This is a genomic window from Pseudomonas rustica, from assembly GCF_049959085.1.
Classification (GTDB): domain Bacteria; phylum Pseudomonadota; class Gammaproteobacteria; order Pseudomonadales; family Pseudomonadaceae; genus Aquipseudomonas; species Aquipseudomonas rustica.
The window spans coordinates 1,576,755-1,807,440 of record NZ_CP188200.1; the positions used below are offsets into that span (position 1 = coordinate 1,576,755).

Annotated in this window: 186 protein-coding genes, 4 tRNA genes and 3 pseudogenes (2 of these 193 only partly in view); 104 read left to right on the top strand and 89 right to left on the bottom strand. The window is 59.1% G+C overall.

Annotated features, from left to right (window positions below):
- Positions 1-552, bottom strand: the 5' portion of a protein-coding gene (locus ACP3TY_RS07475) for a SinI family restriction endonuclease (protein ID WP_426619618.1). It extends 189 nt beyond the left edge of the window; the window shows 552 of its 741 coding nt (coding positions 1-552); its start codon is at positions 550-552; the stop codon falls past the left edge of the window.
- 120 nt (positions 553-672) lie between these two features.
- Positions 673-1,146, bottom strand: coding sequence for a hypothetical protein (locus ACP3TY_RS07480; protein ID WP_400646517.1), 474 nt, complete (start codon positions 1,144-1,146; stop codon positions 673-675).
- A gap of 165 nt (positions 1,147-1,311) precedes the next feature.
- Here ACP3TY_RS07480 and ACP3TY_RS07485 point away from each other — a divergent pair, with 165 nt between their 5' ends.
- Together ACP3TY_RS07485 and ACP3TY_RS07490 are read left to right on the top strand one after the other, a co-directional pair.
- Complete coding sequence (locus tag ACP3TY_RS07485) at positions 1,312-1,977, top strand: ribonuclease T2 (protein WP_426619619.1); 666 nt, start codon at positions 1,312-1,314, stop codon at positions 1,975-1,977.
- A 326-nt stretch (positions 1,978-2,303) separates the two neighbouring features.
- The gene (locus ACP3TY_RS07490) at positions 2,304-3,872 is read left to right on the top strand and encodes a sensor domain-containing diguanylate cyclase (RefSeq protein WP_159815489.1); all 1,569 of its coding nucleotides are present in this window, start codon (positions 2,304-2,306) and stop codon (positions 3,870-3,872) included.
- A gap of 165 nt (positions 3,873-4,037) precedes the next feature.
- Here the strand turns inward: ACP3TY_RS07490 and ACP3TY_RS07495 are convergent, their stop codons facing one another.
- A complete protein-coding gene (locus ACP3TY_RS07495) occupies positions 4,038-4,337 on the bottom strand; it encodes a hypothetical protein (protein WP_426619620.1) in 300 nt (99 codons plus the stop codon).
- Positions 4,338-4,524: 187 nt separating this feature from the next.
- Between ACP3TY_RS07495 and ACP3TY_RS07500 the strand changes: the two genes are divergently transcribed.
- Positions 4,525-4,965 carry a carboxymuconolactone decarboxylase family protein gene (locus ACP3TY_RS07500; protein ID WP_053121963.1) on the top strand — a complete coding sequence of 147 codons (441 nt, stop codon included), beginning with the start codon at positions 4,525-4,527 and terminating at the stop codon, positions 4,963-4,965.
- A gap of 123 nt (positions 4,966-5,088) precedes the next feature.
- Here the strand turns inward: ACP3TY_RS07500 and ACP3TY_RS07505 are convergent, their stop codons facing one another.
- The 3 genes from ACP3TY_RS07505 to ACP3TY_RS07515 form a co-directional block, all read right to left on the bottom strand.
- Positions 5,089-6,684: a DHA2 family efflux MFS transporter permease subunit gene (locus tag ACP3TY_RS07505; RefSeq protein ID WP_426619621.1), complete on the bottom strand. Its 1,596-nt coding sequence runs from the start codon at positions 6,682-6,684 to the stop codon at positions 5,089-5,091.
- Positions 6,681-7,790 carry an HlyD family secretion protein gene (locus tag ACP3TY_RS07510; protein ID WP_426619622.1) on the bottom strand — a complete coding sequence of 370 codons (1,110 nt, stop codon included), beginning with the start codon at positions 7,788-7,790 and terminating at the stop codon, positions 6,681-6,683. Before ACP3TY_RS07510 ends, ACP3TY_RS07505 begins: the two co-directional genes overlap by 4 nt.
- 96 nt (positions 7,791-7,886) lie before the next feature.
- Positions 7,887-8,651 carry an AraC family transcriptional regulator gene (locus ACP3TY_RS07515; protein ID WP_426619623.1) on the bottom strand — a complete coding sequence of 255 codons (765 nt, stop codon included), beginning with the start codon at positions 8,649-8,651 and terminating at the stop codon, positions 7,887-7,889.
- Positions 8,652-8,749: 98 nt separating this feature from the next.
- Here ACP3TY_RS07515 and ACP3TY_RS07520 point away from each other — a divergent pair, with 98 nt between their 5' ends.
- The 4 genes from ACP3TY_RS07520 (at position 8,750) to ACP3TY_RS07535 (ending at position 14,150) form a co-directional block, all read left to right on the top strand.
- Positions 8,750-9,877, top strand: coding sequence for an MFS transporter (locus tag ACP3TY_RS07520; RefSeq protein WP_426619624.1), 1,128 nt, complete (start codon positions 8,750-8,752; stop codon positions 9,875-9,877).
- Positions 9,878-10,061: 184 nt separating this feature from the next.
- Positions 10,062-10,553, top strand: coding sequence for a sigma-70 family RNA polymerase sigma factor (locus ACP3TY_RS07525; protein WP_426619625.1), 492 nt, complete (start codon positions 10,062-10,064; stop codon positions 10,551-10,553).
- Positions 10,554-10,641: 88 nt separating this feature from the next.
- The gene (locus tag ACP3TY_RS07530) at positions 10,642-11,625 is read left to right on the top strand and encodes a FecR family protein (RefSeq protein ID WP_426619626.1); all 984 of its coding nucleotides are present in this window, start codon (positions 10,642-10,644) and stop codon (positions 11,623-11,625) included.
- Between the two features lie 98 nt (positions 11,626-11,723).
- Complete coding sequence (locus tag ACP3TY_RS07535) at positions 11,724-14,150, top strand: TonB-dependent siderophore receptor (RefSeq protein ID WP_426619627.1); 2,427 nt, start codon at positions 11,724-11,726, stop codon at positions 14,148-14,150.
- 156 nt (positions 14,151-14,306) lie between these two features.
- On the opposite strand, the gene ACP3TY_RS07540 is transcribed toward ACP3TY_RS07535, so the two are convergent.
- Entirely contained in the window at positions 14,307-15,458 is a 1,152-nt protein-coding gene (locus ACP3TY_RS07540) for an MFS transporter (protein ID WP_053121948.1), read from the bottom strand.
- 240 nt (positions 15,459-15,698) lie between these two features.
- On the opposite strand from ACP3TY_RS07540, the gene ACP3TY_RS07545 reads away from it, so the two are divergent.
- The gene (locus tag ACP3TY_RS07545; protein WP_426619628.1) at positions 15,699-16,679 is read left to right on the top strand and encodes a diaminopimelate epimerase; all 981 of its coding nucleotides are present in this window, start codon (positions 15,699-15,701) and stop codon (positions 16,677-16,679) included.
- Between the two features lie 375 nt (positions 16,680-17,054).
- On the opposite strand, the gene ACP3TY_RS07550 is transcribed toward ACP3TY_RS07545, so the two are convergent.
- The 5 genes from ACP3TY_RS07550 to ACP3TY_RS07570 all read right to left on the bottom strand — a co-directional run bounded on the left by ACP3TY_RS07550 (position 17,055) and on the right by ACP3TY_RS07570 (position 21,442).
- Complete coding sequence (locus tag ACP3TY_RS07550) at positions 17,055-17,411, bottom strand: hypothetical protein (protein WP_426619629.1); 357 nt, start codon at positions 17,409-17,411, stop codon at positions 17,055-17,057.
- Positions 17,408-17,701, bottom strand: coding sequence for a hypothetical protein (locus tag ACP3TY_RS07555; RefSeq protein ID WP_426619630.1), 294 nt, complete (start codon positions 17,699-17,701; stop codon positions 17,408-17,410). Before ACP3TY_RS07555 ends, ACP3TY_RS07550 begins: the two co-directional genes overlap by 4 nt.
- Before the next feature lie 115 nt (positions 17,702-17,816).
- Positions 17,817-19,052, bottom strand: a complete 1,236-nt coding sequence (codA, locus tag ACP3TY_RS07560) for a cytosine deaminase (RefSeq protein ID WP_053121942.1) — start codon at positions 19,050-19,052, stop codon at positions 17,817-17,819.
- A 15-nt stretch (positions 19,053-19,067) separates the two neighbouring features.
- Positions 19,068-20,339 (bottom strand): cytosine permease, encoded by a 1,272-nt coding sequence (gene codB, locus ACP3TY_RS07565; protein ID WP_159815696.1) that lies wholly within the window; start codon positions 20,337-20,339, stop codon positions 19,068-19,070.
- Between the two features lie 290 nt (positions 20,340-20,629).
- Positions 20,630-21,442: an alpha/beta fold hydrolase gene (locus ACP3TY_RS07570; protein ID WP_212551089.1), complete on the bottom strand. Its 813-nt coding sequence runs from the start codon at positions 21,440-21,442 to the stop codon at positions 20,630-20,632.
- Between the two features lie 281 nt (positions 21,443-21,723).
- Here ACP3TY_RS07570 and ACP3TY_RS07575 point away from each other — a divergent pair, with 281 nt between their 5' ends.
- Complete coding sequence (locus ACP3TY_RS07575) at positions 21,724-28,839, top strand: TcdA/TcdB pore-forming domain-containing protein (RefSeq protein ID WP_426619631.1); 7,116 nt, start codon at positions 21,724-21,726, stop codon at positions 28,837-28,839.
- Between the two features lie 60 nt (positions 28,840-28,899).
- On the opposite strand, the gene queD is transcribed toward ACP3TY_RS07575, so the two are convergent.
- Together queD and ACP3TY_RS07585 are read right to left on the bottom strand one after the other, a co-directional pair.
- Positions 28,900-29,256: a 6-carboxytetrahydropterin synthase QueD gene (gene queD, locus ACP3TY_RS07580; protein WP_007915588.1), complete on the bottom strand. Its 357-nt coding sequence runs from the start codon at positions 29,254-29,256 to the stop codon at positions 28,900-28,902.
- A gap of 85 nt (positions 29,257-29,341) precedes the next feature.
- Positions 29,342-30,421, bottom strand: a complete 1,080-nt coding sequence (locus tag ACP3TY_RS07585; RefSeq protein WP_426619632.1) for a patatin-like phospholipase family protein — start codon at positions 30,419-30,421, stop codon at positions 29,342-29,344.
- A 244-nt stretch (positions 30,422-30,665) separates the two neighbouring features.
- On the opposite strand from ACP3TY_RS07585, the gene ACP3TY_RS07590 reads away from it, so the two are divergent.
- The 4 genes from ACP3TY_RS07590 to ACP3TY_RS07605 are packed head-to-tail and all read left to right on the top strand — an operon-like array spanning position 30,666 to position 33,267.
- Complete coding sequence (locus tag ACP3TY_RS07590; protein ID WP_053121932.1) at positions 30,666-30,974, top strand: PepSY domain-containing protein; 309 nt, start codon at positions 30,666-30,668, stop codon at positions 30,972-30,974.
- Positions 30,974-31,285 (top strand): PepSY domain-containing protein, encoded by a 312-nt coding sequence (locus ACP3TY_RS07595; RefSeq protein WP_053121930.1) that lies wholly within the window; start codon positions 30,974-30,976, stop codon positions 31,283-31,285. The genes ACP3TY_RS07590 and ACP3TY_RS07595 overlap by 1 nt, the downstream gene beginning before the upstream one ends.
- Before the next feature lie 3 nt (positions 31,286-31,288).
- A complete protein-coding gene (locus tag ACP3TY_RS07600) occupies positions 31,289-31,957 on the top strand; it encodes a response regulator transcription factor (protein WP_053121928.1) in 669 nt (222 codons plus the stop codon).
- On the top strand, positions 31,954-33,267 hold the full coding sequence (locus ACP3TY_RS07605) for a sensor histidine kinase (protein WP_426619633.1): 1,314 nt from the start codon (positions 31,954-31,956) through the stop codon (positions 33,265-33,267). The genes ACP3TY_RS07600 and ACP3TY_RS07605 overlap by 4 nt, the downstream gene beginning before the upstream one ends.
- Before the next feature lie 114 nt (positions 33,268-33,381).
- On the opposite strand, the gene ACP3TY_RS07610 is transcribed toward ACP3TY_RS07605, so the two are convergent.
- Together ACP3TY_RS07610 and ACP3TY_RS07615 are read right to left on the bottom strand one after the other, a co-directional pair.
- Entirely contained in the window at positions 33,382-34,137 is a 756-nt protein-coding gene (locus ACP3TY_RS07610) for a methyl-accepting chemotaxis protein (protein WP_371926052.1), read from the bottom strand.
- A 102-nt stretch (positions 34,138-34,239) separates the two neighbouring features.
- Positions 34,240-35,778: pseudogene (locus tag ACP3TY_RS07615) on the bottom strand (HAMP domain-containing protein); the annotation flags it as partial.
- 178 nt (positions 35,779-35,956) lie between these two features.
- Between ACP3TY_RS07615 and ACP3TY_RS07620 the strand changes: the two are divergent.
- Together ACP3TY_RS07620 and ACP3TY_RS07625 are read left to right on the top strand one after the other, a co-directional pair.
- Positions 35,957-37,276 carry a Na+/H+ antiporter family protein gene (locus ACP3TY_RS07620; protein WP_212545675.1) on the top strand — a complete coding sequence of 440 codons (1,320 nt, stop codon included), beginning with the start codon at positions 35,957-35,959 and terminating at the stop codon, positions 37,274-37,276.
- Positions 37,277-37,439: 163 nt separating this feature from the next.
- On the top strand, positions 37,440-39,122 hold the full coding sequence (locus ACP3TY_RS07625) for a methyl-accepting chemotaxis protein (RefSeq protein WP_053121919.1): 1,683 nt from the start codon (positions 37,440-37,442) through the stop codon (positions 39,120-39,122).
- Positions 39,123-39,228: 106 nt separating this feature from the next.
- Here ACP3TY_RS07625 and ACP3TY_RS07630 read toward each other — a convergent pair whose 3' ends face one another.
- A complete protein-coding gene (locus tag ACP3TY_RS07630) occupies positions 39,229-40,164 on the bottom strand; it encodes a LysR family transcriptional regulator (RefSeq protein WP_426619634.1) in 936 nt (311 codons plus the stop codon).
- Between the two features lie 112 nt (positions 40,165-40,276).
- On the opposite strand from ACP3TY_RS07630, the gene ACP3TY_RS07635 reads away from it, so the two are divergent.
- The 3 genes from ACP3TY_RS07635 (at position 40,277) to ACP3TY_RS07645 (ending at position 42,407) form a co-directional block, all read left to right on the top strand.
- Positions 40,277-40,762, top strand: a complete 486-nt coding sequence (locus ACP3TY_RS07635; RefSeq protein ID WP_053121916.1) for a DMT family transporter — start codon at positions 40,277-40,279, stop codon at positions 40,760-40,762.
- Positions 40,762-41,220 (top strand): DMT family transporter, encoded by a 459-nt coding sequence (locus ACP3TY_RS07640; protein WP_426619635.1) that lies wholly within the window; start codon positions 40,762-40,764, stop codon positions 41,218-41,220. Before ACP3TY_RS07635 ends, ACP3TY_RS07640 begins: the two co-directional genes overlap by 1 nt.
- Before the next feature lie 1,019 nt (positions 41,221-42,239).
- Positions 42,240-42,407: a metallothionein gene (locus ACP3TY_RS07645; RefSeq protein WP_081730276.1), complete on the top strand. Its 168-nt coding sequence runs from the start codon at positions 42,240-42,242 to the stop codon at positions 42,405-42,407.
- A 23-nt stretch (positions 42,408-42,430) separates the two neighbouring features.
- On the opposite strand, the gene ACP3TY_RS07650 is transcribed toward ACP3TY_RS07645, so the two are convergent.
- The gene (locus tag ACP3TY_RS07650; protein WP_053121912.1) at positions 42,431-42,706 is read right to left on the bottom strand and encodes a hypothetical protein; all 276 of its coding nucleotides are present in this window, start codon (positions 42,704-42,706) and stop codon (positions 42,431-42,433) included.
- Between the two features lie 37 nt (positions 42,707-42,743).
- On the bottom strand, positions 42,744-42,971 hold the full coding sequence (locus ACP3TY_RS07655; RefSeq protein ID WP_053121910.1) for a DUF6555 family protein: 228 nt from the start codon (positions 42,969-42,971) through the stop codon (positions 42,744-42,746).
- A 136-nt stretch (positions 42,972-43,107) separates the two neighbouring features.
- Between ACP3TY_RS07655 and ACP3TY_RS07660 the strand changes: the two genes are divergently transcribed.
- From ACP3TY_RS07660 to ACP3TY_RS07670, 3 genes are all read left to right on the top strand, one after another.
- On the top strand, positions 43,108-43,890 hold the full coding sequence (locus ACP3TY_RS07660) for an AraC family transcriptional regulator (protein WP_400646477.1): 783 nt from the start codon (positions 43,108-43,110) through the stop codon (positions 43,888-43,890).
- Positions 43,891-44,110: 220 nt separating this feature from the next.
- Entirely contained in the window at positions 44,111-44,284 is a 174-nt protein-coding gene (locus tag ACP3TY_RS07665; protein WP_082341460.1) for a DUF1427 family protein, read from the top strand.
- Between the two features lie 30 nt (positions 44,285-44,314).
- Positions 44,315-45,271 (top strand): quinone oxidoreductase family protein, encoded by a 957-nt coding sequence (locus ACP3TY_RS07670; RefSeq protein ID WP_426619636.1) that lies wholly within the window; start codon positions 44,315-44,317, stop codon positions 45,269-45,271.
- 143 nt (positions 45,272-45,414) lie between these two features.
- Here ACP3TY_RS07670 and ACP3TY_RS07675 read toward each other — a convergent pair whose 3' ends face one another.
- The gene (locus tag ACP3TY_RS07675) at positions 45,415-45,774 is read right to left on the bottom strand and encodes a DUF6124 family protein (RefSeq protein ID WP_426619637.1); all 360 of its coding nucleotides are present in this window, start codon (positions 45,772-45,774) and stop codon (positions 45,415-45,417) included.
- Positions 45,775-46,224: 450 nt separating this feature from the next.
- Positions 46,225-47,193, bottom strand: coding sequence for a nucleoside-specific channel-forming protein Tsx (locus tag ACP3TY_RS07680; protein ID WP_426619638.1), 969 nt, complete (start codon positions 47,191-47,193; stop codon positions 46,225-46,227).
- A 548-nt stretch (positions 47,194-47,741) separates the two neighbouring features.
- Between ACP3TY_RS07680 and ACP3TY_RS07685 the strand changes: the two genes are divergently transcribed.
- The 5 genes and pseudogenes from ACP3TY_RS07685 (at position 47,742) to mnmH (ending at position 63,810) form a co-directional block, all read left to right on the top strand.
- Positions 47,742-59,672, top strand: coding sequence for an autotransporter-associated beta strand repeat-containing protein (locus tag ACP3TY_RS07685; protein WP_426619639.1), 11,931 nt, complete (start codon positions 47,742-47,744; stop codon positions 59,670-59,672).
- A 213-nt stretch (positions 59,673-59,885) separates the two neighbouring features.
- On the top strand, positions 59,886-61,157 hold the full coding sequence (locus ACP3TY_RS07690; protein ID WP_426619640.1) for a reprolysin-like metallopeptidase: 1,272 nt from the start codon (positions 59,886-59,888) through the stop codon (positions 61,155-61,157).
- A gap of 62 nt (positions 61,158-61,219) precedes the next feature.
- A pseudogene (locus ACP3TY_RS07695) lies at positions 61,220-61,465 on the top strand (autotransporter domain-containing protein); the annotation flags it as partial.
- Between the two features lie 207 nt (positions 61,466-61,672).
- On the top strand, positions 61,673-62,707 hold the full coding sequence (gene selD / locus ACP3TY_RS07700; protein ID WP_426619641.1) for a selenide, water dikinase SelD: 1,035 nt from the start codon (positions 61,673-61,675) through the stop codon (positions 62,705-62,707).
- Positions 62,707-63,810, top strand: a complete 1,104-nt coding sequence (mnmH, locus tag ACP3TY_RS07705; RefSeq protein ID WP_426619642.1) for a tRNA 2-selenouridine(34) synthase MnmH — start codon at positions 62,707-62,709, stop codon at positions 63,808-63,810. The genes selD and mnmH overlap by 1 nt, the downstream gene beginning before the upstream one ends.
- Before the next feature lie 110 nt (positions 63,811-63,920).
- On the opposite strand, the gene ACP3TY_RS07710 is transcribed toward mnmH, so the two are convergent.
- Positions 63,921-64,595, bottom strand: coding sequence for a hypothetical protein (locus tag ACP3TY_RS07710; protein ID WP_053121884.1), 675 nt, complete (start codon positions 64,593-64,595; stop codon positions 63,921-63,923).
- Between the two features lie 342 nt (positions 64,596-64,937).
- Between ACP3TY_RS07710 and ACP3TY_RS07715 the strand changes: the two genes are divergently transcribed.
- Both ACP3TY_RS07715 and hemB read left to right on the top strand, forming a co-directional pair.
- Positions 64,938-65,636, top strand: coding sequence for a glutathione binding-like protein (locus ACP3TY_RS07715; RefSeq protein WP_212545685.1), 699 nt, complete (start codon positions 64,938-64,940; stop codon positions 65,634-65,636).
- A 225-nt stretch (positions 65,637-65,861) separates the two neighbouring features.
- On the top strand, positions 65,862-66,836 hold the full coding sequence (hemB, locus tag ACP3TY_RS07720; RefSeq protein WP_053121880.1) for a porphobilinogen synthase: 975 nt from the start codon (positions 65,862-65,864) through the stop codon (positions 66,834-66,836).
- A 126-nt stretch (positions 66,837-66,962) separates the two neighbouring features.
- Here the strand turns inward: hemB and ACP3TY_RS07725 are convergent, their stop codons facing one another.
- Both ACP3TY_RS07725 and ACP3TY_RS07730 read right to left on the bottom strand, forming a co-directional pair.
- Entirely contained in the window at positions 66,963-68,498 is a 1,536-nt protein-coding gene (locus ACP3TY_RS07725; RefSeq protein WP_212545686.1) for an FAD-dependent monooxygenase, read from the bottom strand.
- Positions 68,499-68,772: 274 nt separating this feature from the next.
- The gene (locus ACP3TY_RS07730) at positions 68,773-70,977 is read right to left on the bottom strand and encodes a TonB-dependent receptor (RefSeq protein WP_426619643.1); all 2,205 of its coding nucleotides are present in this window, start codon (positions 70,975-70,977) and stop codon (positions 68,773-68,775) included.
- 271 nt (positions 70,978-71,248) lie between these two features.
- Between ACP3TY_RS07730 and ACP3TY_RS07735 the strand changes: the two genes are divergently transcribed.
- Positions 71,249-72,340 carry a DUF1615 domain-containing protein gene (locus ACP3TY_RS07735; protein ID WP_401239751.1) on the top strand — a complete coding sequence of 364 codons (1,092 nt, stop codon included), beginning with the start codon at positions 71,249-71,251 and terminating at the stop codon, positions 72,338-72,340.
- A 70-nt stretch (positions 72,341-72,410) separates the two neighbouring features.
- Here ACP3TY_RS07735 and ACP3TY_RS07740 read toward each other — a convergent pair whose 3' ends face one another.
- From ACP3TY_RS07740 to ACP3TY_RS07755, 4 genes are all read right to left on the bottom strand, one after another.
- Positions 72,411-72,890 carry a hypothetical protein gene (locus ACP3TY_RS07740; RefSeq protein WP_426619644.1) on the bottom strand — a complete coding sequence of 160 codons (480 nt, stop codon included), beginning with the start codon at positions 72,888-72,890 and terminating at the stop codon, positions 72,411-72,413.
- 304 nt (positions 72,891-73,194) lie between these two features.
- On the bottom strand, positions 73,195-73,887 hold the full coding sequence (locus ACP3TY_RS07745) for an anti-sigma factor (protein WP_426619645.1): 693 nt from the start codon (positions 73,885-73,887) through the stop codon (positions 73,195-73,197).
- The gene (locus tag ACP3TY_RS07750) at positions 73,884-74,420 is read right to left on the bottom strand and encodes a sigma-70 family RNA polymerase sigma factor (protein ID WP_426619646.1); all 537 of its coding nucleotides are present in this window, start codon (positions 74,418-74,420) and stop codon (positions 73,884-73,886) included. The genes ACP3TY_RS07745 and ACP3TY_RS07750 overlap by 4 nt, the downstream gene beginning before the upstream one ends.
- Positions 74,421-74,565: 145 nt before the next feature.
- Positions 74,566-75,087 carry a DUF3455 domain-containing protein gene (locus ACP3TY_RS07755; RefSeq protein WP_053121866.1) on the bottom strand — a complete coding sequence of 174 codons (522 nt, stop codon included), beginning with the start codon at positions 75,085-75,087 and terminating at the stop codon, positions 74,566-74,568.
- A 201-nt stretch (positions 75,088-75,288) separates the two neighbouring features.
- Here ACP3TY_RS07755 and ACP3TY_RS07760 point away from each other — a divergent pair, with 201 nt between their 5' ends.
- A complete protein-coding gene (locus tag ACP3TY_RS07760; protein ID WP_426619647.1) occupies positions 75,289-75,912 on the top strand; it encodes a glutathione S-transferase N-terminal domain-containing protein in 624 nt (207 codons plus the stop codon).
- Positions 75,913-76,042: 130 nt separating this feature from the next.
- Here ACP3TY_RS07760 and ACP3TY_RS07765 read toward each other — a convergent pair whose 3' ends face one another.
- A complete protein-coding gene (locus tag ACP3TY_RS07765) occupies positions 76,043-76,483 on the bottom strand; it encodes a CBS domain-containing protein (protein WP_426619648.1) in 441 nt (146 codons plus the stop codon).
- Between the two features lie 330 nt (positions 76,484-76,813).
- Here ACP3TY_RS07765 and ACP3TY_RS07770 point away from each other — a divergent pair, with 330 nt between their 5' ends.
- Complete coding sequence (locus ACP3TY_RS07770; protein WP_426619649.1) at positions 76,814-79,174, top strand: DNA polymerase II; 2,361 nt, start codon at positions 76,814-76,816, stop codon at positions 79,172-79,174.
- Here ACP3TY_RS07770 and ACP3TY_RS07775 read toward each other — a convergent pair.
- The 3 genes from ACP3TY_RS07775 to ACP3TY_RS07785 all read right to left on the bottom strand — a co-directional run bounded on the left by ACP3TY_RS07775 (position 79,139) and on the right by ACP3TY_RS07785 (position 81,847).
- Positions 79,139-79,609 carry a DUF1810 domain-containing protein gene (locus ACP3TY_RS07775; RefSeq protein ID WP_053121859.1) on the bottom strand — a complete coding sequence of 157 codons (471 nt, stop codon included), beginning with the start codon at positions 79,607-79,609 and terminating at the stop codon, positions 79,139-79,141. The genes ACP3TY_RS07770 and ACP3TY_RS07775 overlap by 36 nt on opposite strands.
- 25 nt (positions 79,610-79,634) lie before the next feature.
- Positions 79,635-80,456 (bottom strand): aldo/keto reductase, encoded by an 822-nt coding sequence (locus tag ACP3TY_RS07780; RefSeq protein ID WP_426619650.1) that lies wholly within the window; start codon positions 80,454-80,456, stop codon positions 79,635-79,637.
- A gap of 242 nt (positions 80,457-80,698) precedes the next feature.
- Complete coding sequence (locus ACP3TY_RS07785) at positions 80,699-81,847, bottom strand: aldose epimerase family protein (RefSeq protein ID WP_053121854.1); 1,149 nt, start codon at positions 81,845-81,847, stop codon at positions 80,699-80,701.
- 337 nt (positions 81,848-82,184) lie between these two features.
- On the opposite strand from ACP3TY_RS07785, the gene ACP3TY_RS07790 reads away from it, so the two are divergent.
- The 3 genes from ACP3TY_RS07790 to ACP3TY_RS07800 all read left to right on the top strand — a co-directional run bounded on the left by ACP3TY_RS07790 (position 82,185) and on the right by ACP3TY_RS07800 (position 85,315).
- Positions 82,185-82,934 (top strand): hypothetical protein, encoded by a 750-nt coding sequence (locus ACP3TY_RS07790; RefSeq protein WP_426619651.1) that lies wholly within the window; start codon positions 82,185-82,187, stop codon positions 82,932-82,934.
- Between the two features lie 169 nt (positions 82,935-83,103).
- Positions 83,104-84,318, top strand: a complete 1,215-nt coding sequence (locus tag ACP3TY_RS07795; protein WP_053121850.1) for an MFS transporter — start codon at positions 83,104-83,106, stop codon at positions 84,316-84,318.
- A 211-nt stretch (positions 84,319-84,529) separates the two neighbouring features.
- A complete protein-coding gene (locus ACP3TY_RS07800; protein ID WP_053121848.1) occupies positions 84,530-85,315 on the top strand; it encodes a sulfite exporter TauE/SafE family protein in 786 nt (261 codons plus the stop codon).
- Positions 85,316-85,475: 160 nt separating this feature from the next.
- Here ACP3TY_RS07800 and ACP3TY_RS07805 read toward each other — a convergent pair whose 3' ends face one another.
- Entirely contained in the window at positions 85,476-85,946 is a 471-nt protein-coding gene (locus tag ACP3TY_RS07805) for a GNAT family N-acetyltransferase (protein ID WP_426619652.1), read from the bottom strand.
- A 208-nt stretch (positions 85,947-86,154) separates the two neighbouring features.
- Here ACP3TY_RS07805 and ACP3TY_RS07810 point away from each other — a divergent pair, with 208 nt between their 5' ends.
- On the top strand, positions 86,155-86,721 hold the full coding sequence (locus tag ACP3TY_RS07810) for a DUF4174 domain-containing protein (RefSeq protein ID WP_426619653.1): 567 nt from the start codon (positions 86,155-86,157) through the stop codon (positions 86,719-86,721).
- Positions 86,722-86,836: 115 nt separating this feature from the next.
- Here ACP3TY_RS07810 and ACP3TY_RS07815 read toward each other — a convergent pair whose 3' ends face one another.
- The 3 genes from ACP3TY_RS07815 to ampC all read right to left on the bottom strand — a co-directional run bounded on the left by ACP3TY_RS07815 (position 86,837) and on the right by ampC (position 92,558).
- Entirely contained in the window at positions 86,837-90,415 is a 3,579-nt protein-coding gene (locus ACP3TY_RS07815; protein WP_426619654.1) for an ATP-binding protein, read from the bottom strand.
- A 3-nt stretch (positions 90,416-90,418) separates the two neighbouring features.
- Complete coding sequence (locus tag ACP3TY_RS07820) at positions 90,419-91,042, bottom strand: response regulator (protein WP_426619655.1); 624 nt, start codon at positions 91,040-91,042, stop codon at positions 90,419-90,421.
- A gap of 361 nt (positions 91,043-91,403) precedes the next feature.
- Entirely contained in the window at positions 91,404-92,558 is a 1,155-nt protein-coding gene (gene ampC, locus ACP3TY_RS07825) for a class C beta-lactamase (protein WP_426620443.1), read from the bottom strand.
- A gap of 172 nt (positions 92,559-92,730) precedes the next feature.
- Here ampC and ACP3TY_RS07830 point away from each other — a divergent pair, with 172 nt between their 5' ends.
- The gene (locus ACP3TY_RS07830; protein WP_426619656.1) at positions 92,731-93,603 is read left to right on the top strand and encodes a LysR family transcriptional regulator; all 873 of its coding nucleotides are present in this window, start codon (positions 92,731-92,733) and stop codon (positions 93,601-93,603) included.
- Between the two features lie 190 nt (positions 93,604-93,793).
- On the top strand, positions 93,794-94,024 hold the full coding sequence (locus ACP3TY_RS07835; RefSeq protein ID WP_426619657.1) for a hypothetical protein: 231 nt from the start codon (positions 93,794-93,796) through the stop codon (positions 94,022-94,024).
- A 367-nt stretch (positions 94,025-94,391) separates the two neighbouring features.
- Here ACP3TY_RS07835 and yegQ read toward each other — a convergent pair whose 3' ends face one another.
- Positions 94,392-95,729, bottom strand: coding sequence for a tRNA 5-hydroxyuridine modification protein YegQ (gene yegQ / locus ACP3TY_RS07840; protein ID WP_426619658.1), 1,338 nt, complete (start codon positions 95,727-95,729; stop codon positions 94,392-94,394).
- Between the two features lie 193 nt (positions 95,730-95,922).
- Here yegQ and ACP3TY_RS07845 point away from each other — a divergent pair, with 193 nt between their 5' ends.
- Positions 95,923-96,984, top strand: a complete 1,062-nt coding sequence (locus tag ACP3TY_RS07845; RefSeq protein ID WP_159815807.1) for an AI-2E family transporter — start codon at positions 95,923-95,925, stop codon at positions 96,982-96,984.
- Here ACP3TY_RS07845 and ACP3TY_RS07850 read toward each other — a convergent pair.
- From ACP3TY_RS07850 to ACP3TY_RS07860, 3 genes are all read right to left on the bottom strand, one after another.
- A complete protein-coding gene (locus ACP3TY_RS07850; protein WP_159815806.1) occupies positions 96,981-97,163 on the bottom strand; it encodes a hypothetical protein in 183 nt (60 codons plus the stop codon). The two genes, ACP3TY_RS07845 and ACP3TY_RS07850, sit on opposite strands and share 4 nt — an antisense overlap.
- A gap of 103 nt (positions 97,164-97,266) precedes the next feature.
- Positions 97,267-97,461 carry a hypothetical protein gene (locus ACP3TY_RS07855; RefSeq protein ID WP_053121828.1) on the bottom strand — a complete coding sequence of 65 codons (195 nt, stop codon included), beginning with the start codon at positions 97,459-97,461 and terminating at the stop codon, positions 97,267-97,269.
- 224 nt (positions 97,462-97,685) lie between these two features.
- Positions 97,686-98,039, bottom strand: a complete 354-nt coding sequence (locus tag ACP3TY_RS07860; RefSeq protein ID WP_426619659.1) for a hypothetical protein — start codon at positions 98,037-98,039, stop codon at positions 97,686-97,688.
- A gap of 257 nt (positions 98,040-98,296) precedes the next feature.
- On the opposite strand from ACP3TY_RS07860, the gene ACP3TY_RS07865 reads away from it, so the two are divergent.
- A complete protein-coding gene (locus tag ACP3TY_RS07865; RefSeq protein WP_426619660.1) occupies positions 98,297-99,115 on the top strand; it encodes a shikimate 5-dehydrogenase in 819 nt (272 codons plus the stop codon).
- A gap of 182 nt (positions 99,116-99,297) precedes the next feature.
- Positions 99,298-99,816: a cupin domain-containing protein gene (locus ACP3TY_RS07870; protein WP_426619661.1), complete on the top strand. Its 519-nt coding sequence runs from the start codon at positions 99,298-99,300 to the stop codon at positions 99,814-99,816.
- 133 nt (positions 99,817-99,949) lie between these two features.
- Here the strand turns inward: ACP3TY_RS07870 and ACP3TY_RS07875 are convergent, their stop codons facing one another.
- Positions 99,950-100,597 (bottom strand): YceH family protein, encoded by a 648-nt coding sequence (locus ACP3TY_RS07875; RefSeq protein ID WP_159815548.1) that lies wholly within the window; start codon positions 100,595-100,597, stop codon positions 99,950-99,952.
- 126 nt (positions 100,598-100,723) lie between these two features.
- On the opposite strand from ACP3TY_RS07875, the gene ACP3TY_RS07880 reads away from it, so the two are divergent.
- Positions 100,724-101,233 carry a DUF1993 domain-containing protein gene (locus tag ACP3TY_RS07880; RefSeq protein WP_053121818.1) on the top strand — a complete coding sequence of 170 codons (510 nt, stop codon included), beginning with the start codon at positions 100,724-100,726 and terminating at the stop codon, positions 101,231-101,233.
- A gap of 334 nt (positions 101,234-101,567) precedes the next feature.
- Here ACP3TY_RS07880 and sstT read toward each other — a convergent pair whose 3' ends face one another.
- Complete coding sequence (gene sstT / locus ACP3TY_RS07885) at positions 101,568-102,800, bottom strand: serine/threonine transporter SstT (protein WP_426619662.1); 1,233 nt, start codon at positions 102,798-102,800, stop codon at positions 101,568-101,570.
- 337 nt (positions 102,801-103,137) lie between these two features.
- On the opposite strand from sstT, the gene ACP3TY_RS07890 reads away from it, so the two are divergent.
- Complete coding sequence (locus ACP3TY_RS07890; protein WP_159815550.1) at positions 103,138-104,301, top strand: MFS transporter; 1,164 nt, start codon at positions 103,138-103,140, stop codon at positions 104,299-104,301.
- Here ACP3TY_RS07890 and nhaR read toward each other — a convergent pair.
- On the bottom strand, positions 104,296-105,195 hold the full coding sequence (gene nhaR, locus ACP3TY_RS07895; RefSeq protein ID WP_212545707.1) for a transcriptional activator NhaR: 900 nt from the start codon (positions 105,193-105,195) through the stop codon (positions 104,296-104,298). The two genes, ACP3TY_RS07890 and nhaR, sit on opposite strands and share 6 nt — an antisense overlap.
- 234 nt (positions 105,196-105,429) lie before the next feature.
- Between nhaR and ACP3TY_RS07900 the strand changes: the two genes are divergently transcribed.
- Together ACP3TY_RS07900 and ACP3TY_RS07905 are read left to right on the top strand one after the other, a co-directional pair.
- Positions 105,430-105,672, top strand: a complete 243-nt coding sequence (locus tag ACP3TY_RS07900) for a hypothetical protein (RefSeq protein ID WP_053121810.1) — start codon at positions 105,430-105,432, stop codon at positions 105,670-105,672.
- 30 nt (positions 105,673-105,702) lie between these two features.
- Complete coding sequence (locus ACP3TY_RS07905; RefSeq protein WP_053121808.1) at positions 105,703-106,452, top strand: TerC family protein; 750 nt, start codon at positions 105,703-105,705, stop codon at positions 106,450-106,452.
- Positions 106,453-106,622: 170 nt separating this feature from the next.
- On the opposite strand, the gene ACP3TY_RS07910 is transcribed toward ACP3TY_RS07905, so the two are convergent.
- Positions 106,623-106,790: a hypothetical protein gene (locus ACP3TY_RS07910; RefSeq protein WP_426619663.1), complete on the bottom strand. Its 168-nt coding sequence runs from the start codon at positions 106,788-106,790 to the stop codon at positions 106,623-106,625.
- A gap of 234 nt (positions 106,791-107,024) precedes the next feature.
- Between ACP3TY_RS07910 and ACP3TY_RS07915 the strand changes: the two genes are divergently transcribed.
- The 3 genes from ACP3TY_RS07915 to ACP3TY_RS07925 all read left to right on the top strand — a co-directional run bounded on the left by ACP3TY_RS07915 (position 107,025) and on the right by ACP3TY_RS07925 (position 108,211).
- Complete coding sequence (locus tag ACP3TY_RS07915; protein WP_426619664.1) at positions 107,025-107,696, top strand: peptidase C39 family protein; 672 nt, start codon at positions 107,025-107,027, stop codon at positions 107,694-107,696.
- Between the two features lie 89 nt (positions 107,697-107,785).
- Positions 107,786-107,992, top strand: coding sequence for a DUF6021 family protein (locus tag ACP3TY_RS07920; protein WP_426619665.1), 207 nt, complete (start codon positions 107,786-107,788; stop codon positions 107,990-107,992).
- 12 nt (positions 107,993-108,004) lie between these two features.
- A complete protein-coding gene (locus ACP3TY_RS07925; protein WP_426619666.1) occupies positions 108,005-108,211 on the top strand; it encodes a hypothetical protein in 207 nt (68 codons plus the stop codon).
- A 208-nt stretch (positions 108,212-108,419) separates the two neighbouring features.
- Here the strand turns inward: ACP3TY_RS07925 and pbpG are convergent, their stop codons facing one another.
- Both pbpG and folD read right to left on the bottom strand, forming a co-directional pair.
- A complete protein-coding gene (gene pbpG / locus ACP3TY_RS07930; protein WP_426619667.1) occupies positions 108,420-109,358 on the bottom strand; it encodes a D-alanyl-D-alanine endopeptidase in 939 nt (312 codons plus the stop codon).
- Between the two features lie 230 nt (positions 109,359-109,588).
- Positions 109,589-110,443 carry a bifunctional methylenetetrahydrofolate dehydrogenase/methenyltetrahydrofolate cyclohydrolase FolD gene (folD, locus tag ACP3TY_RS07935; RefSeq protein WP_053121798.1) on the bottom strand — a complete coding sequence of 285 codons (855 nt, stop codon included), beginning with the start codon at positions 110,441-110,443 and terminating at the stop codon, positions 109,589-109,591.
- 276 nt (positions 110,444-110,719) lie between these two features.
- Here folD and ACP3TY_RS07940 point away from each other — a divergent pair.
- The 10 genes from ACP3TY_RS07940 (at position 110,720) to ACP3TY_RS07985 (ending at position 120,100) form a co-directional block, all read left to right on the top strand.
- Positions 110,720-110,796, top strand: a tRNA-Arg gene (locus tag ACP3TY_RS07940).
- A 32-nt stretch (positions 110,797-110,828) separates the two neighbouring features.
- Positions 110,829-110,904: transfer RNA gene (locus ACP3TY_RS07945), tRNA-His, on the top strand.
- A 57-nt stretch (positions 110,905-110,961) separates the two neighbouring features.
- A tRNA-Leu gene (locus ACP3TY_RS07950) sits at positions 110,962-111,046 on the top strand.
- 75 nt (positions 111,047-111,121) lie between these two features.
- Positions 111,122-111,197 (top strand) — tRNA-His (locus ACP3TY_RS07955).
- Positions 111,198-111,597: 400 nt separating this feature from the next.
- Complete coding sequence (gene tig / locus ACP3TY_RS07960) at positions 111,598-112,908, top strand: trigger factor (RefSeq protein WP_426619668.1); 1,311 nt, start codon at positions 111,598-111,600, stop codon at positions 112,906-112,908.
- A gap of 92 nt (positions 112,909-113,000) precedes the next feature.
- On the top strand, positions 113,001-113,636 hold the full coding sequence (gene clpP / locus ACP3TY_RS07965) for an ATP-dependent Clp endopeptidase proteolytic subunit ClpP (protein WP_007951559.1): 636 nt from the start codon (positions 113,001-113,003) through the stop codon (positions 113,634-113,636).
- A 112-nt stretch (positions 113,637-113,748) separates the two neighbouring features.
- Complete coding sequence (gene clpX / locus ACP3TY_RS07970) at positions 113,749-115,032, top strand: ATP-dependent Clp protease ATP-binding subunit ClpX (RefSeq protein WP_053121794.1); 1,284 nt, start codon at positions 113,749-113,751, stop codon at positions 115,030-115,032.
- Positions 115,033-115,195: 163 nt separating this feature from the next.
- Entirely contained in the window at positions 115,196-117,592 is a 2,397-nt protein-coding gene (gene lon / locus ACP3TY_RS07975; RefSeq protein WP_053121792.1) for an endopeptidase La, read from the top strand.
- 148 nt (positions 117,593-117,740) lie between these two features.
- Positions 117,741-118,013 (top strand): HU family DNA-binding protein, encoded by a 273-nt coding sequence (locus ACP3TY_RS07980; protein WP_008077714.1) that lies wholly within the window; start codon positions 117,741-117,743, stop codon positions 118,011-118,013.
- A gap of 230 nt (positions 118,014-118,243) precedes the next feature.
- Positions 118,244-120,100 carry a SurA N-terminal domain-containing protein gene (locus ACP3TY_RS07985; RefSeq protein ID WP_282357040.1) on the top strand — a complete coding sequence of 619 codons (1,857 nt, stop codon included), beginning with the start codon at positions 118,244-118,246 and terminating at the stop codon, positions 120,098-120,100.
- Between the two features lie 542 nt (positions 120,101-120,642).
- Here the strand turns inward: ACP3TY_RS07985 and ACP3TY_RS07990 are convergent.
- Positions 120,643-121,848 carry an MFS transporter gene (locus tag ACP3TY_RS07990; protein ID WP_426619669.1) on the bottom strand — a complete coding sequence of 402 codons (1,206 nt, stop codon included), beginning with the start codon at positions 121,846-121,848 and terminating at the stop codon, positions 120,643-120,645.
- A gap of 118 nt (positions 121,849-121,966) precedes the next feature.
- On the opposite strand from ACP3TY_RS07990, the gene ACP3TY_RS07995 reads away from it, so the two are divergent.
- Positions 121,967-122,875 carry a LysR family transcriptional regulator gene (locus ACP3TY_RS07995; RefSeq protein ID WP_426619670.1) on the top strand — a complete coding sequence of 303 codons (909 nt, stop codon included), beginning with the start codon at positions 121,967-121,969 and terminating at the stop codon, positions 122,873-122,875.
- Between the two features lie 84 nt (positions 122,876-122,959).
- Complete coding sequence (locus ACP3TY_RS08000) at positions 122,960-123,835, top strand: DUF2242 domain-containing protein (protein WP_212545715.1); 876 nt, start codon at positions 122,960-122,962, stop codon at positions 123,833-123,835.
- A gap of 384 nt (positions 123,836-124,219) precedes the next feature.
- Here ACP3TY_RS08000 and ACP3TY_RS08005 read toward each other — a convergent pair whose 3' ends face one another.
- The 3 genes from ACP3TY_RS08005 to ACP3TY_RS08015 form a co-directional block, all read right to left on the bottom strand.
- Entirely contained in the window at positions 124,220-125,260 is a 1,041-nt protein-coding gene (locus tag ACP3TY_RS08005) for an AraC family transcriptional regulator (RefSeq protein ID WP_053121778.1), read from the bottom strand.
- Between the two features lie 3 nt (positions 125,261-125,263).
- Positions 125,264-126,394 (bottom strand): carbon-nitrogen hydrolase family protein, encoded by a 1,131-nt coding sequence (locus tag ACP3TY_RS08010; RefSeq protein ID WP_159815340.1) that lies wholly within the window; start codon positions 126,392-126,394, stop codon positions 125,264-125,266.
- 100 nt (positions 126,395-126,494) lie between these two features.
- The gene (locus tag ACP3TY_RS08015; protein WP_053121776.1) at positions 126,495-127,415 is read right to left on the bottom strand and encodes a LysR family transcriptional regulator; all 921 of its coding nucleotides are present in this window, start codon (positions 127,413-127,415) and stop codon (positions 126,495-126,497) included.
- A 151-nt stretch (positions 127,416-127,566) separates the two neighbouring features.
- On the opposite strand from ACP3TY_RS08015, the gene speB reads away from it, so the two are divergent.
- From speB to ACP3TY_RS08045, 6 genes are all read left to right on the top strand, one after another.
- Positions 127,567-128,565, top strand: coding sequence for an agmatinase (gene speB / locus ACP3TY_RS08020; protein WP_053121774.1), 999 nt, complete (start codon positions 127,567-127,569; stop codon positions 128,563-128,565).
- A gap of 23 nt (positions 128,566-128,588) precedes the next feature.
- On the top strand, positions 128,589-130,097 hold the full coding sequence (locus tag ACP3TY_RS08025; protein WP_426619671.1) for an aldehyde dehydrogenase family protein: 1,509 nt from the start codon (positions 128,589-128,591) through the stop codon (positions 130,095-130,097).
- Between the two features lie 108 nt (positions 130,098-130,205).
- Positions 130,206-131,774 (top strand): purine-cytosine permease family protein, encoded by a 1,569-nt coding sequence (locus ACP3TY_RS08030; RefSeq protein ID WP_053121770.1) that lies wholly within the window; start codon positions 130,206-130,208, stop codon positions 131,772-131,774.
- A 2-nt stretch (positions 131,775-131,776) separates the two neighbouring features.
- Entirely contained in the window at positions 131,777-133,465 is a 1,689-nt protein-coding gene (gene betA, locus ACP3TY_RS08035; protein ID WP_159815335.1) for a choline dehydrogenase, read from the top strand.
- Positions 133,466-133,632: 167 nt separating this feature from the next.
- Positions 133,633-135,672, top strand: coding sequence for an NADPH-dependent 2,4-dienoyl-CoA reductase (locus tag ACP3TY_RS08040; protein WP_212551239.1), 2,040 nt, complete (start codon positions 133,633-133,635; stop codon positions 135,670-135,672).
- Between the two features lie 125 nt (positions 135,673-135,797).
- Positions 135,798-136,697: a 1-aminocyclopropane-1-carboxylate deaminase/D-cysteine desulfhydrase gene (locus tag ACP3TY_RS08045; protein ID WP_426619672.1), complete on the top strand. Its 900-nt coding sequence runs from the start codon at positions 135,798-135,800 to the stop codon at positions 136,695-136,697.
- Positions 136,698-136,943: 246 nt separating this feature from the next.
- Here ACP3TY_RS08045 and ACP3TY_RS08050 read toward each other — a convergent pair whose 3' ends face one another.
- Positions 136,944-137,492 (bottom strand): cytochrome b, encoded by a 549-nt coding sequence (locus ACP3TY_RS08050; protein WP_426619673.1) that lies wholly within the window; start codon positions 137,490-137,492, stop codon positions 136,944-136,946.
- A 291-nt stretch (positions 137,493-137,783) separates the two neighbouring features.
- Entirely contained in the window at positions 137,784-138,134 is a 351-nt protein-coding gene (locus ACP3TY_RS08055; protein WP_426619674.1) for a hypothetical protein, read from the bottom strand.
- On the opposite strand from ACP3TY_RS08055, the gene ACP3TY_RS08060 reads away from it, so the two are divergent.
- Entirely contained in the window at positions 138,127-138,453 is a 327-nt protein-coding gene (locus tag ACP3TY_RS08060; protein ID WP_426619675.1) for a hypothetical protein, read from the top strand. The genes ACP3TY_RS08055 and ACP3TY_RS08060 overlap by 8 nt on opposite strands.
- Before the next feature lie 120 nt (positions 138,454-138,573).
- Here ACP3TY_RS08060 and phnX read toward each other — a convergent pair whose 3' ends face one another.
- Both phnX and ACP3TY_RS08070 read right to left on the bottom strand, forming a co-directional pair.
- Positions 138,574-139,401 (bottom strand): phosphonoacetaldehyde hydrolase, encoded by an 828-nt coding sequence (gene phnX / locus ACP3TY_RS08065; RefSeq protein ID WP_159815329.1) that lies wholly within the window; start codon positions 139,399-139,401, stop codon positions 138,574-138,576.
- Between the two features lie 141 nt (positions 139,402-139,542).
- Positions 139,543-140,652 (bottom strand): 2-aminoethylphosphonate--pyruvate transaminase, encoded by a 1,110-nt coding sequence (locus ACP3TY_RS08070; RefSeq protein WP_400647114.1) that lies wholly within the window; start codon positions 140,650-140,652, stop codon positions 139,543-139,545.
- A 112-nt stretch (positions 140,653-140,764) separates the two neighbouring features.
- Here ACP3TY_RS08070 and ACP3TY_RS08075 point away from each other — a divergent pair, with 112 nt between their 5' ends.
- A complete protein-coding gene (locus ACP3TY_RS08075) occupies positions 140,765-141,625 on the top strand; it encodes a LysR substrate-binding domain-containing protein (RefSeq protein WP_426619676.1) in 861 nt (286 codons plus the stop codon).
- A 1-nt stretch (position 141,626) separates the two neighbouring features.
- Here ACP3TY_RS08075 and ACP3TY_RS08080 read toward each other — a convergent pair whose 3' ends face one another.
- Both ACP3TY_RS08080 and ACP3TY_RS08085 read right to left on the bottom strand, forming a co-directional pair.
- Positions 141,627-142,355: a CatB-related O-acetyltransferase gene (locus ACP3TY_RS08080; protein WP_426619677.1), complete on the bottom strand. Its 729-nt coding sequence runs from the start codon at positions 142,353-142,355 to the stop codon at positions 141,627-141,629.
- A 122-nt stretch (positions 142,356-142,477) separates the two neighbouring features.
- Positions 142,478-143,350, bottom strand: a complete 873-nt coding sequence (locus tag ACP3TY_RS08085) for a LysR family transcriptional regulator (RefSeq protein WP_053121752.1) — start codon at positions 143,348-143,350, stop codon at positions 142,478-142,480.
- A gap of 285 nt (positions 143,351-143,635) precedes the next feature.
- Between ACP3TY_RS08085 and ACP3TY_RS08090 the strand changes: the two genes are divergently transcribed.
- Together ACP3TY_RS08090 and ACP3TY_RS08095 are read left to right on the top strand one after the other, a co-directional pair.
- Complete coding sequence (locus tag ACP3TY_RS08090) at positions 143,636-144,961, top strand: MFS transporter (RefSeq protein ID WP_053121750.1); 1,326 nt, start codon at positions 143,636-143,638, stop codon at positions 144,959-144,961.
- 73 nt (positions 144,962-145,034) lie between these two features.
- A complete protein-coding gene (locus ACP3TY_RS08095) occupies positions 145,035-146,426 on the top strand; it encodes an FAD-dependent oxidoreductase (RefSeq protein ID WP_426619678.1) in 1,392 nt (463 codons plus the stop codon).
- Positions 146,427-146,544: 118 nt separating this feature from the next.
- Here ACP3TY_RS08095 and ACP3TY_RS08100 read toward each other — a convergent pair whose 3' ends face one another.
- Positions 146,545-147,930 (bottom strand): type VI secretion system Vgr family protein, encoded by a 1,386-nt coding sequence (locus ACP3TY_RS08100; RefSeq protein ID WP_426619679.1) that lies wholly within the window; start codon positions 147,928-147,930, stop codon positions 146,545-146,547.
- A 221-nt stretch (positions 147,931-148,151) separates the two neighbouring features.
- Here ACP3TY_RS08100 and ACP3TY_RS08105 point away from each other — a divergent pair, with 221 nt between their 5' ends.
- Positions 148,152-148,856 (top strand): YebC/PmpR family DNA-binding transcriptional regulator, encoded by a 705-nt coding sequence (locus ACP3TY_RS08105; RefSeq protein WP_053121745.1) that lies wholly within the window; start codon positions 148,152-148,154, stop codon positions 148,854-148,856.
- Positions 148,857-148,942: 86 nt separating this feature from the next.
- Here the strand turns inward: ACP3TY_RS08105 and ACP3TY_RS08110 are convergent, their stop codons facing one another.
- Positions 148,943-150,256, bottom strand: a complete 1,314-nt coding sequence (locus ACP3TY_RS08110) for a leucine-rich repeat-containing protein kinase family protein (protein WP_426619680.1) — start codon at positions 150,254-150,256, stop codon at positions 148,943-148,945.
- Between the two features lie 180 nt (positions 150,257-150,436).
- Entirely contained in the window at positions 150,437-151,567 is a 1,131-nt protein-coding gene (gene zapE, locus ACP3TY_RS08115; protein WP_426619681.1) for a cell division protein ZapE, read from the bottom strand.
- A 269-nt stretch (positions 151,568-151,836) separates the two neighbouring features.
- Between zapE and ACP3TY_RS08120 the strand changes: the two genes are divergently transcribed.
- From ACP3TY_RS08120 to ACP3TY_RS08150, 7 genes are all read left to right on the top strand, one after another.
- Positions 151,837-152,340 (top strand): Csu type fimbrial protein, encoded by a 504-nt coding sequence (locus ACP3TY_RS08120; protein ID WP_371926030.1) that lies wholly within the window; start codon positions 151,837-151,839, stop codon positions 152,338-152,340.
- A gap of 78 nt (positions 152,341-152,418) precedes the next feature.
- A complete protein-coding gene (locus ACP3TY_RS08125; RefSeq protein ID WP_053121737.1) occupies positions 152,419-152,952 on the top strand; it encodes a Csu type fimbrial protein in 534 nt (177 codons plus the stop codon).
- Positions 152,953-152,972: 20 nt separating this feature from the next.
- Complete coding sequence (locus ACP3TY_RS08130) at positions 152,973-153,509, top strand: Csu type fimbrial protein (RefSeq protein ID WP_426619682.1); 537 nt, start codon at positions 152,973-152,975, stop codon at positions 153,507-153,509.
- 4 nt (positions 153,510-153,513) lie between these two features.
- On the top strand, positions 153,514-154,014 hold the full coding sequence (locus ACP3TY_RS08135) for a Csu type fimbrial protein (protein WP_426619683.1): 501 nt from the start codon (positions 153,514-153,516) through the stop codon (positions 154,012-154,014).
- A gap of 34 nt (positions 154,015-154,048) precedes the next feature.
- Positions 154,049-154,825 (top strand): fimbrial biogenesis chaperone, encoded by a 777-nt coding sequence (locus ACP3TY_RS08140; RefSeq protein WP_212545731.1) that lies wholly within the window; start codon positions 154,049-154,051, stop codon positions 154,823-154,825.
- A gap of 127 nt (positions 154,826-154,952) precedes the next feature.
- On the top strand, positions 154,953-157,310 hold the full coding sequence (locus tag ACP3TY_RS08145; RefSeq protein WP_426619684.1) for a fimbria/pilus outer membrane usher protein: 2,358 nt from the start codon (positions 154,953-154,955) through the stop codon (positions 157,308-157,310).
- Positions 157,307-158,278: a Csu type fimbrial protein gene (locus ACP3TY_RS08150; protein WP_426619685.1), complete on the top strand. Its 972-nt coding sequence runs from the start codon at positions 157,307-157,309 to the stop codon at positions 158,276-158,278. Before ACP3TY_RS08145 ends, ACP3TY_RS08150 begins: the two co-directional genes overlap by 4 nt.
- A 112-nt stretch (positions 158,279-158,390) precedes the next feature.
- On the opposite strand, the gene ACP3TY_RS08155 is transcribed toward ACP3TY_RS08150, so the two are convergent.
- Positions 158,391-159,128, bottom strand: coding sequence for an anti-sigma factor family protein (locus ACP3TY_RS08155; protein WP_053121725.1), 738 nt, complete (start codon positions 159,126-159,128; stop codon positions 158,391-158,393).
- A complete protein-coding gene (locus ACP3TY_RS08160; protein WP_053121724.1) occupies positions 159,125-159,631 on the bottom strand; it encodes a sigma-70 family RNA polymerase sigma factor in 507 nt (168 codons plus the stop codon). The genes ACP3TY_RS08155 and ACP3TY_RS08160 overlap by 4 nt, the downstream gene beginning before the upstream one ends.
- A 157-nt stretch (positions 159,632-159,788) precedes the next feature.
- Between ACP3TY_RS08160 and ACP3TY_RS08165 the strand changes: the two genes are divergently transcribed.
- Entirely contained in the window at positions 159,789-160,895 is a 1,107-nt protein-coding gene (locus ACP3TY_RS08165; protein ID WP_426619686.1) for a catalase family peroxidase, read from the top strand.
- On the top strand, positions 160,892-161,437 hold the full coding sequence (locus ACP3TY_RS08170; protein WP_426619687.1) for a cytochrome b: 546 nt from the start codon (positions 160,892-160,894) through the stop codon (positions 161,435-161,437). Before ACP3TY_RS08165 ends, ACP3TY_RS08170 begins: the two co-directional genes overlap by 4 nt.
- Positions 161,438-161,529: 92 nt before the next feature.
- Here ACP3TY_RS08170 and ACP3TY_RS08175 read toward each other — a convergent pair whose 3' ends face one another.
- Positions 161,530-162,681 (bottom strand): M14 family metallopeptidase, encoded by a 1,152-nt coding sequence (locus ACP3TY_RS08175; protein ID WP_212544726.1) that lies wholly within the window; start codon positions 162,679-162,681, stop codon positions 161,530-161,532.
- Positions 162,682-162,704: 23 nt separating this feature from the next.
- On the opposite strand from ACP3TY_RS08175, the gene ACP3TY_RS08180 reads away from it, so the two are divergent.
- On the top strand, positions 162,705-163,016 hold the full coding sequence (locus tag ACP3TY_RS08180; protein WP_053121716.1) for a hypothetical protein: 312 nt from the start codon (positions 162,705-162,707) through the stop codon (positions 163,014-163,016).
- 144 nt (positions 163,017-163,160) lie between these two features.
- Here ACP3TY_RS08180 and ACP3TY_RS08185 read toward each other — a convergent pair whose 3' ends face one another.
- Positions 163,161-163,499, bottom strand: a complete 339-nt coding sequence (locus ACP3TY_RS08185; protein WP_053121713.1) for a DUF6124 family protein — start codon at positions 163,497-163,499, stop codon at positions 163,161-163,163.
- A gap of 131 nt (positions 163,500-163,630) precedes the next feature.
- On the opposite strand from ACP3TY_RS08185, the gene ACP3TY_RS08190 reads away from it, so the two are divergent.
- The gene (locus tag ACP3TY_RS08190; protein WP_426619688.1) at positions 163,631-164,290 is read left to right on the top strand and encodes a LexA family protein; all 660 of its coding nucleotides are present in this window, start codon (positions 163,631-163,633) and stop codon (positions 164,288-164,290) included.
- A gap of 40 nt (positions 164,291-164,330) precedes the next feature.
- Here ACP3TY_RS08190 and ACP3TY_RS08195 read toward each other — a convergent pair whose 3' ends face one another.
- From ACP3TY_RS08195 to ACP3TY_RS08210, 4 genes are all read right to left on the bottom strand, one after another.
- Positions 164,331-166,280 carry an acetyl/propionyl/methylcrotonyl-CoA carboxylase subunit alpha gene (locus tag ACP3TY_RS08195; protein WP_426619689.1) on the bottom strand — a complete coding sequence of 650 codons (1,950 nt, stop codon included), beginning with the start codon at positions 166,278-166,280 and terminating at the stop codon, positions 164,331-164,333.
- A complete protein-coding gene (locus tag ACP3TY_RS08200) occupies positions 166,280-167,095 on the bottom strand; it encodes a gamma-carboxygeranoyl-CoA hydratase (protein ID WP_053121779.1) in 816 nt (271 codons plus the stop codon). Before ACP3TY_RS08200 ends, ACP3TY_RS08195 begins: the two co-directional genes overlap by 1 nt.
- Positions 167,096-167,213: 118 nt before the next feature.
- Entirely contained in the window at positions 167,214-168,818 is a 1,605-nt protein-coding gene (locus tag ACP3TY_RS08205; RefSeq protein WP_400647060.1) for a carboxyl transferase domain-containing protein, read from the bottom strand.
- 97 nt (positions 168,819-168,915) lie between these two features.
- Positions 168,916-170,079, bottom strand: coding sequence for an isovaleryl-CoA dehydrogenase (locus ACP3TY_RS08210; RefSeq protein ID WP_426619690.1), 1,164 nt, complete (start codon positions 170,077-170,079; stop codon positions 168,916-168,918).
- A gap of 371 nt (positions 170,080-170,450) precedes the next feature.
- On the opposite strand from ACP3TY_RS08210, the gene ACP3TY_RS08215 reads away from it, so the two are divergent.
- Positions 170,451-172,145 carry an AMP-binding protein gene (locus tag ACP3TY_RS08215; RefSeq protein ID WP_426619691.1) on the top strand — a complete coding sequence of 565 codons (1,695 nt, stop codon included), beginning with the start codon at positions 170,451-170,453 and terminating at the stop codon, positions 172,143-172,145.
- Positions 172,146-172,773: 628 nt separating this feature from the next.
- On the opposite strand, the gene ACP3TY_RS08220 is transcribed toward ACP3TY_RS08215, so the two are convergent.
- From ACP3TY_RS08220 to ACP3TY_RS08230, 3 genes are all read right to left on the bottom strand, one after another.
- On the bottom strand, positions 172,774-173,673 hold the full coding sequence (locus ACP3TY_RS08220; RefSeq protein ID WP_426619692.1) for a hydroxymethylglutaryl-CoA lyase: 900 nt from the start codon (positions 173,671-173,673) through the stop codon (positions 172,774-172,776).
- Positions 173,674-173,821: 148 nt separating this feature from the next.
- Positions 173,822-174,223 (bottom strand): MerR family transcriptional regulator, encoded by a 402-nt coding sequence (locus ACP3TY_RS08225; RefSeq protein WP_093434160.1) that lies wholly within the window; start codon positions 174,221-174,223, stop codon positions 173,822-173,824.
- Positions 174,224-174,374: 151 nt separating this feature from the next.
- A complete protein-coding gene (locus ACP3TY_RS08230; protein WP_007917233.1) occupies positions 174,375-175,310 on the bottom strand; it encodes a LysR family transcriptional regulator in 936 nt (311 codons plus the stop codon).
- Positions 175,311-175,495: 185 nt separating this feature from the next.
- Here ACP3TY_RS08230 and ACP3TY_RS08235 point away from each other — a divergent pair, with 185 nt between their 5' ends.
- Entirely contained in the window at positions 175,496-176,725 is a 1,230-nt protein-coding gene (locus ACP3TY_RS08235; RefSeq protein WP_122590342.1) for an acyl-CoA dehydrogenase, read from the top strand.
- A 222-nt stretch (positions 176,726-176,947) separates the two neighbouring features.
- Here ACP3TY_RS08235 and ACP3TY_RS08240 read toward each other — a convergent pair whose 3' ends face one another.
- Both ACP3TY_RS08240 and xthA read right to left on the bottom strand, forming a co-directional pair.
- Positions 176,948-178,282, bottom strand: a complete 1,335-nt coding sequence (locus ACP3TY_RS08240) for a substrate-binding domain-containing protein (RefSeq protein WP_426619693.1) — start codon at positions 178,280-178,282, stop codon at positions 176,948-176,950.
- A 154-nt stretch (positions 178,283-178,436) separates the two neighbouring features.
- Positions 178,437-179,249, bottom strand: a complete 813-nt coding sequence (gene xthA, locus ACP3TY_RS08245) for an exodeoxyribonuclease III (RefSeq protein WP_053121696.1) — start codon at positions 179,247-179,249, stop codon at positions 178,437-178,439.
- Positions 179,250-179,549: 300 nt separating this feature from the next.
- Here xthA and ACP3TY_RS08250 point away from each other — a divergent pair, with 300 nt between their 5' ends.
- The 7 genes from ACP3TY_RS08250 to ACP3TY_RS08280 all read left to right on the top strand — a co-directional run bounded on the left by ACP3TY_RS08250 (position 179,550) and on the right by ACP3TY_RS08280 (position 190,728).
- Positions 179,550-180,200 carry a GNAT family N-acetyltransferase gene (locus ACP3TY_RS08250; RefSeq protein ID WP_053121694.1) on the top strand — a complete coding sequence of 217 codons (651 nt, stop codon included), beginning with the start codon at positions 179,550-179,552 and terminating at the stop codon, positions 180,198-180,200.
- Positions 180,201-180,266: 66 nt separating this feature from the next.
- On the top strand, positions 180,267-181,994 hold the full coding sequence (locus ACP3TY_RS08255) for an autotransporter assembly complex protein TamA (RefSeq protein ID WP_159813937.1): 1,728 nt from the start codon (positions 180,267-180,269) through the stop codon (positions 181,992-181,994).
- Positions 181,991-185,665: a translocation/assembly module TamB domain-containing protein gene (locus tag ACP3TY_RS08260; protein ID WP_426619694.1), complete on the top strand. Its 3,675-nt coding sequence runs from the start codon at positions 181,991-181,993 to the stop codon at positions 185,663-185,665. The genes ACP3TY_RS08255 and ACP3TY_RS08260 overlap by 4 nt, the downstream gene beginning before the upstream one ends.
- Before the next feature lie 235 nt (positions 185,666-185,900).
- Positions 185,901-186,383 carry a MarR family winged helix-turn-helix transcriptional regulator gene (locus ACP3TY_RS08265; RefSeq protein WP_212551215.1) on the top strand — a complete coding sequence of 161 codons (483 nt, stop codon included), beginning with the start codon at positions 185,901-185,903 and terminating at the stop codon, positions 186,381-186,383.
- Entirely contained in the window at positions 186,373-187,842 is a 1,470-nt protein-coding gene (locus ACP3TY_RS08270; RefSeq protein ID WP_426619695.1) for an efflux transporter outer membrane subunit, read from the top strand. The genes ACP3TY_RS08265 and ACP3TY_RS08270 overlap by 11 nt, the downstream gene beginning before the upstream one ends.
- Positions 187,843-187,857: 15 nt before the next feature.
- Entirely contained in the window at positions 187,858-189,060 is a 1,203-nt protein-coding gene (locus ACP3TY_RS08275; RefSeq protein ID WP_212544715.1) for an efflux RND transporter periplasmic adaptor subunit, read from the top strand.
- Between the two features lie 138 nt (positions 189,061-189,198).
- Complete coding sequence (locus ACP3TY_RS08280) at positions 189,199-190,728, top strand: DHA2 family efflux MFS transporter permease subunit (protein ID WP_053121684.1); 1,530 nt, start codon at positions 189,199-189,201, stop codon at positions 190,726-190,728.
- 180 nt (positions 190,729-190,908) lie between these two features.
- Here ACP3TY_RS08280 and lpxH read toward each other — a convergent pair whose 3' ends face one another.
- The gene (lpxH, locus tag ACP3TY_RS08285) at positions 190,909-191,655 is read right to left on the bottom strand and encodes a UDP-2,3-diacylglucosamine diphosphatase (protein ID WP_426619696.1); all 747 of its coding nucleotides are present in this window, start codon (positions 191,653-191,655) and stop codon (positions 190,909-190,911) included.
- Positions 191,652-192,158, bottom strand: coding sequence for a peptidylprolyl isomerase (locus tag ACP3TY_RS08290; RefSeq protein ID WP_053121679.1), 507 nt, complete (start codon positions 192,156-192,158; stop codon positions 191,652-191,654). The genes lpxH and ACP3TY_RS08290 overlap by 4 nt, the downstream gene beginning before the upstream one ends.
- A gap of 249 nt (positions 192,159-192,407) precedes the next feature.
- Between ACP3TY_RS08290 and ACP3TY_RS08295 the strand changes: the two genes are divergently transcribed.
- Positions 192,408-194,105 carry a glutamine--tRNA ligase/YqeY domain fusion protein gene (locus ACP3TY_RS08295; protein WP_008082132.1) on the top strand — a complete coding sequence of 566 codons (1,698 nt, stop codon included), beginning with the start codon at positions 192,408-192,410 and terminating at the stop codon, positions 194,103-194,105.
- Between the two features lie 22 nt (positions 194,106-194,127).
- On the top strand, positions 194,128-195,510 hold the full coding sequence (gene cysS / locus ACP3TY_RS08300; protein WP_426619697.1) for a cysteine--tRNA ligase: 1,383 nt from the start codon (positions 194,128-194,130) through the stop codon (positions 195,508-195,510).
- A 139-nt stretch (positions 195,511-195,649) separates the two neighbouring features.
- On the opposite strand, the gene ACP3TY_RS08305 is transcribed toward cysS, so the two are convergent.
- The 6 genes from ACP3TY_RS08305 to ACP3TY_RS08330 all read right to left on the bottom strand — a co-directional run bounded on the left by ACP3TY_RS08305 (position 195,650) and on the right by ACP3TY_RS08330 (position 202,861).
- Positions 195,650-196,504, bottom strand: coding sequence for a class I SAM-dependent methyltransferase (locus tag ACP3TY_RS08305; protein ID WP_426619698.1), 855 nt, complete (start codon positions 196,502-196,504; stop codon positions 195,650-195,652).
- 30 nt (positions 196,505-196,534) lie between these two features.
- A complete protein-coding gene (locus ACP3TY_RS08310) occupies positions 196,535-198,559 on the bottom strand; it encodes a DUF6077 domain-containing protein (RefSeq protein WP_426619699.1) in 2,025 nt (674 codons plus the stop codon).
- 119 nt (positions 198,560-198,678) lie between these two features.
- A complete protein-coding gene (locus ACP3TY_RS08315) occupies positions 198,679-199,020 on the bottom strand; it encodes an EamA family transporter (RefSeq protein ID WP_426619700.1) in 342 nt (113 codons plus the stop codon).
- Positions 199,017-199,727, bottom strand: a complete 711-nt coding sequence (locus tag ACP3TY_RS08320; RefSeq protein ID WP_426619701.1) for a class I SAM-dependent methyltransferase — start codon at positions 199,725-199,727, stop codon at positions 199,017-199,019. Before ACP3TY_RS08320 ends, ACP3TY_RS08315 begins: the two co-directional genes overlap by 4 nt.
- A complete protein-coding gene (locus ACP3TY_RS08325; protein ID WP_426619702.1) occupies positions 199,717-200,721 on the bottom strand; it encodes a glycosyltransferase family 2 protein in 1,005 nt (334 codons plus the stop codon). Before ACP3TY_RS08325 ends, ACP3TY_RS08320 begins: the two co-directional genes overlap by 11 nt.
- A 301-nt stretch (positions 200,722-201,022) precedes the next feature.
- Entirely contained in the window at positions 201,023-202,861 is a 1,839-nt protein-coding gene (locus ACP3TY_RS08330) for a sigma-54-dependent Fis family transcriptional regulator (RefSeq protein ID WP_426619703.1), read from the bottom strand.
- Between the two features lie 341 nt (positions 202,862-203,202).
- Between ACP3TY_RS08330 and ACP3TY_RS08335 the strand changes: the two genes are divergently transcribed.
- Genes ACP3TY_RS08335 through ACP3TY_RS08360 form a run of 6 tightly spaced genes read left to right on the top strand, consistent with a single transcriptional unit; the run spans position 203,203 to position 209,156 of the window.
- Complete coding sequence (locus tag ACP3TY_RS08335) at positions 203,203-204,297, top strand: ABC transporter ATP-binding protein (protein ID WP_129392178.1); 1,095 nt, start codon at positions 203,203-203,205, stop codon at positions 204,295-204,297.
- Entirely contained in the window at positions 204,297-205,409 is a 1,113-nt protein-coding gene (locus tag ACP3TY_RS08340) for an ABC transporter ATP-binding protein (protein WP_282357960.1), read from the top strand. Before ACP3TY_RS08335 ends, ACP3TY_RS08340 begins: the two co-directional genes overlap by 1 nt.
- Entirely contained in the window at positions 205,406-206,272 is an 867-nt protein-coding gene (locus ACP3TY_RS08345) for a carbohydrate ABC transporter permease (protein ID WP_007912484.1), read from the top strand. Before ACP3TY_RS08340 ends, ACP3TY_RS08345 begins: the two co-directional genes overlap by 4 nt.
- A 9-nt stretch (positions 206,273-206,281) precedes the next feature.
- Entirely contained in the window at positions 206,282-207,082 is an 801-nt protein-coding gene (locus ACP3TY_RS08350; RefSeq protein WP_008083745.1) for a carbohydrate ABC transporter permease, read from the top strand.
- A 10-nt stretch (positions 207,083-207,092) separates the two neighbouring features.
- Positions 207,093-207,365 carry a DUF2160 domain-containing protein gene (locus ACP3TY_RS08355; RefSeq protein WP_053121664.1) on the top strand — a complete coding sequence of 91 codons (273 nt, stop codon included), beginning with the start codon at positions 207,093-207,095 and terminating at the stop codon, positions 207,363-207,365.
- A gap of 48 nt (positions 207,366-207,413) precedes the next feature.
- Complete coding sequence (locus ACP3TY_RS08360; RefSeq protein WP_053121662.1) at positions 207,414-209,156, top strand: ABC transporter substrate-binding protein; 1,743 nt, start codon at positions 207,414-207,416, stop codon at positions 209,154-209,156.
- 1,033 nt (positions 209,157-210,189) lie between these two features.
- On the opposite strand, the gene ACP3TY_RS08365 is transcribed toward ACP3TY_RS08360, so the two are convergent.
- From ACP3TY_RS08365 to ACP3TY_RS08380, 4 genes are all read right to left on the bottom strand, one after another.
- On the bottom strand, positions 210,190-210,567 hold the full coding sequence (locus ACP3TY_RS08365) for a type II toxin-antitoxin system VapC family toxin (RefSeq protein ID WP_426619704.1): 378 nt from the start codon (positions 210,565-210,567) through the stop codon (positions 210,190-210,192).
- A complete protein-coding gene (locus ACP3TY_RS08370) occupies positions 210,564-210,902 on the bottom strand; it encodes a type II toxin-antitoxin system Phd/YefM family antitoxin (RefSeq protein ID WP_256671872.1) in 339 nt (112 codons plus the stop codon). The genes ACP3TY_RS08365 and ACP3TY_RS08370 overlap by 4 nt, the downstream gene beginning before the upstream one ends.
- Positions 210,903-211,160: 258 nt before the next feature.
- Complete coding sequence (locus ACP3TY_RS08375) at positions 211,161-212,567, bottom strand: heavy metal sensor histidine kinase (protein WP_212544709.1); 1,407 nt, start codon at positions 212,565-212,567, stop codon at positions 211,161-211,163.
- Positions 212,564-213,238, bottom strand: a complete 675-nt coding sequence (locus ACP3TY_RS08380) for a heavy metal response regulator transcription factor (RefSeq protein WP_053121655.1) — start codon at positions 213,236-213,238, stop codon at positions 212,564-212,566. The genes ACP3TY_RS08375 and ACP3TY_RS08380 overlap by 4 nt, the downstream gene beginning before the upstream one ends.
- Positions 213,239-213,773: 535 nt before the next feature.
- On the opposite strand from ACP3TY_RS08380, the gene ACP3TY_RS08385 reads away from it, so the two are divergent.
- The 5 genes from ACP3TY_RS08385 (at position 213,774) to ACP3TY_RS08405 (ending at position 220,244) form a co-directional block, all read left to right on the top strand.
- On the top strand, positions 213,774-215,021 hold the full coding sequence (locus ACP3TY_RS08385) for a TolC family protein (protein ID WP_426619705.1): 1,248 nt from the start codon (positions 213,774-213,776) through the stop codon (positions 215,019-215,021).
- A 49-nt stretch (positions 215,022-215,070) separates the two neighbouring features.
- A complete protein-coding gene (locus tag ACP3TY_RS08390) occupies positions 215,071-216,258 on the top strand; it encodes an efflux RND transporter periplasmic adaptor subunit (protein ID WP_426619706.1) in 1,188 nt (395 codons plus the stop codon).
- 14 nt (positions 216,259-216,272) lie between these two features.
- Positions 216,273-219,422 carry a CusA/CzcA family heavy metal efflux RND transporter gene (locus ACP3TY_RS08395; protein ID WP_426619707.1) on the top strand — a complete coding sequence of 1,050 codons (3,150 nt, stop codon included), beginning with the start codon at positions 216,273-216,275 and terminating at the stop codon, positions 219,420-219,422.
- 222 nt (positions 219,423-219,644) lie between these two features.
- Positions 219,645-219,845, top strand: a complete 201-nt coding sequence (locus ACP3TY_RS08400; RefSeq protein ID WP_212551202.1) for a co-regulatory protein PtrA N-terminal domain-containing protein — start codon at positions 219,645-219,647, stop codon at positions 219,843-219,845.
- A gap of 66 nt (positions 219,846-219,911) precedes the next feature.
- Positions 219,912-220,244 carry a DUF2790 domain-containing protein gene (locus tag ACP3TY_RS08405; RefSeq protein ID WP_212551201.1) on the top strand — a complete coding sequence of 111 codons (333 nt, stop codon included), beginning with the start codon at positions 219,912-219,914 and terminating at the stop codon, positions 220,242-220,244.
- A gap of 169 nt (positions 220,245-220,413) precedes the next feature.
- Here the strand turns inward: ACP3TY_RS08405 and ACP3TY_RS08410 are convergent, their stop codons facing one another.
- A complete protein-coding gene (locus ACP3TY_RS08410) occupies positions 220,414-220,818 on the bottom strand; it encodes a hypothetical protein (RefSeq protein WP_400647002.1) in 405 nt (134 codons plus the stop codon).
- 167 nt (positions 220,819-220,985) lie between these two features.
- Between ACP3TY_RS08410 and ACP3TY_RS08415 the strand changes: the two are divergent.
- Positions 220,986-221,165: pseudogene (locus tag ACP3TY_RS08415) on the top strand (DUF6124 family protein); the annotation flags it as partial.
- A gap of 74 nt (positions 221,166-221,239) precedes the next feature.
- On the opposite strand, the gene ACP3TY_RS08420 reads toward ACP3TY_RS08415, so the two are convergent.
- The 4 genes from ACP3TY_RS08420 to ACP3TY_RS08435 all read right to left on the bottom strand — a co-directional run.
- Positions 221,240-223,924: an RHS repeat domain-containing protein gene (locus ACP3TY_RS08420; RefSeq protein ID WP_426619708.1), complete on the bottom strand. Its 2,685-nt coding sequence runs from the start codon at positions 223,922-223,924 to the stop codon at positions 221,240-221,242.
- The gene (locus ACP3TY_RS08425) at positions 223,921-228,528 is read right to left on the bottom strand and encodes a SpvB/TcaC N-terminal domain-containing protein (RefSeq protein WP_426619709.1); all 4,608 of its coding nucleotides are present in this window, start codon (positions 228,526-228,528) and stop codon (positions 223,921-223,923) included. The genes ACP3TY_RS08420 and ACP3TY_RS08425 overlap by 4 nt, the downstream gene beginning before the upstream one ends.
- A gap of 415 nt (positions 228,529-228,943) precedes the next feature.
- Positions 228,944-230,269: an OprD family porin gene (locus tag ACP3TY_RS08430; protein WP_426619710.1), complete on the bottom strand. Its 1,326-nt coding sequence runs from the start codon at positions 230,267-230,269 to the stop codon at positions 228,944-228,946.
- 172 nt (positions 230,270-230,441) lie between these two features.
- A protein-coding gene (locus ACP3TY_RS08435; RefSeq protein ID WP_027614657.1) for a helix-turn-helix domain-containing protein crosses the window boundary here: on the bottom strand, positions 230,442-230,686 show its 3' portion. Its footprint extends 70 nt past the window's final position; 245 of the gene's 315 nt are visible here — the last part of the coding sequence; its start codon lies beyond the right edge, outside the window — the gene reads right to left on this strand; it ends in the stop codon at positions 230,442-230,444.

Sequence of the window (230,686 nt, forward strand, 5' to 3'; positions counted from 1 at the left end):
CCAGTGATGTATATCTTTATCTTTACGGACTTTATTCGAAGATGAGTTTTCGGAGTTGTCGCGATTCTTAACCTGTAAAGCAAACCATTTTGGGCTGATGTCAGAAGGAGGGCGAATGAAGTCAATTGACGTGAGTGTCTCACCGGAGCACCAGATCCAGCCTCTTGGTTCAAGAACAGATGCGAGGTATCGCTCTAGCAAATCTCCAATGATGTTCTCTGCCGCCATAGAGAGTCGGTGCTCGTGCTGGATGCGCGGTAATTGCTCTTCTTCGCAATTGTAGTATTGATGAAGAATCACCGAAACCATATTGTCTGGTACGGTCTGTGGGGTATTAGGCTGCTTATCGATTCTGCCAGCAGCAAATTTCTTTGCTGACCAGTCGATATAAATTGAACTTTCAATCGGAAACGACAAATTTTTACGTTGTGCACCTGCAGATGGCTTAAAAATCAAATACTCAAAGAGACGAGTAAACTGCCCAGTCAATTGTGGGTTGATGTTGTCCATAGTGTGGCGAGCATTGAGTAGTGCATCCGTTGCGTAAAGCATTCATGCGATCCATTAGAAATTGATCGCGAAAAGATATCATGGTGCCACTAATGTAGTCAGTGGGTACGCATCGCCACTGCCTGAAAAAGCACTCGAAGCGATGCGCGCACTCTCCGCAATTCAGATCTTCAACCCCGCCTGCACAACCCCCAGCAACCCCGACTCAGTCAACGCCACTGCATCCTGCTGCGGCCCGGATCGATCGATGGTCTGTAACCACCAATGTGTCATCTGGTGTTCATCCACGGTTCTCAGCAAGGCAAGCTCATCGCCTGAGGTGTGGATCTCGACGCGACCCGCACCGTCCTCAGTAAACCGCGCAATCGGATCAAACGTAAGGCTGTGCTCATTACCTTCGATCACCAACTGATCCACCGCGTAATCATGACTTTCGCCGTCCGGCGACGTTTCACACACGTGGGTCGGGTTGCGCCGGATCTTCAATCCGACTTCCGCCACGGGCTGCAACCACGCCTCGATGCGGTGGTACAGGCTGTCCACTTGTTTGGCCCAGCAATCGATCTCCAGCGTCGCGTCCGCTTGGGTGTGCCGGGTTTGCTTGAGCTTCGCGGCGAGTTCGTCTGCTTTACTCATTTCGGTTCCCTTGGTTTGATGTCTGCCTGTTAATCGTAGACCTTGCAGCGGCGTACGGCCTTGCCTTGCGTCATGCGCCGGCGCTGTCAGCGTGCCTCATTCATTACAAATCACGTCAGGTCAGCATCGAAAACCACGGGCGCAGGCGTCTCAGGGAGCGGGTATATGAAAAAGCTGTTTACAATTTTCGCGCTGATCGTGCTGACGGCCGGTAGCATCGGGCTGATCTCGTCACGTCAGTCGCCGAGCCATAAGGAGCGGCCGGAAGCAGTGGCGGGGGCGTTCGATTATTACTTGCTGACGCTGTCTTGGTCGCCGACGTTTTGCCTGACGCACAAGGATGACGCGCAGTGTTCGGGCAAGGGTTACGGCTTTGTTTTGCATGGATTGTGGCCACAGTATGCGCAGGGCGGCTGGCCGCAATCGTGTCCGCCGCTGAGCAAGCTTTCGGCTGAACAACGTAGCAAAGCCCTGACGTTGTTCCCGACGCAGAAGTTGCTTTATCACGAATGGCGCAAGCACGGCACGTGCAGCGGGCTCGGTGCGACGGGCTATCTCGATGCGGCGGACAAAGCGCTGGCGGCGGTGAACATTCCTGAGCAGCTTCAGCCGTTTGGTGATTCCTATTACTTCAAGGCGCAGGAGATCGCTGATCTGTTCCGTAAAAGCAATCCGAAGATTCCGGCTGATGGCATTGCGGTGATTTGCAGCGGGCCGGAGTTGTCGGAGGTGCGTGTTTGTCTGGATAAGGATTTGCGCTTTGCGGCGTGTGGCAAGGGGGTGAGGACGCAGTGTCGGAAGGGGGATATTCGGGTGCCGCCGAAGCGTTGAGGCCATCCGAAACTGTTTAACCTGTGGTGAGGGAGCTTGCTCCCGCTTGAGTGCGTAGCGCTCATGAGATTTTTGGGGCCGCTTCGCAGCCCAGCGGGGATGAATCCCCTCGCCACAGGGGGGTGTGTGATGTTTGGCACTTCAGAATGGATTAACCGTAAAGAAGCAATCGAAAATAAATCTGCCAACAGCGATCATCCTAATTCGCGGCGCGCCGATACAACGGGGCGGGATCGTGGCGTTTGCCCCGAGCACCCCGGTGGACTACGCTCAGACCGTAAGGGTTTCGGGCCTACGCCCTTGTCGTACCTGCCCAGGACACGCTTTTGCCTATTCCCATTCACGATCCGCAACAGGCTCCCGGCGCGCTGAAGCGCCTGCCACTGCGTAAAGCGGCTGTGCTGTTTATCGTTGCGGTGTGCCTGTGTCTGTTCGGCTTGCTCTACCTGCAACTGGAGCAGTCGCGGCGTCAGGATCTGGCCGTGGCGAAAGTGGCATCGAGCAACCTGACCCGGGCGATGGCGCAACAGGCCGAGGACACGTTTCACTCCGCCGATCTGGTGATGACCAGTCTGGTCGACTGGATTGAGGACGACGGTTACGGCGCGACGCAGAAGCCGCGTTTGCAGAAAACCTTCGCCCGGCGCGTGCAGCAGATGGAGCAGTTGCACGGTATCTTTTTCTTCGACAAACAGGGCCAGTGGATCATCACTTCGTTCGCCGATTTGCCCCGTGGCAACGGCGTGGCCGATCGCGATTACTTCAAGTTTCATCAGCAGAATGAATCGACGCTGGCGCACATCGGTCCGGCGATTCGCAGCCGTGAGAACGGCGAATGGATCATCCCGATCTCGAAACGCGTCAATGACCACGCCGGCAATTTTCAGGGTGTGCTGATGGCCGGGATCAAGATGGCGTACTTCGATCAGTTCTTCAAAAGCTTCAGCCTCGACGACAACGGCATCATGTTTCTGGGCCTGACGGACGGCACGCTGTTGGCGCGGCGACCGTTTGAAGAAAACCTCATTGGTACGTCGCTGGCGCAAGGGCGGATTTATCAGAAGTTGCTGCCGGAAGCCCAGTCCGGCACGGCGATGATCAGGTCGGTGGTCGATGACGTCGTGCGTTTGTATGGCTATCGGCAACTGGGGTCGTATCCATTGGTGGTCGCCGCAGCGTCGTCGCGCGACACGATTCTCAAGGGTTGGTATGAGCGCGCGTTTCAGTCCAGCGTGATCATTGCGCTGGTGATTTTGGGCGTCGGCTTGTTCGGCTGGGTGTTCATCCATCAAGTGCGCAATGGCGAGCGCATCGAGAAGAATCTGCGCAGAGCCCAACTCGCGCTGGAGCAGATTGCGACCCACGACAGCCTGACCGGACTGGCCAATCGGCGCTTGTTCGAACGTTCGCTGGAGATTGAGTTTGCCCGTGGCGCGCGGCAGGTGAGTCCGGTGAGCCTGATCATGCTCGATATCGATTTCTTCAAGCGTTACAACGATGCTTACGGCCATGTCGCCGGTGATCATTGCCTGATGCAAGTGGCGCAAGTGGTCAAGACTTGTTGTCAGCGCAAGGCGGATCTGGCGGTGCGTTACGGCGGTGAAGAGTTTGCGGTGTTGCTGCCGGACACGGACATCAACGGCGCGTTGGCGATTGCCGGGCAGATTCGCCGCAGCGTTATCGACAAACACATCATCCACAGCGGCTCGCCCACCGGGTATCTGACGGTGAGCCTGGGTTGCTATGCGTTTATTCCTAGCGGCAATGACAGTCTGGAAACGTTCATCCACCGCGCTGATGCGGCGTTGTATCAAGCGAAAAATGCCGGGCGCAATCGCGCGGCGGTGTTATCGCTGGACGGCGGAATCACCGAACTCATGCGCTCTGATCGCTAATCCAGAATCCAATACAAAACCTGTGGGAGCGAGCCTGCTCGCGAAAGCGGTGTGTCAGGTAAAAATTGTTTATCTGACACGACGCCTTCGCGAGCAGGCTCGCTCCCACAGGGGTGTTGCGTTGACTGGGTGATGGGTTGATCACCACGGATGGCTCTTGTTCGTTCAGCCGCCCGTGCCACCGCCCGCACCGCCAGTCCCGCCGCCGGCCGAACCGGTGCCGCCGCCCGCGCCTGAACCCGAACCGCTGGAACCGCCATTGGTGCCGGTGCCCGAACCTGCGCCGTCGGATCCGTTGCCGCCAGAAGGCGCGCCCGGTGTGTTATCCGGTGGCATGGTCGAGCCGCTGGTGGCGCCGGATTTGGTGCCAGTGGCGTCAGCGCCATCGTTGGCCGCGAAGCTGGCGGACGAGGCCGTGGCGAGCAGGCCGGCGAGCATTAATGAAGTGAAAGTGCGCGTCTTCATGGTACGTCTCCAAAAAGGGGATTTACCTGATATTGGTCTGACGCGTTTGAGCGTTGGTGCCGGTCGGCTGACCAGCGGTCGATCGCGTGGCCAAGTGGCCTACTGTTCTTCTGGAATATTGGCTATTTGCCGAACCACGCGCCGGGACTAACGTAGTCACACATTCACTCGCCCCCGGATACTCACCATGAAAGCTCGTACCGATTTCTACACCGCTTCCCCGGACGCCCTGAAAGCGATGATCGCCCTGGAAACCGCCGTTTCCAAACTGCCACTGGAAAAGACCCTGGTTGAACTGGTCAAGCTGCGCGCTTCGCAAATCAACGGCTGCGCCTTCTGCATCGACATGCACACCGCCGATGCCATCAAGGGCGGCGAAACCCCGCGTCGTCTGTTCGCCGTGACTGCTTGGCGTGAAGCGCCGTTCTTCAGCGACCGCGAACGCGCCGCGCTGCTGTGGACTGAATCGCTGACCCAACTGAGCCTGACCCACGCACCGGATGAAGATTACGAAGTCGTCGCGGCGCAGTTCACCCCGAAAGAACTGGTCGACCTGACCGTGGCAATCAGCACCATCAACAGCTGGAATCGCCTGGCCGTCGGCTTCCGCAAAACCCCCCAAGCCTAAGCTGCCCACAATCCCCTGTAGGAGCTGCCGAAGGCTGCGATCTTTTGCTCTTGTCTTTTAAAAACAAAATCAAAAGATCGCAGCCTTCGGCAGCTCCTACACGGGAGTGTGGTGATATCGGGGTCAATGCCCATCCGCACTCGGCGCGGCCGGTGGTTGCACCTTGCGCATCAAGGGCACCATCGCCGTGGCGATGACGAAGCAGACCATGATCATCAGGAAGGTGTCGCCGTAGGTTTGCGTTTGCGCCTCGCGGTACGTCAGCAACCACAACTGGCGCAGGCTGGCGGTGACGCCGACGTCACCGCTCTGGCCCAGCGTGGCGAAGTTGCCGCCGACCTGCGCCAGCCACTGATTCATCGCCTCATTGCTGCTGTTCAGATGCTCGGCTAACCGCGTGAAATGCAGGTTGGTACGGTCATTGAGAATGGTCGCGCACGCCGCAATCCCAATCGCCCCACCTAGATTGCGCATCAAGTTGAACAGGCCCGAGGCATGCTTCAAGCGTGCTGGCGCCAACCCTCCCAACGTCAATGTCACCGCCGGCGGCACCGCCAGTTGCTGAGCAATTCCGCGCAGTGCTTGCGGCAGCATCAATTGCCCCGCGCCCCAGTCGTGGGTGATCGGGCTGAATTCCCACATCGACACCGCGAACAGGCCCAACCCGACCATCATGATCCAGCGCAGATCGACGCGATTGGCGAGAAAGGCGTACAGCGGAATCGCCATGATCTGGAACACGCCGGTGGAGAAAACCGCCAGACCAATGTCCAGCGCGCTGTAGCCGCGCACCCGGCCGAGAAACAACGGCGTCAAGTAAATCGTCGCGAACAGGCCGATGCCGGTGACAAAGGAAAAGAAGCAGCCGAGGGCGAAATTGCGATCCTTCAAGGCGCGTAGGTCAACGATCGGATTGGCCACGTGCAACGTGCGGCCAATGAAGGCCAGTCCGGCGAGCCCGCTGATCCACGCCGTGGTCAGAATCGTCTGGTCGCTGAACCAGTTCCAGCGCGGGCCTTCTTCGAGGGTGTATTCGAGGCAGCCGAGAAACAGCGCGAGAAAGACCATGCTCAGATAGTCCGCGCCCTTGAGCAGCGACAATTCCGGCTGATCGATTTTCACCAGCATCGGCACCGCCACGGCGACGAAAATCCCTGGCACCAGATTGATGTAGAACAGCCAGTGCCACGACGAAATATCGGTGATCCAGCCGCCGATCACCGGGCCCATGGTTGGCGCCAATGATGCGACCGCGCCAATAGTTGCCGCTGCGATTACTCGCTGTTTGCCGGTGAAGAAAAAGAACGCGGTGGTGAACACCAGCGGAATCATCGAGCCGCCGAGAAAACCTTGCAGGGCGCGAAAAGCGATCATGCTCTGGATGTTCCAGGCGATGCCGCAGAGCAGACTGGCGAGGGTGAAACCGACTGCCGACGCGCAGAACAACCACCGCGTCGAGAACACCCGCGATAGCCAGCCCGACAAGGGAATCACGATGATTTCGGCGATCAAATAACTGGTCTGCACCCACGCGGTTTCATCGGTGCCGGCGGACAATCCACCGCCAATATCGCGCAACGACGCGGAGACGATCTGGATGTCGAGCAACGCGATAAACATGCCGATGCACATCGTCGCGAAGGCGAATACCTTGGTCGCGGTGGCCATGTCCGCCGCGTTGAACGGTTGCGCAGGGGCGGCGAGGGCGGCGGCGCTCATGGCGCGACGGCCACCGCGCTGGTTTCAGGCTGGGCGCGGGTGTCGACTTCTGCTGTCACTGACAGCCCCGGGCGCAGGTGGCCGAGCACGCCGTCCGCCGGGTCGAGGAGGATGCGCACCGGCACCCGCTGAACGATTTTGGTGAAGTTGCCGGTGGCGTTTTCCGGCGGCAACACGCTGAATTGTGAACCGGTGGCGGGAGCGAGGCTGTCGAGACGACCGTGGAATTCCTGTCCGGACAGCACATCGGCGCGGATGCTTACGCGTTGGCCGGGTTTCATCCGTGCCAATTGGTCTTCCTTGAAATTGGCATCGACCCACAAGCCGCTGGCCGGCACCACCGACAGTTGTTGCGAACCGGCCTGCGCATAAGCGCCAACTCGTGCACGACGGTTGCCGATCACGCCATCCACCGGCGCACGCAGTTCGGTATAGCCGAGGTTCAACTGCGCCAGATCACGCTCGGCGCGGGCTTGCTGGAGGGCGGCGCGGGCCTGTTGTTTTTGCGTGTCGATCACGGCGAGTTGGCGTTGCGCAGCGAGCAATTCGGCTTGGGCACGGGCGCTCAAGGCTTGCGCGGTTTTGAAGGTGGCGTCGGCGCGTTGCGCACTTTCGACCGACACGGCATTGGTCGTCACCAGGCGTTTGTAGCGGGCGTTGTCGTCACGCGAGCGCGCGGTTTCCGCACCCGCCGCATCGATGCCGGCGCGGGCCTGGCCGATCACCGCTTGTTGCAGTTGTTCAGTGGCGTCGAGGTTGGCCAGCAGCGCTTCTTCAGCGGCGACCGCGCCTTCGGTTTTCGCCAGATTGGCGCGGTAGTCGCGCGCGTCGAGACGGATCAGCACATCGCCGGCCTTGACGTGCTGGTTGTCGCTGACCAGCACTTCGTCGATGTAACCGGCGACTTTCGGCCCGATCACCGTGACGTCGCCACCGATGTAGGCATCGTCGGTTTCTTCAAGAAATCGCCCGGCGCCCCACCAATGCACGGCGTACACGCCGGCGAAAATCAGCGCGAGTAAACCGACGCCCGCAAGCAGCACGCGTTTAAGCAGGGGAGGCTTGGCCTTCATCGCAACAGGTTCGAGGGTGGGCATGCTGGTCATGGCGGAATACCTGCGCAAATGGTTCGTTATTACGGCCGTAATATGACGCAGGTAATATTTGCTGGCAATTTATTTCTAATGCCGATCGTCAGTTGTTTATTTGAGCCAGTGTCCGGGCGTGCTGCCGGTCATTGATTTGAAGAAAGCGATAAACGCGCTGTCGCTGGCGAAACCCAGTTCGAACCCGCAATAGCTGAGGCTGCGCCCGGTGGCGAGCAATTCCATGGCGCGCATCAACCGCCATTGCTGACGCCATTGTTGATAGCTCATGCCGGTTTCGCGCTGGAAGATCCGCCCGATCGTGCGGCTGCTGGCGCCGATCTGTTGTTCCAGCGTTTGCATCTCCGGGGGTAATCGTTCCGGCGTAGTCAGCAGCGGCGCCAGACGCTTGTCCCGAGGCAGCGGCAATAGCATCGGTTGCTGCGCCGCTTCAGCGATTTCGCTCAGGCACAGACCGAGTAAATGGGCGAATTTGCCCTGTTGCCAATCGGTGTCGAAATCCGCAGTCGCGATCGGTTCCAGCACGGCGCGCAGCAGTGGGCTGACTTCGATCACGCAGACATGCTGCGGCAGCTCGGCGCACAGTTCGGCAGTCAGGTAGATCGAGCGGTAATCGACGCTCTGCTGCATCACCGCGCGATGACTGACCCCCGGCGGAATCCACGCCGCCCGCGACGGTGGCAACAGGCACAATTGCTGGGCGAGGGTGATGCGCGTGCAACCCTGACGGGTGAATAGCAGTTGCCCGCGTTGATGTTGATGCAGGCCGGAATCGTGATCACCCAGGGTCGCGGCGATGCCGATCACCGGCGCGCGGTAACTGTCAGCGTCAAACGTTGCGTGGGCATCGAGCCAGGCCATGGGTTGTCCGATTTCAGCGATAAGTTGGCAGGATTCGGATAATACGCCAGTCGCCGCTTCTTAAACTCCTCTGCGGTTTACTTGAGGAGTCATGAAGGATGAACAACAGAAATCTGTTGCTGCTGGCGATCGCGCTGCTGATGTTTCCGCAGATCGCGCAAACCCTGTACAGCCCGGCGCTGGGCGATATCGGACGGGTGTTTGACGTCGGCCCCGAAGCGGCGGCGCAAACTTTATCGGTGTATTTCCTCGCGTTTGCCGTGGGCGTGGTGGTGTGGGGCCGGTTGTGCGATCGCATCGGCCGGCGTCCGACGATGCTTGCAGGGCTGGCGATTTATGCATTGGCGACGGTGATCGGTTTGCGGGTTGGCAGTTTTACCGGGTTGTTAGCGGTTCAGGCGGTGGCGGCGTTTGGTGCGGCGGTCGGCTCGGTGGTGACGCAAACCGTATTGCGCGACCGCTTCAAGGGCGCAGAGCTCGCGCAGGTTTTTTCAATAATGGGCATCGCGCTGGCGGCCAGTCCGGCGATCGGTTTGTTCAGCGGTGCCAGTCTGGTGCAGGCCTTTGGTTATCGCGGTGTCCTCGGCGCTTTGCTAGTGCTTGCCGTGCTGCTCTTGCTGTGGAGTATGTACACCCTGCCGGAAACCCGGCCGGAGCAACTGCCGCCGGTGAGTCTGTTTGAAACCCTTGGGCGCATGTTGCGTGACCTGGGTATCTGGCGTTCGGCGTTGTGGATTGCCTCGTTCAATGTGGCGCTGTTCAGTTATTACAGCCTCGCGCCGTTCCAGTTTCAGCGGCTGGGCTTGAGTGACACGTTGTTCGGCTACAGCGGCGTGATCCTCGCGCTGGGCTCGGGGTTCGGCGCGTGGTTCAACAAGCGTTTGTTAAAGGCCGGGGTCGCGGCGATGCAGTTGATTCGCCTCGCGGCTGTCAGCGGTTTGCTCGGTGGTCTGGGCGTTTGGTGGTTGCAGGACAGTGCGGCGTTTGTGCTGCCGATGTTGTTGATCGTGCTGGCGTTCGGTATGGCGATCCCGAATATTCTGGGGATGGCGCTGGTCGATTATTCGGATCGATTGGGTACCGCCGGGGCGTTGTTGGGGCTGTTCTATTACCTGTTGATTGGCGCGGGGTTGATGCTTGCTGGTTGGTCGCAGGCGCTTGGCGAAACCTTGATTGCGTGCAGCGCCCTGGCGTTGCTCCTGACGATAAAGTCAGCCGCTAAATGATCACTCTGTAGGAGCTGCCGAAGGCTGCGATCTTTTGATTTTGTCTTTTAAAGCAAGATCAAAAGATCGCAGCCTTCGGCAGCTCCTACAGGGGGAATGTACGCAGGCAACGGAATGAATTGCCGGGGTTAATAGGAAGCATTACTATTCACGCCCCTTTCCTCAGCACGCCGCCCATACCCCCATGCGTCCCCGCAGACCCGGCTTTTTCGAGCATTACGAAGAGTTGATCGGCACCTGGACTCGTCGTCTGCGCAATCGCGCGCAGGCCGAGGATCTGGCGCACGACACCTTTGTGCGGGTGCTTGAGTCGGATTCGGCGGCGGTGCAGCAGCCTCGGGCGTATTTGCATCAGACCGCGCGCAACATCGCGGTCGATGGCTATCGGCGGGAGGATCGGCGGGGCGCCATGGAGTCGCAGGCGATCGATCACGGTGAGTCGTCGTCCGGCGACCCGGAGCATTACATGCATGCGATCCAGTTGGCCGATTCCATCGAACGGGCGCTCGCCGAGTTGCCGGTCAATTGCCGGAAGATTTTCGTCTGGCAGAAGATCGAAGGCCTGACCCAGGCCGAAATCGCCGAACGCCTGAGCCTGTCCAAGAACATGGTCGAAAAGTATATGATCCGCACCCTGCGGCATTTGCGTGATCGCCTGGACGGGTTGCAGTCGTGATGGTGTGTGTCGTTGAAAAGATCGCAGCCTTCGGCAGCTCCTACAGCGGGCTGTGTGTCTTTGTATTCCCGGCCGGACAGGACATTCCATGATGGATACTCGTGATTGCGCGTGCGGGCAAACAACGGTGCGCGATGATGCGGCGCGCTGGTTTGTGCGTTTGCAGGCGCCGCTGGTCAGTGCCGAAGAGCAGCAGCGCTTCGACGCCTGGCTGAATGAGCATCCGCAGCACCGTGACGAATTCCAGTTGCTTCAGGGGCTGTGGACGGCCGCTGATTTGTTGCCGGCGCCACGCCTCAAAGCCTTGGTTGAAACTCCACCGACGCGCCGCGAACGACGTCCGTTGTTGCGTTATGCCGTGGCCGCGAGTGTGGTGGCAGTGGCACTCGGGCTCGGTCTGTTCAGCGGTTTGAATCATCCGGGCGGTTACCGCGCCGAATTCAGCACCGTGTTGGGCGAGCGCAAACACGTAGCGCTGCCGGACGGTTCGGTGATCGATCTGAACAGCCGTAGCCGCTTGCAGGTGCGCTTCGAAAAAGATCGGCGGTTGATCGAATTGAGCGAAGGCGAGGCGATGTTCAGCGTTGAACACGACACCTCGCGACCGTTCGTGGTCGAGGCCGGCAGCGGCAAAGTCACGGTCACTGGCACCCGTTTCGATGTGCGCCGCGACGTCACGCAAACCCGCGTGGCGGTGGAGCAGGGCACGGTGAAAGTGCAGGGGCACAATGCGCCGGACAACGACTTCATCAGCCTGACCGCAGGCCTCGGCACTTACGTTGATGCGCAGGGCAAAGTCGCCGCAGCCTATGCGGTCAACCCCGCAGAACTCACCGCATGGCGCAGCGGCAAACTGGTGTTCAACAACGCCAGCCTCAGCGAAGTGGCCGCGGAAGTGTCGCGTTATCGCGAGAAGCCGCTGACCGTCAGCAACCCTGCGGTGGCCAGTCTGCGCCTGACCAGTGTGTTCAAATCCGACAACACCGAAGCCTTGCTCAAAGCCTTGCCGAGCATCCTGCCAGTGGCCGTTCGCACCCATGCGGATGGCAGTCAGGAAATAATTTCAAAATAAAATTCAGGTTTTTTTCGAGTTCATCGTCTTCCTGTTCAACTGCAACTGGTTTGCATTAACAGCCGCACACTCTTGCGATCCACAGGACTACGTTCGACGTGAAAACCACCACTGCCCACAATAAAAAATCCCCTTGGTTGCCGCTGGCCCTCGCGCTCGCGGTCAACGCTGCGATGCCGCTGGCGTTTGCTGGCGAAGCGATTCATATCCGCGCCCAGCCATTGGGTCAGGCGCTGAGCGAACTGGGCCAGCAAACCTCGCTGCAAGTGTTTTTCAGCCCTGATCTGGTCGCCGGCAAACAAGCCCCGGCCGTCGATGGCGACATCTCCCCGGAGCAGGCGCTGCGTCAGTTGCTGCAAGGCAGCGGTCTGGATTATCAGATCAACGAAGGCTCGGTAACGCTGTCGCCCGCTGCGACTTCCGCTGCGACCAACGGCCCGCTCGAACTGGGCGTGACCGACATCAAAGTAGTCGGCGACTGGCTCGGTGATGCCGACGCCGCCGTGGTGCAAAACCACCCCGGCGCACGCACGGTGATTCGCCGCGAAGCCATGGTCGAGCAAGGTGCGATGAACGTCAGCGACGTGCTCAAACGTGTGCCGGGCGTGCAGGTGCAGGATTCCAACGGCACCGGCGGCAGCGATATTTCGTTGAACGTCGGCGTGCGTGGTCTGACGTCGCGCCTGTCGCCGCGCTCCACGGTGTTGATCGACGGCGTACCGGCGGCTTTCGCGCCGTACGGTCAACCACAACTGTCGATGGCACCGATTTCCTCGGGCAACCTCGACAGCATCGACGTCGTCCGTGGTGCCGGTTCCGTGCGTTATGGGCCGCAAAACGTCGGCGGCGTGATCAACTTCGTTACCCGCGCGATCCCGGAAAAAGCCACCGGTGAAATCGGCACCACCCTGGAAACCACCCAGTACGGCGGCTGGAAACACATCGACACCGCGTTCCTCGGCGGCACCGCCGACAACGGCATGGGCGTGGCGTTGTTGTATTCCGGCGTCAATGGCAATGGTTACCGCGAGCGCAACAACGGCAACGACATCGACGACGTGCTGCTCAAGACTCACTGGGCGCCGACCGATCAGGACGACTTCAGCCTCAACTTTCACTACTACGACGCCAGCGCCGACATGCCCGGCGGCCTGACGCAGAAACAATACGACGACAAACCGTACGACTCGGTGCGCGATTACGACCAATTCAGCGGCCGTCGCAAAGACGTGTCGTTCAAGTGGATTCGCCAGATCGACGAACGCACCCAAGCCGAAGTGCTCACCTATTACACCGACAGTTTTCGCGGCAGCACCATCGCCGCCCGCGATCAGAAAACCCTCAGCTCGTACCCGCGTTCCTACTACACGCTGGGCATCGAACCACGGGTATCGCGGGTCTTCGATGTCGGCCCGACCAGCCAGGAAGTCAGCGTCGGTTATCGCTATTTGAAAGAGGCGATGCACGAGCAATCGAGTCGTCTGGCGCTGGTCAACAATCAGCCTGTCGTAACGCCGACGTCTGACGGTCATGTGTTCCAGGATCGCACCGGCGGCACCGAGGCCAACTCGGTCTACGTCGATAACAAAATCGACGTCGGCAACTGGACGATCACGCCGGGTATTCGCTTCGAACACATCAGCACTGACTGGCATGATCGTGCCGTGCTCGACACCGCTGGCAAACGCGTGCCAGAGAAAAACCGCAGCATCGAAAGCAACGAACCGCTGCCGGCACTGAGCGTGATGTATCACCTGTCGGACGCGTGGAAACTGTTCGCCAATTACGAAACGTCGTTCGGCAGCCTGCAGTATTTTCAGCTGGGGCAGGGCGGTTCGGGTGATCAGACCGCCAACGGTCTGGAGCCGGAAAAGGCCAAGACCTACGAAATCGGCACGCGCTACAACGACGATGTGTGGGGCGGTGAAGTGACGCTGTTCTACATCGACTTCGATGACGAACTGCAATACATCAGCAACGACGTCGGCTGGACGAATCTCGGTGCGACCAAGCACCAGGGACTTGAAGCGTCGGTGCATTACGACATGGCGGCGCTGGATCCGCGTCTTGATGGCCTGACCGCCAACGCCGGTTTCACCTACACCCGCGCGACCTATGAAGGTGAGATTCCGGGCTTCAAGGGCCGTGATCTGCCGTTCTATTCGCGTCAGGTGGCGACGGTGGGTTTGCGTTACGACATCAACCGCTGGACGTACAACATCGACGGCTTTGCCCAGTCGAAACAGCGTTCGCCGGGTACCGGTGTCAACGCCGATGGCAGCTTCAACGGCAACTACATCACCGAGGGCACGGCGGACGGGCAGTACGGCGACATTCCGGGTTACGTGACCTGGAACGTGCGTGGCGGCTATGACTTCGGGCCGCAGGTGTCGAATTTGAAGTTGGGCGCGGGAGTGAAGAATATCTTCGACAAGCAGTACTTCACCCGCTCCAGCGATAACAATTCGGGGATGTATGTGGGCGCGCCAAGGACGTTCTTTGTGCAGGCCAGCGTTGGTTTATAAAGCATAAGATAACTGATCGTTCCCACGCTCCGCGTGGGAATGCAGCCCGGGACGCTCTGCGTCCAAAAGCGGACGCGGAGCGTCCATTGAGGCATTCCCACGCAGAGCGTGGGAACGATCTCATGTAGGAGCTGCCGCAGGCTGCGATCTTTTGCTTCAGACTTTCAAGACTTTCCCGCCAATGGCCACAGCCACCAACAGCACCGCCATCAGCCCAAAGGCAAAGCTCAAACTGCTGGCGTGCGCGACAAAGCCAATCACCGCCGGCCCCGCCAAAATCCCCGCATAGCCCAACGTGGTAATCGCCGGCACCGCGATGCTTTCCGGCATCACCGTCTGTTTGCCCACCGCCGTGTACAGCACCGGCACGATGTTCGAGCAACCGGCGCCGACCAGCGCATACCCGACCAATGCCGCTTCCCAGCTCGGTGCGAACGTCGCCAGAAACAAACCGCCCGCCGCCAGCAGCCCGCCAAACAGAATGATCCGCGTGGCGCCGACGATCCGCACAATCCGGTCACCCATCAAGCGTCCCGCCGTCATGGTCAACGCGAATGCCGCGTAACCCAATCCGGCATAGGCCGTGTCGATCCCGCGTTCCTGCGCCAGGAACACCGCGCTCCAGTCCAGCGCCGCGCCTTCGGTGAGGAAGACGATGAAGCACATCCCGCCGATAAACAGCACGATGCCGTGGGGAATGGCGAATGCCGGGCCCGAGCTTTCACTGCCGTAAGGCAGCATGTGCGGCACGCATTTGCACAGCGCCGCGATCAGCACCACGACCACCACCAGCATCGCGGCGAGCGGCGTTAGGCCGAGGCCGAGCAGGGCGCTGACGCCCGCCGCACCGACGATCCCGCCGAGGCTGAACAAGCCGTGAAAGCCCGACATCATGTTCTTGCCGCTGGCACGTTCGACGATCACCGCTTGCAGATTGACCGTCGAATCCACCGTGCCGAGTCCGGCGCCGAACATGAACAACGTGGCGACCAGCGCAGGGATCGATGAGACCGTCGCCAGTAACGGCAACGCCGCGCAAATCAACAACGTGCCGCCCGTGGCCACGCGCCGGCAGCCGAAGCGCGTAGCGAGAATCCCCGCCAGCGGCATTGCCAGAATCGAGCCGACGCCCAGACACAACAACAGCAAACCCAACGTGCCCTCATCCAGTCCGGCGCGCGCCTTGGCGTACGGCACCAACGGCGCCCACGCCGCGATGCCGAGCCCGGCGATGAAAAAGGCGATGCGCGTGGACATCTGTTGCAGGCGTCCGGGGACGAAGGTGGCTTGGGCGTTGAGGCTGGTCATATCGATCCTTGGCAAAAAACTTCGCGTCCCCGAAGGGCAGTGATACGGCGTCGAGGTTCGATCGCCCGTCATTCGAGGAAGTACAGACGACATCCTACCTTCTCCTGTAGGAGCTGCGGCACGCTGCGATCTTTTGATCTGTGTTTTTCAAAATCAGAATCAAAAGATCGCAGCGTGCCGCAGCTCCTACAGGGGAATGCGGTTTACAGTGGGTTTTTTCGGTTGCAGGGATTACGAGTGATGACGCAGTTTTATGATGCGCGGGGCAATATCTACGGTGTGGTTTCGCCGCAAGCCTTGCGCGAGGCGGGCATTGATCTGCCTGCCAGCGCTGCCGAATGCGCATCCTTGCGCCAGTCCTGGACTGAGGCCGCTATCAAACGCTGCTGCGACTGGCCCGATGGCCAGCGCCCAGCCAACAGCAAATCCCACCGCAGCGACGGCCTGCTGATCGGCCCGTTCCAGACCTCGCCGCCGTTCGATGTGCTGATCGTCAACACCGACGGCACCCTCGCCGAGCGCAGTGGCAACGGTCTGACGATTTTCTCCCAGGCACTGACCGAGCAAGGATTGCTGCCGGAGGAGGGCGCGTTGTTGCGCGTTCATCACGACAAAGGTGACGCGGTGGAAACGTCGGTGAAACCTGCCGAAGTCGAAGGGGTGCGAGGCTTCTGGCTCGATCTCGGTCAAGCGGATTTCGGGCCGTGCGCGGTGGGTGCGCAGGACGTTGAAAGTGTTGATTTCAATAGCCGGGAGGTCAGCAGAGTTCAGCCATTGGCGGCACTTGATCCGACCTGGGAGCACAGCCAATTTGTGCGCATCGGCAATCCACATTGCGTGACGCTGATTGGCGACGAGTCGGCGTTGCCGAGTAACGAACAGATGCGTGAGTCGCCACTGAATGAAGGCCTGACACAGATCGCTTATGCCATGCCGACCGGCGCTGGCGACCCGTGTCCGGCAGGCGTCAATCTGCAATGGGCGGCACGTGATTCCGAGCAACGCATCGTCGCGCGCGTCTTCGAACGTGGCGAAGGGCCGACGGCGTCATCAGGCACCAGCGCCAGTGCGGTGGCGTGTGCGGCATGGCGGGTGGGTTGGGTTGAAGCAGGAGAAGTGCAGGTGGTCATGCCCGGCGGCACGGCACCCATTTTGCTGGAAGCAATCGACGGCGAGCGGGTGCGCGTCAGGTTGTTTGGTACGGCGCGGTTGATCGGCTGAACTAGAAACCGCCATCGCTGGCAAGCCAGGCTCCCACAGGGTTTTGTGCTGAACACAAACACCATGTCCACCGACATAACCCCTGTAGGAGTGAGCCTGCTCGCGATAGCGGACTACCCTTCAAATCATATGTTGCCTGACACGCCGCAATCGCGAGCAGGCTCACTCCTACAGTGGCTCAGATGTGAACACAAATACCAGTCCAAATACATAACCCTGTGGGAGCGAGCCTGCTCGCGAAAGCGGTATATCAGTCACGTTGATGTTGAATGTGCGGGCCTCTTCGCGAGCAAGCTCGCTCCCACATTGGATTCAGGTGCATACAAATAATGTGTTCACCCCAAAACCCTGTGGGAGTTTGGTTTGGTCACCCTGTCAGTGCGCCTTGAACAACGTCACCGACACCACCTGCTCACCCTGCACCTCCAACCGCAGCAATGCGCGGGGCGACGGCTCATCCTCGAAACATTCAACAATCACCGCGTGCGCCGAACTGGCCTGCAATGCCAGCTGCCGCGCATGTTTCAACAGGCGTTTCACCGCTGCACTGACCGGCATCGGCGCGTGCCCGCCGCGCACTTGCTCACAGAATTCCAACGCGATTTCACGGGGTGTCGGTGCCGGCGGTGATGCCAACCCAGACTCGTCGAACAGCCGATTGAGTTGTTCCGCCGCGCTCACCGCCCGCGGAAACCCCGCGAATGCCGAGGCCTGCAACAGCACCTCAGTCATTTCACCGGGGCCAAACCCGAGGCCAGCCCTGTCTTCAGATGCACACTCAATGGCGGGCCGACCATGCCCGACGCCACAATGGCTGCAAACGACACCGCTTCCCGCAAGCGCGGATCGAGGCCAGGGCGGGCGTGCAAATGCCCATAGACCACGCCAACCGCCAATTCACCCAGCGCGGGCACGGTGTGAAACAGCGCATCGAGCCGAGCGCCGCCGTCGGGTACAAGTTCGGTAAAGGTCTGTCGGCCTTCGTGGTACAGCGAGGCCATGGGTGAGGGGGTGTGGTTCATTGGGAAATCCTCAAGAAAATGAGGATGGCGGCTAATCAACTACGCACGAACTTCAGCATGAAGGAGCATCCATCGCAGGGGTTGCCGGCGTCATGGCTACGCCGGTTTCTTCACCTTAGACGAACTCCACCACCGGCATCTGCCGTTTCATCAGCACTTTGCCGGCGCGAATCGAATACAGCGGCAAACCCTGACTGCGGATCACCTCATAATCACTGTCCGCCGACAGAATCAGCAGGTTCGCCGGGCGCCCCTGTTCCAGCCCATAACGCTCGCCCAGATGCATCGCTTTGGCGCTGTTGTCGGTGACCAGATCCAGCGCACTTTGCAGGTTGCGATAACCGAGCATGTGGCAAATGTGCAGACCCGCCTCAAGCACCCGCAGGATGTTGCCGTTGCCCAGCGGATACCACGGATCGACGATGGAATCCTGACCGAAACACACGTTCATCCCGGCTTCGAGCAACTCGTTCACCCGGGTCACGCCACGGCGTTTCGGGAAGTTGTCGAAGCGCCCTTGCAGGTGGATGCTTTCGGTTGGGCAGGAGACAAAACTGATCCCGGAATGCCCGAGCAGACGGAACAGTTTCGCGCAGTAAGCGTTGTCATAAGAACCCATAGCCGTGGTGTGGCTGGCGGTGACGAGAGCGCCCATGTCGCGGCTGCGTGCTTCTTCGGCGAGTACTTCGAGGAAGCGTGAGTGAGGGTCGTCGGTTTCGTCGCAGTGCACGTCGACCAGGCAACCGGTGCGCTCGGCCAGGTCCATCAGAAACTTCACCGAACTGACGCCCTGATCGCGGGTGTATTCAAAGTGTGGAATGCCGCCAACCACGTCAGCACCCATGCGAATCGACTCTTCCATCAACTCGCGGCCATTGCGGAACGACTCGATGCCTTCCTGTGGGAACGCGACGATTTGCAGGTCGATCAGGTGACGGCTTTCTTCGCGCACTTCGAGCATGGCTTTCAGGGCGGTGAGTTGTGGATCGGTGACGTCGACGTGGGTGCGCACGTGCTGAATACCGTGCGCGGCGAGGGTCTGGATGGTTTTCTTGGCGCGGGTCTTGGTGTCTTCTTCGGTGATGGTGACCTTGCGCTCGCCCCAGCATTCGATGCCTTCAAACAGCGTGCCGCTCATGTTCCAGCGCGGTTCGCCGGCGGTGAGGGTGGCGTCGAGGTGAATGTGTGGCTCGACGAAGGGCGGCACCACCAGATTGCCGCCGGCGTCGAGGTCGTCGGGGCCCAGCGTCGGCGCTTCGGTCTGCCGGGCGATGCTGCGGATCAGGCCGTCTTCAAGGTGCAATTCGTGCAAACCTTCCTGGTTGCGCAAACGGGCGTTGATGATGTGCATCAGGCGAATCCTTTTTTATAAGTCTTGTAGTGGCGCGGCCGCGCTGCGAGCGCCGAGCGCGCCGGTGACGATGACATACGTTAACGCGGCAGCGGCGATGCCTACCAGCGGCGCGACCCATGGCGAGCTGAACGCGGCGACGGTGCCGACCGCGTAAGCCCCGAGGCCCGGCCAGTTGAACGCCGGCAACCGTGCGTCGGCCAGGCGTGGATAGTGCCCGCGCCAGCGGTAGAAAAAGTCGGCCATGATCACCCCGCCAATCGGCGGAATCACCGTGCCGAGCAGAATCAGGTAGGGCACGAGCATGTCGTACATGCCGAGCAAGGCGAGCAAGGTGCCAATCACTGCACCGGCCAGCGTCACGGTCTTGCGCCGTCCGGTGCGCAGCAGGTTGCAACCGGCGACGGCGAAGTTGTAGATGGTGTTGTCCTGCGTGCTCCAGATGTTCAGCAACAGCATGGCCATCGCGGCCATGGCGAAGCCTTGCAACAGCAGCACTTCAACCACGTCCGGCTGCTGATAAACGATGGCGCCGTACGCGCCGATCAGCACCATCAAACCGTTGCCGATGAAGAAACCGATCAGGCTGGCCAGCACCGCGACACGCGCCGAGCGCGAGAAACGCGTCCAGTTGGTCGCTTGCGTCGCGCCGCTGACGAAGGTGCCGAACACCAAAGTGATCGCCGTCGACCAGTCCAGCGAACCACTTGGCACGACGCTGAGCAAACCCTCGAAGCCGCCGACTTTCACTGTCGCGACCCACATCGACAACATCAGCAGCAACATCATCGCCGGCACTGCGATGTACGACAGAATCTCCAGTCCGCGATAACCGACGTAAGCCGTGGCACAGAACACCAGACCGAACAGCACCATCAGCCCGAGCACCGTGCCCTCATCGAGTTCGAAGTATTTGCCGAGCACCACCGCAGCCGTGGCAGTGCCCCAGGCGTACCAGCCGATTTGAGTGAAACCGAGGATCAGGTCGCTGAGTTTGCTGCCGACTTCGCCGAAGCAGAAGCGCCCCATCAACACCGAATTAAGGCCGCTCTTGAAGGCGATGTAACCGAGGCCTGCCGCGTACAAACCGAGCAGCAAGTTGCCGACGATGATCACCGCCATCATCTCGCCAAAGCTGAACGCCACGCCGAGCTTGCCGCCGGCAAACATGGTCGCGGTGAAAAACGTGAAGCCCAGTAACACCATCGCCGTAGAGGCCAGGCCTTTGCGCGCGTGCATCGGGACTTCGCTGAGGGGGTAATCGTTGCCGGGATCGTTCTGCGTCATGGGGCGGTCCTTGCTGAGAAAGAGAAGACGCGGAGAAAGGTTGCAGTGGTCGTGCCATGTTCCGGTTGGCGCGGGTTATGTATAGACGAGTCGCGTGGATTAGCGCGAAATCGGTGCACCTGACTTCACCGAAGCCCAATGTAGGAGCTGCCGCAGGCTGCGATCTTTTGATTTTGCTCGTTCCCACGCTCTGCGTGGGAATGCAGCCCGGGAAGCTCCGCGTCCCACCCAAAGCCGAACGCGGAGCGTCCGTTGAGGCATTCCCACGCAGAGCGTGGGAACGATCAAGGTCAGAGGAAGCGTAATAGGGCGGCGACGATGGCTTCGGGGGCGTCTTCCTGGACGAGGTGGCCGGCGTTGGGAATCGGGTGGAATTGTGATCCCGGGATCATTTGATGTAACGCTCGGCCACGCTCGATGGGAATCCACTGATCGTCTTCGCCCCAGAGAATCTGTACCGGGCAGCGGATGCTCGGATACAACGGTTCTGCCTCACGGGTATAGCGCTCATCCATCTGCGCAATCTGCCGATAGAACGCCGCTTGCCCGGGATCGCCGAGCCACGGCTCTACGTAAGGCGCGAGTTCGTCGTCGGGAATCGCCCGGTGAATCGCCCCGCGAATGTAGGTCGGCACGACGGCGCGCTGGATGTAATCGGGCAGACCGCTGAACGCTGCCTCATGCTGGCGCACGTGTTGTACGAACGGCGAGCCCCATGGCGTCAGCGCCACCGGATCGATCAGCGTCAGGCTGCGGTAATCCTTGCCATTGAGCAGGTGAGTGCGCAGCGCCGTGGCACCGCCAAAGTCATGGGCGACCACGTCGGGATTTTGGATATCCCAGTGATCGAGCAACTGCGCCAACAACTGGTTTTGCACACCGAGGGAGACATCGGCGTCAGGTTTCGCGGAGTGTCCATAACCGAGCAAATCGAAGTAATACACGCGGTGCGTGGCAAAGAAGTGCGGCGCAATCCGATGCCACACGTAAGAAGAGAAAGGTGTGCCATGCACGAACACCAGCGGCGGGCCATCGCCACGTACGGCATGGCGCACTGAGTGACCGTTGAAGTCAAAGACCTGATCCAGCAGCCAGTCTGTCATGGGGCTGTCCTCTTCGCGTGTACAAGCCAATAGCATAATCAATAATCCACCAATAGGTTGTGTCGTTTCTATTAAGTATCTTTCTCAAAGTTTCGATTGTTTGTTACATGTTTCCGTAATGGCTTGTAGTGCGTTGTTTTTGGTTTTTTTGTGGGCATGGCGTAGTTTTGTTCTCGTATTTAATTCCAGATCGAATTTTCAACTTCAGTGTTTGTGAAGTTGGGTGAACGGCTGCGTGTCGCTTTTATTTTCGAAGTTATCGCTAAAAAGGATGTTTAAGAATGGCTTCAGAAAGTTTTGTAATCAGTGAATATCAGGAATGGCAAAAGATCGCTGCCCCTTTGGAGGTTGAGAGCATCTTGAACGCCTTCAAAGGCGCCGAACACTACGAAGCCGCGCTCAGGTATCAGGCGGCGGCGCTGTTGCAAGAGACATCGGAGGGCATGCTCCAGACCATCAGCCTGTTCCGGGAAACGTTGCTGGCGTTGCAGAGTCAGGAGCAAGTTGCGGGCCTTTCTGATCTTGTGCGTACAGTGGAAAGTTATCGTCAACGTCTGCAAAACACCGTCTTGCTGACTGCCCATGAGGTACCGAAACACCTGCATTTTGTCTGGGTGGGCGGCGCAATGTTTGGCGTCAATCAGCGCGACTACTTCAACATCTGGAAAGCCCGGGCCCCGGCAGACTTTACTTTCAGTCTCTGGTACGACCCCGAGGCGTTGATGGCGTTTGATGTCAATCGCACCCTGGTGCAGGCCGCCAAGGCAGACGCCATGCTTTCAGGGGGCGATCAGCCGATTTCCAGTTTTGCCTTGAGTCAGTTGTACGAAGCGCGGTTGGCGGTCTTGCGGCGACAGGCCTTCGATTTCATCCAGCAGGCACAAGTACGCGGGCTGAGCCCCGATGAAGCGCGTATCGAATTTCTGGTCGAAGCATTTGCTCAGGACAAGTCGCAACTGCAGGCGGCGCGAGAGCGCTACTTGCAAAGTCACTTGGACATGGCCGACGAACGTGTGCAGATACGCAATGCCCGGCAGGCGTTCAGGGAACACTTTCTGTGGTCTGCCTATGACCGTGAAATATCCTTGCGTGGCAACTTTGCGGCGGCTTCCGATGTGGTGCGGCTGCAAGCTGTGCATGGGGAGGGGGGTGTTTACAGTGACCTTGATTACTTGCCGCCGCTCGTTGATGAGATCGGTGGTATCAATATCGCGAAGATGGACTCGTCGGCGCGAGCCGGTGTCTTGCAGTTACTGCTCAATCACAACCCGCAATTAATGCCTGGGCGCGATGGCAGTCGATATCAGGACGTGTTGGTTCATATACCTCAAGCACAGTTTGCTGAACTTGAGGCGTTGGCGAAAAGTTTGCCAACACTTGATCAGATTTTTGCACCGGTGAATTCGCAGTCCACCGCCACTGATATGTTTGGCATGGGATCACCGACCGATCCCGGTTCGCCCAATCCAAAGTTGATGAATGCTTACATCGTTGCGCATTCGCAAGCTGGCATGACGCTTTTTACGATGAAACTAATTCGGTATTACTACGACGTCATCGAAGCGGTTGAGCGCGAACTGGATAAAAAGGGCCTTGCCTGGGAGGAAGCGCAGGTACTGAGCGAGACGCAAACCAGGTTGGGTGAAATTGATTCGCCATTCGCCGGAAATGAAACGCTGCTACGTCTCTGGAAAGCGTATGAGTTTCGCATTATCAGCGCGATTGTCACGTATCACCGGGACGGTGTCGTACCGGGAGCCGGTGCAACGATCGATCTCACGGGCCCCGGTGCGTTACTGGCGGGGACGGAGCTCTTTGCCGAGCATCGATACACGTCGCGCGGGGCATTGCAGGTCAAAGCGTTACAGCACGTAAAATACGGCTACAACACGGCCACTGAAGAGGAGTTGATCAGCGGCTGGAAGGAGCGCGACGACAACGAATCTTCCTGGGTGGCGAACGAACAACAAGCCTGGCGCGACGGCAAATTCAAGGCACGTTACACCGCCAATCTGCAGGAGCTGCTCAAACCGGCGAATACGCTGACCTTCAAGCGTGGCTGGCCAGTGGTTGAGGGCAAACCGGTACTGATCACCGCTATCGTGCAACGGCTGATCGATGAGCTGGGCGAACCCTTTATTCGGGCCATGACCGACAAGCTCAGTGGCGACGTGGTGTTTGCGGACAACGCCAGCCTGAGTTTCGATGAGCGTCGTCAAATACGAAGCCAACGGATCGACGACATCCCGGCGTCCGTCGGCGCACAGCACCCGGAAAATCTCAATGAACTGTTGGTGCATCTCGGGCGTGGTTCGCTACCCCTTGAGCAACTGAGCCCGGTGCATCGCGTGGTACTTGGCGGGCTGTTTGCTGCTGAAAGTCTTGATAGCGCAGGGTTTGAACCCGCGTGGCAAGCAGCGCAAGCACTCGCCAGACACAGCGCTGATAGCGGGTTATTCGCGCGCTTTGCTGCCATCGAGAAAACCTTGTCTGAGCGTCAGGCCCCGGCCTTCGTAGCGGCGCTGGCGCGTAACGTCAAACGGGGCGAGCAGTCGGCCCGTGAACTCAAGGTATTGGCGCTGTCGCGGTCGCTGACGCTAAGTCATTGGGGCCAATCCATTGCGCAAATCAATGCCACCGCGCAGTGGGAATATCGCACCCGGATCCTCAAGCAGGCAGCGCCCGTGCGCGAGCAGTTTTTCAAGGCGGGCGCGGTCTCTGCGCGGCAAATGCCCCAGGCCTTTCTGGTGCACGCGGCGGGTGATCCCGGCCGCCGTTGTTATCCGCTGGCGTTGCTGATGGCGGCGGCATTCAGCCGTGGTGAGAGCGCCGAACGCGCGCTGATCGGCAGGGTCGCCAACGCCAGTCTGGCGCCAGCGGACGCTGACTCCCGGGCGTTACTGTTGTCGCTCGATGAGCTGCGTGAGGTGCGCATGAACCTCGTCGGCACGTCATTGGGAAGTCACGATTTGCAGGAAGTGATGGCGGCGCTGGAGGCGAAAGCGGCGTCCAGTGTGCTGCTGCTCGACACCGGTAATCATGTGTTGCTGGCGGCCCGAGTGGTGAACGCTGACAGCACGGCCTATCGCTTCTTTGAGCCGAATTTCGCGGTGTATGGTTTCGAGCATGGATCGGCGATGCAACAAGGCATCAAAGAACACCTGCTTCGCGATGGTGGTGAGTTGGCAAGGTTGTATGGTTTGGCGGATGCCGGCGATCTGCGCTTCAACGTGGTTGAGCTGAACACTGCCGCCATTGCCGAGACCGTGTTGCCCTCGAGTCTGCAGGTTGGCAGCTTGCTGGAGAACACTGCGCTCCCGGGGGTTGAGTCGATCAGTGTGTGGCAGAAGCAATCAGCGCTGAGGGCACGCTCGCTGTCGGAAAATGCCCGACTGGGCGAAAGCCTCGCGCAAGTGGATGCACGCTATCTGACGCAAGAGTTCGATCTGGCGACGCGCCAATTGCGCAACGAACATGGGCTGCGCAGCGAGTACATGCCGCTACTGGAAAGCGTCAAAAGCACCGCCGACGGGCGCTTTTCGCTCACCATGATCGACGCGCGACATCCGGCCGACAGCGTCCACATCAACACCGCCGATGCGCGCTTCTTGAAAGTACAAAAAGGCGTTCAGCAGTTGGTCGATGCGGTCTCCGGCAATACCGGCGGCCCTGGTGCGGAGGAGGGTGGCAGTCGGCTGAGTTTCGCTTTTGCCATCCAGACCCTGGTGACAGAAATGCGCGACCGCGAACGTCAGCTCGATGCCGGTTCGCTGCCAACGCTGTCCATCGCCCTGCAGGTTCAGGTCTATGTGAGCTATGCGCAACTGGCCTACGGCGTGGTGACAGACACGGTGCAGATGATCAATCTGGTGCGTCAGGTGGCACTCAGCGAACAGGCGTTTATCAAGCAGCAAACCTCGGTGTCGGGTCGGCTGTTGGGGCGTGTTTCGGCGGGTATCGGTATCGGTTTTTCACTGATCAATATCGGCTTCGACATCCATGGCCTGACGGTGGCAAGCAATGATGAAGAACGTTCGCGGCTGACCACGCAACTGGCGTTCAATCTGGCAGCGCTGGGCCTTGATGTGACCGCTTTGGCCGTGGGCGGAACCGTGGGTGCGGCAGCTTCGTTTTTGGCGGTGCCGCTGTTGGGGCTGGGCATCGGTTTCACGGCCATCGCCAGTAACCTTGGACAAATCAGTGACAAGGCACGAAACGTCGGCAGACATCTGTTGATGATTCACGATGCCTACGGGCTTGAAGGGGTCGAGCGTAAGGACGGTGTGCTGAAGTTTGCCGTGGAAGCGGTGATCACCGAACTAGATCTGCAGGCACGTCAGGTCAAGTTCGATAGCCAGCGGTTTTTCCCGTTGGAGCCGCACACCTTGGGTTTGCCTGGCTACAACTCGTTCCCTGAGCATCTGCATCGGGCCATCAATATTCGCGAGGCGATGTCTCGCGCAGGCACTCTCAAATTCGGCAAGACGGATGATCGGGGTATAGAAATCGTCGTTTTGCCCTGTACGCCCCAGTGTTACTACGGGTATGAGTACAATTTGGTTTTGTTTTCGGGATTTAAGCCGGACGATGATCTTTACCCGCGCGTAAAGGCTTTGCATGAGGCTTACGATGGCGACCTCGAAGGCTATTTCGAAAGCTCTTCAATGACCCTGTATCCGAACATTCTGGACAGTTGGAAAAAACGCCTGGAATTTGCCAGTGACAATGACGAGCAGCGCTTCCAGTTTTTCTCCACCGCCCCGTTTCCACACATTCTTTACAAGCTCCTGCCCGTCAACAAACCGACGACCATCACAGTGACGCTGGATGATCAGGCGCGTTACCTGGTCGTCCCTGAATTGCCGAAGGAATGGCACAACCTGCTGAGTTACGAGATCACTGGTCAATCCGGGCTTTATCAACTGACACTGACGCCCGGTGTCATCACGGTTCGATTGAGCAAACCCGGCGGCTTGCATGAAGTCAATTGGTTGATCAGAGCCCCCTGGGCGAGCGAGAAACAGGTCGGTTTTGGCGGTGGGGATCTGATCGTCGGCGGCGTACGGGTCGCCGGCTTCAATGGTTTTCTGCTGCTCAGGGATGGCGAGCTGTTTCAGTTTGATCGCGAGAAAGACACGTGGATGTTGGTGTCGATCACGCTGAGCAAAAGTACCCCCGAGTTGCCAGATGCCAAGCCTGCTGACATGCCCACGGTGTTGGTGCGCCTGCGCACGCTGGCCAAAGCCAATCGACTGGCTGGCCGCTATGTGCCCCTGTATCACTTCGTCGTGCCGTTTAATCACGACGCCGATGTGCAATACACCACCGCTTACTACGACGTGGCACTGGATCGAGTGCTGTATGTGCGCGACATGCCGGCCGCATTACGCGAAGGCATGGCATTGGGCGGCGTTTCCGGTCAACAGGCGTGGTTCTACCACCCGGATTACGCGACGGTATGGCACGTCGATGCCGCCATGGGCCGCGTCAATCATGCTTATCGCCTGCTGAGTCCGCGCGAGGGCTCGAAGATCATTGGCTGCGAGCAAACCGCTGACGGCAAGCTGCGTGTTCTTCAGGAAATGATCCACGATGAAGACGCGCGCTGCACGCTGGAGTACCTGATCGCCGACAACACCGTCACCTTCGTCCACATCAACGCTGACTACGCATTCAGGAGCGATACTGCGTGGTTAGGCGGGACGTGGGCGGAGCGGCTCAGTCGGTTTGTGCAGCCCGACGATCAACTGGCGGCGCTTGCCGAGATCGACGTGCCGTTAAGTCTTTGGACATCCGCTCCGTTTGTGGGAGTGCGTGGCTATCTATTGGGCAATCCTGTGGCGTCGGGCTGGATACGTTTGAGTGACGATAAGTTTTACGCAAATGACGGTTCGGATGACGAGGAGCCGGTGCAAAAAATCATGCTGATGTGGGATCAGTCGGACAATGAGTCAATGCTCTTTTACGACGTGGCGAAAAGCGCGCTGATACGTGGTTTTTCCAATCCCGCAGGCCCGGATAGCGCGCTTGATCAAACCTTGATAAGCGATGTGGCTGAAGTGACGCAATCGCAAGGTCGCTACATCTTGACCAGGGGCGATGGGCAGATGTTCGAGATCGATAAGGACGCTGCGCCGACGTTCATCGGTGTCGGCAAGCGTTGGCTCGACCATCACCCCGACTGGATTTCCGCGCTGCCTGCGCTGGTCATCGAGCACGGCAAACGACCTTTCCCGGTGATTGGCCTGTCGCAGTTCAGCGAACATACCTTGCTGGCCGCGTGGTGTGTCGACGGCAAGCTGTGTGTGAGTCAGGTCAATCCTGGCAAAGAGCTGGCGTTGCTCAGTCTGACCCCGGATGGCCAGGCCGTATGGTTTTTCGATACCGAGGCCGGTCAGCTCTATCGTCAGGAATTCAGCAGCGCCGAAACGCTTCGCGAGGCATTTGCCGGGGGTTCGCGGCTGCTGCATCCGGAGCGGTTACCGGCGGCGCAAAAAGTCTGGGCCGAGTGGTGTTTTGCCGACGTCGTCAGCGAAGGACAGCGGTTGCGCGGTCGCACTCGCGAAGGCGTCAATCTTGAACTGGTGGATGAGCAGCCAGCGCGGATAGTCAGCGTGGAAAATGCATGGGCTCGTGCCGATCAGAGCGGCTTGTCACTTCAGGCGCGTCTGCACAATCTGCTGGCGGGACACGCCCACGCACCGGTGCTCGCGGTTGAGCACAGTGGCGATCAGTATGCTTACTACCTGGTGGAGCAAGAGCAACTGTTTGTCCTCAAGGGGCGTCCCGACGGTCAGTGGGCGCAGTTCCTGGGGGTGAAAAACGTGTGGCAGACGCTGTTGTTCGATGCACTGGACAAAGTGTTTTATCGCCGCGATTCGGATAACCGTTTCAACCTTGCGGCCAGTCACGCGGCGCGGGACGGTGAGGTGCTCACGCTGGAAAGCACAATCGATGTCGACGACTTGCAACCGTTGTTGCTTGATGGGGTCGAGACGTTGGTTCTGGCATTCGGTTTGAATGCGCAAACGTTCCGGGTATCAGATGAGGACTGGCGACGGCTGGACTGTATTGTTGTCGATCGCCGGCATGTCTCCGAAGACGCTGCGCCGGGCGAGCATACGCTGCTACTGGAACGGGTCGGCAGTGCGCACTGGCTGGTGTCGGAGGCGCGGGGCAGCCTGTTGCTGGTCGATCCGGACACTGCGCAAACGTTGATTATCCGCGACGTCGAGCCACAGGATGGACAATTGCGGGTGCCGATCTACCTGAGCGTCGCCATTGAGGGGCGCGATCACCGGCTGAATGTCGAGCAACTGCTGAGCACTTTGCAGCAAGTGCAGACTGCGGGGGAGGTGATCGAGTTGAAGACGCTGATCGACTCACTCAGCGACTAAGTTCGCTGAGCGAATAAAAAAAGGGTCGTGAGCAGTAATGCTCACGACCCTTTTTTGCGTTTATTCGCCGCGATAGATGCAGCCGCTGGTGCACGTCTCGTGAATACGGATCGCGCTCAGTTCTGGCAGCAACGGCTTCATTTCATTCCAGATGAATTTTGCCAGCACTTCGCTGGTCGGGTTTTCCAGGCCAGGAATGTCGTTCAGGTAGTTGTGATCCAGACGCTCGTACAACGGCTTGAAGATCGCTTTGATTTCCGAGAAATCACGGATCCAGCCAGTGTGCGGATCGAGGTCGCCGCTCAGGTGAAGCGCCACTTTGAACGAGTGACCGTGCAGACGTCCGCACTTGTGGCCGTCCGGGACGTGCGGCAGGCGGTGGGCGGATTCGAAAGTAAATTCCTTGAAGATTTCCACGGTATTTTCGGCTCTGTTCAGATGGTGTTCGCCGCAGCGATTCGGGCAGGCGGCGAGTTTACCAGCTTGTGTTTGGCCGTGCTGACTAAAGGGTCAGCAAGCGCTCGGCGAGGCGACCGTTGGCAGTCAGTTCGAGGAACTCGTCGCCCAGACGGCGGCTCTCGTCCATCGCCGCGTGCCAGTATTTCTGCCGGCTCGTTGCATCGCCCATGAAGCGTTTGAAGTCGTTACGATCGGGCAGTTTGCCGTAGGGCAGACGCGCCAGGTATTCCTTCGACGGCGCGAGCAACAGCACGTCCTGCAAGCGCTGCACCGAGGCTTTGCGCCACGGCAGGGTCTTGTCGAACCAGCCCGGAATCACCCGGTCGGTGAAGTGCGGATAGAGCACGATGCCGTCACCGCTGTAGGGCAGGTCGAGGTGATAGTCGAGCAGACCGCCGTCGCGGAAGGTGCCAGCCCCAGCGCCCGGCAGGTCGCGCACGCCTTCCATGACCATCGGGATCGAACCCGAGGCCAGCAGCGCCTGACGCAAGTTGCCGGCATTCAGTGCGACGAAGCGCGACGGGAAATCGTCGAGCGCATTCACCGGCGGGGCGAGGCGCGGATCGTGGATGATCAGCCGTTCGAAGTGCCGCGACAGTCGCGCACGACCGCGCAGGTTGTCGGCGATCACCGAACCCAGCGCCAGACCGAGGCGACCGCGATGGTCATCAGCCAGACGCCCCTGACTTTTCACCACCATGATGTTCAAGCGGTAATGCGCGTTGTCGAGGATGCTCGCGTCGCGGCCATCAAGCAGGTCATTGAGCATGCGCTGCGAGCTCTGACTGATCTCGGCCATGGTCACGCCTTTGTTGAAATTCTGCTCGGCGTAGAGCTCGCCGAGGCGGCGGATGCCTGCGGCGGCATCCGGCAGGCAAGCGCTGGCGAAGCGCCAGGAACCGACCGAGGCACCAATCAGCGAACGCTCACGCGGCGCACTCGGCAGCCATTCACCGAACAGCGCCAGATCCAGCCCCTGAATCCCCAACGCCTTCGGCCCACCGGCCGCACCGGGCAGGGTGCCGACGTCAGCGGCGTTCAGACCCTGCGCGCGAATCCGCGCCATGGCCCGTGGGCCGGCCTTGAGGGTGAGGGCGGGGAACTTGATGTGGATGGCGGTCATACCGGTCTCGATCGTTAGCAAGCGAACAATTATAAGCACATGTTACAGAATCCTGTAGGAGCTGCCGAAGGCTGCGATCTTTTGATCCTGGCTTTTTAAAAACAAGATCAAGAGATCGCAGCCTTCGGCAGCTCCTACAGGAGATATTTCAGGGAGGGAGAATGATGGCAATTCAGTTTCAGTTAAGTTCATCTGGTTAAGGTGCCGACCGTGAGCAATACATAAAAAATACGGAGACACCCTTTTGAAAACCCTGACTGCCCTGTCCATTTGCGCGATCATCGGCTTCACTGCCAGCATCGCCCACGCCCGCGATCTGGGCCCGGATGAAGCCCTGCGCCTGCGCGACGCTGGTACTATCGTTTCCTTCGAGAAGCTCAACGCAACCGCGCTGGCCAAACATCCGGGCTCGACGATCACCGAAACCGAGCTGGAAGAAGAGTACGGCAAGTACATCTACCAGGTCGAAATGCGTGATCCGCAGGGTCTCAATTGGGATCTGGAATTAGACGCGGTGACCGGGCAGGTTCTCAAGGATCATCAGGATACGTAATGAAGCTTAATGTTCGCGCCACCAGCCGCACGGCGCTGGCGCTGGTAGTTTTTTGCTCGGCGGCGATGGCCCGCGACCTCGATCAGGACGAAGCGCTGAACCTGCGTCGCCAGGGCGTCATCCTGCCGCTGGAGCAAGTGCTGCAGCAGGCGATGGATCGTTATCCGGGCGCCAAACTGCTGGAAGTCGAGCTGGAAGAGAAACACGACGTCTACATTTATGAAGTCGAGTTGCTTACCGTCGAGGGTGTCGCCCGTGAGCTGCACCTCAAGGCCGAAACCGGTGAATTAGTGAAAGACAAGGAAGATTGATCGATGCGTTTGCTTTTGGTGGAAGACCACGTACCGCTGGCCGACGAATTGCTCGCCGGTCTGCAACGCCAAGGCTACGCAGTCGATTGGCTGGCGGACGGCCGTGATGCGCTGTATCAGGGCAGCAGCGAGCCGTACGACCTGATCATCCTCGACCTCGGTCTGCCCGGTGTGCCGGGGCTTGAGGTGCTGGCGCAGTGGCGCGCGGGCGGTCTGGCGATTCCGGTGCTGATCCTCACCGCGCGTGATTCCTGGGCCGAGCGTATCGAAGGCCTGAAAGCCGGCGCCGACGATTACCTGACCAAACCGTTTCACCCCGAAGAGCTGTTTCTGCGCATACAGTCGCTGCTGCGCCGCTCCAAGGGCCAGTCCAATCAGGCGACGTTGCAAGCCGCCGGCCTGCATCTGGACGAGGGCCGTCAGTGCGTGGTGCGCGATGGCACCGACATTCAACTGACCGCCGCCGAATTCCGCCTGCTGCGTTATTTCATGCTGCACCCCGAACAAATCCTTTCCAAAAGCCACCTCGCCGAACACCTCTACGACGGTGAAACCGAGCGCGATTCCAACGTCCTCGAAGTCCACGTCAATCACCTGCGCCGCAAGCTCGGCAAAAGCGTGATCGAAACCCGTCGCGGCCAGGGTTACCTGTTCGGCGGGCAGGCTTCATGAGGTCAATCCAGCGCCGCTTGAGCCTGGGTTTGATCAGCGTGATGGTGATCGTCGGTCTGGTGCTGGCGCAAACCAGTTTGTGGTTGTTCGAAGTGGGTTTGCAGCGCTACCTCGAAGCCGGCCTGCGCGACGACAGCGAAACCCTGTTGGTGGCGCTGGTGCGCGGCCCCATGGGGTTGCAGCTGGATGAGCGGCACTTGTCGCCGGCGTATCAGCGACCGTTTTCCGGGCATTACTTCCGCATCGATTTTGCCGACAGCCACTGGCGTTCGCGCTCGCTGTGGGATCAGGATCTGCCGCTGCTGGATCAGCCCGGTCTGCACAGCAACTTGCAACTGGGCCCGGACGGTCAGCGCTTGCTGGTGCTGCGTTCGGACTATCGGCGTCTGGGCCAGTCGATTTCGATCAGCGTTGCGCAGGACTACACGCCGGTCAGCGACAGCTTTCAGCGCATGCGCCAGATCGGTCTAGGTCTGGGGTTGGCGGCGTTGCTGCTGATTCTGTTTTTGCAACGGCTGACCGTGCGCCGCGCGCTGAAGCCGCTGGAAAAGGCTCGCGAGCAGATCGCGCAATTGCAGCAGGGCCAGCGTTCGCAACTGGACGATCAGGTGCCCGTGGAGCTGGAGCCGCTGGTGGCGCAGATCAACCATTTGCTTGCGCACACCGAGGACAGTCTCAAGCGTTCGCGTAATGCGCTGGGCAATCTCGGGCATGCGTTGAAAACGCCGTTGGCGGTGCTGTTGAGCCTGGCGTCGAGCGAGAAACTCGATGCCCATCCCGACCTGCGCAAGATTCTTCTCGAACAACTGGAACAGGTGCAGCAACGGCTCAATCGCGAGCTGAACCGCGCACGATTATCTGGCGATGCGTTACCGGGTGCGTTGTTTGATTGCGATGCCGAACTGCCGGGGTTGCTGGCGACGCTGAACATGATTCATGGCGAGCATCTGGCGTTGAGTTATGTCGCGCCGACGGGATTGCAGTTGCCGTGGGATCGTGAGGATTTGCTGGAGCTGCTGGGCAATCTGCTCGACAACGCCTGCAAGTGGGCGGATGCCGAGGTGCGTTTGAGCGTGGTCGAAACGCCTGAGGGATTTGCCCTGAGCGTGGAAGATGACGGGCCGGGGATCCCAGAAGAACAGCGCGCGCAGGTGTTTAGTCGGGGGACGCGGCTGGATGAGCAGACGCATGGGCATGGGTTGGGACTGGGGATTGTGCGCGATATTGTTGATACGTGGGGTGGGACGCTGATGTTGATGGAAAGCGAGTGGGGCGGGCTGAAAGTCCACATCAACCTGCCCAAACGCTGATTCCGATCCGAGCCTAAAACCGGTAGGAGCTGCCGCAGGCTGCGATCTTTTGATCTTTAAACAGCCAGATCAAAAGATCGCAGCCTGCGGCAGCTCCTACCGATTGTGGTGGTCTCAGACGCGAAACTGATCCATCAAACTCTGCTGCTGATTCGCCAGGCTGTTCAGCGACTGACTCACCCGCGCCGACTCATTCGCCTGGCCGGACAACGATTCCGTCACATCGCGAATCGTCGCCACGTTGTTGTTGATCTCCTCGGCCACCGCGCTCTGCTCTTCCGCCGCGCTGGCGATTTGCAGGTTCATGTCGCTGATCACCGTCACCGCGTCGCCGATCTGGCGCAGCGCAGTCACCGCTTGGCCAACCTGTTCGACACTGCCCTGTGCCTGACGATGGCTGTTGCCCATCGAACCGACCACTTCCTGCGTCCCGGTCTGCAGTTGTTCAATCACCTGACGGGTTTCTTCCACCGATTCCTGTGTGCGGCGCGCGAGGTTACGCACTTCATCGGCGACCACGGCAAAACCACGTCCGGCTTCACCGGCACGCGCCGCTTCAATCGCGGCGTTGAGGGCCAGCAGGTTGGTCTGCTCGGCAATGGCGCGGATGGTTTCCAGCACGGCGCCGATCTTCTCGCTGTTCGCGGCCAGGCCTTCGACCTGCACCATCGCCGCGCTCATGTCGGCGGCGAGGGTGTCGATGCTCGCGGTGGTGCGGTCGATCACGGTCAGGCCTTGACGGGTGGCGCGGTCAGCGTCCTTGGCGGCTTCGGCGGCTTGCGCGGCACTGCGCGCGACGTCTTGTGCGGTGGCGCTCATTTCGTGGGACGCGGTGGCAACCTGATCGACCTGACGGTATTGCTGCTCCATGCCGGCGCTGGTCTGCGTGGCGATGGCCGAAGACTGATCGGCCGTGTCGCGAGCGTCCTGCACCGAGCGTTTGACGTCGGCAATGATCGGCTGCAATTTATCGAGGAAGCGGTTGAACCAACCGGCCAATTGACCGAGTTCGTCCTTCTTGTCGTAGGCCAGACGGCGGGTCAGATCGCCTTCACCGCTGGCGATGTCTTCGAGCATGTGCGCCACGCCGAGGATCGGCTTGGTCACGCTGCGCGCCATCAGCCACACCAACAGCAGGCCGATCAGCGCGGCGAGCACGCCGAGGCTCAGCTCAATCAACGTGCCTGAGGTGTTGCTCGCGTCCAGTTGTTGCTTGAGCGCTTCGGCGCGGCTGACGAGGACTTTTTCCGGCACATCGAGCAGCACGCCCCACGACGGGCCACCGGGAATCGGTTGGAATGGCGACAGCACTTTCAACTGGCCGTTGCTGTGCAGGCTGGTGACGTTGCTGTTCGAGGCCAAAAGCCGCAGCAGCTCAGCGCCGCTGGTTTTGTCGACCGCATCCAGACGCTGGCTGAGTTTGCCGGCGTCCGGGCTGTAACCGGCGAGCAGGCCGGCGGGGCTGATGATGCTCACGGCGGTCTGGCCGTCATAGAGCTTCTTGCTCGCGCTCTGGCTGGTGGCTTGCAGGCTGTTGAGGTTGATGTCGACCGACAGCGAGGCGATGACTTTGCCGTCGACTGTCAGCGGGAACACGATGCTGGTCATCAGTACGTTGTGGCCGTCGATCACGTAGAAGTACGGTTCGATCACGCAAGGTCTCAGCGTGGTGCGCGGGCAGGTGAACCAGGCATTCGCCGCTTGACCGGACGGGCCAGTGCTGGTGTCGGCCATGTCGCTTTCCGGCAGCGCCATCGAGGTGACTTTGCCCGGTGTCGGTTGCGACCAGTACAGGGCGAAACGGCCCTTGTCGTTGCTGCCCAGTTCGGCCTGGTTGGCGAACAGTTCGTCCTTGCCGTCCAGTGCATTGGCTTCGAACACCAGCGACAGACCGAGCAGATCCGGGTTGGCTTGCAGCGCGGATTTGACCTGACGGGTCATGTCTTCGCGCAGGTCGAAAGCGTCGAGGAAGCGTTTTTCGGCTTGCTCGCGGAGGAACAGCACCTGACGCGAAAAACCGTGGCCGTATTGATAGGCGTCCATGAATTGCTGGCGAATGCCCGCCGATTGCACTTCGCCCTGGGATTCGATGCGCGCCTGCGCCGACTCGGTGAGCATCTCCATGCTCGAAGCTTTCACCAGTGCGGAACTGTGCTCCATGCGATACAGCGAAAGACCCACCAACAGGGTCACGATACCGGCCAGGCAAAGGCCGGCGAGCAGGGTGATTTTCCATTGGATGGAAAGTTGTCTGAGCGACATGGAGACGTCCTTATTCGATAAATATCTGCGACTTTGCACTGTAACGGCCGCAAATCGGCTTTCTTTATCCCTGAAACACAATTGCCCCATGTTCCTTCTGTAGGAGCTGCCGAAGGCTGCGATCTTTTGATTGATCGTTCCAACGCTCCGCGTGGGAATGCAGCCCGGGACGCTCCGCGTCCCAAAGCGGACGCAGAGCGTCCATTGAGGCGTTCCCACGCAGAGCGTGGGGACGATCAAAAACAACATCAAAAGATCGCAGCCTTCGGCAGCTCCTACAGGGCATGGCTTTGACAAGGGGAGTTCGCTGCGGCACAGTGCGCGCCCTTCTAATAAGACCCTCTTTGCAAATCCGCCGGTTTAGCGTTGGCGGACTCATTCTGTCTGGCGGTCGGTTGTCCACCGCAGTGTTTTTTGAGGTAGTGAAATGAATGCAGTCATAGCGGCGGTCGGCGTCATGCTGATCCTCAGCCTGTCGCGCGTGCACGTGGTGATCGCTTTGATCGTCGGCGCGCTGGTCGGCGGCCTGACCGGTGGTTTGGGTATCGACGCCACGCTCAAGGCGTTCAACAGCGGCCTGGGCGGCGGCGCGACCGTGGCGTTGTCCTACGCGTTGCTCGGTGCTTTCGCCGTGGCGATTGCCAAATCGGGCCTGGCCCACGCATTGGCCGACAAGGCGCTGGCGATGGTCGATCGTCAACATTCGAGCGGTGGCGGCAGTGTCAAATGGCTGCTGATCGGTCTGTTGTGGGTGGTCGCGATTGCTTCGCAGAACATCCTGCCGATCCACATCGCCTTCATTCCACTGCTGGTGCCGCCACTTCTATATGTACTGACCAAGCTGCAACTCGACCGCCGCTTGATCGCCTGCGTCATGACCTTCGGTCTGATCACGCCGTACATGGTGTTCCCGGTCGGCTTCGGCAACATCTTCCTCAACCAGATCCTGCTGGCCAACGTCAGCAAGGCCGGCGTCGACATCAGCCAGATCAATGTCATGCACGCCATGGCCATTCCGGCGCTGGGCATGGTCTTCGGTCTGTTGGTGGCGGTGTTCTTCAGCTACCGCAAAAAGCGCGTTTACGATCTGGAAAAGATCGAGCAGGTCGAGCAGGTCAGCGTTGCCTACAACCCGAAAACCATTGGCATTGCCGGTCTGGCGATTGCTGCGGCGTTCATCATTCAGTTGCTGCTCGACTCGATGATTATCGGCGCGCTCGCCGGTTTTCTGATCTTCTCGGCGTCGGGCATTGTGAAGTGGCGTGAAACCGACGACCTGTTCACCGAAGGCATGAAGATGATGGCGATGATCGGCTTCATCATGATCTCTGCCTCGGGTTTTGCCGAAGTACTGAAAGCCACCGGCGAAGTGCGCACGCTGGTCGAAAGCGCAGCGGCGTGGATCAATCACAGTCGGGCGATTGGCGCGTTGTTGATGTTGCTGGTGGGCCTGATGGTAACCATCGGGATCGGTTCGTCGTTCTCGACGGTGCCGATTCTGGCGGCGATTTTCGTGCCGTTGTGCGTGCAGCTCGGCTTCAGCCCGATGGCGATCGTGTGCATCGTCGGCACCGCCGGGGCATTGGGCGATACCGGCTCGCCAGCGTCGGACTCGACACTGGGGCCGACCTCCGGTTTGAACGTTGATGGCCAGCATCACCATATCTGGGACACCGTAGTGCCGACGTTCCTGCACTACAACCTGCCGCTGCTGGCGTTCGGCTGGGTGGCCGCGATGGTGTTGTGATTTAGCCTCTGAAGATCAAAAGATCGCAGCCTTCGGCAGCTCCTACAGAGATCAATGTAGGAGCTGCCGAAGGCTGCGATCTTTTTTTGCGGGTTCAACTTTTGGTGGTGCGTGCCGTTAAAGCCTTTAACCACGCCAATAAAACCAAAAGAGTGAGCCCCCAATGCGCCTGAGCCTCAAGGCTAAAGTCCTGTCCCTCGCCGTCCTCCCGGTGCTGCTCTTTGCGCTGGTCATCAGCCTGACCACGCTGTTCATCCTCCAGCAACAGGCGCACAACGAGGTCGAGCAGACCCGCGAGCGCCTGCTCGGCGACGCGAAAGCCACCCTGCAAAGTTACGTCGCCGTGGCCATGACCACGATCAAACCGCTGTACGACGCTGCCGCCCCCGGCGATGACGCGGCGCGCGCGCAGGCGATCAAATTGCTCTCGGGCATTCGCTACGGCAAGGACGGCTACTTCTTCGGCTACGACTCCGAGACCGTGCGCCTGTTCAAGGCTAACGATCCGGAAGGCGTGGGCAAAAGCTTCAAGGACAACCGCGACCCGAACGGCGTTTACGTCAACCAGGGCCTGGTGAAAGTGGCGAAGGACGGCACGCACTATCTGCAATACAGTTCGCCGCTGCCGGGCAATGCGCAGGTGCTTGTGCCGAAACTCGGCTACACCGAATACCTGGCGAAGTGGGACATGGCGGTCGGTACTTCGGTCAACCTCGACGGCATCGAAGCGCAAGTGGCGCTGGTGCAAACGCAAGTGCAGGAACGCATGCAAGGCGTGGTGCTGAGCATCGTTGGCGTCGCGGTGGTGGTGCTGTTGGTGATCGCGGCGGCGGGCATGCTGCTGGCCAATACCATTTTGCGTCCGCTGACGCTGATGAAGGCGAATCTCGATGACATCGCGGCGGGCGAGGGCGATCTGACCCGTCGTCTGAACATCACCAGTCAGGACGAACTCGGCGAACTGGCCGGCTCGTTTAACCGCTTCGTCGACAAGATTCACGGACTGGTGCGGCAGATCACCGAGATGACCACGCAACTCACCGGGCTGGTGACGCAAGTCTCGGATCAGGCGCAGCGCTCGGATCAGGCGATGGAGCGCCAGCGTCACGAGACCGATCAGGTGGCGACGGCGATCAACGAAATGTCTGCCGCCGCGCAGGAAGTGGCGAAGAGCGCGCAGAACGCCGCTGTCGCTGCGCAACAGACTGACGAAGAAGGCCAGAGCGCCAAACGCGTGGTGGCGGGCAGCATCAAACAGATTCATGCGTTGGTCGATGACATCCGCAGCAGTGGCGTGTCGCTGGACAGCTTGCAGCAGGACGTGAGCTCGATTGTCGGCGTGCTCGGGGTGATTCGTTCGATTGCCGAGCAGACCAATCTGCTCGCACTGAACGCAGCGATCGAAGCGGCGCGGGCCGGTGAGGCCGGGCGCGGGTTTGCGGTGGTGGCGGATGAAGTGCGCGCGCTGGCCAGTCGCACGCAGATCAGCACCCAGGAAATTCAGGGGATGATCGATCGCTTGCAGGCCGGGACGCAGTCGGCGGTGGAAGCGATGCGCCGATCCAGTGAAGCGGGCGACGGCACGTCGGCGCAGGCCAATCAGGCCGGGGCTTCGCTGGACACGATGGCGTCGTTGATTGCGACGATCAACTCGATGAACGCGCAGATTGCCAGCGCGGCGGAAGAGCAGACGGCGGTGGCGGAAGAGATCAATCGCAGCGTGCACCAGATTGCGGTGGCGGTGGACAGCGTGGCGGATGAGACGCAGTTGGGGGCGCAGACTTCGCGTAGTTTGGCGGATCTTGGTCAGCGGCTTGGCAAGCTCGTTGGCCAGTTTCGTATCTGACGTTTTACGCAGCCCACTGTAGGAGCTGCCGAAGGCTGCGATCTTTTGATTGTGTTTTTAAAAGACAAGAGCAAAAGATCGCAGCCTTTGGCAGCTCCTACAGGGGTTACGGTCTGTCCCAATAGGGCACTTCGCCGAAGCACTCGATGAAGAAGTCGATAACGGTGCGCACCTTCACCGACAAGCGCCGACTCCCCGGCCACAGCACCGCAATCTGCTGCGGCTCCAGACTGTTCGACACCTGATACTCGCCCAACACCGGCACCAACGTGCCTTCGCGCACCGCCTCGCCAATCAGCCACGACGGAAACATCACCAGCCCCAAGCCCTGTTCAGCGGCTTGGGTGAGGGTGTCGGCGTGGTTGCCGGTGATCGGGCCTTTGACCGAGTACGGCGTCCAGTCCTGCCCGTCGCGGCGGAAAAACCAGCGCTGCAATCCGGCCGCGCCTTTGTACGCCAGGCACTGGTGTTGCGCGAGATCGTCAGGGTGTCGCGGGATACCATGTTTTTGCAGATACGCCGGGCTGGCCGCGACCTGAAAGCGGTGCGGCGCCAGAATCCGCGCTTGCATGCTGGAGTCATGCAGCGGGCCGATGCGGAACAGCAGATCCGCGCCTTCTTGCAGCGGGTCGACGTAATGGTCGGTCTGCTGAATATCCAGTTGCAGCTTCGGATAGCGCGCGCACAACTTGCCCAGCCACGGCGTCAGATGGCGCTGGCCGAACACCACCGGGGCGTTGATGCGCACCAGGCCGGTGGGTTCGCTTTGCTGTTCCTGCAACGCTTGTTCGGCTTCTTCCAATTGCACCAACACCAGCCGCGCGTGATGGCCGAGCATGCGCCCAGCCTCGGTCGGCGTGACGGCGCGGGTGTGGCGGTAGAGCAATTGCTGATTCAGCGCTTGCTCCATCAACTGGATCTGCCGCGAAATCGAGGAGGGCGCCACGCCTTCGCGACGGGCGACTTCGGAAAAACTGCCGTGATCGAGCACGGTCACAAACAGTCGCAGCGCTTTGAATCCGAGTTCGTTGAGGCCGTGCATGGTCTGTCCTGCTGTGCGTGTTGCGCAAAAGTGTTGTCCGGATGCTCCCATTTATCGCACAGCGACGCCAGCCGATAATCCGCGCCATTGTTGACTGGGCTGGATTGTATTTATGCAAACGTTGGATGAAGTGAGTGTTGCGCCGCCGGTGGCCAAACCGGGGTTGCGCTTGTTGTTGCTGCCGCTGGTGATTCTGGCGGGGATGGGTTTGTCGGTGGAGGCGGGTTTGCTCGGGCCGTTGGGTGCGCAGGTCGGGCATTTGTGGGCGACGTTGAGCATCTTCGGGGTGGGCTCGGCGATTCTGTTTTTGCTGCTGTTGTTTGCGGGGCCACAGAAAGGGCCGGCGCTGAACACGCTGCCGCGCTGGCAGTTGATCGGTGGTTTGCTCGGGCCGATTTATGTGGTGGTGCTGACCCTGGCCACGCCGCACATTGGTATCGCCATGACGATGATCGCGATTCTTTCCGGGCAGGTCGGTAAGAGTGTGTTGATCGATCATTTCGGCTGGTTCGGGGCGACGCGCAAGAAGGTCAATGGTGAGCGTTGGTTGGCGTTGCTGTTGATTGTCGCGGCACTTGTTTTGATTGCGCGGGGTTGATGATGAATCTGATTATTTTGTTGGCTGTGGTGGTAGCGGCGGGGGCGGTATTAAGTGTTCAGGCGGCGATCAATGGGCGCTTGGGGGAAACCGTTGGTGTCTTGCGCAGTAGTTTGTTGACGTTTGCTGTGGGTGCGTTGGTGACCGGGTTGTTGATTTTGTTTTTTGAACCGGCGCATGCGGTGGGGTTGATGGATGTGCCGAAGTGGCAGTTGAGTGGGGCGCTGTTTGGGGTGGTTTATATGATTGTCATGGTGGGCGCGGTGCCTCGTGTGGGGACGGCGGTGGCGACGGTGGCGGTGATTGTCGGGCAGTTGGGGATGGGGATGTTGATTGATAATTTTGGCTGGTTCGGGAATCCGGCGATTGAGTTGTCGGGGAGTCGGGTGTTGGCGATGGTGCTTTTGGCGGGGGCTTTGGTGTTTATGTATCGGAGTAGTGTGCGTAGCTCTGATTGATTTTGTTTTGGGGGTGTGGGCATATCCGTTGCTGCGGTGATGGCTGGTTATGGTTCCGCCCTTACGGCGGGTCACTTTTGGCAAACGCCCCAAAAGTAACCAAAAGGTCTGTGCCCTGACGTTCGGCCCTCGCTGTGGCTCGGGTTCCTTCGCTCCGGGATCGATCCGGGGGGCAGCGCCTACGGTTTGCTTCGCTGCACCTCCTCTCGCTGTGTTTGGCTACGCCAAACGGTCGCTGCGCTCCCACCCCCGGATCGATCCCTCCACTCAGCCTGCCGACGGGCTCTAAGATCAAAAGCAGGCGAGCTGACACTCGGCCTATTGAGTGGTGAGGAGCGGGGCGCGCACGGCTTTTTGATTTGCGTTGGATTCGCCCCTCACCCCAGCCCTCTCCCGAGGGAGAGGGGGCCGATTGGTGGGCTTTTCAGAATGTGTGTTCGACTCGGTATCCCAAGTCGGCGAATTTCGCCCAAACACCCTGATCAGTCCCCTCTCCCTCCGGGAGAGGGCTAGGGTGAGGGGCTTTTGATCTGGCTCTTGATCTGGCTCTTGATCTGGCTCTTGATCTGGCTCTTGATCTGGCTCTTGATCTGGCTCTTGATTTTGGCCCCCATCGGCAGGCCGAGCGTAGGTGTTCATCCGGGGTAGGCGCGCAGCGCCGTGCGGCGTAGCCGCATACATCGAGAGGAGGTGCAGCGAAGCAAACCGTAGGCGATGCCCCCGGATGGACACCGTAGCGAGGGAACACTGAGCCTCAGCGAAGTGCCGTACGCCGGGGGCCAAGCCTTTTGCTTACTTTTCGGCGTCTGGAAAAGTGAGTCGCTGTAAGAGCGAAACCGCCAGAAGCCCCACCCGCAGCAACGGATATGCCCCCAAAACCCCAAAGCCCCAAAATCCCAAAACCCCCAAAAACCCAAACAAGCAAAATCAAAAGATCGCAGCCTTCGGCAGCTCCTACACTGGTAATCACGGCTTACCTAAAAGCCACAGACAACCACCACCCCAAGGAGTCTGCCCCCATGCCCGATAGAAAATGCGATTGCCCAAACTGCAAATGCACCATCAAAGAAGGCGATCATGCCTACGCCGTACACGGCAAACACTACTGCTGCGAAGCCTGCGCCCACCACCACAAAGGTGGCGAAGAATGCTCAAGCAAAGGCTGCCACTGCGCACATCCCAAATAAACACAGGCAAAAAAAAGTGGAGCCTAATCAGGCTCCACTTCCAGTTTCAGACTTTCATCATCCAGCCGCTCCGTATGCCGAACCGTGCCTTGCAATCGCCGCCCCTCAACCCGAACCACCACGGTTTTCGCCTGGTCGAGGTCTTCCGGTAACGGCGCTGGCACTCTCAGGGCGAAGCAATACGGATCATCGTCGACCGCTTCCAGACCCACGCGGCAATCCACGCTTTTGGTGATACGCCCAAACAATGTGTCGAGGCCGTAATCCAGATGCGCCGGGCTGCTGCTGAAATCGATCATGGTTGCATTCCCCCGAATGTTCGCGTGCAGGCTGAGCTTAGCTGGTCGGTCGCCAGACGACGTTTTCCACGCCGAATTTTTCCGCCATCGGTTTGCTGGTCTTCTGTACTTTTTCACGGCCAAAGCGCGGAATGCGACCCACGCCGGCATCGCAACTCGCCCAATGCCACGCCTCGGTATTGTCCATTTTGTCCGAGCGGATAATGAACGACTTGGCTGTGCCGTGAAGGGTGTACTCGATGACGTAGAGTTTTGCGTTGTTCATAAAGCCCGTATTCCTCCCTGTGGTAATAGAGGGATCGCTGAGCACCGGGAAAATTCATTCGGATTGTCCGACGGTATCTATCGTTGGCGAGGTTTCGGGCGACTGGTTACCATGGCGCCTCCACCAACCCCAATGAATGCTCGCCATGGCCCTCGCCACGCCCCCCGATTTCACTGACATCGATGTGCCCGTGCAACCGCTGGCGCGCACGTATCCGCGCGGGTTGTTTATCGAGCCGCATCAGCATGACTGGGGCCAGTTGCTGTACGCGATGAGCGGGGTGATGTGGGTCGAGACGCCGCATGAAGCGCTGGTGGTGCCGCCGCAGCGCGCGGTGTGGTTGCCGCCGGGGGTGCCGCACGGGATTCGCGTGGTGTCGGATTTGCAGATGCGCAATATCTACCTGCGCCCGGCGCTGGCGGCGACGCTGGATCAGACGGTGCAGGTGATCGAGGTCGGTGGTTTGCTGCGCGAGTTGATCGTCGGGCTGGTGGAGCAGGGCGACAGCGGTGAGCCGGCGTATTACGAGGCGCTGGTTGGTTTGGCGTTGCTGGAGTTGCAGCGCGCAAGGCGTTCGCAGCTGAAAATCCCGATGCCGGATGACTCCGATCGGCGCCTGATGAATCTTTGCCAGGCAGTGATGGCCGCGCCGTCGCTGGAGATCCCGTTCGAACAGCACGCGGAAAACGCCGGGGCCAGCGTGCGCACGTTGGCGCGGTTGTTCAAGGACAGTCTGGGCATGGGCTTCGCCGAGTGGCGGCGGCAGGTGCAACTGGCGACGGCGGTGGCGGAGTTGATTCAGGGTGTGGCGGTGAGTGTGATTGCCCGCGAACTCGGCTATTCACCGAGCAGCTTCAGCGACATGTTCCGCCGCGAACTGGGCGTCGCCCCGTCTCAGTTCAACACCCAATGCGGATGAGCAGCCTTGCCTAAAACCTGTAGGAGTGAGCCTGCTCGCGATAGCGGTGTGTCAGTTTACGTACGAGTGACTGACACACCGCTATCGCGAGCAGGCTCACTCCTACAAGGGATCGTGTTGGTTCGGCAGGTTTGTCCGAAATTCAGAAGTCCTTGGCCGACGCCATCCATCCCGCCTCCCTACACTCTGCCCATTCCTTTCAAACGGCAGAGTTCTCCCCATGAACTACCTGATTTCGCTGGCCATCGGTCTCGGTGTTGGCCTGTTGTACGGCGCGCTCGACTTCCGTTCTCCCGCGCCGCCGGCCATCGCGCTGGTCGGTCTGCTCGGCATGCTTGCGGGTGAGCAGCTGTGGCCGATGGGCCGGCAATGGGTCGCCGCTTGGTTGTCCTGAATCTTCTTTTCTCCTTCGGTGAATCACTCCATGAAAGCACTGCAATTCGATAAAACCGGCGACCTGTCCTCCCTGCGCTTCGTCGAGGTGCCGACCCCGGTTGCTGGCGCCGATGAAGTCCTGGTGCAGATCAAAGCGGCCGGGCTCAATCCCAGCGACGTGAAAAATGTGCTCGGACGTTTCCCCTACACCACGTTGCCACGGATTCCCGGGCGCGATTTCGCCGGTGTCGTGGTCGAAGGCCCGCAAGCGTTGATCGGTCAGGAAGTCTGGGGCACGGGCCGTGAGCTGGGCTTTTTCGCCGACGGTTCCCACGCGCAATTCGTCAAACTGCCGGCCAACGGTGTCGCCCTCAAGCCGTCGCGCCTGAGCTTCACCCAGGCTGCCAGCCTCGGCGTGCCGTACACCACGGCGTGGGATGCGTTGGAGCGCAGCCTCGTCAAAGCCGACACGCGTTTGCTGGTGATTGGCGGCGGTGCGGTCGCCACAGCGGCACTGGCCCTGGCCAAAGTGCGCGGTGCAAAAATCCTGGCAGCGGCGCGGCGTCCGGAGCAGGTGGCGGAGTTGCAAGCGCAGGGCTACCAGACGATTCAACTGGATAAACCCGAAGACCTCGGTGCGCAGGTCAACGCGGTGTATCAGGGCGGCGCTGAAGTGATCTTCGACACCACCGGTTTCTGGCTGCCCGCTTCGGTGGCGGCGCTGGCAATCTTCGGCCGAATCGCAATCATCGCCGCACCGGTGGACGGCCAAGTGCAGTTGCCGGCACTGGCGTTGTATCGCAAGGGCGGTTCGGTGGTCGGCGTCAACACATTGCTCTACGGCGTCGAAGCCTGCGCAGCGATGTTGAACCAGTTCGGCCAACTGTTCGATGAAGGCTCGCTGCCGTTGCCGCAAGGCCTGGTCGAATCACCACTGGCCGAAGGCCTGGCGCGCTACACCGAAGTCAACGAGGGCGGCGGCGACAAAATCATCCTGATTCCCTGATCCACCCAAATTCCCCTGACAACGCAAAACCTGTAGGAGCCGAGCTTGCTCGCGAAAGCGTTGGATCAGCCAACATCTCAGTCGACTGACCTACCGCCTTCGCGAGCAAGCTCAGCTCCTACAAGGGACTGTGTCGTCTGGGGTTACGCTGGCATTTCCAGATTATCCAGCGCCCGATTCACCGCCAGTTCCCCGAGCATCACCACCTGCTGAATCCCCAGCAACGTGTGGCGATACGGCGTGTCGAGCGCCGCGGCAAAATCACTGAGCATCACACTCGCCGAAGCCATCGACTCACACGCGTGGGCCAGCAGATCTTCGGTTTTGATATTGGGCGCGATGACGAACATCAGGCTCGGCAAACGCGGATCATCGTGAGTCGCACCGGGGCAAAGGTAGTGATCGAGCGCGCGTTCGGCGGCGTCGTGGAGTTTGCGTGAATGGGGGGATTCGTAGGGGGAGGTAGCGTCGATGTCGGGTGGGTTGGGTGTTGGTTTGAACATGGTGAAGCTCCTTGATGCATGGAGCCGCCACCGTTCGCGGTCAATCGAAACAGGGTGGCAGCTGTACGCGGGTTGACCGACCGGACATCAAGGAATCCGGCACACCCGAAGGTGTCCCACGCACAGCTACCGCGACATGAAGTTTCAGAAAATCTGAAATCTGTCCTGGACGCTGGCGCGCCTTGATTTTGGGCGGACGGTCAAATCCGATCGCTGATTCGTCAACGACCCCCAAACGATAAGGCCCGTCCCCAAGGCGCACAAGCCGGCGGATTCTGGCGTAGCTGTAGGCAATGGCGCAAGGTTGTGTAGCCTTGGAGAGTTTCTGCAGGTGTCTGTTAAACATCAGTGTTTAACATCAAAAGATCGCAGCCTTCGGCAGCTCCTACAGGGGGAACGCGAATTCTGTGTAGGAGCTGCCGAAGGCTGCGATCTTTTGATCGGTGTCCCTTAAAACTGGTAGCCCACGCCCGCGTAATACCCCCAGCCATTCGAGCGCGCACGGAAGTTGCCGTCGCCAAAATTCAGCTCGCTGCCGTCTTCCCAATTGCCGCCATTGTGGAAATACCGGCCCACCAGCGTGAAGCGCAAATGCGTGAACGAGTACAGCAACACGTTGGTCGCTACCGTCGCATTGGCTGTTCGCGCCGGGTTGTCTTTGTGGATGTCGGAGCCGAAGTCGAAGTTGGTGAAGCCGATGTAGGTCAGTGAGGCGCCGTTGCTGAATTTGTCGATGGGCACGATGTATTTGAGTTGCGCGCGGTAGCCGTCCCAAGAATATTCGTTGCTCGCGCCGTAGTTTTCCCACTGATAACGGCCGTAGAGGTTGGCTGACAGGTTGACCCGCGAGTGCGTGTCGATGTCGGTGCCGAAACCGCTGTAGAGGGTGTTGGCGCGGTTTTCCTTGCGGCTGCCGTGGTCGTAGATCCAGTCGAACGCGACGTACCATTCCTTGAACGGGCCGATGGCCAGGCTGCGGCCGGCGAGGTAGTCGATGGAGATGCGCGGTTCGTGTTCCATGAACACCGGCGAGCCGTGATCCCACACGCCTTTGTCGTGGCTGTTGCCGATGTTGAAGATCTTCGGGATGTCGACGTAGCCGTACAACTCGAACGGGCCTTTGCGGCCGAAGTACTCGTATTCCAGATAAATGTCGTCAGCCGGTTGCGGGCCGAAGCTGATGTCTTTGCTGCCAATCAGCATCAGATCCTGGTTGTACCAGTCCGACAGGTACGCGCCTTTTTTCGGCGGGCTCGCTTCCGGGCTGAGTGCTTCGCCTTGGGCGGATTCTTCTGGCAGAACGGGCTGAGCAGGTTGCGCGAAAGCGCTGTGGCTGAGAAGTCCGGTAACGCCAGTCAGTAGCAAGGAAACAGTCAGCGTGCGCGCAAACGGAGCGCGAGGGGGGAGTGCGGCGTGCATTCAAAGTCCTTTTTTGCAGATCAAGGCCCGGCGTTCTGCGGGTCTGTAGGGTTTTGTTACGAAAATGCCGTGATTGACGCTGCGCAAACGTTTGCATAAGGCGTACCAATTCTTTTAATGGGCTGAAATATTGGAGGTTTTGCGGGTTTTTTTGACGGAGTGGTCAACTGAGGGGCGCGCCACAAATTCATGCTTGGGAAGAACCCTGTGGTGAGGGGATTTATCCCCGACGGGGCGCGCAGCGGCCCCAAAAAGCCAAGGCCTGCTGCGCAGTCCATCGGGGATAAATCCCCTCACCACAAAGGCCATCCCACAGGTTTCAGATCAGCCTCAAGAGCCGTGAGTACGGGTCAAAAGGCTTATTCCAGACTGCTCTAGCACCAAAGTATTAATGCCATTTAACCAAGGCCCCATTGCAGGGCATCAACTAGCGTGTGTCAGGAATAGAACGGTTTTGTAATGACCGTCGCAGTCTTGATTCGCGTGTCGAATAAGCCGCTGCTTGTCCACGCCGTCAAGGAAGAATCTGGCCATACAAGGAGTAGCCCGTGGAAGCAAGGTTTGGTGTCGCCCTCGTCTCGCGTTTTTCCCCTCTTTCCCTTGCTGTGCATTTGAGCGTCGCCGGACTGTTGTTCGGCGGGGTGAGCGCGCCTGCGCTGGCCACGTGCTCCACGGCCGGTTCAATCGTGACGTGTACGGGTGTGCCGCCATTGCCACTGGTTCCCAACGACTTCGCCAGTGCCACTAACAATCTGACGGTCAACGTCAACAGCGGCGCGCAGATGAATGCGACCCTTGGCGGCCATGTGATGGATTTGACCGGGGTCAACATCACCCTGAACAACTTCGGCACGATCGACCCGGCAGTCCTCGGTCTGGTCTCGGTTTTGAGTGGCGGGGCATTCATCGGCAGTGGCGCTACCAGCACGGTCAGCGTGCTCAACAACGCTGGCGCGATCATGCGGGGCACCGGGATGTTACTGGGGCTCAACCTGACCAGCATCGACGGCCTGGCCCTTTCGGTTAACAACGCGGCAAACGGCACCACCAGCATCACCAACAACGGCACCATCACCTCGACCGGACTCTCGATCGGCGGCATCACGTTGGCGGATACCCCGGTGATCGGCGTCTATGGTGGTTCGCAAGTCAACATGACCAACAGCAACACCGGCGTCATCAACGGCCGGATCGCGTTCGAAACGTCGGCGGCGGGCAACACCTTCTCTAACTCCGGTGCGATTACCGGTGGTGTGTCGATGGGCGCGGCGAGCACCAACACCTTCACCGCGGTGACCGGCTCCAGCGTCAACGTTGGTGACGGTATACAGATCAGCGTCGGCCTCGGCGGTTTGATCGGCATCAACCTGACCTTCGCGCCAACCGGCACGGTCGATGGCGGTGCGGGCGGCACCAACAGCCTGATCCTGCAAAACCCGGCCGGCGTCGGCGGCGGTATCACCGGGACTGGCACGGCATCGAGCGCCACCTACGTCAACTTCAACAATCTGACGATCAACAGCGGCACCTGGACGTTGCAGGGGCCATTGGTCAGCGGCGCGACCACGCTCAATGGCGGTATCGCGAACTTCAATAACAACGCCACGTTCGGCAGCGGTGTGCTCACCTCCAATGGCGGGATTCTGCAGGCCAGCAATGCCGGGTTGAATATCAGCAATCTGATTTCCCTCGGTGCTGGCGGCGTCACGGTACAAGGCGGCAATGCCACCACCCTGAGCGGGGTGATTTCCGGCAGCGGCGGTTTCACCAAGGCCGGTACCGGCCAACTTAACCTCGGCGCCGCCAACACCTATCTGGGCAACACCACGCTCAATGGCGGCACGGTGCAGTTGGGCAACAATCAGGCGTTCAGCACCGGCACCCTCAACGTCACCGGCGCGACGACCCTGAGCGCACCGGGCACCATCAATCTGGCAAACGCCATCAGCCTCGGCGGCACATTGACCGCCGGTGGCACCGGTGCGCTGACCCTCAGCGGTTTGATCAGCGGCAGCAGCGGCTTGACCAAAACCGGCACCGGCAGCCTGACCCTCAGCGGCGCCAACAGCGGTTTCACCGGCACCACCACCCTCAGCGCCGGCAGCCTGCTGGTGACCAACAACGACTCGCTGGGCAGCGGCGCGCTGAACACCGCCGCCGGCACCAGCCTCGACAGCACCGCCAACGTCACGCTGGCCAATAACATCGGCATGACCGGCGCGCTTAACGTGCTCGGCAGCAATGCCCTGACCCTCGGCGGCGTGTTGAGCGGAACCGGCGGCATCACCAAATCCGGGACTGCCAGCCTGACCCTGACTGGCAACAACACCAACAGCGGCAACACGCTGCTCAATGCCGGCACCTTGTTCGTTGGCAGCAACACCGCGCTGGGCACCGGCGCCCTGAACGCGGCAGCGGGCACTGTGCTGGATGCGACCGCCGCGGTGACACTGGCCAATGCCGTCGCCCTGGCAGGCGGCGTGACCATCGGCGGCACCCAGGCATTAGGCTTGAGCGGCGTCGTCAGCGGCGCCGGCAACCTGATTAAGAGCGGCACGGCGAACCTAAGCCTAAGCGGCAACAACACCTTCTCCGGCGGCACTGCGCTCAACGCCGGCACATTGATTGTCGGCTCCAACACCGCGCTGGGCACGGGCGCGTTGACCACCGCAGCGGGCACCACTCTCGATGCCAGCACGGCGGTCGCACTGACCAACGCAGTTTCGCTGGGCGGCAATCTGAACGTCGGCGGCAGCGCCAACCTGACCCTCGGCGGCATCGTCAGCGGCAGTGGCGGGCTGACCAAAAACGGCGCGGCCAATCTCATTCTCAATGGTGCCAACACCTTCCTCGGTGCCATTGCGCTGAACGCCGGCACGATTACCGCAGGCGCCAACGCGGCGCTGGGCAGCGGCAATATCACCGTGGGCGGCGTAGCCACACTCGACAGCAATGCAGCGGTAACGCTGAACAATGCGATCACTCTCAACAACAGCCTGGGGATCGGTGGCAGCAACGCGTTGACCCTCGGCGGCGTGATCAGCGGCGCCAGCCAACTGGTGAAAAACGGCGCCGCGAATCTCACGCTTAACGGCAGCAACACCTACAGCGGCGGCACCACGCTGAATGCCGGCAGCCTGACCGTTGGCAACGGCGCAGCACTGGGCACCGGCGCCTTGTCGGTAGAAGGCGCGGGCACCCTCAACAGCAGCGCTGCCGCCACCCTGAACAACAACGTGATTCTCAACGCCAACCTCACCGCGGGCGGCGCCAACGCGCTGACCCTCGGCGGGGTGATCAGTGGCGGCAACGGCCTGATCAAAACCGGCGCTTCGAGCCTGACCCTCAACGGCAACAACACCTACACCGGCACCACGGCGCTGAATGCCGGTTCACTGATCGTCGGCTCCAGCACCGCACTCGGCACCGGCACACTGAACGCCTCGAACGGCACCACACTCGATGCCAGCACCGCCGCGACCCTGGCCAACAACGTCAACCTCGCCGGCACCCTGACCCTGGGCGGCAGCAATGCGCTGACCCTCGGCGGCGTGGTCGCCGGTATCGGTGGATTGACCAAGAACGGCGCTGCCGACCTGATCCTCAACGGCAACAACACTTATTTTGGCAACACCGTGTTGAACACCGGCAAACTGACCGTCGGCAGTAACACCGCGCTGGGCTCCGGCACATTAAACGCGGCGGCCAACACTTCGCTGGACGCCAACACGGCCGTCAGCCTCAACAACGCAGTGGCGCTCGCCGGTGCCTTGAACATCGGCGGCACGGCGGACATGACGCTCACTGGTCTGGTCAGCGGCGCCGGCAGTCTGGTGAAAGACGGTGCGGCCAATCTGATTCTCAACGCCGCCAACAACTACCTCGGCGGCACCACGCTGAATGCCGGCACCTTGACCGTCGGCAACAGCTCGGCGCTCGGCTCCGGGGCATTGACTGTCGCTGGCGCGGCAACGCTGGACAGCAACTCGCCGCTGGTCAGCCTCAACAACGCGGTTGCTTTGAATGCTGCGCTGACCGTGGGTGGCACGCAGAACCTCACCCTCGGCGGCGTCACCAGTGGCACAGGTTCACTAATCAAAAACGGCGCCGCTAACCTGACCCTCAACGGCAACAACACTTTCAGCGGCGGCACCACACTGAATAGCGGCACGCTGACCCTGGGCAATGCCAACGGTCTGGGCAGTGGCGCGTTGATTGTCGGTGGCGCGGCGACGTTGGATAACAGCGCCTCGTTCGGCATCGGTAACGCGATCACGTTGAACGCCGGGCTGACGGTTGCTGGCAACAACGATTTGAGTTTGAACGGCATCATCGACGGCGCTGGCAGCCTGACCAAAAACGGTCTGTCGGATCTGACCCTCGCTGGAAGCAACACCTTTACTGGTGCGCTGAATATCGTCTCCGGCAGCGTCACCACGCTCAATACCAATGCGCTGGGCAGCACTTCCGGGGTCAACATCAGCGCCGGCGCCGGGCTGAATCTGGGCAGTGATGCCAGCCTCGGCGCGCTGACCGGTAGCGGCAGTGTGCAACTGACCGGCAGTAACACCCTGACCGTTGGCGCCGGCAACGTCACCAGCACGTTCGACGGCGATCTCAGCGGTAGCGGCGGCCTGGTCAAAGTCGGCACCGGCACCTTGAACCTCACCGGGATCAACGGCATTACCGGCAACACCGCGATCGATGGCGGCATCGTTGATCTCAGCGGTTCGCTGGGCAGTGCACAGGTCAACGTCAACACCGGTGGCACGCTCACCGGCACTGGTTCAGCGCTTGGTAGCGTCAACGTCAACAGCGGCGGTCATCTGGCGTTGTCGTCGGGCAACCAGCTGTCCGCCGGTGCGCTGACCCTCGGTGCGGGCAGCAATGTCGATGTGGCGCTAGGCACACCGTCGACCACGTCGCTGATGAACGTCGGCGGCAACCTCACCCTCGACGGCAATCTCAACGTCACTGACGCGGGTGGTTTCGGCGTCGGTGTGTATCGCCTGTTCAATTACACCGGCGCCCTGACCAATCTCGGTCTGGATGTCGCCGGTGTGCCTGTGGGTTATGGCCTCGGCGATTTGGTGGTGCAGACTGGCGTGGCCAATCAGATCAACATTCAAGTGTCGGCGCCGAACTCCAATATCCGCTATTGGGACGGCAGCCAGACCATTGCCAACGGTGTGGTCGACGGTGGCAGCGGCACGTGGAATGCGGTCGGCACCAACTGGACCGACGCCAATGGCCTGGTCAACCAGCCGTGGGCCGGCGACTTCGCGGTGTTCCAGGGCACGGCCGGCACCGTGACGGTCAACGGCACGCAAGCGTTCACCGGCATGCAATTCCTCACCGATGGCTACAACGTGGTCAACGGTGCGGCGGGGCAACTGACCGCAGTCAACGGCAGCGGTGGCACCACTTCGTTGCGCGTCGATCCGGGCGTGACCGCGACCATCAATGCCAATATCGACGGCAGCGGCATCCTCAATAAACTCGACAGCGGCACGCTGGTTCTGGGCGGTGCCAACACTTATACCGGCGGCACGCAACTCGATGGCGGCAAAATTATCGTCGGCAGCAACACCGCGCTGGGCACCGGCACATTGACGGCGAATGCCGGCACGCAACTGGACAGCAACGCGGCGGTGACGCTGGCCAACGCTGCGACACTGAATGGCAACCTCACCGTGGTCGGCAGCAATGCGCTGACCCTCAATGGCGTGATTGGCGGCACTGGCGGCCTGATCAAAACCGGCGCGGCGAACCTGACCCTTGGCGGCAATAACGCCTTCCTTGGGCCGGTAGCGCTTAACGCTGGCGGGCTGGTTCTGGCGTCGAACTCGGCGCTCGGTTCGGGCACTTTGAATGCGGCGGGCGGTACTACGCTGGATGCGAGCACGGCAGTGTCGCTGAACAACGCGGTCAACCTGGCCGGCAATCTCGGCATCGTCGGCACGGCGGATCTGACGCTGGCCGGCACGGTCAACGGCGCGGGCAGCCTGAGTAAAAATGGCGCGTCGAACCTGACCCTCAGCGGCAACAACAACTTCCTCGGCGGCACCACTCTCAATGCCGGCACCCTGACCGCCGGCAGCAACTCGGCGCTGGGTCTGGGCAACCTCACCGTCGCCGGTGCCTCGGCGCTGGACAGCAACAGCGCGCTGAGCCTGGGCAATAACGTCGTGCTCAACGCCAACCTGAGCAACACCGGCAGCAACAACCTGACGCTGGCGGGTGTAGTCAGCGGCGCGGGCGGACTGATCAAGGACGGCGCGTCTAATTTGACCCTCAATGGCATCAACACTTTCACCGGCGGCACCACGCTGAACGCCGGTACGCTGACCCTTGGTACCGGCGGATCTCTGGGCAGCGGCGTGCTGACCGTGGCCGGTGCTTCGACCCTCGACAACTCGGCGCCACTGGTGCTGGCCAACAACCTCAACGTCAACGCGAATCTGGCGCTGGCCGGTAACAACAACCTGACCCTCGGCGGCGTGATTGCCGGCGCCGGCACGCTGACCAAAAACGGTCTGGCCGACGTGACTTTGAGCGGCAACAACACCTTCAGCGGCACCTTCGATGTGGCGTCCGGCAGCATGACCACGCTGAGTGGTGCGGCGCTGGGCAACAACGCCACGGTCAATCTCGCGGGTGGCGCGGCGCTGAATCTCGGTGCTTCGGGTAGCCTCGCCAGCCTCACCGGCAGCGGTACTGCGCTGATCGGCACCGGCAATACGCTGAGCCTCGGCGGCAATAACGTCAGCAGCACCTTCGCCGGCATTCTCAGCGGTGACGGCGGGCTGAGCAAACTCGGCACCGGCACGTTGACCCTCAGCGGCATCAGCGATCTGACCGGCGACACCAACGTCAACGCCGGTACCTTGCAGGTCGACGGTTCGCTGGCCAGCGGCAATGTGCTGGTCAACAACGGCGGCACCCTCGGCGGCAGCGGCACCTTGACCGGAGCCTTGACGGTGGCCGATGGCGGTCATCTGGCGGGCGTCACCGGCAGTACGCTGAACGTAAATTCGCTGGTGCTCAACGGCAACTCCAACTTCGACGTCGGCCTCGGCACACCGGTCTCCGGTGGCGGCAATGCGCTGGTCAATGTCGGCGGCAACCTGACCCTCGACGGCACCCTCAACGTCAGCGACATCGGTGGTTTCGGCAGCGGCGTGTATCGCCTGATCGACTACACCGGCGGCCTGACCGATAACGGCATGCTGATCGGCACCGTGCCGGGCAGCGTCACCCCCGGCGATTTGACCCTGCAAACCGCGCTGGCCAACCAGATCAATCTGCTGGTGACCGCGCCGGGCGTCACCGTGCAGTTCTGGGACGGCAATCAATTGGTTGCCAACGGTTCGGTCGAAGGAGGCAACGGTACTTGGGGCACAGGCACCACCAACTGGACGGACGTCAACGGCACGACCAATCAGGCCTGGACCAACAACTTCGCAGTGTTCCAGGGCGCGGCGGGCACGGTCACGGTCAACGGCGCGCAAACCGTCACCGGGCTGCAATTTGTCACCGACGGCTACAGCCTGCAAAACGGCACGGCTGGTTCGCTGAATCTGGTCAACGGCTCCTTGGGCAACGCCACTGTGCGTGTTGACCCGAACGCCACCGCGACCATCGGCGTAGCGCTCAACGGCGCCGGCACGCTGGGTAAATACGACACCGGTACGCTGGTGCTCAACGCGGCCAACGGTTACACCGGCGGCACGGCGCTTAACGGCGGCAAGATTGTCGTGGGCAACGATGCGGCGCTCGGCACAGGCGTCTTGACCGCCGCCGACGGCACTGTGCTGGACAGCAACGCGGACATCAGCCTCGCCAACGATGTGCTGCTCAACGGTGGTTTTAACATCGCTGGCAGCAACGCCTTGACCCTCGGCGGCATCATTGCCGGCGCTGGCACGTTGACCAAGAACGGTCTGGCCGACCTGACCCTGAGCGGTTCGAACACCTTCAGCGGCACCTTCGATGTGGCTTCCGGCAGCCTGACCACGCTGAGTGCAGGCGCGCTGGGCAACGATGCCACAGTGAATCTCGCGGGTGGCGCGGCGTTGAATCTTGGCGCCTCGGGCAGCCTTGCCAGCCTCACCGGCAGCGGCACTGCGTTGATCGGTACTGGCAATACGCTGAGCCTCGGCGGCAACAACGTCAGCAGCACCTTCGCCGGCATTCTCAGCGGTGACGGCGGGCTGAGCAAACTCGGCACCGGCACGCTGACTCTCAGCGGCATCAATGACCTGACCGGCGATACCAACGTCAACGCCGGTACCTTGCAGGTCAACGGTTCGCTGGCCAGCGGCAATGTGCTGGTCAACAACGGCGGCACCCTCGGCGGCAGCGGCACGTTGACCGGAGCCGTGACGGTGGCCGATGGCGGTCATCTGGGGGGCGTCACCGGCAGTACGCTGAACGTGGGTTCGCTGGTGCTCAACGGCAACTCCAACTTCGACGTTGGCCTCGGCACACCGGTCTCCGGCGGCGGCAATGCGCTGGTCAATGTCGGCGGTAACCTGACTCTCGACGGCAATCTTAATGTCAGCGACATCGGCGGTTTTGGCAGTGGCGTGTATCGCCTTATCAACTACACCGGCGGCCTGACCGACAACGGCATGCTGATCGGCACCGTGCCGGGCAGCGTCACCCCCGGCGATTTGACCCTGCAAACCGCGCTGGCCAACCAGATCAATCTGCTGGTGACCGCGCCGGGCGTCACCGTGCAGTTCTGGGACGGTAATCAATTGATTGCCAACGGTTCGGTCGAAGGAGGCAGCGGTACTTGGGGCACTGGCACCACCAACTGGACGGACGTCAACGGCACGACCAATCAGGCCTGGACCAACAACTTCGCAGTGTTCCAGGGCGCGGCGGGCACAGTTACGGTCAACGGCGCGCAAACCGTCACCGGGCTGCAATTTGTCACCGACGGCTACAGCCTGCAAAACGGCACGGCTGGTTCGCTGAATCTGGTCAACGGCTCCTTGGGCAACGCCACTGTGCGTGTTGACCCGAACGCCACCGCGACCATCGGCGTAGCGCTCAACGGCGCCGGCACGCTGGGTAAATACGACACCGGTACGCTGGTGCTCAACGCGGCCAACGGTTACACCGGCGGCACGGCGCTTAACGGCGGCAAGATTGTCGTGGGCAACGACGCAGCGCTCGGCACGGGCGTATTGACCGCCGCCGACGGCACCGCGCTGGACAGCAACGCGGACATCAGCCTCGCCAACGATGTGCTGCTCAACGGTGGCTTGAATATCGCCGGCAGCAACGCCTTGACCCTCGACGGTGATGTCAGCGGCAGCGGCAGTCTGATCAAGTCTGGCACTTCGAGCCTGACCCTCAACGGCAACAACACTTACAGCGGTGGCACGCAACTCGCCGACGGTTCGCTGGTGCTGGGCAATAACAGCGCCATCAGCAGCGGTGCCTTGAGTGTGACCGGCAACGGCACTCTCGACAGCACCTCGGCGCTGCAACTGGCCAATGCGATCAACCTCGGTGCGCAACTGACCCTGGCCGGTAACCAGGACACCACGCTGCTCGGCGCGATCACCGGCACCGGCAGTCTGCTGAAAAACGGCGCGGCTGATCTGACGCTCAGCGGCGCCAACACTTACAGCGGTGGCACCACGTTGAATGGCGGCAACACCTTCGGCGACACCAGCAGCCTGCAAGGTGCGATCGTCAACAACGCGACGCTGACCTTCGAACAAAACGCCGATGGCAGCTACACCGGCAACCTCACCGGCACCGGCACGCTGAACAAAACCGGCACCGGCCAATTGCTGCTCACCGGCAACAACGGCTTCACCGGCAACACCTCGGTGCAGGCGGGCAACCTGAGCGTCAACGGCGTGCTCAACAGCGCCAACGTCGCGGTGGCCAGCGGTGCCAGTGTTGGCGGCAGCGGCACGCTCGCTGGCAACGTGCAACTGGCCGACGGCGCGACATTGCTTGGTGGCGGCGCAGCGGCGCCATTGTCGGTTGGTGCGCTGAGCTTGTCCTCGGGCACTAACCTGGACTTCAGCCTGGGTTCGGCGGCGAGTTCCACCACCGTGGTCAATGTCGCCGGCAATCTGACCCTCGACGGTACGCTGAACATCAGCAACGCCGGCGGCTTCGGCACTGGCGTCTATCAACTGTTCAGCTACGGCGGCAGCCTGACCGACAACGGTCTGGTCTATGGCAGCCTGCCGGTGCCGGTCGACAACCTGACGCTGCAAACCGCGATTCCCAACCAGATCAACCTGCTGGTGCAAAACGCCCCGGGTGAAGTGCAGTTCTGGAACGGCGGCAAAACCAATCCGGACGGCACCATCGGTGGCGGTAGCGGCGTGTGGGGCCCGGACACCAACTGGACTGACCCGACCGGTACTCAGGCGCAAGGTTCGACCGGTCAATTCGCGGTGTTTGGCGGCACGGGTGGCACGGTCACCGTGGTCGGCAATCAGCAATTCACCGGCATTCAGTTCCTTGCCAACGGCTACAACCTGACACCGGGTGCGGGCGGCACGCTGACCCCGGTCAACGGTGCTGACGGCAGCCTCGCACCGGTGCGGGTCAATGCCGGGGCGAGCACCGAAATCGCCGTGCCGCTGGTGGGCACCGGGGGTATCGAGAAACTGGATTCCGGCACGTTGATTCTCAGTGGCGCGAATACTTACAGCGGTGGCACCACCATCAGCGGCGGTACGCTGATCGGTAATACCACCAGCCTGCAAGGCAACATCCTCGACAACGCTGCGTTGGTGTTCCAACAGAATGTTGACGGTCGTTTCAATGGGACACTCAGTGGCAGCGGATCGATTGCCAAGCGTGGTGACGGCACGCTGTTGTTGACCGGTAATCAACCGTTCAGCGGCACGGTGGCGGTGGATCAAGGTGTGCTGCAAGTGGGCAGCCGCGATGCGACGGCTTCGCTCGGTGGCCAGGTGACCGTGGCCAACGGTGCAGGTCTGAGCGGCAACGGCAGCGTCGGCTCGGTTGTCAACCACGGTGTAGTGGCGTCGGGCGGCGAGGCGGGCAATCTGAGTGTTGCCGGCAACCTGACCAACGCCGCAGACGGTGTGCTGGCCCTGACGGTCAACTCGCCAACCGCCACGCCGTTGGCTGTCGGCGGCACGGCGGCACTGGACGGTGGTCTGCAAGTGACAGCACTGGCGCCGTTCACGGGCGCCACCACTTACACGCTGATCACGGCGGGCGGCGGTGTCACTGGCACCTTCAGCGCAGCGGATCTGCCGCAATACGCCTTCCTCAGCACCGCGCTGGTGTATGACGCCAATGCGGTGAACCTGGCGGTCAGCCGCAACGGCAACTCGTTTGCCGATGTCGCCGCCACCGGCAACCAAAGTCGTACTGCTACCGCGCTGGACAACAATGGCCCGGCAGGTGCGGAGTTGCAGAACCAGATCATCAACCTCAGCGTGGCCGGTGCGCGCAATGCCTTCGACAGTCTGTCCGGGGAGATTCATGCCAGCACCGCCAGCGCGATGCTTGAGGATTCGCGTTACGTGCGCGAGGCGGTCAACGATCGCATGCGCCAACCGTCGTGCAGCGCTGCGGATGATCCACGCCGCGCGCTGGCGCCAAGTGACAACCAACTGAGCAGCAACGGTTGCCACGGCGAAATGGTCGGCTGGGCGCGCGCACTCGGCGCCTGGGGTGAATCGGATGGCGACAGCAACAGCGCCAGCCTCGATCGCAACCTCAGCGGCTTCATGCTCGGCACCGACAAGCAACTCGACGATTCGTGGCGCGTGGGCATGGCGGCCGGTTACACCCGCAGCGACCTCGATGCGCATGATCGTCGCTCGGATGCCACCGTCGAAAGCTACCACCTGGCGGCGTACCTCAACTCGCAGTTCGATGCACTGGCGGTGCGCCTCGGCGCGGCGTACAGCTGGCACGACATCGAGACCAAACGCGACGTCAGCGTCGGCAGCTACAACGATCGTCTGGAAGCCAACTACGACGCACGCACTGCGCAGGTGTTCGGTGAAGTCGGTTACACCGTCGAAGCGGCCGGCATCGCGCTGGAGCCGTTCGCCGGTCTGGCGTACGTCAACTACGACAGCGACAAGGCCAAGGAAAAAGGCGGGGTAGGGCGTCTGAAGGCGGAAGCCGATCAGGACATCACCTTCTCCACCCTCGGCCTGCGCGCCGGCAAAGTCATCACCCTGGCCAACGGCGGGCAATTCACCCCGCGCGCGGCCATCGGCTGGCGCCATGCCTTCGGCGACACCAAACCCGACGCTGACCTGACCTTCATCGACGGCGGCGCCTCGTTCAGCACCCAAGGCGTGCCGATCGCCAAGGACAGCGCGATCGTCGAAGCGGGCGTCGACTTCCAGATCAGCCCGACCGGCAAACTGGGCATTGGTTATTCGGGGCAACTGTCGAATGACAACAATGACCATGCGATGACGGTGAGCTTTAGTCTGGGTTTCTGATTAGGGTTGAAGCTCCTGTTTAACCGCCCGAAAGGGCGGTTTTTTTTTGCTTTGCGCGATGGGCTGACCAAGTTGTTTTGGTGATGATGTCGTTGGATATGAAGAACTACTGCATATATAAACACCCTGTAAGATCTGACAGTTGTGGTAGATGTCGGAATGGTTTTAGATAACTCCAGTTGTCCCGGTGGTTAATATAAATGGAGTTTTATTATGATCCGAAATCAAAATGGCGCAAACACGAATATTTCCATTTCAGTACCAGTCATGGGGCTGGTGATGGCAACTGTTTTTTATTCGGCCTCCAGTAGTGCGGATGTAGATAATCAGTTATTCAAGCTTGAGCCCGCTATGGAGCGAACGACGATGCAAGCCCGCGCTACGGGCAAGCTGGCGGAGTTACTTGCTGCCTCTACGAGCGCTGAAGTGCGACTGGTAAAGGTCAATCCCTCATTGGTCGCCTCAGGAACTCAAGAGGTTAGTATTCCACTCACAGACGATAAGAGTGTTTCTTATCATCTGAATAAATTTGAAAAGTCGGACAAGGGGCTGGATGTCTGGATAGGTGAGGTTCCGTCTGATCGAAAAAAACGGTTTCCATCTGACGAAGAGGTTGATCTTGATTCTTTAAATTCAGCAACGATCGTGCGTGATGGTGACGAACTCTACGGGACGCTGCGGGTGGCGGGCCAGATTTATACTCTTGAAAAAGTGGAAAATGGACAGCATGTGTTGGTGAAGGTGGACGAGTCGAAATTTGCACCTGAAGGCGAACCCATTGCCTTGAAAGGAGTCGTTGAGCCAGCACAGCCTTTGGGTGCTTCACCAGATACCACGGGCCCCATACGTGTTTTGATTGTGACCACTGTCCAATCCAGAGGTCTTAGCGAGGCGCAAATTGCCAACGCTTTTTCTTCGGCGAATCAAGCTAATGCGGCAACCGGTATTTACGGTACATTTGAGTATGCGGGGCGATATAACTCTAATTATAATGAATCGGGTGCTTCGACTATTGATCTTCCTAATATTCAGAATGTAAACCATGCAACATTGGGCGGGCCAGTAGCGCAATCACGCAATGCACATCGAGCGGATTTGGTGGTGTTGATTACGGAGATTGCAAATGATGTTTGCGGTCTCGGCTACATGTCAGCTAGCTTTGCATCCGCGTTCTCGTTAACGCAGAGAAAGTGTATATCCAATTACACGTTTCATCATGAGTTGGGACATAACATGGGGGCTGCTCATAATTGGGAACCGGGTACTCCTGTGACGAATCCATCGTATGCGAACGGGTATCGTATTCCCGGAAAGTTCAGAACCGTTATGTCTTATGCGTGCCCTACTCAGGCGTGTTCAAGTATTAATCAATGGTCAAATCCGCGTGTTACCTACCAGGGCGTTCCACTGGGGACAGAGCAATATCATGATGTGGCTCGTCGACTTTTTGAGCGTTGGGCAACGGTGCGGGATTTTTATCCTTGACTTGGGAAGATATTGTGTCGTCATAAGTTTGCAGTCTTGCGAACTGAGGAGCGCAGCCTTCCCGCGCGGCCATCGGCTGGCGCCATGCCTTCGGCGACACCAAACCCGACGCTGACCTGACCTTCATCGACGGCGGCGCCTCGTTCAGCACCCAAGGCGTGCCGATCGCCAAGGACAGCGCGATCGTCGAAGCGGGCGTCGACTTCCAGATCAGCCCGACCGGCAAACTGGGCATTGGTTATTCGGGGCAACTGTCGAATGACAACAATGACCATGCGATGACGGTGAGCTTTAGTCTGGGTTTCTGATTATGGTTGAAGCACCTGTTTAACCGCCCGCAAGGGCGGTTTTTTTTCAAGATCAAAAAGATCGCAGCCTTCGGCAGCTCCTACAGTTGGGATTTGCGTTTCCCTGTAAGAGCTGCCGAAGGCTGCGATCTTTTGATTTCTTGGCTGCCCCGTTCGGCTGTCCGCGCTCTGCTAGAATCCGCCCCATTCACTGCCAGAGACATTCCCATGAGCGAGCCGATTCGTCTGACCCAATACAGCCACGGTGCCGGTTGCGGCTGCAAGATTTCCCCGCAGGTGCTGGAGGTGATTCTCGCCGGCAGCGGTGCGCAGAACCTTGATCCGAAACTGTGGGTCGGCAATGCCTCGCGTGATGACGCGGCGGTGTACGAGATCGATGCCGAGCGCGGTGTGGTCTCGACCACCGACTTTTTCATGCCGATCGTCGACGACCCGTTCGACTTCGGCCGCATTGCCGCGACCAACGCGATCAGCGACATCTACGCGATGGGCGGCGATCCGTTGATGGCGATTGCGATCCTCGGCTGGCCGGTCAATGTGCTGGCGCCGGAAGTCGCGCGCGAAGTGATTCGTGGCGGACGCGCGGTGTGCGACGCGGCGGGGATTCCGTTGGCGGGCGGGCATTCGATCGATGCACCAGAGCCGATTTTCGGCCTCGCCGTCACCGGTCTCGTGGAAAAACGCCACATGAAGCGCAACGACACCGCTACCGCCGGTTGCCTGTTGTACCTGACCAAACCGCTGGGGATCGGCATCCTCACCACCGCCGAGAAGAAGGGCAAATTGCGCGCCGCTGACGTCGGCGTGGCCCGTGACTGGATGTGCACGTTGAACAAACCCGGCAGCCGCTTCGGCAAACTCGCCGGCGTCACGGCGATGACCGACGTCACCGGTTTCGGCCTGCTCGGCCACCTGGTTGAAATGGCTGACGGCAGCCAGCTCACGGCGCGCATCGCCTACGACAAGGTGCCGCGTCTGGACAGCGTCGAGTACTACCTCGATCAGGGCTGCGTGCCCGGTGGCACGTTGCGCAATTTCGACAGCTATTCGAGCAAGGTCGGCCGCGTGCAGGAGCTGCACAAACGCGTGCTGTGCGACCCGCAAACCAGCGGCGGTCTGTTGATTGCCGTGACGCCTGAGGGCAATGACGAATTCCTCGCCGTCGCCGCCGAACTGGGTCTGAACCTGGCGCCGATCGGCGAACTGGTTGAGCGACAGACGAACGCAGTCGAGGTGATTTGATGCTCCGCGACTGCACCGACTACCACGATATTTTCCTCAACGACCGGCCGCTGATGGATGCCCGCGCGCCGGTCGAGTTTCACAAAGGCGCGTTTCCCGGCGTGATCAACCTGCCGCTGATGAACGACCTCGAACGGCAGAAGATCGGCACCTGCTACAAGCAACACGGCCAGCAGGCGGCCATCGAGTTGGGCCATCAATTGGTGTCCGGTGCGGTGAAGGCCGAGCGCATCCAGGCCTGGGCCGATTTCGCCCGGGCCCATCCTGAAGGGTTTATCTATTGTTTTCGCGGTGGCCTGCGTTCGCAGATCACTCAGCAGTGGCTGCGTGATGAGGCGGGCATCGACTATCCGCGCGTCGGCGGTGGTTACAAGGCGATGCGCAACTTCCTCATCGACACCACTGAGCAAGCTATCGCGCAATGTGATTTCGTTTTGCTGGGCGGCATGACCGGCACCGGTAAAACCGAAGTGCTGTTGCAGTTGCGCAATGGTCTCGATCTGGAGGGCCACGCCAATCATCGCGGTTCGAGTTTCGGCAAACGCGCCACCGGGCAACCGTCGAACATCGATTTTGAAAACCGTCTGGCCATCGACATCCTCAAAAAGCGTGCTGCCGGCATCAAGCAGTTCGTGCTCGAGGATGAGAGCCGGGTGGTCGGCAGTTGTGCTTTGCCGCTGCCGTTGTATCAGGGCATGCAGCAGTACCCGATGGTCTGGCTGGAAGACAGTTTCGAAGATCGCGTCGAGCGGATCCTGCGTGATTACGTGGTGGATCTGTCGGCGGAATTTGTGGCGCTGCACGGGGAGGAGGGTTTTACCTTGTTCTCGGAGCGGCTGCTGGAAAGCCTGAACAATGTGCAGAAGCGTCTCGGTGGCGAGCGGCATCGGCGCTTGCTGGTGTTGATGGAGGAGGCGCTGATCGAGCAGGGGCGGAGCGGGTCGGTGGATCTGCATCGCGCCTGGATCGAGGGGATGCTGCGCGAGTATTACGACCCGATGTATGTGTTTCAGCGCGAGAAGAAGGGCGGGCGGATCGAGTTTGCCGGTGAGAGCGGGGCGGTGATTGAGTATTTGCGGGGGCGGGTGAGTCAGAAAGGATGAGGTTGGAGCAGCTGGCCCCTTCGCGAGCAAGCTCTGCTCCTACAAGGTTTACGCAAATTCTGTAGGAGCAAAGCTTGCTCGCGAAGAGGCCAGATCAGGCACCACAAAACTCAGGTCGGACAAGTTTCCTTGCCATGATCCAGCCCCTGCTTGTAGCTGTGGCTCTGCAAACTGGCCTTGCCGTTGTGCCAGGTCAACGTCAGTACATACAACGAATCGAAATCGTCGCCCGACCAGTCATCGGTAATGCTCTGCTTACCGCCCACCGCATTGCCCGCGACTTTATTGATCAGTTCCGGCAAGTAACCGTGTGACCAAGCCGTGTAGATCGTCGAGTTGTGATACTTGTCGGCCGTCAGTTCGCGGGCCAGATCGCTGGTGTCATTGGCGGAGAACTCGATGTTCACCGGCAGACCGAGCTTGATCGCCGCCGGGCTGATGGTCATCAGCGGGCGAATGTAGCTGTAAGAGTTGTCCAGCTCGCCTTCCTCGACATTGCGCGTCGGATTGGCGGCAAATACGTAATCGGCCTTGCCGAATTTTTCCGGGAGCAGGGTCGACAGATCAATCGCGCGGTTCAGGCCCTGGCAATTAAGCTGGCCGAGACCACCCTCGGGTTTTTCCGCGTGGCGCAGGAACACCAGGGTCTGCGTACCGTCCGCCGGTTGCGCGCGACTTTCACTGGATTCAAGCGACAGGAACAGCGCACTGACCGCCATCAACGACGGCAGGATCATGTACGCGCGATGTTTGAAATGTTTGGCGAAACGCATAAGGTTCGTCATCAAATAAAAGGTTCTTCAGCATGTCCGGTTAAGGCTGACAAACCTTTACACCGCGGGCTTCCAGCGCCGGGTGTGTTCCCTGTCGTAGTGCGCTTCCATTGCGAAAGGCTTAGCTCAGAGTCCTCTGAACCCGATTTGGTTCGATTTTCTCGAGTGCGCAGCACTCTAACGGCAACCACGAATGGCTAGGTGGAAGGTTAACGACAGAATGTTACGGTTGATGTAGGAGCTGCCGCAGGCTGCGATCTTTTGACCTTGCTTGAAGGCTCAAGATCAAAAGATCGCAGCCTGCGGCAGCTCCTACATTATGATCAGGCTTTCATTTGTGACTGGATGCTTCCCATGACCGATCTGTCCGCGTTCCCGATCACCCAGAAATGGCCGGCGCAGTACCCTGACTGGATTCAGCTCTATTCCCTGCCGACTCCCAACGGCGTCAAGGTCTCGATCATGCTCGAAGAGATCGGCCTGCCTTACGAGCCGCACCGCGTGGGCTTCGACACGCAGGATCAGATGTCCCCCGAGTTCCTGTCGCTGAGCCCGAACAACAAGATCCCGGCGATCCTCGACCCTCACGGCCCGCAAGGCGAGCCACTGCCATTGTTCGAATCCGGCGCGATCCTGATCTACCTTGCTGACAAGAGTGGCCAGCTGTTGGCCCAGGAAGGCGCGCTGCGCTACGAGACCATCCAGTGGCTGATGTTCCAGATGGGCGGTATCGGGCCGATGTTCGGTCAGTTGGGTTTCTTCAACAAATTCGCCGGCAAGGATTACGAGGACAAGCGTCCGCGCGATCGTTACGTCGAGGAAAGCAAGCGTCTGCTTAACGTGCTCAACGGCCGGCTCGAAGGCCGCGACTGGATCATGGGCGAGCGCTACACCATCGCCGACATCGCCACGTTCCCGTGGGTGCGTAACTTGATCGGGTTTTATGAAGCCGGAGATCTGGTGGGCATTCAGAACTTCCCGAATGTCACGCGCGTGCTGGAGAAATTCCTCGCCCGCCCGGCCGTCGTCCGCGGCCTGACCATCCCCTCCTGACACCCCTATCCCCTGTAGGAGCTGCCGAAGGCTGCGATCTTTTGATCTTGTTAACAATCAACATCAAAAGATCGCAGCCTTCGGCAGCTCCTACAGGATCAGGGATTATTGCGTACCCGGTAACGCTCTCTTGATTGATCCAGGTTTGTACCTCACCCCCCGCAAGGCATAAGCTTCGCCCCCTACGACTTTCGTCTCATCTGCCGTTTTTTCAGGAAAGGCCCCATGTCCAGTCAGTTCCCCGAAGCACGTCCCCGCCGTCTGCGCCGCAATGCGAGCCTGCGCAGTCTGTTCCAGGAAACCGAATTCAGCCTGAACGACCTGGTGTTGCCGATCTTCGTCGAAGAAGAAATCGACGACTTCGTGCCGATCAAAAGTATGCCCGGCGTGATGCGTATTCCCGAGCGCAAACTGGCCAGCGAGATCGAGCGCTATGCGCGCGCCGGCATCAAATCGGTGATGACCTTTGGTGTGTCGCATCATCTGGACGGCAACGGCAGCGACACCTGGCGCGAAGACGGTCTGGTTTCGCGCATGTCGCGCATCGCCAAAGACGCTGTGCCGGACATGATCGTGATGTCCGACACTTGCTTCTGCGAATACACCGATCACGGCCACTGCGGCGTGATGCACAACCATGAAGTCGACAACGACCAGACCCTGATCAACCTCGGCAAGCAAGCCGTGGCCGCGGCCAGCGCTGGCGCTGATGTGATCGCGCCATCGGCAGCGATGGACGGTCAGGTGCGGGCGATTCGTCAGGCGCTGGACGCGGCCGGCTTCACCCAAATTCCGATCATGGCCTATTCGACCAAATTCGCTTCGGCGCTGTACGGCCCGTTCCGCGAGGCCGGTGGCAGCGCGCTGAAGGGCGATCGCAAAAGCTATCAGATGAACCCGATGAACCGCCGCGAAGCACTGCGTGAGTCGCTGCTTGATGAGCAGGAAGGCGCCGACGCACTGATGGTCAAACCGGCCGGTGCGTACCTGGACATCATCCGCGACATCCGCGAAGCCTCGAACTTGCCGTTGTCGGCGTATCAGGTCAGCGGCGAGTACGCGATGATCAAGTTCGGCGCGCAGGCGGGTGCGATTGATGAGGATCGTGTGGTGCGCGAAAGCCTGGGCGCGATCAAGCGTGCCGGTGCGGATCTGATCTTCACCTACTTCGCGATGGACCTGGCCCTGGCCGGGATCTAAGCAACAGCGCAAATCAAAACTGTAGGAGTGAGCCTGCTCGCGAAGGCGTTGTATCAGTCAACATTGATGTTGACTGATACAACGCCTTCGCGAGCAGGCTCACTCCTACAGGGGATTTGTGCTGGGTCAGGGGCAGTTGAAGTAGGGCCGGATGCCGTGATCGCGGAAGTAGCGTTCAATCACCTTCGGATCCGCGCTGTTATCGGCAATCGCCACATAGGTATCCGGGCGCAGCAGGTAAAAGCCGTTGCGCCCCAATCCCGCTGTTTCAAACGCCGGGCGCCAGTCGAACACATGCAGCGGCAGATGATGTTCATTGCACCAGGCGATCATCTCGTCGCTGGTGTCGCCGTACACATGCACCTGCCAGCACGGCTGGCGCAACGGTTCGTAATTATCCCCCTCACCATCATGCGCCCACGGCAAGCGGTCACCGCCGTGCACATGGCCGGCCACGCCTTGGCTCAGCGGCATGCCGCGATAGTTGAGAGTGACTTGTGAAACCGTGCGAAAGAGGAATTCACGACTGGCCTCGAATGAGGCCATTTTCGGAATCACGAACGGTGCCAGCCGCGTGCGCAGCAGGTCGGCGAGACGTCCCTCGGCGGTGACGAAACTGAAAACTTTATCGGTCGTCGACACCAGTTTGCGGGCGAAGGCGATGCGTTCGGTTTCGTAAGTGTCGAGCAACTCCTGCGTGGCCGCGCCGCTGAGCACCGCCGCCAGTTTCCACGCCAGATTGATCGCATCGCCGATGCCGGTGTTCATGCCTTGCCCGCCAGCGGGGCTGTGCACGTGCGCGGCATCGCCGAGCAGAAACGCCCGGCCACCGCGAAAGTGCTCGGCGACGCGGTGATGCACGCGATAGGTGGAGAACCAATGGACATCTTCAACATGGACGTTCAGATGTTCGATGGCGCGGCTGCTGACGTCGGAAAACTCCAGCGTCTCCGCGCGCTGCGCCCGCTCATCACGTACGGTGCCGATCAACCGCGCGCGGCCTTCGCCGGCCAGTGGGAAGACCGCGAGAAAATCTGCCTCGTCGAGATCGATGTGCAACTCGCCATTCATCGCCGGGCCGCTGGCCTGCACATCCGCGACGTAGAAAATCTGCTGATAAGTACCGCCGGGGAAACCGGCGTCGAGGGCTTTGCGCACCACCGAACGGGCGCCGTCGCAGCCGGCCAGATAACAGGCCTGACAGATCTCCTGCTCGCCATCGGGCAGGCGTAAATGCGCAGTGAGACCATCGCCATTCTCGGTGAAACTCTCCAGCGTGGTGTTGCGCTCGACGGTGACGCCGTAGTCTTCGAGGCGTTCGATCAGCAGTTTTTCGTGTTGATCCTGCGGGAAGATTTCGACAAATGCGTAGGGCGTCAGGCCCTCGCCGATACGGTTCAGCGGCAGCTTCGCGACCGGTTTGCCACTGACCCAGAAATTCGCCGCCGCGACCCGATGGCCGTTGCGCACGATGGTGTCGGCCAGATCCAGTTGCCGGTACAGCTCAAGTGTTCGCGCCTGCACCGCCAGTGCCCGTGAAGTGGTACCGGGGGCGGAGGTCTTGTCGATGATGCGCACGCGTACGCCGAGTTTGCTCAGCCACAGGGCCAGCACCAGACCGGTGGGGCCAGCGCCGGTGATCAATACGTCGCTGCGGTGCATGAGAGAGTCCTCTGCATGGGGTGCAGCAAGTATGGATCAGAAGGAGAGGGTGGCCAGTGGATTGGTCAGATGGTCGGTGTTCGGCTTGGGGGCTGATGCGTGGCGTAGATCCGGGCCCCTCACCCCAGCCCTCTCCCGAGGGAGAGGGAGCCGATTTGTGGGCTTTTCAAACTGTGCGTCCAACTCGGTGGCACACGTCGGCGTACCTCGAAAAAACACCTCCGTCAGTCCCCTCTCCCTCCGGGAGAGGGCTAGGGTGAGGGGCTTTTCAGGCTTAGAAATCAATCGTCCCCGACAACTTCGCCACCCGCGGCTCACCCTGCGTCAGGTAACCGCCCTGAGCCGATTCCCAGTACTTCTTGTTCGCCAGGTTCTCTACGCCCAAACGCAACGTCACGTCCTTCTCCGACACCTTGAACGCATACCGCGCGCCCGCATCGAAACGGTTCCACGTCGGCAGGCTCAGGTTGTTCGCCGCATCCGCATACTGCCCACCGGTACGCAGCATCCGCGCATTCAGCGCAACACCTTGCAGACCCGGCACATCCCAATCCGCGCCAGCGTTGAACTGGAACGTCGGCACGCCAATCGCCCGGTTGCCGTCGTTGGCGCCGTTCTGGGTGTTTTTCAGTTCGGTGTCCATCAAGGTCAGGCCGCTGATCAAACGCAGACCGCTGATCGGCTCGCCGAAGACGTTCATTTCCACGCCTTTGTTGACCTGCTCGCCCTCACGCACGTAGGTGCAAGTGGTCGCACTGTCGATCTCGCAGTAACCGTCGCTCGGTTGCTCGATACGGTAAACACCCAGGCTCGCGCCATACGTGCCCATGTCGACTTTCACCCCAGCCTCGGTCTGCTTGGAGCGAGCCGGTGCGTAAACCTCGTTGCCGTTGGTCACGCGGAAGCCGCCGCTGCTGGTTGGCGAGGTCGGGCCCTGCGCCAGACCTTCGATGTGGTTGGCGTAGAACGACACGTGATCCCACGGTTTAAACACGATGCCGTAAACCGGCGTGGTGATCGATTCGTCGTAGCTCGAAGAGCGCGGGCCGCTGCCGTAGCTGGCGTAACTGTAACCCTGTACGACCAGTTGCTGACGACGCAGGCCAGCGGTGATCAGCAGGCGATCATCGAAGAAGCCGAGGGTGTCGGACAGCGCGATACTGCGGTTGAAGGTCTTGCCGACGATGCCCGGATCGCTGTTGTCGCCACCAGAGAAGTTACCGACCGGCGATGGTGTTTGCACCGGGTGATAGATGTTGTTGGCGTATTTGGTCAGGTCGAAGTCATAAGCGCTGCGCTGTTCTGCCCAAATGCCGGTCAGGCCGAAGTTGAGCTTGTGGCTGACCGCGCCAGTGTCGAATTTGCCGTTGAGGCCGGCCATGACGCTGGTGTTGTCTTCGTCGTGGGGGATGAACGAACCGGTGGTGAACGAAGCACCGTTGTTGCCAACCAGCGTGGTCGAGTTGTAGCGCCCGACTTCGCGGGTGTGCTTGGCGCCGCCGGCAGCGTAGGCAGTCCAGTTATCGTTCAGATCGTATTCGGCGCGGAGCATGCCGAAAGTGTCTTCGATGTCGGTGTAGCCCCACTTCGGCGCGTAGTTGGTGTCAGCCGATGGCGCGTCCGGAATGTGCGTGGCGGTGCCGAGGTTGACCGAGTTGCGGCCACCATTGACGCGTTCTTTCTGATAGGCGAAGTCGCCGGACAGGCGCAGGGCATCGCCGCGATAATCGAGGCCGATGGCGAACAGTTTCGAGCGCTGGTTTTCGTGATCAATGCCGGTATCGCCTTCGCGCTGCGACAAGTTGATCCGCGCGCCGAAGCGGTTGTCTTCACCGAAACGCTGGCCGATGTCGAAGTGCTGACCGACGCGACCTTCGCTGTTGATGTCGGTGGTGAAGCGACGCAGCGGCTCGTCGCCGGCGCGTTTTGGTTGCAGGTTAACGCCGCCGCCGATGCCGGAACCGGTCGGGGTCACGCCGTTGATAAAGGCGTTCGGGCCTTTGAACACTTCCACGCGCTCAAGGGCGTCAGTGGAAATGATCTGCCGGGGCAGCACGCCGTAGAGGCCGTTATAGGAAATGTCGTCGCCATTGAGCGGCAGGCCACGAATCATGAACACCTGCGACTGGTTGGAAAAACCCGACGCCTGACGCACCGACGAATCGTTGAGCAGCACGTCGGCGACGTCTTCGGCTTGCTGATCCTGAATCAGTTGCTCGGTGTAGGACGCAGCGCTGAACGGCACGTCCATCATGTCCTGATTGCCCAACACGCCGAGCTGACCGCCACGCGCGACCTGACCACCGCTGTAAACCGGGGGCAGGGCGTTGGGTGTCGGGGCTTGGGCGTTGATGTTGACGTTGTCGAGCACCAGCTCTTTGCTATCACCTTCGGCGGCGTGAGCGGTAACGGTCAGGGAGCACAGCAGGGCGAGCAACGTCGGGCGGAACGGGACGGCGAGTCGGGCTGGAGCGGGCATTGTTGTACCTGGAGGCGCACGGCCGGTGAGAAAAGTTAGGGCGGCGCGGGAACTCCTTGCGCAAATGCGACTCCAGGTGCAAATGATAGGTTTTCTCAGTCACGTTTTGCAATCAGTTTGTCAGTACTCCCCATAACACCCGTAGGAGCTGCCGAAGGCTGCGATCTTTTGATCTGGTTTTTTAAAATCAAAATCAAAAGATCGCAGCCTGCGGCAGCTCCTACACGGATTGTGTATGGTGATCGCGGCTCAACGGACTGGAAGGAGCGCCATGCACACCCCTCGATTACTGATCACCCTCGCCGCCATGCTCGTGCTGGCCGGTTGCGCCAGTCAGCGCAGCGACGAACCTGCACCGCGTGCGCCGAATGAAGTGAAGGCCGAAATCGTTCGGCTGATGCCCGCTAAAATCGCCGATCGCCAAGGCTGGGCCACCGATATCTATGCCGCTTTCGCCGCGCAAAACATCAGCCCGACCACACAAAATATCTGCTCTGTGCTGGCCGTGGCCGAGCAGGAATCCACTTTTCAGGCTGACCCCACCGTACCCGGTCTGGGCAAAATCGCCCGCGACGAAATCGATCGTCGCGCCGGCAAAGTGCACATCCCCAGCCTGCTGGTCAGCGGCGCGTTGCAGGTGAATTCAACCAATGGCAAGACCTACAGCGAACGCCTCAACGCCGCGCGCAGCGAGAAGGAGTTGAGCGCAATCTTCGACGACTTCATCGGCAGGGTGCCCATGGGCCGCACGTTGTTTGGCGGCTTTAACCCGGTGCACACCGGCGGGCCGATGCAGGTCAGCATCGAATTTGCCGAGCAACACGCCAAGGATTATCCGTACCCGGTAGACGGCACGATTCGCCGCGAGGTGTTCAGCCGTCGCGGCGGCATGTATTTCGGCATCGCGCATTTGCTCGGTTACCCGGTGAGTTACCGCGAGCCGCTGTATCGCTTCGCCGATTTCAATGCCGGTTGGTACGCGAGTCGCAACGCCGCGTTTCAAAATGCGGTGAGCCGCGCTTCGGGCATTCCGCTGGCGCTGGACGGCGACCTGATTCGTTACGACTCGATCATGCCCGGCAGCACCGAACTGGCGGTGCGCACCCTCGGCAAATCGCTGGGTATGCGTAACCCAACCATTCGCGATCAACTGGAGAAGGGCAAAACACTGGAGTTCGAAGAGACCAAACTCTATCAACGAGTCTTTGAACTGGCAGAAAAAGCCGAGGGTAAAACTCTGCCGCGTGCGGTGTTGCCGGGGATCGTCCTGCAGAGCCCGAAAATCACCCGCAAACTCACCACCGCGTGGTTCGCCAAACGCGTGGACGAGCGTTACAAGCGCTGCATGGCCAAGGCCAACTAAATCAAGCGGACATAAAAAACCCGGCTGCGGGAGCCGGGTTTCTCTGGGTTATTGCGATGACGCGAGTCATTCAGACAGCGCGGCGTTCAAGCAGACGATCAGAGCCACCTTCAGCGACAGTGTTGCCTTGCAGACGATCCGAACCATCAGCGGCGACGGTGTTGCCTTGCAGTCGATCCGAGCCATCAGCGGCTACGGTGTTGCCTTGCAGACGATCCGAGCCATCAGCAGCGACGGTGTTGCCTTGCAGACGATCCGAACCATCGGCGGCGACGGTATTGCCTTGCAGACGATCCGAGCCATCAGCGGCGACGGTGTTGCCTTGCAGACGATCCGAGCCATCAGCAGCGACGGTGTTGCCTTGCAGACGATCCGAGCCATCAGCAGCGACGGTGTTGCCTTGCAGACGATCGGAACCATCTGCCGCAACAGCGTTCTGGTACAGACGATCCGAGCCGTCGGCGGCGATCATCGTGTGGGTTGGGGTAGCGGCGAAAGCGTTAACGGCGAAGACCGAGAAAGCGATGCTGAGAAGAGTCTGGCGTTTCATGATGGTGTGCTCCGGGGTGTTGTTGGTTGGTATGGAGCTGATGTTACGCCGCGGATTTTTTATGAGAACTTCATTGACGTGATGGTGAACATCGACAGCAATGATGGTTGAAACGCACCCGTGTAGGAGCTGCCGAAGGCTGCGATCTTTTGATCTTGATTTGAAAGGGCAAAATCAAAAGATCGACAGCAATGATGGTTGACACGCACCCGTGTAGGAGCTGCCGAAGGCTGCGATCTTTTGATCTTGATTTGAAAGGGCAAGAGCAAAAGATCGCAGCCTTCGGCAGCTCCTACCGGGGACTTCAGAGGACTTTTACTGCGCGGCCAATCGCCTGAATCGGCCCGGTCGGTTTGCCGATCGGCGAACCATTGGCGCCTTCCAGCGTCAACTCGAACAACTGATTCGCTTGCAGCGGCGGAAGTTTATCCAGCGGTACCCGCAACGCCTCGCCCGGTTTGACCAAGCCCAGCGACACCGGGCCTTGCCAGCCATCGGCCTTGGTCCAGAACTCCAGCGCCTTGTCCGCCGGCACTTCGACCACGCCCAGCGGAATCAACTGAATCTCCCGCGAGTCGCTCGCCTGAATCACCCAGCCCGGCGCTTTGTCCTGCGGCGCCACCAGCACCACCAGATAACTCGGCTTCGGCGTGGTCTGGGTCAGCAACATCGCGCCCAACACCAACGTCGCGGCCAGACCGGCAGCGGTCAACCCACGCCACAACGGCAACAGATTCCACCAGGACGTCGCCGGCGCTGTCTGCGTCAGCCGATCTACACTGCGTTCGATCCGCCGCCACAACTGCGCCGAGGGTTGCTGCGGCTCGGCAAGATCCGTCAGCTCCAGCAAACGCCGCTCCCAGGCGTCCACGGCGGCGCGCAAATCGGCGTCATGCTGCAGGCGTTGTTGCACCTCGATGCGCTGCTCGGCCGACAGGGTGCCGAGCACATATTCGCCGGCCAGTTCATCACGATCCTGCGCCGATTCAATGGTCATCCCATGCACTCCCGCAGCGCAGTGAGGCTGCGCTTGATCCAGGCTTTGACGGTGCCCAGCGGCGTGTCGAGGCGCGCGGCAATTTGCGCGTGGCTGTAGCCGTCGACGTAGGCGTGAAGGATGCAGTGGCGGCGCTGCGGCTCCAGTTGTTCGAGGCAACGGTGAATGCGCGCCGAATGCGCGTGGGCGTCGAACGCATCATCGTCGTGCGCAGGCATTTCATGCGCTTCGTTGAACGGCGTTTCCCGCGCCTGATTGCGCAACTGATTCAGCGCCAGATGGCGGGTCACGCTGAACATCCAGCCGCGCGCCGAACCGCGCGCCGGATCAAAACCCGCCGCACCGTTCCAGATTTTGATAAAGGCCTCATGGACGATGTCCTCCGCCAGCGCCGTGTCTCGCACCAGCCGCTTGGCCACGCCGAGCAGACGCGGGCCTTCCTGCACATACAAATCGCGCAGAGCCGCACGCTCGCCCCGGGCACAGGCGGCGAGGCGGGCTTGGTAATCGAACTCGGATTCGGCTAAAGGCATGTCGTGCAATCTAGCTCACATTCCCCAAAACAACACAGAACCTTGTAGGAGCCGAGCTTGCTTGCGAAGGCGGTATGTCAGTTGACCCGTGCGTCACAGACCTACTGCTTTCGCGAGCAAGCTCGGCTCCTACAAAAGCATGTGATCAGTTGGCGGCCCAGAAAATGTAATCGGCCTGATACTTCACCACTTCCTGCTTGCCCTTGTTCGCCGCCGTGCATTCACTGCCCGGCGCCACGCCGCCCTTGAGCGCAACGCGCTGGATATAACTCACACCACTCATCGCGCCTTTGCCTTCAGCAGGGTTGGCCTTGACCAGTTGATAAGGCAGGTTCCCCGGTGTCGACGGTGCTACGGCCAGTTGCGTGCCGGTGACTTTCGAACCGTCCTTGGCCTGCCACGTAGCCGGCGGGCCGAAATAAGTGCCGACCTGCTTGCCGCTGCGATCATTGAGCACCGCTTTCGGGCCAACGAACGTCCACTCGGTCTGCCCGGCGGCGTTGGGTTTGTCACGGCATTCATAAGTAATCTCGCCAACCCCGGTGGTTTCCATGGCGATCTTGTGGCCGTCCGGCACTTTGATCGCATCGGGATAACTGCTTTGGGCGAAGGTCGTCGAGGTGACGGCGAGCAAACCGGTGAAGCCAATCAGTTGGGTGATGTTCATCAGGTGTTCTCCGAAAAGGGTAAACCGCTGGCAGCCGAGGAGGGCTGTTACAGGGAATACCCGTGGCGGAGCGGTTTGGATGCAGTGCCTGAAAAATAAATTTCAAACACCCTGAAGCCCCACTGGGCAGGGAGGTAGACCCAAAGGCTGCAAATGCACTACAACTGAAGTGGGCGGATAACCAATCGAAAGGGGGGAGCTATGTATCAACTCTACGGACATCGAAATTCCGGCGCAGCCGCCATCGAAGCGGCGCTGGAGCTGTGCCAGATCGCCTATCGCTTCATCGATATCGAAGCCAGCAGCGAGGCCGCCGAGGCGCTGGCCAAGCTCAATCCGCTGAAACAGATCCCGACCCTGCAATTGCCCGACGGCAGTGCGCTGACCGAAAGCGCGGCGATTCTGATTCACCTTGGCTTAACCTTTCCCAAGTCCGGTTTGCTGCCAGTCGAGGCCGCCGAGCGTGACCAAGCGACTCGCGGCATGGTTTATATCGTCAGCAATTGTTACGCAGCAATTGGCGTGATCGACTACCCCGAACGCTGGCTATTGATGCCCGACGAAGCGTCGCGACAGAACCTGATGGCCGGTGCCCGTGAGCGATTGCACTGGAGTTGGGAAGTGTTTGCCGACCAGTTCTCCGCCGAACTGTACCTGGACGACGAAACGCCGGGCGCGCTGGATGTGTTGGCAGCGGTGGTGACGCGCTGGGCGGGGAGCCGCGAGCATTTGCGCCAGACGCGGCCGGGGTTTTACGCGTGGCTGCAACGCATTGACCGGCATCCGGTACTGGCCCCGGTGTTTGCCCGGCATTGGCCGTCCTGAGCCCGACGCAAAACCAAATGTAGGAGTGAGCCTGCTCGCGAAAGCGGTCTGTCAGTCAAAAAACAGGTGGCTGACAGACCGCTTTCGCGAGCAGGCTCACTCCTACAGGGGGCGGCGGAGCCTTCGGGGACTACTCCCCGCGAATGTACTGCTCCAGCTGTTTGATCAGCTCAGCCTGCTCGGCAATGGCTTCCTTGACCAGGTCACCAATCGACAGCAGCCCGATCAACTTGCCATCCTGCACCACCGGCAAATGGCGCAGACGCTTGTCGGACATGATGCCCAGGCACGTGTCGACGGTCTGGTGCGTATCGACGGTGATTACCGGCGAGACCATGATGTCGCGCACCGGCGTACCCACCGACGAACGGCCATGCAGCACTAGCTTACGGGCGTAATCGCGCTCACTGATGATGCCCAGCACTTCATCGTTCTCCACCACCAGCAAGGCGCCGACGTTTTTCTCGGCCATCTTCATCAGCGCTTCGAGCACCATGTGATCAGGTTTGATCCGGTGCACTTCCTGATTTTTCTGATCTTTGAGCTTGAGCAGTTGGGCGACGGTCTTCATGGCGGTTACTCAGGTGTTGTCGTTGTTATCCAAGCATCGTAGACCCTGAGGCGCAGGGCAAGGTGACAAAGCGGCAGATAGCACGCAAAAAACGTCATTTCCGGGGTTTTTAAGGTTTACCTCTAACTTTGTGGCGAGGGAGCTTGCTCCCGCTCGGCTGCGAAGCAGTCGCAAAACCAGCCCGCGCGGTGTGTCAGATGAATCGGGAATGCATGGTTTGGGCCTGCTGCGCAGTCCAGCGGGAGCAAGCTCCCTCACCACAGGGAATGGGGTTATCTCGGGAAGGGCAGCGTAGAATGCCCCTCTGTTTCAATACCCGAGGTTGCAGTGGTGGATTTACCGCAGGGCTTCGTCCTGACCCGGCATTGGCGTGATACGCCGGCCGGCACCGAAGTCGAGTTCTGGTTGGCGACCGACGCCGGGCCGCGTCGTGTGCGCTTGCCGCATCAACCGTCGGTGGCGTTTATCCCCGCTGAACAGCGCGAGGCGGCCGAACGCCTGCTGCACGACGAAAAGAACGTCGAACTGCGCCCATTGGCCCTGCAGGACTTCGAACATCGTCCGGTGCTCGGCTTGTATTGCCAGCAACACGGCCAGTTGATGCGCCTCGAAACCGCGCTCACCCGCGCCGGCGTCGACGTTTACGAAGCCGACGTGCGCCCACCGGAACGCTACCTGATGGAGCGCTTCATCACCGCGCCGGTATTCTTCAGCGGCACAGCGGACGCCGACGGCACCTTGCTCAACGCCCACTTCAAACCCGCACCGGATTACCGACCGAAACTGCGCCTGGTCTCCCTCGACATCGAAACCACCGAAAATGGCGAGTTGTATTCCATCGCCCTGGAAGGCTGTGGCGAGCGTCAGGTGTACATGCTCGGCGCACCGAATGGTAACGCCAGCATCGTCGACTTTGATCTCGAATACTGCGACTCGCGCACCGTCATCCTGAAGAAACTCAATGACTGGTTCGCGCGGCACGACCCCGACGCGATCATCGGCTGGAACGTTGTGCAGTTCGACCTGCGCATCCTCCACGAACACGCGCGACGCCTCGGAGTACCACTGAAAATCGGCCGTGGCGGCGAAGAAATGCAGTGGCGTGAGCACGGCAGCCGCAATCACTATTTCGCTTCGGCAGCGGGGCGGTTGATCATCGACGGTATCGAATCCCTGCGTTCGGCGACCTGGAGTTTCCCCTCGTTCAGTCTGGAAAACGTTGCGCAAACCCTGCTCGGCGAGGGCAAGGCCATCGACAACCCGTACCAGCGCATGGACGAAATCAACCGCATGTTCGCCGAAGACAAACCGGCGCTGGCCAAGTACAACCTCAAGGACTGCGAACTGGTCACGCGGATCTTTGCCAAAACCGAGTTGCTGACTTTTCTGCTGGAGCGCGCCAGCGTCACCGGATTGCCGGCGGATCGCAGCGGCGGCTCGGTCGCCGCGTTCACGCATTTGTATATGCCGCTGATGCACCGACAGGGTTTCGTCGCGCCGAATCTGGGTACCAACCCGCCGCAGGCCAGCCCCGGCGGCTTCGTCATGGACTCACAACCAGGTCTTTACGAGTCGGTACTGGTGCTCGACTACAAAAGCCTGTACCCGTCGATCATCCGCACTTTTCTGATCGATCCGGTGGGCCTTATCGAAGGCTTGCAACACCCGGACGACGCTGACTCTGTACCGGGTTTCCGTGGCGCGCGCTTCTCACGCACCCGTCATTGCCTGCCGTCGATCGTCTCGCGGGTGGCCGAGGGTCGCGAGACCGCCAAACGCGAGCACAACGCCCCGCTGTCGCAAGCGCTGAAAATCATCATGAACGCCTTTTACGGCGTGCTCGGATCCAGCGGTTGTCGTTTTTTCGATACGCGGCTGGCCTCATCGATCACCCTGCGCGGCCACGAAATCATGCTGCGCACGCGCAAGTTGATCGAAGAGCAGGGCCACGCGGTGATCTATGGCGACACCGATTCCACCTTCGTCTGGCTGCGCCGTCAGCATGCTCAGGAAGAAGCGGCAAAGATCGGCCAGGCGCTGGTCAAGCACGTCAACGACTGGTGGCGCGAGCATGTGCGCGATGAGTACGGGCTGGAAAGCGCCCTCGAATTGCAGTTCGAAATTCACTACAAACGCTTCCTGATGCCGACCATCCGTGGCGCGGAGGAGGGCAGCAAGAAGCGTTACGCCGGCCTCGTCACCCGCGCCGACGGCAGCGATGAAATGGTCTACAAAGGCCTGGAAACCGTGCGCACCGACTGGTCGCTGCTGGCCCGGCAATTTCAGCAGGAACTGTACGAGCGGATTTTCCAGCGCAAGCCGTATCAGGATTACGTGCGCGACTACGTGCGCAAAACCCTCGCCGGTGAATTCGATGATCGGCTGATTTACCGCAAACGCCTGCGCCGCACCCTCGACGACTACGAACGCAACGTGCCGCCTCACGTGCGCGCGGCGCGGCTGGCTGACGATTACAACACGCAGCACGGTCGGCCACGGCAATACCAGAACGGCGGCTGGATCAGTTACGTCATCACCTTGGCCGGCCCCGAGCCGCTGGAAGTGCGCCGCGCGGCCATCGATTATGACCACTACATCACCCGGCAGCTGCAACCGGTGGCCGACGCGATTCTGCCGTTTGTCGACGACGATTTCTCAACCCTGATCGGTGGGCAACTGGGCCTGTTTTGAGTCGAGCAGTTGCAGCGTCCATTCATCGAGAATGCCGTGGAAGTAGCGCTCCAGCGCCTGCGCGAACAGGCTGTCGTCGGCGCTGAACTGCGCGAACAGTGTCATCGATGAATGAAATTTCAGGTCATCGGGATGACCGAAGATCTCCGCGATTGAACGCTGGCGCACGTTCAGCACCAACTGCGTGCAGGTGCGCAAGCGGGCGCCGAGCAGTTCATGGTCGAGGTAGGCCTGCGCTTCTTCGGCCGAACCGATGGCGTAGCGTCGGGACATTTCACTGCCGCCCAGACCGGCGAACTGCGGGAAGACGAACCACATCCAGTGACTGCGTTTGCGGCCGTCTTCGAGTTCGCGCTGCACCCGCTCGAACACCGAGTCTTGGGCCAGCACAAAACGTTGCAGGTTGAACGGGTCGTTCTGATCCGTGCTTCTCATCGCGAAGCCCTCGCCAGTCGGCGGCTCAGACCATGGCCAGCCGCTGCTTGCGTTGTGGCGCTTGAAACACCTGATCCAGCGCCGCCAGATCCCCGGCCTCCAGTTGCAGCTGCGCCGCTTGTGCATTGAGTTGCACGTGTTCGGCTCGCACAGCCTTGGGAATCGCAATCACACCATCCTGACGCAGAATCCACGCCAGCGAAACCTGCGCGGGGGTAACGCCGTGACGAGCGGCAATCTGTTTCAGCACCGGCTCAGCCAGCATCGCGCCGCCCTGGCCGATCGGGCAGTAAGCCATCAGCGGCATCCGCTGGTGCTGGCACCACGGCAGCAGATCGAATTCGATGCCGCGCTCTTCGAGGTTGTAGAGCACTTGATTGGTGGCGCAGGCCGAACTGGAGAGTTCTTCGAGGTCATCGACGTCGAAATTGGAGACGCCCCAACGGCCGATCTTGCCTTCTTCGCGCAGACGTTCGAAGGCTTCGACGGTTTCTTCCAGCGGATACTGGCCGCGCCAATGCAGCAGATAGAGGTCGATGTAATCAGTGTCGAGGCGGCGCAGACTGCGCTCGCAGGCTTGCGGGATGCCTTTGCGGCTGGCGTTATGCGGGTAGACCTTGCTCACCAGAAACACTTGATCGCGCAGACCGGCAATCGCTTCGCCGACCACCGATTCGGCACCGCCCTCGGCGTACATTTCGGCGCTGTCGATCAGGGTCATGCCCAGCTCGATCCCCGTGCGCAACGCCGCCACTTCACGCTTGTGCGCCGAACGGTCTTCGCCCATGCGCCAGGTGCCCTGACCAATGACTGGAACCTGCACACCGGCCAATTCGAGGGTACGCATTCAAACCTCCTATCTGAAAGAGTCGATACCTTTAAGTGGGCAGCAGGATAGCCCAGGGGTTCCGAAAGCTTGCAGATGAGGCGCTTTTATCGATCGTTCCCACGCTCTGCGTGGGAATGCATCAATGGACGCTCTGCGTCCGCTGTTGGGACGCGGAGCGTCCCGGGCTGCGTTCCCACGCGGAGCGCGGGAACGATCAAATGTAGGAGCTGCGGCACGCGGCGATCTTTTGATCTTCGCTTTTACTTGGCGGAGAACTTCAACACCACGCTGTGGTTGTAAGTCTGCCCCGGATCCAGTCGCGTACTCGGGAAGTTCGGCTGATTAGGCGAGTCTGGATAGTGCTGCGTTTCCAACGTAAACGCGCCCCAGTGCGGATACACCTTGCCGCCCTTACCCTTGACCGTGCCATCCAGGAAGTTACTGGTATAAAACTGCACACCCGGCTCGGTAGTGAACAACTGCAAATGCCGCCCCGACTGCGGATCGCTTACTTCAGTGGCGACTTTGCTCACATCGCCCTTGGTATCCAGCGCCCAGTTGAAATCAAATCCACCCTGTTTCGGCTCAGCAAATTTCAGCTGCTCATGATCAGCCTTGATGTGCGTGCCGATGGCCGTCGGTTTAGTGAAATCCATCGGCGTGCCCGCAACGGGCGCGAGTTCACCGGTCGGGATCAGTTTGGCCGTCACCGGCGTGTAATGGCTGGCGTACAGGGTCGCGACCTGCTTGAGAATGTCGCCATTACCGGCGCCGGCGAGGTTGAAGTAACTGTGGTTGGTCAGGTTGAGCACCGTCGGTTTGTCGGTGTTGGCCTTGTAGTCGATGCGCAGTTCGTTGTTGTCGGTGAGGCGATAGGTGACCTCGGTGGTGAGGTTGCCGGGAAAGCCCATTTCGCCGTCCGCCGACAGATACGTCAGGGTTACGCCGACCGAATCCTTGTCCTTGGTTTCCTGTGCTTTCCAGACTTTCTTGTCGAAACCCAAGGTGCCGCCGTGCAGCGCGTTGCTCTTGTCGTTCTGCGGCACTTGATAGCGTTTGCCATCGAGTTCGAACGCGCCTTCGGCGAGGCGATTGCCGAAACGGCCGATGGTCGCGCCAAAGTACGCGGTGCCTTTCTGATAACCCTGCACATCGTCGAAGCCGAGCACGACGTCATCGAACTTGCCGTGTTTGTCCGCCACCAAGAGCGATTGCAGGGTCGCGCCGTAGGTGATGACGGTGGCTTGCATGCCGTGGCTGTTGCGCAGGATGTATTGCTCGACGGGCGTGCCGTCATTGGTTTTGCCGAAGGCTTTGTGCTCGGCGCTGAGGCCGGCGGCATTGGCGGAAAGGGTGGCGATCATCAGGGACAGTCCGAGGCCGGAGAGCAGGTGTCGGGATTGAAGCATGGTTGACCTTCCTTTTTGTTGTTGTTTTCAAAGCAGCGCGGATTCCCCTGTAGGAGCTGCCGAAGGCTGCGATCTTTTGATCTTTATAAAAGCAAAAGATCGCAGCCTTCGGCAGCTCCTACAGGGTGGTTAATAGTCATGCTATCTGTGAGTAGGAAGAATATTTATAGCGGATGAATCGTTTATTGCCAAAATAAAGTCTGACTAATTGATGTGGGGATCAGCGCCAAAGGTCGGATCAACGCTCGCACACTGCACTTTTTCGAATTTCCCGGCTCTATCCATGGCCAGGATGCGGTGACCCCCGCCGCACAGGAATGTGCCTGTTCGAGACTACATGCCGACAGTTTTTCAGCTGATTGCCGACCTTTTTCGCCGACCGTGCCTGCCGCTCGCCTGTCTGTCATTGCTGTTGTTCAGCGGTTGCAGCCATCAGGAGGGCAACGGCTTTTTCGCGCAGATGCGTGACGGCCAGCCGCAGGAATTCATGCAGACCAGCGTCGACCGTATGGCCACGCTGGCAATGCGCGACAACCTCAACAGCCTCTACCGCCTGATGGGCAAGCTGTACCTGCGCAATCCAGAAGAGCTGAAAAAATCGGGGTTCCTCAGTATCAGCGTGGCGGTGAAACAGGTGCGTCTGGCCGTTGAACAGCAGCAGCCATTACCGGTGCTCGGCGGAAGAAAGGATCTCGCGGCGCTGAGCTACGCGATGAGCCCGGAGTTTCGCGGTGACCGCGTCGGCGCGTTCATCTATGCGATCGGCAGCATGCTGGTGACCGCCCATGGCAATCGCACCGAGTTCTACATGACCGATGCGATCAACCCGACCTTCGTCCACAACGCCGCGCGCAACATCGAAAAAGCCACGTGGATTCTGTCGCAACGGCAGAACAAGGACGGCCAGCCATTGCTGTTCTCCAATGAGATTTCCGAAGAGGGCAGCAACCTCAGCTTTGCCACCGAGTTCGGCAAAATCGTCGCGCGGCTGGATCTGATCACGCAGATGCTTGATGAGCGCTACCGGCGGATTGGTTTGAATTACGCGCAGAGCCTTCTGTTCCTGAATTTCCTCCCCGTTCAATAAGCGCTCTCACCCCTGTAGGAGCTGCCGAAGGCTGCGATCTTTTGATCTGTTTTTGAAGGTCAACGTCAAAAGATCGCAGCCTTCGGCAGCTCCTACAGGGTAGAGTGGCGGTCGGATTGTTTGTATACAATCCATCGTCAACTTTGACTCAAAGGGAGCTGCACCCGTCATGACCGACCCCGCAAGCGCCGATTTCACTCGCGTTGACCGCGCCGTCCGCTCGGACAAATTGCCTTATGCCGCGTTGCTGGCGTTCGCCATGACCGGTTTCATCGCCATCCTCACCGAAACCCTGCCAGCCGGCCTGCTGCCGCAAATCGGCGCCGGGCTCAATGTCAGCGAGGTGCTCGCCGGGCAACTGGTGACGCTGTACGCGCTGGGCTCGATTGTCGCGGCGATTCCGCTGACCGTCGCCACGCGCGGCTGGCCTCGGCGGCGGGTGCTGTTGATGACCGTCGGCGGTTTTCTGGTGTTTAACACCGTCACCACGTTTTCCAGCCATTACGGCCTGACCCTCGCGTCGCGGTTTCTCGCCGGCATGGCGGCGGGGCTGTCGTGGGGGATCATGGCCGGCTATGCGCGCGGAATTGTGCCGGTGCATCAACAGGGCCGAGCGCTGGCGATTGCTATGCTTGGCACGCCGGTGGCGCTGTCATTAGGCACGCCGGCGGGAACATGGCTGGGTAATCTGATTGGCTGGCGTGCTTCGTTCGGCATCATGTCGGCGTTGGCACTGGTGTTGGCGGCGTGGATCGTCATTGCGGTGCCGGATCGTCCGGGGCAAACCAGCGAAGAACGCCTGCCGCTGCTCGAATCGTTGCGTCTGCCGGGTGTGCGACCGGTGCTGTTCGTGGTGCTGACGTGGATGCTCGGCCACAACATTCTCTACACCTACATAGCGCCGTTTCTGATGCAGGCCGGATTGGCCGAACGGGTTGATCTGGTGTTGCTGGTGTTTGGCCTGTGCTCGCTGGTGGGCATCTGGATCATCGGCATGCTGGTCGATCGCTGGCTGCGTTGGCTGACGTTGATCAGCCTTGCGGTGTTTGCCGTGACCGCGCTGGTGTTGGCGCTGCTGGCGCCGTCACCGTGGCTGATTTACACGTGCATGGCGGTGTGGGGCTTGTCCTTTGGCGGCTCGGCGACGTTGCTGCTGACCGCCGCGGCGGACTCGGCGGGCGATCACGTCGACGTGGTGCAGGCGATGCTCACCACGTCGTGGAACGTAGCGATTGCCGGCGGCGGCTTGTTTGGTGGCTTGTTGCTGGATCGAGCGGGGGCGATGTCGTTTCCGTGGGCGCTGCTGATTCTCTCGCTGATCGCGCTCGCTACCGTTTGGATCAACAGCAACCACAGCTTCAAACCGGGCCGCCGCCAGCACTGACAACGCAGTCTCTCTGTAGGAGCTGCCGCAGGCTGCGATCTTTTGATGTGCGGTATTGAAAAACAAGATCAAAAGATCGCAGCCTGCGGCAGCTCCTACAGGGGGAATGGTGCGTTGGGGCATAACGATAGACCGCATTGATATATGTGGTTATAAGAAAAATCGCTATGCTGCGGGCCAGATTTTTCCTGTCGTTTTTGTGGACGGTTTAATGGAATTGGCAAATTTCGGCCTGGTGATCGCCGGGCTGGTGGTGGGGTTTATCGTCGGCATGACCGGTGTCGGCGGCGGTTCGTTGATGACGCCGATCCTGCTGTGGTTCGGCATCAACCCGGCAACGGCGGTGGGCACTGACCTGTTGTACGCCGCCATTACCAAATCCAGCGGCGTGCTGGTGCACAAAAAGAACAAGAACATCGATTGGGCCATCACCGGCTGGCTGACCCTCGGCAGCGTGCCGGCGGTGGCGATGACTTTGTGGTTCCTCAGCACCCTGCACACCGCGCCGGATGCGATGAACGCCATCATCAAGCAAGCCCTGGGCTTTGTGTTGTTCGCCACCGCGCTGGCGATCTTCTTCAAAAAACGCCTGCTCGCATTCGCCCACAAACGCGCCGGCGGCAACTACAACCCGAGCGGTTCGCGCCTGAACGTGTTGACGGTGATCACGGGTTTGATCCTCGGCACCATGGTCGCGCTGACCTCGATCGGCGCGGGTGCGCTCGGCACCGTGGCGCTGTTCATTCTTTACCCGCTGCTGCCAACCCGTCGTCTGGTCGGCACCGAAATCGCTCACGCCGTACCGCTGACATTGGTGGCAGGCCTCGGTCACGCGAGCATGGGCAATATGGATTGGGGTGTGTTGGGCTTTCTGCTGATCGGCTCGTTGCCGGGCATCTGGCTCGGCAGCCACCTGACCGGACGCATTTCCGACGAAGTCCTGCGCCCGTGCCTGGCGACGATGCTGGTGTTGATCGGCTACAAGCTGGCGTTCTGATCAACCCGGTTTTTGCATTGGAACAACCTTGTGGGACTTACTCACCACAAGTTCTGCGCTGCTGAATATCCCGTGTAGGAGCTGCCGAAGGCTGCGATCTTTTGATCTTGATCCTAAAAAAGATCAAAAGATCGCAGCCTTCGGCAGCTCCTACAGGTTTTTATGACGGGTTTTGAATGGTGTATTTCATCACCGTCACCGGCAATTCCTCGTACACCATTTCCTCAATCACCTCCCATCCCAACCGTGCATACAGCGATTGCGCCGCATCGGTGTACAAGTACAACTCCCGCACCCCCAGCGCCGCCGCTTCTGCAACCACACGGTTAACCAGTTGCGAAGCGATCCCGCGCCCGCGTTCTTCAGCTTTCACATAAACCCCGGCCAACCAGGGCGTCAGGTTCGGGCGCAGCTTCAGATCGTTTTCGATCAGCAGCGCGCCGCCGAGCAAGCGCGAACCTTCAAGCGCCACCACAACGCTGGGAACCGCGCCTTTGCCGCAGGATTCACGCATATGCTCGATACGATCCTGGACATTCTGGCCCGGGCGAAACTCGCCCCACTCCTGGAAGTTGAGCGTGGCCAGTTCTTCAATCAATTCGGGGTGATCGCACAGGTAATCAATGTGCATGCGGGTGAACTCCATTTCGGTGGTTGATCCACCACCCTAATGCGGTCATAAAAGGTAATCAAATCTGCCTTGCGATCGTGTCTGTGATGTTGCGCAATGTCGGCCCTGACCTAAGCTTCTGACAAGGCGACACCTATTTGCCAGATAGCCCCGGAACAATCGCCACGATGCGCAATCATTAGAGCGTGGATATTAAAAGGAGATGCGCATGCTCATCAGGTCACTGACCCTGACACTCTTGCTGGCGATTGCCGGCCCTCTGTTCGCCGCTGACAACGATTCGCCGATTGCCGGCGACATGGGCCGCGCCCGACCGCTGATCGTGATCGCACAAAGCACCGTTGACCCCGTGTGGGTCGGCCTGAAAAAGTCGCTCGACGATCCCGCCAACAAAAAAGGCGTCGCCGATCGCAACATCAAGGTTTACACCATCCTCAACATGTCCGGCCAACTCGACGGCAAAGACCTCGGCCAGCAGGACACCATGGCGCTGCTGCGCTCGCTGAAGCTGGGTGCCGGCGCGTATCCGAAAGTGTTCCTGGTGGGCAAGGACGGCGAGACCAAACTGTCGGCGTCGGGGGATGAAGCGAAAGCGGTGGATTTGAAGAAAATCTTCGACACCATTGATGCCTTGCCAGCGACCGAGAAAGACATCACGCCACCGTCCGTTGCAACCACACCGGCAGCCGCAGAACCGGCCGCAAAAGGCGCAAAAGGCACCAAACCAACCAAACCTGCAAAACCCACCAAGCCACCGGAAATGCCGGATGACTAACTGAAGTCAACGCAAATCCCCCTGTAGGAGTGAGCCTGCTCGCGATAGCGGCATGTCAGTTGATACATGTGTTGACTGATACACCGCTATCGCGAGCAGGCTCACTCCTACAGTTTTAAGCTGCATGTTCTTGCAATGCCGTTTGCAATCGCTTCATCTCTTGCACAAACCCCTCGTACAATCGATGCGCCTCCTGCTGAGTCGTGCTCGACTTGCACGCCACCTCCAGTTGCTCACACGCCGCAATCAACGGCGTCGCATGAATAATCCGCGCGCTCCCGAGAATCTTGTGGCAACGCCGCGCCATGCCTTCAAAATCCCCCGCCGCAAACAGTGCTTCCATCGCCTCGAAATCCTGCTGATTGGTGCGTAACACCGTCTCCAGCAATTGCCGGGTCAGCCCCGGATCGCCAGCGGTAATGTCGCTGACCTTGGACGGATCAAAACACGCCGCACTGGCCTGACGTTCACGTTCGGATTCACGCAGATAACGCTCCAGCGCACTGCGTGTCAGCGGTTTGAACAGGCAGGCGTTCATGCCCGCTTCGAGACAGCGGCGGGTTTCCTCAGGCTGCGCATTGGCGGTCAGCCCCAGTACATGGGTCGGCGTGCGCCCCTCGGCGGCTTCGATGGCGCGCAACTGGCGGGTCATTTTGTCGCCATTGAGCAGCGGCATATTGCAGTCGGTGATCAGATAATCGAAAGATTCTTCGCTCCACAGGCGCAACCCTTCGAGACCGTTTTCGGCGCAGGCCACGCGCATCCCCAGCGATTCCAGTTGCCGCTGCAACACCACCCGATTGAATTCGTGATCCTCGACAATCAGCACATGCCGCGACGGCAGCGGTGGCAGATCTTCAGCCGCCATCGTCGGCAGGGTTTGTGTCTCGGTGTGCAAGCGGGTGCTCAGGTTGAGGGTAAAGCACGAGCCGAGCCCCGGCTCGCTTTCGCAGGACAGTTGCCCACCCATCAACTCGGTCAATTGCTGACAGATCGACAACCCCAGCCCCGTGCCAATCTGTGTTTCGCTCTGGCCGACAGCGAATTGGGTGTACGGCTGAAACAGGCGCTGGCGCTGTTGCTCGTCCATGCCGATGCCACTGTCGCGCACCGCCAGGCGCAATTGCACCAGATCGCCGTGAGTCAGCAGGCTCAGCTCAACGCTGACCGTGCCTTGGGCGGTGAACTTGATCGCGTTGCTCAGCAGGTTGGAAAGAATCTGCCGAAAGCGCAGCGAATCCAGTTCCACCGCTTGATCGGCATCGTCGGTGATCAAGGTCAGTTCGATGTTTTTCTGCTGCGCGAGGCTGGCGAACGCCTTCACCACGGTGCGCGCCAGACGCTCGGGATAGCAGCGGCTGCTGCGCAATTCGAACTGGCCGGCTTCAAGTTTGGTCAGGTCGAGAATCTCGCCGATCAATTCCATCATGCCGCCGGCGGACTTCTGCGCGATGTCGATCAACTCGCCATCGCCGGTGCGCTCAGGATGACGATTGCGCAACAGTTCGAGCACGCCGATCAGCGCGCTCATCGGCGTGCGGATCTCGTGGCTCATCACCGCCAGAAAATGGCTCTTGCCCCGATTCGCCGCTTCGGCTTGATGTTTGGCGGCGAGCAAGGCGTGTTGCAGATGCTGTTGTTCGGTCAGGTCGATCCAGCCGCCGATCACACCGGTCATTTTGCCGTCGGAGTCGCGGTAGGGCAGGGCCCAGTGGTAGATGTGGAAGGTGTGGCCCTTGACCGAAAGCGGGAAATTGTCGAACGACGGCTCGCCGCTTTCCAGGGTGGCGCGGTGGATGCGTTTGTAGTTGTGGGCGTTATCCAGCGGCAGCACGTTGGCCTCGATCAGGCCTTTGTGCAGCACCTGCTCAAGCTCCACGCCCATCACCTGCAAATAAGCGCGGTTGCAAGTGAGCAGCAGGCCTTTGCGGTCGCGCACGTAAATCGGGTGCGGCGTGCCATCGACCAGCGCCTTCATAAACAGCAACTGATCGCTCAAGGCTTTTTGCGCTTTGAGACGCTCGGCGATTTGCCGGCGCAGGCCGAGGTTCCACGCGATAAAACCGAGCAAAACGGCCACCAAAACCATCGCCGCACGCAGAATCCAGCGCTTGTAAGTGCTCCAGCCGTCCTCGCCGTTCTGCGGGTTTTGCCAGCGATTGGCCAGGTCACTGAACTCGCCGGGGGCGATGTCGAGCATGGCTTTGTCGAGGATCGAAATCAGCGTGGCGTTGTGTTTGCCGGTGGCGAAGGTGATCAGCGCCGGTTGGGTGCCGAGCACCGAGTCGATTTGCAGGCGTCCACGAAAGTAGCGATCAATCAGATAGGCCGCGCCCATCTGCGGCTGAATCACGCCCTCGACCTGTCCTTCGGCGAGCAGTTCGTAAGTCTCGATCGACGTATCGACTTCAACCGCGCGCAACTCCGGCCATTCCCGCGCCAGCCAATGCGCGGCTTCGGAGCCCTTGATGATCGCCACGGGCCGGCCTTTCAGCCCGCTCATGCCCTCGCGGTTGGGCTTGACCCGTGTAACCAGTACAAACGGATTGACCACGTAGGCGCGGGAGAACTTCAGATCCTTGTGCCGGCGCTCGCTGTAAGTCAGCGCCGCGATCAGGCTGGGTGGATCGCGTTGCGCACGACGGGTCATGGCGTCCATCGAAGTGATTTTCTTTGGCTGAAACGCGAGGCCCGTGCGGTCGTTGATCAGCTCGAGCAAATCGGCGGACATGCCGCGCATTTCGCCTTCGGTATCGAAGAAGCTGAACGGCGAATACATGTCGTTGGCCAGCACCTCGACAATTGGATGGTCCTTGATCCACTGCTGTTCGACCGGCGTCAGTTGCAGACGGCCGTAACCGAGTTTCGGGTTGGAACCGATGCCCCAGCGCCGGGCGATTTGCGCACGTTCCGCCGGGGAGATTTTTGCCAGAACGTTGTTGAACAGGTTGAGCAACTGCGCGTCTTCGCGCTGCATGGCGAAACTGAAACCCAAGCCTTCGGAATCGCGCTGAATGGTCTGTTTGAGGCTCTGCTGGTAACTGCGTTCGAGCAGGTATTGCGCGGATATCGCGTCGGTCAGCAGCACCTTGTTTTCGCCATAAGCCACCAGGCCGAGGCCGTAGGGTGTCGACTCGACCGCCTCACGGGGATGATCGGGAAACAGCGCGGCGACGCGACCCGGAATCATCCAGTCTGAGTCGAAGAGAACGGTGGTGTCCTTGGGCAGCTGATTGTTCGCCCAGTGGGTGCCGAAACGGCTGACCAGCACCGCTTGATCGTACGCATACGCCGCACTCATGCGCAGTTCGCTGTACTGGTTTTCCAGATGATTGATGCGTGGCACCACATCGACGTCGCCACGTTGCAGGGCGGCAAGCGCTTCGGCCTGATTGGCAAACCGTTCGATCTGCACCCGCAGGCCCAGAGTGCGAGCGATGATGTCGAGGTAATCGGCGGACAGGCCTTGGTATTCACCACCGTCGGCGGTGATGTCGAGCGGCGGCCGATCCGGCAAATAGACCCCGGCGCGCAACACGGCTTTTTGCGTCAAAAAATGCCGTTGCGTGCTGCTCAGGGGCAGGGTTTGTTGATTGCTGGTCGCGCGGCTGAGCAGGCTCAGCGTGTCGGCCTGGGCATTGAGTGCCAGCCAGCCGAGGCAGAAAACAGCGAGCAGTTGTCTGAACCGGTTCATCGCTCAGACCAGATGATTGCGTTTGGCGAACTCGACCAGATCAAGCAGCGTGTGGGTGTCGAGTTTTTGCATCAGGCGGGTCTTGTAGGTGCTGATGGTTTTGTTGCTCAGCAGCATGTCGTTGGCGATCTGCATGTTGGTCTTGCCCTGCGCCAGACCGTGCAAGACTTTGAGCTCGCGGCGGGTGATGGTGTCGATGCGCTTGGCGTCGTCCTGGGTGTATTCACTGTGATTAACCGAGTCGAGCGTCCCCGGCGGAAACCAGCGTTCGCCATTGGCCACGGCTTTCAGTGCGGTGAGAATCTCCCTCGGATCATCGCCCTTCGACAGATAACCCGCCGCCCCGGCGCGCAGGCATTGCGTGGCGTAGGCCAGACTTTTCAAACCGGTGTGTACCAGCACGTGCGCCGTACTGCCGCCGATGCGCAAACGGTCGATCACCGCCATGCCGTCGAGTTGCGGAATGTCCAGATCCAGCACAATCGCATCGGGCTGCAGCTCGAATGCCTTGCTCAAGGCATCGACGCCGTTGTCGCATTCAGCCACCACGACATGGCCCTCGCGCGCGAGAATCATCGCGATTGCCATGCGCACCACAGCGTGATCATCGACCAGCAGCACTTTCATCGATCAGTCCTCAAGCCCGGTTTCAGCATAGCCCGCACGCCGGGAAGAGCACGGCGCGGGCGCGACCGCGAAAAAAGAGCGCGATGCTACTTGGTTTGAGGGGGGATGCAAGGAAAGAGGACTGCACGAATGACAATGGCTACCCCAGCCTTTGTGGTGAGGGGATTCATCCCCGATGGAGTGCGAAGCACTCCCAAAACCGGACGCCCCGATGAGTCAGAAAAAACAGGGTTCTCTTTTGGGGCCGCTGCGCAGCCCATCGGGGATAAATCCCCTCACCACAGGGATTAGTTTCACAGGGGATCAGTGTCACTAGGGATTAGTGTCACTAAAGGGACTACCACAGGTTTGATGTCTGCCTTTATTGAGTAATTGCACTCAGGATCGTATGCGCAATCTTCACCCGTTCCGCATTCGGGTAGTTTTTGTTCGCGAGGATCACAATGCCGACATCCTTCGATGGCACGAACGCCACGTACGCGCCGAAGCCTCCGGTTGCGCCGGTTTTGTTGTACAGCACGTTCTGCGGCTCGGGTTGCGCCGGGGTCAGCCAGTGCACTTTGCGCGCCTGCAACGCCATCGGGTTCGAATTGCCGTTTTGCAGTTTTTCCAGACTGATCGGATAGGCGTAACGCTCCCAACCCAGACCTTGGGTCATGTCACCGACGGTGTAGTAACCGGTGTGCGTGGCGGCGACGGCTTGTTGCAGCGGCTGTTTCAGGCTGGCCGGTTTCAGGTTCGCTTCGACGTACCGCAGCAGGTCGGCGGCGCTGGTTTTGATGCCGTAGGCTTCAGCGTCCAAGGCGCCGGGGCCAACACGCACCGGTTGGTCTGCGCTGTTGTAGCCTTGGGCGTAGAGGTTGGCTTCGGACTCGGGCACGCTGAGGAATGTGTGCTGTAAACCGAGTTTTGGCAGCAGGGTTTGGGTCATCGCCTGATCAAACGGCTGACCGAGGCTCTTCGCCGTCAGATAACCAAATAGCCCCAGACTTGGATTGGAATACAGGCGATGGCTGCCCGGTGGATACAGCGGTTTCCATTGCTGGTAATAGCCGAGCATCTTGTCCGCCGAATCGGCTTCAGCGGGGAACTGCAACGGCAGACCACCCGCGCTGTAAGTACCCAGTTGCAGCACGCTGATGTTGTCGAAAGCGCTGCCGTGCAGCTCAGGCCACAGCGAGCTGGCCTTGCTCGACAGATCCAGTTTGCCCGTCGCCTGCGCATAACCGGCCAGCGTCGCAGTGAAGGTTTTGCTCACCGAACCGATTTCAAACAGGGTGTTTTCGCTGACCTTCAGCCCGCTGTCCTTGTTGGCGACGCCGTAGTTAAAGTAATGCGCTTGGCCATTAACAGTCAGGGCGATGGCCAGGCCTGGAATGTTCTGCTGCTGCATCACCGGCGTAACGGCAGCGCTGACCAAGGCTTGCAGTTGTGCATCGGTTGGCGCAGCAGCCGAACAGGCAGCCGCGCCGAAGCAAAGTCCAAAAGCGCTGTAGGAAAAGAGTTTGCTCGGCATGATTGAACGCATAAGTGAACCACTCTCCATGAGTGTTGATTATTCTATCCCGCTACACTGCGGACGATTTCCCGTTCGGGCGGCTGATCAGCGCGGCCAATTTAGGCAGTCCGGCGCCAATCGACAAACGATGAAATCTCGCATGAGCCATTAGAAAAATTTGGGACTGGGCATGATTCGACCGCAATTGCCGCTGAACGCACTGCGCGCATTCGAAGCTTCAGCGCGCCATCTGAGCTTCACTCGCGCGGCGGTGGAGTTGTGCGTGACCCAGGCTGCCGTCAGCCATCAGGTCAAAAGCCTTGAGGCGCAACTCAACGTAACCCTGTTCAAACGCCTGCCCCGTGGGCTGATGCTGACCGGCGAGGGCGAAACGCTGTTGCCGGTCTTGAGCACATCGTTTGATCACATAGCACAAATTCTCGAACGCCTCGCCGACGGACATTATCGCGAAATGTTGACCGTGGGCGCGGTCGGCACGTTCGCCGTGGGCTGGTTGTTGCCGAGGCTGGCGGACTTCCGGGCGAAACATCCGCTTATAGATTTACGGCTGTCGACTAACAACAACCGTGTCGATGTCGCGGCGGAAGGGCTGGATTACGCGATCCGGTTTGGCGCGGGAGCGTGGCATGGCATCGAGGCGACACGCTTGCTCGACGCGCCGCTGTCGGTGTTGTGCGTGCCGGAAATCGCCCGGCAATTGCACGCGCCTGCGGATTTGTTGCAGCAGACATTGTTGCGTTCCTATCGCACCGATGAATGGCCGGAATGGTTTCACGCGGCGGGCATGGCCACCCACGCAGCACCGCCGCAGAGCATCGTGTTCGACTCGTCGCTGGCGATGATGGAAGCGGCGTTGCAGGGGAGTGGAGTGGCATTGGCGCCACCGCTGATGTTCGCCCGGCAACTGGCGGCGGAGGCGATTTGTCAGCCGTTCGCGATTGAAATCACCACCGGCAGTTATTGGCTGACACGATTGCAATCACGCCCGGAAACGGCGGCGATGGAAGCCTTCAAATCATGGCTGCAGAACGCTTCCTTGTAGGAGCAAAGCTTGCTCGCGAAGACGGCAGCGGATTCAACCATGATGTCGTCTGCCAGGACGCTTTCGCGAGCAAGCTTTGCTCCTACAGGTCATGGTTTGCGCCGTTGGTCTGTTCGATAGCACCCGTCGTGCGCCACCGTTTCCAACGTGTACGACCCGGGCTTTCCGGGCCTCCTTGGTGAGGTGTGTCATGGCTAACGATCTGCTGTTTCAGGGTGGTGTACTTCCAACCGATCCAACCCAACCAGTGCCCGGTACCGATGAGCCGACACTGGGAGATCATGATTCACCGATGGGCATGCCACCAGGGCGCGATCCGCTGAGCGATGGCGACCGGCCTGACGACTGGAAGGATCCGGCTGCCGACGACGATGTGCCGCAAGCGGATGAGCCAACGCCGTTGTCGGATGATCGACGTTAACTGATGGGGTGTTTGTCCCGGCCCCATCGCCAGCAAGCTTTGCTCCCACAATGAACAGTGGCGTCACCACTGACTTGTAGGAGCCGAGCTTGCTCGGGAAGGCGGCATCAGCCCCAACATCCATCAACGATCAAACCCAGCAGTCCGCACCATCACTCCTGCCGCTCACCTAACCCCACCCACGCCAGATACGTGAGCAGTACACCCGGCGCGAGAGGCGTTTGTGGCGATGTTGCGGGAGGAATTCACTTAGGCTTTTGATCTCCGTAGGAGCTGCCGAAGGCTGCGATCTTTTGACGTTGCCCGTAAAAAAGATCAAAAGATCGCAGCCTTCGGCAGCTCCTACAAGGGGGCGTTTACAGGGCTTTCAGGCCACCGCCAAATCCCGCATCAACAGCCCAAAGCGCAAATCCACCGCATCCGGAATCGGCAAATACACCGTGTGCCCATCCCCCGGCGCCACCTCGATCGCGCCGCCCTGAGCATTGTGCAACTCATGCAGATCAAAGTGAAAGTTGCCCTTGGGCGTCATCAATTCCAGATGATCACCGACCGCAAAACGGTTCTTCACCTTGACCTCAGCCAGCCGATCACGCCGCTCCCCGGTCAATTCGCCGACAAACTGCTGGCGCTCCGACACCGAGCTGCCGTGCAGATAATTCTGATACTCGTCATGCACATGCCGGCGCAGAAAACCCTCGGTGTACCCGCGTTGGGCCAGTGACTCCAGATCCGTCATCAAGCTGCGATCAAACTCGCGCCCGGCCACCGCATCATCAATTGCCCGTCGGTACACCTGCGTGGTGCGCGCGCAATAGAAGTGCGACTTCGTCCGACCTTCGATCTTCAGCGAATGCACGCCCATGCGCGTCAGCCGTTCGATATGCTGCACCGCGCGCAGATCCTTGGCGTTCATGATGTACGTGCCGTGCTCATCCTCGAACGCCGGCATCAACTCATCCGGGCGATTGGCCTCCTGCAACAGAAATACCTGATCGGTAGGCGCGCCAATACCAAGGGTGGGCTCGGGCTCAAAGGTCTGCACGATCTCGCCGAGCTGATTTTCCGTGGCTTGCTGCGCCGAGTATTTCCAGCGGCAGGCGTTGGTGCAGGAACCCTGATTGGCGTCGCGCTTATTCATATAGCCCGATAACAGACAGCGTCCGGAATAAGCCATGCACAACGCACCGTGGACAAACACTTCCAGCTCCATGCCCGGCACCTGCTCGCGAATCTCGCCGATCTCTTCCAGCGACAATTCCCGCGACAGAATGATCCGGCTTAGCCCCTGTTGCTGCCAGAACTCCACACTCGCCCAGTTCACCGTGTTGGCCTGCACCGACAGGTGAATCGGCATCTGCGGGAAGTGCCGACGCACCAGCATGATCAGCCCCGGGTCGGACATGATCAGCGCATCCGGCGCCATCTCGATCACCGGCGCCAGATCCTTGAGGAAGGTTTTCAGTTTGGCGTTGTGCGGCGCGATGTTGACCACCACATAGAAGCGCTTGCCCTGCGCCTGCGCCTCTTGAATGCCCAGCGCCAGATTGGCGTGATCGAATTCGTTGTTGCGCACGCGCAGGCTGTAACGCGGCTGGCCGGCATACACCGCATCGGCGCCGTAGGCGAAGGCGTAACGCATGTTTTTCAGGGTGCCGGCGGGAGCCAGCAACTCGGGCGCGGCGAGGGGCAGGGTAGGCGTCATGGTGGAGTCGGTCGCAAAAGCCCGGCAGGTTAGTGCAGATGTCGGTGCGGGTTATTGATCTGCGTCTACGTTTGCGCGGCCGGCACTCAGGCGCAATCCGCAACTATGCTCAATAAATAAAGATGGCACTCGCGCGCGCGCCGGCTGACTAAGCATCGGGGCGTGCATGGCGCCTGACTGACATGGACCGGACATGAACGCAAAAAGTCTTCAATTCAAATCGCTGACAGTGCTGCTGCTGTTGGTCACCGTGGCCTTTATCTGGATTCTGTTGCCGTTCTACGGCGCGGTGTTCTGGGCGGTGATTCTCGGGATTTTGTTTGCGCCGATGCAGCGCCGCATACAGGCAAAATTCGGCTGGCAGCGCAACTTCACGTCGCTGTGTACGCTGAGTATCTGTCTGGTGATCGCAATTTTGCCGGTGATCATTCTCAGCGTGTTGCTGGTACAGGAAGGCGCGACGGTCTACAAAAACATCGAAAGTGGCGAGTTGGACATCGCCGCGTATCTGGCGCAGTTCAAACACAGTTTGCCGCCGTACTTTCAACATTTGCTTGATCGCTTCGGCATGGGCGAGCTCAACGGTTTGCGCGAGAAAATCGTCAAAGCGGCGATGCAGGGCAGCCAGGTGCTGGCCAGTCAGGCCTTCAGTTTTGGCCAGGGCACGTTCGAGTTCGTGGTGAGTTTTTTCATCATGCTGTACTTGCTGTTCTTTTTCCTGCGTGACGGTGCCGAACTGGTGCGCAAAGTGCGCATCGCCGTGCCGCTGGAGGAAAACCACAAACGTCGCTTGCAGCTGAAATTCAACCGCGTGGTGCGGGCGACGGTGAAGGGCAACCTGGTGGTGGCGATCACGCAGGGCGCGTTGGGCGGGGCGATTTTCTGGTTTCTCGATATCCCCAGCGCGTTGCTATGGGCGGTGTTGATGGCGTTTCTGTCGCTGTTGCCGGCGGTGGGCGCGGGGATTGTCTGGGCGCCAGTGGCGGTGTACTTCCTGCTCAGCGGGATGATCTGGCAAGGCGTGGTGCTGGGGTTGTTCGGGGTGTTTGTGATCGGTCTGGTGGATAACGTGTTACGACCGATTCTGGTCGGTAAGGACACACGCATGCCCGATTACATGATTCTGATCTCGACCCTGGGCGGTCTGGCCGTGTTTGGCCTCAATGGTTTCGTGATCGGTCCGTTGATCGCTGCGCTGTTTATGTCGAGCTGGGCGCTGTTCATTGAGACCAAGCCGAAAGTTCAGCTGCCTTAAGCGTGGAACGGCGCGCTGGCGATTTTCTCTGCCTGCGCCTGGGCGGCTGGCAATGAAGCGAGCGGGCCGCTGATCGGTTCGCCGTTGCGCATCAGGTACCAGCAGGCAAGCAAACCCGACGCTCTGAGCGAGGCGGGAACGGCGCTGCCGATAACGGACATGATTTGAACCTGAGCCATTAGAAGTACCTCCATCAATCTGTGGAGCTACCTTAGGGACTCGACGGTTTAACGGACAATCAACGTTTTCGATAGTGGTCATTGACGCCAATGAGGTTTGGCGTCAGTCCACCACTTGATCGAGCATGTGCATGACTTCGCGCTCGTTGAGCAGGCCCTTGTGCACCAGATTCTCTGCCAGTAACGAGAGAAACTTGGCGCAGCGGTGACCTTCCAGGTGCTTGAGTTCGGTGAGGGTGTTGTACACCTTGCCCGAGGTGCATAAACCGACAATGCGGTGGGGGTTCTGTGTTGGCATGGCTCGTCCTTGTTTTTATCAACCTGTTGTTTACGGACGGATTCAGCTTGCGGTTCCGTCATGACAAAAAGATGACCGTTGTGTGTTCAGCTTCAACGATTCCTGATTGATCATGACGACTTTAGCCTTTGAAACTGTCCTCACAGCGACCTTGACGAGATTTTTTCAGACCATTGCCGACAAACGGTCAAAAAAAAGCCCCGCTTGAATAGCGGGGCTCTGGTTTACCAGCGACCGTAATGCGGAGGATACGGACGACCGTAATAGCCGCGTGGTGGCCCGTAATACACCGGGGCCGGCACGTAAACCGGTTGTTGCACATAAACCGGCGCCGGTTGGTAGTAAACCGGTGGTGGCGGTTGTTGCACATACACCGGAGGCGGTGCGGCATACACCGGCGCTTGCTGCACGTACACCGGGCGGTTCTGGTTGATAAGCGCCGAGCCAATGATGGCCGAGCCAACGATTGCGCCAAACACCACAGGGCCTTGCCAGTAATTGCCACCGTGGGCTTGCGCTTGCCCCGTAACAGCAAAAGCACCGATCAACAGGGCCACTATGGGGAGTTTACGAATCATGATAATTCCTCGGTTCTTCAACCCGTCGTCCAGGCCTGCAATAGGCTCATGAACGTCACGGGGATACTTCTAAGACAGCGAAATTCTGAAATTCAGCACAGCCGCCAGGTAAATTTTGTGTAAGGTCTGTACCGGTTTCTTTACCGGGCATTCGACCCTTGTGGCGAAGCCTGTGCAGACACGTCGATATGATCGAACAGACCCGATGGAATGGCTAATCCCGTCCATCCGAAAGTGCGTTTAGAAGGAGAAGTTTCATGCAGATGAGCCCGAACAAAGACACCCAACTGTGCATGTCCCTGTCCGGGCGCCCCGGCAACTTCGGTCTGCGGTTTCACAACCACTTGTATGAGCAGTTAGGCCTGAATTTCTATTACAAGGCGTTCAGCAGCCAGGATCTGACCGGCGCTGTCGGCGGCATTCGTGCCTTGGGCATCCGTGGTTGCGGCGTGTCAATGCCGTTCAAGGAAGCCTGCATTGCGCTGGTCGATGAGCTGGATGCGTCGGCGGCGGCGATCCAGTCGATCAACACCATCGTCAACACCGCCGGGCATCTCAAGGCTTACAACACCGATTACATCGCCGTGGCGCAATTGCTGGAAACCCACGCCGTGCCGAAAGAATCGACATTCGCCCTGCGCGGCAGCGGCGGCATGGCCAAAGCGGTGGCGAGTGCCTTGCGCGATGGCGGATACAAAAACGGTCTGATCGTGGCCCGCAATGAACGCGCCGGACGTGCGCTGGCGGACTCGCTCGGTTATCGCTGGCAGGCAGAATTGGGCGATGAACGGCCACAGATGCTGATCAATGTGACGCCGGTGGGCATGGACGGCGGACCGGAGGCGGGGCAACTGGCGTTTGATGCTGAGGTGATCAAAGCCGCAGAGACGGTGTTTGATGTGGTGGCGATTCCGTCGGAGACGCCGTTGATCGTGCGTGGTCGCGCGGAGGGTAAGCGGGTGATAACCGGGTTGGAAGTGATCGCGATTCAGGCCCTGGAGCAGTTTGTGCTGTACACCGGGGTGCGGCCGAATGAGGAGCAGTTTGCGGCGGCGGTGGCGTTTGCGCGTAGCTGACCGGGTTTGATAGTGGCTGGGCGGGCCTCTTCGCGAGCAGGCTCGCTCCCACAGTTGATTTGTTGCCATTCACAGATTGTTTATTCGCCGATGTCCCCTGTGGGAGCGAGCCTGCTCGCGAAAGATTCGACGCGATCCTCTCTCCCTGGCAAACACACATAGAAACCATGACCGAGGCCCCCATGCATCCGCCCATCCTCAACCTGCATCAGGTCGAACTCGAACCCTTGCCCGAAGCCCTCGCCCCTGAAGGCGAAACCGCGGGCCGCTATCAGCAACGCATGGCGCGGGTCGGTCAGCAGCTTGGCTCACAGAAACTCGGCTATCGCCTCTACGCCTTGCCACCCGGCATGCGCGGCAGTCCGTTTCACAGCCATCGGGTCAATGAGGAAATGTTCTACGTGGTGGCCGGGGAGGGCGAGGTGCGTCTTGGTGCCAAGCGCTTTCCGATTCGCGAGGGTGATGTGATTGCCTGTCCACCGGGTGGACCGGAGAAGGCGCATCAGATCATCAATACCAGTCAGGCTGAATTGCGTTATCTGGCGGTGAGCACCCAGCAGCAGCCGGAGATCTGTGAGTATCCGGATTCGAATAAATACGCGGTGATGGATAACTTCACGGTCGATGCCGAGGGCAATGCCTCAGGTTTCGTCGCCGTGGCGCGGCAGGCGGATGGCGTGGATTACTGGGACGGCGAATAGCCCACAGATCCTGAATTGACGCACAACCCTGTAGGAGTGAGCCTGCTCGCGATAGCGGTGTGTCATTCAAAGATAATGTGACTGACACACCACTATCGCGAGCAGGCTCACTCCTACAAGGGGTTTATGTTGGTTATTCGAGTCGGGCCAGGCGCTCTTCCAGCGCGGCAATGCGTGCTTCCAGCTCTTCGATACGCTCAAGCGAAACACCGCCACTCGCACCGCGCTCCTGCGGATTACTCCGCGCCGCCAGAATCGCCTCGATATCCGCCGGATCGCCCAGCGCATGGGTATAGCGATCCTCGCGCTGCCCGGCCTGACGTGGAATCAACACCGCCAACCCGCGCGCGATCAGGCGCTCAAGCTGATGCACCACCTGCTCGGCATCTTCGAAATCGTGCATGCGGCCGCTGCGGGTCAGCAGTTCGTTGACGGTTTGCGGGCCGCGCAGAAACATCAAACCACTGAGAATCACCTGCGCTGGCACCAGTTCCAGCGCCTTGTCGACCTTGTGCTCCCAGCGGTCGGCGCGGCTGCCCATGACCAGTTTGGCGAAACCGCGCCCTTCGAGTGCGCGCAGGCTTTGGCCGACCTGGCCCTGGGTCAGGTTCATCACCGGTTCGCGGCTGGTTTTCTGGTTACACGCCGTGACCAGCGCGTTGAGGGTCAGCGGATAGGTTTCCGGGCTGGTCGCCTGTTTCTCGATCAACGAGCCGAGGATGCGGATTTCCGTGGCGTTGAGCCGTGGCTCGTCGAAGGTGGATTCTGGTTCTGTGGTCATCGCGCGTTCCCTCTGCAGTCGAAGCCGCCTAGCCTAATCCTTGCCAAACAAAAGGCAAGCCGTGTGGTCATCAAAGCATGGCTATAATCGCCTCCTTGTTCCACCCAGCCACCACACGAGACTGCCATGACCATTTCCCTGTACGCCGCATCTGTCCCGGTTTTTCAACAAATGCTCAACGCCCTGAGCGATGTGCTGAAAAAGGCTGAAGCCCACGCCACCGAGAAAAACATCGACCCGAACGCGTTCCTGCAAGCGCGTCTGTTCCCGGACATGTTCCCGCTGACCCGTCAGGTACAGATCGCCGTCGATTTCGCCAAAGGCGTTTCCGCGCGTCTGGCTGAAGTCGAACTGCCGAAATATGACGACACTGAAACTTCCTTCGCCGAGCTGCAAGCGCTGATCGCCAAGGTCTTGGCCTTCATCGGCGAGATCAAGCCAGAACAGATCGATGGCAAGGAAGGCATTGAAATTGTGACCCGTCCGGGCACGCCGAAAGAGAAGCGCTTCAGCGGTCAGTCGTACTTGCTGACTTACGGCCTGCCGCAGTTCTTCTTCCACGTCACCACCACTTATGCGCTGCTGCGTCATAACGGTGTGGAAGTGGGCAAGCGCGATTACATGGGCGCGTTCTAAGCGGCCAGAAGCCCCTCACCCTAACCCGCTCCTGGAGGGAGAGGGGACTGACGGAGTTGTGTGTTCGAGCTGCACCGACCTGAAATATCAAGTCGAACACTCGTTTTGAACAGCACACAGATCAGCTCCCTTTCCCCTCGCCCCCTTGGGGGTGAGGGTTGGGGTGAGGGGGAAAAGATCTCCGCCACAAAAAAGCCCGCCAAGGTTCACACCATGGCGGGCTTTTGTTTTTTCTGTGGGAGCGAGCTTGCTCGCGAAGAGGGCGGGTCAGTCGACATCATCTTCGCCTGACAGTCCGCATTCGCGAGCAAGCTCGCTCCCACAGGGTAAGGGGTCATGCGGTGCGTTGGGCTTTCTCTTCTTCACCCAGGCAAGCCGCAGCGGTAAACAGCACGTCCGTCGACGAATTCAACGCCGTCTCCGCCGCATCCTGCAGCACACCAATAATGAAACCCACCGCCACCACCTGCATGGCAATCTCGCTCGGAATCCCAAACAGGCTGCACGCCAGCGGAAGCAACAGCAACGAACCACCCGCGACACCCGAAGCGCCGCACGCACAAATCGCCGCGACCACGCTCAGCAGAATCGCTGTCGGAATGTCCACGGCAATGCCCAGTGTGTGCACCGCCGCCAGCGTCAGCACGGTAATGGTGATCGCCGCGCCGGCCATGTTGATGGTCGCGCCGAGCGGGATCGACACCGAATACGTGTCTTCATGCAGGCCCAGACGCTTGCTCAATTCCAGGTTGACCGGAATGTTCGCCGCCGAGCTGCGGGTGAAGAACGCGGTAATACCGCTTTCGCGCAGGCACATCAGGGTCAGCGGATACGGGTTGCGACGCAGTTTCCAGAACACGATCAGCGGGTTCATCACCAGCGCCACAAACAGCATGCACCCGAGCAGCACGGCCAGCAGGTGCGCATAACCGATCAGCGCGCCGAAACCCGAGGTCGCTAGCGTCGACGCCACCAGACCGAAAATACCCAGCGGTGCGAAGCGAATCACCACGCGCACGATCAAGGTCACGCCGTTGGACAGGTCACCGAGCACTTCGCGAGTGGTGTCGCCGGCATGCCGAATCGCCACGCCCATGCCGATCGCCCAGGCCAGAATGCCGATGAAGTTGGCTTCGATCAGCGCCTTCACCGGGTTTTCCACCACGCTCAGCAGCAGGCTCTGCAACACTTCACCAATACCGCCCGGCGCCGTCACCGCAACGTTTTCGGTGGACAGCACCAGATGCGATGGAAACGCCATGCTCGCGACCACGGCCACTACGGCGGCGGCGAAGGTACCCAGCAAGTACAGGAACAGAATCGGGCGAATATGGGTTTCCTGACCGTGCTTGTGGTTGGCGATTGAGGCCATGACCAGCACGAACACCAGAATCGGTGCGACGGCTTTCAACGCCGAGACAAACACTTTGCCGATGAACGCTGTGTCTTTCGCGACTTCCGGGGCGAACAGCGCCAAAGCGATACCGGCGATCAGGCCGATGAGGATCTGCGCGACGAGGCTCAGGTTCTTCAGGCGTTGCAATAGAGAAGGGGAGGAAGCAGTCATAACGGCATCTCTGATTTTTTATAGGCGCAAGGTTGAGTGAACGCGTTGGCAAATTCGAGGGCAGACCAGCGTCACGAACCGAAAGGGTGAGGCGATATCAACGCCGTTAAACGGGCGGTTGATCAGGGGTGTACGTTTTTCAGGGCGCGGACTTTATCACAGCGTAGGCGTTATCCTTCAGGCGTGTGACGATCTGCCACCCGATTGGCGGGCAAAGTCGGCAGGTTTGTGCAAGTCACTGCGGACACACTCTGTTAAGATTGCGCATCCTAATTTTAAAGTTCTGCCAGCGGGCCCTCGGGTCAACGCTGGTGTCGTCGTTTTGCTGGAGTTACCCATGCTGTTACCCATCCTTCTGTTGTCCGCCGCCGGTTTTACGGTGCTGACCACGGAATTCGTCATCGTCGGTTTGCTGCCGGCGATCGCTCGCGACCTTGAGGTCAGCATTCCGCAGGCCGGGCTGCTGGTGACGTTGTTCGCCTTCACGGTGGCGCTGTTCGGGCCATTCCTCACCGCGTATTTCGCCCGATTTGAACGGCGCAAGTTGTTCATCAGCATCCTGATCATGTTCGGCATCGCCAACACCGTGGCAGCATTGGCGCCGAATATCTGGGTGATGGCGTTTGCCCGATTGATCCCGGCCCTTGGTTTGCCGGTGTTCTGGGCTTTGGCCAGTGAAACAGCGGTGGACATCGTCGGCCCGGATTTCGCCGGTCGCGCGATTGCCAAGATCGGTTTCGGCATCGTCTGCGCCACGGTATTCGGCATTCCGGTCGGCACGCTGATTTCCGATGCGTTCGGCTGGCGCAGTGCCTTCGGCATTCTGGCGGTGATCGCGTTTGCCAAGGCTTTGCTGCTGTTTGTGTACCTGCCGAAAACCAGCCTGCACCAGCATCAGGTCAGCTTCGCGTCGCAATTCAAGATCCTGCGCAGCCCGCTGATGATCGGCCATATCGTCCTGTCGATTCTGGTGTTCAGCGGCATGTTTACCGCCTACACCTATCTGGCCGACATCCTTGAGCGCCTCGCCGGTTTCAACGGCACCGTGGTCGGCTGGTGCCTGATGGGCTTCGGCGCGGTCGGGCTGATCGGCAACTCGCTGGGCGGTCGCGCGGTCGATAAACATCCGCTGGGCGCGTCGGTGTTGTTCTGCGCATTCATGATTGCCGGCATGGTCTCGCTGGTGCCGAACATTCATTCGCCAGTGGGCCTGGCGGTGGCGATGGGTATTTGGGGTATTACCCAGGCAGCGTTGTTTCTGGTCAGCCATGTGCGCCTAATGAAAGCCGCACCAGAAGCACCGGCCTTTGCTGCCTCGTTGAACATTGCCGGGGCTAATCTGGGGATTGGCCTGGGCGCCATGGTCGGTGGCCGGGTTATCGACGGTGCAGGTCTGGGCTTTCTTGGCTTTGCGGCTGCCGGTTTCATCCTGCTCTCGGTGTTTCTGGCCATGGTGCTGATGACGCTGAAGCCGCGTGAAGTCTGCGCCGAAGCGTCATAACGCGGTAAACAGCTCGCGTCGGGCACCTTCGGTAATCGCAACGATGCCGGGGTGCTTGACCTTGCGCTCCACCGAAATGGCGTAGAACGACTCGGTCACCGCGTCGGTCTGGCCAATCAACTCGACGCCGTATTGGCGCTTCACTTCATCGGCAATCACGCTCGGGCCAATAAAAATCCCGCTGCCGGATTGGCCGAAGGCCTGCATCAAGGCACTGTCATCAAACTCCCCAACGATTTGCGGCTGAATCTGCTGCTCGGCAAACCAGCGCTGCAAACGGCTGCGCACCACGGTTTCGGCGCCGGGAATCAATAGCGGCGCACCGTGCAGGCTGCGTGGGAAATCCTGACCGTACTTCGCCGCCAGTTCGGCGGTGGCGAAGAAACTGATCCCGCATTCCCCCAGCTTCTGGCTGTAGCCCTTGATGTCGAGGTGCGAGGGCATCGGGCTGTCGGAAATCACTAGATCCAGACGCTGGATCGCCAGATCGGCGAGCAAACGTTCGAGTTTGTCCTCACGGCAGGTGATGCGCAGCGGTTCGCTGAGCTCCATGGTCGGCGCGATCAGGCGATAAACGATGGATTTCGGCACCACGTCCGCCACGCCAACACGGAACAGGATTTGCTGTTCGTTGGGTTGCGCGCGCAGCATCAGCTCCAGTTCGCCGCCGAGTTGAAACATCTGCTCGGCGTAGGGTAGGGCCTGACGCCCGGCTTCAGTCAACTCCAGTTGACGACCCACGCGCCGAAACAACTCTATGCCGTAAGTTTGTTCGAGCAGGGAAATCTGCCCGCTGATGGTCTGTGGCGTCAGGTTCAGCTGCTCGCACGCACGCACGATGCTGCCGGTCTTGGCCACGACCCAGAAGTAATGCAGTTGTCGGTAATTGAGCATCCGCCGCGCCCCCGTGTAGGAGCTGCCGAAGGCTGCGATCTTCTGATCTTGCTCTTAAAAAAACATCAAAAGATCGCAGCCTGCGGCAGCTCCTACATTGAATAGTGTATGAGTTCGTAAAAACCGAAGTATAGCCGCTAAAAATACGAATTTTCCTGAAGTGTTCACCTCCCTAGAATGCCCAGCCATCGACGGCCGGTCTGTGAGCCTGTCTGTTCATTCGAAGGAAGCCTCATGAAATTCAAAAGCACTGCACTGTTGATTGCGTCTTTACTGGTTCTGGCCGGTTGCGATCAAGCCGAAAAAAGCGCTCAGCAACTGATGGGCAAAGCCGCCGAAAGCGCCAAACAGGCGATCGACGACACCCATAAAGCTGCCGAGCAAGCGCTCAGCGATGCCACCGGCGGGCTGATCGAGAAAAAACCAACCCCGGAAAAAGACTCGGACGAATCCGAATCTTCCTCCAAGACCATCTAATTTAGTCACACGAAGAGTCAGGACTGACCCATGGAATATTTGTTAGAACTCGCCGCCAGCCCGACCGCCTGGGTTGCTTTGGCCACACTGGTGGTGATGGAAATCGTGCTCGGCATCGATAACCTGATCTTTATTTCGATCCTGACCAACAAGCTGCCTAAGCAGTACCAGCAGAAGGCCCGCCGCATCGGTATCGGCATGGCGTTGATCCTGCGTCTGGCGCTGTTGAGCACCATCGCGTTTATCGTGCAGTTGACGGAACCGGTGATCGACATCCTCGGCCAGGCCTTCTCCTGGAAGGACATGATCCTGATCGCCGGTGGTCTGTTCCTGGTCTGGAAAGCCACGACCGAGATCCATCACAGCATGGATCCGGCACCGGAAGATCCAAAGTCGGCCACGTCGACCGTGACTCTGGGCTTTGCTGCTGCGATTGGTCAGATCCTGTTGCTCGACATGGTGTTCTCGATCGACAGCATCATTACTGCGGTCGGCATGACCGAACATTTGCCGATCATGATTATCGCGGTGGTGGTGTCGGTGCTGGTGATGTTGCTGGCGGCTGATCCGCTGGCCAAGTTCATCAACGACAACCCGACTGTGGTGATGTTGGCCCTGGGCTTCCTGATCATGATCGGTATGACCCTGATCGCCGAAGGCTTCGGCGCCCACGTACCGAAAGGTTATGTGTACGCGGCCATGGCGTTCTCGGCGGGTATTGAGGTGCTGAACATGTTGTCGCGTCGTGCCAAGCAGAAGAAACTTGCTGCGCAGGCTTAACCGCTGACCATGCAAAAGGCCGCCTGAACTGCATAAGTTCAGGCGGCCTTTTTGCTTCCTGTAGGAGCTGCCGAAGGCTGCGATCTCTTGATCTTCAACGTCAAAAGATCGCAGCCTTCGGCAGCTCCTACAAAGTCCAATTGCGTTTTCTTTCCGAAAAATGCCTTGAGTCAGTGCGCGGTCGCGTGACGGGTGGGTTGTTTCTCGACTTTCTCAACCTTCGCAGGCTCAACCGGATGATGGTGCCGCCGCGAAACCCGCAACACCCCCCACAGCATGGCCGCCGCCACGGCCAGCCAACCGGCAATCAACATCACAATGGTCATGGTCAGGCTCATCAGTGCCTCCTCTTTGCCCTGCGTCGGGCTCACACTTTTTCAATTCGCTCTGTTTCACTGACAGTCTAGTTGCCCGGGTGTTACACGCTATTGACCAAAGGTCGGTGATGACCAATCAGTTTGCTCTATGCAATCGCTACCCCTGCGGTTTAAGGCTATACCGCAGCGGTTTGGCGCCCTATGATCGGTGACCTTGCCGGAACACGATGACCGGCGTCTGAACAGAGAGCGACGATGGTGCAGGTATTTTCTCGAGTGTGTGCGGCGCTGTTGGTGGCTGGCTGCGTGGCTGCATTGACGGGGTGTGCGGGCAGTGTGGCGCCGGAGGTCAAGCGCTTGCCAGAGCGTGTCGAACTCAGTGGCAGGTTCTATCGGGGGCAGGCCTTCCAGAGCGGGCCGCAGGTATTGGCCAGTCTGCTGTCGCAGCAGGGCGTGGTGATCACCCCGGGTTTGCTGGAAAAACCGCTGCATGTGCCGGGCGCTGAAGACAAGTTGCAGCAGAACATTCAGAACCTTGCCCGTGAATACGGCATGGTCGTCTATCCGCTGGACAGCAATCTGCCCGCGCTGCTGACTCAGGTGGCGGCCGGTTACCCGGTGATGGTGCGTTTCAGCGAAGGCTCGGCGTTCTGGGCTGAGCCGCGTTACGCGATCCTTTCCGGCTACGACCGCAATAAACAGAAAGTCCTGCTGCGCGCCGGCATGAACCGTCGCGAGTTGATGGACTTTAGCTCCTTCGAATCAGCTTTCGAAAAATCCGGCGGCTGGGCAATTCTGATTCAAAAACCGACGCAGATCCCCGCTGCGGTGGATCGTGCGCGTTGGCTCAAAGCGGCCGATGAACTGGCGCAGGCCGGTCAGGAAAACGAAGCGGCGCAGGCGAAAAAGGCTTTGGCGGCGCACTAGTTCTCCGTTCGTCATCTGCCGGGCACGTCTGTGTCCGGCAAGCCTCTTACCTCTATAACCCGATTTCGCGGGTGAATCAGGAGGCAAGCATGGCAGAGTCCACATCCCCAAAAGGCCCGCATTCATCCGAGCACTCCTCGGGTGATGACCTGGGTTTCGATCCCGATTCGCCGGATCTTGACGACCCGCAAGTCGATCCCGTTGGCCCGGCCAAAGCGCCGAAAGACGTGAACCCCGGCGACGACGACAAAAAACCGGCCAAACCCTACGACCCGTTAGCCAATCTGAAACCTTGATACGAGGTGCGTATGAGTACCGATTCAAGCTTCGATGATCAAAAACCTGACAGCGTACCGACGACGCCTGAGCCTGAAGTTGATCCAGTGCTGGATCCGGACAGCCCGCTGCGCGATCCGCTGGCCCGGCCGAATGTGCTGACGCCGGATCTGGAGCGGGATCCGAGCAAGGGGGATGGCATACCTGATGATAATCAGATGCCGTTGCCGAATGATTGAGGTCTCTCAGATTTAGTGAGATCTAAATGTGGCGAGGGGATTTATCTGTGGCGAGAGGTTTATCTGTGGCGAGGGGATTTATCCCCGATGGGTCGCGAAGCGGCCCCCGCTTTTGATTTAAAAGAAGGGCCTGCTGCGCAGTCCATCGGGGATAAATCCCCTCGCCACAGATAAATCCCCTCACCACACGTAGCGTAAATCCAGTGTCCTACTTCGAAGCCTCAACCACGCCACTCTGGCGATTCTTCAGGTTCTTATCAGCCTTGTACTGCTGCGCCACCGCCGGAACGTTAGCGCTGCGCCCAGTCTCCACCCAGCTACGAATCCGGCTGGCATCGGCAAAATGCGTGTACTTGCCGAACGCATCCAAAATCACCAGTGCCACCGGGCGATTGCCCATGCGCGTCACCAATACCAGGCAGTGACCAGCAGGATTGGTAAAGCCGGTTTTAGTGATCTTGATGTCCCAGTCAGCCTTGTTCACCAAATGATCGGTGTTACGGAAACCCAACGTGTAATTAGGTTTACGGAACGACACGGTCTTTTCCTTGGTGGTCGTCAGTTCAGTGAGGATCGGGTGCTTGCTCGCTGCGACCAACAACTTACTCAAATCGCGCGCCGTGGAAACGTTACGCTCGGACAAACCGGTCGGCTCGACGTAGTGAGTGTTGGTCATGCCCAGCGCCTTGGCCTTGGCGTTCATCGCCGCGATAAAGGCTGCATAACCGCCCGGATAATGATGCGCGAGGCTGGCGGCGGCACGGTTTTCCGAAGACATCAAAGCGATCAGCAGCATCTCGCGGCGCGGCAGTTCACTTTTCAGTTTGACTCGGGAGAACACGCCTTTCATCTCTGGCGTGTTTTTGATGTCGACATCGATCCATTCGTCCATGTTCTGTTTGGCTTCAACCACCACCAGGCCAGTCATCAGCTTGCTGACGGAAGCGATCGGCACGATCACGTCAGGGTTGCTGGAATAAATGACTTTGTTGGTCTGCATATCCATGAGCAGGGCGCTGCCGGAAGCGATCTTCAGGGTCGAAGCGTCACGCGGGGCAGCGGTGGTTTCCGCAGCGTTGATCGTTGGCGTGATGAATGTGCCTGTAAAAGCAAAAAACAGGCTCAGAGTCGAAAGACGAATTTTCACGCGGGCGAACTCATAAAGGTTGGATATTCCGTTAGTTTGTAACGGGTTATTTCTTCAAAGCGTCGCATTCTAGGAGTATGGCTGAAGATCTGTCGATGGTTGTTTGAACGACCTGAAAATCTCGTGAAAAGGCCTGTAAAAAGAGGGGTTTCCGGCGAACGGTTATAGTTTTTTCTCGAATACGAAAAACCCCGCACGGGGCGGGGTTTTGATGCTGCGAAAAAACCGACTTAAGCGTGCAGGGTTTCTGCTGCGTAGAGGGTGTTTTCCAGCAGGCAGGCACGGGTCATCGGGCCAACACCGCCCGGGACTGGCGTGATCCAGCCAGCGCGGGGCAGGGCGGTTTCGTAAACAACATCGCCGACCAGTTTGCCGTCGTCCTGACGGTTAATGCCGACGTCAACGACGATCGCGCCTTCCTTGATCCATTCGCCCTTGACCAGGCCCGGCTTGCCGGCGGCCACGACCACCAGATCAGCACGGCCGACGTGGCCGGCCAGATCCTTGGTGAAGCGGTGGGTCACGGTCACGGTGCAACCGGCCAGCAACAGTTCCATCGCCATCGGGCGACCGACGATGTTGGAAGCGCCAACGACCACGGCGTCCAGACCATAAAGATCAACACCGGTGCTTTCCAGCAGGGTCATGATGCCTTTTGGCGTGCACGGACGCAGCAGCGGGATGCGCTGGGCCAGACGGCCGACGTTATAAGGATGGAAACCGTCGACGTCTTTGTCCGGGCGGATGCGCTCCAGCAATTTAGAGGCGTCCAGATGCTCAGGCAGCGGCAGTTGCAGGAGGATGCCGTCGATCGCAGGGTCGTCGTTGAGGCGATCGATCAGATCGGTCAACGCTTGTTGCGTGGTTTCGGAGGGCAGGTCGTAGGCTTGAGAGAGGAAGCCGACCTCTTCACAGTCTTTACGCTTGTGCGAGACATAAACCTGAGAGGCAGGATCGCTGCCGACCAGGATCACCGCGAGGCCGGGAGTGCGCAGGCCTTGCTGGCGACGCTCGGCAACTCGTTTGGCGATCTGCTGGCGCAGGCTGGCGGCGATCGATTTGCCGTCGATTAGTTGTGCAGTCATTGCGCGTGATTAACCATCGAGAGGGGAAAAAAAGAGAACGCATTCTCGCATGTCGGGCGGTGAGGGCAAAGGCGCTTGGTCAGCAAATTCCCCTAACTCCTTTAATTAAATGAATTTTTTTCAAAAAGGATTTGACGACCTTCGGAGCGCTCTATACTATTCGTCGCACTTGTCGGGCACAGCCTAGCACTGGTTAAGAAGGTCGAGCAGGATTACGGTTTTGCGAAGACTGGAAAGCACTTAGTTTGTAGTTCTTTTAGAGTACAGATTAATAAGGCGCCCGTAGCTCAGCTGGATAGAGCATCCGCCTTCTAAGCGGATGGTCGCAGGTTCGAGTCCTGCCGGGTGCGCCATTAGGCAGCTTTGGCACAAGTAACGCGATATGGTGGGCGTAGCTCAGTTGGTAGAGCACGGGATTGTGACTCCCGTTGTCGTGGGTTCGATCCCCATCGTCCACCCCATATTTCGAAAGGCGCCAGATGTAACAGTCTGGCGCCTTTGCTTTAAAAGCTTCATCCGCGGATGTGGTGGAATTGGTAGACACACTGGATTTAGGTTCCAGCGCCGCGAGGCGTAAGAGTTCGAGTCTCTTCATCCGCACCAAACAAGCTTCATTCATGCCGTTGGCTTGATGAGGTTTAACAAAGAAGTTAAACGGCTTTTTTGTTACGCAATATGGTGGGCGTAGCTCAGTTGGTAGAGCACGGGATTGTGACTCCCGTTGTCGTGGGTTCGATCCCCATCGTCCACCCCATATTTCGAAAGGCGCCAGATTTAACAGTCTGGCGCCTTTTTTGTTTTAGCAGTTTGAGAAATCGGCGACCGCGGTTTTCGGGTCGCAGGGCAGGGCGTTTCGTCGTATTGATGTTTCTGGATGATGCCGCGCTGCCCGCCGGTCTTGCTTGCAGGGTCGGCCGTCAGGGAATGATCGGCATCCCTTCTATATATAGAAGAGGTTGCCGCAGAGCCTTGGCGTGATTGGTTGTATTCGCCTGTGGTGCGCGATGCATTCGTGTATTCGCACCGATAAATTGCCTGCTGTTTTTTTACCCGTTTTCAGTAGGGTGACTTCTTGAGTTTGACCCACTAGAATGCATGCCCTTGATTCTGGGGTCGGAAACGGCCGGCTAACGTCTGTGCAACGAGGAATATCCATGCAAGTTTCTGTTGAAAATACTACTGCTCTTGAACGCCGCATGAGCGTCACCGTGCCGGCTGAGCGCATTGAGAGCCAGGTCAACAAGCGTCTGCAGCAGACTGCCCAAAAGGCCAAGATTGCTGGCTTCCGTCCAGGCAAAGTGCCAATGAGCGAAATCAAGCGCCGTTTTGGTGCTGATGCTCGTCAGGAAGCTGTCGGCGACGTGATCCAGTCCTCCTTCTACGAAGCTGTGGTTGAGCAGAAGCTGAACCCGGCCGGTTCGCCGTCGATCGAGCCTAAGTCGCTCGAAGCTGGCAAGGACCTGGAATACGTTGCAGTGTTCGAAGTGTTCCCGGAGTTCACCGTTGCCGGCTTCGACGGCATCACCGTTGAGCGCCTGAGCGCTGACGTGGCTGACGCTGATCTGGACAAAATGCTCGACATCCTGCGCAAGCAGAACACCCGTTTTCAAGTGGCCGATCGCGCTGCCCAGAACGAAGACCAGCTGAACATCGATTTCGTTGGCAAGGTTGACGGCGAAGTATTCGCTGGCGGCTCCGCCAAAGGCACCCAACTGGTGCTGGGTTCCGGCCGCATGATCCCGGGCTTCGAAGAAGGTCTGGTAGGTGCTAAGGCTGGCGAAGAACGCGTTCTGAACCTGACCTTCCCAGAGGACTATCAGAACCTGGACCTGGCTGGCAAAACCGCCGAGTTCACCGTGACCGTCAACACTGTGTCCGAGCCTAAGCTGCCTGAGCTGAACGAAGAGTTCTTTGCTCAATTCGGCATCAAGGAAAGCGGCATCGACGGTTTCCGCACCGAAGTTCGCAAGAACATGGAGCGTGAACTGCGTCAGGCGATCAAATCCAAGGTCAAGAATCAGGTAATGGACGGTCTGCTGGCCACCAACCCGATCGAAGTGCCTAAGGCTCTGCTGGCCAACGAAGTTGACCGTCTGCGCGTGCAGGCTGTTCAGCAGTTCGGCGGCAACATCAAGCCTGATCAACTGCCGGCCGAGCTGTTCGAAGAGCAAGCCAAGCGCCGCGTTGTGCTGGGTCTGATCGTTGCTGAAGTGGTCAAGCAATTCGACCTGAAGCCTGACGAAGCTCGCGTTCGCGAAATGATTCAGGAAATGGCTTCCGCTTACCAGGAGCCTGAGCAGGTTGTGTCGTGGTACTACAAGAACGAGCAGCAACTGAACGAAGTGCGTTCGGTTGTGCTGGAAGAACAAGTTGTGGATACTGTTCTGCAGAAAGCTAGTGTGACCGACAAGTCGGTCTCTTACGAAGAAGCAGTCAAGCCGGTAGAAGCTCCACAAGCCGACTGATTGTTTTTGCGTTAAGAAATACACACATAAGCCAGCTTTCGAGCTGGCTTATGCGTATTCAAGACATAACTATTTGGGAGTGACTGCAGAGCATGTTCCGTAATTCGTATATTCAGCAGAACTCTGATATCCAGGCCGCAGGCGGCCTGGTCCCGATGGTTGTCGAGCAGTCCGCTCGTGGCGAACGCGCCTACGACATCTATTCGCGCCTTCTCAAGGAGCGAGTGATCTTTCTGGTTGGGCCGGTAGAGGACTACATGGCCAACCTGATCTGTGCGCAACTGCTGTTCCTTGAAGCGGAAAACCCGGACAAGGACATCCATCTCTATATCAACTCCCCGGGCGGTTCGGTAACGGCTGGCATGTCGATCTACGACACCATGCAGTTCATCAAACCCAATGTGTCGACCACCTGCATCGGTCAGGCCTGCAGCATGGGCGCGTTCTTGTTGACCGCCGGTGCACCTGGCAAGCGTTTCTGCCTGCCGAACTCGCGTGTGATGATTCACCAGCCACTGGGCGGTTTCCAGGGCCAGGCATCGGATATCGAAATCCATGCTAAGGAAATCCTCTTCATCCGCGAGCGCCTGAACACGCTGATGGCCAAGCACAGTGGGCGTACCCTTGAAGAAATCGAGCGTGATACCAACCGCGATAACTTCATGAGTGCAGAAGCTGCGAAGGAATACGGCTTGATCGATGAAGTGATCAACCAGCGCCCAGCTTAAAATAAGCAACTCAAAATAGGCTTGGTCGGCGAGTCTGTTCGCCAGCGGGCTTGAAAAAGCCCGCAATAGCCTTCATCTTGTGTTGCAAGCCTATCGGATTTGGATCGAACGAATGACTGACACCCGCAACGGCGAGGACAACGGCAAGCTGCTCTATTGCTCCTTCTGTGGCAAAAGCCAGCATGAAGTGCGCAAATTGATTGCCGGCCCCTCGGTCTTTATCTGCGACGAGTGCGTCGACCTGTGCAATGACATCATCCGCGAGGAGGTGCAGGAAGCACAGGCCGAGAGCAGCGCGCATAAATTGCCTTCGCCTAAAGAAATCAGCGGCATCCTTGATCAATACGTCATTGGTCAGGAGCGTGCGAAAAAGGTTCTGGCCGTAGCGGTGTACAACCACTACAAGCGCCTTAACCAGCGTGACAAAAAGGCTGACGACGTCGAACTCGGCAAGAGCAACATCCTGCTGATCGGCCCGACAGGCTCCGGTAAAACCCTGCTGGCCGAAACACTGGCCCGCTTGCTGAACGTTCCGTTCACCATCGCCGACGCAACCACCCTCACCGAGGCGGGTTATGTAGGTGAAGACGTCGAGAACATCATTCAGAAGCTGCTGCAGAAGTGCGATTACGACGTAGAGAAAGCCCAGATGGGTATTGTCTACATCGATGAAATCGACAAGATTTCGCGCAAGTCCGACAACCCGTCGATCACCCGGGACGTTTCCGGTGAAGGCGTGCAGCAGGCCTTGCTCAAGTTGATCGAAGGCACGGTCGCTTCCGTACCGCCGCAAGGTGGCCGCAAGCATCCGCAGCAGGAATTCCTGCAGGTCGACACCCGTAACATCCTGTTCATCTGTGGTGGTGCGTTCTCGGGTCTGGAAAAGGTTATTCAAAACCGTTCCACCAAAGGCGGCATCGGTTTCAACGCAGAAGTGCGCAGCAAGGAAGAAGGCAAGAAAGTCGGTGAATCCCTGCGTGAAGTCGAGCCTGACGATCTGGTCAAGTTCGGTCTGATCCCGGAATTCGTCGGTCGTCTGCCGGTACTTGCGACGCTGGACGAGCTCGACGAGGCTGCGCTGATGCAGATCCTCACCGAGCCGAAAAATGCTCTGACCAAACAGTATGCCAAGCTGTTCGAGATGGAAGGCGTCGATCTGGAATTCCGTGCTGACGCGCTGAAATCCGTCGCCAAACGTGCCTTGGAACGCAAGACCGGTGCTCGTGGCCTGCGCTCGATTCTCGAAGGTGTATTGCTCGACACGATGTATGAAATCCCCTCGCAGTCTGAGGTGAGCAAAGTCGTGATCGATGAAAGCGTGATCGAAGGCAAGTCCAAGCCACTGTATATCTACGAAAACAGTGAGCCGGCAGCCAAGGCAGCACCGGACGCGTAAGCGTCCACCCTGCCGCAACAAAGAAGGGGCCTTCGGGCCTCTTTTTTTTTATGGCATTTTTTACATCCGCTTTGCGCTTGTTTTTTTTCAAGGCAGCCCCCATCTTGGTTTCAAGCTCAATTCCATCTGATTACGGCCATATGGCCGCCGTAGAGGCGAAATCATGAAGACAACCATCGAATTGCCTCTCCTGCCATTGCGTGATGTCGTGGTTTATCCGCACATGGTTATCCCACTGTTCGTGGGGCGCGAGAAATCCATCGAAGCCCTCGAGGCCGCGATGACGGGCGACAAGCAGATCCTGCTGCTGGCCCAGAGAAACCCGGCTGACGACGATCCCGGTGAAGACGCTCTCTATCGCGTAGGTACCATCGCTACCGTTCTGCAACTGCTCAAGCTGCCTGACGGCACTGTCAAAGTGCTGGTCGAAGGTGAACAGCGCGGTACTGTTGAGCGTTTCAGCGAAGTTGACGGCCACTGCCGCGCTGAAGTCTCGCTGATTGAAGAAGTCGACGCTGCCGAGCGCGAATCCGAAGTGTTCGTGCGCACGCTGCTGTCGCAGTTCGAACAATATGTGCAGTTGGGCAAAAAAGTCCCGGCTGAAGTCCTGTCGTCGCTCAACAGCATCGATGAGCCGGGTCGTCTGGTCGACACCATGGCCGCGCACATGGCGCTGAAAATCGAGCAGAAGCAGGAAATCCTCGAAATCATCGATTTGTCGGCCCGGGTCGAGCACGTTCTGGCGCTGCTGGATGCCGAGATCGATCTGCTGCAAGTCGAAAAACGCATTCGTGGCCGCGTCAAAAAGCAAATGGAGCGCAGTCAGCGCGAGTACTACCTGAATGAGCAGATGAAGGCCATTCAGAAAGAACTCGGCGACAGCGACGAAGGCCACAACGAAATCGAAGACCTGAAAAAGCGAATCGACGCTGCCGGTCTGCCGAAAGACGCGTTGGCCAAAGCCACGGCCGAGCTGAACAAGCTCAAGCAAATGTCGCCGATGTCCGCTGAGGCCACCGTGGTGCGCTCGTACATCGACTGGCTGGTGCAGGTGCCGTGGAAGGCACAGAGCAAGGTACGCCTTGATCTGGCGCGCGCTGAAGACATTCTCGACGCCGACCACTACGGCCTCGAAGAGGTCAAGGAACGCATCCTTGAATACCTCGCCGTGCAAAAACGTGTGAAAAAAATTCGTGGCCCGGTGTTGTGCCTGGTCGGTCCTCCGGGCGTGGGTAAAACCTCGCTGGCCGAGTCGATCGCTCACGCCACCAACCGTAAATTCGTGCGCATGGCCCTCGGTGGTGTGCGGGATGAAGCGGAAATTCGTGGTCACCGCCGGACTTACATCGGTTCGATGCCGGGAAGATTGATTCAAAAGATGACAAAAGTGGGCGTTCGCAACCCGCTGTTCCTGCTCGATGAAATCGACAAAATGGGCAGCGACATGCGTGGCGATCCGGCGTCGGCGTTGCTGGAAGTGCTCGATCCAGAGCAAAACCACAACTTCAACGATCACTATCTGGAAGTCGATTACGACCTCTCGGATGTGATGTTCCTGTGCACCTCGAACTCGATGAACATCCCGCCGGCGCTGCTTGACCGCATGGAAGTCATCCGTCTGCCGGGCTACACCGAAGACGAGAAGATCAACATTGCCGTCAAATATCTCTCGCCAAAACAGATCACCGCTAACGGTCTGAAGAAGGGCGAGATTGAATTTGATGAAGAAGCGATCCGCGACATCATCCGTTACTACACCCGCGAAGCCGGTGTGCGTGGCCTCGAACGTCAGATCGCCAAGGTCTGCCGCAAGGCTGTGAAAGAGCACGCGCTGGAAAAACGCTTCTCGGTAAAAGTGACAGCTGACTTGCTGGAACACTTCCTCGGCGTACGTAAATTCCGTTACGGTCTGGCTGAGCAACAGGATCAGATCGGTCAAGTGACCGGCCTTGCCTGGACTCAGGTTGGCGGCGAGTTGCTGACCATCGAAGCCGCTGTCGTGCCGGGTAAAGGTCAACTGATCAAGACCGGTTCGCTGGGTGATGTGATGGTCGAATCGATCACCGCAGCCCTGACCGTCGTGCGCAGCCGTGCCAAGAGCCTGGGCATTCCTGTGGACTTCCACGAGAAGCGCGACACGCACATTCACATGCCGGAAGGCGCGACCCCGAAAGACGGTCCTAGCGCCGGTGTAGGCATGTGCACGGCCCTGGTGTCGGCATTGACCGGCATTCCGGTGCGCGCTGATGTCGCCATGACCGGTGAAATCACCTTGCGCGGTCAAGTGCTGGCAATTGGTGGTCTGAAGGAAAAACTACTCGCGGCACACCGCGGTGGAATCAAGGTTGTGATTATTCCTGAAGAAAACGTACGTGATCTCAAGGAGATTCCGGACAACATCAAGCAGGATCTGCAGATTAAACCGGTTAAATGGATTGACGAGGTCCTGCAAATTGCGCTGCAATACGCGCCGGAGCCCTTGCCGGATGTGGCTCCGGAGATAGTTGCCAAGGATGAAAAACGTGAGTCTGATGCTAAGGAAAGAATTAGCACGCATTAGTATGCTTTTGCCTGGGTGGCTTCCTTGACAGCTTTTTAGAGCCCTTGTTATAAAGCGGCTCTTAAGTGTCTGTAGGCCATTCAGCACTCGTTTTTGCTTTCACCAAAAAACTTAGAATCATCTCAAAATAGATATAAGGGGACTTAGAGTGAACAAGTCGGAACTGATTGATGCTATCGCTGCATCCGCTGATATCCCGAAAGCTGCTGCTGGCCGTGCGCTGGACGCTGTAATCGAATCCGTCACTGGCGCTCTCAAGGCTGGCGACTCCGTTGTTCTGGTTGGTTTCGGTACGTTCTCCGTGACTGATCGTCCAGCTCGCGTTGGTCGTAACCCACAGACCGGCAAGACGCTGCAAATCGCTGCTGCTAAAAAACCAGGCTTCAAAGCCGGTAAAGCACTGAAAGAAGCGGTTAACTAAGTTCGTTACAAGTTTTTACCCATCCGGGTCGGGGTCATCCCTGACTTGGCAGCGGAGCGGTAGAGCAGGTCGCTGAAACAGGCGCCTGTAACGCCGGGATCGAGGGTTCGAGCCCTGTCCGCTCCGCCAGTTACGAGAAGGCGCATCCTCGGATGCGCCTTTCTTCTATCCGGATTCTACCCACGCTCCACGGTTGCCTAATTTGAAGTTCAACCGTTTCTGGGGGACGCATGCTGCAGAATATCAGGGACAATTCACAAGGCTGGATTGCCAAGACCATTATCGGGGCCATCATTTTGCTGATGGCTTTGACCGGTTTCGACGCCATTTTCCAGGCCACGACTCACAAGAACGAGGCGGCCCAGGTCAATGGTGAAGAGATCAGCCAGAACGAGCTAAGCCAGGCGGTTGATATGCAACGCCGTCAGCTGATGCAACAGCTGGGCAAAGATTTCGACGCTTCGCTGCTCGATGAAAAAATGCTTCGCGAATCGGCCCTCAAGGGTTTGATTGATCGCAAGCTGCTGCTGCAAGGCGCAGAACAATCGAAGTTCGCTTTCTCCGAAGGCGCTCTGGATCAGGTGATCCTGCAAACCCCTGAATTCCAGGTGGACGGCAAGTTCAGCTCCGATCGTTTCGACCAAGTGATCCGTCAACTGGGCTATAGCCGTATGCAATTCCGCCAGATGCTGGCTCAGGAAATGCTGATCGGCCAACTGCGTGCCGGCATCGGCGGCAGCGGTTTCGTCACCGACGCTGAAGTGTTGGCCTTTGCCCGTCTGGAAAAACAGACCCGCGATTTCGCGACCCTGAGCGTCAAAGCCGACCCAGCCTCGGTCAAGCTGACCGACGATGAGGTCAAGGCTTACTACGACGAACACGCCAAAGAGTTCATGACTCCGGATCAGGTGATTGTCGATTACGTTGAGCTGAAGAAGGCTTCGTTCTTCGACCAGGTCACCGTGAAAGATGAAGACCTGCAGGCGGCGTATCAGAAAGATATCGCCAACCTGTCGGAACAGCGTCGTGCAGCGCACATCCTGATCGAAGTGAACGACAAGACTACTGAAGCTCAGGCTAAAGCGAAGATCGAAGACGTCCAGGCGCGTTTGGCCAAGGGCGAGAAATTCGAAGCGCTGGCCAAGGAGTTCTCGCAGGATCCGGGTTCGGCCAACAATGGCGGTGACCTCGGTTTCGCAGGTCCTGGCGTCTACGACCCAGCCTTCGAAAAAGCCCTGTACTCGCTGAACAAGGATCAAGTCTCCGAGCCGGTTCGCACCGATTTCGGCTACCACCTGATCAAGCTGCTGGGTGTTGAAGCGCCAGAAGTGCCAACCCTGGCCAGCCTGAAAGACAAGCTGACCCGCGATCTGAAAGCCGCGCAGGTTGAGCAGCGTTTCGTCGAGGCGACCAAGCAACTGGAAGACTCCGCGTTCGAAGCTTCCGACCTGGCCCAGCCAGCGGCGGATCTGAAACTGACGGTGCACACCTCCAAGCCGTTTGGCCGTGAAGGTGGCGAAGGTCTGGCGGCCAACCGTGCCGTCGTCACCGCCGCGTTCAGCACTGAAGTGATTGATGAAGGCGCCAACAGCACCGCCATCGAGCTGGATCCGGACACCGTGGTTGTGTTACGTGCCAAGGAACACTTGAAGCCTGCGCAATTGCCTCTGGAAAGCGTGAACGTGGCGATCCGCGCTCAACTGACCAAAGAGCATGCCAGCGCGGCTGCCAAGACTCAGGCCGAGAAGCTGATTGCTGATCTGCGTGAAGGCAAAGCGGTTGATGCGCAGAACTGGAAAGTCACCCAAGCGGCCACTCGTGCGCAGGAAGGTGTTGATCCGGCGGTTCTGCAGGCGTTGTTCCGTATGCCGAAGCCGGCTGCCAAGGACAAGCCTACGTTTAGCAGTGTGACGCTGCCGGACGGTAGTTTGATGATTGTGCGTCTGAATGGCGTGAATGAAGCGGCTGCACCGACGGATGAAGAGAAGGCGCAGTACCGTCGCTTCCTGGCGTCGCGTGAAGGTCAGCAGGACTTTGCGGCGTATCGTAAGCAGTTGGAAGCTCAGGCTGAGATCAAGCGGTTTTGATCGTTGACTGAGTTTTGGAGAAAGCCCTGACGTGAGTTGGGGCTTTTTTTTTGGTTGGGGGGGGTGGGTGTATATCCGTTTTATGTGGGGCGGCCGCTTATGGTTTCGCCCTTACGGCGAGTCCCTTTGGCAAACGCCGGAGTGCCGGCCCAGCCCAAAGGAACCAAAGGTCTGCGCCCTGACGTCCGGCCCTCGCTAAGGCTCGGGTTCCTTCGCTCCGGGTTCATCCGGGGGCATCGCCTACGGTTTGCTTCGCTGCACCTCCTCTCGATGCTTTCCCCGTATGAATCCCTCCACTCAGCCTCCCGACGGGCTCTAAGATCAAGATCAAAAGCAGGCGAGCTGACACTCGGCCTAATGGTTGGCTTGGGTTCGCCGCGATTTCATGTAGGAGCTGCCGAAGGCTGCGATCTTTTGATCTTGCTTGTGTAGGAGCAGAGCTTGCTCGCGAAGGCGGCCTTGTACTCAATCCCTGTGGGGAGCTGGCCTGCTAGCGAAGGCAACCTGTCAGCCAGCCAAAGTCTAAATGCCTGTGTTCACCCTTATCTGGTTCGCGGAAACCCATGGGTTCTCGCTGTCACCGTCGCACACAGACTCATCAGCAACAACGCGACCACAATCCATGGAAACACCCCAACCCCTAAATTATCCAGCAACAAACCCCCAGCCAATCCACCGCCCGCAATTCCGACATTCCACAACGTCACCAACATCGATTGCGCAGTATCCGCAGCATCCTTCGCCGTTTTCGCCGAGGCTGTTTGCAGCAGCGAAGGCATCGCACCAAATGCGAGGCCCCAAACTGCCGTAGCGATATAGATCACGCCGGCGGACTCGCGCCACAAACCCAACGCAATCGCCGACAGCATGAACAGTGCTGCGCTGATCAGTACCAATTCGCGTAGCCAGCGATCAATCAGGCTACCGACGATCCACAAGCTCAGCACCGACGGCAGGCCGAACACCAGCAGCACGCGGTCAACTGAGGTATCGAGTCCGGACGGTTGTAAGAACGGGGCGATGTAGGTGTAGAGCAGGTTGTGTGCGACGACGTAGGTCAAGGTCACGAACAGCACCGGTCGTACGCCCGGGAGGGTAAATACCTTACGCAGTGGCAGACGTTTTCCTTCGGGTTCTCCCGCGAAGTCGGGGACTTGCCAGCGTACCCAGATCACTAGCAGCACGGTCAGGGCGGTCATGATGGCGAAGCTCAGGCGCCAGCCGATCAAGGTGCCGAGCAGGGTGCCGGCCGGGATGCCCAGGGACAGCGCGATGGGAGCGCCGAGCATAGCGACGGTGATGGCGCGGCCTTGCAGATGGGGGGCGACCATGCGGCTGGCGTAGCCGGCGAGTAGTGCCCAGAGCAGGCCGGCGAATATGCCGGCAATCAGGCGTGCGATCAGGGTTAGCCAGTACAGCTCCGAAAGGGCGGTAATGCTGTTGGCGATGGCGAAGCCGCCGATGGCGGACAGTAGAAGAGGGCGTCGGCGCCAGCTACGGGTGGCGAGGGTTAGTGGAATGGCGGCGAGTATTGAGCCGATGGCGTACATCGTCACCAGTTGTCCGATCAGTGCCTGGGAGACGTTCAAGCCGCTGCTCATTTGCGGCAGCAGGCCGGCGGGCAGGGCTTCGGTCATGACGGTGATGAACCCGGCGGTGGCTAGGGCCAGCAGGGCGCCGAGGGGTAAGCGTTCGCGTTGCTGGAGCGAAGCCTCAAGTGTGCGGCAGGTGAGTTGTGCGTCGTTCATGAGCATTCATCCGTGGGCAAAGGTCAACGAGTGCACAGGGTAGGGCGCTGCGACTTGGCGAAAAACAGGTTAAGGTTCCGAATATATCGGACACGGATGTCTTGAATCGGGAGGGTGTATGGATCGCCTTGGCAATATTGCGGTGTTTATTCAGGTCGCGGAGACGCGCAGTTTTACTGAGGCGGGGCGGTTGACCGGGGTGTCTTCGTCGGCGGTTGGTAAAAGCATTGCACGTCTGGAGGCGCGGCTGGGGGTGCGCTTGTTTCATCGCACCACGCGCAGTATCACGCTGACCAGCGAGGGAGCATTGTTCCTACAGCGTTGCCGTAAAATTCTGGCGGATGTTGAGGCTGCAGAGTTCGAACTGTGTGATGCCGCTGCGCAACCGCAGGGAAAATTGCGTATCAGCGTGCCGCAGGTGTTGGGTCTGGTGATGCCGGTGATGACTGAGTTCATGACCCTGTACCCGCAGATTGAACTGGATCTGGATTTGACCGATCGCATGGTCGACGTGGTTGAAGAGGGTTTCGATGCCGTGATCCGTACCGGCAAACCGCGTGACTCGCGGTTGATGGCGCGGCCGTTGGGCGAATTTCGGATGGTACTAGTTGCCAGTCCCGCTTATCTGCAGCAGCGGGGTACGCCGCAACGTCCTGCCGATCTGGCCGATCACGCCTGTTTGCGTCACATCTTTCACGCCACTGGCAAACTCGAGCCGTGGCCGCTACGGCGTGAGGAGGGTGCGGATGAGCCGAAATTGCCGACCCGGCTGGTGAGTACGTCCATTGAGGCGGTGAGCCACGCGGCGCTGGCGGGGATGGGCATTGCCTGCCTGCCGGATTTCATGACCCGCGACGCGGAATCAGAAGGATTGCTGCATCGGGTGCTGGATACGCATCTGCAACATGTCGGGCAGTTCTGGGTGTTGTGGCCGTCGAGTCGCCACGCCACCGCGAAGTTGCGGGTTTTCATCGATCATTTGGCGTTGCGACTTTTTCCGGTAAATGAAGGTCGGATAGAGTTGTAACTGTTTCAAGACACTAATCCATACGGCGCGGGTCAGCGATCTGTTGCACAATACGCCCCGGACTGTTTTCCCCCAGGATGTTTAATGTTGATTTCCACTCCCTTGCGTGTTGTCGGTTTGGCGTTGTTGGTGGCTGCTGTCGCCGGCTGTTCGAAAGACAAGCCGATGTATGAGCATGAGAATTTCGACGATTCCGGCATGTTTTCGCGTAATTACCCGGTCGCCGACACCGCCAGTTGCGAAGCCGCACGGCGTGCGTTGCTCAGCCAGGGTTACATCATCACCAGCAGCGACCCGAAACTGGTCAGTGGCCACAAGAGCTTCCAGCAGACCGGCGATACGCACTTGGAGATCAGCTTCAACGTGGTCTGCGCCGAAGACAGCAGCGGCAAGCATCACGCGACAATGTTCGCCAACGCCCTGCAGGATCGCTATGCGCTGAAGAAGACCAACAACTCGGCCAGCCTCGGTGTTGGCGTGTTGGGCTCGGTGTCGATGCCGATCGGCTCGTCGGACGACTCGATGGTGAAAGTCGCCAGCGAGACAGTGATTTCGCAGAAGTTCTACGAGCGTTTCTTCACCTTGGTCGAGCAGTTCCTGCCGGCGGATGCGAAGAAAGCGGCGCACATCGAAGAGAAGCCGAAGGCTGATCTCGGCGTACCTGAGCCGAAACCTGTAGCTGCGCCATTGGCACCGGTGCCGGCGGCAGAAACCGCTCCAGCCCCGACTCCTGCTCCGGTTGCGACGCCTGCACCTGCTGCAGAACCGGCCCCGGCACCAGCCGAAGTTGCCCCGGTCAGCTCTGAACCTGTTGCCCCACCTGCGGAGTCCGCGCCAATCACCCCGGCTCCAGTCGCAGAACCCGCGCCAACACCGGAAGTGATCACGCCACCGGCCAATCCAACAGACATCCCGCCGCCGTCCGAGCCAATCCCGGCGATGCCAGCCTCCGGCCAGTAATCCAGCCCGAACTTCTGTAGGAGCAAGGCTTGCCCGCGAATGCAATCTGTCAGCCAGCTTTTATGTTGAATGACACTCCGCTTTCGCGAGCAGGCTCGCTCCCACAGTGGTTTTTGGGTGGCATAAGATTTCGTTACATTCCGCTGACAATAATCCCGCGATAAATTCCTGACCTGCTGCTACGTTTTATCCATGAAGGGCGCGTTTCATTTTTCCTTCACACGGGCACTTTATGCTCGGGGCACGGGTCGATTGATCAGGCCATTTTTCAGAGAGCAGTAGGGGGATTACGCGATGGATGACTATCAAGAAGAGCTGCTCGAATTTCACGCCTACGAACTGGATCAGCCTGAACCTGCTGAAGACGCTACCGAGCTGTAAGCGTCACGCGGTTTTACGGTGACTGCGGCGGAATTCGCCCGGTGTCTGGCCGCTCCAGCGTTTGAATGCACGCTGAAAAGCCTCGGCTGAGGCAAACCCCAGCAGGTAGGCGATCTCACCGAACGCCAGTTCCGTGTCGCGGATGTACGTCATTGCCAGATCACGGCGAGTGTCGTTGAGGATCGCGCGAAACTGCGTGCCTTCCTCGGTCAGTTTGCGCCGCAATGTCCAGGTCGGCAGTTTCAGGCGCGCCGCCACTTCTTCCAGGTCGGGTTCCCGGCCACCATTCAACAATGGCCCCAACAACTGCGTGATGCGTTCACGCAGGCTGCGGGTGCGGGTCAGTTGTTCCAGTTCTCGCTCACACAATTGCAGCAAGTGCCGCCAAGTGCTCGGGCAGTGTTCGGGGTTACGTTGGGCGAGGCTGGTCAAGCTGAGGCGCAATTGATTACGCTCGGCACCGAACTGAATCGGGCATTCACCCAGCACGCTGTAAGCGTCGCGGTAATCCGGCGCGTCGAACTCGATCTCGATGCGCTCGGCGCGCAGCGGTTCACGGCTGACACTGGCGAGCTGATGCAGCCATCCAGCGATAATCGAATCCACCACAAAACGGTTGTAGGCGTTGTACGGACTGATTGAATAGAAACGCAGCCACGCGCCATTCGCGTCTTCGTGAAAACTCGATTGGCCACGATAGTTGGAGCCGTACAGCGGTTCGAAACGAATCAGGCAACGCGCCGCTTCACGCACGGTCGGCGCTTGTGCGGCGGTGACGCCAGCCAATCCGGCCTGACTCAAGCGACTGAGCTGGCCCATACGCAAACCCAACGCCGCATCACCGGTCAGTTGAATCGCCGCATGGCCCAAACGCATGTAGCGCGGAATCGATAACCGCGCGCCAGCCTCGGCCAATCGCGCAGCATCCAGACCGTACTGCTCGAGCAAGGGCAGCGGATCGGCGTCATGACTGCGCACGGCATCGGCGAGGCTGTGCACGAAACCCACCGATAAATCGCCCAGACGCATCGGCTGCGGTTTCATGGCTTACAACCAGACGTTCAGCAAACGCGCGCCACGGGCCTCGCCATCGGCGAACTGTTGGCCGTTGCTGCTGAGGAAGCTCTGCCCCGAACTCAACTTGTCCCAGAACTGCCCGCGCAGGAACACGCTCATGCCGGCCAGCGCGTTGTTGGCGGGCGGTTGCGCGGTGAGGGTCAGGCGATGCCAGGCCTGGCCTTCGCTGACTTCGCCGGGTTTGAGGCTAACTGAGCTGGGTGTACTCGAACCCTTGTAGCCGCCCCACGGTTGATCCCACACGTTGTGCCCGACGACAAACGCCGGCACCGCCACCAGTTGCGCGCCTTGCGCGTCGAGCTTGCGGTAGTTGTCCGGATACCAGCTGTCGCTGCCAATCAGGATGCCGAGGCGCCCGGCCGGGGTGTCGACGACGTTGATGGCGTGTTGATCTTCGCCTTCAAGCACATCACGTTGATCGAAGATCGGGTGCATCTGCCGTTGTGGCTGGCCGAGCGGCACGCCGTCACGACCAAACACCACGCTGCTGTTGAACAGGGCGCCGCTGCCGGGTTTGAGTTGACCGTCACGAATACTCGGCTCGGGCAGCACGATGGAGCCGGCCACCAGCGTCACATGAAATTCCTTGGCCAGACCGCCGAACAGCGCCTGGTAATCCTTGGCCATCGACTTGGACTTCATGCGCAGATGCGCGTCGTTCAGTCGGTTGCTGCCCTTGGCCGTCAGCCACGCACGGGCAAACAACAACGGATTGCTCGCCGCCAGCCAGTTCATCGCTTCGGTGAGCGTGGGCGCCTGATACAGCTCGTCTTTTTCGCCGCTGATCATCAGCCAGGTGCCGACGTGCTCGGGCAATACGACGATTGTCTTGTCATTCAACAAGCCCTGATCCTGCGCTTGCTGCAGATACGCCGCGAGCTTGCGGTGCAGGCGCTCGGGGCTTTGATAGTCGGTGGGGTAGAGTTCGGGCTGGATGCCCAAGAGATTGCCACGGTCGGCGGGTGTGCCTTGATCGACCGCGAGTTTGATTCGCAGATCCGACAGGTAATGTCCCGCCGGGCGGTCTGCCGCCCACATGGCGTAGGAAGCAAGGACGGCCACGAGGGCCATGGAAAATGTCAGGTACAGAAGTTTGCGCATGAATTCCAACAGAACCGGGTGCATGGTGTGACGCGGGTCGATGATACCTCAATAGTGCCGGGCGAGGGCGCAGGCACGGGGCCATGCCTGCGCCTGACACTCATTGCAGAGCGCCGACGGCGTGGTGCGAACAGGCTGCCAGATCCTCGAGAAACGCTTCGAGAATGGGCGGCGGCGCGATGCCGCGCCGGGTGATCACGTCGAACGGCGAGACCAGTTGCAGGCTGTCCGGGGCCAATTGGTGCATCTCGCCGGTCTTGACCCATTGTCGGGCGAAATGGGCCGGCAGGAAGCCCAGGTAGGCACCGGAGATCAGCAGGATCGCCAGCGCCTCGATGTTATCCACCGTGGCCGCCGCTTTGCTCACGCCGAGATGCTCAAGATCGTATTGCTGCATGTAACCGCGCACGACAATGCGACTCTCGGTAATCGCCTCGAGCAGTTCAGCCCCTTCGGCCTGGCTGCCATACAGCGGATGCCGGCGCCCGCAATACAAGCCCAGCGCTTCCTGATACAGCGGCGTGTGCAGCAGGCCCGGCACGTGGATCGGGAAATGGCCGATGGCCAAATGCAGTCTGCCGTCGAGCACGCGTTCTTCGAGTTCGGCGGGGGTGCCGACGTACACATTGAGATGCACGTCATGGCCGCGAGAAACGAAACGCTGAGTCGTACGTGGCAGCGGCGAGTCGGGGTCGGTGATGGTGGTGTCGATGATGCCGAGGTTGAGCTTGCCGCTGATGTGCTGCTTGAGCACATCGGCGTCCATGCAGAAATTCTCCACTGCCGACAACAGGCGCTGGGTCGCTTCATGAATAGCCACGCCTTGCTCGGTCAGGCGAAAACCGCCGCGCCCGCGCTGACAGAGCTTTACGCCGAGGCGGGTTTCCAGGTGCGACATCTGTTCGCTGATGGTCGACTGGCCGGCATTCAATGCTGCCTGCGCTGCGGAAAAGCCGCCGCAACGAACAATCGTGGCAAACACCCTGAGCAACTTCAAATCGACATCGTGCAGCTGAATCACCTGGAACCTCCCGCGTGTGGATGCATCGGTAATGCCGATATGAGTATCTGATGTTTGGCATTTTTTCCACGAAAACCTGCGCCCATAGTCACTGCAACGACGGTCGCCTTGCAGTCCGCCGAGCCGATAACAACAAGTGGAGAGGCTTGAAATGTCCAATAACGGTTATGAATCCGGGCGCCTGAACCTGCCTTTCGTGGGGCATTGCACCTTCGGCAAATCACCGGTGTGCACCGACTGGGATGCGCTCGATGCCGATGTCGCGGTGCTCGGCGTGCCCAACGATATGGGCACCCAATGGCGCTCCGGCGCACGTTTCGGGCCGCGCGGTATTCGCGAGGCGTCGACGCTGTTCTCCTTCGGTCACGCCGGTGCCTACGATCACGAAGATGACGTGATGTACCTGACCGCCGCCGACGTGCGCATGGTCGACGTCGGTGATGCCGACATCGTCCACACCGATATGGTCACCAGCAATCTCAACACCGAATACGCGGTGCGCAAGATCCTCGATGCCGGTGTCATGCCGGTGGTGCTTGGCGGCGATCACTCGGTGCACGCGCCGGTGATCAAGGCATTCGAGGGACGCGGGCCGATTCACATCATTCACTTCGATGCGCACCTGGACTTCGTCGATGAGCGCCACGGCGTTCGTTATGGCCACGGCAACCCGCTGCGCCGCGCCTCGGAAATGAACCACATTGTCGGTATGACCCAAATGGGCATCCGCAACGTTTCCTCGTCCAATCGTGATGACTACGAAGCAGCCCATGCGGCGGGTTCGAAGATCCTCTCGGTGCGCGATGTACGCCGCCTCGGGGTGGAAGGCGTGTTGGCGCTGATCCCGCAGAACATCAACTACTACATCACCATCGACATCGACGGTTTCGACCCGTCCATCGCGCCCGGCACCGGCACGCCGAGCCACGGCGGATTCCTCTATTACGAAGTGCTGGAAATCATTCAGGCGCTGGCCAAACGCAGTCAGGGCAACATCGTCGGCATGGATCTGGTGGAAGTGGCGCCGGTGTATGACCCGACCGGCATGACCTCGATTCTGGCCGCGCAACTGTTGCTGAACAGCATCGGTTTCATCTTCCACGAACGGGCCAAAGTGCGCGCCGCCGACAGCGTTGCCACCCCCGCCTGAGCCGTCCGGCAGAGAGAATAAACATGGACACGATCGTCAAGCAGTACCTGCAGAAATTCGGAGTATCCGAAGCAACGCAAACCTTCCTCGGCAAGGCGCAGAAGTTGTTTATCGGTGGCGCGTTTGTCGATGCCAGCGACGGGCAAACCGCTGATGTCATCGAACCATCGACCGCCGGCCTGATCACGCGGATTCCGATGGGCACCGTCGAAGATCTCGATCGCGCGGTGCAAGCGGCGCGCGCACAGTTCGACGGCGGTGCGTGGCGCCAGGCAAAACCGGCAGAACGCGAACGCTTGATTCAGCGTCTGGCAGATCTTATTGAACAGAACGCCGTCGAGCTGGCAGAAATCGAATCGATCGACATGGGCAAGTCCGTGGCCTTCGCCAAGGACGTCGATATTCAGGGCACCGTCGACACCCTGCGCTACTTCGCCGGGTGGGCGACCAAACTTCACGGGCGTACGGTCGAGCCTTCACTGCCCGGCAACTATCTGGCGTACACGCGCAAAGAAGCGGTGGGCGTGGTCGGCGCAATCGTGCCGTGGAATTTCCCGCTGCAAACCATGGCCTGGAAACTCGGCGCGGCGCTGGCCACAGGTTGCACGGTGGTGGTCAAACCGGCCGAACTGACGTCGCTGTCGGCGTTGCGTTTTGCCGAACTGGTGAAGGAAGCCGGGATCCCCGACGGCGTCATTAACATCGTCTGCGGGCGCGGCACTGTGGTTGGCGCGGCGATGGCCACGCACCCGGGCATCGACAAATTGACCTTCACCGGCTCGACGCCGGTCGGCCGTACGGTCGGGCGTGCAGCCGTCGACGAAATGAAGCGACTGACGCTGGAACTCGGCGGAAAATCGCCAGTAATCGTCTTCGCCGATGCGGACATTCCGGCGGCAGCACAAGCGGTCGCCAATGGCGTGTTTTTCAACTCGGGACAGGTCTGCGATGCCGGCACCCGCGCTTATGTGCATCGCAGCGTCTACGAACAATTCCTCGGTGAACTGATTGCCTACACGCGCACATTGAAGATCGCCCCGGGGCTGGATCCCGACTGTTTTATCGGCCCGTTGGTCTCGGCCGTGCAACAGCAGCGCGTGCGCGATTACATCGAGACCGGCAAGCAGGAGGGCGCCGAACTGGTCTATGGCGGCCAACCGATTGAAGGCCCTGGCTTCTTTGTAGAACCGACGATTTTTGCCCATTGCCGCAACGACATGCGCATTGTTCAGGAAGAGATTTTCGGCCCGGTGCTGGTGACCGCGCCGTTCGACGATGACGAAGAAGCGCTGGCGCTGGCCAATGATTCGGCGTTCGGTCTCGCAGCGGCGCTGTATTCCAATGATCTGGGCAAGGTGCACAGCCTGATTCCGCGTTTGCGGGCCGGTTCGGTTTACGTCAACGCCCACGGCACTCTCGACCCGTCGATGCCGTTCGGTGGCTACAAACAGTCCGGTTTCGGCAAGGATCTCGGCGCCGAGCAACTCGACCATCTGCTCGAAACCAAAGCGGTCTGGATCACGCTGCCCTGACCCGGCAGGCCTCAAGGAGAACGCACTGAACAACCCCTCTCCACGGGGGAGGGCAACCCGAAAGGATGCCGTTACTTCGTCATGATCTTCCAACAATAAGAGCCCATCATGAACATAGAAGCCAAAGCCGCTCCTGGTGTGTCACTCCTCGGCGACAAACCTGTCGTCGAGGGTCATTCGATCGATTTCATTCCGGAAAACGAACGCACCGACAAGTTATCGAGTCAGGGGCCGTTCTGGTTTCTGGGTAATTTCACTTTCTTCACCATGACCATCGGTTTCGTTGGCCCGAGTGTCGGGCTGACCGCGCTCTGGACGACGCTCGCCGGCACGCTGGGCATCATGTTCGGCACACTGTTCATGGCGTTTCATGGCTCGCAAGGCCCGCACCTTGGGTTGCCGCAAATGATCCAGTCGCGGGCGCAGTTCGGTTATCGCGGGGTGATTCTGGTGCTGCTTGCGACACTGTTTGTGTTCGCCGGTTTCAACATCGTCAATCTGGTGTTGATGATGCAGGGCATGCACACGCTGTTCGGTTTCGAGCCATGGTTGGTTGCCGTGGCAGTGACGATCCCGGCGGCGATTCTGGCGATCCTCGGCCATGACTGGATGCACCGCAGTTTCAAATGGGCGTTGTGCCTGTCGATTCCGTTGTACGGTCTGGTGACGTTGGCCGTGCTGATGGGCTGGGTGCCGGATGCGCCGCTGCCCGTGCTCGCCGCCGGGGACATCGCGCCACCGCCACTGGGGTTTAACTGGACCGGTTTCATCGCGCAGTTTGCCGCCGCCGCCAGCTACAACATCGCTTACGCGCCTTACGTCTCGGACTATTCGCGGTATCTGCCGAAGAACACCTCCAGCGGCAAGCTGATTGCCGTGGTGTTTGTTGGCGCCTCGTTGTCCGGCGCGTGGATGATTTCCGTGGGCGGCTGGCTCGCCGATCACCTGCATTCCACCGACGTGCTGGTGGCGCTCGGACAGGTCGGCAATGTGATGTCGCCACTGGTTGGCACGGCCGTGGTGGTGATCACGATTCTGGCGATCCTGCCGGTGATTGCGATGAACATCTACAGCGCCAAACTGACCACGCTGACGTGCGTCGACTCGATCAAAAAAATCCAACCCACACGCAAGGCACGGGTGCTGGCGATCACCTTCGTGATCCTCCTGCAATTGGGCGTGGCGCTGAGTATTCAAAGCACGGGCAAAGGTTTGTCGGTGCTGGGGATTTACCTGGTGGTGATGCTGTACTTCCTGGTGCCCTGGACGTCGGTCAACCTCACCGATTACTTCTTCGTGCGCAAGGGCCGCTACGCCATCCCGCACTTCTTCATGCCCAAGGGCAACATCTACGGCAGCTGGGGCCTGCGCGGCATCGCCGCGTACGCCATCGGGTTTGTCGCGATGATCCCGTTTTTCTACATCTACGACGGCGTTGAGCAGCGCGAGGTGTATGTCGGCCCGCTCGCCAGAGCGCTGGGCAGCATCGACATCGCCTGGCTGGTCGGGCTGATCGTTTCGGGGCTGGCGTATTACTGGTTCAGCCGTTCGATCGATCTGGCGAGTGAAGAAACCGTGATCCGCCAGATCGAAAAAACCTCTCCGCAATACACCACCGGCGACTCGCTGACGCGACGCGTGTCGCCTGCAATCAAGCCATCGACGGCCGGGAGATAAGCATGGCTACGCAAAAATACGACTACATCATCATCGGTGCCGGCTCCGCCGGTTGTGTGTTGGCCAACCGCTTGAGCGAAGACCCGGACACCTCGGTGCTGGTGCTGGAATTCGGTGGCAGCGATCGCAGTGTGGTGATCCAGATGCCGAGCGCCTTTTCGATTCCGATGAACACCAAAAAATACAACTGGCGCTATGAAACCGAACCGGAGCCATTCCTCAACGGACGGCGCATCCATTGCCCGCGTGGAAAGGTGCTGGGTGGTTCTTCATCGATCAACGGGCTGGTCTACATTCGCGGTCACGCCTGCGATTTTGACGAGTGGGAATCCCTCGGTGCGCAAGGCTGGGGCTACCGCAATTGCCTGCCGTATTTCAAACGTGCCGAGCACTATGAAGCAGGCGGCGACAACTATCGCGGGCAAACCGGGCCGCTGCACACCACCAACGGCAACCACATGAAAAATCCGCTGTACGGCGCGTGGGTGCAGGCCGGCGCCGAGGCGGGTTACATCAAGACCGACGACTGTAACGGCTACATGCAGGAAGGTTTCGGCGCGATGCACATGACCGTGAAAAACGGTGTGCGCTGTTCAACGGCCAACGCCTATTTGCGCCCGGCGATGGCGCGCCCGAACCTCACCGTGATCACCCACGCGATGACCCGGCAGATCCTCCTCGACGGCAAACGTGCGGTCGGCGTCAGCTATGACCACAACGGCCAGACGCATGAGGTCTATTGCCGGCGCGAAGTAGTGGTTTCGTCCGGGCCAATCGGCTCGCCGCACCTGCTGCAACGCTCCGGCATCGGCCCGGCCGACGTGCTGCGCAAGGCCGGCATCGAGGTGCGCCACGATCTGCCCGGTGTCGGTGAAAACCTGCAGGATCACGCCGAGGTGTACATCCAGTTCAGTTGCAAGGAACCGGTGACCCTCAACAGCAAAATGGATCCGCTGAGCAAATTGCTCATCGGTTTGCGCTGGCTGCTGTTCAAGGATGGCCTCGGCGCGACCAACCATTTCGAGGCTGGCGGGTTTATCCGTTCGGACAAGGGTTTGCGTTGGCCGGACATTCAGTTTCACTTCCTGCCGGCGGCCATGCGTTACGACGGCAACAAGCCGATCAAGGGCCATGGCTTCATGGTGCTCACCGGGCCGAATAAGCCCAAAAGTCGCGGCTATGTGCGCGCACGCTCGGCGGATCCGTACGAGCATCCGCAGATCCAGTTCAATTACCTGCAACGCGAAGAAGACCGCGAAGGTTTTCGCCGCTGTATCCGCCTGACCCGGGAGATCATCGGCCAGAAAGCCATGGATCGTTTCCGCGACAGCGAGATCGCTCCCGGCGTTTTGGTTAACAGCGACGAAGACCTCGATGCCTTCGTCCGCGAAAACCTCGAAAGCACCTATCACCCGTGCGGCTCCTGTCGAATGGGCGAGGACGCGCTGGCGGTGGTGGACTCCGAACTGCGCGTGCACGGCCTCGATGGATTGCGCGTGATCGATTCGTCGGTGTTCCCGAGCGAGCCGAACGGTAACCTTAATGCCCCGACCATCATGCTCGCCGAACGGGCCAGTGATCTGCTGCGCGGGCGGGCGATGTTGCCGCCGTCAGAGGCGCCGGTGGGGCTGGTGCAGGATTGGGAGAACAGCCAGCGCACATCGTTGCCAGGGCGCAATGTCCGGGTTTAGCTGTTCGAGTGATCCAGCGCCGACGTAGGTGGTGTGCATTTAGATCATTAAGTTGTCAGTTACGGTCATTGAGTGATCACGGTGCGGCTCTTAGTCTGTCGAACATGACTGACGGGGGACGCAGAGCTCCCGCAACTTTTCCGTGATTGCTCGTTGTGGAGTTACCGATGACCGCCGCTCATTACCCGCACCTGTTGGCCCCGCTGGATCTGGGATTCACCACGCTGCGCAATCGTACCCTGATGGGTTCGATGCACACCGGCCTGGAAGAAAAACCGGGCGGTTTCGAGCGTATGGCGGCGTACTTCGCTGAGCGTGCGCGCGGCGGTGTTGGCCTGATGGTGACTGGCGGGATCGGCCCGAATGACGAGGGCGGCGTTTATTCTGGTGCGGCCAAGCTGACCACCGAAGAAGAAGCGCTCAAGCACCGTATCGTCACCCGCGCGGTGCATGACGCGGGCGGCAAGATCTGCATGCAGATTCTCCACGCCGGTCGTTATGCCTACAGCCCGAAACAAGTGGCACCGAGCGCGATTCAAGCGCCGATCAATCCGTTCAAGCCAAAAGAGCTGGACGAAGAGGGCATCGAAAAGCAGATCAGCGATTTCGTCACTTGCTCGGTGCTGGCGCAAACCGCCGAGTACGACGGCGTCGAAATCATGGGCTCGGAAGGCTATTTCATTAACCAGTTCCTCGCCGCGCACACCAACCACCGTACCGACCGTTGGGGAGGCAGCTACGAAAACCGTATGCGCTTGCCGGTGGAAATCGTCCGCCGTGTGCGCGAAGCGGTGGGCCCGAACTTCATCATCATTTTCCGTCTGTCGATGCTCGACCTGGTCGAGGGCGGCAGCACCTGGGATGAGATCGTCACCCTGGCCAAGGCCATTGAGCAGGCCGGCGCGACCATCATCAACACCGGCATCGGCTGGCACGAAGCGCGGATCCCGACCATCGCCACCAAAGTGCCGCGTGCCGCGTTCAGCAAGGTCACGGCCAAGCTGCGTGGTTCGGTGAGCATTCCGTTGATCACCACCAACCGCATCAACACCCCGGAAATCGCCGAGCAGATTCTCGCTGAAGGCGATGCCGACATGGTCTCGATGGCGCGGCCGTTCCTCGCCGATCCGGACTTCGTCAACAAGGCTGCCGAAGGCCGCGCCGACGAAATCAACACCTGCATCGGTTGCAACCAGGCGTGCCTCGATCACACCTTCGGCGGCAAGCTGACCAGTTGCCTGGTCAACCCGCGTGCCTGCCACGAGACTGAGCTCAACTATCTGCCGGTGCAGCAGATCAAGAAGATTGCCGTGGTCGGTGCTGGCCCTGCCGGTTTGTCTGCCGCGACCGTGGCGGCCGAGCGTGGCCATCAGGTGACCTTGTTCGATTCGGCCAGCGAAATCGGCGGTCAGTTCAACATCGCCAAGCGTGTGCCGGGCAAAGAAGAGTTCTTCGAAACCCTGCGTTACTTCAAGCGCAAGCTGCAAACCACCAATGTTGAGGTGTGCCTGAACACTCGCGTTGATGTGGCGAAACTGGTTGAAGGCGGCTACGACGAAATCATCCTCGCCACCGGTATCGCGCCGCGTCTGCCGGCGATTCCCGGCGTTGAGAACGCCAAGGTGTTGAACTACATCGACGTGATCCTTGAGCGCAAACCGGTTGGCAAGCGTGTCGCGGTGATCGGCGCTGGCGGCATCGGTTTTGACGTCTCGGAATTCCTCGTTCACGAAGGCGTTGCGACCAGTCAGGATCGCGCCGCGTTCTGGAAAGAGTGGGGCATCGACACGAAACTGGAAGCACGCGGTGGCGTCGCCGGGATCAAAGCGGCGCCGCATGCACCAGCGCGTGAAGTGTTCCTGTTGCAGCGCAAGAAAACCAAGGTCGGCGACGGTCTGGGTAAAACCACTGGCTGGATTCACCGTACCGGTTTGAAGAACAAGCAGGTGCAGATGCTCAACAGCGTGGAATACCTGGGCATTGATGATGACGGTCTGCACATTCGCATCGGCGAAACCGGCGAGCCGCAACTGCTGGCGGTGGACAACATCGTGATTTGCGCGGGGCAGGATCCATTGCGTGAGCTGCACGATGGCCTGGTCGCGGCGGGGCAGAATGTGCACCTGATCGGCGGCGCGGATGTCGCGGCAGAGCTGGATGCCAAACGCGCGATCAACCAAGGCTCGCGCCTCGCCGCTGAACTGTAAACACCCACTGTAGGAGCTGCCGCAGGCTGCGATCTTTTGATTTTGTTTTTTAAAGACAAGATCAAAAGATCGCAGCCTGCGGCAGCTCCTACTAGTATGTGTTTTTTTCAGATTACGCAGTGTCCATGTTTTCCCACGCCCCCCTCGAACCCCTTCATCTGGACTGGCTGACCGCCGCCGGCATCGAAGTGGCGATCCTGCGTCTCGACCAGATCGACCCGCTGATCAGTGGCAACAAGTGGTTCAAACTCAGCGAACACCTCAAAGCCGCCGACCGTGCGGGCGCCGAAGGCATCATCAGCCTTGGCGGTGCGCATTCCAATCATCTGCATGCATTGGCAGCGGCCGGAAGACGCTTGGGGTTCAAAACCGTGGGGCTGTTGCGCGGGCATGCCCAGGAAACGCCGACGGTGAAGGATCTGCAGGCGTTCGGCATGCACCTGCATTGGTTGGGGTTTGCCGGTTACCGGGCACGGCATGAGTCGGGGTTTTGGTTGCCATGGCGGGCGCAGTATCCAGAGTTGCACGCGGTGCCGGAGGGTGGCGGGGGATTATCGGGTGCGCTCGGTTGCGTGACGCTTAAGGAGCAGGTCGACGCGCAATTGCCTTCATTGGGCTGGAGTGATTACCACGGCTGGTGGCTGGCGTGCGGCACCGGGACGACGTTGGCGGGATTGGTGCTTGCCGAGGCGGGGGCGCATACGGTTTATGGTGCGTTGGCGGTGCCGGAAGATCACGGTGTGGCGCCGCAGGTTGAGTCGATTCTGCGAGAAGCGGGGCGGGTGGATGCGGGGTATGAATTGATTGATGCCAGCCGAGGTGGTTTTGCCAAGGTTGATCCGGGGTTGTTGGCGTTTATTGAACAGACCGAGCAGGCTAGCGGTGTGCCCTTGGAACCGCTGTATACCGGCAAAGCGCTGCTGGCCCTTAAGGAACAAATTGGGTCAGGTAAATTTTCCAGCGGCACACGACTGATCTTCATCCACACTGGCGGCCTACAAGGCAGACGCGGTTTCCAGCCCTGACAGGTGAGGTTTTTGTGGCGAGGGGATTTATCCCCGTTGGGCTGCGAAGCAGCCCCCAATTCAGCCACCACAGTTCAGCCTGACTCACCGCATGCTAAGGTTTTGGGGCCGCTTCGCAGCCCAACGGGGATAAATCCCCTCGCCACAATGGTTTTAATTCCCCCAGCTAGATTCCATTGCTTGCCACAATGGTTTGCATTGACCCAGATAGATCCCATTGCCAGCCACAATGAGACCTCAGTGGGTTTACCCGCGCTTCGGCATCATCCGCAGCAACGTGTTATCCCTCACCACATAATGGTGATAGATCCCCGCCAGCGCGTGCAGCCCGATCAGCCAGTAACCGATCGTGGCGATCAGCACGTGCCAGCCCTCCACCTGTTTGGCGAAGGCTTTGTCCTCACCCACCAGCAGCGGCAGATCGAAACCGTAAAACATCACCTGATGCCCCTCGGCACTGGTGATCAGCCAGCCCAGAATCGGCATGCTGATCATGAACAGGTACAACGCCCAGTGCATCAGCCGCGCCAGTACGGTTTGCCATTGTGGCGAGGCGGGGAAGATTTTCGGTGCCGGGCCGAGGCTGCGCGCGAGCAGGCGAAACCACACCAGCACGAATACGGTCAGGCCGAGCATGTAATGCACTTCGCGGATCAGCGTGCGGCCGCCGCTGCCTTTGGGGAAGAAGCCGCGCAATTCCATGCTGGCGTACACCAGCACCAGCAGCACCAACATCAGCCAATGCAGCATGACCGACACGGTGCTGTAACGCGATTCGGAACTTGTCCACGGCATACAGTGTTCCTCTCGGTTCAGGGTTTCATCGCACCGTTTCTCTGACGGCATGCCTTAACTGTAAACCCACTTGGGCATTTCTGCTGAACGAAACAAAAGTTTTAATGTGCTGTTTTTACAAAGTTACTAGTGTTTGCGGTTTGTGGACTTTAGTGCTGCGGGTGTAACCGGTTGTTGTTTATATCTTGAATCTGCACAGAGTTTGATTGGCGTTGTTTGATCCGCTAATGTTGCGGTCAGTTGTTGCTTTCAAATCGCTTGATTTAATAAGTGATGCTGTTGATAACTTGCTTAAAAGGACTTAAATATGACTTTTTGTATTCTTCTGAATCGCAAACATAGTAAAAACATTGTAAAAAAAGCGATGGCAAAGCCACCGATATCTCGACCGAAGCCCGTGGGCAGCAAACCGCCAGTAACCCGACCCACCACACCTCCGGTCAAGCCACCCGTGGTTCCGGTCAAGCCGCCAGTCAAACCTGCACCGGTCAAACCGCCTGTGAAGCCGCCGGTCAAACCACCCGTGAAGCCACCTGTCACTCCGGGGACGCCTGGCACCAAACCACCGGTCAAACCAGCGCCACCGGGCACCAAACCACCCGTGAATGCCCGTCCGCCAATGCCGTGGCCTACCTTGAACATCAACATTGATCCGGTGGCACTGATTAACCTGATCAGCGCCCTCGGCAGTATTCGCCAGCCGGATGGATCGACCACACTGAGCGATGGCAGCATCGTCGATGCCGGAAAAAACAAAGTTACCCGCCCCGACGGGATCATTCAGCATGCTGACGGCCGGGTCGAGCATCCTGATGGCCGCATCGTGTGGCCGGATGACACCGTGGAATATCCAGATGGTCGTATCGTCTGGGCTGACGGCACCGAGCAACTAGTGGACGGTTCGATTCGTTATCCCGATAGATTGAAATATGATGCAGATGGCAATCCCGTTGTTGATTGAATGTTACTGTTTTGATTTAAAAGACTGTTCAGGTTTAACAGCTTGAAACCGATCAGGTGTTTAATGTGATCAATAAAAAACCGCCAACTTTTTATCAGTTGGCGGTTTTTTCAATCTACCTTAATCGTTTTGCGGCATCTCACCCTTGGCCAGACGCTTGTTGATGTCGGCAATCACTTCCGGCAAATCAGTGATGGTGTCGATCATGTAGTGCGGACGCGAGCTTTCGAACAGCGCGTGGATGCGCTTGCGTTCGCTGGCCAGTTCATCGCTGCCCAAGGCGCGGAAACCTTCGTAATCCAGGCCCAGCGCGTTGCCCGAGCAGATCAGCGCAACCGTCCACATCCCGGCGCGACGGCCTTCCAGGATGCCCGGCACGGTGTCGTCGATCTTCACACAGGCGCCGACGTCGTCGATGCCCAAGGCAATCACGTTGGCCAGTGCCTGAGCCGGCCATGGGCGACCGTTCGGCACTTCGTCAGTCGCCACGACATGGTCAGCGACATAACCGTTGGTGGCGGCCAGTTCGACGACTTTGTCCATGACCTGCTTCGGATAGCCGGAGCAGGAGCCGATCTTGATCCCTTGCTGACGCAGATTGGCGATGGTTTCCAGCGCGCCGGGAATCAGCGCCGAGTGCTCGGCAATCTTCTCGATCTGCAGCGGCATGAAGCGGTTGTAAATCGCGGTGACGTCGTCATCGGTCGGCGTGCGGCCGAAAACCTTGCGATAACGCTCGGCGACCTGCGGCTGATCACAGAGGGTGCGGATGTGATCCCACTTGCCCATGCCCATCGGGCCACGGGCTTCTTCGATGGAGACCTGCACATCGAATTCGGCGAAGGCTTCGACGAAAATCTGCGTCGGCGCGAACGAGCCGAAATCGACCACGGTACCGGCCCAGTCGAGGATCGCGGCTTGCAGCTTGCTTGGATTGACGTAGTTCATGTCTATCAAATTCCTGATTTGAATGCAGTTCAAATGTGGGAGCGAGCCTGCTCGCGAAGGCGTCGTGTCAGTCGACATCGGTGTTGAATGTTCGACCGCTTTCGCGAGCAGGCTCGCTCCCACAGGGGATGGGTGGTGGGGTCAGATTTCGAGGACTTCCATTTCGCGCAGCACTTCACCAACAGCCGCCACCGCCTGGCGCATTTCGTCCGGGCTGACATGACCGATGCAGCCGACACGGAAGGTCTCAACCTGAGTGAGCTTGCCCGGATAAAGGATGTAACCCTTGGCTTTGACCCGTTCGTAGAAATCCTTGAACTGATAACGCGGATCGCTCGGCGCATGGAACGTGGCAATAATCGGCGCCTGAATCGCTGCCGGCAGAAAGCTGCGCAAACCGAGTTTGCCCATCTCTTCCATCAAGGCCTGGCAGTTGGCGGCGTAACGCGCATGCCGTGCCGGCAACCCACCTTCTTCGTTGTATTGCAGCAAGGCTTCATGCAGCGCCGCGACCACGTGGGTCGGCGGGGTGAAGCGCCATTGACCGGTTTTCTGCATATAAGCGTGTTGATCAAACAGATCCATCGCCAGCGAGTGCGAATTGCCAGCCGCAGCGGCCAGCGCCTCTTTGCGGGCGAAGACGAAACCCATCCCCGGCACACCTTCCAGACACTTGCCGGACGCGGCGATCAGTGCGTCGAACGGCACTTTTTGCGCGTCTACCGGCAGGGCGCCAAAGGAGCTCATGGCGTCGATGATCAGGCGTTTGCCGTGCTGTTCGACGACGTGGGCGATCTCTGGCAGCGGATTGAGAATCCCGGTGCTGGTTTCACAATGAATCAGCGCGACGTGAGTGATATCACTGTCGGCGCGCAGCAAGCGGTCGACGTCAGCGGCGGTGGTCGGTTCGTCTTCAGCGGTTTCGAAGGTGCTGAACGAGCGGCCGAGCACTTCGCAGATTTTCGCCAGTCGTTTGCCGTAAGCGCCGTTGATCAGCACCAGCACTTTGCCGTCGCGCGGCACCAGGGTGCCGATGGCCGCTTCGACGGCGAAGGTGCCGCTGCCCTGTAACGGCACGCAATGGTGAGTGGCGGCGCCGTTGAGGATCGCCAGCAATTGTTCGCAGAGGCTGGCAGTCAGTTGGTTGAAGCGGTCATCCCATGACCCCCAGTCGACCATCATCGCCTGGCGGGTGCGGGCCGAAGTGGTCAACGGGCCGGGAGTGAGCAGGATGGGTTCGGCAATACTCATTCGTGTGTCCTCGGATAGCGCTGTGGGATGAAGCTACGGGGCATACGTTGCAATTCGGCGTTGCATCAATCAAATTGTTTGTTGTTATGCCAGCCATCAGTGAGAGTTATCCATGAACCTGTTCCAACTGCGCGCCTTCGATGCTGTGGCCCGCGAAGGCAGCTTCACCCGTGCCGCTGCGCGGTTGTTCATCAGTCAGCCGGCGGTCACCGGGCACATCAAGGCGCTGGAGGAGCACTACCAGATCACCCTGTTGCGGCGCACCGCGCGACGGGTGGAACTGACCGAGGAGGGCACCAAACTGGCGGCGATCACCCGCGCGATGTTTGGCCTCGCGGAAGAGGCGCAGACCATGCTCGAAGCCAATCGGCAATTGCTCACCGGGCGCCTCGAAGTCGCGGCGGACGGCCCGCACATGGTCATGCCGATGTTGGCGAGCCTGCGCGCGCGTTATCCGGGGATCACGGTGAATCTGCGTTTGGGCAATGCTCAGGAAACCCTCGCGGCGCTGTTATCCGAGCACGCGGATGTCGCCGTGCTGACCGAAGTCGAGCCGCGCAAAGGCCTGCACCTGCAAGCGCTGAGCGAGTCGCGGATTTGCGCACTGGTGCCCGCCGCGCATTCGTGGGCAACGCGCCAAGGCGAGGTAAAACTCAAGGAGCTGGATCAAGTGATCATGGTGCTGCGTGAACCGAGTTCGATCACCCGGCGAACGTTTGACGAGGCCTGTGCGCAGGCCGCAATCCATCCGCGTGTGCTGCTGGAGCTGGACAGCCGCGAGGCGGTAACGGAAGCGGTGGCCGCCGAGTTGGGCGTCGGCGTGGTGTCATCGGTGGAAGTCAGCCATGACCCGCGCGTGGTGGCGATTCCGATTGTCGGCGACGGCTTGGTCAACCGGCACATGATCGGTTGCATGGAGCGCCGTCGGGAATTGCGCTTGATTCAGGCGTTTTTCGGGTTGGCACCGGCCTGAATCAGGCAATCGCCAACTGCGCTTGCGCCGGCAGGATCGCTGTAGTTTTGCGCGTGACCTCGATTCTCGGGTAATCCGCCTGCTTCAACTGCATGCCTTCGAGCAGATCCAGCGCGGCAGCCGGATCGTTCAGCGGCAGCGTCTGCAACAGCTTCACATCGAGATTCCACCACTGACTCTTGAGCAACCGTTCGATGGTCTGCGGGTCATGCCGGTACTTGATGATCTTCGCCGGGGTGCCGGCAACGATCGCGTAGGGCGGCACATCCTGAGTCACCAGCGCACGCGTCGCGATAATCGCGCCAGTGCCGATCTGCACCCCTTCAAGAATCATCGCGCTGTGCCCGATCCAGACGTCGTGGCCGATGGTGACGTCGGCCACCACCGGGTCGAACGTCAGGGCGGTGTCGGTGTACTGGAAGGGATGGGAACTGAGCCAGTCTGTCGGGTGAGAACTCTTTTGCTGACCGATAAAGCAGCGGGTGCTGATCGAACAAAAGCGGCCAATCGAGGACACGGCGGACAGCACGCAATCGCTGCGAATGTAGGTGTGTGCACCGATGGTCAGGTGTTTCGACTCGATCACCACATAACCGATGGACACGTGCTCCTCGAGCGTCAGCCTGGTTCGCTTGTGCAACGAGGAAATGCCGCCGGCGACTTTACAATCGTGCTGGCGAATCCATTTCTTCCAGAAATGATCTCGAACGGAATTGATTAGTTTTTTCACGATGCGTTCTTCGATTCCGTGATCGCAACTCTGCGAAAGGGGTCGGGAAATAATTTGTCACAGGAGCTCAGGCGCCAGTGTAGCCGACGATCTCGATCCGACTGAATACGAAAATTCCGACGTTACGCCAGACTCTCGCGCACCATTTCCAGAAACGTCGCCACCACGCGCCGCGAACTCTGTTCGCGCAGGCACACCAACGTTTCCGTCAGGCGCCGCGTGCAGTCGATAATCGGCAACGCGCACACCCGCGAATCCGCCCCAAATTCCGCCGCCGACACCACGCCGACACCAATCCCCACCACCACGGCCTCACGCGCCGCTTCCCGGCCTTCCACCTGAATCGCCGGACGAATGCGAAACCCGGCCCGGGCCATTTCTTCTTCCAGGGTTTGCCGGGTTACCGAACCGTGTTCACGCAACACCAACGGCGTGTCATCGAGATCCGCCAGGCAGATCGACTCGCGCTCGGCCCACGGGTGATTACGCGACACAAACGCGACCATCGGATCGTTACGCAACGGAACACAGAGCAAGCGTTCATCGCTGACATCACGCCCGAGCAGGGCCAGATCGGCCTGATAGTTGAACAGGCGAAACAGCGATTCGTCGGTGTTGCCGGTCTCGATCTTCACGCTGATCCCCGGATAGCGCTCGCAGAACCGCGCGATCTGCGGCAGCACGTGCACCGGCGCATCCACCGCCAGAATCAGGCTGCCGGTCTGCAAGGCCTGGGATTCCTGGAGTAATTCCTGCGCTTCGGCTTCGATCACGAACAGCCGCTGGGTGATCGCCAGCAAGCGTTCGCCCAGATCGGTCAGGCGCACGGAACGTTTATTGCGGTGAAAAAGCAAAACGCCAAAGCGTTCTTCCAGTTTGCGCACCTGGTCGGAAATCGCCGGTTGCGTGAGGTAGAGCCGCTCGGCGGCTTTGGTGAAGCTTCCATGCACCGCGACGGCGTGGAAGGCTTTGAGTTGGGCGTGGGAGACTGCCATGGCGACTCCTGGTGCGAGATCAGTTCAGTAACAAGCTGAGCTTATGAGTGAAATACGATAAATCGATTTTATTTATTAAACAGTAATTGCTTTGATCGGCTCACGCCATCGCTGACTGCTCGGTCGAGCAGCGGCGTTGGCCATGAGCCTGTGCGTGCAACCGCAGGCCTCATCTGACCGGTACCGCCATAGGGAAGGGTGGTATCGCAGTGCTCAACAATAAAAACACAGGCGTTTTGCTTAACGATTCTGCCGGCACACTCACACCCTGAGGTCAGAACCACAATGAACAAGCACATCGGCACCATCGCACGTTGGCGCGTGCAGATTTTCGCGATTACCTGGCTTGCGTACGCCGCTTTCTACTTCACCCGCAAAGCCTTTTCGGTGGCCAAACTGGGCATCGCCGAAGACCCGACCTTCATGCTCGACAAAATGGCCATGGCCAACCTCGACGCCATCTATCTGGCGGCGTATGCCGTGGGCCAATTCACCTGGGGCATGCTCGCCGACCGCTTTGGCCCACGGGTCGTGGTGCTCGGCGGCTTGCTGATTTCCGCCGCAGCCGCGTTGGTGATGGGCAGTTACGCCACACTTCCGATTTTCGCCACTTGCATGCTGATACAAGGCCTGGCGCAGTCCACCGGATGGTCGGGGTTGTGTAAAAACCTTGGCAGTTTCTTTCCTGCGAAGGAACGCGGGCGGGTGCTTGGCTTGTGGAGTTCCTGCTACGCGTTTGGCGGTCTGGTCGCGTCGCCGTTCGCCGGTTGGTGGGCGTATACGTTGATCGGCAGTTGGCACGCGGCGTTTATTTCCAGCGCGGTGGTGGTGGCAGTGGTCGCGGTACTGTTCTTTATCTTCCAGCGCAATAAACCGGAAGACGTCGGCCTGCCGGAAGTCGATCCGGAGCCGGTATTGACCGCTGAGGAAACCGCAGCCAACAGCAAGCTAAGCGTGTGGGAGCCGCTCAAGGAAATCCTGCGCAACCGCACGGTGTTGGTGCTCGGTCTGGCGTATTTCATGTTGAAACCGGCGCGTTACGCGATTCTGTTGTGGGGCCCGGTGATCGTGTTTGAACAGATGCCGAGTGTCGGCAAGGTCGGCGCGGCGATTATTCCGACCTCGTTCGAACTGGCCGGATTGCTCGGGCCGATCCTCATCGGTCTGGCCTCGGACAAACTCTTCGGTGCGCGGCGCATGCCGGCCTGCGTCATCAGTTTGCTCGCGCTGACCGTGACGCTGGCGCTGTTTATGGCCGCGCTGCAAACCGGCAGTGTGTTGCTGGTCGTCGCGCTGCTGTTTGTCATGGGCCTGACCCTGTATGGCCCGGACTCGATGATCAGCGGTGCAGCCGCCATCGATTTCGGTAAAGCCAAGGCGGGCGCCACGGCGGCCGGTTTCGTTAACGGTTGCGGCTCGGTCGGTGCGGTGCTCGGCGGTCTGCTGCCGGGTTATTTCGACTCGGTGACGGTGTTCATCGTCTTCGCCGGTTGCGCATTGTTTTCGGCACTGGTGCTGATCCCGCACTGGAACAGCCGCCCGGTCGGCGTCATGGAACCACGCGCCTCGATCCCCAATTGCCCGCTGACCATCAAACCTCTGCGTACCTGAAAACCCGCTGCCGTGTGGCCTGCTGCGACGTTCGCGGCAGGCTGCGCCGTGGCCCACTGACTGGAGAAATCCCATGAGACCGTTTTGGCTGGAGCAGGCCTTGCAGGCTGATACGTCCGAGACTTGCCCGCCGCTGCAAGGCGAAGTGCGCACCGACGTGTGCATCGTTGGCGGCGGTTACACCGGGTTGTGGACGGCGATCATGCTCAAGCAACAGAACCCTGAACTCGACGTGCGGCTGATCGAAGCTGACATCTGCGGCGCTGGCGCCAGTGGGCGTAACGGCGGTTGTGCGCTGTCATGGTCGGCGAAATATTTCACCCTGGAACGCCTGTTTGGCGTCGAGGAGGCGGTGCGTCTGGTCAAGGAATCCGAGCGCAGCATTCATGCGATCGGCGAGTTTTGCGAGCAGTACGGCGTCGATGCCGATTACCGCCTCGACGGCACGCTGTACACCGCGACCAACCGTGCGCAAGTCGGCTCGACCGATGCGGTGATCGCGGCGCTGGAGCGTAACGGCATCAACTCGTTCACCCAGCGGCCGGTCGCGGATGTGCAGCGCATGGCCGGTTCCAGCAAACATCTGGAAGGCTGGTTTTCGCCAGCGGCGGCCAGTGTGCAACCGGGCAAACTGGTGCGCGGATTGCGGCGTGTGGCGTTGCAACTGGGCGTGACGATCCATGAAAACACAGCAATGACCGGTCTGGAGGAAGGGCGCCCGGCGCGCATTCAAACACCCAACGGCAACATCATCGCCGACCGCGTGGTGCTGGCGATGAACGCATGGATGGCCCGGGCCTTTCCGCAGTTCGAACGCAGCGTGGCGATTGTTTCCAGCGACATGCTGATCACCGAACCGCGCCCGGATCTGTTGCAGGAGATCGGTTTGACCAGCGGTGTGACCGTGCTCGATTCGCGGATTTTCGTGCACTACTACCACAACACCCCGGACGGCCGGATCATGCTTGGCAAGGGCGGCAACACCTTTGCCTTTGGCGGGCGGATGCTGCCGGTGTTCGATCAGCCGTCGCCGTATGCCGGGTTGCTCAAGCGCAGCCTCGATGACTTCTTCCCGGCGTTCAGCGATGTGAAAGTCGATGCGACGTGGAACGGGCCGTCGGATCGCTCGGTGACCGGTTTGCCGTTTTTTGGGCAAATGAGCAGCAGCGGCAATGTGTTTTATGGATTTGGCTATTCCGGCAGCGGGGTTGGGCCTTGTCACATGGGCGGGCAGATTCTGGCGTCGCTGGTGCAGGGGATGGATAACGCCTGGACGCGTTCGCCGATTGTGAACGGGCCGCTGGGGTATTTCCCGCCGGAGCCGATTCGTTACCTCGGTTCGCTGATGGTACGCAACGCCATCCGCCGCAAGGAACGCGCCGAAGATCACGGCCACCGGCCACGGCATCTGGACGTGCGCCTGGCGAAATTCGCCGCTGCCGCCGGCAAAGCCGACAAAGCCTGAAGGGTTGAAAACAACCCCTGTAGGAGCTGCCGAAGGCTGCGATCTTTTGCTGTTGATTGTAAAAAACAAGATCAAAAGATCGCAGCCTTCGGCAGCTCCTACCGGTCTGGATTTGTGGTCAGGAGCGGTTGATCAGCCAGTCGAGTAAGAGGCTGCTGTCGCGTGCTGGCGGTGCTTCAACCGGCGCGGATTCGCGCTGCGCTCCCAAACACAAAATCGGTCGATCCGGATCGCTGTCGAGAAAACTCACCCACACCTCACTGCCCGCACGGGGCAACTCGTGCGCGGCAATGCGGCCATTGGCGTTGGTCAACGCAATCGGCAGCCAAATCCCCTCAGAATCATGCGATGTTGGCCTCGGCCACAAACTCACCTTGATGCGCCCCTTGTCATCCAGTTTCGATGGCTGCCCCTTTGTGCCGAGCACTCGCGCCAAGTGAATCCCCGGAATGCTCGGCCGTGATTGTTTCAGCGCCGGGCGAAAATCCGTCGACCATGGCAAAGCCGTGAAATCACAGTGATAGCGATACACACTCGGCGCCGGATCAAGGATGCAAAGTTGCTGACCCTGATGGCGCACGGACGTGATCAACCATTGTTCATTGAAGGCATTGATCGGATGTTCGGTCACTTGCAGCAGGTCGGCGCTGTGCAATCCGGGGCTGTCGCAGCGACCGTGAATCGAGCGGTACTGGCAGCGCTGGCGCTCCAGATGACGGCGGCTGCGTTGTTCGGCATCACGTTGTTCAAGGGACAACATCTGCGGTGCGAGGACAGGCACGGTTTGATTGGCCGAGTCCTCGCCCGACGCCTGTTGGCCACGATTGCGCACCCGGTGCAGCGCTCGAATTGGCGCGGCGTCATGTTGCTGAAACAGCGCGCAGACCCGTGGCGATGGCGTGTCATCGTCGAGACTGAAGGGCAGCAGCGTCGGTTCCTGCGGCAGGCTTAGGCTGTCATCGGCAAACACCACCACATGCCCGTCAGGCCGATGCTCGAAATGATAATGGATGCCTTCGTCTTCACACAGACGTTGCAGCAGCGCCAGGTCGCTTTCCTCGTATTGAATGCAAAAGTCCCGCACAGGGTAGTGGCCGACGGTCATTTCGATGCGAAAGCTGTTCTTTGGCAGCCCATGCTCGGTGAGCAATTGTGCAAGGATCGCCGGCACACTCAACTGCACAAACACCCGGCGTTTAAGCGATTGCGCCAGACGTTGCAGATAAGGCACCAGCACCAATCGATAACCGATCCGGTGCGTGCCGCGATGTTCGCAACGGACACTGTGGATCAGGCCATGCACACCGTGCTGCTCGCTCAGGCGTAAATACGCCGGTTGCTCCAGCAAGCTGTCGGGCAGGACGGCGGGCGCCAGGCCAATGACATCGACCTCGAAGCGAAAGGGCTGATTGAGCGCTTCATCACCGCTGAAACGCACCACCGGCAGGCACAATCCGCCATCGATCAGGGTCAGGGTGAAGGGACTTTCCATGTCATTGAGCATTCGTACAGGTTCTGTCGGTCAATACGGACGGCAGAGGGTACGAAACCGCAGCGCGGAATAGTCACCGCAAGGCAGCTTTTCAGAATCGCCCTACACGTTGTGGTGAAGATGTCGATTCGCCAATCAATATTTTTGGTCGATTGCCGACTTTAGGCCGTATAAACTTGGCGCCACGCGTCGGCCAATAGATGTCTCGGCGCCACAGATCAAGAGAGTGAGTAATGGGCGCACAGTGGAAGGTTAAACACAAAGAAGCGGCAGCCAACGCCAGGGGCAAAATCTTCGGCAAACTGGTGAAAGAAATCACCATTGCTGCGCGTAACGGTGCCGATACCACTACCAACGCACACTTGCGTCTGGTGGTTGAACAGGCCAAGAAAGCCTCGATGCCGAAAGAAACCCTCGATCGCGCGATCAAGAAAGGCGCCGGTCTGCTCGGTGAAGCGGTGCAATACCACCGCGTGACCTACGAAGGTTTCGCCCCGCACCAGGTGCCGCTGATCGTCGAGTGCGTGACCGACAACGTTAACCGCACCGTCGCCGAAATCCGCGTCGCGTTCCGCAAGGGCCAACTGGGCGCTTCCGGTTCGGTCGCGTGGGATTTCAATCACGTTGGCATGATCGAAGCGTCGCCGGACACCCCGGACGCCGATCCGGAAATGGCCGCGATCGAAGCCGGTGCTCAGGATTTCGAGCCGGGCGAAGACGGCGCGACACTGTTTCTGACCGACCCGACTGACCTTGATGCCGTGCAGAAAGCCCTGCCGGAGCAAGGCTTCACCGTGTTGTCGGCCAAGCTTGGCTACCAGCCGAAAAACCCGGTGACCGGGTTGAGCGATGAGCAGATGGCTGAAGTTGAGGCGTTCCTTGAAGGCCTCGACAACCATGATGACGTGCAGGATATGTTTGTGGGTCTGGCTGGCTAAAGATCAAAAGATCGCAGCCTGCGGCAGCTCCTACAGGGGATCGCGTTCACTGTAGGAGCTGCCGCAGGCTGCGATCTTTTTAGCTGTCAGAGGTTTTCCAACACCTCAATCACTTCACCGAACCCCGGCCGCGCCAGCACATCCGCCTGACAACAACGCCGCTCCAGCTCCTCCAGCTGCACACGCAGCTCTACACTCAACCCCGAGTCAACGCGCGCCAGCAACTCCCCCAACAAAACCCCGAACGCCCGCACTTCAATGCGTTGCAGCGCCCGTGTCTGCGCGTTATCCGTCGTGGCGTGGAACGACGCCCCGCCAAAATCCCCCAATAAACAATCGCCTCGGTCGTTCAACATAATGTTGTGCCCGTAGAGGTCGCCGTGGGTGATGCCTTGCTCATGCAGATGCTCCGCCGCCGAGGCAACGCCCTTGGCAATGCGCAGCGCAACCTCAGCCGTGAAGCGCAGGTCATCGGCGTAAACATCCCGCGAACACGTCGCCAGACTTGGCAACCCGGCGAGGTTGCGAAAGCTCGGATCGATCAACTGCATGACCAAGCCTTGCTGACCGTCGGGGTGGCCGTCGATTCGCCCTTCAACGCGGATCAAATTCGGGTGCAAGCCGGCGGTGATGCACGCGTTCATCTCGTGCAGCGGTGAGCCATCGCTGGTCATCTCACCTTTGTACAACTTCACCGCGACCGGCTCCTCGCTGTGATCGGCACGTTGCCAGATCGCCCGATGAATCACCCCGGAGGCGCCTTCGCCCAGCTTCTGCTCCAGACGCAACGCTGACCAGTCGATCAGTGGCGTGGCTTCGAGGGCGGCAGCATCGGCTTCGGTTTCCAGCGGATTACCGGCGTAGGCCAGCCACGTCAGGCTCGGCAAACTCAACAGCCATTGCGGCAGCTCGGTGAACTGGTTGACGGAGATGCGCAGCAGCTCGAGTCGATGGCATTGGCTCAGCGACGGCGGCAGCGCTTGCAGACGATTGCCAGACAGCATGAGTTTCTGCAGATAGGGGCGTTCGCCCAGTTCGCTCGGCAGGGTTTCGATGCAGTTGTCGGTCAGTATCAGCCAGCGCAACAGCGGCGGCAGCGCGGCGCCGGGAACGTTGACGATGCGGTTGGCCTTGAAACCGATCATCGTCAACGCCGCGCATTGGCCGAGGCAAGCGGGCAGTTCGGTGAACGGGTTGTCCGAGCAGAACAGCACGCGCAAGCGGGTCAGACGGTGCAGATCATCCGGCAGACTGCTCAGATTATTGCCGCTGAGGTTGAGGATTTCGAGGGTGTCGGCCAGCTCGAAAATCTCGCGCGGAAACTCGGTCAGCCCGCACGACAGATCCAGCCGCGTGATGCCCGACAACTCGCCGGCGCGCAATTGAGCAAGGGTATGCATGTAGGTGTTCACTTTAGAAAGAGGACCAAGACACGAGGCGCTCGGGAATGGACGACATGATAACGGCAGAAGCTAATGCAGGTGTAGGAGCTGCCGCAGGCTGCGATCTTTTGATTTGGCAAACCGAGGGTCAAAAGATCGCAGCCTCGTTTCACTCGACAGCTCCTACAGAGGCTGGCGTCAGGCTAGTTGAGGGATAACCTGAAGCTGCCCCAACCGGCTACGCGTACGCCCTAGATCAATCGCATCGCCGCCCAGGCTTTCGCACAGCGACAAGCGGCCAATCAACGTCAGGTGTTTATCCTGGTCGTAAAGCACGTCGATCAAATTAATGAAGCGCTGTTGCGCCGCAATCGAGCAGTCGCCCAGCAGTGGCAAATCATCAATCACCCAGTGGTCGAAACGCCGACACAACTCCAGATAATCCATCACCGCCGTCGGCTGCTCGCACAGGTCATCGAAGGTAAAAGCCACGCTTCTGTCGTCACACCGTCGCGCCCGAAAATGCCGGGTACCGACGGCCAGCGACAATGGCGGGGCATCCTGTGCCGGCAGGTTCAGGGCCATGCGCTGATCGGCCGTACCCGGCCAGACATAATGCCCATGGGTAAATACTTGATGTTCATGATTACGCGCCAGACTGCGGTAATCATGCGGGCCGCCGACTTCCATGACCTGCATGCGCGTATTGATCAACTCGATCACCGGTTTGAACCGCGCGTGATAGAGCGGGTTGGGCAGCAAGCCTTCAGGCGGATAGTTAGAGGTCACCAGCAGCAGAATCCCGCGCTGGAACAGCGCTTTGAACAGCCGGGTGATGAGCATCGCGTCGCCGATGTCATGCACGTGAAATTCGTCGAAACACAACACCCGACAATCTTGCAGCAACTCATCGAGGGTGGTGGCGAGGGCGTCTTCCTGCTCGCGGTGGCTGAACATGCCTTGATGCAATTGCGCGAAAAACTGATGGAAGTGCAGCCGCCGCTTTTGCGTGATCGGCAGCGCCTGAAAGAAACCGTCGAGCAGCCAGCTCTTGCCGCGCCCGACCGCGCCGTACAGGTAAAGGCTCGGCGGAGTTTGTGCGGTGGCGCCGAACAGCAGACTGGCCTGTTGCGCCATGCAATCGATGACGCGCTGCTGACTGTGGCTGAGGGTGTAACCCTGCTGATGCGCCTTGTTGCGGAAATAATCGCGGATCGACTGTGCGCTCGCCTCGTGCCCGGCGCTGGCGCCAATGCCCTTGCCGAACAAGCGGCGCAGCACCGGCCAGCGTTGGCTCAGGTGTGATCGTTTCGGCGGTCGGGCGGGCACTCTGCGGTCACTCCGTATCGGTCATGCCGCCTCCCCGGAGTGCGGCGCGACATTGTAACCAGGCGACGTCAACGGCTTCTACCTCGGGCGGTCGAGGCCGTTCGGTGACAGAACATTTTCTGCGTGTTGCCAACCTTTCGAAACATAACCGGGCCGATCCATGGATCCAATTGACTGGCGCAATCGCCGTGCGTTGCTAACCTGAAACACAGTCACGACAGCGCAAGCCAGTGCTGACAAGGAATGGCGCAGTGAAACAACGAGTGGTCATGGGCCTGCTGGGTGTGCTTGCTGCACCTGCATACGCGGCGGATCTACAGGTCGAAGTGCGAGTCGACGTGCAGCGCGGCTGCCAGTTGATCGGCCAGCAACGCGAGGCCGGGATTGAGCAGCTCGGCGTGCTCGACTTTGGTAGCACCGCGCGCCTTGACGACCCTGACGGGCCATTGAGTGCGGCGCTGACCAATCAACGCTTGCCACGGCTGGAATGCAACCCGGACACGCCTTATCAGATGCGCGTTGACGGCGGTTTGCACGGCGGTGTCGGTGAGGTGCGATACATGGCCGGGACGGAGGGCAGCAAGCCGATTCCTTACCGCTTGTATCAGGATGCGGCGCGGCGAGTGCCGCTGGTGGTGGACGTACCGGTCAGCGGGCGGGTGCCGGACACGGGCACGGTGGAGTTGCCGTTGTATGCGCGGATCGAGCGGCTGGCGGAAGTGCCGAAGGTCAGCCGCTATTCGGATTTAGTGAAAGTAACGGTCACCTGGTGATCGCAACGGACAGCAACAACGCAGTGCTCAATGATGAGCGCAATGGATGAAGTCGCTGAAGGAGTCGGGACGGGCGCAATGGCAGGCAAATACTGGATGGTCATGGCAGCAGGTACGCTGGCGCTGCTCGCGGACGATGCGCAAGCAGCGGTCAGCGGGCAGATCCACGCGCGGCTGATCCTGATCGCCGGCTGCGAAGTCACCAACACCTCCAATCCTGCCAGTCCGGTCAGCGATCTCGGCACGCTGGATTTCGGTCAGCAGGGGCCGACCTGGAACGCGCCGATCAAAGCAGCCCTCGACGGCGACACCAGCGGCAAACTCAATGTCGCCTGCAACCCTTCGGTCACCGGTTTCACCGTCACCATCGACGGCGGCACCCATGGCGACGGCAACACCCGGCGCCTGAGCAACGGTCGCCAGACCCTCCCTTATCAGCTGTTTCTCGACCCCTCGGGCGCGCAGAGCTACAGCATCGGCCAACAACACAATTTCGCTGTCACCAGCGCTGCGCAAATACCCATTCCGGTATTTGGCTCGGTGGTGGCGAATACCCGCGCGGTTCCGGCAGGGGTCTACACCGACACCCTGACGGTGACGCTCGACTGGTAACCCCGTAGAGGACGGACACCATGCGTACGTTTGCATCAAGGATAGGTTTGTCGCTGCTCGGTCTGGCGCTGGTTTCCAGCGCCAACGCCGCCACCACGGTCACTGGCCAGATCACCTCCAGCCTGATCCTGATCAGCAGCTGTCAGGTCAACGGCGCCGGTGGCTCCACCGGTCTCAACTTCGGTGCCTTGAACTTCGGCACCGCCAACAGCCTGTTCACCACGGCCACCGGGCAAGTGCTGGGCGGTGGCGGCGGGGCGCTGTCGATTCTGTGCTCCAGCGGCACCACGCCGACGGTAAAAGTGCGCGCCGGTGCCCATGACGGCATGTCGCCGGGTGGCACCCGTGCGTTGTACGACGGCGTGGCGAATTACGTGCCCTACGACTTTTACACCGATGCCGGGCACTCGCAGCTGTTGGCGATCGACGGGACGATCAATCTCGCCGCGAGTACCGGTGTCGCGCAGACCGTGAATATCTACGGTCAGGCCGTGGGCAAGGCCGGTCTGCCGGCGGGTACCTACACCGACACCGTCGCTGTCGAACTGACGTTCTGATGCCATGTTCCGCCATGGCGGCATCGCGTTGCTTCTGCTCTGTGCGGGCAGTGCGCCGCTGACACTGGATGCCGCGACCAGCCAGAGCTTTCAGGTTAGCGCCACGGTCACGGCGGGGTGCCTGGTGGTGGGCGGGGTATCGAACTATGGCGGGCTGAATTTCGGTTCACGGTCGGCGCTGGCAACCGGCACGGTGCAGGTCGCACTGACTGGCGGCGTGCAGTTGCAATGCACGCCGGGGGTAACGTTGAACATGAGCGTCGATGGCGGTCAGTACAACAGCAGTGGCCGGCATATGCAGGTCAACAGCGGCAGCGCGCGAGTGGCGTACACGCTGTTCCGTGATGCGGCGTACAGCCAGAGTCTGGGCATCGGCCAGAGTGTGGCTGTGGCGTACAGCGATGCAAACAACATCCGCCTGCCGATTTACGGTCAGGTGCAATTGCCGGGCAATCAGCCTGGGGGGACGTACAGCGATGTGTTGCAGGTGCAACTGTCGTGGTGAGGCGAGGTTTGATTTGCCGACAAGGAGCAGGTTTATGGGGGCAGTTACGTTCATGCGGCGCGCGGTGTTGGCGCTGTTCACGCTCGGGGCAGGTTATGCGCACGCCGCCAGTTCGGTGTTGATCTGGCCGATCGATCCGGTGCTGGAGGCTGATCAACAGGCCAGCGCGTTGTGGCTGGAAAATCGCGGCACTGAAACCGCCAACCTGCAGATCCGCGTGTTCGGCTGGAGCCAGAACGGTTACGAGGAGCAATACCAGAACCAGCGCGATGTGATCGGCAGCCCGCCGGTGGCGAAGATCGAGCCGGGTCAGAAACAACTGGTGCGTCTGACCCGCACCAAGGACGTGCCGCCCGGGCAGGAACTGGCCTACCGAATCATCATCGACGAAATCCCGTCCGCACAACCGCCCAGTGCTGAAGGTGGCAAAACAGCGGCGGCGATTCGTTTTCAGATGCGCTATTCGGTACCGCTGTTCGCTTACGGCGCCGGTCTGTGGAGCAAAGAAGACAGCACCCGCCAGCGCGATCCCAAGGGCATTGGTTTGCCACAATTGACCTGGCGCACGGTGGCCGTGGACGGCCGGCCGTATGTCGAAGTGCGCAATCAAGGTGCGGTGCATGCGCGGTTGACGGATGTCGCGATCAAACAGGGTGGGCAGAACAAACCGCTGGCGGAAGGCTTGCTCGGCTACGTGCTACCGGGCGCGGTGATGCGCTGGCCGGCACCGGGAGGTCTGGCGGGGGATTCGGCGTTGCAGGTGCGGGTGAATGGCGGGGCGCAGGTGCAGAGCATTACCCCGGCGAAGTGAATGGGCTGATTCGGTGTCATGGCAAAGGGATTCACCAGTGCCACAGGGTTCACTGACCACAGTGAAAGTGGTCATGGCCACCCGCAGTATCAGGAGGATTCAGTCCATTGACGGACGTAAAGCGCGTATGAGCCGAGGATGGGCTCGCCGTATTCAGCGTCCGTTGTGGCATCTCACCGGCGCGTGCTGCCTGGTGTTCGTTCAACCGTCCGGGGCCGGCGAACTGCCGCCACCGCCCAGCGGCATGGAGGCCGTCAGCGATGCACAGTTGTTTCTCGAACTGGTGGTCAACCAGATGAATACCGGGCAAGTGGTGGCGGTGCAGCAGCGCGGCGGGCGCCTGTTTTTACCCGCCACGGCACTGCGTGAAACCGGTATGAAACTGCCTGAAAACATCAGCACTGAAGTCGACCTCGACAGCCTGCCCGGTCTGCACAGCGAATACGACAGCGTCGGTCAACGCTTGCTGCTCAACGTGCCGCCGGAGTGGCTGCCAGAACAGTTCATCGGTAATCGCCAAGCCTATCCGCGCACTCCGGCGCTGAGCAGTTTCGGCGCGTTGTTCAACTACGACCTCTATCTCAACGACACCGATGATGCCGGCACCTATTTAGCGGCGTGGAACGAAGTACGCCTCTTCGACAGTTGGGGCACGTTGTCCAACACCGGGCAATATCGACGCACATTGTCCGGCGATTCAGTCAGCACACTGGACAACGGTTACCTGCGCTACGACACCACCTGGCGTTACTCCGACGACGAGCGAATGCTCACTTACGAAGCCGGCGACGTGATCAGCGGCGCCTTGCCTTGGAGCAGTTCGGTGCGTCTCGGTGGCGTGCAGTTCTCGCGGGACTTCGCCGTGCGCCCGGATCTGGTCACCTATCCGTTGCCGCAATTTGCCGGCGAAGCGGCCGTGCCGTCCTCGGTCGATCTGTTTATCAACGGCTACAAATCCAGCAGTGCCGAACTGCAACCGGGGCCGTACACGCTGACCAACATTCCATTTATCAACGGCGCGGGAGAAGCCGTGGTGGTGACCACGGATGCGTTGGGTCGACAGGTGTCGACCACGGTGCCGTTCTATGTCACCAGCAGCTTGTTGCAGAAAGGCTTGAGCGATTTTTCCGTGGCCGCCGGTTCCCTGCGTCGCGATTACGCTTTGAAGGATTTCAACTACGGCCCGGGCGTAACCTCCGGCAGCCTGCGCTACGGCGTCAGCGACAGTTTTACCCTCGAAAGTCACGCTGAAGCCTCCGATTCGCTGACCCTCGGTGGCCTCGGCGGCAATCTGCGGCTGGGTAATTTCGGTGTGCTCAACAGCGCCATGAGCCAGAGCCGTTTCGACGGCGAGGGCGGTCAGCAATTAAGCCTCGGCTATCAGTACAGCAATCAGCGTTTCAGCTTTTCCTATCAGCGCCTGCAACGCCACGATCAATACGCCGATCTGACCGTGGTCGACACGCCCTACATCAGTCTCAGTCGGCGCAGTGAACAGGCGACCCTCAGCGTTAACCTCGACCGCTGGGGCAGCCTCGGCGCTGGCTATTTCGATGTGCGCGCAGCGGACGATTCACGCACGCAATTGCTCAATCTGAGTTGGAGCAAACCGCTGTGGCGCAACAGCAGTTTCTACCTGTCAGCCAACCGCGAGATCGGCGATAGCAACTGGGCGCTGCAGGCGCAAGTGGTGATTCCGTTCGATCTGCGTGGCAGCTTGGCGATCAGCACCGAGCGCAGCAAAACCGGACAGAGCCAGCAGCGGGTCAACTACAGCCGCGCGGTGCCGACCGAGGGTGGCGTAGGGTTCAATCTGGGTTACGCCAAGGGCGATGGCCCGGACTATCGACAGGCCGACGTGACCTGGCGTCTACAATCGGTGCAGTTGCAGGCCGGCGTTTACGGTTCGTCCGACGCCGAAACCCGTTGGGCCGATGCCAGTGGTTCGTTGGTGTGGATGGACAAGCAGGTGTTCGCCGCCAACCGCATCGACGATGCTTTTGTTGTGGTCAGCACTGAAGGTTTTTCCAATATTCCGGTGCGCTACGAGAATCAGCAGGTCGGCGAGACGGACAAGAACGGCCATTTGCTGGTGCCGTGGAGCAGCGCCTATTACCGCGGCAAATACGAGATCGATCCGCTCAACCTGCCGCCAAATGTACGCAGCCCCAACGTCGAACAGCGCATTGCCGTGCGGCGTGGCAGTGGTTATCTGCTGGAGTTTCCGCTGACGCGGGTGATTGCCGCGAGCATCGTGCTGGTCGACGCGCAGAAACGCGAACTGCCGTTGGGCGCGGGTGTGCTGCACGAGCAGAGTGGTGCGCGGACGGTGGTGGGCTGGGATGGCCTGGTCTATCTGGAAAATCTCGAAGCGCAGAATTCCCTGGAAGTGACGTTGGCCGATGGCAGCACCTGTCGAGTGCAATTCCCGGTCGATATGCAGCAGAACCAGGTGCCGCTGATCGGCCCGCTGGTGTGCCAATGACGGTTGCACGGATGTTTTTGTGGCTCGCGCTGATGCTGCCGGGGGCGGCGCAGGCGTTGTGCTCGGTGGTGGGGACGACCCCAGCGTCGTTCGGTTCGATCAGTTCGATCGCCGTGCGCACCACCTCTCAACCCAGTTCGACATTGAATGGCGGGTTGAGCTGCACCGGATCGCTGCTGTCCTTGCTGACCAGCAACGACCATTTCTGGGGTACCGTGTCTTCGACCCAAAGCGGTTTGGTCGGGCCGACCGGCGATGTCATCAGTTACACGATTTACGCCAACAACAGCACCAGCTACCCGCTGACCCGTGGCACCGCTTATGACTTCGCCCGCAACGGCATCATTGATGCCTTGGGCCTGCTCAACGGCACGACGCCGAAAACCGTGCCGCTGTATTTGGGCACAACCATTGGCAGCAACGTCGCCGCCGGGGTCTACACCGAGACGCTGAGCATTTTCTGGAACTGGAATTACTGTTCGGGGATTGGCATTGGGGCGATCTGCCTCGGCCGCGATATCAATAATGCTACGACCACGTTGACGGTGAATCTGACGGTGTCGAATGACTGCACGATCACCGCGCCGAACATCGCCTTCGGTAGCGCGCCAGTGATCAGTGCATTCACGCCGGTGACCGGGCTGACCATTAATCTGGCGTGCACCAAGGGCAGCGCTTACACCGTGGGCTTGAGCGACGGGCAGAATGCAGTAAGCGTGGGCGGGCGGCGGCGGATGATTTCCGGCAGCAATTATCTGGCCTACGACATCTTCAAAAGCGCCGGGACAACGCGCTGGGGCAGTGTCGGCACGGCACGTCGGTCGAGCACCGATGCCGAGGTCAACCCCGGCAACGGACTGGGCACAGGCAGCCAAATCTTCAACTACAACGCAAAAATCTACACCGACCAGACCACGCCGCCGGCGGGCACCTACCTGGATAACGTAGTACTCGACGTCGGGTTCTGAAGCAGCGTACCTCTGTAGGAGCTGTCGAGTGAAACGAGGCTGCGATCTTTTGCCCCTGACTTTTTGAAAGCAATATCAAAAGATCGCAGCGTGCCGCAGCTCCTACATGACATCAGAATGGCAGTGATGGCTTGAGTTCGATCGGGCTCACCACCGCATAGTTGTACCCGCCACCCGACCAGTACTCAGCCTGCAAATCCCCGTCACTGCGGCTACCGCGCGGCAAAAAGGTGTTCTTCGGCCCCGGCGGGCGCACGTAGAAACTCACCTTATGCCCGCTGCCATCCTCATACAGCACCATCGCCGCCGGGCCTTCATCGGTGCTCAGCAGGCGCCCGCTGACCGGTTCAAACCCGGCTGCTTTCAGATCTGGCAAACGGCTGGCCTGATTGAAATATCGATCAAGCCAACGCTGCATGTCGCCGTCACTGTCGACCTTGTAATCCGCCGGCAACATGCCTTGCTGGGCAATCAATCGATAGGCCTGAAGGGCGTCGGTCATCGGCAACATGGAAGAACGCACAAGGGTCATTTCCCGTGCCTGCCAACCACTGAAACCACCGATGCTGACCGCGATCAGCAACATCGCCGCACTGGCCAGATGGCGCCGTGACTGGCGTTGGCGGCGCTGACGAATCAGCGCCGGGTCAAGCTCCGGATTGGCTGGTTGCTGCAACGCGCCGCTGAGGGCCGCGCGCAGTTGCTGGGCGTCCTGTTGCCAGGCGCGCACTTGCGCGGCTTCATCCGGGTGAGCGGCCAGCCAGGTCTCCAGCACACGCCGGTCGGCGTCGCTGAGCTGGTGGTCGATGTAGGCGTGCAAATCACGCTCGCTGGGAGGCAGGCTGATCATTTGAGTATCCGCAAAGAAGGGCTGCTGATTTCGCCGTCGCTGAGTTGGCGCAAGGCCTGCCGGGCGCGGGACAGGCGCGACATCACGGTGCCGATCGGGGCGCCAAGAATCTCGGCGACCTCTTTATAAGTCAGGCCCTCGACCGAGACCATCAACAGCAGGGCGCGCTGTTCGGTGGGCAGTCGGTCGAAGGCTTGCAGGGTCGATTGGGCGATTACCGTGCGTTCGACCGAGGGTTCGGCGTCGTCACGTCCGGTGAAAAATTCGAGCATCCGCGCATAGCGCCGGGAGCGGCGATGGGCGTCGAGAAATTGCCGATAGAGGATCGCAAACAGCCAGGCACGCAAGTCGCCGTCGGCACGTTTATCGCCCCAACTCGACAGGGCGCGCTCCAGGCTCGCCTGCACCAGATCGTCTGCGCTGCTGCTGTTGCGCGTCAACGACACGGCAAAGCGGCGCAATCTGGGAATGATTTCTCTCAACTGTTCGTCGAATTCGCTCATGAAGTTCTGCTAGTCACTACGCTGTGGACTAGGGAGACGTCCGCCGTGGCAGGTTATTCCACGTTCGGAAAAATAAATACCGGACCGTGGAATAAACCCCGACGGGGCGCGTCTTGCTGATTCTTCCTACTCGTGGCCGATGGCCCTGGAGTCGTTCATGGTTGATCGCTCATCCCCCAACGCTGCACCGCCCGAAAGGCCGCAGCGCCCGCCCTTGAGTGCCGCGAGCCTGATCTTGCGTCTGGGCGGCATTGCCGTGGTGGTCGCCGCCGTAGCCGGGGCGTTTGCCTACGTGCATGGCAACTTTGACCCCCAACGTCTGACGCCAAAAGCCTTGGTCGATGTGCTGGAAAAGAACAACGGCGTGCACCCGGGATTTCGCCGTAATCATGCCAAAGGCGTCTGCGTGATCGGCCATTTCGAGAGCAGCGGCGAGGCGCGGGTGTTCTCCACCGCCCAGGTGTTCAATGATCCGAGTACCGCGGTGGTCGGGCGTTTCGCACTGCCGGCGGGCAACCCTTATGCGCCGGACAGCAGCGTGCCGATTCGCAGTCTGGCGCTGCGTTTCACTCAGGCCAACGGGCAGCAGTGGCGCACCGGGATGAACAGCATGCCGGTGTTCCCGGTCGGCACGCCCGAGGCGTTCTATCAATTGCAACAGGCGCAGTCGCCGGATCCCGCGACGGGCAAACCGGATCCGAGCAAGGTGCCTGCCTTTTTCGCCTCGCACCCGGAAGCGGTGCCGTTTTTGACGTGGGTGAAGACCGCCAAGCCGTCGGCCAGTTACGCCACGGAAACCTATAACAGCGTCAACGCGTTTTATCTGGTCGACGCCAGCGGCAAAAAGCAGGCCGTGCGCTGGAGCATGACGCCGTTGGCGCAGGATGCAGCGGGGGCGACGGCACCTGAGGGCGGCGATTTTCTTGAGAAGGATCTGGTGCAAAAACTGGCCGCCGCGCCGCTGCGGTTTCAGTTGAATATCACCTTGGCCAATCCTGAGGATCCGGTCAACGACGCCAGTAAAACCTGGCCGGCGGGGCGCAAAGTGGTCAACGCCGGCACCTTGGTGCTGGAGAAAACCCAGCCACAACTCAGTGGCGAGTGCCGCGACATCAACTACGACCCGCTGGTGTTGCCGGCCGGGATTCAAGGCACCGCCGATCCGTTGCTCGCCGCGCGCTCCGCCGGTTACGCCGATTCTTACCTGCGTCGCACCAGCGAAGTCAGCCAGTTGCCCGCCGCCAAACAGGAGGCTCGCCCATGAGAACTCAACCGACGCATTTCGCATTGTTGGCGCGACTGCTGCACTGGCTGATGGCGCTGATGATCATCGCCATGCTGTTTATTGGCGCGGGCATGGTGACGTCTGTTTCAGAGCGGCATGAATGGCTGATCCATCTGCACAAGCCGTTGGGCATTGCGATTCTGGTATTGGTTGTCGTGCGTCTGCTGGTGCGTTTGACCACGCGCCAACCCCCTTTGCCAGCGGATCTGCCGGACTTTCAGGTGTTGGCGGCCAAGGCTTCGCATCTGTTGTTGTACGCGTTGATGCTGGTGTTGCCGCTGCTCGGTTGGGCGATGATCAGCGCCTCGGGTGAACCGGTGATGCTCAGCACCACGCTGCAGTTGCCGTCGATTGTGCCGGCCGATGCGCAGTTGTTCGCGTTGCTGCGCAAGGCCCATGGTTATCTGGCGTACCTGCTGTTTCTGACGGTGCTGCTGCACCTGGCGGCGGCGCTGTTTCATGGCTGGGTGCGCCGCGATGAGGTGCTCGACAGCATGTTGCGCGGTCGCGATCGTCATTGAGTGAGTCAGGGGGCGGGCCGGCGCGTAAAGCTATGGCCTGAAGCAAAAGATCGCAGTCAGGCTGCGATCTTTTGGTTAAGCGGAGGAGGGGATCAGCGCAGGGTGTCGACCATGTCGGCGATGGTGGTCAGCACGTCTTTGCCCAGTTGTTTCGAGCGTTTGCCCGACCAGCCGGTTTCTTTGTCGGGATGGTCGTCGTGATCCTTGAACGGCATCTCCAGGGTCAGCGACAGGCAGTCGTATTTCTGGCCGACGCTGTTGCAGGCCAGGGTCATGTTGGCCTGACCCGGTTCGTCGCGAACATAGCCGTACTTGGTCTGGAAGTCTTTGGTGGTGTGCTTGAGGTGACTGCGGAAGTGTTCTTCAAGCTTCTCGATGCGCGGCGTGTAACCCGGATTGCCTTCGCAACCGGCGGTGAACACGTGAGGGATTTCCTCGTCACCGTGTGCGTCAAGGAAGAAATCGACGCCATACTTTTCCATCTGCTGCTGTACGAAAAGTACCTCGGGGCTGACTTCCTGACTGGCGTTCTGCCAGGCGCGGTTCAAATCCTGGCCCATGGCGTTGGTGCGCAGGTGGCCGTGGAAAGCGCCGTCCGGGTTCATGTTCGGCACCAGGTACAGATCGGCGCTGGCCAGCAGCTTGTTCAGCACCGGATCTTCGTGACGTTCCAGACGTTCGATGATGCCTTCCATGAACCATTCGGCCATGTGCTCGCCGGGGTGTTGCTGGGCGATGATCCAGACTTTGCGCTGGCCTTCAGCGCCCGAGCCTTTGCGCAGCAACTGGATGTCGCGGCCTTCGACGCTTTTGCCCGTGGCGAGCAGTTCAGTGCCGGCCTTGGTCAGCGCCTGCTCGATCAGCCAGTCGTGACGGCCACGGCTGTACGGTTCGAAGTAGGCGAACCAGGCGTGGGTCTGCGTGGCTTCGAGGCAGAAGCGCAAGCAATCGCCTTCGAAAATTGTTGGTACGCGGAACCAGTTGACGTGATCGTAGGAGGCCACGGCTTGATAGCCATCCCAGGCTTTGTTGTACGAGGACTGGCTGGCGTTGTTCAGGCGGAACCAGTGTTCCTGACCGACGTGCAAGCCGCTGGCCTTGAAGTGGAACCACTGAAAATGGGCGCTGCGCGTGTCCGGGCGGATAGCCAGAACCGGGCTGAGCGGATTGCTGATGTCGATGACTTGGATGTTGCCGCTGTCGAAATTGGCGCTGATGTCGAACGAAGATTTGGCCACGGTCATATCGGTTCCTGATCAGGATTGTTATGGCCGATACTTTACACAAGATTGGGCTGAAACCGAGGGGAATTGCGGGGTTGTGGCGGGGGGCGTCCTCCATGACGCGGAGGCAGCTTAGAGATTATGCGATTGATTCTCAAGTGCTATTTGTCGTTAGTTTGCCCCAATGTGGCCGGGCTTGGCTTGCCAATCGATATTCTTTTGATATTATCCGCGCCATCGAATTTGCAGCACCTAAAGACTTCATTAGCCTGAAGCCACAAGCCCGAAAAACGGGTAAAAAAAAGACCCGGAAAAAATCCGGGTCAAAAACCGTGATTAGCCTGATGAGGAGATAGTCCAGAAGACCGACCTAAGGTCTCTGATCCATCGACTGATCTCGCGACCAGCTGCATGCAATAATAATCATTATCATTTGCAAGTCAAATGTTTTTATCTGCGCGATTGGAAAATTCTTTCCTGTCCGTTCGAACCCCCGTTCCTCAGACTTCATCGCCATCCAGCGAGTGGTCGACCATCGCCCGCGCCATATCCACCATGTGCACCACTGAAAATGCCAGATCGCGACTCGCGCCTTGCAGGTTTTCGGCTGCCTTGAACGCGGTGGCGGCGGCGCAGCGCAATAAATCCGAAGCGTGTACCAAGGCCTCTTCACCGCTGACATGCCGATTGACGTCGAAAAAACGCTCATCGACCTCGGGTGTCGACACAGTTGGTTTCAAGTAATAGTCGAGCGCTCGTTGCGCGGCGGCGTTGCCTTGGGGCGAGGTGAACGTGGTGTCCATTTGCAGGTCGGGCAAGTCTTTGCTGCTGATGTTCATGATGAAGGGCCACTCCTTGTTTGATTAACTGTCCGTGCTGTCAGCATAGTACGATGCGTAGTTGTGACCAGAATTTAAATACGACAATTTGTGTTTTGCTGGCCGAAGGCGTCACGCGTAAGGTGCCGCACATGGATAAATGGATTGAGTTGGTCAAGGCCAAAATGAGTGAACTCAAAATCACTCAAACAGAGCTCGGAGAGCGTGTTGGCATGTCCCAGGGCGGCATCGGCCATTGGCTGAACAAACGTCGTGAACCGGGCGTTGCGGAGATGAACCGCGTGCTGCAAGCGCTGGGCATGGATTTTCTCGAAGTGGCGATGGTCATTCGCGAGCCGCAGCCCGTGGCGAACGACGACATGCCGCTGACGCAGAAATATAACCCTTACTTTCGCTACCCGGTGAGCGACTGGAGCGCGCCACTGCAAGCGCGGGAAAGCGCGCCGCAGCCCTATGGCAAACCCGAGGACAAGCAACGCTTCGAGCTGACGGATTATCACGCTCGCGGCGCCGCGTTCTGGCTGAGGGTGTCAGGCGATTCGATGACCGCGCCCAAAGGCACGAGCATCCCCGAAGGCATGCTGATTCTGGTTGATCCGGAGGCAGAGGCAGTGCCCGGCAAACTGGTGATCGCCCAGTGGTCGGACAGCCATGAGGCGATTTTTCGCAAGCTCGACGAAGAGGGCGGCCAGCGTTACCTGATACCGCTCAATCCGACGTGGCCGAAAGCCTTGTTCACCGAGGAGTGTCGAATCCTCGGCGTGGTGGTGCAGGCAACGGCGCGCTTTTAGTCAGACCGATCCTCGCCAGGCGTAGGATCGGTCTGTTTATTCACACTGCTTCCAGTTCAACCAAAGCGCTGCCTTCGCCAACCATTTCGCCTTCCTGGCAATACAGCGCTTTGATCACCCCGGCATGCGGCGCACGGATGCTGTGCTCCATCTTCATCGCTTCAAGCACCACCAATTGCGCACCGGCTTCGACCATTTGCCCGGCCTCGACCAAGACCCGCACGATGCTGCCGTTCATCGGTGCCGTCAGACCGCCCTGATGACTGTTACTGGCTTCCACCGCACTGATCGGGTCGTACGCTTCAACGCGACGCAACTCGCCTTCCCATTGCAGATACAGCGCAGCACCCTGACGAATCGCCCGCAAGGTACGACGCACGCCTTCGTGTTCAACAACCAGCGAATCGCCGAGCAGTTTTGCATTATCGCCAGCCCCCAGCGTCAACGCCCGATCCTGCCCCTCGCAACTCAAATGCAGGGTAATTTCCCGAGGCAAACCCGCGCGCAATCCGCTGTTCCGCGACCACGGTGAAGCAGCATCATCCGCCCGCACAACGCTCGGCAAACTCTGCGCAAACGCCTGCGCCGCCGCCTGCCAGAACCCGTCACTCAATTCGCTCGGCGCTGGCAGCAATTGCTCCTGATAGCGCGGAATAAACCCGGTATCCAGTTCCGCCGCCGCAAACGGCGGATGGGCGATGATCCGCCGCAGAAAGTTGATGTTGGTCTTCAACCCGCCAATCGCAAATTCATCGAGCATGCTCAACAAACGCAGGCGCGCCTGTTCACGATCCTCGCCCCAGGCAATCAGCTTGCCGAGCATCGGGTCGTAGAACGGCGAAATCTCATCACCTTCCTCAACCCCGCTGTCCACTCGACGCCCAGGCCCTTCAGCCGACTCGCGATACAAATCCAGACGCCCGGTGGCTGGCAGAAAATCATTCGAAGGGTCTTCGGCATACAAGCGCACTTCAATCGCATGGCCATTGAGCGGCACCTGCTCCTGAGTGATCGGCAGCGCTTCACCCCGCGCCACACGAATTTGCCAGGCGACCAGATCCAGACCAGTGATCGCCTCGGTCACCGGGTGTTCAACTTGAAGGCGCGTGTTCATCTCCATAAAGAAGAATTCGCCACGCGCATCCAGCAGAAACTCCACCGTGCCGGCGCCGACATAACCAATCGCCTGCGCCGAACGCACAGCCGCTTCGCCCATCGCCCGCCGCAGTTCAGCGGACAGGCCCGGTGCTGGCGCCTCTTCGACGACTTTCTGATGCCGCCGCTGAATCGAGCAATCACGCTCATTCAGGTACAGGCAATTGCCATGCTGATCGGCGAACACCTGGATTTCGACGTGACGCGGTTTCAGCAGATATTTCTCCACCAGCATTCGCGAATCGCCGAACGACGACTGCGCTTCACGCTGTGCGGAGGCGAGTGCTTCGGCGAGCTGGCCGACCTCTTCAACAACCTTCATGCCTTTGCCACCGCCGCCGGCCGTAGCCTTAAGCAACACCGGATAACCGATGCGTTCGCAGGCAGCACGGAAGGTCTCGAGATCCTGCGCTTCGCCGTGATAACCCGGCACCAAAGGCACGCCGGCAGTTTCCATCAACGCCTTGGCCGCCGATTTGCTGCCCATCGCGTCGATGGCCGAGGCCGGTGGGCCGAGGAAAATCAGCCCTGCCGCTTCTATCGCGCGGGCAAACCCAGCGTTCTCCGACAGAAAGCCGTAACCCGGATGAATCGCCTGCGCGCCGCTGGCCTTGGCCGCCGCGATCAGTTTGTCGATTTGCAAATAACTGTCAGCCGCTTTGCTGCCGCCGAGATCGACGCGGATATCCGCTTCACGGCTGTGCCGCGCCTCGCGGTCGGTGGCGCTGTGCACGGCGACCGTGGTCAGGCCCAGCGCTTTGGCGGTGCGCATCACGCGGCAAGCGATTTCGCCACGGTTGGCCACCAGCAGGGTGGTGAGAACGGGTGCGCTCATCAACGCGGCTCCTTGGTGGTGGTTTCGGCTTGCCAGCTCGGCGGACGTTTTTGCAGAAAGGCCCGCAGACCTTCCTGACCTTCCGGACTGACGCGGATGCGGGCGATGGCATTTTCGGTGTAGCGGCGCAGCGCCGGGGTCAGCGCGCCGTTGCCGACTTCACGCAACAAATCCTTGCTGGCGCGCATGGCAGCGGGGCTGTTGAGCAGCAGATTGTTGATCCACTGTTCGACCTGTTGCTCCAGTTCAGCGGCCGGATAGCTGTCGGACAACAAACCGATTTCCCGTGCCCGCTGACCGCCAAAACGTTCAGCGGTCAGCGCATAACGCCGCGCTGCACGTTCGCCAATGGCTTGCACCACGAACGGACTGATCACCGCCGGCGCCAGACCGATGCGCACTTCCGACAGGCAGAATTGCGCGTCATCGGCGCCAATCGCCATGTCGCAGCAACTGATCAAACCCAGCGCGCCACCGAATGCCGCGCCTTGCACCACGGCCACGGTGGGGATTTTCAGCTTGGCGAGGTTGTACATCAGCTCGGCGAGCTCGCGGGCGTCGTCGAGGTTGGTGTGGTAATCGAGCTCGGCCGATTGCTGCATCCACGCCAGATCGGCGCCGGCGCTGAAGTGCTTGCCACGGCCGCGCACCAGCAGGAAACGCAGGCTGGCGTCGCTGGCAACCTTGTCGAGGGCGAGGATCAGTTCGCGGATCATCTCGGCGTTGAACGCGTTGTTTTTCTCTGGGCGGTTTAGCCACAGCGTCGCGAAACCGCGCGGGTCGTTTTGCAGTTCGAGGGTGTTGAAGTCGCTCATATTCATCCGTCTCCACGGTTCTTGTAGGAACAAGGCTTGCCCGCGAAAGTAGTCATTCCACCATTGATGTGACTGACACATCGCCTTCGCGGGCAAGCCTTGCTCCTACAGGATCGAATCACATCCGGAACACGCCGAAGCGGCTCGGTTCGATTGGCGCGTTCAGCGACGCGGACAAGGCCAGGGCCAGCACATCGCGGGTCTGCGCCGGGTCGATGACGCCGTCGTCCCACAGCCGTGCGCTGGAATAGTAGGGGTGACCCTGCTCTTCATACTGGTCGAGGATCGGTTGCTTGATCTCGGCCTCCTGCTCGGCACTGAAGCTTTGGCCACTGCGTTCAGCCTGCTCGCGTTTGACCTGCACCAACACGCCGGCCGCTTGTTCAGCGCCCATCACACCAATGCGCGCATTCGGCCACATCCACAGAAAACGCGGATCGTAAGCGCGGCCGCACATGCCGTAGTTACCGGCGCCGAAACTGCCGCCGATGATCACGGTGAATTTCGGCACTTTGGCGCAAGCCACGGCCGTCACCAGTTTCGCGCCGTGCTTGGCGATGCCACCGGCCTCGTATTTCTGGCCGACCATGAAGCCGGTGATGTTCTGCAAAAACAGCAACGGAATGCCGCGCTGACAGGCCAGTTCGATGAAGTGCGCGCCTTTCTGCGCGGCTTCGGCGAAGAGGATGCCGTTGTTCGCCAGAATCGCGATCGGGTAACCGTGCAGATGCGCAAAACCGCAGACCAGCGTGGTGCCGAACAGCGCTTTGAACTCATCGAACACCGAACCGTCGACCAGTCGTGCAATCACTTCGCGCACGTCGAACGGCTGCTTGGCGTCCGCCGAGACCACGCCGTACAACTCATCGCTCGCGTACAGCGGCGCAATCGGTGCGCGCTGTTGCACTTCGCCGAGCTTGCGCCAGTTGAGGTTGGCAACGCTGCGGCGGGCGAGGGCGAGGGCGTGTTCGTCACTCTCGGCGTAGTGGTCGGCAACCCCGGAAATCTTGCAGTGCACGTCGGCCCCGCCGAGGTCTTCGGCGCTGACCACTTCACCGGTCGCGGCTTTCACCAACGGCGGGCCAGCGAGGAAAATCGTCGCCTGATTGCGCACCATGATCGCTTCGTCAGCCATCGCCGGCACGTAAGCGCCGCCCGCAGTGCACGAGCCCATGACCACGGCGATTTGCGGAATACCCATCGCGCTCATGTTGGCCTGGTTGAAGAAGATCCGCCCGAAGTGCTCGCGATCCGGGAACACTTCGTCCTGACGCGGCAGGTTGGCGCCGCCGGAGTCGACCAGATAGATGCACGGCAGACGATTCTGCTGCGCGATGGTTTGTGCGCGCAGATGTTTTTTCACAGTCAGCGGGTAGTACGAGCCACCCTTAACCGTCGCGTCGTTGGCGACGATCATGCATTCGACGCCTTCGACCCGGCCGATCCCGGCAATCACACCGGCCGCCGGCACGTCTTCGCCATAGACGGCGTGGGCGGCCAGTTGGCTGATTTCCAGAAACGGAGAGCCCGGATCGAGCAAACGGTTGATGCGTTCACGCGGCAGCAATTTGCCGCGCGAGGTGTGACGCTCCTGAGCTTTCGCGCCACCACCCTGCGCCACTTGGGCGAGCAGGGTGTGCAGAGCGTCGACCTGTTTGAGCATCGCCGCGCTGTTGGCGGCGAACTCCGCTGAACGAGGATTGAGCTGTGTATGCAGAATCATGGCTTACTCCGTAAGCAGCTACGAGTTGCAAGCTTGGAGCGGCAAGTTAAAGCTGTTCTCTTGCAGCTTGAAACTTGCAGCTCGCAGCTGACGAAATTTATTTCGTTTCGTTGAAGAGTTCGCGACCGATCAGCATGCGACGGATCTCACTGGTGCCAGCGCCGATTTCGTACAGCTTGGCGTCGCGCAGCAGACGGCCCGCCGGGAATTCGTTGATGTAACCGTTACCGCCGAGAATCTGGATCGCGTCGAGGGCCATTTGCGTGGCGCGCTCAGCGGTATAAAGGATTACGCCGGCGGCATCTTTACGCGTGGTTTCGCCACGTTCGCAAGCCTGCGCAACCGCGTAGAGATAAGCGCGGCTGGCGTTGAGTTGGGTGTACATGTCGGCGACTTTGCCCTGGATCAGCTGGAACTCGCCGATGCTTTGGCCGAACTGCTTGCGGTCATGGATGTACGGCACGATCAGATCCATGCACGACTGCATGATCCCGGTCGGGCCGCCGGAGAGCACCACGCGCTCGTAATCGAGGCCGCTCATCAACACTTTCACACCGCCGTTGAGCACGCCGAGAATGTTTTCTTCCGGCACTTCGACGTCATCGAAGAACAGCTCGCAAGTGTTGGAGCCGCGCATGCCGAGCTTGTCGAACTTGTTGCTGCGGCTGAAGCCTTTCCAGTCGCGTTCGACGATGAATGCGGTGATGCCGTGCGGGCCTTTTTCCAGATCGGTTTTGGCGTAGATCACGTAAGTGTTGGCGTCGGGGCCGTTGGTGATCCAGGTTTTGCTGCCGTTGAGGACGTAACGGTCGCCGCGTTTGTCGGCGCGCAATTTCATCGAAACCACGTCGGAACCGGCATTCGGTTCGCTCATCGCCAATGCGCCGACGTGCTCGCCGCTGATCAGCTTCGGCAGGTACTTGGTTTTCTGTTCGTGGTTACCGTTGCGATTGATCTGATTGACGCAGAGGTTCGAATGCGCGCCGTAGGACAGCGCCACCGAGGCCGAGCCACGGCTGATTTCTTCCATCGCCACGACGTGTGCCAGGTAACCGAGGCCAGCACCGCCGTACTCTTCCGGCACGGTAATGCCGAGCAGGCCCATGTCACCGAATTTGCGCCACATGTCGGCGGGGAACAGGTTGTTGCTGTCGATCTGCGCCGCACGCGGGGCGATCTCCTTGGCGACAAAGGACTGAACCTGATCGCGCAGCATGTCGATGGTTTCACCGAGGGCAAAATTCAGGGATGGATAGCTCATGGGTCACCTTTTGGCTTTTTTGTAGGGTGGGGAGGGCGGTCACTAGGCTCTCACCTTTACGTTAACGTAAGCCTGTGACGAATGGCTGTCAATCACCCTTTACGTTAACGTCAACTTGAGCGAGAGTAGCGGCAGTTCAAGATTGAAAACGGATCGCTTTTTTGTGGGAGTGGGCTTTTGTGGTGAGGGGATTTATCCCCGTTCGGCTGCGAAGCAGTCGTGAAATCTGTAAATCTGATTTGTCAGGAGATATGCAGGGGCGGCTTCGCCACCCATCGGGGATAAATCCCCTCGCCACAAAGGCTAACCACAAAGCTCTCCACAAAAAGTGCAATCCGGTAAACCCACTAATAAAGACAATAGGGGTCGTCATGGATCAACCCAGTGCAAACCCGCAGCGCAGCTACACCCGTGGCTCACAGGACAAAGCCTTGCTGGCGATGACCATCGGGCAGAAGTTCGATCAGACCGTCGCGCAATATCCCGACGGTGAAGCGCTCGTCGTGCGCCATCAGCAGTTGCGCTACTCATGGCGGCAATTGGCCGATGCCGTCGACGTGCACGCCAGAGCGCTGCTCGCCTTGGGTTTACAGGCCGGCGATCGCCTCGGCATCTGGGCACCGAACTGCGCTGAGTGGTGCATCACCCAGTTCGCCACGGCGAAAATCGGTGTAATCCTGGTCAACGTCAACCCGGCCTACCGCAGCTCCGAACTGGAATACGTGCTCAAACAATCCGGCTGCCAATGGCTGGTCTGCGCCGGCGCGTTCAAGTCGTCGAACTACCACGGCATGTTGCAAGGATTGGTACCAGAACTGGCCGAGCAATCCATTGGCCAACTGCGCAGCGAACGTTTGCCAGAATTGCGCGGTGTCATCAGCCTCGATCCGCAGCCGCCATCAGGTTTCCTGCCGTGGTCACAATTGACCGACATGGCGGCCAGCGTCACCCCGCAACAGCTCAGTGAACGCAGCAACAGCCTGCACTTCGATCAACCGGTAAACATTCAGTACACCTCCGGCACCACCGGTTTCCCCAAAGGCGCGACCCTCAGCCACTACAACATCCTCAACAACGGCTACATGGTTGGCGAAAGCATCGGCCTGACCCCGCACGATCGCCTGGTGATCCCGGTGCCGCTGTATCACTGCTTCGGCATGGTCATGGGCAATCTCGGCTGCTTCACCCACGGCAGCACGATGATTTACCCCAACGACGCCTTCGATCCGTTGCTGACCCTGCAGACCGTCGCCGAAGAAAAAGCCACCGGCCTCTACGGCGTGCCGACCATGTTTATCGCCATGCTCGACCAGCCGCAACGCGCCGAATTCGACCTGTCGAGCCTGCGCACCGGGATCATGGCCGGCGCCACCTGCCCGATTGAAGTGATGCGCCGGGTCATCAGCGAGATGCACATGAGTGAAGTACAGATCGCTTACGGCATGACCGAGACCAGCCCGGTGTCGCTGCAAACCGGCCCCAACGATGAACTGGAACTGCGCGTGACCACCGTCGGCCGCACCCAGCCGCAACTGGAAAGCAAGATCATCGACGAGGCCGGCAACCTGGTGCCGCGCGGCACTATCGGCGAACTGTGCACCCGTGGTTACAGCGTGATGCTCGGCTATTGGCAAAACCCGCAAGCCACCGCTGAAGCTATCGATGACGCGGGCTGGATGCACACCGGTGACCTGGCGAGCATGAACGAGGAGGGTTACGTCAACATCGCCGGGCGTAACAAGGACATGATCATTCGCGGCGGCGAGAACGTTTATCCGCGTGAGCTGGAAGAGTTTTTCTTCACCCATCCGGCGGTGGCGGACGTGCAGGTGATCGGCATTCCGTGCTCGCGTTACGGCGAGGAGATTGTCGCCTGGATCAAATTCCATCCCGGCCACAACGCCTCGGAGCTGGAGCTGCAAACCTGGTGCAAGGAACGCATCGCGCACTTCAAGACGCCACGGCACTTCAAGTTCGTGGAAGAGTTTCCGATGACGGTGACGGGGAAGATCCAGAAATTCAGGATGCGCGAAATAAGCATCGAAGAACTAAAAATGGTGCGGTGAAGATCAAAAGATCGCAGCCTGCGGCAGCTCCTACAGGGGATCGGTGTAGGAGCTGCCGCAGGCTGCGATCTTTTAAAACCTGGAATTGCAGAAAGCACAAAGGGGAGCCGAGGCTCCCCTTTAATTTTGTCGTCGCGTGCTCTTTTTTATTATTGAGGGTCGGTCTGTTGTTGTTTTTGGCAACCGTGGCCCTTTACCGCTGTTTTTGGCGACCCCCATCCGGGGTCAAGAGCAAACGTATTTTTTTGAGCGCTGATCTGCTTTCTCGTTAAACGATCCAACCGATTCGGGAGCTACCTGAAGGTAGTTTTATTGTTCTCTGCCCGGTTGCGGGTCACTCCTGAGAGCACCCTGAAAAGCACACCTTCTCCAAAAAAATCTGTTAGCTGCGTCTCTGCCGTGTTGTTTTTGTTATGTCAGAGTCGGTACGTCTTATTTTTATTGGTTTGCTGCTTTTTATTCTTGTTATGCCATAAAGATAGCATTACGCGTGCCAACTTTTAAAAACCTATATAAATCAATGAATTGAGATTTTGCAGGATTTTTCATTCAGATCAATCCAGACAATTTGTTTCCGTGTTACTCGCTTAAGCCCACATTCCGGACACAGCGGTAACACCATCCCCCCTCACTGTGCGCTGCGGGCCTTGGCTACGCGCGAACCGCTCGGGCGACCGAGCACCGCGCTGATTTGCTGACCCGCGGCAATCAAGGCGTCCAGGTCGATTCCGCTCTCGATGCCGAGGCCGTTGAGCAGGTACACCACGTCTTCGGTAGCAACGTTACCGCTCGCACCTTTGGCGTACGGGCAGCCGCCGAGGCCCGCGATAGAGCTGTCGAACACCGAAATGCCTTCGAGCAGACTGGCGTAGATGTTGGCCATCGCCTGACCGTAGGTGTCGTGGAAATGTCCGGCGAGCTTGTCCCGTGGCACCTGCGCTGAAACCACTTCAAACAAGCGGCGAGTCGCGCCAGCGGTGCCGGTGCCGATGGTGTCGCCCAGCGAAACTTCGTAGCAGCCCATCGCGTACAGCTCGCGGGCGACCATCGCCACTTGCTCCGGCGCGACCGTGCCTTCGTACGGGCAACCGAGCACACAGGACACGTAACCGCGCACGGTTACGCCGTGTTGCTTCGCCGCTTCCATGATCGGGGCGAAGCGCGCCAGGCTTTCGCTGATCGAGCAGTTGATGTTGCGCTGCGAGAAGGCTTCGGACGCGGCAGCGAACACCGCGACTTCCTTGACCCCGGCAGCAATCGCATCCTCAAAACCGCGCAGGTTCGGCGCCAGTGCGCCATAAGTCACGCCGGGTTTGCGCTGGATCTGCGCGAACACGTCGGCGGAACCGGCCATTTGCGGCACCCACTTGGGCGAAACGAAACTGCCGACTTCTATATAGCCAAGGCCGGCGGCGCTGAGCGCGTTGACCAGTTGCACCTTGTCGGCGACGCTGATCGGTTGGGCTTCGTTCTGCAGGCCATCGCGCGGGCCGACTTCGATCAGGCGTACTTGGGAGGGGAGGGGCATGATGGTTGACCTGTTGTAGTTATCTGAAGTCTGCGGATATCCCCCTGTGGGAGCGAGCCTGCTCGCGAATGCGCCGGGTCAATCACCATAGATGTCGAATGACAAATTGCATTCGCGAGCAGGCTCGCTCCCACAGGGAGTGGGGTTGTTACTGAATGGCCTGCTGGCTCTTGAGGGTTTGTTCAAGCGCCTGCACGCAGCGCTCTTCAGCGGTATCAAGCTCCAGTTTCATCTGTTCGATATCGAGCAACTGCTGCTCTAACTGCTCGCGGCGCTCGGTGATTTTCGCCAGCATGCTGTTGAGCTGTTTGGTGTTACCGCTGGACGGGTCGTAGAGTTCGATCAGTTCGCGGCATTCGGCCAAGGAGAAGCCGATGCGCTTGCCACGCAGGATCAGTTTCAGGCTGACCTTGTCGCGCGGCGAGTAGATGCGTTCCTGGCCACGGCGCTCAGGGCTGAGCAGGCCTTGCTCTTCATAAAAGCGGATCGCCCGGGTGGTGATGTCCAGCTCGCGGGCGAGGTCGGAAATGCTGTAGGTCTGGCTGCTCATGGAAGCGCTCGGAAAAAGGTCTTGGCGCTAAGCTAATGGCAGGTTGACGTTTACGTCAAGCAAGAAAAAGATCGCAGCCTTCGGCAGCTCCTACAGTAAAACGCATTCCAAATGTAGGAGCTGCCGAAGGCTGCGATCTTTTGATCTTTCCTCAAACCACCTGCTTATCCAGCTTCTTCTCCTGCGCCGTCACCTGCTGGCACAACTCAATCATCTGCTCGCGCATCCAGCGATTCGCCGGATCCTGGTCAGTGCTTTCATGCCAATACAGATGCGTCTCCACTGGCGGCACATCATTCACCGGCAGATTAAACGCCTGCAGTTCATGCCGACGGGCAAAGCGTTCCGGCACGGTCATGACCATATCCGTCTGCTGCATCACCTGCGACGCCATCAAATAATGCTGCGAGCGCAGGGCGATCTTGCGCTGAATGCCCATTTTGCCCAGTGCCAGATCGACATAGCCCAGACCGCTACGGCGGCTGGAAATATGGATATGGGTCAGCGACAAATAATCATCCAGCGACAGCTTTTCCTTGCCCGCCATCGGATGGCCCTTGCGCATCGCACACACATAACGGTCTTCCATCAGCTTGACGTGGCGCACCTGCGGGTCGGTGTTGAGCGGCGCGTCCACAGCGAAATCCAGACGCCCGGCCGCCAGTTCCTTGGTGGTCTCACGGCGTTTCGACAGGAAACTTTCGATAATCACGGTCGGCGCCAGACGGCGCAGGCGCTGGAACAGCGGCGGCAAAATCACTGCCTCGGTGAGGTCAGTCATGCTGATGCGGTAGGTCTTGACCGCTTGCGCCGGGTTGAAAATACGACTTTCCTGCACTGACACGCGCAGCAGCGACAGCGCGTTACGCACCGGGCCGATGATGTTCTGCGCCATCGGCGTCGGCACCATGCCCTGGGCGGTGCGCACGAAGAGCGGGTCGTTGAAGGTTTCGCGCAACCGCGCCAGCGCGTTGGACACCGCCGGCTGGGTGATGCCGACAATCTGCCCGGCGCGGGTCAGGTTGGCTTCGGTGTAGATCGCGTCGAAGACGATGAAAAGGTTGAGGTCGACCTTGCTCAGATTCATAACGCGGCTTCTCTTGTTATTTAGTGCGGTGTTTGGAGGGCTGGCAATCAGCCGATCATATATCGGTGATGAATGTTTATACACGCCGAGAATAGGCTAGGTAAATTATCAACGCTGTTCTAGCATCGATTGCATGACCTAAACAACCTCTGCTCAAGAACTGCCTTAACCATCGGGAGCTGCTCATGGATTTCGCTTATTCGCCCAAGGTGCAAGAACTGCGTGAGCGCGTAACCGCGTTCATGGACACTTACGTTTACCCGGCCGAAGCCGTGTTCGAGCGCCAGGTTGCCGAAGGCGATCGCTGGCAGCCGACGGCGATCATGGAAGAACTCAAAGCCAAGGCCAAAGCCGAGGGCCTGTGGAATCTGTTTCTGCCTGAGTCGGAACTGGGTGCCGGCCTGACCAACCTCGAATACGCGCCACTGGCGGAAATCATGGGCCGCTCACTGCTCGGCCCGGAGCCGTTCAACTGCTCGGCACCGGACACCGGCAACATGGAAGTGCTGGTGCGTTACGCCAACGAAGAGCAAAAACAACGCTGGCTCGAACCGCTGCTGCGCGGCGAGATCCGCTCGGCGTTCGCCATGACCGAACCCGATGTTGCCTCCTCCGACGCCACCAACATGGCCGCCCGCGCCGTGCGTGATGGCGACGAGTGGGTGATCAACGGCAAAAAATGGTGGACGTCCGGTGCTTGCGATCCGCGCTGCAAGATTCTGATCTTCATGGGCCTGAGCAATCCCGATGCACCGCGCCACGCGCAGCACTCGATGATCCTCGTGCCAGTCGATACGCCGGGCGTAAAAATCGTTCGTCCGTTGCCAGTGTTCGGTTACGACGATGCGCCCCACGGTCACGCCGAAGTACTGTTCGACAACGTGCGTGTGCCGTACGAAAACGTACTGTTGGGTGAAGGACGTGGCTTTGAAATTGCCCAAGGTCGTCTTGGCCCAGGCCGGATTCACCACTGCATGCGTTCGGTCGGCATGGCTGAGCGTGCACTGGAATTGATGTGCAAACGTTCGGTAAGCCGTACTGCTTTCGGCAAACCATTGGCACGCTTGGGCGGTAACGTCGACAAGATCGCCGACTCGCGGATGGAGATCGACATGGCGCGCCTGCTGACGCTGAAAGCGGCGTACATGATGGACACCGTGGGTAACAAAATCGCGAAAAGCGAGATTGCGCAGATCAAGGTGGTTGCGCCGAACGTCGCGCTGCGCGTGATCGACCGGGCGATCCAGATGCATGGCGGGGCAGGGGTGTCGAACGATTTCCCACTGGCTTATATGTATGCGATGCAACGGACATTGCGCTTGGCCGATGGCCCGGACGAAGTGCACCGTGCGGCGATTGGCAAGTTTGAGATCGGCAAATATGTGCCGAAGGAAATGCTGCGTAGCGAGCGCTGATCCAGCACTGCGTTATCGTTCTTCGCGAGCAGGCTCGCTCCCACAGGATCTGTGGCGTTCACACATCCAATGTGGGAGCGAGCCTGCACGCGAAGGGGCCTGAACATTTGATCGTTCCCACGCTCTGCGTGGGAATGCATCCCGTGACGCTCCGCGTCACAGTGGACGCTGAGCGTCCATGGCGGGATTACCACGCGGAGCGTGGGAACGATTTGGCGGATATCAATACACCCAAACCTCAACCCGCCGATTCTTGATCCTTCCCTCATCCGCACTGTTGGTCGCCACCGGCATCTGCGCGCCAAACCCGCGCACCTCGCGCAACACCACGCCGCTCTTCACCAACTCCCGTCGCACCGCCATCGCCCGCAACTTCGACAGCAAATCCGCACGCGCCGGGTCGTCCTTTACATCACCAAACCCCACCAGCGTCACCGCACGATCGGTCTTGTCATGGCGCTTTATATAGTCGAACACCCGCGCCAGATCCTGACGGGCCTTGTTGTCCAGACTCGCGCTGCCTTCTTCAAAACGGAAGTTCACCGTCAGACGTTGGGCGTGACGGCTGAGGGATTGATAACCCTCGGGCATCAGCGCATTCGGCGCGACCGTCATGGCGTGCACGGTCTGGCTGATAAAACCGTTGCGCGCAACAATCTCCTGACCCTGACGACTTTGCGCAAACGCCACCAGCGCTTTTGCCCATGGATTGCTGCTGTCCGGCGGCAGATAAAAGAACAGTCGCCGAGACAGCGGATAGTCCTCAGTGGCGATCAGACTGTTGAGCGGCAGCATCGATTGCGACGCGCCATCGGCAATCGCCACGGCTTTGGCCTGACGCACGTAAGGCAACCCAATGAAACCGATGCCCTGCGGATCACTACTCACTGCGTCGGATAATTCCTCGCTCGATTCGAAACGTTTCGCCGCACTGCTCAGGGTTTTCCCACGACGACTGAGCACCAATTCCTTGAACGTGTCGTAGGTGCCGGACTGATCATCCCGTGCATATAAATGAATCGCACCGCCGCGACCACCGAGGTCTTCCCAGCTTTTCACTTCGCCAGCGAAGATCCGCGCCAGTTGCTCAGTGTCGAGTTGCTGCAACGGGTTTTCGGGGTGAAGGATGATCGCCAGGCCATCGATGGCGATGACTTGTTCGGCGGCGGCGCTTTTCAGATCGCCGAGGGATTGCAGGCTGAGCAGCTCGCTGTCCTTGATTTCGCGGGAAGAGGCGGCGAGGTCGGCGCTGGCATTTTTCAGGGCGGTGAAACCGGTGCTGGAGCCGTGAGCGGCGACGTCGATGAGCACGCGTTTGCCTTCAGCCGTCTGGCCAACAATGCGCAGTTCGTTAGCGGTGCGCGGGGTTTCGCGGTGGATGTTCAGCAGCCCTTGCTGTTGCAGCAGACCTTCGACCAGCGCCGGGCCGAGTTCAGCGCCGATGGTGTTGGAGCCCTGAATGCGCAACGCCGGCCCATCGTCGGGCACCGGCAAACCGGCGGCGGACACCGTCAGCCACGCACTCAAGAGAAAGACGCACAGAACACGCAGGGTCATGCCGGCACCGAATCAAGCCAAGGGGATTGCCGGGGAGATTAAGTCAGGCGCATGACCAAAAGATGACAGATCAAAAGATCGCAGCCTGCGGCAGCTCCTACAGGGGAACGCATTCCAATTGTAGGAGCTGCCGCAGGCTGCGATCTTTTGATTTTTAGCTCAATTCAAGCCAGATCGGCGCATGGTCGGACGGTTTTTCCATCCCGCGCAATTCATAATCCACGCCCGCCGCCTTCACTCGCGGCAGCAAACCATGCGACGCCAGAATCACGTCAATGCGCAACCCGCGCTTCGGCTCATCTTCAAAACCACGGCTGCGGTAATCGAACCAGCTGAACATATCGGTCACGTCCGGGTTCAGGTGGCGATAGCTGTCGGTCAGGCCCCAATTCTTCAGGCGCGCCATCCACTCGCGCTCTTCCGGCAGGAAGCTGCATTTGCCGGTTTTCAGCCAGCGCTTCATGTTGTCCGGGCCGATGCCGATGTCGCAGTCTTCCGGGGAAATGTTCACATCGCCCATCACCACGACCGGTTGTTCGTTGTGGAACTGGCTTTCCAGCAGTGCTTGCAGATCGCTGTAGAAACGCTGCTTGGCGGGGAATTTGGTCGGGTGGTCGCGGCTCTCGCCCTGTGGGAAATAGCCGTTCATGATCGTCACCGGCACGCCATTGGCGTCGGCGAAGGTGCCCCAGATAAAGCGCCGCTGGGCGTCTTCGTCGTCGGTGGCGAAACCCTTGTGAATGGCGATCGGTTCCTGACGCGACAACATCGCTACGCCGTAGTGACCTTTCTGCCCGTGGAAGTACACGTGGTAGCCGAGGGCGCGGACTTCTTCGAGCGGGAACTGGTCATCGTGGACCTTGGTTTCCTGCAGGCCGATCACGTCCGGCTGGTGTTTTTCGATCAGCGCTGCCAGCTGATGCGGACGGGCGCGCAGTCCGTTGATGTTGAAGGAAACGATCTTCATGGTCGGCAGTCCTGGCAAAAGGGCGATGCTAGCTGACATGGGGGAGATGGGCCAGTGTGGGGTGGGAGAAATCATTTTGGGCTGTGGGATTTGTGGTGTCTGCAATGGCGCCATCGCGAGCAGGCTCACTCCTACAGGGGAACTCATTCCAAATGTAGGAGTGAGCCTGCTCGCGATAGGGCCCGCCCAGTCGATGAAGATCCAAGGTTGGTCTATACCTGTGGGGAACTGTGCCAACGCCAAAAGGTTCGTACCAACAAGAGCGCCGCCATTTGACGCGCCCCGGGGAGAATCACTGTCATGCCTGAAACCCAGACCGCCATCGCCGACATTCATATGCTCGACCGCGGTTATTCCCGCGAAGCCCGATCGCTGCTTTATCAGGCCTATCGCCACGAACCGACTTTCGGCTACCTGTTCGAAGCCGAGCGCCCAGGCTACGAACAACGCGTTCGCGCCACCGTGCGTGAATTGGTCAAACAGCATTTCCTCCAGGACTTGCCGGCCATCGGCCTGTTGGTCAACGACCGCTTGATCGGCATCGCCCTGATCGCGCCACCGCAACGACGCCTCGGCATCACCGAAAGTTGGGCCTGGCGTTTGCGCATGGTGCTGAGCACCGGTTTCCGCTGCACCCGCCGCTATCTCGAGTACCACGACGCGGTTTCCGCGTGCGTGCCGACCGAGTCAGTGCACATGCTGCCGCTGCTGGGCATTCATCCGCAGTTCCAGGGCAAACACTTTGGCGAGCAACTGCTGACCGCCGTGCACAACTGGTGCGCCGTCGATGAAACCTCGCAAGGCGTGGTGCTCGACACCGGCAATCCACGTTATCTGGAATTCTATAAAAGGCAGGGTTACGAGGAGATCGGCGAGGTTGCCGTCGGCCCGGTGCGAGAACACGTATTTTTCCACGCCAATCCGCAAGTGTTACAAACGGCGACTGCTTAAGCGTCGAACTTTTCGGGACAAGTCTTGATCTATCACGCTCCCAAGCTCGTGATAGCATCCGCGCCTATGAAGTTTCCAGGAAGATTTACCAGTGGCGTGCTCATGCTGTTATCCAGCTGCGCGGCGCTGGCGCAAAGTGAATTGGATGTGCGGATCAAACCGTCCAACGATGAACTGAAGGCCAATATAGAAGGCTATATCGGCAGCCTCGGTGACCGTGACGAAGAAGCCTTGCTGCGCTTCAGTCGCGGTGCCGAAGAGCAGGCGCGCAAAGCGGCCCAGGCGTTGGGCTACTACCAGCCGCAGATTGAAAGTGACGTGAAGGGCGGCGAAAAACCGCGCTTGGTGCTGAACATCGATCCCGGCGAACCGATTCGTCTGCGCAACGTCACCATCCGTGTCGACGGCCCGGCTGCCTCCCTCAAATCCTTTCGTGTACCGAAAAGCGACGTGCTCAAGTCCGGCGCGGTGCTCAATCATGGGCGTTATGAAGACGCCAAAAGAATTATTCAGAATCAGGCTTCACGCTTCGGCTTCTTTAGCGGCCACTTCACCAGCCAAAAACTCTTGGTCGACCCGCGCGCGGGTGTCGCCGATGTTGAGTTGATCTACGACAGCGGCCCGCGTTACGCGCTGGGCCGCGTCAAATTCGAAGGCGACACGCCGTTCGACGAAGACCTGCTGCAACGCATGGTGCCGTTCAAGGAAGGCGAGCCGTACGACTCGGAGCTGATCGCCGAACTCAACCGCGACCTGCAATCGAGCGGCTATTTCGAGGGCGTGCGCGTCGATGCCGCACCGACTGCCGCAAAGAATGATGTGATCCCGGTCGACGTCAAACTCGACACACGCAAACCGCGCACCATGGGCCTTGGCCTCGGTTACTCGACCGACGTCGGCCCACGTATCAAAGCCAACTGGACGCGCCACTGGGTCAACCCGCAGGGCGACAGTTATGGCTGGGAGGCCGAACTCTCGGCGCCACGGCAAAACGTCGGGCTGTTCTACGACATCCCGCTCGACCCGCCACTGACCGACAAACTGCGCTGGGCCGGCGGCTATCAATTCGAAGACATCGACGGCTCCGACACGTTGAGCAAACTGCTGACCTTCGGCCCGGAATGGCACAGCAAATTGCCGAGCGGCTGGCAGCGGGTGATCTCGCTGAAATGGCAGCGCGAAGAGTACGAACTCGGTGACGACTCAGGCCTGAGTACTTTGCTGATGCCCGGCATCAGCTACTCGTACCTGAAAAGCGACAACCGCATCGACCCGCACAACGGCTATCGCCTGAGCTTCGAAAGCAAAGTGGCGAAAGAAGGCCTCGGTTCGGATAACAACCTTCTATATGGCACCGCGCTGGTCAAAGGCCTGACCACGGTGTTCGACAAACACCGCTTGCTCGGTCGCGTGCAGGTCGGCGGCAGCGCCACCAACGGCTACAAATCGGTGCCGCCGTCGCTGCGCTTCTTCGCCGGTGGCGATCAGAGCGTGCGCGGTTACGATTACCAGAGCCTGTCCCCGGAGAACTCCGAGGGCGATCGCATCGGTGGCCGTTATATGGTCGCCGGCAGCGTTGAATATCAATACTCGATCGCGGAAAAATGGCGCGTGGCGACCTTCGTCGATCAGGGCAACTCTTTCAACAAACTCGAACTGCCGAACCTCAAGACCGGGGTCGGTATTGGTGTGCGCTGGGTCTCGCCGGTCGGGCCGATCCGCCTCGATCTGGCCCATGCACTCGACGACGACGGCGGCATCCGGCTGCACTTTTCCATGGGGCCTGAGCTGTGAAGCGTGGTTTGAAAATAACGGCACTCACGCTATTGGCGTTGGTGTTGTTGATTGTATTGAGCGTCGCCACGGTGCTCGGCACGCAGGCCGGCAGCCGTTGGGTGTTGGGTCTGGTGCCGGGCCTCAGCGTCGAGAATTTTCAGGGTCGCCTCGGCGGTCAGTGGAGCGCCGATCATCTGCTCTGGCAGCAAGACACCAGCCGCGTCGAGCTGAACAAGGCGATCTTCGCCTGGTCGCCGCTGTGCCTGACGCGCATGACGTTGTGCATCGAACAGCTCAAGGCTGATCAGGTCGTCCTGCAATTTCCGCCGAGTGAAGAAACCATTGAAAGCGGCCCGATCAAACTGCCGGATTTGCAATTGCCGGTGGCCATCGAGCTGGGCGACGTGCAAGTTGGTAGCCTGCTGTTCAACGGCAGCGAGCAACTCAAGGGCTTGCAACTGGCGGCGCACTGGACGGCGCAGGGCATGCAGATTGAAAGCATCAAATTGCAGCGCGACGACCTCAGCCTGAACCTGTCCGGCACCCTCGCGCCGACAGGTAACTGGCCGCTGAACATCGCCGGTGACCTGACGTTGCCATCGCCGGATAAGGGCCCATGGACGCTGGCGCTGAAAATCGACGGCGACCTGCTGAAAACCCTCAACCTGCACGCCGACAGTCGTGGCTACCTCGACGGCCAGTTGAACGGCGAGTTGCAACCACTGGTGGAAAACCTGCCAGCCAAGCTGCGTATCACCAGCGACGCGTTCAAACCGAGCGCCGATCTGCCGGACACCCTGCAACTTAATCAACTGCTGCTGACCGCCGAAGGCGACCTGAAAAACGGTTACCAGTTAAACGGCAACGCTGCGCTGCCCGCCGATAAAGGCCCGGTGGCGTTGTTGCTGAAGGGCAAAGTCGACGCCAGCGGCGCGCAGATTGCCGGCCTCGACCTGAGCGCCAACGACAAACAAAGCCTCAAACTCACCGGCAGCGTCGACTGGAGCAAAGGCCTCACGGCGCAAGCCAACATCAATTGGCAGGACTTCCCGTGGCACCGGCTCTATAACGAAATCGACGAGCCGCAAGTCGCTTTGCGTACCTTCACTGGCGAAGTCTCCTACACCGACGGCCAATACCTCGGCAACTTCGCCGCCGCACTGGATGGCCCGGCGGGCGCGTTCACTCTGAGCAGTCCGTTCAGCGGCAACCTGAAACAGATCGCTTTGCCGCAATTGAAAATGGAAGCCGGGCAGGGCAAGGCTGAAGGGCACGTCAACGTGCAGTTCGCCGACGGCATCGCCTGGGACACGGCGCTCGATCTCTCGGCGCTGAACCCGGCGTACTGGGTCGCCGAGTTGCCGGGCACCTTGGCCGGGCCGCTGAAAAGCAAAGGCGAGATGAAGAATGAGCGTCTGAGCCTGACCGCTGATCTCGACCTCAAAGGCAAACTGCGCGGGCAACCGGCGATCCTGCAAGCCAAGGCCGACGGCGCTGGCGAGCAATGGAACCTGAATGCCCTGCAAATTCGCCTCGGCGACAACAGCATCAACGGCAAGGGCAGTCTGCAACAGAAACTCACCGGACAGATCGACATCAAACTGGCGCGTCTGGCTCAGCTTTGGCCAGAACTGCGCGGGCAGATCAACGGCCGCGTCGATGTCGCCGGCACGCTGAAAGCCCCGCAGGGCAAACTCGGTCTGCAAGGTTCACAACTGGCGTTCCAGGATAATCGCCTGCAAAGCCTCAACCTCGACGCCACCCTCGACAGTGCGCAACGGGCGAAAATCGACCTCAAGGGCAGTGGCATTCAGGCCGGGGATACGTCTTTGGGCACGCTGACCGCCAGCGCTCAAGGCGACATCAAGAGCCAGAAACTCAGCCTCGACCTGCTCGGGCCGAAGCTGAAACTGGCCCTCGGTCTCGACGGCAATCTGGATAAGGGCAACTGGCGCGGCCGTTTGGCCAGCGGTGATATTCAGGCCGGTGGCCAGGACTGGAAGCTGCAAAACCCGGCCAAACTCGAACGTCTGGCTGACGGCAAAATCAACTTCGGCGCGCATTGCTGGCTGTCCGGCGGCGCGAGCCTGTGCGGTGAAGATCAGCGGCTGATGCCTGAGCCGAAACTGCACTACCACCTCAAGCAGTTCCCGATTGAAAGCCTCGCGCAATGGTTGCCAAAAGACTTTGCCTGGCAGGGCAAGCTCAACGTCGATCTGCAACTGGACTTGCCGGCGAGCGGCCCGAACGGTGTGATCAGCGTCGATGCCAGCGGCGGCACCTTGCGCATGAAAGAAAAGGATCAGTGGCTGGACTTCCCGTACCAGACGCTCAAGCTCACCAGCAAACTCACGCCGAAGCGCGTCGACACCGACCTCAACTTCGTCGGCGGCAAGCTCGGCGAACTGATGGTGCAGGCGCAGCTCAATCCATTGCCGAAAAACAAACCGCTGAGTGGCTCGTTCCGCCTCACCGGTCTGGATCTGTCAGTGGCGCGGCCGTTTGTGCCGATGGTCGAGAAACTCACCGGGCGCCTGAACGGCAGCGGCACGATCTCCGGTGGCCTGCTGGCGCCATTGGTCAACGGCACGGTGCAACTCAGTGACGGCGAAGTGTCCGGCGCCGAGTTGCCGATGGAGCTGCAGGATCTGCAACTCACCGCATTGATCGCCGGTGAATCGGTGCGTCTGGACGGCGGCTGGAAAAGCGGCAAGAGCGGGCAGGGCAGCTTGAACGGTAACGTCGCCTGGGGTCAGGCGCTGGTGGTCGATCTGGCGCTGAAAGGCACGCAGTTGCCGGTCACTGTCGAACCGTACGCCAAACTCGAAATGGCGCCGGATCTGAAAATTTCCATGGCCGGCGATGAGCTGAAAATCGCCGGTAAAGTGCGGGTGCCGAAAGGCGAAATCACCGTGCGTGAACTGCCGCCATCGACGGTGAAAGTCTCTGACGACACGATCATCGTCGGCGCCCAGACCGAAGAGGGCAAACCGCCGATGGCCATGAAAATGGACATCGATGTGGAGGTTGGCGACGACAAACTCGCCTTCGCCGGTTTTGGCCTGACCGCTAATGTGCAGGGGCATGTGCACATCGGCGACAACATGGACACCCGTGGCGAACTGTGGCTCAACGATGGCAAATACAGTGCTTACGGTCAGCGCTTGTCTGTGCGGCGTGCGCGCCTGCTGTTCGCCGGGCCCATCGATCAGCCGTATCTGGACATCGAAGCGATTCGCCAGACCGACGACGTGATCGCCGGTATTCGCCTGAGCGGCAGCGCCGAACAGCCGACCACGCAGATCTTCTCCGAACCGGCGATGAGCCAGGAGCAGGCGCTGTCCTATCTGGTACTCGGCCGTCCGCTGAGCACCAACGGCGAAGACAACAACATGCTCGCGCAAGCGGCGTTGGGGTTGGGCTTGATGGGCAGCGCCGGGGTGACCAGCAGCCTGGCCAAGGATCTCGGGATTCAGGACTTCCAGCTCGACACGGCGGGCAGCGGCGATGCCACCAGCGTGGTGGCCAGCGGCAACATTACCGAGAAGCTCAGTTTGCGTTATGGCGTTGGGGTGTTTGAACCGGCCAGCACCATCGCCTTGCGCTACAAGCTGAGCAAAAAGGTCTACGTCGAAGCGGCGAGTGGCGTCGCGAGTTCGCTGGATATCTTCTACAAGCGCGATTTCTAGACCGCGCTCCCCTCCAAAAACCGAGTCGCTTCCTTCGCGAGCAGGCCGCTCCCACAGGTGATACATGACCCTGTGGGAGCGAGCCTGCTCGCGAAGGCGTCTGTGTGTCCGACACAAAAACCAAGCCCACTGGTCAACTAATTGCTAAGCAACCTAACTATTGCGTTGACATTCGCTGCCTAGGCAGTAACATCTCGACATACATTCACTGCCTAGGCAGTTATTAGGTGAGCAAATGAAGCATTTCACCCCGGACGAATTCAAACACTGCCATCTCGGCCTGTTGCTTGGCCGTGCTGCGCTGCTCAAAGACCGGATCATCGACACCCACATGGAACCCCACGGCATCACCGCCGCGCAGTTCAAGGTGTTGATCATCATGGCTCAGTACGGCGTCGATACCCCGGCCGAACTGTGCCGGCATCTGTCGCTCGACAGCGGTTCGATGACGCGCATGCTCGATCGTCTGGAGCAGAAAGGTTTTCTGGCTCGCCAACGCAGCGAAGGCGACCGCCGTCAGGTGCAACTGACCCTGACCGAGCAAGGCCAGTTACTGGCCGATCGCCTGCCGCACATCGGCGCCGACGCGATGAATGAACTGGCGGGCGCCGTCACTCCGGACGAGTTGAAGACCCTGGAATACATCCTCAAGAAAATCCTGCTGGCAGCCGGTGACCCGATCACTATCCAGCGGTTAGGTGAACACAATGAGCGGTAAAACCTTGCGCAGCAGCCTCACGCTGGTGCTGTCGGCGATGATCCTCGCCGGTTGCGCCAACTACAGCGGCCTCGACACTCAAGGCCAAAACCTTGATGCGAAAAGCCTGAAAGTCGGCCAATCCCTCAACGGAGTGTCCCTGTCGCCAGCCGCATGGCCGAAAAGCGATTGGTGGACCAGCCTCGGCGATCCGCAACTCGACGGCTTGATCCGCGAAGCCCTGCACGACAGCCCTGACATGCAGATCGCCGCCGCGCGCGCCCACCAGGCCAGCGCCGCCGCCTATGCCGCCGATGCCGAACGCTATCCGACCCTCGACGCCAGCGCCGGCATCAGCCGTTCGCGCCTGGCCAAGGATCAGGATCCGCTGGGGCAGGGCGATGCCTACGCCACCGTGCGTAACGTCAGTGCCGGTTTCAATTACAACTTCGATCTGTGGGGCGGCCAGCGCGATGCCTGGGAAGCTGCACTCGGCCAGGCCCGCGCCGCCGAAGTCGATCGTCAGGCGGCACAGCTGACCCTCGCTGCCGACGTCGCTCGCGCTTACAGCGATCTCGGTCAGGCGCACATCGTTTATGACCTGTCCAACGACGACCTCAAACGCACCAAGCAGATGCTCAACCTGAGCCAGCGTCGCCTGAGTGCGGGGATCGACAGCCAGTATCAATACCAACAAACGCAAAGTCTGGAAGCCACGTCTGAGGCCAATCTGATCGACGCGGAAAAACGCCTGAACAGCGCCAAAATTGCGCTGGCCGTTCTGCTCGGCAAAGGCCCGGATCGCGGCAACGAAATTGCCCGGCCGAAAGTCCTGCAAGCCAGTGCTGTCGCGGTGCCGTCGGTATTGCCGGCCGAGCTGCTCGGTCGTCGTCCGGATCTGGTCGCCGCACGCTGGCGTGTAGAAGCGGCGAGCAAAGACATCGACTCGGCGAAAACCCGCTTCTATCCCAACTTGAACCTGTCGGCCTCGGCCGGTGCCGAATCTTTGTTGGGTGACGCGATGTTTGGTTCGGCCAGTCGCTTCTTCAACATTGCCCCGACCATTTCGGTGCCGATCTTCGACGGCGGACGCCTGCGCGCCAACCTCGACGCACGCGACGCCGATTACGATCTGGCAGTGGCGCAGTACAACAAAAATCTGGTGCAAGCACTAGGCGATGTCAGCGACACGATCAACCAGTTGCGTGATATCGGCCGGCAGATCGGCGCGCAGCAACACGCCACCGACATCGCTCAGGATTCTTACAACACCGTCGTCCAGCGTTACGGTTCCGGCATCGGCAACTACCTGGACGTGCTCAGCATCGAGCAGCAATTGCTGCAGGCCCAGCGTCAACTGGCCAACCTCAATGCCGAGCAGATCGACCTGTCGATTCAACTGATGCAAGCGCTGGGCGGCGGCTTCCAGGGGCAGACCCTGACCGCAGCCAACGCCACCCCGGCCACGCCGCACAACTAATTCAAGGTAATTGTCATGGCCACTGCCGAAAACACTCAAGCTCAAGACAACACCCCGGACAACGGCAACCCGCGCAAACGCAAAGTGATGCTGGTGGTGCTGGCCGTTGTCGTCCTGCTCGCCTGCGCTGGCGTATGGGCGTATCACGAATTCATCGGGCGCTTTAACGAAAGCACCGACGACGCCTACGTGAATGGCAACGTCGTGGAAATCACCCCGCTGGTCACCGGCACTGTGGTCAGCATCGGTGCTGACGACGGCGATCTGGTGCACGAAGGTCAGGTGCTGATCAACTTCGACCCGAACGACGCGGAAGTCGGCCTGCAAAGTGCGCAAGCGAAACTGGCGCGCACCGTGCGTCAGGTGCGCGGTCTGTACAGCAACGTGGATGGCATGAAAGCCCAGGTCAACGCGCAACAGGCCGAAGTGCAGAAGGCGCAGGACAACTTCAATCGCCGGAAGAACCTTGCCGCTGGCGGTGCGATTTCTCAGGAAGAACTGTCCCACGCTCGCGATGATCTGACCTCGGCGCAAAACGCCCTGGCCAACGCCAAACAGCAACTGAAAACCACCAGCGCGCTGGTCGATGACACCGTGGTCTCTTCGCACCCGGACGTGATGCAAGCCGCCGCTGAATTGCGTCAGGCTTACCTGACCAATGCGCGCAGCACCTTGATCGCGCCGGTCACTGGTTACGTGGCCAAGCGCACCGTGCAACTTGGTCAGCGTGTGCAACCGGGTACTGCGCTGATGGCGGTGATTCCGCTGGATCAACTGTGGATCGACGCCAACTTCAAGGAAACCCAACTGCGCGATATGCGCATCGGTCAGCCGGTGGATATCGAATCCGATGTGTACGGCAGCGATGTGAAATACAGCGGCACCGTCGACAGCCTCGGCGCCGGTACTGGTAGTGCGTTTGCGCTACTGCCTGCGCAGAACGCCACGGGTAACTGGATCAAGATCGTTCAGCGTGTGCCGGTGCGCATCCACATCAATGCCGAAGAACTGGCCAAGCACCCGCTGCGCGTCGGTCTGTCGACCAACGTTGAAGTGAACCTGCACGACCAGAGCGGCCCGATGCTGGCCCAGCAGCCACCGCAAAAGGCCTCGTTCACCACCAATATCTACGATCAGCAACTGGCCGACGCCGACGCGATGATCGCGCAACTGATCCACGACAACAGCGCTGCGGCGAGCAAAACCGCGCAACGCTGACCTGCACTGACTTTGTAGGAGTGAGCCTGCTCGCGATAGCGGTGTGTCAGACCCAATTTCCTCGACTGATACACCGCTATCGCGAGCAGGCTCACTCCTACAGGGCTGCGGCGACCATCAGGTTCCATAGGATTCACAATGAGCAATAACGCTTCTTTCACGCCGCCCAGCCTGTTGCTCAGCACCATCGGTCTGTCGCTGGCGACGTTCATGCAAGTGCTCGACACCACCATCGCCAACGTGGCGTTGCCGACGATTTCCGGCAACCTCGGGGTGAGTTCGGAGCAGGGCACCTGGGTGATCACTTCGTTCGCCGTGAGTAACGCGATTGCGCTGCCGTTGACCGGTTGGCTCAGTCGGCGTTTCGGTGAGGTGAAACTGTTTCTGTGGGCGACGATTCTGTTCGTGCTGGCCTCGTTTCTCTGCGGTATCTCGACGTCGATGCCGGAACTGATCGGCTTCCGCGTCCTGCAAGGCCTGGTCGCCGGGCCGCTCTATCCGATGACGCAAACCCTGTTGATCGCGGTCTATCCCCCCGCGAAGCGAGGCATGGCCCTCGCGTTACTGGCGATGGTCACGGTGGTTGCGCCGATTGCAGGCCCCATCCTTGGTGGCTGGATTACTGACAGCTACAGTTGGCCGTGGATCTTCTTCATCAACGTGCCAATCGGGATTTTTGCGGTGATGGTGGTGCGTTCGCAACTGGCCAAGCGGCCGGTGGAAACCAGCCGCCAGCCGATGGACTACGTCGGTCTGATCACGCTGATCATCGGCGTCGGCGCGTTGCAGGTGATCCTCGACAAGGGCAACGACCTCGACTGGTTTGAGTCGAATTTCATCATCATCGGCGCGGCGATTTCCGTGGTGGCGCTGGCGGTGTTCGTGATCTGGGAAATGACTGACCGCCACCCGGTGGTCAATCTGCGGCTGTTCGCTTACCGCAACTTCCGCATCGGCACGCTGGTGCTGGTGTTAGGTTACGCCGGCTTCTTCGGTATCAACCTGATCCTGCCGCAGTGGTTGCAAACGCAAATGGGCTACACCGCGACCTGGGCCGGTCTGGCCGTGGCGCCGATCGGGATTCTGCCGGTGCTGCTGTCGCCGTTTGTCGGCAAGTACGCGCACAAGTTCGACCTGCGTTTACTCGCCGGCATCGCGTTCCTGGCGATTGGCTTGAGCTGCTTTATGCGCGCCGAGTTCACCAACGAAGTCGATTTCCAGCATATCGCGCTGGTGCAACTGTTCATGGGCATTGGCGTGGCGCTGTTCTTCATGCCGACCCTGAGCATTCTGATGTCGGACTTGCCACCAAACCAGATCGCCGACGGCGCCGGTCTTGCCACATTCCTGCGGACGTTGGGCGGCAGCTTCGCGGCTTCGCTGACTACCTGGATCTGGATTCGTCGGGCTGACCAGCATCATGCGTATATGAGCGAGAGCATCAGCACGTATGAACCGGCGACGCGGGAGGCGCTGAACCAGTTGGGCGGGGCGAGCAACCCGGCGTATGCGCAACTGGATCATGTGCTGACCAGTCAGGCGTATATGTTGTCGACCGTGGATTACTTCACGCTGTTGGGGTGGGGGTTTATGGGGTTGATCCTGATTGTGTGGCTGGCGAAGCCGCCGTTTGCCGCGAAGGCAGGCCCGGCCGCTTCGGGGCACTGAGGTCAAAAGCCCCTCACCCTAACCCTCTCCCGGAGGGAGAGGGGACTGACCGAGATGGATGTTTGAACTACACCGACTTGCAATACCGAGTCGAACTCAGGTTTTGAAAAGCCCACAAATCGGCTCCCTCTCCCTCGGGAGAGGGCTGGGGAGAGGGCTGGGGTGAGGGGGTGGCGATCTTCAGCCGTGCGGCAATGCCAGCGGTGGGGCGAAGTCGAACGGCGCCAGCGCATAGCCGCTCTCATCCACCTGCAACGCCCAACCCTGACGATCCCAATCCCCCAGCACAATCCGCTTTGCCGCTTCATCACCAATCTGCAACTTGTGAATCGCCGGGCGATGGGTGTGGCCGTGGATCAGGGTTTTCACCCCAAACTCCTGCATGATCCGCGGAATCTCCTCCGGTGTGACATCAACGATGTCATTGGCCTTCATCCGCGTCTGTGCCTTGCTCTCGTTGCGCAGTTTGCGCGCCAGTTTATGGCGGCTGCTCAGCGGTAGATTGCGCAGGATAAACAGGGTGACCGGATTACGCAGGTAGCGGCGCAGCTTCATATAGCCGACGTCGCGGGTGCAGAGGCTGTCGCCGTGCATCAGCAGCACCGGCTCGCCGTAGAACTGCACGACACTCGGGTCTTTCAGCAGGGTGCAGCCGGCTTCTTTGCAGAACGCCTTGCCGAGCATGAAGTCGCGATTGCCGTGCATCAGAAAAATCGCCGTGCCGCTGTCGCTCAATTGGCGCAGGGCCTGGCAGATGGAACGCTGGAAGGGCGTCATGGCGTCGTCGCCAATCCACGCTTCAAAGAAGTCGCCAAGAATGTACAACGCACTCGCCGAGCGGGCGCGTCCGGCGAGCAAATCCAGAAACGCCCGGGTGATGTCCGGGCGCTCCTCTTCCAGATGCAAGTCTGAAATCAGCAATATCACGCTTCGATGATCTCGGCTTTCTCGATGATCACGTCGTCTGCTGGTACGTCCTGGTGGCCGGACTTCATGGTGGTCGACACGCCTTTGATCTTGTCGACAACGTCGGTGCCGGCGGTCACTTTACCGAATACCGCGTAACCCCAGCCCTGAGTGTTCTTGCCGCTGTGGTTGAGGAAAGAGTTGTCGGCAACGTTGATGAAGAACTGCGCGGAAGCCGAATGCGGCTCCATGGTGCGGGCCATGGCAACGGTGTACTTGTCGTTGGAAAGACCGTTGTCAGCTTCGTTCTGGATGCTTGGACGCTTGTCTTTCTTTTCTTTCATGCCTGGCTCGAAACCGCCGCCCTGGATCATGAAGTTACCGATGACACGGTGGAAAACAGTGTTTTCGTAGTGACCGGCTTTCACGTACTCGATGAAGTTGGCGACGGTGATCGGCGCCTTGTCAGCGTTCAGTTCGATGACGATGTCGCCATGGTTGGTGGTCAGTTTGACTTGAGTCATGATCGCTTCTCTTTAGAGGAATTCGTGGTTTTGGGACATCGAGCCCCCAAACCGGTTCAGCCAGCGTGGGCCAAGGTGCGCAGTTTAGCGTGACAGGCGCGAATTTCGAGGCAGTTTTTCAAATCCCGGCGATTAAATGCATGCCTTTATAGGGCCTGCTCTGTCAGCCCCTTGACAGCATCGGCTATGATAGCGGCTTTGTTTTGTCTGGCCCCCACTGCGGCCGCGCACCTGTAAGTCAAGGATCCTATGAGCAAGCCCACTGTCGACCCTACCTCGAATGCCAAGTCCGGCCCCGCCGTGCCGGTCAATTTCCTGCGGCCGATCATCCAGGCAGACCTGGACTCGGGCAAGCACACCCAGATCGTCACGCGTTTCCCGCCTGAGCCCAACGGCTACCTGCACATCGGCCACGCCAAGTCGATCTGCGTGAACTTTGGCCTGGCCCAGGAGTTCGGCGGCGTCACGCACCTGCGTTTCGACGACACCAACCCGGCCAAGGAAGACCAGGAATACATCGACGCGATCGAAGCCGACGTCAAATGGCTGGGCTTCGAATGGTCCGGCGAAGTGCGCTACGCCTCGCAGTATTTCGACCAGTTGCACGATTGGGCCGTTGAGCTGATCAAGGCTGGCAAGGCCTACGTCGACGACCTCACGCCTGAACAAGCCAAGGAATACCGTGGCAGCCTGACCGAGCCGGGCAAAAACAGCCCGTTCCGCGACCGCTCCGTCGAAGAGAACCTCGACTGGTTCGCCCGCATGCGCGCCGGTGAGTTCCCGGACGGCGCCCGCGTGCTGCGTGCGAAGATCGACATGGCCTCGCCGAACATGAACCTGCGCGACCCGATCATGTACCGCATCCGCCACGCCCATCACCACCAGACCGGCGACAAGTGGTGCATCTACCCGAACTACGACTTCACCCACGGTCAGTCGGACGCCATCGAAGGCATCACCCACTCGATCTGCACCCTGGAATTCGAAAGCCATCGTCCGCTGTACGAGTGGTTCCTCGACGCGCTGCCAGTGCCGGCGCACCCGCGTCAGTACGAGTTCAGCCGTCTGAACCTCAACTACACCATCACCAGCAAGCGCAAGCTCAAGCAACTGGTCGATGAAAAGCACGTGCATGGCTGGGACGACCCGCGCATGTCCACGCTGTCGGGCTTCCGCCGCCGTGGCTACACGCCGAAATCGATCCGCAACTTCTGCGAAATGGTCGGCACCAACCGTTCCGACGGCGTGGTTGACTTCGGCATGCTCGAATTCAGCATCCGTGATGACCTCGACCACACTGCGCCGCGTGCCATGTGCGTCCTGCGTCCACTGAAAGTCGTGATCACCAACTACCCGGAAGGCCAGGTCGAAAACCTCGAACTGCCGCGCCACCCGAAAGAAGACATGGGCGTACGCGCGCTGCCGTTCGCCCGGGAAATCTACATCGACCGTGACGACTTCATGGAAGAGCCGCCAAAGGGCTACAAGCGCCTGGAACCGGCCGGTGAAGTGCGTCTGCGCGGCAGCTACGTGATCCGTGCCGACGAAGCGATCAAGGACGCCGATGGCAACATCGTCGAACTGCGTTGCTCGTACGACCCGGAAACCCTCGGTAAAAACCCTGAAGGCCGCAAGGTCAAAGGCGTGATCCACTGGGTACCGGCCGCGGCCAGCGTCGAGTGCGAAGTGCGTCTGTACGATCGTCTGTTCCGTTCGGCGAACCCTGAGAAGGCTGAAGACAGCGCAAGTTTCCTCGACAACATCAACCCTGATTCGCTGCAGGTACTCACCGGTTGTCGTGCGGAGCCATCGCTTGGCAATGCGCAGCCGGAAGACCGTTTCCAGTTCGAGCGCGAAGGCTACTTCGTCGCCGATTTGAAGGACTCGAAACCAGGTCAGCCGGTATTCAACCGTACCGTGACCCTGCGTGATTCGTGGGGCCAGTGATTCAGCGTCAAGGAAATTAAAAGTGCTGACGATTTACAACACGCTCACCAAGAGCAAAGAAGTCTTCAAACCGCTGGATGGCAACAATGTGCGCATGTACGTCTGCGGGATGACCGTGTATGACTACTGCCACATCGGCCACGGCCGCAGCATGGTCGCGTTCGACCTGGTGACCCGCTGGTTGCGCTTCAGCGGTTACAACCTGACGTACGTGCGCAACATCACCGACATTGAAGACAAGATCATCAATCGTGCCCGCGAAAACGGCGAGCCGTACGACGCGCTGACCGAGCGCATGATCACCGCGATGCACGAGGACGAGGCGCGTCTCAACATCCTCAAACCGGACATGGAGCCGCGTGCCACCGATCATATTCCGGGCATGCTGAGCATGATCCAGACCTTGATCGACAAGGGTTACGCCTACGCCCCGGGCAATGGCGACGTGTACTACCGCGTCGCCAAGTTCATGGGCTACGGCAAACTGTCGCGCAAGAAAATCGAAGACCTGCGCATCGGCGCGCGTATTGAAGTCGACGAAGCCAAGCAGGATCCGTTGGACTTCGTGCTGTGGAAAGCCACCAAACCGGGCGAGCCAAGCTGGGAATCGCCGTGGGGCGCAGGGCGTCCGGGCTGGCACATCGAGTGCTCGGTGATGTCCACCTGCTGCCTCGGCGAGACCTTCGACATTCATGGCGGCGGCAGCGACCTCGAGTTCCCGCACCACGAAAACGAAATCGCCCAGAGCGAAGCGGCCACCGGCAAGACCTACGCCAACGCGTGGATGCATTGCGGCATGATTCGCATCAATGGCGAGAAGATGTCCAAGTCCTTGAACAACTTCTTCACCATTCGCGACGTGCTGGAAAAATACCACCCGGAAGTCGTGCGTTACCTGCTGGTGTCGAGCCACTACCGCAGCGCGATCAACTACTCGGAAGACAACCTCAAGGACGCCAAAGGCGCACTCGAGCGTTTCTACCACGCGCTCAAAGGCCTGCCGACCGTTGCACCGGCGGGCGGCGAAGCGTTTGTTGAACGCTTTACTACGGTGATGAACGACGACTTCGGTACTCCGGAAGCGTGCGCGGTGCTGTTTGAGATGGTGCGTGAGATCAACCGTCTGCGTGAGAGCGATCTCGATGCGGCGGCGGGTCTGGCGGCGCGTCTGAAAGAACTGGCGAGCGTGTTGGGTGTGTTGCAATTGGAAGCCGATGACTTCCTGCAGGCGGGCGCTGAAGGGCGTGTCGATGCGGCTGAAGTTGATGCGCTGATTGCTGCGCGTCTGGCGGCTCGGGCCGGGAAGGATTGGGCTGAGTCGGACCGGATTCGTGATCGGTTGACGGCGATGGGTGTGGTGTTGGAAGACGGCAAGGGTGGGACTACCTGGCGTTTGGCTGACTGATGGCCTGATGTGCTTCCCATCTGGATAACAAAAACCCGCCTTGCGCGGGTTTTTTTTGAGTTGCCTAACGTATCGACAAGTATTCGGCTGTTTTTGGATCGTGACCAGTCGATGCCGGAAAAATCAGTATCGACCTCGCCTAAGTTTTTTTCGCAACAATATAGATGATGTCACTTGGCAAGAGCCGCAAAAACGGTAAAGCCACAGCGATCGCGCAATAAATAAAAACCTTGGAGAGTGTTCCCAGTTTTCCGGTATAGGAGATTCTGGTGTAAAGGCCGTCGAGCCCAAGGGTTGGGAGTGTTCCGGACTTAATTATAGTAAATTGTTTATTTGTTAATAGGCGCGACAGATTCTTGCTGTTGAAATAGTGAACATGTGGAGAGGGTAGATTCTTTTGCCAGAGTCTTTCGAAGAACCCGATCTTCCCTGTTCGACAAAATAGCTTCGAAAGTCTGTAAAAAAAACCGTCGCTGCTGGGTAGATTTAGTACTAATAAGCCGCCTTTGTTTAAGCGTTCATGACATGCTCGCAGCACATTGTCTATATCCGGTATATGTTCAATTACGTCGTTGAAAACAACCACGTCGAACGTTTCAGATTGTTCCAGCGCGTCAGGAAAATAACCTTTACGAACGGGAAGACCTTTTGCAGTAGTGGATCTAAACACCGCTTCGTCAGGTTCTATGCCAAGTACATCAAATTTCTTCATGGCGGCCTCGACGAACCATCCATGTGCGCAACCTACATCCACTAAAGTTTTTCCGGAGTTTCCGATATGGGATATGGTGTTGATAAGTTTGTTGAAGTTGCTTCTCCGGATTTGATGAAGACCCGTTTCTCGATCACTTTCATTAATAAGTTCGTGTGATGAAAAGTCATTGATTGTTGGCTGTAAATCACTTTTTTCATAGCGACAAGTCATGCATTTGAAGTGCCAGGCTTGGATGCCCGGAGCAAGAACACCGTTGCAAATAGGACAGATTTTATTCATGTGGGCCTCTATAGCACAATCGGCTATTAATTATTTAGTTTTTTTCCAAAAAGAATAGCCGCTAGTCGAGTCTTGCTTCTTGTACCCTTCTTTGGTTAGAAGGCTGGTAGCTAAAGCTCCTTCATTTTTAATACTTATTATGATCAAAGACACATCCTCAGATTGCAGGGCTCTCTGCGCGAGCTCGCCATTGCCTTCTATTATCCCGGACACAAAATCATACAATGCACGCATCTTCGGGTAATGTTCAACGCCTAACGCGGGTCTTAGGAGATCTAGATAGATCGCTCGGGTACTCACGAGTCGCGGGTGTTGTTCAAATCTGGAAATGACACTGGCTATTTCCTCGGGGGCAAGTAGCATTCCATCCCCTTGAGCCATTGCAATGCCTTTTTTAGCAATAAGAAGATGGGCGTCTGGAATTTTCCAAGAAGCAAAGTTTTCGATTTTACCGATATTGTCTGCGCGAAGCGTGTGAAATGGGAGTGAGTAAGCGGTCAGGCCGAGCACTATTGCAGAGAGTAAAGTCAAAAGCAGACGGTAGGGCTTTTGGTTAAATAACTCGGTTGCAATCATGCAGGCAGATATTGCACAAAACGCGAGCATGGGGAAAGACCAAATCATACGCCAGTAAACGGGAGGAGTGGTTATATGTAGTGAAATGAATTCGGAAAGCCATGGATTAATGTAGATTGTAAAATATATGAAAGGAGGAACGGCTAGTCGCCACTTCGTTACTATATCCTTCGCTAGAGTCGGGCCCGCTAGAAGTAGAATGCCTATCAAATATTGCTGGTGAGGTCCAAATATAGAAGCCCATACGTTCTCCGCTGCTTCTGTCCCATAGTCCATCATGGGCGATCCATTAAGTTGAAGGGCAACAGTAATTAGGTAAGGAAGAGGGATAAATAATATAGTCAGTGCAGAGAATAATTTTTTATTTTCGGATTTTAGTGCCAGCGGAATATTAGATGCCAGTGCGGCAAAGCCTGCAATTGGAGCTGCAAGCATCCCGAAATTTGATAGGCCGATCGCTGTTACTTGGCAGCATGCCAATAAGAATAGATCGTTTCTAGTGCCGCGATCTGAGAAATATCGCGCAGTGAGGTAGAAGATAGCGGGTACGATAACGGATAAAAAAACAGCCTTTCCTTGAAAAAGTCGTACGAACGCAAAATTTGCTGTGCCGCGATGCATTTCTCCTAATATCAGCGTTAGAATAAAAGTTAGTACTCCAGCTAAAATCCAGCTTTTAGGCATGAGCTCTTTAGTTAGTAGGAAGGTCGCCGATAAACTTGCAATCGCCCATACAGGCAAAAGGTAGATATAGTACACATCCATTGATGCAACTGAAAGCAAATGAGCAATAGCCCCTGAGAGTAGTTCGAAAGAGGCAAAACGGTAGCTAGGAAATATCAACGGTAGTGCCGGATCACCAAGCATCGGGTCGCCGGCGAGAAGACTGTGTTCTGGATGTGATGAGTGAAATGCTGCGACTGCTACGTAAAATGCGTCATCCGCATCAGTTCTCGAAACTGCGTAAGAAACTATAATTGCAATAACTATAACCAGTGGGATTACCAGGGGTGTGAGTTTGCATCCTGGATTAACAGTTCTTAAGGTTCTTAGTGGTTGTATGGGTGCAGGTGTAATCAGGTTGGCTGCGAGGAGCAGTGTGGACAGTATCCAGAAGGCTGTCCATGACAAATATAGAGCAGCGGGCACTGCTATGAGTGTTATTAGGGTGATGTGAAAAGCATATTTAAAATTTAGTTGGTATAATGTGTATTTCGATTTTTTATTGAGTGGGCGTGATTGATTTTTTTTTGTTAAATAAATGAAGAGGGTGATTAATAATGTAATTACAAAAGGGGCGAGAATCAAAAGATCTTGTAAGTTCCAACCAGCCAATACACTGATTTGGGTTGCGATGGTCCACCCGGAAAATGCAATTAGAAAAGAGACTATGACTGTACGCAAAATTTTTTCGTTAGGATCAGTGGAGGTATCTGATTTCGAGTTTTGGTTTTCAGTACTTAAAATTTTGTTTCTCATAAAGACTCGGCCGGTAAAGAGTTTTTCTCAAGCCCAAGGCGGGAATTGGCGAGGATAGAGTTCATTTAGATGTTAGTATATAGCAAGCCTGTACCCTTATTACAAGTGAACAAAGTGGCTCAAGCTCGAGCGGTAATTATAATTCCAATGACGATCAGTCCTAAACCAATGAAATACTGCGGCTGAAAACGTTCGCCAAAAATGAAGTGGCTCCCCAATGGTACGAATACAAAGGCCAGTGCCATCATCGGATATATCCGACCAAGCTCTGCTCTTTGTAATACCCAGATCCATGCTATGGATGTAATGCCATACAGAAACATTGCTGCGATTAAAGGTGTCGCTGATTTAAGTGAGAAAAAGGTTCCACTGGAGGTCAGTGCCGTGGAACTAAGTTTGAACAGTAATTGCCCGATAGCCAAGCCTGCAACGCAGAGAAAAGCGACGACATAGGCAATCATTCGAAAGTCTCTTTTTTTTGAACGATTGCATGAAATGAGAAAAACAAGTTCATGTCAATTGATGGTACTGGAAATGGCCACCAGGATTCTTTTGCGTCAGGAAAGTAGTGTCTCAGAATTGCGATAAGATTATGACATGAGTTTACATGCTCTCTTGCCATCACGTAGTCATAAGCAATACCTTGAGCCATTGCGTTGCGTCTCGGCCCCAAGTTCTTCCCTAGCCGCCATGCGAGACCTGGATCGGTTGGGATCAAAATGGATAATACGCCGCCGTTTTTGATGACTCGGATCCACTCCTTCAATGCGAGGTGAGGTTGATATATATGTTCCAATACATGAGTTGCAATCAGTCTGTCAAAGCTGTCGTCATCATAACTTAACTCTTCGCCTGACTGGCATTCGAATTTAAAACTACTGTTTTGCGTACTCGCAATTTTCTTCTTTGCAACTTCAAGCGTGTTGTTGTCCAAGTCGGACAGCGTGTATTCGTCGAATTGGTGGTGAACAAAGTAGACATGCTCGCCGGTGCCAGCGCCAATCTCCAATACTCGTTTGAAGTAAGAGTCTTTTGTGTATGCCTTTTCGACGAGTTTATGGCTCGCGCGCATAACTAGCGATTGTAGCGGACTTGAGTAATTTGATTCGTCATATCGCTCCGAGAATTTTTTTCTATATTCAATCCAGGCTTTGTCTTCACTTTCCATTTTTTACTCCTTCGTTTTTCATGGTTCTGGAATGTATTTTGGCTCTTTGCAATGGGTTATTGGGTACGGAGTTTATGTCGTATCCTAAGAAAGCCAATGTAAGTTGTAGTCCAATAATAATGGGTAAGGCGGAAAGCATTACTGTTCCAGCGGATGAAGGCAGGCCCGTGTTTGCGGAGTTTATCCACTGATAAGTGCCGAATGTTGCTCCGAATATCAGAGAAAATATGCCAAGAGGTAGTTCGATTGATGCAAGAGACATGTCTCTCAAATAGTAGTTGTAAAATATTCTTTTGAAAAAATTCCTGGTATGCTTGAGGGAGAATTCCCCAATGATTCTGGATATTTTCAAGTTGCTGATTTCGTCGCCATATTTCGCGCTCATGGGTACGTCTACCACGACGGCTCGCAGTGTATTTAATCGAAATAACATATCGGTTTCAAAAAAATATCGACGACTGATCTTATGGAGCGGCAGGCTTTGCGCAACGTTGCTGTGGATGGCAGTGAACCCATTGGTTGGATCAAAAAGGTTCCAATACCCAGATGACAATTTAGTCATAAAAGATAGAGCAGCGTTTCCGAATAGGCGTACATTTGGCATCTCACGAATTTCTTCGAGGTCAAAGAATCGATTCCCCTTGGTGTAGTCAGCTCTACCCTCAATGATCGGGGAAATCAGACTCGGGATTAGGCTTGGATCCATCTGCCCGTCACCATCCACCTTGATGATAATATCGACATCGTCATGAATGGCGGCCTTATACCCTGTCATTACTGCGCCACCAACTCCTTGATTGTCGGTATGACGAAGGATTCGAACGCGCTCATCGTCGCAGTTGTTCTTTACAAAGTCGCCAGTGCCATCTGGACAGCAATCATCAATCACGTAGATGTTGCTAACTTCAGGGCCAATTGCCTTAATTACGCTTAAAATATGTTTTGTGACTTTGTAGCTTGGTATTACAACTGCAACGTTAGAGCTTGAGAACATTCGGGATTACCATGGTGAATAATTTGTTTTAACTACATGTCATACAGAATGTGTATCGATAATTTGGCAGGTTATGGGGGCGATAATAACGCTCTTGCCTTGGCAATAAAAACTCCTTCTAGAGTTTCGGTAGAATTCGCTGAAGCTATATTCGTGTGCGCGCAAGGGTTGCTGCTAACGCGGAACCCATGCACGCGACACTATACCCGGTTACGCGAGGCACTTGAATTTTCGCAGTTAACCGCTTTGCTACGATATTTTTGGTCTTGACTATTGGGGGCGCTCGTTCTTGATCTTCGTCCTAACTGTCAATCTGCCGCAACCGCTTATAAAGCGTATTGCGGCTCACCCCCAACCGCCGTGCCAAATGCGAAATATTGCCCCCGGAAGCCTTCAGCTCCCGGTTCAGCGCCTCGACATCGTTCAGATCAATCCCTAACGGGGCGCAGGTTTCCATCGGCTCCATCTCCAGATCGACAAAAAAATCATCCGGCAAATGCTCCGGTCTTACTGGCTGCTCCTCGGCCATGGCCAGCGCCACCTGCATCACACTGCTGACCTGACGCAAATTGCCCGGCCACGGATGCCGATCAAGCAAATCCAGCACTTCCTGGCTCAATCCCGCCCATTGCGTCGGCTCGCGATGCTGCTCCCACAAGCGTTTAAACAACGCCTCTTTATCACTGCGCTCCCGCAGCGGCGGCAACTCAAGCGTCAGCCCACCAATGCGGTAATACAAATCCTCCCTGAACCGCCCCAATTGCACTTGTTCGCGCAAGGAGCGATTAGTCGCCGAGATAATCCGTAAATCCACCGGGAACAACTCGCTACTCCCTACCGGTTGCACACAACGCTCCTGCAAAACCCGCAACAACCGCGCCTGCGTCGGCAGTGGCATGTCGCCGATTTCATCAAGGAACAGCGTGCCTTTGTCCGCCTTGCGAATCAGGCCGATGCTGCCTTTTTGATTGGCTCCAGTGAACGCGCCTTTCTCGTAGCCGAATAGTTCGGATTCGACCAGTTCGGCGGGGATCGCTGCGCAGTTGACGGCGATGAAGGCCTGCTTGCTGCGCGAGCTGGCTTGATGCAGGGCTTTGACGAAGACTTCCTTGCCGACGCCGGTTTCGCCGTGGATCAGCAGTGGAATGTCTTTCTCCAGCAAACGCTCAGCCTGACGTACAGCTTTTTCCACGCGACTGTCACCGAAGTGCAAGGTGTTGAGGCTGATGCCCGACGGTGCGGTCGCTTTGGCCTCCGCGATAAACACCCGTGGCTGAACCAACGCCTGCTTCGGCCGTTTCAATAGACACTGAAAACGGTTGCGCCCAGAAGTCTGCAAGGCAAACGGCAGATCATCCGGCTGATTGAGCAATTCCAGCAGCGACACATTAAACAAACTCTCAACACTGACCCGCGACAAGCGCACACCGAGCAGGTTATCCGCCCGACGATTGGCCGACAGCACTTGCCCGCTCTCATCAAAAATCAACAACCCGGCCCACTGGCTGTCGAGGTTGTTCAGTCCGGTATTGAAGGTCAGTTGAAAGTGCTGGCCATGGAACAGGTTAAGGATCAGCCGGTTCTCCACGGTCTGGCTCATCATCTTGACCATGCCCAAGGTGTGCGAGGGCGGTAAATAACTGTCGCTGGACACATCGAGCACGGCAATCACCTTGCGCTCGGCGTCGAAAATCGGCGCGGCGGAACCGGTCATAAAGCGGTTAGCCTTGAGGAAGTGTTCATCGTGTTCGATATGTACCGCTTGTTCGCACGCCAGTGCCGTGCCGATCGCGTTGGTGCCGCTGCATCGCTCCATCCAGCTCGCACCGGCCTGAAACCCCCTGGCCAGATTCGGTTCGATAAAACGCTGCGTGCCCCACGATGTCAGCACCTGGCCCTGATTGTCGGCGAGCATGATCAGGCAGTTGGAATTGCTGAGGATGTTTTCGTAATAGGGCAGGACTTCCTGATGCGTGGTCTGCACCAGTGAGTGATGGCGGTCGAGCAGGTGCGTAATGCCGGCGGCGGGGAGTTGGTCGAAGGCCGGGGTGCTTTGGTGATCAAGACCAAACGCGCGGCAACGTTGCCAGGACGTCTGGACGATCGCGTCGTGGGACAGCGGCGGGGCAGGTGCGGCCATGGCAGTCAGCCTCTGATGTAGCATTCTTATTATTGTTATGCGATCCCCTGTAGGAGCTGCCGCAGGCTGCGATCTTTTGATCTTGATGGTAAAAAAACAGGATCAAAAGATCGCAGCCTGCGGCAGCTCCTACAGGGGGATCGGTTCGCAAAAAGCGTTCATAGAGTGTTGTTCACTATTGTTCATTGTCAATCGCCCGACTGTTCAAATGTGTTCAGCAATGAACGCTCGTTCGCCACGCTTTCAACGATTTTCACGACTAATCAATCACTTGCCATTTCTGGCACGAAACTCGCTCCTGTGCACAGGTCGCTTGACTCCAATAATAAAAAGGCCGAGCCATGTCACTCACCCTGGAGCACGTCAGCCGCACCGTCGAGGGCCAGACTTGGATCGACGATGCCTGCCTGAAATTCGAAGCCGGTTCGTTCAACGTTTTGCTCGGCCGCACCCTGTCCGGCAAAACCAGCCTCATGCGTTTAATGGCAGGTTTAGACAAGCCCGACAGCGGCCGGATCCTGATGAACGGCGTCGACGTCACCCAACGCCCGGTGCGCCTGCGCAACGTGTCGATGGTCTATCAGCAGTTCATCAATTACCCGACCATGACCGTGTTCGAGAACATCGCCTCGCCGCTGCGCCAGGCCGGTGTGTCGAAAGAGATCATCCACAGCAAAGTGCAGGAAACCGCGCGGATGTTGCGCATCGAGAAGTTTCTGCAACGCTATCCGCTGGAGCTGTCCGGCGGCCAACAGCAGCGCACCGCCATGGCCCGCGCACTGGTCAAAGACGCCGAGCTGATCCTGTTCGACGAACCGCTGGTCAACCTCGACTACAAACTGCGCGAAGAGCTGCGTCAGGAAATGCGCGAGCTGTTCAAGGCGCGCCACACCATTGCGATTTACGCCACCACCGAGCCCAACGAAGCGCTGGCACTCGGCGGCACCACGACCATTCTTCACGAAGGCCGGGTGATTCAGAGCGGCCCGTCCACGTCGGTGTATCACCAGCCACAAACCGTGCTCGCTGCCGAATTGTTCTCCGAGCCACCGATCAACCTGATGCCGGGGCGCATCGCTGGCAACGAAGTCAGCTTCGCCAATTTTGTGCACTTCCCGTTAAACGTCGATCTGCGCCCGGTGGGCGAGGGCGAGTTCCGCTTTGGCGTGCGCCCCAGCCATATCTCGCTGGTGCCGAGCAACGATGACGATCTCGAACTGGCGGTCACCGTCGAAGTCGCCGAGATCAGCGGTTCTGAAACCTTCCTGCACGTGCGCAACGAGCATTTCCTGCTGGTTCTGCACCTGCCCGGCGTTCACGAATACGACGTCGATGCGCCGATCCGCATTTACATCCCGACCCACAAACTGTTCGTTTTCGATGCGCAGGGCCGTCTGGTGCAAGCACCGGGCCGGCGTGTCGCGAGGGTTGCCTGATGGCCGAAATCCGTTTGCAGCACCTCGCCCATAGCTACAGCAAAACCCCGAGCGGCGCCGAGGATTACGCGATTCGCGAGATGGATCACGTCTGGGAGCAGGGCGGCGCCTATGCCTTGCTCGGGCCGTCGGGTTGCGGCAAGTCGACCTTGCTCAACATCATTTCCGGATTACTCAGCCCCTCGCAGGGCCATGTGTTGTTCGACGGCAAAGCGGTCAACGACCTGACGCCGGAGAAGCGCAACATCGCTCAGGTTTTCCAGTTTCCGGTGGTTTACGACACCATGACCGTGTTCGATAACCTCGCCTTCCCCCTGCGCAATCAGGGCATGGCCGAGGCGAAAGTGCACAGCAAGGTGCAGGAAATTGCCGAAGTGCTCGACCTGCAAAACCTCCTGAGCAAGAAGGCACGCAACCTCACCGCCGACGAAAAACAGAAAGTCTCGATGGGCCGTGGCCTGGTGCGTGACGACGTTTCCGCGATCCTTTTCGACGAGCCGCTGACGGTGATCGACCCGCACCTGAAGTGGAAACTGCGGCGCAAGCTCAAGCAGATCCACGAGCAGTTCAACATCACCATGGTCTACGTCACCCACGATCAATTGGAGGCCTCGACCTTCGCCGACAAGATCGCGGTGATGTACGGCGGCCAGATTGTGCAGTTCGGCACGCCACGGGAATTGTTCGAACGGCCGAGCCACACCTTTGTCGGCTATTTCATCGGCAGCCCAGGAATGAACCTGATCGAAGTGCAGCCGCAACCCGGCGGCGTCGGTTTCGCCTCGACGCACTTGCCGTTGTCCGACGCCATGCAGCGACATATCGAGCACGGCCAGTGGAAAAATCTGAAGGTCGGTATCCGTCCTGAATTCATTCACGTTTGGGACGAGCCGTTTGATGACGCGATGCAGGCAAACGTCGTACACGTCGAAGACCTCGGCACCTACAAGATCATGACCCTCGACCTCGACGGTGCACCGTTGAAAGTGCGTCTGGCCGAAGACAAACCGGTGCCGCAGGGCACCGCGTACATCAGTTTTCCGGCGCAGTGGCTGATGGTTTATGCCGATGAGTTTCTGCTTGAAGCCGACAGCGGCGAGGTGCAGCCATGAACAAGGTGCAGAACAACAAGGCCTGGTGGCTGGTGTTGCCGGTGTTCCTGCTGGTGGCGTTCAGTGCGGTGATCCCGATGATGACCGTGGTCAACTATTCGGTGCAGGACATCTTCGACCAGTCCAGCCGCTACTTCGTCGGCGCTGACTGGTACAAGCAAGTGCTGCTCGACCCGCGTTTGCACGATTCGTTGCTGCGCCAGTTCATCTATTCGGCGTGCGTGTTGTTGATTGAAATTCCGCTGGGCATTGCCGTCGCGCTGACCATGCCGACCAAGGGCCGCTGGTCGTCGGTGGTGCTGATCATTCTGGCGATTCCGTTGCTGATCCCGTGGAACGTGGTCGGCACCATCTGGCAGATTTTCGGCCGCGCCGACATTGGTCTATTGGGTTCAAGCCTCAACGCGATGGGCATCAGCTACAACTACGCGGCCAACACGATGGACGCCTGGGTGACGGTGCTGGTGATGGACGTTTGGCACTGGACTTCATTGGTAGCGTTGCTGTGCTTCTCCGGTTTGCGCGCGATTCCCGATGTGTATTACCAAGCCGCACGCATCGACCGCGCTTCGGCCTGGGCGGTGTTCAGGCACATCCAATTGCCCAAGCTGAAAAGCGTGTTGCTGATCGCGGTGATGCTGCGCTTCATGGACAGTTTCATGATCTACACCGAGCCGTTCGTGCTCACCGGCGGCGGGCCGGGTAATGCCACGACCTTCTTGAGTCAGACGTTGACCCAAATGGCCGTAGGGCAATTCGACCTCGGTCCGGCAGCGGCGTTTTCGCTGGTGTACTTCCTGATCATCCTGTTGGTGTCCTGGCTGTTCTACACCGCCATGACGCACTCCGACGCCAACCGCTGAGGCCCGGCCATGAGCAAAAGAAAGCTTATTCCGTTGCTGGTGTACATCCTGTTCCTGCTGGTGCCGATCTACTGGCTGCTGAACATGTCCTTCAAGAGCAACACCGAAATCCTCGGCGGTCTGACCCTTTTCCCACAAGACTTTACGCTGGCGAACTACAAAGTGATCTTCACCGATCCGAGTTGGTACAACGGCTATCTCAACTCGCTGTATTACGTGAGCCTGAACACGGTGATCTCGTTGAGTGTGGCGCTGCCGGCGGCCTATGCGTTTTCGCGCTATCGCTTTCTTGGCGACAAGCATCTGTTCTTCTGGCTGCTGACCAACCGTATGGCGCCACCGGCGGTGTTTTTGCTGCCGTTCTTCCAGTTGTATTCGTCGATTGGGCTGTTCGACACGCACATCGCCGTGGCCTTGGCGCACTGCCTGTTCAACGTGCCGCTGGCGGTGTGGATTCTCGAAGGTTTCATGTCTGGCGTGCCCAAGGAAATCGATGAAACCGCCTACATCGACGGCTACAGTTTCCCCAAGTTTTTCGTGAAGATTTTCATCCCGCTGATCGGCTCCGGTATCGGTGTCACGGCATTTTTCTGCTTCATGTTTTCCTGGGTCGAGTTGCTGCTGGCGCGCACGTTGACCTCGGTAAACGCCAAGCCGATTGCGGCGGTGATGACGCGTACGGTTTCAGCATCGGGTATCGACTGGGGTGTGCTGGCTGCGGCGGGGGTGTTGACCATTCTGCCGGGCATGCTGGTGATCTGGTTTGTTCGCAACCACGTGGCCAAGGGCTTTGCCCTCGGTCGGGTCTGAGGAACTGATGATGGAATGGATGAGTTGGACCACACCCACCGCAGCATTTTTCATCGTCATCGGTCTGCTGCTGGTCGGCATGACCACGTGGGAATTGCGTTCGCCGAGCATCTTGCGGCGAGGTTTTCTACCGATTGCCACCACCCGTGGCGATCGTTTGTTTATCGGTCTTCTCGGCAGCGCCTACCTGCATTTGCTGGTGATCGGCGCCACCGACTGGAGCATCTGGGTGGCGTCCGCGTTGTCCCTGGTGTGGCTGTTGGCTGTGATGCGTTGGGGCTAGTCGAGTCAATCGGCAACCGTGCTCCGAAATCCTAAACAGGAGGTCTCTATGTTCGACAAAAACAATAAGCTGCGACATAGCATTTCATTGGCAGCCATGCTGGCACTCAGCGGTTTGAGCGCCGCCGCGTGGGCCGATGCCTACGAAGACGCGGCGAAAAAATGGATCGGCAGTGAATTCAAACCGTCGACCCTGACGGCTGAACAGCAGCTCGAAGAATTGAAGTGGTTCATCAAGGCTGCCGAGCCGTTTCGCGGCATGGAAATCAAGGTCGTTTCCGAGACCCTGACCACCCACGAATACGAGTCGAAAGTGCTCGCCAAGGCCTTCACCGAAATCACCGGGATCAAGCTCACCCACGACCTGCTGCAAGAAGGCGACGTGGTCGAGAAAATGCAGACGGTGATGCAGTCCGACAAAAATATCTATGACGGCTGGGTCAACGACTCGGATCTTATCGGTACGCACTTTCGCTACGGCAAGACCGAATCGATCACCGACCTGATGGCCAACGAGGGCAAGAACTTCACTTCGCCGACGCTCGACATCAAGGACTTCATCGGCATCTCGTTCACCACCGCTCCCGACGGCAAGATCTATCAACTGCCTGACCAGCAATTCGCCAACCTTTACTGGTTCCGCGCTGACTGGTTCGAGCGCGCCGATCTGAAAGCCAAGTTCAAGGAAAAGTACGGCTACGAATTGGGCGTGCCGGTGAACTGGTCGGCCTATGAAGACATCGCCAAATTCTTCAGCGAAGACGTCAAGGAAATCGACGGCAAGCGCGTTTACGGGCACATGGATTACGGCAAGAAAGACCCGTCGCTGGGCTGGCGCTTCACCGATGCCTGGTTCTCCATGGCCGGTGGCGGCGACAAGGGTTTGCCCAACGGTTTGCCGGTGGACGAGTGGGGGATTCGCGTCGAGGACTGCCATCCGGTCGGTTCCAGCGTGACCCGTGGCGGCGACACCAACGGCCCGGCCGCTGTGTTCGCCACGCAGAAATATGTCGATTGGCTGAAGGCTTATGCGCCACCGGAAGCGGCGGGCATGACCTTCTCCGAGTCGGGGCCGGTGCCGTCGCAGGGCAATATCGCCCAGCAGATTTTCTGGTACACCGCGTTCACCGCCGACATGACCAAACCGGGCCTGCCGGTGGTCAACGCCGACGGCACGCCGAAATGGCGAATGGCGCCGTCGCCACGCGGGCCGTATTGGGAGGAGGGCATGAAGCTCGGGTATCAGGACGTGGGTTCGTGGACGTTCATGAAGTCGACGCCTGAGAAGCAGAAACTGGCGGCGTGGTTGTATGCGCAGTTTGTGACGTCGAAAACCGTGTCGCTGAAGAAAACCATTGTCGGCCTGACGCCGATTCGTGAGTCGGACATCAACTCGCAGGCGATGACTGATCTGGCGCCGAAGCTCGGTGGTCTGGTTGAGTTTTATCGCAGCCCGGCGCGGGTGCAGTGGACGCCGACCGGGACTAACGTGCCGGACTATCCGCGTCTGGCGCAGTTGTGGTGGAGTCATATTGCTGAGGCGGCGAGTGGTGAGAAGACGCCGCAGCAGGCGCTGGATGGGTTGGCCAAGGATCAGGATGCGATCATGACGCGTCTGGAGCGTTCGAAGGCGCAGGCGGTGTGTGCGCCGAAGATGAATCCGGAGCGGGATGCGCAGTATTGGTTTGATCAACCGGGGGCGCCGAAGCCTAAGTTGGCGAATGAGAAGCCTAAGGGGGAGACGGTGAGTTATAACGAGTTGCTGAAATCTTGGGCGGATGCGCGGAAGTAAACATTGAAGCTGGAAAACGGCACTGGGAGGTGCCGTTTTTTTTTGATGATGGTGTGTATATCCGTTTCTTCGGGTGTTGCTGACTATGGTTTCGCCCTTACGGCGAGTCCCTTTGGCAAACGCCCCAAAGGAACCAAAGGTCTGTGCCCTGACGTCCGGCCCTCGCTAAGGCTCGGGTTCCTTCGCTCCGGGTTCATCCGGGGGCATCGCCTACGGTTTGCTTCGCTGCACCTCCTCTCGATGCTTTCCCCGTATGAATCCCTCCACTCAGCCTCCCGACGGGCTCTAAGATCAAGATCAAAAGCAGGCGAGCTGACACTCGGCCTAATTGGGTTCAACGCGATTTCATGTAGGAGCTGCCGAAGGCTGCGATCTGTTGATCTTGCTTTTGTAGGAGCTGAGCTTGCTCGCGAAAGCGGCCTCACATTCAACAACGAAATCAACTGACCCACCGCTTTCGCCAGCAGGCTGGCTCCCACATTTTTCTGCGATGACCACAGACTCCGCGCACGCCGCAAATTACTGTGGGAGCTTGCCTGCAAGCGATTGCGGTCTACCATCCAACATCAAAATCGACTGACCCACCGCTTTCGCCAGCAGGCTGGCTCCCACATTTTTCTGCGATGACCACAGACTCCGCGCACGCCGCAAACCACTGTGGGAGCTTGCCTGCAAGCAATTGCGGCCTACCATTCAACATCGAAATCAACTGACCCACCGGCATCGCCAGCAGGCTGGCTCCCACATTTTTTCTGCGGTGAGCACAGACTCCGCACACGCCGCAAATTACTGTGGGAGCTTGCCTGCAAGCGATTGCGGCCTACCATTCAACATCGATATCAACTGACCCACCGCTTTCGCCAGCAGGCTGGCTCCCACATTTTTTCTGCGGTGAGCACAGACTCCGCGCACGCCGCAAATCACTGTGGGAGCTTGCCTGCAAGCGAATGCGGTCTGCCATTCAACATCGAAATCAACTGACCCACCGCTATCGCTTGCAGGCCATCTGCCCTGAGGCTTCTGGGGTATCAGGTCAGACCAAAACAGCCAGGTCGGTGTACCGAGCAACCAAAGGATCAGCCGTGAGCAACTTCATCGGTTCGGTCATTGCTGTGGCCACGATAATGCGGTCAAACGGATCCCGGTGATGGTGGTCAAGATCCTTCACGGCGATGGCGTGTTCTGCAGTCACCGGCAGTTCGATGAAGCCGCTATCAAGGCAAGATTGGCGGACTTCTTCCAGATCAACATTCAGCTTGCCGAGCCCGACCTTGATCGCCATTTCCCAAAAGGTGGCGGCGCTGATGTAGACATCGGCAGCGTTCTCAATCAGTTTTCTGGCTTTGCCGGACAGTCTCGCGTCATCACTGAGCGTCCAGAGCAAAATGTGCGTGTCGAGCAGAAGCCTCATGCTTGAGTGCCCTCAAATGCATCAAGCATGTCATCGGGCAATGGTGAGTCGAAATCGTCGGGCAACACCAGTTTGCCTTTCATTGCGCCAATTCGCTGTGCGCTGGGTTTTCCTACGGGAACGAGGCGAGCCATCGCTCGGCCATGCTTGGCAATCGTAATGACTTTGCCAGCAGCGGCATCATCGACGAGTTTGGATAAATTGTTTTTTGCTTCAGCCAGCGGAACGATGATCATCGGCTCACCCCTGTATTCTGGACAAATATAGCCAGAATATTTCAGCACTGCCAATTCATAGACTTCTTCAGCCCATTCGCAAACGATATCCCTGTTCATTTTTTGCCTCTCGTCGATATTCCATCTGCCAAGGCCACCACCATAGAACTACCTACTCAAATCTGGCTGTAGGACAAAACGGAGGTTGCGGCGAGAGCTTTCGGTGTTTGCGTAGGGACGGGAGCAAACCGGTAAAAAGTCGTACGAAAATATCGACCGACACGACCTCCGAAAATCTATGTAAGAGCTGCCGCAGGCTGCGATCTTTTGATCTTGATCTAAAAAACAAGAGCAAAAGATCGCAGCCTGCGGCAACTCCTACAGGGATGATTCGGTGGTGGGGAAGCCCAGGCGGAACACCGTCATCACCCCCGGCAAGCTCTTCACCTCCGCCACCCCCTGATGCAGGCTCATGATCGAGCGCACGATCGCCAACCCCAGCCCGGTGCTGCCCTGCGTTCTTGAGCGGCTGCTATCGACTCGGTAGAAGCGGTCAAACAGATACGGCAAATGCTGCGCCTCGATCCCGGCGCCGGGATTGCTCACTAGCAACGACGTCTGCGTCGCACCTTGTTCTATCAACAACGTGACGGTTTTCCCGTTCGGGCAGTGCCGCAAAGCATTCGACAACAAATTGGAAATCGCCCGTTGAATCATCAGCCGATCACCCAGCACCGTCGCGCTCCCGACCACGTTCAAATGAATGCCCTTGTCCTGCGCCGACAGCGAAAACATCTCCGCCACCTTCGTCACTTCAACCTCCAGCGCCACCGATTCAAACGGCGCCAGCGCCGACGGATGACTCACTTGCGCGAGAAACAACATGTCGGAAACGATCCGCGCCACGCGCTCCAGTTCTTCGGTGCACGACACCAGCACATCCTTGTATTCCTCCACGCTGCGTTCGCGTGAGAGCGTCACTTGCGCCTTGCCCATCAGGTTGTTGATCGGCGTGCGCAATTCATGCGCCAGATCGTCGGAGAACTGCGACAACTGCTGCACCCCGGCATCCAGTCGATGCAGCATGAAGTTGATGCCCTGCGCCAATTCACTGAGCTCCTGCGGCATGTTCACCACCGACAGTCGATGATCCAGATCCTGGGTCGAGACCATCGCCGCAACTTTGCGAAACTCGCGCATCGGCGCCAGGCCGCGCTGCACTGCGCCCCACGCCGTGAGGCCGATGAACACCAGCAACAGCGGCAAGGCAATCAGCGTCGAGCGCAGATAGGCGCTGAGCAACGCCTCGTCGTGGGCGTTATCCACCGACAACAGCACCGGCACGCTGTTGCCGTCCTTGAGGCGAATCAATTTCGAGGCGGTGAGGAATTTCTTCCCTTCCGCGTCGGTGCTGTCGCTGTAGGTCAACTGATCTGTGGTGGCGCGCACCGCTTTCAATTCAACCCGTGGCTCGGCCAGTCCCGAGCCGGATTTGAGCAGCGGAGAACGCTGATTCAAGCGGTCATAAATCGTCAGCGTGAGGTTGTCATGGCCCATCACCTGATCGAGCAAAATATGTGGTTTACCGCTGATTTCATTGGCGTCGACGTACAGCGACAGGCTGTGCTCGACCTGTTGCATCTTCTTTTCCAGACTGTCTCTGGAAAGCGCATTCAGCTCATGGGTCAGGGCGAAATAGGCGAGGATCGCCAGAAACACCACCAGCAGCGCGCCGAGAATGCTCACCGTCAAACCGAGGCGCATCGACAGGCTGGCCGGTTTCATTCGCGCGCCTCCAGCACGTAGCCGACACCGCGCAGGGTGTGGATGAGTTTGCTGTCGAACGGGTCGTCGATTTTTGCGCGCAAGCGGCGGATCGACACTTCGACCACATTGGTGTCGCAGTCGAAATTCATGTCCCACACCAATGAGATGATTTGCGTGCGCGTCAGCACTTCGCCGGACTGGCGCATCAGCAGGTGCAGCAGGGCGAATTCCTTGGTGGTCAGGTCGATGCGTTGCTCGCCACGGAATGCGCGATGGCGGCCCGGGTCGAGTTCCAGATCGGCGACTTTCAGCACCTGTGGCAGCGGAATGTTTTCGCTGCGACGCATCAAGGTGCGTACCCGCGCGAGCAGTTCGGGAAATTCGAACGGCTTGACCAGATAGTCGTCGGCGCCGAGATCGAGGCCACGAATCTTGTCGGCCAGACGTCCGCGCGCGGTGAGCATCATCACCCGCGTGGCGTGGGTTTTGCGCAGTTGTTCGAGCACGCCCCAGCCGTCCAGTTCGGGCAGGTTCACATCGAGAATAATCAGGTCATAGGCCTGTTGTTGCGCCAGGTGCAAACCATCGGCGCCGGTGGCGGCGTGATCCACCACATATCCACTTTCGGTCAATCCCTGATGCAAGTATTCGGCAGCTTTAAGCTCGTCCTCGACGACAAGGATTCGCATGATCTTTCACCACTTATATTTAATGGGTATTTAATTAAAAAGGCCCTCACCCTAGCCCTCTCCCAGAGGGAGAGGGGATTGAATGGGGGATATTTCAGAACTACGCCGACGTGAAAAAAATTTACTGAATCCATAATCGACTTGATGTAACAGGTCGATAAATAACGCCAGACACTTCGGTCGGCTCCCTCTCCCCCCGGGAGAGGGCTGGGGTGAGGGGAAGTCCGCACAATAAAGGTTGTAGTGGCTACAGGGTCAACGACCAAGCGCTTTAAACCAGGGTTCTGCGACAGTCGGTCGCAGCGGGACCCCCAAAACTTCCATAACTTTGATTCAGGCAAGTGCTGTTCAGCAGATATCTAATCCGCATTTGTTTCCATGTATTACGACAACAGCGTTCGCACTTCGCATCCTAGAACAAAACAACTAGTTCAAACCGTGGATAACGGATTTGTAATGTTCCAGTCACCTTGTCGATAAGTTCAAGACCCTACCGTGGCGGCATCAAAGATTCTTGAATAAAGGAAGTTTGCCATTGCCCGGTTTAATTGAACTGACGGCGCGATCACGCCTGCAAAAAACACTCGGCGGCCTGCTGTTTTTGGCCAGTGCCAGCCTGGCGAATGCCTCGACGCTGACCTTGGATCAAGCCCTGCAAAGCGCCTTCGCCGGTAACCCCGATCTGGCCGCCGCGCAGTGGGAAATCGGCATTGCCGAAGGTGATCGTGTGCAGGCTGGTTTGATCCCCAACCCGGAAGTTTCCTGGGAGGCCGAAGACACTCGCCGCGATTCGCGCACCACGACGATCATGCTCAGCCAACCGATTGAACTGGGCGGCAAACGCGGTGCACGGATCGACGTCGCCAGCCGCGCGCAGGACGCCGCCGGCGTCGAGCTGGAGCGCAAACGCAATGCCTTGCGCGCCGATGTGATTCAAGCGTTCAACAGCGCGCAAACCGCGCAGCAACGCCTGGATCTGTCTCGACAATCGCTGCAACTCGCCGAGAAGGGTTTGCGCGTGGCTGACGGGCGCATTGAGGCCGGTAAATCGTCGCCCGTTGAAGGCACGCGGGCGCAAGTGCAGCTCTCGGAAGTACGTCTTGAAGTGAGCCGCGCCGAGCGCGATCAGGCCAACGCTTACCAACAATTGGCGCAGGTGATGGGCGCGCCTTTGCCGGCATCGACCAAGGTGCAGGCACCGACGAAAAGCCTGATGGCTGTTCCGCCGCCGACAAGATTACTCGAGCGCCTGAACGAAACCGCTGAGCTGCGTCTGGCCAAGTTGCAAATCGATCAGCGCGAAGCCTCGTTGGGATTGGAGAAGTCCCAGCGCATCCCCGATCTGACCGTAAGCCTCGGCAGCCAATACAGCGAAACCGAGCGCGAACGGGTCAACGTGGTCGGCCTGTCGATGCCGATTCCGCTATTCAATCGTAATCAGGGCAATGTGCTCGCCGCCGCGCGCCGCACCGATCAGGCACGGGATCTGCGCAACGCTACCGAACTGCGTTTGCGCACCGAAGTCCAGACCAGTCTTGAGCAATGGCAGACCGCTAACGGCGAAGTCACAGCGTTCAACCAGACCATCCTGCCCGCCGCGCAAAGTGCCGTCGACAGCGCCACGCGCGGCTTTGAAATGGGCAAGTTCGGCTTCCTCGATGTGCTCGATGCGCAGCGCACGCTGATCGCCGCGCGCAGCCAATACATCCAGGCCGTCAGCGAAGCCACCGACGCCCGCGTACGCATCGAACGGATCTTCGGCGAGCTCGCCGTCAGCCCTTGAATTTCATCTTTTTGAGCACTGCGCGATGGCACGGCGCAGAGGAGTTTCCATGGATAAAAAATTGATTGTGGTCGCTGCGGCGACATTGGCGTTGGGCATTGGTGTGGGCTCGATGTGGTCGGGCACTGCCTCCATCGACGCGCATGCCGATGAAGCGGCGGATCACGCCGATCACGCTGAAGAAGGCGCTGCGGCTGAGCATGGCGAAGAAGGGCACATCGAATTGAGCACCGAGCAGATCACTGCTGCCGGCATTCAACTGGCTGAAGCGAAACCGCAAAACATCAGCCTCGGCTTGCCGTTCCCCGGTGAAGTGCGCTTCGACGAAGACCGCACCGCCCACGTGGTGCCGCGTGTGCCGGGGGTGGTCGAGGCCGTCTCGGTCAACCTCGGGCAGACAGTGAAGAAGGGCCAGTTGCTGGCGGTGATCGCCAGTCAGCAGATCTCCGATCAGCGCAGCGAACAAGCGGCGGCGCAACGGCGTTTGGCGTTGGCGCGCACGACCTATGAGCGGGAGAAAAAACTCTGGCAGGACAAGATCTCGGCCGAACAGGATTTCCTCCAGGCGCGCCAAGCGTTGCAAGAGGCGGAAATCGCCGTAAGCAATGCGCGGCAAAAGATCAGCGTGCTCAGTGGCAGCGTGGTCGCCACCGGCGGCAATCGCTATGAATTGCGCGCGCCGTTCGACGGTGTCGTGGTGGAAAAACACCTGACGCCTGGCGAAGTGGTCGATGAAACCACGGCAGCGTTCACGCTCTCGGATTTGTCGCGGGTGTGGGTGACGTTCGGCGTTTCACCGAAGGATTTGACCAAGGTGCAAGTGGGTAAAGCGGTCACCGTCAGCGCGCCGGAATTGAACGCCGAAGTCGTCGGCAGCGTGGCTTATGTTGGCAGTTTGCTCGGCGAACAAACCCGCACTGCAACCGTGCGCGTGACCCTGGAAAACCCGCAAGGCTCATGGCGTCCCGGGTTGTTCGTCACCGCGCTGGTCGCTACCGACAGCCGTCAGGCAAAAGTCGCCGTACCGGAAACCGCGATCCAGACCGTCGAGGACAAACCCACCGTGTTCGTCCGCACCGATGACGGCTTCGAAGCGCGGCCGGTAGAGCTGGGCAGCCGCGCAGCCGGCCAGGTGGAAATCACCCAAGGGCTGGAGCCGGGCGCGCAAGTCGCCAGCGCCGGTAGCTTCGTCCTCAAATCGGAACTGGGCAAAGCCTCAGCCGAGCATAGCCACTGATCCGGAAGACTCCCATGTTCGAACGCCTGATCCAGTTTGCCATCGAGCAGCGCATTATCGTCCTGCTCGCCGTTCTGCTTATGGCCGGCCTCGGCATCGCCAGTTATCAAAAACTGCCGATCGACGCCGTGCCCGACATCACCAACGTCCAGGTACAGATCAACACCGGCGCTGCCGGGTTCTCGCCACTGGAAACCGAGCAGCGCATTACCTTTCCGATTGAAACCGCGATGGCCGGTTTGCCTGCGCTGGAGCAGACCCGTTCGCTGTCGCGCTCGGGCCTGTCGCAGGTGACGGTGATCTTCAAGGACGGCACCGACCTGTTCTTTGCCCGTCAGTTGGTCAACGAGCGTTTGCAGATCGCCAAGGAGCAATTGCCCGAAGGCGCGGAAGCGATGATGGGGCCGATTTCCACCGGGCTCGGCGAGATTTTTCTGTGGACGGTTGAAGCCAAGGAGGGCGCGCTCAAGGACGACGGCACAAGCTACACGCCGACCGATTTGCGGGTGATTCAGGACTGGATCATCAAGCCGCAATTGCGCAACGTGCCGGGCGTGGCCGAGATCAACACCATCGGCGGTTTCGCCAAGGAATATCAGATCGCGCCGGATCCGAAACGGCTGGCGGCGTACAAGTTGACGCTCACTGATCTGGTCACCGCGCTGGAGCGCAACAACGCCAACGTCGGCGCCGGGTACATCGAGCGCAGCGGCGAGCAATTGCTGATTCGCGCACCGGGGCAAGTGGCGAGCACCGAGGACATCGCCAACATCGTCATGGCCAATGTCGACGGCACGCCGATCCGCGTGAAAAACGTGGCGACGGTGGAAATTGGTCGTGAACTGCGCAGCGGCGCGGCCACGGAAAATGGTCGCGAAGTGGTGCTCGGCACGGTGTTCATGCTGATCGGCGAGAACAGTCGAACGGTCTCGCAAGCGGTGGCCAGCAAGCTTGAACAGATCAATAAATCACTGCCGGAAGGCGTGATCGCCGTGCCGGTTTACGACCGTACACACCTGGTCGACAAAGCCATCGCCACGGTGAAAAAGAACCTCATCGAAGGCGCGATTCTGGTGATCGCGATTCTGTTTTTGTTCCTCGGTAATATCCGCGCCGCGCTGATTACCGCGATGGTGATTCCGTTGTCGATGCTGTTCACCTTCACCGGGATGTTCAGCAACAAGGTCAGCGCCAACCTGATGAGCCTCGGCGCGCTGGACTTCGGGATTATTGTCGACGGTGCGGTGGTAATCGTTGAAAACACCCTGCGACGGCTGGCCCATGCGCAGCAGCATCACGGGCGTTTATTGACCCGCGCCGAGCGTTTCAAGGAAGTGTTTGCGGCGGCGAAAGAGGCGCGGCGACCGCTGATTTTCGGGCAGTTGATTATCATGGTCGTGTACCTGCCGATTTTCGCGTTGAGCGGCGTCGAAGGGAAAATGTTCCACCCGATGGCGTTCACTGTGGTCATCGCTTTGCTTGGCGCGATGCTGTTGTCGGTGACCTTTGTGCCGGCGGCGATTGCGTTGTTCGTCACTGGCAAAGTCAAGGAAGAAGAGGGCGCGGTGATGCGCGGTGCACGCTGCATTTATGCGCCGGCGCTGGCCTGGGTGATGAGTCATCGCGCTGTCGCGGTGAGCGCTGCGTTGGCTGTGATCGTGCTCAGCGGCGTGCTCACCAGTCGCATGGGCAGCGAGTTTGTGCCGAGCCTCAGCGAAGGGGATTTTGCTCTGCAAGCGTTGCGCGTGCCGGGCACCAGCCTGACGCAATCGGTGGATATGCAGCAGCGACTGGAGAGGGTGATTCTGGCGAAAGTGCCGGAAGTCGAACGCGTCTTTGCCCGTACCGGCACCGCCGAAATCGCTTCCGATCCGATGCCGCCGAACATCTCCGACAGCTACGTGATGCTCAAGCCGAAAGAGCAGTGGCCGGATCCGCGCAAGTCGCGCGAAACCTTGATGGCCGAGTTGCAAGCCGCTGCCGCGACCTTGCCGGGCAGCAACTATGAGCTGTCGCAGCCGATTCAGTTGCGCTTCAACGAACTGATTTCCGGGGTGCGCAGCGATGTCGCGGTGAAGGTGTTTGGCGATGACATGGACGTGCTCAACGCCACGGCGGCGAAGATTGCCGCAGCCATGCAAAAGGTCAACGGCGCCTCTGAAGTGAAGGTCGAGCAAACCTCCGGGCTGCCGGTGCTGACCATCAATATCGATCGCGACAAGGCGGCGCGTTATGGGCTGAATGTGGGGGATGTGCAGGACACGATTGCCGTTGCGGTGGGCGGGCGGCAGGCGGGGATTTTGTATGAGGGCGATCGGCGTTTCGACATGGTTGTGCGTTTGTCCGATGCCATGCGCAAGGACATCGACGGGCTCTCGGCGCTGCTGATTCCGGTGCCTTCTGTGAATGGCACGGCGAGTCAGATCGGTTTTATCGCCCTCAAGGAAGTCGCCAGCCTCGACCTGGTGCTCGGCCCGAATCAGGTCAGCCGCGAAAACGGTAAACGCCTGGTGATCGTCAGCGCCAACGTGCGTGGGCGTGACATCGGTTCGTTTGTCAGCGAAGCCGGCGCAGTGATTGAGCGTGACGTGCAGGTGCCCGCTGGTTACTGGACGAGTTGGGGCGGCCAGTTCGAACAACTGCAATCGGCGGCCAAGCGTTTGCAAATAGTGGTGCCGGTCGCGTTGCTGTTGGTGTTTGGATTGTTGTTCATGATGTTCAACAACCTGAAGGATGGACTGCTGGTGTTTACCGGGATCCCGTTTGCGCTGACCGGCGGCGTGATGGCGCTGTGGCTGCGGGATATTCCGCTGTCGATTTCGGCGGGGGTGGGGTTTATCGCGCTGTCGGGTGTGGCGGTGTTGAACGGGTTGGTGATGATTGCGTTTATTCGTAATTTGCGGGAGGAGGGGCGTTCGCTTTCCGATGCCATTAACGAAGGCGCACTGACACGCTTGCGGCCAGTGTTGATGACGGCGCTGGTGGCATCGCTGGGGTTCATTCCGATGGCGCTCGCGACTGGCACCGGTGCTGAAGTGCAGCGTCCGCTGGCGACCGTCGTCATCGGCGGAATCCTCTCCTCGACCATCCTCACACTGCTGATCTTGCCGGCTCTCTACCAACTCGCCCATCGCCGGGATGAGGACACAGCACTCACTGACTAAGTGATCCCCCTGTAGGAGTGAGCCTGCTCGCGATAGCGATCCATCAGTCAGATCTACATTGACTGACCCACTGCTATCGCGAGCAGGCTCACTCCTACAGGTTTTATGTCCGGATTCAAAATATCGGCAGTCAGATAACGGATCTGTAATTTCCCCGCCACCGTCACGAAAGGTTCACCTTGTTACCTTGATCCCGTCAGCTACTTAAACGAGGAATCAACCATGAAACTTGCCCAACTCAGTGCCTTCGCAGCCGCGCTCGCGGTGTCTTCCCTGGTCATGGCCGAAGGTGGCGGTGACCGTACTTTCGAAAAAATGATGGCCGCCAACGACCGCTCCGTCGAACTCTTCGTTGCCAAGGAACAGGCCCGCGACCCTGTCGTGTTGAACGAGAAAAAAGACGAGAAAACCAAAGCGCTGTAAGCGTTCGGAACGTGAGCAAGCCTGTCATCGACTGCCGATGCCGGGCTATTCGATGAGGCAATGGACATGAAGATTTTTAAACGGATGGCGTTCGCTGCAGCGATGGCAGTGTCGGTGAATGCACTGGCCGAGGGTGGCGGTGATCGCACCTTCGAACGCGCGCTCAGCGCCAACACCAAAGCCATGGAACAGTACGCCGCCAGCCAGGGCAAAGCGCCGCCGGTGGTGAAGGATTACGCGTACGGGATGAAGCTGGACGTGGTCAAAGTGGTGAGCGTGGTCAAGCCCGAGGCGGCGTGCGCCGTGGTGCCGACCGCGATGACTTACGAAGATTCGAAGGGACAGCTCAACACAATCAAATACAGCGTGGCGGGCGTGTGCCGCAACGGCGGAACCTGAAAAAAACCACAATCCCCTGTAGGAGCTGCCGAAGGCTGCGATCTTTTGATCTTGGTTTTCAAGATCAAAAGATCGCAGCCTTCGGCAGCTCCTACAGTGAACGGATTTTATTTCGGCATCAATTCTGGCTCTATGCCGCTGTTTATAACGAAAATGAAGAGGTTGGTTATTAAATGTCTTGAATATCAAATGTGCCCTTAAGCTCGATTTTTTCGTTGGGGTCTTGTGTGCCAATCAGTTTGATATGAAACGCGCCTGTGACTCTAGAAAGACTTGTTTCAGTTAACGTTAAGTCACCTTGGATGACAATGAATCGTGTGTTGATGATCCCTGGGCCTGGAAGCTGGCTCGTGAGTCGTCCTCCTGTAAAATGCCCTTTGTCAAATTGATATTCGCCTGGTGGAGTGCCTTTTTTAAATGTCAGTAGAAGTTCGCGTGCACCTTGGCGCCCGGTCACGTTGTCGCTGCTGTAAGTCACTGTATCGCTGGTCAAGTACGGCTTGCTGTCGTGTGTGGTAATAGCTTTAAAGTGGCCAGTCAACGACGTGGTAGAGATTTCAGTAGAGTTGCTCATGTCTATTCCTTTACGTAATGAATATATTGAGCCGCTTCTAAAAGCAGCCGTTCGATGGTATCGATATTTTTATTCGGTGATCTACTGTCAGAGTTGACAGTAGACTCTTGGACGTTTTTCTGAGTTGCTCAGTGTTATATCGATTTCTGTGGAGCGCATTTGCCCTCAGCGAATTCTTACTGGCCAACGCCTGCGAATCCCTCGCCTCGGCCACCGTCATGTTCGGCGACTTCGCAGCCTTGCTCGAAGGCACGCATCGCAAGACCCTGCTGGGTATTGCGCAAGTGGTCATGCTTGGTGAATTGGCGGTAAACAAGGCACTGGATAACGTCGATCCGCCTGCATAAACGGTGCATCAGTACGGTGGCGCCAAATCGGCTCAGATTGAATGAGCCGGTTTTTTCGGCCGCCCATAGCATTCTCAGTGTTTTACCTTGTTTGCAAAATTCTGGATCACACTTTGCTGCTTTCTGTTGTAAACATCGATGGTGTACTGAGCGAGTTCGTAGCTGAGTACTGCCATGTCAACGGGATAAGCTTTTTTGTGTTTCTCGGAATAAAGAAAATTCTTGCTCTGTACGTCCTGATGGAATAGATCCTTGCCTTCCAGCTCTTCAAACATAGTTTGTAGCGCGTAAACAGCGTCTATCGTTATGGATTGGTTTTCAAATTTGTCCAAAGGCTTTCCGTCAAGCTTTATCATCTTCAGGTAAACCTGTTTATCCTCCAGAATAGCCGTTGCTGCGCCGGCCCCGTAGTAATCATTGAAACCTTGCTCCTCAGATTTCACAGAGCCGGGGATGGTGTCCAATCCCCTAAATCCATGAAATTTCTTGTAGACGTAATTACCATCGAGGCTCTCGAAAATCTTCCCCTCACCACCTCCAGAAATAGGTGGGCGATTACCGATATCGTCTAGAACAGAGAAGATGCTCGTTGTGGAGGGCGTTGCATTCAACTCAAGTAGCTGTATGGACTCAATCAAGAGGTGAGCATTTTCGTTGCTTTGCGGAGAAGGAGGGACGGGGTTAGGGAAATCAAATTTCGAACTACCTGGTTCTTTCTCACTTGATGAGAACGGAGTACCTGTCAATGCAGCAGGCGTATGTTCAGGTGGTTCCTCCGTCCGCCGAGCATCCGTGAGCCCTTCGCGAACTCCGCCATCGACATCGAAGTAACTCATCGGGTTGTTTATGACCATGCTAAATAAGTTCAAGCCATCCACGGTTCCCAACGGATCCGGATTAAGCCAGCGCTGTAACCACGGCACGTAATACCTAAACCCATAGTAATAAAGCCCCGTGGCATCCCGCTCTTGCCCCGAATAACGCACGGTTTTGTAACCCGCTTCGATTTCGCTGCGCCCGGCAAACCATGCGGTCGTACCGAAAGGGTGATAGCGCTCCTGGCTGATGATGTCGCCTGAGCTGTCCAGTTCGAGCGCGCAGGAACCGAGATGATCATTGAGGCTGTAGCGGTATTGATCGTTGGCGATGTCTTTGGGTGGCTCGGATTCCCAATGTAAAACCCGCACGCTGCTGCGTCCGGCTTGAACGGTGATCACCTGCAACGCTTCCCCCGTGCCGCTGTGGGTGCGCAGTTCCAGACCTGGCAGATAACGAACTTCCGAAATCAGCGTTCGGGCGTTGGTCTGTGTAGAGCGCACTTTACGAACGCGCATACCGTCGGCGCCGTAAACGTAACCCTCACGGTCATTCGCCACGGGTCTGACTTCGCGCAATTGGTTGTGCAGATCCCAGCGTAGAGATTGCCCCGGTTGCAGGTTGAGCAAATTGCCGCTGCTATCAAAGCTGTTGCGAAAGTCCCCTTCGCTCGGTTCCACGCCATTGAGCACCGGCAAACACCGATTGCTCTGTGCAGCCGCCACCAGTCGATGACCGTGACTTTGCGAACCGTCATGAGTCAACTCCAGCAAATTACCGCCACGGTCATAGCGGTAGTTTTGGGTGTAGTTGGCGCACGACGCCGGATCGTCAAACCGCGAAAATGTCGGGCCTTGATTAGTACCGCCAGCCTCCCATCCCGTCGCGTTGATCAGCTGATAGAGGCTGTCATAAACGTAGCGATTAACCGGTTCAACCCGCTGATTAGCAAAGTAGCGAATGGGCAGGGCGGCGTCTTCAATGCTCAGCACGTTGCCGACCGGGTCGTAGACGTAACGCAAATCTTGCAGAGCGTCGCTGCCACGTTTGGCCTGCAACCGCGAAAGCCGACCGTCGTCAGCGGCGTAATCCAGCGAAGTAATCACGCCATTACCGGCTGTCTCCCGCACAGTCTGACCGAGGGCGTTGTACTGAATGGCGCTGACCAATACCTTCGGCGCGACGTCCTTTGCCAGTTGCAAACGAACCTCGTGCAACAGGCCGTCGACAGCGTGGCTGATCATCTGCCGGTTACCTTTGGCATCGGTTTGTTCGATGGCCTCGCCCAGCGGGTTAAACCGTGCGCGCGCCGTGAACCCTGCGCCGGGCTCAAGCAACGTGTCACGCTCGGAAACGGACGCCGGCCAGTCGGGGGACTCCAGCGTCTGCAAAAAATGGCGTGTCTGCTGTAACACCTCACCCGCCAAACCGAACTGTTCGAACAGCTGTGTACCCGCCGCATCATCGTGGCGAATCAGTTGCCCGCACTGGTTTCGCGCGGAAAATGCCGGATTGTCGCCGCCATAGGCAAAACGCTCGGCACACAAAAAACCAGCATCAACTGCGTGCTCAAACGCCGCGATTGGCCGGATTTGGTCGTCATACTCCGTCCAGCGCTGACTCCCCCGACCATCCCATCCTAACAACGCTTGATCCGCTTCACCCGACAAGCTGAGCCGCCAGCCGGCATCCACACTGACCGTGCTCAATACCTTCCCGGACAACGAATAGATCGACACAAGATTGGCCGGTGCCGAAGCATCCGCCAACAATCGCGGGTCCTGTTGCGCCACCAGGCGACCAACAGCGTCATGCTGCTGAATCGTGGGTCGCGCTTCACGCTGGCTGACATCCTGCCGCCAATAGGCGATCTGCCGTACTGGCAAACCACGGCTATCGGTGGCAGTGAGATTCGGGGTAAATGCATCAATCCCTGAACTCATATGAATGGAAACTTCTTGCGCCGTTGCTCCGGCGGTGGCTCAAACAAATCGTTTTCATCAAACGCCACGGTGCACCAGATCCAGTACCACGTCTCCCGCCGTAACGGCTTCATTTGCGGCGGATTACCCTGGAGCATGTTTTTCGCCAGTATGGTTTCGGTCGGGCGACCGGCCGCATCGTAAAACTGCTGATCATGGAAGGCATGCACGCGCATTGAATGATCGTTGATGTAGCGCGGTTGATCGGCAAAGTAGGGTCGGTAGATGCGTACTTTTTCGCCCTTGTTGTTGTACTCGACCGGCTCGCTGACACGCCAGCGGCGTGGCACATCGGCCTCGACGGGCTTGCCGTCGGAGTCGAGGATTAATTCACCGTTTTCCCCGACTTGCCACGACTTGCCCGGCTCGACTTCCTGTTTGGTTTGCAGCGACCGACCGAAGCCGTCCCAGCAGGCGATGCTGACCCGCACTTGCATCTCCGGATCACCGGGGTAGCGGTCAGCCAGCATCGCGACGGCATGGATCGGTTCGCGGTGGGCCGCGTCGAGTTGTTCCTTGAGGATTTTCTCGTTCGCGTCTGGAGTTTGCACGTCGGTGAGATGCTGCCGCGCTCTGTCGCAGAAGTGGCCGCCGGGCAGGATGAATCCTTCACGTCTGGCCCATGCCTGCCATTCAGGGGAGGGCGGTGAGGTGCGTGAGACATGTCCCATCCAGCTGAAGGGATCGCTGAAGCCGACACTGGCGAAATTGCCGATGGCTTTTTTCGGGTCGGCAATGGCAATCGCCGGGTCGCGGTCGGCAGGCGGGACGTAGGTTTCCAGTCGATCAAAACCCACCGGCAGGCCTAATTCCGTGCCGTGGAAACTGGTGACCAACACTTGGCCTAATGCGTCGTAACGCGCCTCCTGAATATTGCGGTTGGCGTCTTCTATAGCGGCCGGCAGAAAGCTGCGGTAATCCACATCGAGCGTGCGGGTGGTGCAGCCGTCGGGCAGGGTGACGGCATTGGTCAGGCACCAATAGTCGTCGTAAAAGACCTGGGTCTCACCATGGCTAAGGGTTTCGCGATACTTCTGGATGTTAAAAAAACCATCCAGCGCGTGATAGGTGGGGAAGCCTTTACGTACCGACCACAGGTAATTTTTTGCATCGTCCGGATCGGTCGGTGGGGTGTTTTTCACTTCAGGCAGGAACAGATCCATGATGTGGTAACCGACTTCCGGCGACTCGAGTTTTTCTTTCAGGTTGAAGGGCATGTTGCCCTCGGCGTCCTTGAGTTTGTCGTAAGCGCTGAGGGCGATGGCATCCAGCTCCGCCGTTTCTATGTGCGCGGGCAAACCTTCGAACGTCGCTTGGCCGGGTGCAAGGGGCAGGTTGTTGACGGGGTTCATGTAGAGCTGCATCGACAAGCCTGTGAGCACCGATTGTTTCGCCCACGCGCCGTCGTCGGCGCTTTGTTGCAGAAAATACTCATGGGTGATGTTGGCGGCGGTGAGCGCCGGCTTGTCGAGCACCAGTGCGTTGCCGCGCGCCTGATAGGGCAGGCCAAGGCGCCAGGCTTCTGGATTTGGCAGGTGAAGGTGCAGCGCTTTGGTTTGCGTCAGGTACCACTTTTGTTGGGCATCGTCGTGGGCATCCTTCCACCAGGTTTGGTGATATTCGTCGCTGAACGGCGGTGTATCGCTCAAGGTTTTGCGCCGGGCGTAGTGCACGGTAAAGCCATGAATGACGCTGCCGTACTCATCCCATTCCAGGTTCAGTGTGTGCTGACATAGCGGGTCATCGGCGATGTCTGGCTCGTATTGATAACTGATCGATTCCAGGTCAAGCGGCTGTACCACCGCGTAAGGATTGTGCTCACCTTTGGGCCGCAACACGCGCGCGGCGACGCGGCTTTCCTGAACAGCGTAAGGCACGGCAGTGGCGGGATCGTCGTCTGCGGCGTAGACCTCAGAGCGCAGGACTCTGCCGCTCAGGCAGCGAGCAATTTCGCGCTGGAGGTCTTCGTCTGGTGGCTCGATGGGTTGCGCCGCGTGATCGTGTAGCAGCGTGGGTTGCAGGGCCACCGCAGACGGGTCGCCAGTGTAATATCCGTCGCGGGAAGGGTCGATATCCTCGCCGGTGTGGAACCAGGTTTTGCTCAGGATCGGTGCGGTGAAACCGGTTCTCGCGCGTTCGGCTTGCGTCGCTTCGGTATCGGTCTGCATGAGCAGGCGAAAGCCACGGAACTCGCGCTCGAAGCGGTCGTAATAACCGCCGCGATAACTGAAACCCTGCGTCAGCGTGTTGCCGGTGATCTCATCGTGCTGGGTCTGCTGCTTGACCACATGCAACGCCATGGGCAATTGGGAGATCGGGTTTTCGATGTCCGCCGCGTGTTGCTGGTTTTTTTCATCCAGCCATTCCTGCGCCGAGCTGCGGTAGGTCACGCCGCTGCTGGAACCCATGTTGTTGCAGGTGCGGTTGACCAGATACGGCTTGGCTTTGACGAAATCGTAGCGCCAGTGTCGAGGGGCCATGTACGGCACCGTGACGATCAGGCTCGAGCAACCCAGCCCTTGCAGGTCGGCGGTGCTGACCTGGGTAAGTCGGTCGTAAAGCACGCCTTCGGGCCACGGCAGGTCGACACTGCTTTGCTCGAATCCACTACCGGCGTGGTTCATGAACACACGCAGACGCTTGGGTTCCAGGTAGATCAGATCGGCCGCGCCGGAGCCGTCGAGATCGGCCAGCAGAACCTGTGCCGCATTGAACTCGCTGTAGGTGAACGGCAGCGCGCACAGCACAAACCCTTTGCCGAAGCGCCCGCGCCCCAGATTCGGCCAGACTTTGACTTCGTTGTGGCGGATGCGCACCAGATGCTGCTGGCCACTGCCGAGCAGGTCGGCGAACGCGACCACTTCGGTTTGCGTATGCAGCAATGACGGCAGCTCATCGTCGTCACCGTCGGGCAATTTATAACGATGAGGCACGTCGACGCCGTCGGCGAACCCGTGCTCGCGGCGATTGGCATACAGACGCACGCTGTTGGTGCCGATCAGTGCGAGGTCGCTGAGGCCGTCCCCGACCAGATCGGTCAGGCGTGACATTGAATGCAGGAATTCGTTGGGGAACGCCTTGAAGGGAACGTAGTTTGACCAGTCGCGATCCGGGCCAAGGGTGAAAAAGCCATGCATACCGGGCATGGCGATCACCCAGTCGAGCTTGCCGTCACCCGTCAGGTCGGTCAGCGATTGGTGAATCGCTTTGCTGCTGTCGGCCACCGGAATGTTTTCGAGCCGTTTCCAGTCGCTGTAGCAGACGTCGTCGCCGCCACTGTCGCAGCGCAATGGTTCGCGGTAATACCACGCTTGATCATAACGACACAGCACCCCCGGCAGGCCTTCGCCATACAAGTCGACCAGTTGATAGAACTGGCCGTCATTGAGTCCGGGCATGTCGGGAAACTGTGTCCAGCCCGGATGTTTGGGGTCGAGCTCGCAAGCGTTGTAGCCGAACTCCATGGGCGGGCGACTTTCGACCTGACCGAGTGCGCCATACGCTTGAATGTGCGCGGCGGTCAGATGGTTGTAGCCGAGCGGGTTGGCCCGGTGCTCGAGCAACAGGCGCTGCACCAGCACGGGCGTATCGCCGAGTTCCTTGGGGAAGGAATGAAACATGAGCACTTGCCGGCACAGGCGCTGGGTGCCCAGTTCAAAGCCGTAGCTGTAATTCCAGAAGGGATCGCTGCGTACAGGCCACGACTGTGTTTCTGCGTAGGTGGGGGCGGTTTCCAGGGTAGTGCTGCGTTCGCCGTAATCGAACAGTAAATGGAAGTGCCATTGCTCGGCTTTCCAGCTGTCGGTGACCCAGGCGTACAGGTGCGGATGGGCCTTGGCGTTGCCGTAATACACGCACTTGAGGTAGCGCTGCGCACGGTAGTCGCGCAGTTGCGGCGGGGCGGGGGCGTCAGTTTCCGCTTTGTATTGGTAGACGATGTGCTCGCCGCGCGTGTTGAGGCTTTCGTCGATCATCCACGCGCCGACGCGCAATGGATCGGCCGGGTCGACTCGGCGTGAGTCGGGAGTTTTGCCGTAGATATGCAGGCTGCCATCGGCACCGTGAATCAAAAAGAATCCACTTGCGTCGGTGGCGGTTGACCAGTGCTCGATGAGGCTGAAAGCCCCTTCAACTCTCGGCCAATAGCGCACCACCTTATGCTGTACGCCCAGATCGATGCCGTTGTAGCGCATGACGTTTCTGGAGATGACGCTGCCGTCGCCGTCACTGCGCTCGGGCATCCACATATCGCCGCCGGGGCCGGTGACAATATCGTTGCCGGTGTAGGCCGGAACCCCCTTGGTTGTGCGCAAGGTGATGGCGTTGGCCGTCAGATGCCAGCCGATGCCGAACGGGCTGTTGCCGACATCACTGCTGTAACCCAGCCCCAGCGCCGGGGCAAAACCTCGGCCGGGGGAAATCGGCAGGGGCAATTCAAGCGATGCCGCGCCGGTGGTGCCGACGCCGCCCCAACCCTTGCCGATGCTTTGAATGGCTCCGCCCATTTTGGGCAGGGAGGGAGTGTTGATCTGCATCGTTGACTGTTGCTGCGGTTGCTCAGTCATAGCGAACCGCCGTTGCGTCTGGCCGTGAAACGTATGTAAGCGATGATGGAGGTGGCGACGGCCATATCAGTGAATCTCCCTGCCAGATGGGTGGCATCGATAGGATGCCCGGCGGGTTAACGCTAGCGGTAAAGACTGGCGGTGTAACCTGTCAGACCTGACAGGGTGGTGCAGTTTTCTTAGATCAAATTCGCTCAACAGATAACTGATCTATCGCCAAAACTTGTAGGAGCTGCCGCAGGCTGCGACCTTTTGGTTGTGTCTTTCAAGATCAAAAGATCGCAGCCTTCGGCAGCTCCTACAGGTTTTTCGTGTTTCACAGAGTAAAAAAAGGCGCCCCGAAGGACGCCAAAAAATTCACCTCTTTCCAAAGGAGCAAGGAGCTTCTAAAGGTGAATCTGATCGCTCATGAAACTCAGAGAATCGCCAGCGGGTATTCGACGATCACCCGCACTTCTTCCAGATCGGACTCGAACGCTGTGGCGCGGGTCGTGGCCTGACGCAAACGCAGTGACAGGTCTTTCATCGTGCCGCTTTGCACCACGTATTTGACTTCAACATCGCGCTCCCAGCGCTTCTGATCGGTGAGCGGATTACCCTCCGCGTCGCGGCGCATGTACACAGCGTTGGCGTTGGAATAATCAGCATCGGTGCCGCGACCATAACGGGTCATGAACGACAGACCCGGCACGCCGTACGGGGTCATGTCGAGGTCATAGCGCACCATCCAGGAACGTTCTTTGGGCGAGTTGAAATCGCTGTACTGGATGGAGTTATCGAGGAAGATCGAGTCGGACTGGCGCAGGTAATCGAAGTCGTCGTTGCCGTTGTTGCGCTGGTGGGAAAGGGCGACGGAGTGGGCGCCGAGTTTGACGCCGACGCGGCCGCTCCAGATGTTGTTGTCGAATTCGCCGAGCAGTTGTTTGCCCTCGTCGACGGCCTTGTAGTAGTTGAGGTCGCCGAACAATGACAGGTCATCTGCCAATGGATACGACCATGCGGTGCCGGCGTAGTACTGATTCCAGGCGTCCTTGAGACGGCTGGAATACAGGCTGAACGTGAGGTTTTTGTTCAGCGCGTAATCGCCGCCGCCGTAGGCGATCCACGGGGAATTGACCGGGCCGGCGTAGAAGGTCGCGAAGTTATCGTTGAGGTCGCTGGAGGTCGGTTGGCTCATTGCATGCAGTCGACCGCCCTGTACCGACAGGCCTTCGATACTGGTGTTGATGGCTGTCACGCCTTTGAAACTTTCGGGCAGCAATCGCGAGTCACCAGCGGCGACCACCGGGGTGGCAGGGAACACATCGCCGACCCGTACGATCGTATCGAACGCGCGCACTTTGGCGGCGCCGCCGAATTTGGTGTACTCGTCCTGCGCCTGGCCATCGCTGTTGACCGGCAACACATCGAAGGAGCTCCGAGCGCCGTTACGGCCGTCCCCGGTGTCGAGTTTCAGGCCGATCATGGCAAACGCATCAACACCGAAGCCGACGGTGCCTTGGGTGAATCCGGACTCGAACTTGCTGATCACTGCGTGCGCCCAGGCTTCGGAATAGCCATTGCCGGTAGGGCTGGACTGGCCGTTGCGGTGATCACGATTGAAGTAGTAGTTGCGGTTGAGGACGGTGAGGCTGCTGCCTTCGATAAAGCCTTCGGCTTTTTCCTCCGCCACTACCATGGACGGTGCGGCGCTGATCGCCACCGTTAAAGCGGCCATCGATATTTTTGTAGGGTTAAGCATCAGTCACTCCTGGAGTTCGGCAGAACGGGAACGTGCTTCGGCGTGAGTTTTATTGTTCGACGGGCGAGGGCCCGCCGGCATGGTCGCCGGGTGACATCGTTGCAAGCTGCGGATAACGCCAAGGTGATGAGGGAATTACAATTTCGTCATGTGGCGGGAATGAAAACCTATGTCAGGTCAGGGCTGCGAGTTGTTCGATCGTCTGTGGAAAACGCTCGACAAGACGGATCAGGGTTGTGGCTTGAGCGTTGGGTGTTGCTCGTCCTTGCTCCCAGTTTTCGAGCGTTCGCGTGTTGGTGCGTAGATACATCGCGAATACTGAGCGGGAAAGGTTGAGTTGCTGACGGATGGCTATCACTTCCTCAGCAGTGATCGGCATCAGTTTTGGCAGCTGAACCTTATGGGTACGCAAGGTGA

Excerpts from the sequence above, each read along its gene's own strand:
- ACP3TY_RS07480 (WP_400646517.1), bottom strand. The coding sequence starts at position 1,146 with ATGAGTAAAGCAGACGAACTCGCCGCGAAGCTCAAGCAAACCCGGCAC.
- ACP3TY_RS07485 (WP_426619619.1), top strand. The coding sequence starts at position 1,312 with ATGAAAAAGCTGTTTACAATTTTCGCGCTGATCGTGCTGACGGCCGGT.
- ACP3TY_RS07495 (WP_426619620.1), bottom strand. The coding sequence starts at position 4,337 with ATGAAGACGCGCACTTTCACTTCATTAATGCTCGCCGGCCTGCTCGCC.
- ACP3TY_RS07500 (WP_053121963.1), top strand. The coding sequence starts at position 4,525 with ATGAAAGCTCGTACCGATTTCTACACCGCTTCCCCGGACGCCCTGAAA.
- ACP3TY_RS07505 (WP_426619621.1), bottom strand. The coding sequence starts at position 6,684 with ATGAGCGCCGCCGCCCTCGCCGCCCCTGCGCAACCGTTCAACGCGGCG.
- ACP3TY_RS07510 (WP_426619622.1), bottom strand. The coding sequence starts at position 7,790 with ATGACCAGCATGCCCACCCTCGAACCTGTTGCGATGAAGGCCAAGCCT.
- ACP3TY_RS07515 (WP_426619623.1), bottom strand. The coding sequence starts at position 8,651 with ATGGCCTGGCTCGATGCCCACGCAACGTTTGACGCTGACAGTTACCGC.
- ACP3TY_RS07520 (WP_426619624.1), top strand. The coding sequence starts at position 8,750 with ATGAACAACAGAAATCTGTTGCTGCTGGCGATCGCGCTGCTGATGTTT.
- ACP3TY_RS07525 (WP_426619625.1), top strand. The coding sequence starts at position 10,062 with ATGCGTCCCCGCAGACCCGGCTTTTTCGAGCATTACGAAGAGTTGATC.
- ACP3TY_RS07530 (WP_426619626.1), top strand. The coding sequence starts at position 10,642 with ATGATGGATACTCGTGATTGCGCGTGCGGGCAAACAACGGTGCGCGAT.
- ACP3TY_RS07540 (WP_053121948.1), bottom strand. The coding sequence starts at position 15,458 with ATGACCAGCCTCAACGCCCAAGCCACCTTCGTCCCCGGACGCCTGCAA.
- ACP3TY_RS07545 (WP_426619628.1), top strand. The coding sequence starts at position 15,699 with ATGACGCAGTTTTATGATGCGCGGGGCAATATCTACGGTGTGGTTTCG.
- ACP3TY_RS07550 (WP_426619629.1), bottom strand. The coding sequence starts at position 17,411 with ATGACTGAGGTGCTGTTGCAGGCCTCGGCATTCGCGGGGTTTCCGCGG.
- ACP3TY_RS07555 (WP_426619630.1), bottom strand. The coding sequence starts at position 17,701 with ATGAACCACACCCCCTCACCCATGGCCTCGCTGTACCACGAAGGCCGA.
- codA (WP_053121942.1), bottom strand. The coding sequence starts at position 19,052 with ATGCACATCATCAACGCCCGTTTGCGCAACCAGGAAGGTTTGCACGAA.
- codB (WP_159815696.1), bottom strand. The coding sequence starts at position 20,339 with ATGACGCAGAACGATCCCGGCAACGATTACCCCCTCAGCGAAGTCCCG.
- ACP3TY_RS07570 (WP_212551089.1), bottom strand. The coding sequence starts at position 21,442 with ATGACAGACTGGCTGCTGGATCAGGTCTTTGACTTCAACGGTCACTCA.
- ACP3TY_RS07575 (WP_426619631.1), top strand. The coding sequence starts at position 21,724 with ATGGCTTCAGAAAGTTTTGTAATCAGTGAATATCAGGAATGGCAAAAG.
- ACP3TY_RS07585 (WP_426619632.1), bottom strand. The coding sequence starts at position 30,421 with ATGACCGCCATCCACATCAAGTTCCCCGCCCTCACCCTCAAGGCCGGC.
- ACP3TY_RS07595 (WP_053121930.1), top strand. The coding sequence starts at position 30,974 with ATGAAGCTTAATGTTCGCGCCACCAGCCGCACGGCGCTGGCGCTGGTA.
- ACP3TY_RS07600 (WP_053121928.1), top strand. The coding sequence starts at position 31,289 with ATGCGTTTGCTTTTGGTGGAAGACCACGTACCGCTGGCCGACGAATTG.
- ACP3TY_RS07605 (WP_426619633.1), top strand. The coding sequence starts at position 31,954 with ATGAGGTCAATCCAGCGCCGCTTGAGCCTGGGTTTGATCAGCGTGATG.
- ACP3TY_RS07610 (WP_371926052.1), bottom strand. The coding sequence starts at position 34,137 with ATGGAGCAGCAATACCGTCAGGTCGATCAGGTTGCCACCGCGTCCCAC.
- ACP3TY_RS07620 (WP_212545675.1), top strand. The coding sequence starts at position 35,957 with ATGAATGCAGTCATAGCGGCGGTCGGCGTCATGCTGATCCTCAGCCTG.
- ACP3TY_RS07625 (WP_053121919.1), top strand. The coding sequence starts at position 37,440 with ATGCGCCTGAGCCTCAAGGCTAAAGTCCTGTCCCTCGCCGTCCTCCCG.
- ACP3TY_RS07630 (WP_426619634.1), bottom strand. The coding sequence starts at position 40,164 with ATGCACGGCCTCAACGAACTCGGATTCAAAGCGCTGCGACTGTTTGTG.
- ACP3TY_RS07635 (WP_053121916.1), top strand. The coding sequence starts at position 40,277 with ATGCAAACGTTGGATGAAGTGAGTGTTGCGCCGCCGGTGGCCAAACCG.
- ACP3TY_RS07640 (WP_426619635.1), top strand. The coding sequence starts at position 40,762 with ATGATGAATCTGATTATTTTGTTGGCTGTGGTGGTAGCGGCGGGGGCG.
- ACP3TY_RS07645 (WP_081730276.1), top strand. The coding sequence starts at position 42,240 with ATGCCCGATAGAAAATGCGATTGCCCAAACTGCAAATGCACCATCAAA.
- ACP3TY_RS07650 (WP_053121912.1), bottom strand. The coding sequence starts at position 42,706 with ATGATCGATTTCAGCAGCAGCCCGGCGCATCTGGATTACGGCCTCGAC.
- ACP3TY_RS07655 (WP_053121910.1), bottom strand. The coding sequence starts at position 42,971 with ATGAACAACGCAAAACTCTACGTCATCGAGTACACCCTTCACGGCACA.
- ACP3TY_RS07660 (WP_400646477.1), top strand. The coding sequence starts at position 43,108 with ATGCTCGCCATGGCCCTCGCCACGCCCCCCGATTTCACTGACATCGAT.
- ACP3TY_RS07665 (WP_082341460.1), top strand. The coding sequence starts at position 44,111 with ATGAACTACCTGATTTCGCTGGCCATCGGTCTCGGTGTTGGCCTGTTG.
- ACP3TY_RS07670 (WP_426619636.1), top strand. The coding sequence starts at position 44,315 with ATGAAAGCACTGCAATTCGATAAAACCGGCGACCTGTCCTCCCTGCGC.
- ACP3TY_RS07675 (WP_426619637.1), bottom strand. The coding sequence starts at position 45,774 with ATGTTCAAACCAACACCCAACCCACCCGACATCGACGCTACCTCCCCC.
- ACP3TY_RS07680 (WP_426619638.1), bottom strand. The coding sequence starts at position 47,193 with ATGCACGCCGCACTCCCCCCTCGCGCTCCGTTTGCGCGCACGCTGACT.
- ACP3TY_RS07690 (WP_426619640.1), top strand. The coding sequence starts at position 59,886 with ATGATCCGAAATCAAAATGGCGCAAACACGAATATTTCCATTTCAGTA.
- selD (WP_426619641.1), top strand. The coding sequence starts at position 61,673 with ATGAGCGAGCCGATTCGTCTGACCCAATACAGCCACGGTGCCGGTTGC.
- mnmH (WP_426619642.1), top strand. The coding sequence starts at position 62,707 with ATGCTCCGCGACTGCACCGACTACCACGATATTTTCCTCAACGACCGG.
- ACP3TY_RS07710 (WP_053121884.1), bottom strand. The coding sequence starts at position 64,595 with ATGACGAACCTTATGCGTTTCGCCAAACATTTCAAACATCGCGCGTAC.
- ACP3TY_RS07715 (WP_212545685.1), top strand. The coding sequence starts at position 64,938 with ATGACCGATCTGTCCGCGTTCCCGATCACCCAGAAATGGCCGGCGCAG.
- hemB (WP_053121880.1), top strand. The coding sequence starts at position 65,862 with ATGTCCAGTCAGTTCCCCGAAGCACGTCCCCGCCGTCTGCGCCGCAAT.
- ACP3TY_RS07725 (WP_212545686.1), bottom strand. The coding sequence starts at position 68,498 with ATGCACCGCAGCGACGTATTGATCACCGGCGCTGGCCCCACCGGTCTG.
- ACP3TY_RS07730 (WP_426619643.1), bottom strand. The coding sequence starts at position 70,977 with ATGCCCGCTCCAGCCCGACTCGCCGTCCCGTTCCGCCCGACGTTGCTC.
- ACP3TY_RS07735 (WP_401239751.1), top strand. The coding sequence starts at position 71,249 with ATGCACACCCCTCGATTACTGATCACCCTCGCCGCCATGCTCGTGCTG.
- ACP3TY_RS07740 (WP_426619644.1), bottom strand. The coding sequence starts at position 72,890 with ATGAAACGCCAGACTCTTCTCAGCATCGCTTTCTCGGTCTTCGCCGTT.
- ACP3TY_RS07745 (WP_426619645.1), bottom strand. The coding sequence starts at position 73,887 with ATGACCATTGAATCGGCGCAGGATCGTGATGAACTGGCCGGCGAATAT.
- ACP3TY_RS07750 (WP_426619646.1), bottom strand. The coding sequence starts at position 74,420 with ATGCCTTTAGCCGAATCCGAGTTCGATTACCAAGCCCGCCTCGCCGCC.
- ACP3TY_RS07755 (WP_053121866.1), bottom strand. The coding sequence starts at position 75,087 with ATGAACATCACCCAACTGATTGGCTTCACCGGTTTGCTCGCCGTCACC.
- ACP3TY_RS07760 (WP_426619647.1), top strand. The coding sequence starts at position 75,289 with ATGTATCAACTCTACGGACATCGAAATTCCGGCGCAGCCGCCATCGAA.
- ACP3TY_RS07765 (WP_426619648.1), bottom strand. The coding sequence starts at position 76,483 with ATGAAGACCGTCGCCCAACTGCTCAAGCTCAAAGATCAGAAAAATCAG.
- ACP3TY_RS07775 (WP_053121859.1), bottom strand. The coding sequence starts at position 79,609 with ATGAGAAGCACGGATCAGAACGACCCGTTCAACCTGCAACGTTTTGTG.
- ACP3TY_RS07780 (WP_426619650.1), bottom strand. The coding sequence starts at position 80,456 with ATGCGTACCCTCGAATTGGCCGGTGTGCAGGTTCCAGTCATTGGTCAG.
- ACP3TY_RS07785 (WP_053121854.1), bottom strand. The coding sequence starts at position 81,847 with ATGCTTCAATCCCGACACCTGCTCTCCGGCCTCGGACTGTCCCTGATG.
- ACP3TY_RS07790 (WP_426619651.1), top strand. The coding sequence starts at position 82,185 with ATGCCGACAGTTTTTCAGCTGATTGCCGACCTTTTTCGCCGACCGTGC.
- ACP3TY_RS07795 (WP_053121850.1), top strand. The coding sequence starts at position 83,104 with ATGACCGACCCCGCAAGCGCCGATTTCACTCGCGTTGACCGCGCCGTC.
- ACP3TY_RS07800 (WP_053121848.1), top strand. The coding sequence starts at position 84,530 with ATGGAATTGGCAAATTTCGGCCTGGTGATCGCCGGGCTGGTGGTGGGG.
- ACP3TY_RS07805 (WP_426619652.1), bottom strand. The coding sequence starts at position 85,946 with ATGCACATTGATTACCTGTGCGATCACCCCGAATTGATTGAAGAACTG.
- ACP3TY_RS07810 (WP_426619653.1), top strand. The coding sequence starts at position 86,155 with ATGCTCATCAGGTCACTGACCCTGACACTCTTGCTGGCGATTGCCGGC.
- ACP3TY_RS07815 (WP_426619654.1), bottom strand. The coding sequence starts at position 90,415 with ATGAACCGGTTCAGACAACTGCTCGCTGTTTTCTGCCTCGGCTGGCTG.
- ACP3TY_RS07820 (WP_426619655.1), bottom strand. The coding sequence starts at position 91,042 with ATGAAAGTGCTGCTGGTCGATGATCACGCTGTGGTGCGCATGGCAATC.
- ampC (WP_426620443.1), bottom strand. The coding sequence starts at position 92,558 with ATGCCGAGCAAACTCTTTTCCTACAGCGCTTTTGGACTTTGCTTCGGC.
- ACP3TY_RS07830 (WP_426619656.1), top strand. The coding sequence starts at position 92,731 with ATGATTCGACCGCAATTGCCGCTGAACGCACTGCGCGCATTCGAAGCT.
- ACP3TY_RS07835 (WP_426619657.1), top strand. The coding sequence starts at position 93,794 with ATGGCTAACGATCTGCTGTTTCAGGGTGGTGTACTTCCAACCGATCCA.
- yegQ (WP_426619658.1), bottom strand. The coding sequence starts at position 95,729 with ATGACGCCTACCCTGCCCCTCGCCGCGCCCGAGTTGCTGGCTCCCGCC.
- ACP3TY_RS07845 (WP_159815807.1), top strand. The coding sequence starts at position 95,923 with ATGAACGCAAAAAGTCTTCAATTCAAATCGCTGACAGTGCTGCTGCTG.
- ACP3TY_RS07850 (WP_159815806.1), bottom strand. The coding sequence starts at position 97,163 with ATGGCTCAGGTTCAAATCATGTCCGTTATCGGCAGCGCCGTTCCCGCC.
- ACP3TY_RS07855 (WP_053121828.1), bottom strand. The coding sequence starts at position 97,461 with ATGCCAACACAGAACCCCCACCGCATTGTCGGTTTATGCACCTCGGGC.
- ACP3TY_RS07860 (WP_426619659.1), bottom strand. The coding sequence starts at position 98,039 with ATGATTCGTAAACTCCCCATAGTGGCCCTGTTGATCGGTGCTTTTGCT.
- ACP3TY_RS07865 (WP_426619660.1), top strand. The coding sequence starts at position 98,297 with ATGCAGATGAGCCCGAACAAAGACACCCAACTGTGCATGTCCCTGTCC.
- ACP3TY_RS07870 (WP_426619661.1), top strand. The coding sequence starts at position 99,298 with ATGCATCCGCCCATCCTCAACCTGCATCAGGTCGAACTCGAACCCTTG.
- ACP3TY_RS07875 (WP_159815548.1), bottom strand. The coding sequence starts at position 100,597 with ATGACCACAGAACCAGAATCCACCTTCGACGAGCCACGGCTCAACGCC.
- ACP3TY_RS07880 (WP_053121818.1), top strand. The coding sequence starts at position 100,724 with ATGACCATTTCCCTGTACGCCGCATCTGTCCCGGTTTTTCAACAAATG.
- sstT (WP_426619662.1), bottom strand. The coding sequence starts at position 102,800 with ATGACTGCTTCCTCCCCTTCTCTATTGCAACGCCTGAAGAACCTGAGC.
- ACP3TY_RS07890 (WP_159815550.1), top strand. The coding sequence starts at position 103,138 with ATGCTGTTACCCATCCTTCTGTTGTCCGCCGCCGGTTTTACGGTGCTG.
- nhaR (WP_212545707.1), bottom strand. The coding sequence starts at position 105,195 with ATGCTCAATTACCGACAACTGCATTACTTCTGGGTCGTGGCCAAGACC.
- ACP3TY_RS07900 (WP_053121810.1), top strand. The coding sequence starts at position 105,430 with ATGAAATTCAAAAGCACTGCACTGTTGATTGCGTCTTTACTGGTTCTG.
- ACP3TY_RS07905 (WP_053121808.1), top strand. The coding sequence starts at position 105,703 with ATGGAATATTTGTTAGAACTCGCCGCCAGCCCGACCGCCTGGGTTGCT.
- ACP3TY_RS07910 (WP_426619663.1), bottom strand. The coding sequence starts at position 106,790 with ATGAGCCTGACCATGACCATTGTGATGTTGATTGCCGGTTGGCTGGCC.
- ACP3TY_RS07915 (WP_426619664.1), top strand. The coding sequence starts at position 107,025 with ATGGTGCAGGTATTTTCTCGAGTGTGTGCGGCGCTGTTGGTGGCTGGC.
- ACP3TY_RS07920 (WP_426619665.1), top strand. The coding sequence starts at position 107,786 with ATGGCAGAGTCCACATCCCCAAAAGGCCCGCATTCATCCGAGCACTCC.
- ACP3TY_RS07925 (WP_426619666.1), top strand. The coding sequence starts at position 108,005 with ATGAGTACCGATTCAAGCTTCGATGATCAAAAACCTGACAGCGTACCG.
- folD (WP_053121798.1), bottom strand. The coding sequence starts at position 110,443 with ATGACTGCACAACTAATCGACGGCAAATCGATCGCCGCCAGCCTGCGC.
- tig (WP_426619668.1), top strand. The coding sequence starts at position 111,598 with ATGCAAGTTTCTGTTGAAAATACTACTGCTCTTGAACGCCGCATGAGC.
- clpP (WP_007951559.1), top strand. The coding sequence starts at position 113,001 with ATGTTCCGTAATTCGTATATTCAGCAGAACTCTGATATCCAGGCCGCA.
- clpX (WP_053121794.1), top strand. The coding sequence starts at position 113,749 with ATGACTGACACCCGCAACGGCGAGGACAACGGCAAGCTGCTCTATTGC.
- lon (WP_053121792.1), top strand. The coding sequence starts at position 115,196 with ATGAAGACAACCATCGAATTGCCTCTCCTGCCATTGCGTGATGTCGTG.
- ACP3TY_RS07985 (WP_282357040.1), top strand. The coding sequence starts at position 118,244 with ATGCTGCAGAATATCAGGGACAATTCACAAGGCTGGATTGCCAAGACC.
- ACP3TY_RS07990 (WP_426619669.1), bottom strand. The coding sequence starts at position 121,848 with ATGAACGACGCACAACTCACCTGCCGCACACTTGAGGCTTCGCTCCAG.
- ACP3TY_RS07995 (WP_426619670.1), top strand. The coding sequence starts at position 121,967 with ATGGATCGCCTTGGCAATATTGCGGTGTTTATTCAGGTCGCGGAGACG.
- ACP3TY_RS08000 (WP_212545715.1), top strand. The coding sequence starts at position 122,960 with ATGTTGATTTCCACTCCCTTGCGTGTTGTCGGTTTGGCGTTGTTGGTG.
- ACP3TY_RS08005 (WP_053121778.1), bottom strand. The coding sequence starts at position 125,260 with ATGAAACCGCAGCCGATGCGTCTGGGCGATTTATCGGTGGGTTTCGTG.
- ACP3TY_RS08010 (WP_159815340.1), bottom strand. The coding sequence starts at position 126,394 with ATGCGCAAACTTCTGTACCTGACATTTTCCATGGCCCTCGTGGCCGTC.
- speB (WP_053121774.1), top strand. The coding sequence starts at position 127,567 with ATGTCCAATAACGGTTATGAATCCGGGCGCCTGAACCTGCCTTTCGTG.
- ACP3TY_RS08025 (WP_426619671.1), top strand. The coding sequence starts at position 128,589 with ATGGACACGATCGTCAAGCAGTACCTGCAGAAATTCGGAGTATCCGAA.
- ACP3TY_RS08030 (WP_053121770.1), top strand. The coding sequence starts at position 130,206 with ATGAACATAGAAGCCAAAGCCGCTCCTGGTGTGTCACTCCTCGGCGAC.
- betA (WP_159815335.1), top strand. The coding sequence starts at position 131,777 with ATGGCTACGCAAAAATACGACTACATCATCATCGGTGCCGGCTCCGCC.
- ACP3TY_RS08040 (WP_212551239.1), top strand. The coding sequence starts at position 133,633 with ATGACCGCCGCTCATTACCCGCACCTGTTGGCCCCGCTGGATCTGGGA.
- ACP3TY_RS08045 (WP_426619672.1), top strand. The coding sequence starts at position 135,798 with ATGTTTTCCCACGCCCCCCTCGAACCCCTTCATCTGGACTGGCTGACC.
- ACP3TY_RS08050 (WP_426619673.1), bottom strand. The coding sequence starts at position 137,492 with ATGCCGTGGACAAGTTCCGAATCGCGTTACAGCACCGTGTCGGTCATG.
- ACP3TY_RS08055 (WP_426619674.1), bottom strand. The coding sequence starts at position 138,134 with ATGTTCAAGGTAGGCCACGGCATTGGCGGACGGGCATTCACGGGTGGT.
- phnX (WP_159815329.1), bottom strand. The coding sequence starts at position 139,401 with ATGAACTACGTCAATCCAAGCAAGCTGCAAGCCGCGATCCTCGACTGG.
- ACP3TY_RS08070 (WP_400647114.1), bottom strand. The coding sequence starts at position 140,652 with ATGAGTATTGCCGAACCCATCCTGCTCACTCCCGGCCCGTTGACCACT.
- ACP3TY_RS08075 (WP_426619676.1), top strand. The coding sequence starts at position 140,765 with ATGAACCTGTTCCAACTGCGCGCCTTCGATGCTGTGGCCCGCGAAGGC.
- ACP3TY_RS08085 (WP_053121752.1), bottom strand. The coding sequence starts at position 143,350 with ATGGCAGTCTCCCACGCCCAACTCAAAGCCTTCCACGCCGTCGCGGTG.
- ACP3TY_RS08090 (WP_053121750.1), top strand. The coding sequence starts at position 143,636 with ATGAACAAGCACATCGGCACCATCGCACGTTGGCGCGTGCAGATTTTC.
- ACP3TY_RS08095 (WP_426619678.1), top strand. The coding sequence starts at position 145,035 with ATGAGACCGTTTTGGCTGGAGCAGGCCTTGCAGGCTGATACGTCCGAG.
- ACP3TY_RS08100 (WP_426619679.1), bottom strand. The coding sequence starts at position 147,930 with ATGCTCAATGACATGGAAAGTCCCTTCACCCTGACCCTGATCGATGGC.
- ACP3TY_RS08105 (WP_053121745.1), top strand. The coding sequence starts at position 148,152 with ATGGGCGCACAGTGGAAGGTTAAACACAAAGAAGCGGCAGCCAACGCC.
- ACP3TY_RS08110 (WP_426619680.1), bottom strand. The coding sequence starts at position 150,256 with ATGCATACCCTTGCTCAATTGCGCGCCGGCGAGTTGTCGGGCATCACG.
- ACP3TY_RS08120 (WP_371926030.1), top strand. The coding sequence starts at position 151,837 with ATGGGCCTGCTGGGTGTGCTTGCTGCACCTGCATACGCGGCGGATCTA.
- ACP3TY_RS08125 (WP_053121737.1), top strand. The coding sequence starts at position 152,419 with ATGGCAGGCAAATACTGGATGGTCATGGCAGCAGGTACGCTGGCGCTG.
- ACP3TY_RS08130 (WP_426619682.1), top strand. The coding sequence starts at position 152,973 with ATGCGTACGTTTGCATCAAGGATAGGTTTGTCGCTGCTCGGTCTGGCG.
- ACP3TY_RS08135 (WP_426619683.1), top strand. The coding sequence starts at position 153,514 with ATGTTCCGCCATGGCGGCATCGCGTTGCTTCTGCTCTGTGCGGGCAGT.
- ACP3TY_RS08140 (WP_212545731.1), top strand. The coding sequence starts at position 154,049 with ATGGGGGCAGTTACGTTCATGCGGCGCGCGGTGTTGGCGCTGTTCACG.
- ACP3TY_RS08145 (WP_426619684.1), top strand. The coding sequence starts at position 154,953 with ATGAGCCGAGGATGGGCTCGCCGTATTCAGCGTCCGTTGTGGCATCTC.
- ACP3TY_RS08150 (WP_426619685.1), top strand. The coding sequence starts at position 157,307 with ATGACGGTTGCACGGATGTTTTTGTGGCTCGCGCTGATGCTGCCGGGG.
- ACP3TY_RS08155 (WP_053121725.1), bottom strand. The coding sequence starts at position 159,128 with ATGATCAGCCTGCCTCCCAGCGAGCGTGATTTGCACGCCTACATCGAC.
- ACP3TY_RS08160 (WP_053121724.1), bottom strand. The coding sequence starts at position 159,631 with ATGAGCGAATTCGACGAACAGTTGAGAGAAATCATTCCCAGATTGCGC.
- ACP3TY_RS08165 (WP_426619686.1), top strand. The coding sequence starts at position 159,789 with ATGGTTGATCGCTCATCCCCCAACGCTGCACCGCCCGAAAGGCCGCAG.
- ACP3TY_RS08170 (WP_426619687.1), top strand. The coding sequence starts at position 160,892 with ATGAGAACTCAACCGACGCATTTCGCATTGTTGGCGCGACTGCTGCAC.
- ACP3TY_RS08175 (WP_212544726.1), bottom strand. The coding sequence starts at position 162,681 with ATGACCGTGGCCAAATCTTCGTTCGACATCAGCGCCAATTTCGACAGC.
- ACP3TY_RS08180 (WP_053121716.1), top strand. The coding sequence starts at position 162,705 with ATGGCCGATACTTTACACAAGATTGGGCTGAAACCGAGGGGAATTGCG.
- ACP3TY_RS08185 (WP_053121713.1), bottom strand. The coding sequence starts at position 163,499 with ATGAACATCAGCAGCAAAGACTTGCCCGACCTGCAAATGGACACCACG.
- ACP3TY_RS08190 (WP_426619688.1), top strand. The coding sequence starts at position 163,631 with ATGGATAAATGGATTGAGTTGGTCAAGGCCAAAATGAGTGAACTCAAA.
- ACP3TY_RS08195 (WP_426619689.1), bottom strand. The coding sequence starts at position 166,280 with ATGAGCGCACCCGTTCTCACCACCCTGCTGGTGGCCAACCGTGGCGAA.
- ACP3TY_RS08200 (WP_053121779.1), bottom strand. The coding sequence starts at position 167,095 with ATGAGCGACTTCAACACCCTCGAACTGCAAAACGACCCGCGCGGTTTC.
- ACP3TY_RS08205 (WP_400647060.1), bottom strand. The coding sequence starts at position 168,818 with ATGATTCTGCATACACAGCTCAATCCTCGTTCAGCGGAGTTCGCCGCC.
- ACP3TY_RS08210 (WP_426619690.1), bottom strand. The coding sequence starts at position 170,079 with ATGAGCTATCCATCCCTGAATTTTGCCCTCGGTGAAACCATCGACATG.
- ACP3TY_RS08215 (WP_426619691.1), top strand. The coding sequence starts at position 170,451 with ATGGATCAACCCAGTGCAAACCCGCAGCGCAGCTACACCCGTGGCTCA.
- ACP3TY_RS08220 (WP_426619692.1), bottom strand. The coding sequence starts at position 173,673 with ATGCCCCTCCCCTCCCAAGTACGCCTGATCGAAGTCGGCCCGCGCGAT.
- ACP3TY_RS08225 (WP_093434160.1), bottom strand. The coding sequence starts at position 174,223 with ATGAGCAGCCAGACCTACAGCATTTCCGACCTCGCCCGCGAGCTGGAC.
- ACP3TY_RS08230 (WP_007917233.1), bottom strand. The coding sequence starts at position 175,310 with ATGAATCTGAGCAAGGTCGACCTCAACCTTTTCATCGTCTTCGACGCG.
- ACP3TY_RS08235 (WP_122590342.1), top strand. The coding sequence starts at position 175,496 with ATGGATTTCGCTTATTCGCCCAAGGTGCAAGAACTGCGTGAGCGCGTA.
- ACP3TY_RS08240 (WP_426619693.1), bottom strand. The coding sequence starts at position 178,282 with ATGACCCTGCGTGTTCTGTGCGTCTTTCTCTTGAGTGCGTGGCTGACG.
- xthA (WP_053121696.1), bottom strand. The coding sequence starts at position 179,249 with ATGAAGATCGTTTCCTTCAACATCAACGGACTGCGCGCCCGTCCGCAT.
- ACP3TY_RS08250 (WP_053121694.1), top strand. The coding sequence starts at position 179,550 with ATGCCTGAAACCCAGACCGCCATCGCCGACATTCATATGCTCGACCGC.
- ACP3TY_RS08255 (WP_159813937.1), top strand. The coding sequence starts at position 180,267 with ATGAAGTTTCCAGGAAGATTTACCAGTGGCGTGCTCATGCTGTTATCC.
- ACP3TY_RS08265 (WP_212551215.1), top strand. The coding sequence starts at position 185,901 with ATGAAGCATTTCACCCCGGACGAATTCAAACACTGCCATCTCGGCCTG.
- ACP3TY_RS08270 (WP_426619695.1), top strand. The coding sequence starts at position 186,373 with ATGAGCGGTAAAACCTTGCGCAGCAGCCTCACGCTGGTGCTGTCGGCG.
- ACP3TY_RS08275 (WP_212544715.1), top strand. The coding sequence starts at position 187,858 with ATGGCCACTGCCGAAAACACTCAAGCTCAAGACAACACCCCGGACAAC.
- ACP3TY_RS08280 (WP_053121684.1), top strand. The coding sequence starts at position 189,199 with ATGAGCAATAACGCTTCTTTCACGCCGCCCAGCCTGTTGCTCAGCACC.
- ACP3TY_RS08290 (WP_053121679.1), bottom strand. The coding sequence starts at position 192,158 with ATGACTCAAGTCAAACTGACCACCAACCATGGCGACATCGTCATCGAA.
- ACP3TY_RS08295 (WP_008082132.1), top strand. The coding sequence starts at position 192,408 with ATGAGCAAGCCCACTGTCGACCCTACCTCGAATGCCAAGTCCGGCCCC.
- ACP3TY_RS08305 (WP_426619698.1), bottom strand. The coding sequence starts at position 196,504 with ATGAATAAAATCTGTCCTATTTGCAACGGTGTTCTTGCTCCGGGCATC.
- ACP3TY_RS08310 (WP_426619699.1), bottom strand. The coding sequence starts at position 198,559 with ATGAGAAACAAAATTTTAAGTACTGAAAACCAAAACTCGAAATCAGAT.
- ACP3TY_RS08315 (WP_426619700.1), bottom strand. The coding sequence starts at position 199,020 with ATGATTGCCTATGTCGTCGCTTTTCTCTGCGTTGCAGGCTTGGCTATC.
- ACP3TY_RS08320 (WP_426619701.1), bottom strand. The coding sequence starts at position 199,727 with ATGGAAAGTGAAGACAAAGCCTGGATTGAATATAGAAAAAAATTCTCG.
- ACP3TY_RS08325 (WP_426619702.1), bottom strand. The coding sequence starts at position 200,721 with ATGTTCTCAAGCTCTAACGTTGCAGTTGTAATACCAAGCTACAAAGTC.
- ACP3TY_RS08330 (WP_426619703.1), bottom strand. The coding sequence starts at position 202,861 with ATGGCCGCACCTGCCCCGCCGCTGTCCCACGACGCGATCGTCCAGACG.
- ACP3TY_RS08335 (WP_129392178.1), top strand. The coding sequence starts at position 203,203 with ATGTCACTCACCCTGGAGCACGTCAGCCGCACCGTCGAGGGCCAGACT.
- ACP3TY_RS08340 (WP_282357960.1), top strand. The coding sequence starts at position 204,297 with ATGGCCGAAATCCGTTTGCAGCACCTCGCCCATAGCTACAGCAAAACC.
- ACP3TY_RS08345 (WP_007912484.1), top strand. The coding sequence starts at position 205,406 with ATGAACAAGGTGCAGAACAACAAGGCCTGGTGGCTGGTGTTGCCGGTG.
- ACP3TY_RS08350 (WP_008083745.1), top strand. The coding sequence starts at position 206,282 with ATGAGCAAAAGAAAGCTTATTCCGTTGCTGGTGTACATCCTGTTCCTG.
- ACP3TY_RS08355 (WP_053121664.1), top strand. The coding sequence starts at position 207,093 with ATGGAATGGATGAGTTGGACCACACCCACCGCAGCATTTTTCATCGTC.
- ACP3TY_RS08360 (WP_053121662.1), top strand. The coding sequence starts at position 207,414 with ATGTTCGACAAAAACAATAAGCTGCGACATAGCATTTCATTGGCAGCC.
- ACP3TY_RS08365 (WP_426619704.1), bottom strand. The coding sequence starts at position 210,567 with ATGAGGCTTCTGCTCGACACGCACATTTTGCTCTGGACGCTCAGTGAT.
- ACP3TY_RS08370 (WP_256671872.1), bottom strand. The coding sequence starts at position 210,902 with ATGAACAGGGATATCGTTTGCGAATGGGCTGAAGAAGTCTATGAATTG.
- ACP3TY_RS08375 (WP_212544709.1), bottom strand. The coding sequence starts at position 212,567 with ATGAAACCGGCCAGCCTGTCGATGCGCCTCGGTTTGACGGTGAGCATT.
- ACP3TY_RS08380 (WP_053121655.1), bottom strand. The coding sequence starts at position 213,238 with ATGCGAATCCTTGTCGTCGAGGACGAGCTTAAAGCTGCCGAATACTTG.
- ACP3TY_RS08390 (WP_426619706.1), top strand. The coding sequence starts at position 215,071 with ATGGATAAAAAATTGATTGTGGTCGCTGCGGCGACATTGGCGTTGGGC.
- ACP3TY_RS08395 (WP_426619707.1), top strand. The coding sequence starts at position 216,273 with ATGTTCGAACGCCTGATCCAGTTTGCCATCGAGCAGCGCATTATCGTC.
- ACP3TY_RS08400 (WP_212551202.1), top strand. The coding sequence starts at position 219,645 with ATGAAACTTGCCCAACTCAGTGCCTTCGCAGCCGCGCTCGCGGTGTCT.
- ACP3TY_RS08405 (WP_212551201.1), top strand. The coding sequence starts at position 219,912 with ATGAAGATTTTTAAACGGATGGCGTTCGCTGCAGCGATGGCAGTGTCG.
- ACP3TY_RS08410 (WP_400647002.1), bottom strand. The coding sequence starts at position 220,818 with ATGAGCAACTCTACTGAAATCTCTACCACGTCGTTGACTGGCCACTTT.
- ACP3TY_RS08420 (WP_426619708.1), bottom strand. The coding sequence starts at position 223,924 with ATGAGTTCAGGGATTGATGCATTTACCCCGAATCTCACTGCCACCGAT.
- ACP3TY_RS08425 (WP_426619709.1), bottom strand. The coding sequence starts at position 228,528 with ATGACTGAGCAACCGCAGCAACAGTCAACGATGCAGATCAACACTCCC.
- ACP3TY_RS08430 (WP_426619710.1), bottom strand. The coding sequence starts at position 230,269 with ATGCTTAACCCTACAAAAATATCGATGGCCGCTTTAACGGTGGCGATC.